The sequence below is a fragment of the Pseudomonas putida genome (assembly GCF_003228315.1).
In the GTDB taxonomy this organism is placed as follows: Bacteria; Pseudomonadota; Gammaproteobacteria; order Pseudomonadales; family Pseudomonadaceae; genus Aquipseudomonas; species Aquipseudomonas putida_S.
The window spans coordinates 1662888-1892348 of the sequence record NZ_CP029693.1; the positions used below are offsets into that span (position 1 = coordinate 1662888).

General features: G+C 61.3%; 215 protein-coding genes and 2 pseudogenes (2 of these 217 running past the window's edge). 112 read left to right on the forward strand and 105 right to left on the reverse strand.

Features of this window, described 5'->3' with window-relative positions:
- Positions 1–199: the 3' portion of an NUDIX hydrolase gene (locus tag DKY63_RS07495; RefSeq protein ID WP_110963526.1), read on the forward strand. The gene continues 164 nt to the left of window position 1, outside the view; only the last 199 of its 363 coding nucleotides appear in the window; its start codon lies off the left edge, out of view; it ends in the stop codon at positions 197–199.
- Between the two features lie 9 nt (positions 200–208).
- Here DKY63_RS07495 and DKY63_RS07500 read toward each other — a convergent pair whose 3' ends face one another.
- The 8 genes from DKY63_RS07500 to DKY63_RS07535 form a co-directional block, all read right to left on the reverse strand.
- Positions 209–982 (reverse strand): 1,6-dihydroxycyclohexa-2,4-diene-1-carboxylate dehydrogenase, encoded by a 774-nt coding sequence (locus DKY63_RS07500; protein WP_110963527.1) that lies wholly within the window; start codon positions 980–982, stop codon positions 209–211.
- A gap of 186 nt (positions 983–1168) precedes the next feature.
- A complete protein-coding gene (benC, locus tag DKY63_RS07505) occupies positions 1169–2182 on the reverse strand; it encodes a benzoate 1,2-dioxygenase electron transfer component BenC (RefSeq protein WP_110963528.1) in 1014 nt (337 codons plus the stop codon).
- Positions 2183–2192: 10 nt separating this feature from the next.
- Positions 2193–2681, reverse strand: a complete 489-nt coding sequence (gene benB / locus DKY63_RS07510) for a benzoate 1,2-dioxygenase small subunit (protein WP_110963529.1) — start codon at positions 2679–2681, stop codon at positions 2193–2195.
- Entirely contained in the window at positions 2678–4042 is a 1365-nt protein-coding gene (benA, locus tag DKY63_RS07515; protein ID WP_110967873.1) for a benzoate 1,2-dioxygenase large subunit, read from the reverse strand. Before benA ends, benB begins: the two co-directional genes overlap by 4 nt.
- Before the next feature lie 223 nt (positions 4043–4265).
- Complete coding sequence (locus tag DKY63_RS07520; protein ID WP_110963530.1) at positions 4266–5225, reverse strand: AraC family transcriptional regulator; 960 nt, start codon at positions 5223–5225, stop codon at positions 4266–4268.
- A 215-nt stretch (positions 5226–5440) separates the two neighbouring features.
- The gene (gene catA / locus DKY63_RS07525) at positions 5441–6370 is read right to left on the reverse strand and encodes a catechol 1,2-dioxygenase (RefSeq protein ID WP_110963531.1); all 930 of its coding nucleotides are present in this window, start codon (positions 6368–6370) and stop codon (positions 5441–5443) included.
- 54 nt (positions 6371–6424) lie between these two features.
- Positions 6425–6715, reverse strand: coding sequence for a muconolactone Delta-isomerase (gene catC, locus DKY63_RS07530; protein WP_110963532.1), 291 nt, complete (start codon positions 6713–6715; stop codon positions 6425–6427).
- 10 nt (positions 6716–6725) lie between these two features.
- Positions 6726–7874: a muconate cycloisomerase family protein gene (locus DKY63_RS07535; RefSeq protein ID WP_162634881.1), complete on the reverse strand. Its 1149-nt coding sequence runs from the start codon at positions 7872–7874 to the stop codon at positions 6726–6728.
- A 127-nt stretch (positions 7875–8001) separates the two neighbouring features.
- Here DKY63_RS07535 and DKY63_RS07540 point away from each other — a divergent pair, with 127 nt between their 5' ends.
- Entirely contained in the window at positions 8002–8886 is an 885-nt protein-coding gene (locus DKY63_RS07540) for a LysR family transcriptional regulator (RefSeq protein ID WP_110963533.1), read from the forward strand.
- 162 nt (positions 8887–9048) lie between these two features.
- Here the strand turns inward: DKY63_RS07540 and DKY63_RS07545 are convergent, their stop codons facing one another.
- From DKY63_RS07545 to DKY63_RS07560, 3 genes are all read right to left on the reverse strand, one after another.
- Positions 9049–9288, reverse strand: coding sequence for a DUF1652 domain-containing protein (locus tag DKY63_RS07545; protein ID WP_110967875.1), 240 nt, complete (start codon positions 9286–9288; stop codon positions 9049–9051).
- A gap of 99 nt (positions 9289–9387) precedes the next feature.
- Positions 9388–10287 carry a polysaccharide deacetylase family protein gene (locus DKY63_RS07550; RefSeq protein ID WP_110963534.1) on the reverse strand — a complete coding sequence of 300 codons (900 nt, stop codon included), beginning with the start codon at positions 10285–10287 and terminating at the stop codon, positions 9388–9390.
- A gap of 152 nt (positions 10288–10439) precedes the next feature.
- The gene (locus tag DKY63_RS07560) at positions 10440–11387 is read right to left on the reverse strand and encodes an ABC transporter substrate-binding protein (RefSeq protein WP_110963536.1); all 948 of its coding nucleotides are present in this window, start codon (positions 11385–11387) and stop codon (positions 10440–10442) included.
- Between the two features lie 283 nt (positions 11388–11670).
- Here DKY63_RS07560 and DKY63_RS07565 point away from each other — a divergent pair, with 283 nt between their 5' ends.
- Complete coding sequence (locus DKY63_RS07565) at positions 11671–12351, forward strand: SOS response-associated peptidase family protein (protein ID WP_110963537.1); 681 nt, start codon at positions 11671–11673, stop codon at positions 12349–12351.
- Between the two features lie 260 nt (positions 12352–12611).
- Positions 12612–12884, forward strand: a complete 273-nt coding sequence (locus DKY63_RS07570) for a hypothetical protein (RefSeq protein ID WP_110963538.1) — start codon at positions 12612–12614, stop codon at positions 12882–12884.
- 71 nt (positions 12885–12955) lie between these two features.
- Here DKY63_RS07570 and DKY63_RS32370 read toward each other — a convergent pair whose 3' ends face one another.
- The 3 genes from DKY63_RS32370 to DKY63_RS07580 all read right to left on the reverse strand — a co-directional run bounded on the left by DKY63_RS32370 (position 12956) and on the right by DKY63_RS07580 (position 14177).
- Positions 12956–13102, reverse strand: coding sequence for a hypothetical protein (locus tag DKY63_RS32370; protein ID WP_204354310.1), 147 nt, complete (start codon positions 13100–13102; stop codon positions 12956–12958).
- 65 nt (positions 13103–13167) lie between these two features.
- Positions 13168–13482, reverse strand: a complete 315-nt coding sequence (locus DKY63_RS07575) for an AzlD domain-containing protein (protein WP_110963539.1) — start codon at positions 13480–13482, stop codon at positions 13168–13170.
- On the reverse strand, positions 13479–14177 hold the full coding sequence (locus DKY63_RS07580; RefSeq protein WP_110963540.1) for an AzlC family ABC transporter permease: 699 nt from the start codon (positions 14175–14177) through the stop codon (positions 13479–13481). Before DKY63_RS07580 ends, DKY63_RS07575 begins: the two co-directional genes overlap by 4 nt.
- Before the next feature lie 170 nt (positions 14178–14347).
- On the opposite strand from DKY63_RS07580, the gene DKY63_RS07585 reads away from it, so the two are divergent.
- The 3 genes from DKY63_RS07585 to DKY63_RS07595 all read left to right on the forward strand — a co-directional run bounded on the left by DKY63_RS07585 (position 14348) and on the right by DKY63_RS07595 (position 16661).
- Positions 14348–15280 carry a GGDEF domain-containing protein gene (locus DKY63_RS07585; RefSeq protein WP_110963541.1) on the forward strand — a complete coding sequence of 311 codons (933 nt, stop codon included), beginning with the start codon at positions 14348–14350 and terminating at the stop codon, positions 15278–15280.
- 73 nt (positions 15281–15353) lie between these two features.
- Entirely contained in the window at positions 15354–15710 is a 357-nt protein-coding gene (locus DKY63_RS07590) for a DUF2784 domain-containing protein (protein ID WP_110963542.1), read from the forward strand.
- Positions 15711–15743: 33 nt separating this feature from the next.
- Positions 15744–16661 carry a LysR family transcriptional regulator gene (locus DKY63_RS07595; protein ID WP_110963543.1) on the forward strand — a complete coding sequence of 306 codons (918 nt, stop codon included), beginning with the start codon at positions 15744–15746 and terminating at the stop codon, positions 16659–16661.
- Positions 16662–16664: 3 nt separating this feature from the next.
- Here DKY63_RS07595 and DKY63_RS07600 read toward each other — a convergent pair whose 3' ends face one another.
- Positions 16665–18218: a sensor domain-containing diguanylate cyclase gene (locus tag DKY63_RS07600; RefSeq protein ID WP_110963544.1), complete on the reverse strand. Its 1554-nt coding sequence runs from the start codon at positions 18216–18218 to the stop codon at positions 16665–16667.
- 91 nt (positions 18219–18309) lie between these two features.
- Complete coding sequence (locus tag DKY63_RS07605) at positions 18310–18837, reverse strand: DUF3087 family protein (RefSeq protein WP_110963545.1); 528 nt, start codon at positions 18835–18837, stop codon at positions 18310–18312.
- A gap of 207 nt (positions 18838–19044) precedes the next feature.
- Between DKY63_RS07605 and ppnN the strand changes: the two genes are divergently transcribed.
- The 4 genes from ppnN (at position 19045) to DKY63_RS07625 (ending at position 22178) form a co-directional block, all read left to right on the forward strand.
- Positions 19045–20418 carry a nucleotide 5'-monophosphate nucleosidase PpnN gene (gene ppnN, locus DKY63_RS07610; RefSeq protein WP_110963546.1) on the forward strand — a complete coding sequence of 458 codons (1374 nt, stop codon included), beginning with the start codon at positions 19045–19047 and terminating at the stop codon, positions 20416–20418.
- Positions 20419–20566: 148 nt separating this feature from the next.
- On the forward strand, positions 20567–21307 hold the full coding sequence (locus DKY63_RS07615) for a response regulator (RefSeq protein ID WP_110963547.1): 741 nt from the start codon (positions 20567–20569) through the stop codon (positions 21305–21307).
- Between the two features lie 160 nt (positions 21308–21467).
- On the forward strand, positions 21468–21821 hold the full coding sequence (locus tag DKY63_RS07620) for a hypothetical protein (protein WP_110963548.1): 354 nt from the start codon (positions 21468–21470) through the stop codon (positions 21819–21821).
- A 132-nt stretch (positions 21822–21953) separates the two neighbouring features.
- Positions 21954–22178: a hypothetical protein gene (locus DKY63_RS07625; protein WP_110963549.1), complete on the forward strand. Its 225-nt coding sequence runs from the start codon at positions 21954–21956 to the stop codon at positions 22176–22178.
- Positions 22179–22373: 195 nt separating this feature from the next.
- Here DKY63_RS07625 and DKY63_RS07630 read toward each other — a convergent pair whose 3' ends face one another.
- The 3 genes from DKY63_RS07630 to DKY63_RS07645 form a co-directional block, all read right to left on the reverse strand.
- A complete protein-coding gene (locus DKY63_RS07630) occupies positions 22374–23804 on the reverse strand; it encodes an FAD/NAD(P)-binding protein (protein WP_110963550.1) in 1431 nt (476 codons plus the stop codon).
- A gap of 259 nt (positions 23805–24063) precedes the next feature.
- Positions 24064–25467: an LLM class flavin-dependent oxidoreductase gene (locus tag DKY63_RS07640; RefSeq protein WP_110963551.1), complete on the reverse strand. Its 1404-nt coding sequence runs from the start codon at positions 25465–25467 to the stop codon at positions 24064–24066.
- A 161-nt stretch (positions 25468–25628) separates the two neighbouring features.
- Complete coding sequence (locus tag DKY63_RS07645; RefSeq protein WP_110963552.1) at positions 25629–26192, reverse strand: helix-turn-helix domain-containing protein; 564 nt, start codon at positions 26190–26192, stop codon at positions 25629–25631.
- Here DKY63_RS07645 and DKY63_RS07650 point away from each other — a divergent pair.
- The 7 genes from DKY63_RS07650 (at position 26187) to DKY63_RS07680 (ending at position 33541) form a co-directional block, all read left to right on the forward strand.
- Positions 26187–27212, forward strand: coding sequence for a DMT family transporter (locus DKY63_RS07650; RefSeq protein ID WP_110963553.1), 1026 nt, complete (start codon positions 26187–26189; stop codon positions 27210–27212). The genes DKY63_RS07645 and DKY63_RS07650 overlap by 6 nt on opposite strands.
- A 271-nt stretch (positions 27213–27483) precedes the next feature.
- Complete coding sequence (locus tag DKY63_RS07655) at positions 27484–30402, forward strand: monovalent cation/H+ antiporter subunit A (RefSeq protein WP_110963554.1); 2919 nt, start codon at positions 27484–27486, stop codon at positions 30400–30402.
- Positions 30402–30746 carry a Na+/H+ antiporter subunit C gene (locus DKY63_RS07660; protein WP_007986256.1) on the forward strand — a complete coding sequence of 115 codons (345 nt, stop codon included), beginning with the start codon at positions 30402–30404 and terminating at the stop codon, positions 30744–30746. Before DKY63_RS07655 ends, DKY63_RS07660 begins: the two co-directional genes overlap by 1 nt.
- The gene (locus tag DKY63_RS07665; RefSeq protein WP_110963555.1) at positions 30743–32422 is read left to right on the forward strand and encodes a monovalent cation/H+ antiporter subunit D; all 1680 of its coding nucleotides are present in this window, start codon (positions 30743–30745) and stop codon (positions 32420–32422) included. Before DKY63_RS07660 ends, DKY63_RS07665 begins: the two co-directional genes overlap by 4 nt.
- A complete protein-coding gene (locus tag DKY63_RS07670; protein ID WP_110963556.1) occupies positions 32419–32910 on the forward strand; it encodes a Na+/H+ antiporter subunit E in 492 nt (163 codons plus the stop codon). The genes DKY63_RS07665 and DKY63_RS07670 overlap by 4 nt, the downstream gene beginning before the upstream one ends.
- Complete coding sequence (locus tag DKY63_RS07675) at positions 32907–33185, forward strand: K+/H+ antiporter subunit F (RefSeq protein ID WP_110963557.1); 279 nt, start codon at positions 32907–32909, stop codon at positions 33183–33185. The genes DKY63_RS07670 and DKY63_RS07675 overlap by 4 nt, the downstream gene beginning before the upstream one ends.
- Positions 33182–33541 (forward strand): Na+/H+ antiporter subunit G, encoded by a 360-nt coding sequence (locus DKY63_RS07680; protein WP_110963558.1) that lies wholly within the window; start codon positions 33182–33184, stop codon positions 33539–33541. Before DKY63_RS07675 ends, DKY63_RS07680 begins: the two co-directional genes overlap by 4 nt.
- Positions 33542–33648: 107 nt before the next feature.
- Here the strand turns inward: DKY63_RS07680 and DKY63_RS07685 are convergent, their stop codons facing one another.
- The gene (locus tag DKY63_RS07685; protein WP_110963559.1) at positions 33649–34086 is read right to left on the reverse strand and encodes a DUF3995 domain-containing protein; all 438 of its coding nucleotides are present in this window, start codon (positions 34084–34086) and stop codon (positions 33649–33651) included.
- A gap of 95 nt (positions 34087–34181) precedes the next feature.
- On the opposite strand from DKY63_RS07685, the gene DKY63_RS07690 reads away from it, so the two are divergent.
- Both DKY63_RS07690 and DKY63_RS07695 read left to right on the forward strand, forming a co-directional pair.
- On the forward strand, positions 34182–34568 hold the full coding sequence (locus tag DKY63_RS07690; RefSeq protein WP_110963560.1) for a DUF2946 domain-containing protein: 387 nt from the start codon (positions 34182–34184) through the stop codon (positions 34566–34568).
- 89 nt (positions 34569–34657) lie between these two features.
- Positions 34658–36790 carry a TonB-dependent receptor gene (locus DKY63_RS07695; protein ID WP_110963561.1) on the forward strand — a complete coding sequence of 711 codons (2133 nt, stop codon included), beginning with the start codon at positions 34658–34660 and terminating at the stop codon, positions 36788–36790.
- A 106-nt stretch (positions 36791–36896) separates the two neighbouring features.
- On the opposite strand, the gene DKY63_RS07700 is transcribed toward DKY63_RS07695, so the two are convergent.
- From DKY63_RS07700 to DKY63_RS32870, 4 genes are all read right to left on the reverse strand, one after another.
- Positions 36897–37913 carry an ABC transporter substrate-binding protein gene (locus DKY63_RS07700; protein WP_110963562.1) on the reverse strand — a complete coding sequence of 339 codons (1017 nt, stop codon included), beginning with the start codon at positions 37911–37913 and terminating at the stop codon, positions 36897–36899.
- 118 nt (positions 37914–38031) lie between these two features.
- The gene (locus tag DKY63_RS07705; RefSeq protein WP_110963563.1) at positions 38032–38235 is read right to left on the reverse strand and encodes a hypothetical protein; all 204 of its coding nucleotides are present in this window, start codon (positions 38233–38235) and stop codon (positions 38032–38034) included.
- On the reverse strand, positions 38235–38684 hold the full coding sequence (locus DKY63_RS07710; RefSeq protein WP_204354311.1) for a hypothetical protein: 450 nt from the start codon (positions 38682–38684) through the stop codon (positions 38235–38237). The genes DKY63_RS07705 and DKY63_RS07710 overlap by 1 nt, the downstream gene beginning before the upstream one ends.
- Before the next feature lie 11 nt (positions 38685–38695).
- Entirely contained in the window at positions 38696–38830 is a 135-nt protein-coding gene (locus DKY63_RS32870) for a hypothetical protein (protein WP_275428110.1), read from the reverse strand.
- A gap of 239 nt (positions 38831–39069) precedes the next feature.
- Between DKY63_RS32870 and DKY63_RS07715 the strand changes: the two genes are divergently transcribed.
- Entirely contained in the window at positions 39070–39306 is a 237-nt protein-coding gene (locus DKY63_RS07715; RefSeq protein WP_110963565.1) for a hypothetical protein, read from the forward strand.
- Between the two features lie 150 nt (positions 39307–39456).
- A complete protein-coding gene (locus DKY63_RS07720; RefSeq protein WP_110963566.1) occupies positions 39457–39696 on the forward strand; it encodes a DUF2789 domain-containing protein in 240 nt (79 codons plus the stop codon).
- Between the two features lie 7 nt (positions 39697–39703).
- Here the strand turns inward: DKY63_RS07720 and DKY63_RS07725 are convergent, their stop codons facing one another.
- From DKY63_RS07725 to DKY63_RS07735, 3 genes are all read right to left on the reverse strand, one after another.
- Positions 39704–39907: a hypothetical protein gene (locus tag DKY63_RS07725; protein WP_110963567.1), complete on the reverse strand. Its 204-nt coding sequence runs from the start codon at positions 39905–39907 to the stop codon at positions 39704–39706.
- Positions 39908–40122: 215 nt separating this feature from the next.
- Entirely contained in the window at positions 40123–41730 is a 1608-nt protein-coding gene (locus tag DKY63_RS07730; RefSeq protein WP_110963568.1) for a methyl-accepting chemotaxis protein, read from the reverse strand.
- Between the two features lie 248 nt (positions 41731–41978).
- A complete protein-coding gene (locus DKY63_RS07735; RefSeq protein WP_007935965.1) occupies positions 41979–42383 on the reverse strand; it encodes a TraR/DksA family transcriptional regulator in 405 nt (134 codons plus the stop codon).
- Between the two features lie 363 nt (positions 42384–42746).
- On the opposite strand from DKY63_RS07735, the gene DKY63_RS07740 reads away from it, so the two are divergent.
- Complete coding sequence (locus DKY63_RS07740; protein ID WP_110963569.1) at positions 42747–43358, forward strand: glutathione S-transferase; 612 nt, start codon at positions 42747–42749, stop codon at positions 43356–43358.
- Between the two features lie 187 nt (positions 43359–43545).
- On the opposite strand, the gene DKY63_RS07745 is transcribed toward DKY63_RS07740, so the two are convergent.
- Complete coding sequence (locus DKY63_RS07745) at positions 43546–44478, reverse strand: hypothetical protein (protein ID WP_110963570.1); 933 nt, start codon at positions 44476–44478, stop codon at positions 43546–43548.
- A gap of 187 nt (positions 44479–44665) precedes the next feature.
- A complete protein-coding gene (locus tag DKY63_RS32635; protein WP_110967876.1) occupies positions 44666–44974 on the reverse strand; it encodes a hypothetical protein in 309 nt (102 codons plus the stop codon).
- Between the two features lie 175 nt (positions 44975–45149).
- On the opposite strand from DKY63_RS32635, the gene DKY63_RS07755 reads away from it, so the two are divergent.
- Together DKY63_RS07755 and DKY63_RS07760 are read left to right on the forward strand one after the other, a co-directional pair.
- Positions 45150–45833 (forward strand): response regulator transcription factor, encoded by a 684-nt coding sequence (locus tag DKY63_RS07755; RefSeq protein WP_110963571.1) that lies wholly within the window; start codon positions 45150–45152, stop codon positions 45831–45833.
- Complete coding sequence (locus DKY63_RS07760; RefSeq protein ID WP_110963572.1) at positions 45811–47205, forward strand: sensor histidine kinase; 1395 nt, start codon at positions 45811–45813, stop codon at positions 47203–47205. The genes DKY63_RS07755 and DKY63_RS07760 overlap by 23 nt, the downstream gene beginning before the upstream one ends.
- Before the next feature lie 127 nt (positions 47206–47332).
- Here the strand turns inward: DKY63_RS07760 and DKY63_RS07765 are convergent, their stop codons facing one another.
- Positions 47333–47743 carry an SRPBCC family protein gene (locus DKY63_RS07765; RefSeq protein WP_110963573.1) on the reverse strand — a complete coding sequence of 137 codons (411 nt, stop codon included), beginning with the start codon at positions 47741–47743 and terminating at the stop codon, positions 47333–47335.
- 28 nt (positions 47744–47771) lie between these two features.
- Positions 47772–48569 (reverse strand): SDR family NAD(P)-dependent oxidoreductase, encoded by a 798-nt coding sequence (locus DKY63_RS07770; RefSeq protein ID WP_110963574.1) that lies wholly within the window; start codon positions 48567–48569, stop codon positions 47772–47774.
- Between the two features lie 333 nt (positions 48570–48902).
- Here DKY63_RS07770 and DKY63_RS07775 point away from each other — a divergent pair, with 333 nt between their 5' ends.
- The 4 genes from DKY63_RS07775 to DKY63_RS33040 all read left to right on the forward strand — a co-directional run bounded on the left by DKY63_RS07775 (position 48903) and on the right by DKY63_RS33040 (position 53799).
- Entirely contained in the window at positions 48903–50321 is a 1419-nt protein-coding gene (locus DKY63_RS07775; protein ID WP_110963575.1) for an FAD-binding oxidoreductase, read from the forward strand.
- A gap of 40 nt (positions 50322–50361) precedes the next feature.
- Positions 50362–51300 carry a LysR family transcriptional regulator gene (locus DKY63_RS07780; RefSeq protein WP_110963576.1) on the forward strand — a complete coding sequence of 313 codons (939 nt, stop codon included), beginning with the start codon at positions 50362–50364 and terminating at the stop codon, positions 51298–51300.
- Positions 51301–51357: 57 nt separating this feature from the next.
- Positions 51358–52686, forward strand: a complete 1329-nt coding sequence (locus DKY63_RS07785; RefSeq protein ID WP_110963577.1) for an MFS transporter — start codon at positions 51358–51360, stop codon at positions 52684–52686.
- Between the two features lie 312 nt (positions 52687–52998).
- On the forward strand, positions 52999–53799 hold the full coding sequence (locus DKY63_RS33040) for an RHS repeat-associated core domain-containing protein (protein ID WP_110963579.1): 801 nt from the start codon (positions 52999–53001) through the stop codon (positions 53797–53799).
- A 75-nt stretch (positions 53800–53874) separates the two neighbouring features.
- On the opposite strand, the pseudogene DKY63_RS07800 reads toward DKY63_RS33040, so the two are convergent.
- Positions 53875–54045, reverse strand: a pseudogene (locus tag DKY63_RS07800) (OprD family outer membrane porin); the annotation flags it as partial.
- Positions 54046–54100: 55 nt separating this feature from the next.
- Between DKY63_RS07800 and DKY63_RS07805 the strand changes: the two are divergent.
- Both DKY63_RS07805 and DKY63_RS07810 read left to right on the forward strand, forming a co-directional pair.
- Positions 54101–54190 (forward strand): CoA transferase, encoded by a 90-nt coding sequence (locus DKY63_RS07805; RefSeq protein WP_239499401.1) that lies wholly within the window; start codon positions 54101–54103, stop codon positions 54188–54190.
- A complete protein-coding gene (locus DKY63_RS07810) occupies positions 54184–54399 on the forward strand; it encodes a CoA transferase (protein ID WP_239499385.1) in 216 nt (71 codons plus the stop codon). The genes DKY63_RS07805 and DKY63_RS07810 overlap by 7 nt, the downstream gene beginning before the upstream one ends.
- A gap of 49 nt (positions 54400–54448) precedes the next feature.
- On the opposite strand, the gene DKY63_RS07815 is transcribed toward DKY63_RS07810, so the two are convergent.
- Together DKY63_RS07815 and DKY63_RS07820 are read right to left on the reverse strand one after the other, a co-directional pair.
- Positions 54449–54943 (reverse strand): hypothetical protein, encoded by a 495-nt coding sequence (locus tag DKY63_RS07815; protein WP_110963580.1) that lies wholly within the window; start codon positions 54941–54943, stop codon positions 54449–54451.
- A 59-nt stretch (positions 54944–55002) separates the two neighbouring features.
- The gene (locus DKY63_RS07820; protein WP_110963581.1) at positions 55003–55530 is read right to left on the reverse strand and encodes a hypothetical protein; all 528 of its coding nucleotides are present in this window, start codon (positions 55528–55530) and stop codon (positions 55003–55005) included.
- 291 nt (positions 55531–55821) lie between these two features.
- Between DKY63_RS07820 and DKY63_RS07825 the strand changes: the two genes are divergently transcribed.
- Positions 55822–56742: a LysR substrate-binding domain-containing protein gene (locus DKY63_RS07825; protein ID WP_110963582.1), complete on the forward strand. Its 921-nt coding sequence runs from the start codon at positions 55822–55824 to the stop codon at positions 56740–56742.
- On the opposite strand, the gene DKY63_RS07830 is transcribed toward DKY63_RS07825, so the two are convergent.
- The 4 genes from DKY63_RS07830 to DKY63_RS07845 form a co-directional block, all read right to left on the reverse strand.
- Positions 56663–57256, reverse strand: a complete 594-nt coding sequence (locus DKY63_RS07830; protein ID WP_110963583.1) for a DinB family protein — start codon at positions 57254–57256, stop codon at positions 56663–56665. The genes DKY63_RS07825 and DKY63_RS07830 overlap by 80 nt on opposite strands.
- Before the next feature lie 202 nt (positions 57257–57458).
- Positions 57459–58562 (reverse strand): NAD(P)/FAD-dependent oxidoreductase, encoded by a 1104-nt coding sequence (locus tag DKY63_RS07835; RefSeq protein ID WP_110963584.1) that lies wholly within the window; start codon positions 58560–58562, stop codon positions 57459–57461.
- A 1-nt stretch (position 58563) separates the two neighbouring features.
- Positions 58564–59877, reverse strand: a complete 1314-nt coding sequence (locus DKY63_RS07840; RefSeq protein WP_110963585.1) for an MFS transporter — start codon at positions 59875–59877, stop codon at positions 58564–58566.
- Between the two features lie 246 nt (positions 59878–60123).
- Positions 60124–60906, reverse strand: a complete 783-nt coding sequence (locus DKY63_RS07845) for an SDR family oxidoreductase (RefSeq protein WP_110963586.1) — start codon at positions 60904–60906, stop codon at positions 60124–60126.
- Positions 60907–61066: 160 nt separating this feature from the next.
- Here DKY63_RS07845 and DKY63_RS07850 point away from each other — a divergent pair, with 160 nt between their 5' ends.
- Together DKY63_RS07850 and DKY63_RS07855 are read left to right on the forward strand one after the other, a co-directional pair.
- Positions 61067–62233, forward strand: coding sequence for an iron-containing alcohol dehydrogenase (locus DKY63_RS07850; RefSeq protein ID WP_110963587.1), 1167 nt, complete (start codon positions 61067–61069; stop codon positions 62231–62233).
- A gap of 13 nt (positions 62234–62246) precedes the next feature.
- A complete protein-coding gene (locus DKY63_RS07855; protein WP_110963588.1) occupies positions 62247–62561 on the forward strand; it encodes an NIPSNAP family protein in 315 nt (104 codons plus the stop codon).
- 133 nt (positions 62562–62694) lie between these two features.
- Here the strand turns inward: DKY63_RS07855 and DKY63_RS07860 are convergent, their stop codons facing one another.
- The 3 genes from DKY63_RS07860 to DKY63_RS07870 all read right to left on the reverse strand — a co-directional run bounded on the left by DKY63_RS07860 (position 62695) and on the right by DKY63_RS07870 (position 66510).
- Positions 62695–63624 (reverse strand): LysR family transcriptional regulator, encoded by a 930-nt coding sequence (locus tag DKY63_RS07860; protein ID WP_110963589.1) that lies wholly within the window; start codon positions 63622–63624, stop codon positions 62695–62697.
- Positions 63625–63714: 90 nt separating this feature from the next.
- Entirely contained in the window at positions 63715–65298 is a 1584-nt protein-coding gene (locus DKY63_RS07865; protein WP_110963590.1) for an aldehyde dehydrogenase (NADP(+)), read from the reverse strand.
- 273 nt (positions 65299–65571) lie between these two features.
- Complete coding sequence (locus DKY63_RS07870; RefSeq protein ID WP_110963591.1) at positions 65572–66510, reverse strand: cyclase family protein; 939 nt, start codon at positions 66508–66510, stop codon at positions 65572–65574.
- A gap of 337 nt (positions 66511–66847) precedes the next feature.
- On the opposite strand from DKY63_RS07870, the gene DKY63_RS07875 reads away from it, so the two are divergent.
- Entirely contained in the window at positions 66848–67879 is a 1032-nt protein-coding gene (locus DKY63_RS07875) for a GlxA family transcriptional regulator (protein WP_110963592.1), read from the forward strand.
- 163 nt (positions 67880–68042) lie between these two features.
- Here the strand turns inward: DKY63_RS07875 and DKY63_RS07880 are convergent, their stop codons facing one another.
- The 5 genes from DKY63_RS07880 to DKY63_RS07900 form a co-directional block, all read right to left on the reverse strand.
- Positions 68043–68693, reverse strand: a complete 651-nt coding sequence (locus DKY63_RS07880; RefSeq protein WP_110963593.1) for an amino acid ABC transporter permease — start codon at positions 68691–68693, stop codon at positions 68043–68045.
- Position 68694: 1 nt separating this feature from the next.
- Positions 68695–69375, reverse strand: coding sequence for an amino acid ABC transporter permease (locus tag DKY63_RS07885; protein ID WP_110963594.1), 681 nt, complete (start codon positions 69373–69375; stop codon positions 68695–68697).
- Positions 69376–69378: 3 nt separating this feature from the next.
- A complete protein-coding gene (locus DKY63_RS07890) occupies positions 69379–70155 on the reverse strand; it encodes an amino acid ABC transporter ATP-binding protein (RefSeq protein WP_110963595.1) in 777 nt (258 codons plus the stop codon).
- A 16-nt stretch (positions 70156–70171) separates the two neighbouring features.
- Positions 70172–71137 (reverse strand): transporter substrate-binding domain-containing protein, encoded by a 966-nt coding sequence (locus tag DKY63_RS07895; protein WP_110963596.1) that lies wholly within the window; start codon positions 71135–71137, stop codon positions 70172–70174.
- An 84-nt stretch (positions 71138–71221) separates the two neighbouring features.
- Positions 71222–72667, reverse strand: coding sequence for an amino acid permease (locus DKY63_RS07900; RefSeq protein WP_110963597.1), 1446 nt, complete (start codon positions 72665–72667; stop codon positions 71222–71224).
- A gap of 348 nt (positions 72668–73015) precedes the next feature.
- On the opposite strand from DKY63_RS07900, the gene DKY63_RS07905 reads away from it, so the two are divergent.
- The 4 genes from DKY63_RS07905 to DKY63_RS07920 all read left to right on the forward strand — a co-directional run bounded on the left by DKY63_RS07905 (position 73016) and on the right by DKY63_RS07920 (position 76575).
- The gene (locus DKY63_RS07905) at positions 73016–74434 is read left to right on the forward strand and encodes a PLP-dependent aminotransferase family protein (RefSeq protein WP_110963598.1); all 1419 of its coding nucleotides are present in this window, start codon (positions 73016–73018) and stop codon (positions 74432–74434) included.
- Positions 74435–74441: 7 nt separating this feature from the next.
- Positions 74442–75686, forward strand: coding sequence for an NAD(P)/FAD-dependent oxidoreductase (locus tag DKY63_RS07910; protein ID WP_110963599.1), 1245 nt, complete (start codon positions 74442–74444; stop codon positions 75684–75686).
- 41 nt (positions 75687–75727) lie between these two features.
- Positions 75728–76081 (forward strand): RidA family protein, encoded by a 354-nt coding sequence (locus tag DKY63_RS07915; protein ID WP_110963600.1) that lies wholly within the window; start codon positions 75728–75730, stop codon positions 76079–76081.
- A 173-nt stretch (positions 76082–76254) separates the two neighbouring features.
- Entirely contained in the window at positions 76255–76575 is a 321-nt protein-coding gene (locus tag DKY63_RS07920; protein ID WP_110963601.1) for a DUF2388 domain-containing protein, read from the forward strand.
- Between the two features lie 121 nt (positions 76576–76696).
- Here DKY63_RS07920 and DKY63_RS07925 read toward each other — a convergent pair whose 3' ends face one another.
- Together DKY63_RS07925 and DKY63_RS07930 are read right to left on the reverse strand one after the other, a co-directional pair.
- Entirely contained in the window at positions 76697–77605 is a 909-nt protein-coding gene (locus tag DKY63_RS07925; protein ID WP_110967877.1) for a pyridoxal-phosphate dependent enzyme, read from the reverse strand.
- Between the two features lie 211 nt (positions 77606–77816).
- Complete coding sequence (locus tag DKY63_RS07930) at positions 77817–78608, reverse strand: SDR family NAD(P)-dependent oxidoreductase (RefSeq protein ID WP_110963602.1); 792 nt, start codon at positions 78606–78608, stop codon at positions 77817–77819.
- A 123-nt stretch (positions 78609–78731) separates the two neighbouring features.
- On the opposite strand from DKY63_RS07930, the gene DKY63_RS07935 reads away from it, so the two are divergent.
- Entirely contained in the window at positions 78732–79679 is a 948-nt protein-coding gene (locus tag DKY63_RS07935) for a GlxA family transcriptional regulator (RefSeq protein ID WP_110963603.1), read from the forward strand.
- Positions 79680–79860: 181 nt separating this feature from the next.
- Positions 79861–80520, forward strand: a complete 660-nt coding sequence (locus DKY63_RS07940) for a methyltransferase family protein (protein ID WP_110967878.1) — start codon at positions 79861–79863, stop codon at positions 80518–80520.
- A 119-nt stretch (positions 80521–80639) separates the two neighbouring features.
- Here DKY63_RS07940 and DKY63_RS07945 read toward each other — a convergent pair whose 3' ends face one another.
- From DKY63_RS07945 to DKY63_RS07985, 7 genes are all read right to left on the reverse strand, one after another.
- The gene (locus tag DKY63_RS07945) at positions 80640–81308 is read right to left on the reverse strand and encodes an HAD-IA family hydrolase (protein WP_110963604.1); all 669 of its coding nucleotides are present in this window, start codon (positions 81306–81308) and stop codon (positions 80640–80642) included.
- 168 nt (positions 81309–81476) lie between these two features.
- The gene (locus DKY63_RS07950; protein WP_110963605.1) at positions 81477–81884 is read right to left on the reverse strand and encodes a response regulator; all 408 of its coding nucleotides are present in this window, start codon (positions 81882–81884) and stop codon (positions 81477–81479) included.
- A 112-nt stretch (positions 81885–81996) separates the two neighbouring features.
- On the reverse strand, positions 81997–83604 hold the full coding sequence (locus DKY63_RS07955; RefSeq protein WP_110963606.1) for a GMC family oxidoreductase: 1608 nt from the start codon (positions 83602–83604) through the stop codon (positions 81997–81999).
- 157 nt (positions 83605–83761) lie between these two features.
- On the reverse strand, positions 83762–84979 hold the full coding sequence (locus DKY63_RS07960) for a mandelate racemase/muconate lactonizing enzyme family protein (RefSeq protein ID WP_110963607.1): 1218 nt from the start codon (positions 84977–84979) through the stop codon (positions 83762–83764).
- Position 84980: 1 nt separating this feature from the next.
- On the reverse strand, positions 84981–86300 hold the full coding sequence (locus tag DKY63_RS07965; RefSeq protein WP_110963608.1) for an MFS transporter: 1320 nt from the start codon (positions 86298–86300) through the stop codon (positions 84981–84983).
- A gap of 183 nt (positions 86301–86483) precedes the next feature.
- Positions 86484–87908: an aldehyde dehydrogenase gene (aldA, locus tag DKY63_RS07975; protein ID WP_110963610.1), complete on the reverse strand. Its 1425-nt coding sequence runs from the start codon at positions 87906–87908 to the stop codon at positions 86484–86486.
- A gap of 243 nt (positions 87909–88151) precedes the next feature.
- A complete protein-coding gene (locus DKY63_RS07985) occupies positions 88152–89081 on the reverse strand; it encodes a LysR substrate-binding domain-containing protein (protein ID WP_110963612.1) in 930 nt (309 codons plus the stop codon).
- Between the two features lie 183 nt (positions 89082–89264).
- Between DKY63_RS07985 and DKY63_RS07990 the strand changes: the two genes are divergently transcribed.
- Together DKY63_RS07990 and DKY63_RS07995 are read left to right on the forward strand one after the other, a co-directional pair.
- The gene (locus DKY63_RS07990; RefSeq protein ID WP_110963613.1) at positions 89265–90443 is read left to right on the forward strand and encodes a hypothetical protein; all 1179 of its coding nucleotides are present in this window, start codon (positions 89265–89267) and stop codon (positions 90441–90443) included.
- A 196-nt stretch (positions 90444–90639) separates the two neighbouring features.
- On the forward strand, positions 90640–91515 hold the full coding sequence (locus DKY63_RS07995) for a LysR substrate-binding domain-containing protein (protein ID WP_110963614.1): 876 nt from the start codon (positions 90640–90642) through the stop codon (positions 91513–91515).
- Between the two features lie 124 nt (positions 91516–91639).
- Here the strand turns inward: DKY63_RS07995 and DKY63_RS08000 are convergent, their stop codons facing one another.
- From DKY63_RS08000 to DKY63_RS08035, 7 genes are all read right to left on the reverse strand, one after another.
- Positions 91640–93004 (reverse strand): MFS transporter, encoded by a 1365-nt coding sequence (locus DKY63_RS08000; protein WP_110963615.1) that lies wholly within the window; start codon positions 93002–93004, stop codon positions 91640–91642.
- 185 nt (positions 93005–93189) lie between these two features.
- The gene (locus tag DKY63_RS08005) at positions 93190–94623 is read right to left on the reverse strand and encodes an NAD-dependent succinate-semialdehyde dehydrogenase (protein WP_110963616.1); all 1434 of its coding nucleotides are present in this window, start codon (positions 94621–94623) and stop codon (positions 93190–93192) included.
- Positions 94620–95654, reverse strand: a complete 1035-nt coding sequence (locus tag DKY63_RS08010; protein ID WP_110963617.1) for an aldo/keto reductase — start codon at positions 95652–95654, stop codon at positions 94620–94622. Before DKY63_RS08010 ends, DKY63_RS08005 begins: the two co-directional genes overlap by 4 nt.
- Positions 95655–95664: 10 nt before the next feature.
- Entirely contained in the window at positions 95665–96177 is a 513-nt protein-coding gene (gene fae / locus DKY63_RS08015) for a formaldehyde-activating enzyme (protein ID WP_110963618.1), read from the reverse strand.
- 376 nt (positions 96178–96553) lie between these two features.
- Positions 96554–96832, reverse strand: a complete 279-nt coding sequence (locus DKY63_RS08025) for a pentapeptide MXKDX repeat protein (RefSeq protein WP_110963620.1) — start codon at positions 96830–96832, stop codon at positions 96554–96556.
- Between the two features lie 52 nt (positions 96833–96884).
- Positions 96885–97658: a molybdopterin-dependent oxidoreductase gene (locus DKY63_RS08030; RefSeq protein ID WP_430523149.1), complete on the reverse strand. Its 774-nt coding sequence runs from the start codon at positions 97656–97658 to the stop codon at positions 96885–96887.
- An 8-nt stretch (positions 97659–97666) separates the two neighbouring features.
- Positions 97667–98284: a cytochrome b/b6 domain-containing protein gene (locus DKY63_RS08035; protein ID WP_110963622.1), complete on the reverse strand. Its 618-nt coding sequence runs from the start codon at positions 98282–98284 to the stop codon at positions 97667–97669.
- Positions 98285–98565: 281 nt separating this feature from the next.
- Between DKY63_RS08035 and DKY63_RS08040 the strand changes: the two genes are divergently transcribed.
- Entirely contained in the window at positions 98566–99501 is a 936-nt protein-coding gene (locus tag DKY63_RS08040; RefSeq protein ID WP_110963623.1) for a class I SAM-dependent methyltransferase, read from the forward strand.
- A gap of 110 nt (positions 99502–99611) precedes the next feature.
- Here DKY63_RS08040 and DKY63_RS08045 read toward each other — a convergent pair whose 3' ends face one another.
- Complete coding sequence (locus tag DKY63_RS08045) at positions 99612–100385, reverse strand: helix-turn-helix transcriptional regulator (protein WP_110963624.1); 774 nt, start codon at positions 100383–100385, stop codon at positions 99612–99614.
- Positions 100386–100495: 110 nt separating this feature from the next.
- On the opposite strand from DKY63_RS08045, the gene DKY63_RS08050 reads away from it, so the two are divergent.
- Entirely contained in the window at positions 100496–101599 is a 1104-nt protein-coding gene (locus DKY63_RS08050; RefSeq protein ID WP_110963625.1) for an extracellular solute-binding protein, read from the forward strand.
- A gap of 150 nt (positions 101600–101749) precedes the next feature.
- On the forward strand, positions 101750–102880 hold the full coding sequence (locus DKY63_RS08055; protein ID WP_110963626.1) for a P1 family peptidase: 1131 nt from the start codon (positions 101750–101752) through the stop codon (positions 102878–102880).
- A gap of 499 nt (positions 102881–103379) precedes the next feature.
- On the opposite strand, the gene DKY63_RS08060 is transcribed toward DKY63_RS08055, so the two are convergent.
- Complete coding sequence (locus DKY63_RS08060) at positions 103380–103997, reverse strand: TetR/AcrR family transcriptional regulator (protein ID WP_110963627.1); 618 nt, start codon at positions 103995–103997, stop codon at positions 103380–103382.
- Between the two features lie 160 nt (positions 103998–104157).
- Here DKY63_RS08060 and DKY63_RS08065 point away from each other — a divergent pair, with 160 nt between their 5' ends.
- A complete protein-coding gene (locus tag DKY63_RS08065; protein ID WP_110963628.1) occupies positions 104158–104598 on the forward strand; it encodes a hotdog fold domain-containing protein in 441 nt (146 codons plus the stop codon).
- Between the two features lie 142 nt (positions 104599–104740).
- Here the strand turns inward: DKY63_RS08065 and DKY63_RS08070 are convergent, their stop codons facing one another.
- Positions 104741–105463 carry a GNAT family N-acetyltransferase gene (locus tag DKY63_RS08070; RefSeq protein ID WP_110963629.1) on the reverse strand — a complete coding sequence of 241 codons (723 nt, stop codon included), beginning with the start codon at positions 105461–105463 and terminating at the stop codon, positions 104741–104743.
- A 559-nt stretch (positions 105464–106022) separates the two neighbouring features.
- On the opposite strand from DKY63_RS08070, the gene DKY63_RS08075 reads away from it, so the two are divergent.
- The 3 genes from DKY63_RS08075 to DKY63_RS08085 all read left to right on the forward strand — a co-directional run bounded on the left by DKY63_RS08075 (position 106023) and on the right by DKY63_RS08085 (position 111780).
- Complete coding sequence (locus tag DKY63_RS08075; RefSeq protein WP_239499386.1) at positions 106023–109361, forward strand: Ig-like domain-containing protein; 3339 nt, start codon at positions 106023–106025, stop codon at positions 109359–109361.
- Positions 109362–109511: 150 nt separating this feature from the next.
- Positions 109512–110618: an alkene reductase gene (locus DKY63_RS08080; RefSeq protein WP_110963631.1), complete on the forward strand. Its 1107-nt coding sequence runs from the start codon at positions 109512–109514 to the stop codon at positions 110616–110618.
- Between the two features lie 274 nt (positions 110619–110892).
- A complete protein-coding gene (locus DKY63_RS08085) occupies positions 110893–111780 on the forward strand; it encodes a LysR family transcriptional regulator (protein WP_110967879.1) in 888 nt (295 codons plus the stop codon).
- 1 nt (position 111781) lies between these two features.
- Here the strand turns inward: DKY63_RS08085 and DKY63_RS08090 are convergent, their stop codons facing one another.
- On the reverse strand, positions 111782–113002 hold the full coding sequence (locus tag DKY63_RS08090; RefSeq protein ID WP_110963632.1) for an MFS transporter: 1221 nt from the start codon (positions 113000–113002) through the stop codon (positions 111782–111784).
- A gap of 222 nt (positions 113003–113224) precedes the next feature.
- On the opposite strand from DKY63_RS08090, the gene DKY63_RS08095 reads away from it, so the two are divergent.
- A complete protein-coding gene (locus DKY63_RS08095) occupies positions 113225–115333 on the forward strand; it encodes a C1 family peptidase (protein ID WP_110963633.1) in 2109 nt (702 codons plus the stop codon).
- On the opposite strand, the gene DKY63_RS08100 is transcribed toward DKY63_RS08095, so the two are convergent.
- The 5 genes from DKY63_RS08100 to DKY63_RS08120 all read right to left on the reverse strand — a co-directional run bounded on the left by DKY63_RS08100 (position 115334) and on the right by DKY63_RS08120 (position 121052).
- Positions 115334–115903: a YceI family protein gene (locus DKY63_RS08100; protein ID WP_110963634.1), complete on the reverse strand. Its 570-nt coding sequence runs from the start codon at positions 115901–115903 to the stop codon at positions 115334–115336. It abuts the gene before it with no gap.
- Positions 115904–116012: 109 nt separating this feature from the next.
- Complete coding sequence (locus DKY63_RS08105) at positions 116013–116693, reverse strand: phosphoribosyltransferase (RefSeq protein WP_110963635.1); 681 nt, start codon at positions 116691–116693, stop codon at positions 116013–116015.
- A 191-nt stretch (positions 116694–116884) separates the two neighbouring features.
- Complete coding sequence (locus tag DKY63_RS08110) at positions 116885–118246, reverse strand: MATE family efflux transporter (RefSeq protein ID WP_110963636.1); 1362 nt, start codon at positions 118244–118246, stop codon at positions 116885–116887.
- 279 nt (positions 118247–118525) lie between these two features.
- Positions 118526–120136 carry a hypothetical protein gene (locus DKY63_RS08115; protein ID WP_204354312.1) on the reverse strand — a complete coding sequence of 537 codons (1611 nt, stop codon included), beginning with the start codon at positions 120134–120136 and terminating at the stop codon, positions 118526–118528.
- A 421-nt stretch (positions 120137–120557) separates the two neighbouring features.
- Positions 120558–121052 (reverse strand): cupin domain-containing protein, encoded by a 495-nt coding sequence (locus DKY63_RS08120; protein WP_110963637.1) that lies wholly within the window; start codon positions 121050–121052, stop codon positions 120558–120560.
- 380 nt (positions 121053–121432) lie between these two features.
- On the opposite strand from DKY63_RS08120, the gene DKY63_RS08130 reads away from it, so the two are divergent.
- Positions 121433–121918: a hypothetical protein gene (locus DKY63_RS08130; RefSeq protein ID WP_110963639.1), complete on the forward strand. Its 486-nt coding sequence runs from the start codon at positions 121433–121435 to the stop codon at positions 121916–121918.
- Between the two features lie 73 nt (positions 121919–121991).
- On the opposite strand, the gene DKY63_RS08135 is transcribed toward DKY63_RS08130, so the two are convergent.
- Positions 121992–123032, reverse strand: a complete 1041-nt coding sequence (locus DKY63_RS08135) for a GlxA family transcriptional regulator (RefSeq protein ID WP_110963640.1) — start codon at positions 123030–123032, stop codon at positions 121992–121994.
- Positions 123033–123159: 127 nt separating this feature from the next.
- On the opposite strand from DKY63_RS08135, the gene DKY63_RS08140 reads away from it, so the two are divergent.
- The 4 genes and pseudogenes from DKY63_RS08140 to DKY63_RS08155 all read left to right on the forward strand — a co-directional run bounded on the left by DKY63_RS08140 (position 123160) and on the right by DKY63_RS08155 (position 125842).
- Complete coding sequence (locus DKY63_RS08140; protein WP_110963641.1) at positions 123160–123801, forward strand: HD domain-containing protein; 642 nt, start codon at positions 123160–123162, stop codon at positions 123799–123801.
- 293 nt (positions 123802–124094) lie between these two features.
- Positions 124095–124421 (forward strand): annotated as a pseudogene (locus DKY63_RS08145) (hypothetical protein); the annotation flags it as partial.
- Between the two features lie 179 nt (positions 124422–124600).
- Entirely contained in the window at positions 124601–125233 is a 633-nt protein-coding gene (locus DKY63_RS08150) for a hypothetical protein (protein WP_110963643.1), read from the forward strand.
- Between the two features lie 201 nt (positions 125234–125434).
- Positions 125435–125842, forward strand: coding sequence for a hypothetical protein (locus DKY63_RS08155; RefSeq protein WP_110963644.1), 408 nt, complete (start codon positions 125435–125437; stop codon positions 125840–125842).
- Here DKY63_RS08155 and DKY63_RS32145 read toward each other — a convergent pair.
- The 3 genes from DKY63_RS32145 to DKY63_RS08165 form a co-directional block, all read right to left on the reverse strand.
- Positions 125839–126234: a hypothetical protein gene (locus DKY63_RS32145; protein WP_162634885.1), complete on the reverse strand. Its 396-nt coding sequence runs from the start codon at positions 126232–126234 to the stop codon at positions 125839–125841. The two genes, DKY63_RS08155 and DKY63_RS32145, sit on opposite strands and share 4 nt — an antisense overlap.
- 168 nt (positions 126235–126402) lie before the next feature.
- On the reverse strand, positions 126403–127185 hold the full coding sequence (locus DKY63_RS08160; RefSeq protein WP_110963645.1) for an ABC transporter substrate-binding protein: 783 nt from the start codon (positions 127183–127185) through the stop codon (positions 126403–126405).
- A 74-nt stretch (positions 127186–127259) separates the two neighbouring features.
- Positions 127260–128222, reverse strand: a complete 963-nt coding sequence (locus DKY63_RS08165; RefSeq protein WP_110963646.1) for an arginase family protein — start codon at positions 128220–128222, stop codon at positions 127260–127262.
- Positions 128223–128345: 123 nt separating this feature from the next.
- Here DKY63_RS08165 and DKY63_RS08170 point away from each other — a divergent pair, with 123 nt between their 5' ends.
- Positions 128346–129221: a LysR family transcriptional regulator ArgP gene (locus tag DKY63_RS08170; protein WP_110963647.1), complete on the forward strand. Its 876-nt coding sequence runs from the start codon at positions 128346–128348 to the stop codon at positions 129219–129221.
- A 15-nt stretch (positions 129222–129236) separates the two neighbouring features.
- Here DKY63_RS08170 and DKY63_RS08175 read toward each other — a convergent pair whose 3' ends face one another.
- Positions 129237–130118 (reverse strand): LysR substrate-binding domain-containing protein, encoded by an 882-nt coding sequence (locus DKY63_RS08175; protein ID WP_110963648.1) that lies wholly within the window; start codon positions 130116–130118, stop codon positions 129237–129239.
- A 220-nt stretch (positions 130119–130338) separates the two neighbouring features.
- On the opposite strand from DKY63_RS08175, the gene DKY63_RS08180 reads away from it, so the two are divergent.
- A complete protein-coding gene (locus DKY63_RS08180; protein ID WP_110963649.1) occupies positions 130339–131244 on the forward strand; it encodes an MBL fold metallo-hydrolase in 906 nt (301 codons plus the stop codon).
- 104 nt (positions 131245–131348) lie between these two features.
- Here DKY63_RS08180 and ydiJ read toward each other — a convergent pair whose 3' ends face one another.
- Positions 131349–134372: a D-2-hydroxyglutarate dehydrogenase YdiJ gene (gene ydiJ, locus DKY63_RS08185; RefSeq protein WP_110963650.1), complete on the reverse strand. Its 3024-nt coding sequence runs from the start codon at positions 134370–134372 to the stop codon at positions 131349–131351.
- A 158-nt stretch (positions 134373–134530) separates the two neighbouring features.
- On the opposite strand from ydiJ, the gene DKY63_RS08190 reads away from it, so the two are divergent.
- Complete coding sequence (locus DKY63_RS08190; RefSeq protein ID WP_110963651.1) at positions 134531–135415, forward strand: LysR substrate-binding domain-containing protein; 885 nt, start codon at positions 134531–134533, stop codon at positions 135413–135415.
- 108 nt (positions 135416–135523) lie between these two features.
- Positions 135524–136099, forward strand: a complete 576-nt coding sequence (locus DKY63_RS08195; RefSeq protein ID WP_110963652.1) for a hypothetical protein — start codon at positions 135524–135526, stop codon at positions 136097–136099.
- A 133-nt stretch (positions 136100–136232) separates the two neighbouring features.
- Here DKY63_RS08195 and DKY63_RS08200 read toward each other — a convergent pair whose 3' ends face one another.
- Positions 136233–136934, reverse strand: a complete 702-nt coding sequence (locus DKY63_RS08200) for a tRNA (adenine(22)-N(1))-methyltransferase (RefSeq protein WP_343327509.1) — start codon at positions 136932–136934, stop codon at positions 136233–136235.
- A 233-nt stretch (positions 136935–137167) separates the two neighbouring features.
- Between DKY63_RS08200 and DKY63_RS08205 the strand changes: the two genes are divergently transcribed.
- From DKY63_RS08205 to DKY63_RS08230, 6 genes are all read left to right on the forward strand, one after another.
- The gene (locus tag DKY63_RS08205) at positions 137168–138769 is read left to right on the forward strand and encodes a winged helix-turn-helix domain-containing protein (protein ID WP_110963654.1); all 1602 of its coding nucleotides are present in this window, start codon (positions 137168–137170) and stop codon (positions 138767–138769) included.
- Positions 138770–138927: 158 nt separating this feature from the next.
- Positions 138928–139218, forward strand: a complete 291-nt coding sequence (locus DKY63_RS08210; protein WP_110963655.1) for a DUF7693 family protein — start codon at positions 138928–138930, stop codon at positions 139216–139218.
- A 107-nt stretch (positions 139219–139325) separates the two neighbouring features.
- Entirely contained in the window at positions 139326–139895 is a 570-nt protein-coding gene (locus DKY63_RS08215; RefSeq protein ID WP_110963656.1) for a chorismate mutase, read from the forward strand.
- A 237-nt stretch (positions 139896–140132) separates the two neighbouring features.
- Complete coding sequence (locus DKY63_RS08220; protein WP_110963657.1) at positions 140133–140495, forward strand: hypothetical protein; 363 nt, start codon at positions 140133–140135, stop codon at positions 140493–140495.
- 243 nt (positions 140496–140738) lie between these two features.
- On the forward strand, positions 140739–141470 hold the full coding sequence (locus DKY63_RS08225; RefSeq protein WP_110963658.1) for an SGNH/GDSL hydrolase family protein: 732 nt from the start codon (positions 140739–140741) through the stop codon (positions 141468–141470).
- A gap of 27 nt (positions 141471–141497) precedes the next feature.
- A complete protein-coding gene (locus DKY63_RS08230) occupies positions 141498–141926 on the forward strand; it encodes a nuclear transport factor 2 family protein (protein WP_110963659.1) in 429 nt (142 codons plus the stop codon).
- Here DKY63_RS08230 and DKY63_RS08235 read toward each other — a convergent pair.
- Positions 141902–142876 (reverse strand): LysR family transcriptional regulator, encoded by a 975-nt coding sequence (locus DKY63_RS08235; RefSeq protein ID WP_110963660.1) that lies wholly within the window; start codon positions 142874–142876, stop codon positions 141902–141904. The genes DKY63_RS08230 and DKY63_RS08235 overlap by 25 nt on opposite strands.
- A gap of 52 nt (positions 142877–142928) precedes the next feature.
- Complete coding sequence (locus DKY63_RS32150; RefSeq protein WP_162634886.1) at positions 142929–143276, reverse strand: hypothetical protein; 348 nt, start codon at positions 143274–143276, stop codon at positions 142929–142931.
- 1 nt (position 143277) lies between these two features.
- Between DKY63_RS32150 and DKY63_RS08240 the strand changes: the two genes are divergently transcribed.
- The 7 genes from DKY63_RS08240 (at position 143278) to DKY63_RS08270 (ending at position 150273) form a co-directional block, all read left to right on the forward strand.
- Positions 143278–144768, forward strand: coding sequence for a PAS domain-containing sensor histidine kinase (locus tag DKY63_RS08240; RefSeq protein WP_110967881.1), 1491 nt, complete (start codon positions 143278–143280; stop codon positions 144766–144768).
- Between the two features lie 146 nt (positions 144769–144914).
- Positions 144915–145568, forward strand: a complete 654-nt coding sequence (locus DKY63_RS08245) for a response regulator transcription factor (RefSeq protein ID WP_110963661.1) — start codon at positions 144915–144917, stop codon at positions 145566–145568.
- Between the two features lie 98 nt (positions 145569–145666).
- A complete protein-coding gene (locus DKY63_RS08250; RefSeq protein WP_110967882.1) occupies positions 145667–146032 on the forward strand; it encodes a response regulator transcription factor in 366 nt (121 codons plus the stop codon).
- A gap of 246 nt (positions 146033–146278) precedes the next feature.
- Positions 146279–147481 (forward strand): NAD(P)/FAD-dependent oxidoreductase, encoded by a 1203-nt coding sequence (locus tag DKY63_RS08255; protein WP_110963662.1) that lies wholly within the window; start codon positions 146279–146281, stop codon positions 147479–147481.
- Between the two features lie 91 nt (positions 147482–147572).
- Positions 147573–147833, forward strand: coding sequence for a transmembrane sensor/regulator PpyR (locus DKY63_RS08260; RefSeq protein WP_110963663.1), 261 nt, complete (start codon positions 147573–147575; stop codon positions 147831–147833).
- Between the two features lie 233 nt (positions 147834–148066).
- Positions 148067–149521: an ATP-binding protein gene (locus DKY63_RS08265; RefSeq protein ID WP_110963664.1), complete on the forward strand. Its 1455-nt coding sequence runs from the start codon at positions 148067–148069 to the stop codon at positions 149519–149521.
- A 47-nt stretch (positions 149522–149568) separates the two neighbouring features.
- Positions 149569–150273, forward strand: a complete 705-nt coding sequence (locus DKY63_RS08270; RefSeq protein ID WP_343327510.1) for an AraC family transcriptional regulator — start codon at positions 149569–149571, stop codon at positions 150271–150273.
- 108 nt (positions 150274–150381) lie between these two features.
- On the opposite strand, the gene DKY63_RS08275 is transcribed toward DKY63_RS08270, so the two are convergent.
- Entirely contained in the window at positions 150382–151818 is a 1437-nt protein-coding gene (locus DKY63_RS08275; RefSeq protein ID WP_110963665.1) for a mechanosensitive ion channel family protein, read from the reverse strand.
- Between the two features lie 281 nt (positions 151819–152099).
- Between DKY63_RS08275 and DKY63_RS08280 the strand changes: the two genes are divergently transcribed.
- From DKY63_RS08280 to DKY63_RS08290, 3 genes are all read left to right on the forward strand, one after another.
- Entirely contained in the window at positions 152100–152630 is a 531-nt protein-coding gene (locus DKY63_RS08280) for a hypothetical protein (RefSeq protein WP_110963666.1), read from the forward strand.
- A 145-nt stretch (positions 152631–152775) separates the two neighbouring features.
- A complete protein-coding gene (locus DKY63_RS08285; protein WP_110967884.1) occupies positions 152776–153150 on the forward strand; it encodes a response regulator transcription factor in 375 nt (124 codons plus the stop codon).
- Between the two features lie 94 nt (positions 153151–153244).
- Entirely contained in the window at positions 153245–154687 is a 1443-nt protein-coding gene (locus DKY63_RS08290) for a catalase (protein WP_110963667.1), read from the forward strand.
- A 139-nt stretch (positions 154688–154826) separates the two neighbouring features.
- Here DKY63_RS08290 and DKY63_RS08295 read toward each other — a convergent pair whose 3' ends face one another.
- Positions 154827–157055: a TonB-dependent hemoglobin/transferrin/lactoferrin family receptor gene (locus DKY63_RS08295; RefSeq protein ID WP_110963668.1), complete on the reverse strand. Its 2229-nt coding sequence runs from the start codon at positions 157053–157055 to the stop codon at positions 154827–154829.
- Between the two features lie 253 nt (positions 157056–157308).
- Between DKY63_RS08295 and DKY63_RS08300 the strand changes: the two genes are divergently transcribed.
- Genes DKY63_RS08300 through DKY63_RS08325 form a run of 6 tightly spaced genes read left to right on the forward strand, consistent with a single transcriptional unit; the run spans position 157309 to position 162788 of the window.
- Positions 157309–158067 carry an energy transducer TonB gene (locus tag DKY63_RS08300; protein WP_110963669.1) on the forward strand — a complete coding sequence of 253 codons (759 nt, stop codon included), beginning with the start codon at positions 157309–157311 and terminating at the stop codon, positions 158065–158067.
- A 16-nt stretch (positions 158068–158083) separates the two neighbouring features.
- Positions 158084–159154: a hemin-degrading factor gene (locus DKY63_RS08305; RefSeq protein WP_110963670.1), complete on the forward strand. Its 1071-nt coding sequence runs from the start codon at positions 158084–158086 to the stop codon at positions 159152–159154.
- A 12-nt stretch (positions 159155–159166) separates the two neighbouring features.
- Complete coding sequence (locus tag DKY63_RS08310) at positions 159167–160045, forward strand: heme/hemin ABC transporter substrate-binding protein (RefSeq protein ID WP_110963671.1); 879 nt, start codon at positions 159167–159169, stop codon at positions 160043–160045.
- Positions 160046–160095: 50 nt separating this feature from the next.
- Entirely contained in the window at positions 160096–161079 is a 984-nt protein-coding gene (locus DKY63_RS08315; RefSeq protein WP_162634956.1) for a FecCD family ABC transporter permease, read from the forward strand.
- Positions 161079–161846: a heme ABC transporter ATP-binding protein gene (locus DKY63_RS08320; protein ID WP_110963673.1), complete on the forward strand. Its 768-nt coding sequence runs from the start codon at positions 161079–161081 to the stop codon at positions 161844–161846. The genes DKY63_RS08315 and DKY63_RS08320 overlap by 1 nt, the downstream gene beginning before the upstream one ends.
- 57 nt (positions 161847–161903) lie before the next feature.
- Complete coding sequence (locus tag DKY63_RS08325; protein WP_110963674.1) at positions 161904–162788, forward strand: ChaN family lipoprotein; 885 nt, start codon at positions 161904–161906, stop codon at positions 162786–162788.
- Between the two features lie 145 nt (positions 162789–162933).
- Here DKY63_RS08325 and DKY63_RS08330 read toward each other — a convergent pair whose 3' ends face one another.
- Positions 162934–163323 (reverse strand): c-type cytochrome, encoded by a 390-nt coding sequence (locus DKY63_RS08330; protein WP_110963675.1) that lies wholly within the window; start codon positions 163321–163323, stop codon positions 162934–162936.
- A 466-nt stretch (positions 163324–163789) separates the two neighbouring features.
- Positions 163790–164620 carry an oxidoreductase gene (locus DKY63_RS08335; protein WP_110963676.1) on the reverse strand — a complete coding sequence of 277 codons (831 nt, stop codon included), beginning with the start codon at positions 164618–164620 and terminating at the stop codon, positions 163790–163792.
- Positions 164621–164750: 130 nt separating this feature from the next.
- On the opposite strand from DKY63_RS08335, the gene DKY63_RS08340 reads away from it, so the two are divergent.
- The 9 genes from DKY63_RS08340 (at position 164751) to DKY63_RS08385 (ending at position 187199) form a co-directional block, all read left to right on the forward strand.
- Positions 164751–165656 carry a LysR family transcriptional regulator gene (locus DKY63_RS08340; protein ID WP_110963677.1) on the forward strand — a complete coding sequence of 302 codons (906 nt, stop codon included), beginning with the start codon at positions 164751–164753 and terminating at the stop codon, positions 165654–165656.
- Positions 165657–165868: 212 nt separating this feature from the next.
- Positions 165869–166174, forward strand: a complete 306-nt coding sequence (locus DKY63_RS08345; RefSeq protein WP_110963678.1) for an NIPSNAP family protein — start codon at positions 165869–165871, stop codon at positions 166172–166174.
- Between the two features lie 240 nt (positions 166175–166414).
- Complete coding sequence (locus DKY63_RS08355) at positions 166415–167914, forward strand: lytic transglycosylase F (RefSeq protein ID WP_110963679.1); 1500 nt, start codon at positions 166415–166417, stop codon at positions 167912–167914.
- Positions 167915–168069: 155 nt separating this feature from the next.
- Entirely contained in the window at positions 168070–179418 is an 11349-nt protein-coding gene (locus tag DKY63_RS08360; RefSeq protein WP_110963680.1) for a VCBS domain-containing protein, read from the forward strand.
- Between the two features lie 29 nt (positions 179419–179447).
- Entirely contained in the window at positions 179448–180983 is a 1536-nt protein-coding gene (locus tag DKY63_RS08365) for a TolC family protein (protein WP_110963681.1), read from the forward strand.
- On the forward strand, positions 180964–181728 hold the full coding sequence (locus DKY63_RS08370) for an efflux RND transporter periplasmic adaptor subunit (protein ID WP_110963682.1): 765 nt from the start codon (positions 180964–180966) through the stop codon (positions 181726–181728). Before DKY63_RS08365 ends, DKY63_RS08370 begins: the two co-directional genes overlap by 20 nt.
- Positions 181725–183071: an efflux RND transporter periplasmic adaptor subunit gene (locus DKY63_RS08375; RefSeq protein ID WP_204354313.1), complete on the forward strand. Its 1347-nt coding sequence runs from the start codon at positions 181725–181727 to the stop codon at positions 183069–183071. Before DKY63_RS08370 ends, DKY63_RS08375 begins: the two co-directional genes overlap by 4 nt.
- A complete protein-coding gene (locus DKY63_RS08380) occupies positions 183071–185167 on the forward strand; it encodes an HlyD family efflux transporter periplasmic adaptor subunit (protein ID WP_110963683.1) in 2097 nt (698 codons plus the stop codon). Before DKY63_RS08375 ends, DKY63_RS08380 begins: the two co-directional genes overlap by 1 nt.
- A gap of 379 nt (positions 185168–185546) precedes the next feature.
- Complete coding sequence (locus tag DKY63_RS08385) at positions 185547–187199, forward strand: arylsulfatase (RefSeq protein WP_110963684.1); 1653 nt, start codon at positions 185547–185549, stop codon at positions 187197–187199.
- A 43-nt stretch (positions 187200–187242) separates the two neighbouring features.
- On the opposite strand, the gene DKY63_RS08390 is transcribed toward DKY63_RS08385, so the two are convergent.
- The 5 genes from DKY63_RS08390 to speB all read right to left on the reverse strand — a co-directional run bounded on the left by DKY63_RS08390 (position 187243) and on the right by speB (position 194315).
- The gene (locus DKY63_RS08390; RefSeq protein ID WP_110963685.1) at positions 187243–187701 is read right to left on the reverse strand and encodes a GNAT family N-acetyltransferase; all 459 of its coding nucleotides are present in this window, start codon (positions 187699–187701) and stop codon (positions 187243–187245) included.
- A 639-nt stretch (positions 187702–188340) separates the two neighbouring features.
- Positions 188341–190029 carry a choline dehydrogenase gene (gene betA / locus DKY63_RS08400; protein ID WP_110963687.1) on the reverse strand — a complete coding sequence of 563 codons (1689 nt, stop codon included), beginning with the start codon at positions 190027–190029 and terminating at the stop codon, positions 188341–188343.
- 3 nt (positions 190030–190032) lie between these two features.
- Positions 190033–191586 carry a purine-cytosine permease family protein gene (locus DKY63_RS08405; RefSeq protein WP_110963688.1) on the reverse strand — a complete coding sequence of 518 codons (1554 nt, stop codon included), beginning with the start codon at positions 191584–191586 and terminating at the stop codon, positions 190033–190035.
- 184 nt (positions 191587–191770) lie between these two features.
- Entirely contained in the window at positions 191771–193282 is a 1512-nt protein-coding gene (locus DKY63_RS08415) for an aldehyde dehydrogenase family protein (RefSeq protein WP_110963690.1), read from the reverse strand.
- A gap of 28 nt (positions 193283–193310) precedes the next feature.
- Positions 193311–194315 carry an agmatinase gene (gene speB / locus DKY63_RS08420; protein WP_110963691.1) on the reverse strand — a complete coding sequence of 335 codons (1005 nt, stop codon included), beginning with the start codon at positions 194313–194315 and terminating at the stop codon, positions 193311–193313.
- A gap of 151 nt (positions 194316–194466) precedes the next feature.
- Here speB and DKY63_RS08425 point away from each other — a divergent pair, with 151 nt between their 5' ends.
- The 6 genes from DKY63_RS08425 to DKY63_RS08450 all read left to right on the forward strand — a co-directional run bounded on the left by DKY63_RS08425 (position 194467) and on the right by DKY63_RS08450 (position 200799).
- A complete protein-coding gene (locus DKY63_RS08425) occupies positions 194467–195390 on the forward strand; it encodes a LysR family transcriptional regulator (RefSeq protein WP_110963692.1) in 924 nt (307 codons plus the stop codon).
- A gap of 59 nt (positions 195391–195449) precedes the next feature.
- Complete coding sequence (locus tag DKY63_RS08430) at positions 195450–196958, forward strand: sigma-54-dependent transcriptional regulator (RefSeq protein ID WP_110963693.1); 1509 nt, start codon at positions 195450–195452, stop codon at positions 196956–196958.
- Positions 196959–197345: 387 nt separating this feature from the next.
- The gene (gene gcvH / locus DKY63_RS08435; protein WP_110963694.1) at positions 197346–197729 is read left to right on the forward strand and encodes a glycine cleavage system protein GcvH; all 384 of its coding nucleotides are present in this window, start codon (positions 197346–197348) and stop codon (positions 197727–197729) included.
- A 155-nt stretch (positions 197730–197884) separates the two neighbouring features.
- Positions 197885–199141, forward strand: a complete 1257-nt coding sequence (gene glyA, locus DKY63_RS08440; RefSeq protein WP_110963695.1) for a serine hydroxymethyltransferase — start codon at positions 197885–197887, stop codon at positions 199139–199141.
- 183 nt (positions 199142–199324) lie between these two features.
- Positions 199325–200086, forward strand: a complete 762-nt coding sequence (locus DKY63_RS08445) for a M15 family metallopeptidase (protein WP_110963696.1) — start codon at positions 199325–199327, stop codon at positions 200084–200086.
- Positions 200083–200799, forward strand: coding sequence for a L,D-transpeptidase family protein (locus tag DKY63_RS08450; protein ID WP_110963697.1), 717 nt, complete (start codon positions 200083–200085; stop codon positions 200797–200799). Before DKY63_RS08445 ends, DKY63_RS08450 begins: the two co-directional genes overlap by 4 nt.
- Here DKY63_RS08450 and DKY63_RS08460 read toward each other — a convergent pair.
- The 4 genes from DKY63_RS08460 to DKY63_RS08480 form a co-directional block, all read right to left on the reverse strand.
- A complete protein-coding gene (locus tag DKY63_RS08460) occupies positions 200702–201940 on the reverse strand; it encodes a sterol desaturase family protein (RefSeq protein ID WP_239499387.1) in 1239 nt (412 codons plus the stop codon). The genes DKY63_RS08450 and DKY63_RS08460 overlap by 98 nt on opposite strands.
- Before the next feature lie 380 nt (positions 201941–202320).
- The gene (locus DKY63_RS08470; RefSeq protein ID WP_110963699.1) at positions 202321–203043 is read right to left on the reverse strand and encodes a gamma-glutamylcyclotransferase; all 723 of its coding nucleotides are present in this window, start codon (positions 203041–203043) and stop codon (positions 202321–202323) included.
- Between the two features lie 87 nt (positions 203044–203130).
- Positions 203131–203976: a nitrilase family protein gene (locus DKY63_RS08475; RefSeq protein ID WP_110963700.1), complete on the reverse strand. Its 846-nt coding sequence runs from the start codon at positions 203974–203976 to the stop codon at positions 203131–203133.
- Positions 203973–205472: a purine-cytosine permease family protein gene (locus DKY63_RS08480; protein WP_110963701.1), complete on the reverse strand. Its 1500-nt coding sequence runs from the start codon at positions 205470–205472 to the stop codon at positions 203973–203975. The genes DKY63_RS08475 and DKY63_RS08480 overlap by 4 nt, the downstream gene beginning before the upstream one ends.
- A gap of 190 nt (positions 205473–205662) precedes the next feature.
- Here DKY63_RS08480 and DKY63_RS08485 point away from each other — a divergent pair, with 190 nt between their 5' ends.
- Positions 205663–206565 carry a LysR family transcriptional regulator gene (locus DKY63_RS08485; RefSeq protein WP_110963702.1) on the forward strand — a complete coding sequence of 301 codons (903 nt, stop codon included), beginning with the start codon at positions 205663–205665 and terminating at the stop codon, positions 206563–206565.
- A gap of 128 nt (positions 206566–206693) precedes the next feature.
- On the opposite strand, the gene DKY63_RS08490 is transcribed toward DKY63_RS08485, so the two are convergent.
- Both DKY63_RS08490 and ggt read right to left on the reverse strand, forming a co-directional pair.
- Positions 206694–207227 carry a cysteine hydrolase family protein gene (locus DKY63_RS08490; RefSeq protein WP_110963703.1) on the reverse strand — a complete coding sequence of 178 codons (534 nt, stop codon included), beginning with the start codon at positions 207225–207227 and terminating at the stop codon, positions 206694–206696.
- Positions 207228–207293: 66 nt separating this feature from the next.
- Positions 207294–209021 (reverse strand): gamma-glutamyltransferase, encoded by a 1728-nt coding sequence (ggt, locus tag DKY63_RS08495; RefSeq protein ID WP_110963704.1) that lies wholly within the window; start codon positions 209019–209021, stop codon positions 207294–207296.
- 147 nt (positions 209022–209168) lie between these two features.
- Here ggt and DKY63_RS08500 point away from each other — a divergent pair, with 147 nt between their 5' ends.
- Entirely contained in the window at positions 209169–209690 is a 522-nt protein-coding gene (locus DKY63_RS08500; protein ID WP_110967886.1) for a methylated-DNA--[protein]-cysteine S-methyltransferase, read from the forward strand.
- A 159-nt stretch (positions 209691–209849) separates the two neighbouring features.
- On the opposite strand, the gene DKY63_RS08505 is transcribed toward DKY63_RS08500, so the two are convergent.
- A complete protein-coding gene (locus DKY63_RS08505; RefSeq protein WP_110963705.1) occupies positions 209850–210287 on the reverse strand; it encodes a hemerythrin domain-containing protein in 438 nt (145 codons plus the stop codon).
- Between the two features lie 145 nt (positions 210288–210432).
- Here DKY63_RS08505 and DKY63_RS08510 point away from each other — a divergent pair, with 145 nt between their 5' ends.
- Positions 210433–210858: a GNAT family N-acetyltransferase gene (locus DKY63_RS08510; RefSeq protein ID WP_110963706.1), complete on the forward strand. Its 426-nt coding sequence runs from the start codon at positions 210433–210435 to the stop codon at positions 210856–210858.
- A 127-nt stretch (positions 210859–210985) separates the two neighbouring features.
- Here the strand turns inward: DKY63_RS08510 and DKY63_RS08520 are convergent, their stop codons facing one another.
- Positions 210986–211336 carry a hypothetical protein gene (locus DKY63_RS08520; RefSeq protein WP_110963707.1) on the reverse strand — a complete coding sequence of 117 codons (351 nt, stop codon included), beginning with the start codon at positions 211334–211336 and terminating at the stop codon, positions 210986–210988.
- Between the two features lie 91 nt (positions 211337–211427).
- Here DKY63_RS08520 and DKY63_RS08525 point away from each other — a divergent pair, with 91 nt between their 5' ends.
- The 7 genes from DKY63_RS08525 to DKY63_RS08555 all read left to right on the forward strand — a co-directional run bounded on the left by DKY63_RS08525 (position 211428) and on the right by DKY63_RS08555 (position 215419).
- Positions 211428–211757 (forward strand): DUF6388 family protein, encoded by a 330-nt coding sequence (locus tag DKY63_RS08525; RefSeq protein WP_110963708.1) that lies wholly within the window; start codon positions 211428–211430, stop codon positions 211755–211757.
- Between the two features lie 188 nt (positions 211758–211945).
- Complete coding sequence (tusD, locus tag DKY63_RS08530; protein ID WP_110963709.1) at positions 211946–212338, forward strand: sulfurtransferase complex subunit TusD; 393 nt, start codon at positions 211946–211948, stop codon at positions 212336–212338.
- Between the two features lie 3 nt (positions 212339–212341).
- Positions 212342–212704, forward strand: a complete 363-nt coding sequence (gene tusC / locus DKY63_RS08535) for a sulfurtransferase complex subunit TusC (protein ID WP_110963710.1) — start codon at positions 212342–212344, stop codon at positions 212702–212704.
- Positions 212704–212997: a sulfurtransferase complex subunit TusB gene (gene tusB, locus DKY63_RS08540; RefSeq protein ID WP_110963711.1), complete on the forward strand. Its 294-nt coding sequence runs from the start codon at positions 212704–212706 to the stop codon at positions 212995–212997. Before tusC ends, tusB begins: the two co-directional genes overlap by 1 nt.
- Positions 212994–213329, forward strand: a complete 336-nt coding sequence (locus DKY63_RS08545) for a TusE/DsrC/DsvC family sulfur relay protein (protein WP_110963712.1) — start codon at positions 212994–212996, stop codon at positions 213327–213329. The genes tusB and DKY63_RS08545 overlap by 4 nt, the downstream gene beginning before the upstream one ends.
- A complete protein-coding gene (locus DKY63_RS08550) occupies positions 213326–214327 on the forward strand; it encodes a glycosyl transferase family protein (protein WP_110963713.1) in 1002 nt (333 codons plus the stop codon). Before DKY63_RS08545 ends, DKY63_RS08550 begins: the two co-directional genes overlap by 4 nt.
- Positions 214328–214417: 90 nt before the next feature.
- Positions 214418–215419 carry a glutathione S-transferase family protein gene (locus DKY63_RS08555; RefSeq protein WP_110963714.1) on the forward strand — a complete coding sequence of 334 codons (1002 nt, stop codon included), beginning with the start codon at positions 214418–214420 and terminating at the stop codon, positions 215417–215419.
- Between the two features lie 118 nt (positions 215420–215537).
- Here DKY63_RS08555 and cysG read toward each other — a convergent pair whose 3' ends face one another.
- The 6 genes from cysG to DKY63_RS08590 form a co-directional block, all read right to left on the reverse strand.
- A complete protein-coding gene (gene cysG, locus DKY63_RS08560; RefSeq protein ID WP_110963715.1) occupies positions 215538–216932 on the reverse strand; it encodes a siroheme synthase CysG in 1395 nt (464 codons plus the stop codon).
- Positions 216933–218213, reverse strand: a complete 1281-nt coding sequence (gene serS, locus DKY63_RS08565) for a serine--tRNA ligase (protein WP_110963716.1) — start codon at positions 218211–218213, stop codon at positions 216933–216935.
- Between the two features lie 12 nt (positions 218214–218225).
- Complete coding sequence (gene crcB, locus DKY63_RS08570; protein WP_110963717.1) at positions 218226–218603, reverse strand: fluoride efflux transporter CrcB; 378 nt, start codon at positions 218601–218603, stop codon at positions 218226–218228.
- On the reverse strand, positions 218603–219925 hold the full coding sequence (locus DKY63_RS08575; protein ID WP_110963718.1) for a replication-associated recombination protein A: 1323 nt from the start codon (positions 219923–219925) through the stop codon (positions 218603–218605). The genes crcB and DKY63_RS08575 overlap by 1 nt, the downstream gene beginning before the upstream one ends.
- Positions 219926–220086: 161 nt before the next feature.
- Positions 220087–220710 (reverse strand): outer membrane lipoprotein chaperone LolA, encoded by a 624-nt coding sequence (lolA, locus tag DKY63_RS08585; RefSeq protein ID WP_110963719.1) that lies wholly within the window; start codon positions 220708–220710, stop codon positions 220087–220089.
- A gap of 66 nt (positions 220711–220776) precedes the next feature.
- Complete coding sequence (locus tag DKY63_RS08590; RefSeq protein ID WP_110963720.1) at positions 220777–223185, reverse strand: DNA translocase FtsK; 2409 nt, start codon at positions 223183–223185, stop codon at positions 220777–220779.
- Between the two features lie 316 nt (positions 223186–223501).
- On the opposite strand from DKY63_RS08590, the gene trxB reads away from it, so the two are divergent.
- The 4 genes from trxB (at position 223502) to infA (ending at position 226299) form a co-directional block, all read left to right on the forward strand.
- A complete protein-coding gene (gene trxB / locus DKY63_RS08595; RefSeq protein WP_110963721.1) occupies positions 223502–224461 on the forward strand; it encodes a thioredoxin-disulfide reductase in 960 nt (319 codons plus the stop codon).
- Between the two features lie 62 nt (positions 224462–224523).
- Positions 224524–225204 carry a leucyl/phenylalanyl-tRNA--protein transferase gene (aat, locus tag DKY63_RS08600; protein WP_110963722.1) on the forward strand — a complete coding sequence of 227 codons (681 nt, stop codon included), beginning with the start codon at positions 224524–224526 and terminating at the stop codon, positions 225202–225204.
- 56 nt (positions 225205–225260) lie between these two features.
- Positions 225261–225968 carry an arginyltransferase gene (locus tag DKY63_RS08605; protein WP_110963723.1) on the forward strand — a complete coding sequence of 236 codons (708 nt, stop codon included), beginning with the start codon at positions 225261–225263 and terminating at the stop codon, positions 225966–225968.
- 112 nt (positions 225969–226080) lie between these two features.
- Positions 226081–226299: a translation initiation factor IF-1 gene (infA, locus tag DKY63_RS08610; protein WP_002553999.1), complete on the forward strand. Its 219-nt coding sequence runs from the start codon at positions 226081–226083 to the stop codon at positions 226297–226299.
- Positions 226300–226408: 109 nt separating this feature from the next.
- On the opposite strand, the gene clpA is transcribed toward infA, so the two are convergent.
- Together clpA and clpS are read right to left on the reverse strand one after the other, a co-directional pair.
- On the reverse strand, positions 226409–228679 hold the full coding sequence (clpA, locus tag DKY63_RS08615) for an ATP-dependent Clp protease ATP-binding subunit ClpA (RefSeq protein WP_110963724.1): 2271 nt from the start codon (positions 228677–228679) through the stop codon (positions 226409–226411).
- Positions 228680–228709: 30 nt separating this feature from the next.
- The gene (gene clpS / locus DKY63_RS08620; protein ID WP_110963725.1) at positions 228710–229093 is read right to left on the reverse strand and encodes an ATP-dependent Clp protease adapter ClpS; all 384 of its coding nucleotides are present in this window, start codon (positions 229091–229093) and stop codon (positions 228710–228712) included.
- 225 nt (positions 229094–229318) lie between these two features.
- On the opposite strand from clpS, the gene cspD reads away from it, so the two are divergent.
- Positions 229319–229461, forward strand: the 5' portion of a protein-coding gene (gene cspD / locus DKY63_RS32875; RefSeq protein ID WP_110967887.1) for a cold shock domain-containing protein CspD. The gene runs 127 nt beyond the window's last position; only the first 143 of its 270 coding nucleotides appear in the window; the start codon lies at positions 229319–229321; its stop codon lies off the right edge, out of view.

Here is a 229461-nt window from a genome sequence, read left to right on the forward strand (position 1 = left end):
AGACATGCTCTACCTGATGGAGCTGCAATCGGGCAAAACCCGCCACCATGTCTACGAGGCCTCCACGCTGGAAACCGACCAGGCCCGGCCGTTGAACGAAATCTTCGACTGCATGTGGTTTCCGCTGAACGCGATCCACAACCTCGATACCAGCGACGCCACGCTCAAAATCATCCGGGCGTTTCAGCGTCGCCTGTAACTCCGTCGGTTATCCCTGATCGCCACCGCCCACCGGCATGACCATGCCGGTGATGTAGGAGGCTTCGTCGCTGGCCAAAAACAGAATGGCGCCGGCCTGTTCATCCAGCGTGCCGTAGCGCTTCATCAAACTGCTGTCGAGGGTCTGGTCGACGATCTGCTGGTACCAGACTTTTTCCTGGGCACTCTGTTCGGCGCTGTTGCGCGGAATCACCCGGGGCGGCGCCTCGGTGCCGCCGGGCGCCGTGGCATTGACCCGCACGCCGCGACCGGCGGTTTCGAACGCCAGGCACGCGGTCAGGGCATTCACCCCGCCCTTTGCCGCGCCGTACGGCACGCGGTTGATGCTGCGGGTGGCGATGGACGACACGTTGACGATCGCCCCGCTGCCCTGCTCCAGCATGAACGGCAGCGCGGCATGACAGCACCACAGGGTCGGGAACAGCGAGCGGCGCACTTCCGCCTCGATCTTCGATGCCTCGTAATGCTCGAACGGCTTGGCCCAGATGGTGCCGCCGACGTTGTTGATCAGCACGTCGAGACGACCGAAGCGCTCGACCGCGGTTTGCATCACCCGGCTGCATTCTTCGTATTGCTCAAGGTCGGCGGTCAGGGCCAGGACCTGGCTGTTCTGCCCCAGCGCCTGCTGCACCTCGAACACCAGTTCGGAGCGATCCACCAGAATCAGCTTCGCCCCTTCAGCCGCCATGCGCTCGGCCACCCGCCGCCCGATGCCCTGGGCGGCGCCGGTGATCAGCGCGACTTTTTCGTGAAATCTGTTCATGTGTACCTCGTGACGACCAATGCCCATAACCCTGTAGGAGCGAGCCTGCTCGCGATGGTGGCCAACGATGACGCGGGCTGCCTGAATGAATGCGGTGCTCTCTGGTTTTTCGCGAGCAGGCTCGCTCCTACAGGGGATCTTTGCCGAGGGCGCCATTCGAGCACGCCCTCACTATCACTTCGCAGATCACGCCGCGCTGGCAGCAAACTTCTCGTAGTAGAAATTCGCCGGCTGAATACCCTGCTCACCGATGTACTTGCTGACCGCTTCCACCATCGGCGGCGGGCCGCACAGGTAGACATCGACATCGCCATCGTTCAGGTGCTTGGGCTCGATGTGCTGGGTCACGTAGCCCTTGAGCGGGTGCTGGCTGTCGGGGCTGGCGACGCAGGCGCTGTAGGTGAAGTTGGGGATGCGCGCGGCGAAGGCTTCCAGGCGATCCATCTCCACCAGGTCGAAATCGTGGGTCACGCCGTAGATCAAATGCAGCGGATGCTCGCTGCCCTGCTCGGCGATTTTCTCCAGCATCGCGGTGAATGGCGCCAGCCCGGTGCCACCGGCCAGCAGCAACAGCGGCCGACGGATATCGCGCAGGTAGAAACTGCCCAAAGGCCCCGCCAGGCTCATGCTGTCGCCCGCCTTGGCCATGCCGGTGAGGAAGCTGCTCATCAGCCCGCCCGGCACGTTGCGAATCAGGAAGCTGACTTCGCCGTCGCGCTGCAACGAGCTGAACGAATAGGCGCGGGTCTGCTCGCTGCCCGGAATGCCCAGGTTCACATACTGCCCCGGCAGGAACGCCAGCTTGCTCAGGGACTCGCCCTTGATCGACAGCGCGATGGTGCTGTCGGACAACTGGCGCACGGCGCTGATGGTTGCGTCGTAGCTGGCCTGGCGGGTGCGGCAGACTTCCGAAGACGTCGGCACGCGCACCACGCAATCGCTCTTGGCGCGCATCTGGCAGGTCAGGACAAAGCCTTTTTCAGCCTCTTCGGGGCTGAGGGCGTCTTCGATGTATTCCTCGCCCAGATCATAGGTGCCGGCCTCGGCGAAGCACTTGCAGGTGCCGCAGGCGCCGTCGCGGCAGTCCAGCGGAATGTTGATGCCCTGGCGGTACGCGGCATCGGCCACGGTTTCGCCGGCATTGGCGTCGATGAACCGGGTGACGCCGTCTTCGAAGTTGAACGCGATGGAATGGGTCATGACGGCAGCCTCACAAATGGTAAACATCGATGACCTGGCGAACGTAGTCGTTCTTCAGGATCACTTTCTTGGCCTTGATCAGCGGGTTTTCACCGCGCACATCAAGGGTGTAGAAGCTGCTGCCGAAGTAGCTGTCGACGACCTTGTAGCGAAAGCTCAGGGTGTGCCAGTTGAAACGCACCTTGCACAGGCCGTCGGCTTGCTCCAGCAGCTCGATGTTGCTGATGTTGTGGGAGGTGCGGGTGTCCGGAACGCTGGCGCTGGAACGCTCGGTCTTGATGCGGAAGATGCGGTCTTCAAGGCCGGTGCGGTTGCCGTACCAGATCAGCGAGATTTCCCGCTGCGGGTCCTCGGTCAACTCGTCGTTGTCGTCCCAGGCCGGCATCCAGAACGTCGCGTCCGGGGCGTACAGTTCCAGCCACTCGTCCCATTGGCGATCGTCCAGATAGCGGGCTTCGCGGAAGAGGAAGTCGCGCACGGCGTCATAGGTGATGGTCATTGCACGTCCTCCACGGCGATCAGCCTGGACTGCTCGGCATCCAGCGCCTTGAGCATGGTCTGCTGCCAGTACTTGTGTTGCAGCACGAACAGGCCTTCATCTTCAGTACGTACGCCACTGAGCAGCGGGTGCAGGTCGATTTCCTTCGCCGCGTCATCGGCGCCTTCGATCCAGTGCTCGGCGCCACGGGACATGTCGTTCCAGGTGGTGACGCTGCCCTGGTAGCTGGTCTGGCAGGAGCGGAATTCCTCCAGGTCATCCGGGGTGGCCATGCCGCTGACGTTGAAGAAGTCTTCGTACTGGCGGATACGGCTGGAGCGCGCGTGATCGCTTTCGCCCTTGGGAGCGATGCAGTAGATGGTGATTTCCGTGCGATCGACCGAAATCGGCCGGGCAATGCGGATCTGCGAGCTGAACTGGTCCATCAGGTACACGTTCGGGTACAGGCACAGGTTGCGCGAGTTCTCGATCATCCAGTCGGCGCGCGCCTTGCCGAAATCCTGCGCCAGCTCGTCACGACGCTCGTACAGCGGACGGTCTTCAGGGTTGGCCCAACGGGTCCAGAGCAGCATGTGGCCCTTGTCGAAGGAATAGAAACCGCCGCCTTGCTTGGCCCAGCTGCCGGCGCTCATGGTCGGGTTTTCGTCGCCGGCCTCGCGCTGCTTGCGCTGGTTCTGGGTGGCGGCGTAGTTCCAGTGCACGGAGCTGACGTGATAGCCGTCAGCACCGTTTTCGGCGGTGAGCTTCCAGTTGCCTTCGTAGATGTAGCTGGAGGAACCGCGCAGCACTTCCAGGCCATCGGGGGACTGGTCGACGATCATGTCGATGATCTTCGCCGACTCGCCCAGGTGCTCAACCAGCGGCAGTACATCGGCATTGAGGCTGCCGAACAGGAAGCCGCGATAGGACTCGAAACGCGCAACCCTGGTCAGGTCGTGGGAGCCTTCGCAGTTGAAGCTCGACGGGTAGCCGGCGTTGGCCGGGTCCTTGACCTTGAGCAGCTTGCCGGAGTTGTTGAAGGTCCAGCCGTGGAACGGACAGGTGTAGGAGCTCTTGTTGCCGGACTTGTGCCGGCACAGGGTCGCGCCGCGGTGACTGCAGGCGTTGATGAAGGCGTTGAGCACACCGTCCTTGTTGCGCGCGATGAAGATCGACTGGCGCCCCATGGTGGTGGTGTAGAAATCGTTGATGTTGGGGATCTGGCTTTCGTGAGCCAGATACAGCCAGTTGCCTTCGAAGATGTGTTTCATCTCCAGGTCAAACAGGCGCGGGTCGGTGAACATCTCGCGCTTGCAGCGATAGATGCCTTGGGCAGGGTCGTCTTCAAGCAGGGAGTGAAGGTATTCGGGTCGCAGGGTCATGGCCGCCGCCTCCATTGTTATTGTTCAGGCAAGGCTCATGCTAGGACGGGGCAATGGGGCGGACTATCCGCGGGGTGCAGACCTTTATCCGTTTTGTGCAGGGTGGGTTTTGTGGGAGCAGAGCTTGCTCGCGATGGCGTCGTGTCAGCCAACATCAATGTTGAATGTGCCGGCCTCATCGCGGGCAAGCCTTGCTCCCACAGGTGCAAGGGTGTTTACGAGATCAGTGCCGGCGCTTGAGGGTATCGGACGGCAATTCGCCGAATTGCTTGCGATAGCTGTCGGAGAACCGGCCCAGGTGCAGGAAGCCGTAATCCATGGCCACTTCGGTGACGTTGCGTACGTTGCAGGTCGGGTCGCTCAGGCAGGCGCGGATGCGCTCCAGGCGTTTCTGGCGGATGTAGTTTTTCGGGGTAGTCTCGGCGTTGCGCTCAAACAGGGCATAGAAGGAACGCAGGCTCATGTGCGCCTGTCGCGCCAGATCTTCACTGTCCAGGTTCTGCTTGAGGTTCTTGCCGATGTAGTCGGCAATCGCTTCGAACGTCGCGGTCTGCGAGCCGATTTCCAGGCGGCTGACATTGGTCTTCATCAGGCTCAGCATCTTGCTGGCGATGATCTGCGCGTAGTGCTCCTGCACCCTGGGGATCTGCTCGGTTGACTCGGCCTCCTGGCAAATCATTGCCAGCAGGTTGACGAAGCCTTCCAGTTCTCCCAGCTGATAACGGTTTTCCAGAAACCGCACGCCCTGCCCCGGATACCGCCAGCGTTGTTCGTCGCAAACCGATTCGAACAAAGCGGTCGGAACCTTGAGGATGAATTTTTCGCAATCGTCGGAGTACGTCAGGTCCACCGGATCGTCGGGGTTGATCAGCAGCAATTCGCCGGGGGCGAAGTAATGTTCCTGGCCGTGACCGCGCCACAGGCAATTGCCGCGCAACAGCACTTGCAGGTGGTAGATGGTCTCCAGCGCGCCGGAGGTGACGCGAACGCTGCCGCCATAGCTGATGCGGCACAGGTCGAGGCTGGCGAACTTGCGATGGTTGAGACTGGCCAGAGGATGCCCGGCGCGTGGCATGAGAATGCAGTGGTTACCGACATGCTGATTGACGTAGCCCGATACCGCATACGGGTCGGCATGGTCGAAAATCGTACTGCGCTGACTCAGCAGTTGCGCTTGCATCATCGGCTCACTCTCGTTGTTGTTATAGGGTGCATCGGGCCATTCTAGGGCAGTACTGGCGAAGGTGTATCAACGGACTGACCTGTGGAAGGTTCGCAACAAAACCTGTAGGAGCGAGCCTGCTCGCGATGTACTTGAGAACGCCGCGGGGTATCAGGTACCCCGCGTCATCGTTATCGACCATCGCGAGCAGGCTCGCTCCTACAGGTTAGAGGGGATCAATCCTCGAGGGCACGCACCCGCTCGTGACGCTGCTGCTCTTCCGGTTGGGCCGACGACTGCAGGGTGAAGTCGAATTCGATCTCGGCGAAGCGACCGCTGACACCGTAAGCCGCTGCACGCGCCTGATCTTCGCTGAAGGTGATCTTGGCGATCAGCTCGTCACGGGTGGCGTAGGCGAAGTCGTCGTGCAGGTACTTCTCGCCATCCAGGTTGATCTGGGTGGTCAGGTGACGGTGATCCGGTGCGGAGATGAAGAAGTGCACGTGCGCCGGACGCTGGCCGTGACGGCCCAGTTGATCGAGCAGTTGCTGGGTCGGACCATCCGGTGGGCAGCCGTAGCCCGACGGCACGATGCTGCGGAAACGGTAGCGGCCTTCAGCATCGGTGACGATACGGCGACGCAGGTTGAATTCCGACTGGGAAGCATCGAAGTACGAATAGGTGCCGCCCGTGTTGGCGTGCCACACATCTACCACGGCGCCAGCCAGGGGTTCGCCAGCGGTGTTGAACACGCGGCCCTGCATGAACAGGGTCACACCCGGATCCTGGCCATCGTCCAGGCGCGCTTCGCCCTCGGACAACGGTGCACCGGCCACGTACAGCGGGCCTTCGATGGTGCGCGGGGTGCCGCCGGTCTTGCCGGCCTGCTCGTCTTCGGCGTCCATCAGCAGGTCCAGGTAATGCTCCAGACCCAGGCCAGCCACCACCAGACCGGCTTCCTGGCGAGCGCCCAGCACGTTCAGGTAGTTGACCGCTTTCCAGAACTCTTCCGGGGTCACGGCCAAGTCTTCGATGATGTTCACCGAGTCACGCAGGATGCGGTAGATCAGCGCCTTGGTGCGCGCATCGCCGGCATCGTTATGCAGGCCGGCGGCTTCTTCGAGAAATTTCTGTACTTCGGCAGTGTGGGAAATCTTGACGTTCATTTTAGGGGTTCCTCATCTTGTAATTATTGGCAAAGCGCGCTGAACAGGCTGGGTTCAGCGGTCATCCTCGCGGATCGAAGAAGGGTGCCGGCACATCGGGGTCACTTCGATCGCCATGTACGGGAACAGCGGCAATTGCATCAGCAGATCATGCAGTTCCTGGACGCTGTCGACATCGAACACGCTGAAGTTGGCGTACTGGCCGGCGATGCGCCACAGGTGACGCCACTTGCCCTGGTCCTGCAGGCGTTGCGCCAGGGCTTTTTCGTCAGCCTTGAGCTGCGAGGCGCGCTCGGGGTTCATGTCGACCGGCAGATTCACGGTCATCTTTACGTGGAACAGCATAATGCTCTCCTCAGGCTTGATGAATGGCAGTGGAAGTCTTGTCGCGGCGGAAGAACGCCAGGCGCTCTTCATCCAGGCTCAGGCCCAGACCCGGGGTGTTGGGCACGTGCAGTTCGAAATCCTTGTAAACCAGCGGCTGGCTGAGAATGTCTTCGGTCAGCAGCAGCGGGCCAAACAGCTCGGTGTCCCACGCCAGTTTGTTCAGGGTGACAAAGGCATGGGCCGAAGCCATGGTACCCAGCCCGCCTTCGAGCATGGTGCCGCCGTACAGGGCGATGCCAGCGGCTTCGGCGATGGAAGCGGTGCGCAACACGGCACGCGGGCCACCGTTCTTGGCGATCTTCAGGGCGAATACCGAGGCCGCGCCTTCGCGGGCCAGGTTGAACGCATCTTCCACGCACTCGATGGACTCGTCGGCCATGATCGGCGCCGGGCTCATGGCATTCAGGCGCGCCATGCCGGCGCGGTTGTTGCGCGAGATCGGCTGTTCGATCAGGTCGATGCCGTTGGTGCCGAGGATGCGGCAGGCGCGCAAGGCGACGGCTTCGTCCCAGGCCTGGTTAACGTCGACCCGCACGCTGGCGCGGTCGCCCAGGGCTTTCTTGATCGCAATCACGTGGGCCAGGTCGCGGTTGACTTCACCGGCACCGATTTTCAGCTTGAAGATGCGGTGGCGACGCAGGTCGAGCATTTTTTCCGCTTCGGCGATGTCCTTCTCGGTATCGCCGCTGGCCAGGGTCCAGGCCACTGGCAGTGAGTCGCGAACACGGCCGCCCAGCAGTTCGCTGACCGGCAGGCCAAGACGCTTGCCCTGGGCGTCGAGCAAGGCGGTTTCGATACCGGACTTGGCGAAGGTGTTGCCACGGATGCTGCGTTCCAGACGCAACATGGCAGCGTTGACGTTGCCGCTGTCCTGGCCGATCAGCAAGGGCGCGAAGTGCGTGTCGATGTTGGTCTTGATGCTGTCCGGGCTTTCGTTGCCGTAAGCCAGGCCACCGATGGTGGTGGATTCGCCGATCCCTTCGATGCCGTCGGCGCAACGCACACGAATGATCACCAGGGTCTGGTTCTGCATGGTGTGCATCGCCAGCTTGTGCGGGCGGATGGTGGGCAGATCGACGATGATCGTCTCGATCGACTCAATGGCAGTTGCAAGCATTTCGATACCCATCAGGTTCTTGGAGTTCTGGGGCCGATTCTGGTACGGCTTTTTTCGCGATGCCAATATAGAATTGGTCTGATTTGATACCTTAAAGGTATGCAACCGAAGAATGCCCGGAGGCTCCATGGAACTGCGTCACCTGCGTTATTTCCAGGTACTGGCTCAAACCCTCAATTTCACCCGCGCCGCCGAGCTGCTGCACATCGCCCAACCGCCCCTGAGCCGGCAGATCCAGCAACTGGAGGATGAGTTGGGGGTGATCCTGCTTGAGCGCGGTCGACCGCTGAAGCTGACCGAGGCCGGACGTTTCTTCTACGAACACTCCTCCGCCTTGCTCGAACAACTGAACAAGGTCCGCGACAATACGCGGCGTATCGGTTTGGGGGAAAAGACCTGGTTGGGGATCGGTTTTGCGCCTTCGACGCTTTACGGGGTGCTGCCGGAATTGATTCGCCGCCTGCGCAGTGGCGAGCCGCTGGAACTGGAGCTGGGGCTGTCAGAGATGACCACCCTGCAACAGGTGCAGGCGCTCAAGGCCGGGCGGATCGATATCGGCTTCGGCCGTATTCGCATCGACGACCCGGCGATTGTCCAGACCGTCTTGACCGAAGACCGCCTGGTCGCCGCCCTGCCCGCCGGCCACCCGTTGCTCGCCGGCCCCATCAGCCTGCGCGACCTGGCCCGGGAGCCCTTCGTGCTCTACCCCGGCAACCCGCGCCCCAGCTACGCCGACCACGTGATCGCGCTGTTCGAATCCTATGGCGTGAGCATTCACGTGGCGCAATGGACCAACGAACTGCAAACGGCCATCGGTCTGGTGGGCGCCGGCATCGGTATCACCCTGGTGCCGGCCTCGGTGCAATTGCTGCACCGCGACGACATCGGCTTCACCCCGCTTCTGGAAGACAACGCCACCTCGCCGATCATCCTCAGCCGGCGCGTGGGGGATGTTTCACCGGGGTTGAATCATTGTTTGAAGATGATTGATGAGTTGCTGCCCAGGGACTGACAACGGGTTGCAGGACCCCTTGTGGGAGCGAGCCTGCTCGCGATGGACGTCAACGATAACGCGCATTGTCTGAATGAATGTGTTGTCCGGGCGTTTTTCGCGAGCAGGCTCGCTCCCACAAGGGTTTGTTTCAGGAACAGGCATTCAATAGGCGATATGGAGTCACCCGGCAAACGCCCGGCGCCCCGCGCTCATCTCGTTGCGCAACTCGCCCACCAGGTCGGAAATGGCCCGCACGCTGGTCAACTGCTCGGTGGACACGCCGCTGATCAGCAGCTCCACCCGGCCGGTGGCGGGCTCGTAGACTTCGATGCGCAGCAGGCCGCCATACTCCGTGCACTCGCAGGACAGGGGCGCGAATCCGGACTCCACGATGTTGCACAACACTGAGATGGGAAGCATGGCGGGTGCCTCGGCGGATGGGATCCAATCAGCGTAGATGCCTTTTGCCATCTTTGCCGCTGTCAAAATGCTACCCAGCTCTCATATTCGAGCCTTCCTTCACTCGGTATTTCGCTTCCAGATCCAATTCCAGAACCCCGGCAGCTGCACCGGTTGCGAAATGTCGCGCACGGTACGGGCCATCGCCGCCCGTTGCAGCGCGGCGGTGTCATCGTAAAACGGCTGCTCCGCGGTTTTCACCCCGGTCGCCCGGGCGCTGTCGAGGAGGATTTGCAGGTATTCGCGGGTATGCCGGGCGGTGTAGCGGTTCAGATCATGGAAGGTCACTACCACCGGGATCACCCCGTCGACCACCGGCAACTCGCCCTGGGCGATGCGCTCACGCACCTCGGACATCGAGCGCAGGAAATGCGCCCGCCGCCGCGGGCTGGCGTTGAAACCCCAGATCTTGCCGTCATTGGCACTCAGGTCAGTCAGCAGCACGTGCAGGCCATGCTGCTGATACGCGGCGAAGGTGCGCTTGTCGTAGTTCCAGAACGGCGGGCGCAGCAGCGTCGGGGGTGCCCCGGTAATCGCGGCGATATCGGCGCAGCCCTGGGTGAGTGCTGTTTCGAGCTCCTGCGGGCTTAGCGAGCGGTGATTAGTATGGGAAGGCGTGGCCGTGTGAAACGCCAGAATGTGCCCGGCGTCCCGCTCGCGGTGCATGACTGCACGCCCGATATCACTGTTGCCGGCGCGGGTGGCCTGGGTCTGCACAAAGAACACGGCCTTGATGTCGGTCTGCACCGGGTTGCGCGAGAGGCTGTCCAGCACGGTTTCGGTGGGGTTCCAGAAGCTCGATGCGCTGGGACCGTCGTCGAAGGTCAGCAGGAAGCGGATCGGTGGCTGGGCTTGCAGCCGTTGTTCGGTCTGCGGGGTCAACTCGATGGGCGCGGCGATACAGCCCAGCAGACTGGCTGCCATGGCCATTGCGGTGAAAACCTTGAACAGCTGTTTCATGTTTTGCTTTGGGCCAGACGTCTACGAAGCGGACATCTTACCTGTAGGAGCGAGCCTGCTCGCGATGGTCGTCAACGATAACGCTGGGAGTCTGATACCCCGCGGTGTTCCGTCGTGCATCGCGAGCGTGCTCGCTCCTACAGTTGTTTCGCTTAATTCGCCAGCGCCTGCTGGAACGAGCTGTCGATGATTGGAGCGGTCGCCAGCTCAGTCGGCAGCGCCTTGACCTTGAACAGGAAGTCCGCCGTGCTTTGCAGGTCCTTGGCCGCCTGCGCGTCCACCGGGCCGACGGTCATGTGCGCCTGGCGCAACCAGTGGCGCGAGACGTCCTGATCGAGGTTGGCTTTTTTCGCCCACAGGTCGGCGTACTGGTCAGTGTTGTTGTCGACCCAGGCCCGGGCCTTTTTCAGGCGCGCGAGGAAGTCGGCAATGGCGTCACGCTTGCTGTCGATCGATGGCGTCGAGGCGGCGATGGCGCTCAGGCCGGGCATCAGGTTTTTCGCGGTCAGGATCGGTCGCGCGCCTGAGAACAGGATCTGTTGGGAGATGTAGGGTTCCCAGACCGGGAAGGCATCGATACTGCCCTGGGGTAACGCGGCGGCGGCATCGATTGGCATCAGCTTGATGAAGTCGACATAGTTTTCCGGCAAGTCGGCATTTTCCAGGGCGCGCAAGGTCAGTTGCTGGCTCCAGGCGCCGGGCCAGTAGGCGACTTTCTTGCCCTTGAGATCGGCGATGGTTTTCACCGGTGAATCCTTGGGCACCAGCAAGGCGATGGTGTCGGGGTTCTGCCTTGATACGCCGATCAGCTTGACCGGCGCCTGTTTGGCGGCAAGGAACAGAAAGCCTGAATCGCCGAGAAAACCCAGGTCCAACGCACCGGTGTTCAAGGCTTCGGCCAGCGGCGCGGCGGCCTGGAAGTGTTTCCAATCCACGGTATACGGCGCGTCCTTGAACACGCCCGAGGCCTCCACCGACGCGCGGATGTTGTAGTAATTCTGGTCGCCCACGTGCAGGACGACGGGGTCGGCTGCATAGGCAAGTGGTGCGGCAAACAGGGCACTGGTCAGCAGACTGCGCACGAATCGGGACAGGTTCATCGGGGGCTCCTTGGAAGTGATGGCGATAGACCATAACGCTCTTACAAGAAGCTTTTTAAATTCTATTTATGCATAAACTAATCACCCGCCTCGTCCGCTGTTGGCCCGGCAACAGTCACTGTGCAGAGTGTTTCCCCATCAACATCTCGGAGCTATACCTGTAGGAGCGAGCACGCTCGCGATGTACGACAGAACACCGCGGGGTGTCAGACTCGCAGCGTTATCGTTGACGACCATCGCGAGCAGGCTCGCTCCTACAGTGGGAGACGTGGAGGATTCGCAAATGTGCGGACGCCTGTCGCAATACCGGGGCATTCACGATTTCGTGGCGGTGCTGAGCATCCCCGACGCGTTGATCAATCATGTCGGCGACCAGCCCCTGGCGCACTACAACGCCGCGCCGACCACACAACTGGCGCTGCTGCATCGGGAGGACGATGGGCTGCACGCCGATATGCAGCGCTGGAGTTGGCGACCGCACTGGGCGAAGGATCGCGCGGCACCGATCAATGCCCGGGTGGAGAAAGTCGCCCATGGCCCGTTCTTCCGGGCGATCTGGCCGCACCGCGCGATCTGTCCGGTCGACAACTGGTTCGAATGGGTCGACGCCGGCGATGGCACACGACAGCCCTGGCTGATTCGACGACGGGACCGAAAGCCGGTTTACTGCGCGGCGATCGGGCAATTTCCCATCGGCAGCGCCATGCCCCGCGACGACGATGGTTTTGTCATCATCACGGCCGACAGTGCGGGCGGCATGGTGGACATCCATGACCGCAGGCCGGTGGTGTTTTCGGCGGAGCTGGCACGGGAATGGCTGGACCCTGCGACCCCCAAGGAGCGGGCCGAACAAATGGTCCTTTTGCAGGGTGAAGAGAGCGAGGTGTTCGAGTGGTACAAAGTCACCAAGGCCGTTGGCAACAGTAGAAACCAGGGCGCGGAATTGATCGAAGCGATAACTTGAATTGGCATTATCGACAGCACTAAAGGTATATGTAACAAAGTGAACTGCAGAATTGTTACAACTACTGTTTCAATGAATTAACACTTATATAAGTGCCCGCATTTGGTGCAATACCGCTTGTCAGACAATCCGCTTGTCAATAGATACATTTGCAATGAGTACCGCTAGCATTCGCGCCGCATTTCCAGTGATACAACCAGCTGACCAAAGAGTCAGCAACACCGGAAATTCCATAAAACAAGCCTTGCAGAGAAACTCAATTGCGCGACGATTTCACTAAGAATCAAGTCGTGGAACTGGCGTGTGTCTATCTCACAAAGACGGAGCACTACCAACTCGACTCTTTTATAGGGCAATACATAAGAACCCGAAACCTGCACTCACTTCCCGATATCGACAATCTGCTGAGTTCGACACTCAAGAACTATCCAGGCAAACCGCCGGTGATGGTCAATGAGTTGAATGCCTGGATCGACAAGACGCTGGGCTATCGTGCTTTGCATCCCGAGATTTTGTCGGTGGAAGATATCTGAGCACTGAATTGCATTCCCCCTGCAGGAGCTGCCGCAGGCTCCTGCAGGGGGATGTGTTTTGCTCAATTGATTCAGAACTTGCGATCAGGCTCCGACAATTCCGTACCGTCATCAGGATGCTTCCAGTCCGGCACCGAACGCTTCTGCTGTTCAATCTCTTCTTCCGTAGGCTCATCCACTTCTTCATCCGGATCCGGACGCTTGGGTTCGTTGGCCATGTGCACCTCGCTTCCTGAAGGATCACCCATCAAATAAAGCGTAGAACAATTTCCCCCTGCCCGGCTTACAGCCACGCGCGCAGCATAAAGAAGAAGCCCATGCTCAACAGCATGCTCAGCAAGGTGTTGCGGGTGTAGAGCACCAGGCCCACGGCGACCACTGAGCTGATCAGGTACGGATTGTCCCAATGCAGGTTCAGTTGCTTGTCGGGCATGAACACGATCGGCCCGCAGATCGCAGTCAACATACCTGGCACGGCGAACCCGAGAAACTGCCGGGCATTGCTGCTCAGGCGCACCGGCAGGCGCGGTTCCAGAAAGACATAGCGATTGAGGAACACCAGCACACCCATGCCGAAAATCACTACCCAGACCATCATGTGCGCGCTCCCTGGAATTTGTTGCAGACAAACCCGGCGGTCATCCCCGCCAACCCCGACAGCACCAGCGCCGAGCCCCATTGCCAGTAGCTGAACAGCACCGAGCAAAACAGCGAAACCGCGACGCAGACCACCGTCGGCACATTGCGTACCACCGGAGTGATCAAGGCGATGAAGGTGGCCGCGATGGAGAAGTCCAGCCCCAGGTGTTCAAGGCCCGGAATACTGCTGCCGAGCACGATGCCGGCCAGGGTGAACAGGTTCCAGGCGATGTAGAACGTCAGGCCCACGCCCAAAGCGTACCAGCGGTCGAACTGCTGTTTGTCGTGCTGGCTGGTCAGGGCGAACAACTCATCGGTGAGCAAAAAACCCAGCCCGAAGCGCCAACGCCCCGGTAACGGCGAAATCACCGAGCGCATGCTCATCCCGTAGAGCAGATGCTGGGACGTCAGCAGCAAGGTGGTCAGCAGGATGGAAAAGATCCCCGCCCCGCCCTTGAGCATGCCGATGGCCACCAATTGCGCGGCACCGGCGAACACGATGCTCGACAGGCCCTGGCCTTGCAGCGGGGTGAGGTTGGCTTCGATTGCCATGGAACCGGCCAGCAAGCCCCAGGGCGCGGTTGCCAGCGACAGCGGCGTGATCGCCACGGCGCCGCGAAGGAATGCAGCACGGGGCACATGTGAGTTGGACATAACGCTCTACAACCAGGAGAAAGACCGCAGACTGTGCCAGCAGTCGTGGCCATTGGCTTGAACAATCTTGCGCACTGTTACCAATCGTTTCCGTTCATCGGCTGACGGCTTGCTTCAACCCGGTAGTAGCAACATGATGGCGCCTTTGCCCCTCTAGGTGTCTGCCCTTCATGTACCCAGACGAAACCGACAGCGTTTACAAGACCTTGCTTGAATCGACCAAGGCCATTCCGTGGCGAATCGACTGGAAAACCATGACCTTCAGCTACATCGGGCCGCAAATCGAAAGCCTGCTGGGCTGGAAGCAGGACAGTTGGGTCGGGGTCAACGACTGGGTCGAACGCATGCACCCGGAAGATCGCGACTACGTGGTGGATTTCTGCGTCTCGCAATCGCGGATCGGGGTGGATCACGAAGCCGATTACCGGGCGCTCACCTCGACCGGTGAATACGTCTGGATTCGCGACGTGGTGCACGTGGTGCGCAAGGACGGTGAGGTCGAGGCGCTGGTGGGCTTCATGTTCGACATCAGCGAGCGCAAGAAAACCGAAGAGCACCTGGTTCGCCTGCAAAAGCAGCTCGAGGAATATTCCTTCCAGGACGGCCTGACCGGCATCGCCAACCGGCGCATGTTCGACACGGTGCTGGCACGCGAATGGAGCACTGCCCAGCGTACGGGCGCGCCGCTGTCGGCGATCATTCTGGATATCGATTACTTCAAGCAGTACAACGACCATTACGGCCACATCAAGGGCGATGAATGCCTGCGCCAGGTGGCCAGCACCCTGTCCCGGGCGGCCAATCGGCCACGGGATTTCATCGCCCGGATCGGCGGTGAAGAGTTTGTCTGGCTGCTGCCGGAAACCGACGCGGAATCCGCCAGGCTGGTGGCCAACAAATGCTTGCACCTGATTCGCCAACAGCGCATCGCCCATGAATTTTCCGCGGTCTCGCCACTGTTGAGCCTCAGCCTGGGCGTCGGCACCACCCATGCGACGCAACACGCCACGGCGCTTGAGTTCATCGAACAGGTTGATCAGTTGCTCTACAAGGCCAAGCGCCATGGACGGATGCGCGCGGAGTTCATGGATTTCCGCGCCTGAGCCGGTGAGATACGGCACCGGCCACCCGCCCGAGTAACATGCGGCGATTACCCTGACGCTTGCGGGAGCTTGAATGTTCTACCGGATCGCCGCCGATGGACTGGTGCTGTTTCATCTGGCGTTCATTGTGTTCGTCCTGTTCGGCGGGCTGCTGGTGCTCAAATGGCGCCGCCTGCTGTGGTGGCATCTGCCCGCTGCCGCCTGGGGCGTGGCGGTGGAACTGCTGCACCTGCCCTGCCCGCTGACACGCTGGGAAAACCTGATGCGCCGGGCCGCCGGGCAGCAAGGTTACGGCGCGGGCTTCATCGAGCATTATGTGTGGCCGCTGATTTACCCGGCCGGGCTGACACCGGCGATTCAACTGTGGCTGGCCGGTGTGGTGCTGGTGGTCAACGCAGTGGTCTATCTTCGGGTATTCAGGACGCGTTGAAAAAATCGTAACCACGCCCCCATGGAACAACCAATGCTCTCGACCGAAGACCTCGCCCTGCTCGAAGCCATCCGCGAAACCGGCAGCCTGTCGCGAGCTGCGGCCAAGCTGAGCAAGGCGCCGTCGACGGTGTCCTACGCCGCACGGCAACTGGAGGAGCGCTTCGACGCCCTGCTGTTCGACCGCCGTCGCTATCGGTTGCAACTGACCGCGGCGGGCGAACTGCTGGTCAATGAAGCCTCGCGACTGATGGAAGACGTCTCGCGCCTGACCCAACGGGTGCAGCAAGTGGCCAATGGCTGGGAAAGCCGTTTGTGGATCGCCACCGACGAACTGGTGGAGTTCGAAAACCTTGTGCCATTGATCGAGGAGTTCGACGCCCTGGGTTCCGGCGTCCCGCTGCGCATCACCCATGAAGTGCTCAAGGGGGTCTGGGAAGCCCTGCGTGAAGGCCGTGCGGATCTGGTCATCGGCGCCACCAACGAGCCGCCGGCGATTCCGTCCCTGCGCTGGATACAACTGGGGGAGATGGAATGGGTGTTCGCCGTTTCGCCCAAACATCCGCTGGCCAAGGCCAAAGAGCCGATTTCCCGGGCAACGGTGACCCGGCATCGGGCGATTGTCGTGGCCGATTCGTCCCGCACCAGCGAAGGCCGGACCTATGGCGTCTCCGGCGGGCAACCGGTGATGGCGGTGCCGACCATGCGCGCGAAAATCCTCGCGCAATGCGCGGGACTGGGTGTGGGCTGGCTACCCCGGCATCGGATCAAATCGCTGCTGGAAAACGGCACGCTGATTGAAAAAAACATGGCCGACCCACGGGAACCGAACGTGCTGTATGCCGGCTGGCGCGGCGATCAGGACGGCCGTGCCTTGAACTGGTGGCTGGAACAACTCAAGCAGCCACGCCTGGCCAACCGCCTGGTGCAGGGCATCGACCTGTTCGCCTGAGCGTCAGTTGGCAATCACGCTCATGTTGCGCCCGCTGGCCTTGGCCACGTACAACGCCTTGTCGGCGGCGCCGATCAGCTCTTCGATACTGGTCTGTGACGCCGAATCGTATCCACACACGCCGACGCTCACGGTGATCAAACCCTCCGGGCTTTCACTGTGCTTCACGTCGGCGGCCAGCACCGCGTGGCGGATTTTTTCCGCCACCAGGAACGCGCCCACGTAGTCGGTGCCGGGCAGCACCACGGCGAATTCTTCTCCACCAAAGCGCGCCGCCAGGTCGCCCGGACGCTTGATGTGGTCGGTGATGATGGCCGCGATCCGGCGCAGACAGGCGTCGCCCGCCAAGTGGCCGTATTGATCGTTGAACGCCTTGAAATGATCGACGTCGATCATCAGCAGCGCGAGCCCCGTGTGGTTGCGACGGGCGCGACCGGTTTCCGCCTGGATGAACAGGTCGAACTGGCGGCGGTTGGCCAGGCCGGTCAGCGCGTCTTCCAGCGCCAGCAGTTCCAGGTTGCGATTGAGTTCGAGGAGTTTTTCCTGGGAGCCAAGCAGCTCGAACTGGATACGGTTCTGCTGCTTCATCACCTTGATCAGGCGAAAGCCGAGCACACCGATGAAGGCCAGCAGCAACGACACGATCAACGCACTGAGGATCGATTCCCTGCGCCAGCTGGCCAGGACTTCTTCCTTGTTCAGCGCGGCGAAGACAATCAGCGGATAGCCATCGACCCGGCGATACCCCACCACCCGCTCGACGCCATCGATGACCGACTTGATAGTGGCCGTGCCTGCGCTGGCCTGGGGCAGCAACTGGGTGAACAGTTGGCTTTTGGCCAGGCTGGTGCCGACTTCGGCTTCTTTGAAAGGTCTGCGGACGATAATGCTGGCATCGTCGGCGATCAGGTTGATCACGCCGTTATCGCCCATGTCGATGCTGTCGTACAGCTGCAGGAAGTGGGAGAGATAGAGCGTCGCCAGGGCCACGCCGGCAAAACTGCCGTCGCGATGATTGACCCGCCGCGACACGGTCATGATCCATTCGCCACTGGAACGGCTTTTTATCGACGGACCGATGTGAGGCCCACGATCGGGATGATCGCGGTGATAGATGAAATATTCGCGGTCGGAATTGTTCGCCGTACCCACGTCGGCACCGTTGGAATTGGCGATCCATTTCCCTGTTTCGTCATACACGAACAGGCCGTGGAGCTGGCTCAATTCGCTGCGCTGGGCGCTGAGCAGGCGCTGCAGGCGATTGAGCCGGTCGCCTTCGATGCCGTCGTTTTCCAGGCGATCGACCAGGGCGAACAGCAAGGTATCGGCCTGCTTGATCGAATCCTGCGCCTGGGAAGCCAGGGTCTGCGCCAGGTTGGACATCGCCACTTGTTTGTCATGTAGATGGTACTGACGCGAGTTCCACGACTGCCAGATGACGATCAACGCCATCGACAGGCACACGGCGACCAGCAGCGTAAGAACCGAACGCGCCTTGAGCCTGGCGATACCGGGCCGGCTTTTTTCGATAGGGTCGTAGATAACCGGATGCCCCATGACGGTCACTCCATGATTTTTGTGAAAGAACGAGGCTTCCTGCTCGTTTTTTAGTCGGATTGCCCTGCCAGCGACGCTTGGTCGGTGAAGACTAGACCGATGTCCGCTTCACCGCCTCCAGCCAAGCCGGATCCAGACGCTTTTGCCGGGTGTCGATGCCCATTGCCTGCATTCGCGCCTCGTGTTGTTCCATTTCCCGACGCGATTGCCCATGGTCGCTGGAGTTCCCGTCCAGTTGGTGCATTTGATCCAGGCCCAGATGATAGAAGCGCAACAGCTTCATGGCGTCCGGATCACCCGCCTGCACTGCCGCCGTGACATGGTGCATGACGTTGGTCACGCTCATCAGGCTGCGCTTGAGCTGCCAGCTGTAGACCGCCGGTGCCAACCATTGCTGGTGCCAGAACACCTTGCGCATCAGCGCCACCATTAACAGCACCGCAGCGAACACGCCGCCGATGTTGAAGCGCAAATTGTCCCCGCCGGGCTCACCGAACAATGCTACCGCCGCGGTCGACAGCACCATGGCCAGCGCGAGGAAAACCAGGGCGATGATCAGCGTGCTGCGCCGTGTCTGTTTGCGGTAGATCTCGGCGTTCATCGGCTGGATTTCGAACATGGGCTAAGGGTTTCCTACAAGGGCGGGTAAAAAGTTTGCGGGCATTATCGCCTTTGCAAAGGATTTGGCTATGCTGGGGCTCCTTTTCATCTTTTCATCGTCAAATGGGGACATGGCGAGACCACGCATTCAGTGCCATCTTTCTTTGTGGATACACACTATTCGGATGCCGTTCTTTGGCAGTGGCATCGTTTTAAGGATCTTTGAATGACCCAACGACAAGTAATCAATGCTTCGGTCAGCCCGAAAGGCAGCCTGGAAACACTCTCGCAACGGGAAGTCCAGCAACTGAGCGAAGCCGGATCCGGCAGCACCTACGACATCTTCCGCCAATGCGCCCTGGCCATCCTCAACACCGGCGCCCACGTCGATAACGCCAAGACCATTCTCGAAGCCTACAAAGACTTCGAAATCCGCATTCACCAACAAGACCGCGGCGTACGCCTGGAACTGCTGAACGCCCCGGCCGACGCTTTCGTCGACGGCGAAATGATCGCCAGCACCCGTGAAATGCTGTTCAGCGCCCTGCGCGACATCGTCTACACCGAAAACGAACTCGACAGCCAACGCATCGACCTGAGTACCTCCCAGGGCATCAGCGACTACGTGTTCCATCTGCTGCGCAACGCCCGCACCCTGCGTCCCGGCGTCGAACCGAAGATCGTCGTGTGCTGGGGCGGCCACTCGATCAACACCGAAGAATACAAATACACCAAGAAAGTCGGCCACGAATTGGGGCTGCGCAGCCTCGACGTGTGCACCGGTTGCGGTCCCGGCGTGATGAAAGGCCCGATGAAAGGCGCCACCATCGCCCACGCCAAGCAGCGCATCCACGGCGGTCGCTACCTGGGCCTGACCGAGCCCGGGATCATTGCCGCCGAGGCACCGAACCCGATCGTCAACGAACTGGTGATCCTGCCGGACATCGAGAAGCGCCTGGAAGCCTTCGTCCGCGTCGGCCACGGCATCATCATCTTCCCGGGCGGCGCCGGTACGGCCGAAGAATTCCTCTACCTGCTCGGCATCCTGATGCACCCAGACAACGAAGGCCTGCCCTTCCCGGTCGTGCTTACCGGGCCGAAACACGCCGCGCCTTATCTTGAGCAACTCGATGCGTTCGTCGGCGCAACCCTGGGTGACGCCGCCAAGCAGCATTACCAGATCATCATCGACGATCCGGCGGAAGTCGCCCGGCAGATGACCGCCGGCCTCAAGGCGGTCAAGCAGTTCCGCCGCGAGCGCAACGACGCCTTCCATTTCAACTGGCTGCTGAAAATCGACGAGGGCTTCCAGCGCCCGTTCGATCCGACCCACGAAAACATGGCCAACCTGAAACTGAGCCGCGACCTGCCGCCTCACGAACTGGCCGCCAACCTGCGCCGCGCGTTCTCCGGCATCGTCGCCGGCAACGTCAAGGACAAGGGCATTCGCCTGATCGAAGAACACGGGCCTTACCAGATCCGTGGCGACGCGGCGATCATGCAGCCGCTGGATCAACTGCTCAAAGCCTTCGTCGCCCAGCACCGGATGAAACTGCCGGGTGGTGCGGCGTATGTGCCGTGTTATCGAGTGGTGGCCTGATAATTTGTTGCCTCTGTGGGAGCGAGCCTGCTCGCGATGGACGTTAACGATAACGCTGGCTGCCTGACACCCAGCGGCGATCTCCAGTCCATCGCGAGCAGGCTCGCTCCTACAGGGGTGTACATCAACAAATAAAAGAGATCGACCCATGGACCACGTCAATCACATCCTGATCGTCGACGATGACCGAGAGATTCGCGAACTCGTCGGCAATTACCTGAAAAAGAACGGCCTGCGCACCACCGTGGTGGCCGACGGCCGGCAGATGCGCAGTTTTCTGGAAGCCAACCAGGTCGACCTGATCGTGCTGGACATCATGCTGCCCGGCGACGATGGCCTGGTCCTGTGCCGCGAATTGCGTGCGGGCAAGCACAAAGCCACGCCGATCCTGATGCTAACCGCGCGCGACGACGAAACCGACCGCATTCTCGGCCTGGAAATGGGCGCCGACGACTACCTGACCAAACCCTTCTCCGCCCGGGAACTGCTGGCGCGGATCAATGCCGTGCTGCGTCGCACGCGCATGTTGCCGCCCAACCTGCTGGTCACCGAAAGCGGTCGCATGCTGGCCTTCGGTCGTTGGCGCCTGGACACCACCGCCCGCCATCTGGTGGACGAAGACCAGACGCTGGTAGCCCTCAGCGGCGCCGAATACCGGCTGCTGCGGGTGTTCCTCGATCACCCGCAACGGGTGCTCAGTCGCGACCAGTTGCTCAACCTGACCCAGGGCCGCGACGCCGACCTGTACGACCGTTCCATCGACCTGCTGGTGAGCCGCCTGCGCCAACGCCTGAAGGATGACTCTCGAGAGGCGAGCTACATCAAGACGGTTCGCAGCGAAGGCTATGTTTTCTCCTACCCGGTGGAGATGCTCGACGAACAGGCGTGAAGGGTTTTGTATCCCCGTGTATTAAACGCCGCGACAGATACGCAACTGCCGATTTCGCACCGCTCAAGCACACACCCGCGATACACCCGGGCGTTTAACTGTGACCACCAGCTAGCACGAGCTACTGACCCCTCACACTCAAGCGCACGGAGATTCAAGCATGTTCAACTTCTCGAAAGTTTCGTCCCTGGCCCTCGGCCTGGCACTGGTGGGCGGTCTTGGCCTGTCGACCCTGGCCTCGGCCAACACCCCGGCTGCTGCCTCCCAAAGTTCGATCAAGGCCTTGCTGGCCGAAGGTGGATCGGATCGCCTGCAACAGAATCGCGTCGCCGAAGGCGGTGCCGATCGCTTGCAGGAACTGCGTGAGCGTGTGGCTGAAGGAGGCTCTGACCGGTTGATCCAGAATCGCGTGGCCGAGGGTGGCGCCGATCGCCTGCAAGAGCAGCATCAGCGCGGCGGTGTGATGGTGGCGGAAAACCGCGCCGAGTTCGGCTCGAAGTATCAGCGCTACTGATCCGAGTTGCCGACACAGGGGTTTGTGTTGGATCACTGTTCTCGATAACGACTATGCCCAAGGGTGTTTTCTCATCTCGAAGCTCCAGCCCTAAAGTGGCCCCATCTTCTCACCACGCTCTGGAGCAACCTCATGAAAAGCATCATCGGTATCGGCTTTGCCCTTTCGGTCCTTGGCGCCACTTCGGCCATCGCTGCCCCACACGCCACCCAGGCCGTCGTTGCAACCACGACTGTTAGCCAACCGGCCACAGTCAATGTGAACACGGTCGGCATCGAACATCAGGATGCCGGCAAAGCAAAACTCTACGTCGCGGAAAACCGCCCCGAGTTCGGCTCCAAGTATCAGCGCTACTGATCAACGGCCTTGGGCTGCTTGAAACAGAAAACCCCGGGTAGATCAGGTCTACCCGGGGTTTTCTTCATTTTTGGACACTGCACGCCCCCCCTGTAGGAGCGAGCATGCTCGCGATGGACGTTAACGATAACGCTGGCTGCCTGACACCCAGCGGCGATCTCCAGTCCATCGCGAGCAGGCTCGCTCCTACAGGGTTTACGCGTTGGCCAGACGGGCTGCGAGGGCCTTGGCCTGACTGGCCACGTCGGTCACGGCGGTACTCTCCCACCACATCCCGCGCAGCGGCGGCCCCATGGCGAACAACCGCGAGGCGGCGTGGCCTTCGGCGTCCAGCACGGCGCCATCGGCCTGCGCCGCAATCCCCAGCGCCAATGGCCCCGGTTTGATCAGCCCGCGCGCCAGCAACTGCTGTGGCAAGGGTCGCGCCACCCGGCGCCAGTCGTATTCGATACCGCTGGAGTTGATCAACGCCGCGCCGCTGACAACGCGGGTGTGCGCCTCGCCACGGCGACGAATACGGATGCTGACCCCGCCGTCCGTAGAAGGCTCAAGCCCCTTGAACGATGCCGCCTGAATGCGCAATCGCCCTTCCCCGTGCAAACGCGCCACCAGCTCGGCGCTCAAGGGTGGCGAGCGGTGGTGATGGCTCTCCCACCATGGCCGCACATGCCGCACGAACTGCCGGCGCTGCACGTCGCTGGCCTGGCTCCACAAGCGACCGATATGCGCCCGCACCGTGTCCAGCGGCGCCTGCCAGTCAATGTTGCGGGCGATGGCCTCACGACAATGCCGACGCAGTTCGCGCACCAGTTGGCGTGGCGTGCGGATGCCGTGGTCTTCAGCGAGGAAGTCCGGCCAGGCCGGCGGCTGCCGCCGCACGTGAGGCAGCAGGCCGTGGCGGGAAAACACTTCGATCGGCCCGCGATGCCCGGCCTGTTCCAGCGACACCACGGCATCGACCATGGTCAGGCCCGAGCCGATGATCAGCACCGTCGACTGCGGGTCGAGCTGGCGCATGGCAGCTACATCCCAGGGATCAAGCGCCGCCGCATTCAGGCCGCTGGATTCGGTCTGCGGCGTGCGCGCGGCGGGAAACATCCCGGTCGCCAGCACCGCGAAAGCACCCTGCAGGCGCTGGCCGTCGCTCAAGGTCAGTCGCACCGAGTCGGCATCGCCTTGCAGGTCCACCACTTCGGCCCGCACATGCTCCACGGTCGATCCATGCCCCGCGCCCACCGCCTGCGCCTCGGCCAGACGCTGCTGCACGTACAGGCCAAAAATCCCCCGGGGCGGAAACAGTTCGCTGACCGGCACATGTTGTTCGTCCGATTCCGGCCAGCCACCGCCGGCAATGTAGTCGGTCAGCCACTGGGTCAGGTCGTCGGCATTGTCCGGGTCGACACTCATGCGCGCCGCGTTGCCGTTGAGCGTATGGCCCAGTTCCACGGCGCTATAGGCTTCACCCCGGCCCAGTTCCGCGCGGGGTTCGATCACCAGCAACCGGCGACGGCCCGGCAGACGCAGCAGTTGCGCCGCCAGCATCGTGCCGCTGAGGCCACCGCCGATGATCAGGATGTCTGCGTGGCGGATGGCGTCGGGCGCCTGTCCGTGTTGAATGTCACTCATGCCGTTCTCACTGGTTCCATATAGATTGAAGTCATGCAAATCGTCCCGGGCTGACAACGCCACTGTGCTGCAAGGACGATAATAGGCGCCAATGCCATGCGATGGTCATTGGGCGATACCAAAGTAGGATGCACCCTCGACACCCCACCCTGTAGGAGCGAGCCTGCTCGCGATGGCGGTGTGTCAGGCCACATCGATGTCGGATGTGCCGGCCTCTTCGCGAGCAGGCTCGCTCCTACAGGGGGTTGGGAGGTGACGCTTAGGCCGGCACCACCTTCCTTTCCTGCTGCCGCATCACCCCAAGGTCGCGATAACCACTGCCCGGATGCACCAGCGGCAGTCGCGCCCCTTCCCCGAACAGCTTCTCGCGCAACGTCCCCGGCGCATATTCGGTCTTGTACACCCCACGCTTCTGCAACTCCGGCACCAGCAAGTCCACGGCATCGATAAAGGTTTCATGGGTCAATGCATAGGCCAGGTTGAAGCCGTCCACATCGGTGTCCTCGACCCATTCCTGCAACAGATCGGCGACGGTTTCCGGGCTACCGACGAACAGCGGGCCAAAGCCGCCGATGCCCACCCAGTCCGCCAGTTCATTCGGGGTCCAGACCTTGTTCGGGTCCGCCGTGGAGAACGCCTCCACCGCCGATTGAATGGCATTGGTGTGCACATGCTTGAGTGGTTCGTCCGGCTTGAACTGGCTGAAATCGATGCCGGTCCAGCCGGAAATCAACGCCATGGCGCCTTCGTAGCTGACCCAGGTTTTGTATTCCTCGAACTTGGCCTTGGCCTTGGCATCGGTCTCGCCGAGGATCACCGTTTGCAGGTTGAAAATCAGGATCTTCCTCGGATCGCGCCCGGCTTCGGCGGCACGGCGGCGGATGTCGGCGACGGTCTTTTTCAGCAGCACTTTGGACGGTGCGGCGACGAACACGCATTCGGCATGTTCGGCGGCGAACTGCTTGCCACGACTGGAAGCCCCGGCCTGATACAGCACGGGAGTGCGCTGCGGCGACGGCTCGCACAGATGAATGCCTGGCACCTGGAAGTGCTTGCCCGCGTGGCGGATTTCATGAATCTTGCTCGGGTCGCTGAACACTCGGCGCTCGCGATCGCGCAGGATCGCCCCCTCTTCCCAACTGCCTTCCCAGAGCTTGTAGCAAACCTCCAGGTACTCCTCGGCGAAGTCGTAGCGGGCGTCGTGCTCGGTCTGGGTTTTCTGCCCGAGGTTCTTCGCGCCGCTCTCCAGATACGAGGTGACGATGTTCCAGCCAGCGCGGCCCTTGGTCAGGTGGTCCAGGGTCGACAGGCGCCGGGCGAACGGATACGGATGCTCGAATGACAGCGACGCGGTCAGGCCAAACCCCAGGTGTTCGGTGACCAGCGCCATGGGCGGGATCAATTGCAGCGGATCGTTGACCGGCACCTGCGCCGCCTGGCGAATCGCCGCCTCACCGTTGCCGTTGTAAACGTCGTAGATGCCCAGCACATCGGCAATGAACAGGCCGTCGAACTTGCCACGCTCGAGGATTTTCGCCAGATCGGTCCAGTACTCCAGGTCCTTGTACTGCCAGGAGCGATCCCGGGGGTGTGCCCACAGCCCGGGCGACTGGTGACCGACGCAGTTCATGTCGAAAGCGTTGAGACGAATTTCACGGGCCATCAAGCGGTACTCCAAAAGCTTGCAGAAAAATTCCCGAAGCTTCTGCAGGAGTCGTGCCTGATTTTAAAATCGTTATTTTTCAGTAAGTTAACGAGTATTTGTAGAAATTCTTACAGCATTAAAACAGCAAAGTGTTGAACCGGTGTTGATCAGGCAACAGTTCAAATCACCACGTTGCGCACGAACCGCACCGCCACCGTCCCCTCATTGCGATAGGAATGCGGCTGGTTGCTGGCGAACATGAAGAACTCGCCTGCGTTGATGTGATTCGGTACGTCACCGACCATCACGGTCAGGCAACCTTCGAATACGTAGAACTGTTCGCTCCAGCCATCAGCATCCGGCTCCGACGGGTAATGCTCGCCCGGCTCCAGGCGCCATTCCCACAACTCGACTTCACGGCTGGCATTGGCCTTGGCCAGCAATACCGCCTTGCTGCCGGGAATGGTCCCGGCCCAGGCCAGTTCGTTGATGCGGCTATGGTCGCGCACGTCGGGAGCCTGGATCAGATCACTGAACGCGACATCCAGCGCCTCGGCCACGCGATCGAGGGTGGTCAGGCTGACATTCTTTTCGCCGGCCTCGATGGCCACCAGCATGCGCCGGCTGACCCCGGACTTTTCCGCCAGGGCGGTCTGGCTCATGTCGGCGGCATGGCGCAGGCGGCGAACGTTCTGGCTGACGTGCTGCAGGACCGAAGCCCGTTGCGTGGAATCTTTGTGCACTATATTGCTCACTTGTGGGGCTTGGGCAGTATACTGCCCAACTTCGGGCGCATTGTGCGGCCCCCAAAAATAGTGTGCAAGGTCATGACGTCCGCGAAATCCCCCCAGGCTTCCTCCCGTTTCCTGCGGCTCAGCAAGGCTGAGTGCGTGCTGGTATTGATCACCATGGTCTGGGGCGGGACCTTCTTGCTGGTCCAGCATGCGATGACCGTCAGCGGGCCGATGCTCTTCGTGGGTCTGCGCTTTGCTGCCGCCGCGAGTATCGTCGCCCTGTTCTCCTGGCGCAGCCTGCGCGAACTGACCCTGTTCGAACTCAAGGCCGGCTCCTTCATCGGCGTGGCGATCATGCTCGGCTACGGCTTGCAGACCGTGGGCCTGCAAAGCATTCCCAGCAGTCAGTCGGCGTTCATCACCGCGCTGTACGTGCCCTTTGTGCCGTTGCTGCAATGGCTGGTGCTGGGCCGTCGTCCGGGGTTGATGCCGAGCATCGGGATCATGCTGGCGTTCACCGGCCTGATGTTGCTGTCGGGCCCGGCCGGCGCGTCGTTCCATTTCAGCCCCGGTGAAATCGCCACGCTGATCAGTGCCATCGCGATTGCCGCCGAGATCATCCTGATCAGCACCTTTGCCGGCCAGGTCGACGTGAAGCGGGTGACGGTGGTGCAACTGGCCGTCACCTCGCTGCTGTCGTTCCTGATGGTGGTGCCGACCCAGGAACGCATTCCGGACTTTTCCTGGCTGCTGCTGTGCAGCGCCCTGGGACTGGGCGCGGCGAGTGCGGCGATTCAGGTGGCGATGAACTGGGCACAGAAGAGTGTTTCGCCAACCCGGGCGACCCTGATCTATGCCGGTGAGCCGGTGTGGGCCGGGATTGTCGGGCGGATCGCCGGGGAGCGCTTGCCGGCGATTGCCCTGTTGGGCGCCGGGATGATTGTGGCGGCGGTGATTGTCAGTGAGTTGAAGACCAAGGGTAAGGGTGCTGCGGCCGAAGAAGCGCTGGAGCAAGAAACCCAAGGTTAGGTCGTAGCATTTCTGGTGACAGGTCTGACGCCATCGCGGGCAAGCCTCGCTCCCACAGGGTTTGTGTTGATTGCAATTTTTGTGAACAACACAAACCCTGTGGGAGCAAGGCTTGCCAGCGATGGGGCCGGACCTGACGAACACAACTCTTTGAAACAATGTGAATCAGGCTTTTTCCGTCTATTTTGTAGGATTCTGCGACAGCTTGGCGTTTGGTGATCCGGGAGCTGGCACGTATGATGCTTCACAAACTTCCGCAGATTAGAAGCCTATGTCCTTGATAGTTCTACTGCTCCTGCCTTTCCTGGGCAGCTGTCTGGCCGCAGTGCTGCCACACAATGCACGTAACGCCGAATCCCTCTTGGCTGGCCTGGTTGCCCTGATCGGCACAGTGCAGGTCGCCCTCCTGTACCCGCAAATCGCCCATGGCGGCGTGATCCGCGAAGAATTCTTCTGGTTGCCGAGCCTTGGCTTGAACTTCGTCCTGCGCATGGACGGCTTCGCCTGGCTGTTCTCGCTGCTGGTGATGGGCATCGGCACGCTGGTGTCGCTGTACGCCCGCTACTACATGTCGCCCGACGATCCGGTGCCGCGCTTCTTCGCGTTTTTTCTCGCCTTCATGGGCGCCATGCTCGGGCTGGTGATCTCCGGCAACCTGATCCAGATCGTGTTTTTCTGGGAGCTGACCAGTCTCTTCTCGTTCCTGTTGATCGGCTACTGGCACCACCGCGCCGATGCCCGGCGCGGCGCCTACATGGCGTTGATGGTCACCGGGGCCGGAGGGCTGTGCCTGCTGGCGGGGGTCATGCTGCTTGGCCATGTGGTCGGCAGCTATGACCTGGACAAGGTCCTGGCCGCCGGCGATCTGATTCGTGCACATGCCCTCTACCCCATCCTGCTACCCCTGATCCTCATCGGCGCCCTGAGCAAAAGCGCGCAGTTCCCCTTTCATTTCTGGCTGCCCCACGCCATGGCCGCGCCGACGCCGGTCTCGGCGTACCTGCACTCGGCGACCATGGTCAAGGCTGGGGTGTTCCTGCTGGCACGACTGTGGCCGTCGCTGTCCGGCAGCGAAGAATGGTTCTACATCGTCAGCGGCGCCGGGGCGTGCACCCTGTTGCTGGGTGCGTATTTCGCGATGTTCCAGAACGACCTCAAGGGTCTGCTGGCCTATTCGACCATCAGTCACCTGGGCCTGATCACCCTGCTGCTGGGCCTCAACAGCCCGCTGGCGGCGGTGGCGGCGGTGTTCCACATCCTCAACCACGCCACTTTCAAGGCCTCGCTGTTCATGGCCGCCGGGATCATCGACCACGAAAGCGGCACCCGGGACATCCGCAAGCTCAGCGGCCTGGTCAAACTGATCCCCTTCACCGCGACCCTGGCCATGGTCGCCAGTGCGTCCATGGCCGGCGTACCGCTGCTCAACGGCTTCCTGTCCAAGGAAATGTTCTTCGCCGAAACCGTGTTCATCAACGCCTCGGCCTGGATCGAAACCACCCTGCCGATCGTCGCGACCATCGCCGGCACCTTCAGCGTCGCCTATTCCCTGCGTTTTACCGTCGACGTGTTCTTCGGTCCGCCCGCCACCGACCTGCCGCACACCCCGCACGAGCCGCCGCGCTGGATGCGTGCACCGGTGGAGCTGCTGGTGTTCACCTGCCTGGTGGTGGGGATCTTCCCGGCGCAAGTGGTCGGCTCGCTGCTCGCCGCCGCGGCCCTGCCGGTGGTGGGCGGCACGCTGCCGGAATACAGCCTGGCCATCTGGCACGGTCTCAACGCGCCGATGATCATGAGCCTGATCGCCATGTCCGGCGGCATCGTGCTGTACCTGTTGTTGCGCAATCAGCTCAAGCGCGGGCGCTTCCGCTACCCGCCGCTCATTGGCCGATTGAGCGGCAAGCGCTTTTTCGAGCGCGCCCTGGTGATCAAGATGCGTCTGGCCCGGCGCCTGGAGCGGCGGATCAGCACCCGTCGCCTGCAATCCCAGCTGTTCCTGATGGTGCTCGCCGCCGTCCTCGCCGGCCTGATTCCGATGCTGCACAGCAGCCTGCACTGGGGTGACCGGCCGAAGATTCCGGGCTCGATCGTATTCGTCATCCTGTGGCTGCTGGCGATTGCCTGCGCCCTGGGTGCCGCGTACCAGGCCAAGTACCACCGTCTCGCCGCCCTGACCATGGTCAGCGTCTGCGGCCTGATGACCTGCATCACCTTCGTCTGGTTCTCGGCGCCGGACCTGGCCCTGACGCAACTGGTGGTCGAGGTGGTCACCACGGTGCTGATCCTGCTCGGCCTGCGCTGGCTGCCGCGACGGATCGAAGAGGTTTCGCCCTTGCCCAGCAGCCTGCGCAGGGCGCGCATCCGGCGTATCCGTGACTTGCTGCTGTCGACCGTGGTCGGCGTTGGCATGGCACTGCTGGCCTACGCGATGCTGACCCGGCAGACGCCCAACGACATTTCCTCGTTCTACCTGAGCCGCGCCCTGCCCGAGGGCGGCGGCAGCAACGTGGTCAACGTGATGCTGGTGGACTTCCGTGGCTTCGACACCCTCGGCGAAATCACCGTGCTGGTGGCAGTGGCGCTGACCGTGTTCGCCCTGCTGCGACGCTTCCGCCCACCGAAAGAAAGCCTGCAATTGCCGGCCCAGCAGCGACTGCTCGCGCCGGACGTGGTGACCGATCTGGTCAACCCGCGTCACGCCAGCGACACCGCGCTGGGCTTCATGATGGTGCCGGCAGTGCTGGTGCGCCTGCTGTTGCCGATTGCCTTCGTGGTGTCGTTCTACCTGTTCATGCGCGGGCACAACCAGCCGGGCGGCGGGTTTGTCGCGGGGCTGGTGATGTCGGTGGCGTTCATCCTGCAATACATGGTCGCCGGCACCCAATGGGTCGAGGCCCAGATGAGCCTGCGTCCGCTGCGCTGGATGAGCACCGGCCTGCTGTTCGCCACGGTCACAGGACTTGGCGCAATGGCGGTCGGCTATCCGTTCCTGACCACCCACACCTGGCATTTCGACTTGCCGCTGCTGGGTGACATTCACCTGGCCAGCGCGCTGTTCTTCGACATTGGTGTGTACGCGGTGGTGGTCGGATCGACCCTGCTGATTCTCACCGCCCTCGCCCACCAATCGGTGCGAGGTCACAAGACGGCGGCCCAGCCCAAATCCGTCGTTATCAAGGAGACCGTCTGATGGAAGAAGTCATCGCCATCGCCATCGGCGTGCTGGCCGCGTCCGGTGTCTGGCTGATCCTGCGGCCACGGACGTTCCAGGTCGTCATGGGCCTGTGCCTGCTGTCCTACGGGGTCAACCTGTTCATCTTCAGCATGGGCAGCCTGTTCATCGGCAAGGAGCCGATCATCAAGGATGGCGTGCCGCAGGATCTGCTGCACTACACCGACCCATTGCCACAAGCCCTGGTATTGACCGCCATCGTCATCAGCTTCGCCATGACCGCGCTGTTCCTCGTGGTCCTGCTGGCCTCCCGGGGCCTGACCGGCACCGACCATGTGGATGGCCGGGAGCCCAAGGAATGAATGCGATGACGCACCTGATCGCAGCGCCCATCCTGCTGCCGCTGCTGACCGCCGCCATCATGCTGATGCTCGGCGAGAAACATCGCCCGCTCAAAGCCAAAATCAACCTGTTCTCCAGCCTGCTGGGCCTGGGCATTTCGGTGTGCCTGCTGCAATGGACGCAAACCACTGGCGTGCCCGGCTCCATCGGCGTGTATCTGCCGGGCAACTGGCAGGTGCCGTTCGGCCTGGTGCTGGTGGTCGATCGCCTGTCGGCGCTGATGCTGGTGCTGACCGGGATCATTGGCGTCAGCGCCCTGCTGTTCGCCATGGCCCGCTGGGACAGCGCCGGCTCGAGTTTCCATGCGCTGTTCCAGATTCAGTTGATGGGCCTGTATGGCGCGTTCCTGACGGCGGACCTGTTCAACCTGTTCGTGTTCTTCGAAGTGCTGCTGGCCGCGTCCTATGGCCTGATGCTGCACGGCTCGGGCCGGGCACGGGTGTCGTCGGGGCTTCACTACATCTCGATCAACCTGCTGGCGTCGACCCTATTCCTGATTGGCGCGGCGCTGATCTACGGTGTCACCGGCACCCTGAACATGGCCGACCTTGCACTGAAAATCCCGCTGGTGCCGGAGGCCGATCGCGGCTTGCTGCACGCTGGCGCAGGCATTCTGGCGGTGGCGTTCCTGGCCAAGGCCGGGATGTGGCCGCTGAACTTCTGGCTGGTGCCGGCGTACTCCTCGGCGAGCGCGCCGGTGGCAGCGATGTTCGCGATCATGACCAAGGTCGGCGTCTACACCTTCCTGCGCCTGTGGACCTTGCTGTTTTCCGGCCAGGCCGGCGCCTCGGCGTACTTCGGTGGCGACTGGCTGATCTACGGCGGCATGGCGACCATCATTTGCGCCGCCGTGGCCATCCTCGCCGCGCAACGCCTGGAACGCATGGCCAGCCTGAGCATTCTGGTATCGGCGGGGATCCTGCTGTCGGCCATCGGTTTCGCCCAACCGAACCTGATCGGCGCGGCGCTGTTTTACCTGGTCAGCTCGACCCTGGCCCTGAGCGCGCTGTTCCTGCTGGCCGAGTTGATCGAGCGCTCGCGCACGGCCAACGAAATCCCTCTGGAGGATGAAAACGAGTTGCTGCCGCGACCGCAGGAAGCCTCGGCCCCGGTCAAGGGCGTCAACCTCGACGACGATCAGAAAGCCGTGGTGGGCCAGGTGATTCCCTGGACCATGGCGTTCCTCGGCTTGAGCTTCATTGCCTGCACACTGTTGATCGTCGGCATGCCGCCGCTCTCGGGGTTCATCGGCAAACTCGGTTTGCTCAGCGCCCTGCTCAATCCGCTGGGCCTGGGTAATGCGGCGCCAATCTCGAATGCCGCGTGGGCCTTGCTGGCGCTGTTGATCCTCTCGGGCCTGACCTCGCTGGTGGCCTTTTCGCGCCTGGGCATCCAGCGCTTCTGGACTCCGATCGACAGGCCATCGCCGCTGCTGCGTCGCCTGGAGTGCGTGCCGATCTTCGCCCTGCTGGGCTTGAGCATCGCCCTGACCTTCAAGGCCGAGCCGCTGCTGCGCTATACCCAGGCCGCCGCCGATGCCTTGAACAACCCTGAGCAATACGTGATGGCGGTTCTCGGCACCCGGGTGGTGCCGAACCCCGAAGCCCACGCCGCGCTGCTGGAGGTGCAACCATGAAGCGCCTGTTTCCCGCTCCCTGGTTATCCCTGGCGCTGTGGGTACTGTGGCTGGTGCTGAATCTGTCGATCAGTCCCGGCAACCTGCTGCTGGGCGCGATACTGGGCTTCTGCGCGCCACTGATGATGCGCAAGCTGCGTCCGCTGCCGATCCGCATTCGCCGCCCGTGGGTGATTCTGCGCCTGTTCCTGGTGGTGGGTCGCGATGTGCTGGCGTCCAACCTCGCCGTGGCCTGGGGCGTGCTCAACGCCGGCCGCCGCCCACCACGTTCGCGGTTCATCAAGGTGCCGCTGGACCTGCGCGATGCCAACGGCCTGGCCACCCTGGCGATGATCTGCACCGTGGTCCCCGGCACGGTCTGGTCGGAGCTGGCGCTGGACCGCAGCATCCTGCTGCTGCACGTGTTCGATCTGGCTGATGACGAAGCGCCGTTCATCGAGCACTTCAAGGCGACGTACGAGCGCCCGTTGATGGAGATTTTCGAATGAGCGCCCTGCTGTCGAATGCGATTGTGTTGAGCCTGTTCCTGTTTTCCGTGGCGATGATCCTGACCCTGACCCGCCTGTTCAAGGGCCCGTCGGCCCAGGACCGGGTACTGGCGCTGGACTACCTGTACATCGTCGCCATGCTGATGATGCTGACCCTGGGGATTCGCTACGCCAGTGATACCTACTTCGAGGCGGCGTTGCTGATCGCGCTGTTCGGCTTCGTCGGCTCGTTTGCCCTGGCGAAATTCCTCCTGCGTGGCGAGGTGATCGAATGACCGTTGAATTGCCGATTTGGGTGGAAGTTGCAGTGGCGATCCTGCTGGTGCTCAGCAGCCTGTTTGCGCTGATCGGCGCTATTGGCCTGGTGCGGATGAAGGATTATTTCCAGCGCATGCACCCGCCGGCACTGGCCTCGACCCTCGGTGCATGGTGCGTGGCGCTGGCTTCGATCATTTACTTTTCGGCCCTCAAGTCGGCGCCGGTGCTGCATGCATGGCTGATTCCGATCCTGCTGGCGATTACCGTGCCGGTGACCACGCTGTTGCTGGCGCGGGCGGCGTTGTTCCGCAAGCGCATGGCCGGGGATGATGTGCCGGCGGAAGTCAGCAGTCGCCGCACCGAAAACCTGTAGGAGCGAGCCTGCTCGCGATGGATGAACGTGCACCGCGGGGTGTCAAGCTGCCAGCGTGATCGTTGACGACCATCGCGAGCAGGCTCGCTCCTACAGTTACGTCATTTTCAATTCCAGGCCACGGCCAACAACCCCGCCCCCAACACCACACACAACGGCGAATAGACCCAGGTATCCCACCAGGCAAACCTCGAGTCCTTCACCTCCTTGAAAAACCCCACCAGCTCCGAATCGCCAATGGCCCGGGCAAACAACAGAATCGCGATGGCACTGATCAGCCATTGCAGCGACCAGTGCCCGATCACCGGCACCCACCAGCCGACCCGCAAACACACCAGAAGGGCGATCATCAGCAAGGCGGCGGCCACCACCAGGGTGATCCAGCCTCGCGGCTTGAAGGCCGGTTGCAGCCGTACGCTGCCCTCCACCGGCACCTGGGGCACGGCCGCCACCGTCGCCCACTCGCCACCCAGTCCCCAATACACGTGTACCAAACTGATCACTGCAAACATCGACACCAGCCATTGAGCCAACGCAAAGGTCATGGTTGAAGATCCTTGAAAGAGATTTGGACAAAATCATCCTAGTCGGCTTTTTTTGGCGTGCACGACCGGTCGGCGGAGGAGTAAAGTGCCGCCCCATGAAATTCTCCCGCTCCGATCGCTCACTGTTGGCCTGGACGCTCTACTGCTGCGTTCTGTTCAATGTGTTCGCCTGCAGCATCGGTCACGGGCAAATGGTCGGGATGCAGCTCAACGGTCTGGGTGGCCAGTTCTGTAGCGTCGACCCGGCGACTCAAACCCCGGTTTCAAGCCAGTCTTCCGAAGATCAACTGCCGACCCTGTCCAAGGCTTTCGGCTGTCCGTTGTGCTCCACCGGCGGCATGGGCCCGGCGTTCAACTCCAGCCTGACCCTGGCGATCCTCCCCGAGCAGCACAGCCCGCCTCTGGCACCGATCGACAACGCCTACCTCCCTGCCCGCTTCACCTGGCCCTCGGCCAATCCGCGCGCGCCGCCGCTCGCCTGAATCTCTTCGCCTTTTCCGCTCAGCCCACTTCGCCAACGCGAGGCGTTCGCTCGTGCGCTGTTTGCCAATCAAGAATTCAGGACTCATCGATGAAACACGTCCCTTTACTGGCCAGCCTGTTCGGCTGCCTGTCCGTTAACGCCTGGGCTCAAGCCACCATCGACCTCGCGCCCATCACCGTCGATGGCGAGCAAGACGCCGAACCCGGCCTCAACCTCGACCAATCAAGCGGCATGGCCTCGCGATTGGGCCTGAGCGTGCGGGAAACCCCGGCCTCGGTGGCCATCGCCAACCGCAACGACATCGAGCGCCACGGTGCGCAGAATTTCCAGGACGCCGCCAACACCCTTCCGGGCGTCAACGCCAGTGCACCGCCGGGCTTCGGTGGTTTCGTCTCGTACCGGGGTTTCACCAGCAGCCAGATCACCCAGATGTTCAACGGCGTCAATGTCTCCGGTGGTCTCGCCCGGCCAGTGGATGCGTGGATATACGATCGGGTGGAACTGGTCGGCGGTCCCTCATCACTGATCAATGGCGCCGGCTCCGTGGGCGGCTCGCTTAACTACGTGACCAAACTGGCCAGCCGTGAAGAGCAGGCGCTGGAAGGTCGGGTCAGCTACGGCACCTACGACACCACTGAAACTGCCTTCGGCGTCAATCACGCCTTGAGCGATGCCAGCGCCGACGTGCAGCACTACGCCCGTCTCGATGTCAGCCACAACACCGGCAATGGCTATATCGACCGCCAGGAACGCGATGCCTGGAGCATGGCTTTTTCCTTGCTCAGCGACCTCACGCCGGATCTGTCCCACACCCTGGCCCTGGAGTACCAGGACGAATACGAAGACAGCCCCTACTGGGGCACGCCGGTCCTCAACCCCAAGGCCGGCGAATTGAAGATCGACAAGCACAACCGCTTCAATAACTACAACGTCGAGGACGGCCGCTACGAGCAGCGCACGATCTGGGTGCGCTCGATCATCGACTACCGGATCAACGACAGCACCAGCCTGCACAACATGCTGTACCACCTCGACAGCCAGCGTGATTACCGCAACCTGGAAACCTATCAGTACAACGCCGACAACACCGCGGTGAACCGCTCCACGGCTTATCAGGTGCGACATCAGAGTGAACAGAACGGCAACCAGTTCGAACTGCGCCACGACAACACCCTGCTGGGGCTGGCAACCACCTGGTCCGGCGGTTTCGAGTACAAGGTCAACCAGACCACCAACTCGCCGCTGAACGTCAAAGGCGCCAGCACGGTCGATCCGAACAACTATTCGCCGGGACACTTCTATGACATTCCGGGGACGCAGCAGGGTTTCGTCAGCGACAAGACCAACGAGGTCACCACCAAGGCCCTGTTTGTTGAAAACCGTCTGGCGCTCACCGACGAACTTTCGCTGCTCACCGGGTTGCGCTACGACGACATCGACCTGGACGTGACCAATCACCGTGCCGTGACCGCCAGCAATCCACGGCATCTCAAGCGCAGCTGGGAACCGGTGACCGGCCGCGTTGGCCTGACGTATCAGTTGCTGCCTTCAGCGAATGTCTACGCGCAGTACAGCATCGCCGCCGAACAACCCAACGGCACCCAGGACTTCGACGTGTCCACGGGCAAGCAATGGGAGATCGGCAGCAAGTTCGATTATCTGGACGGGCGCGGATCGGCGACGGTGGCGGCGTACACCATCGAGCGCAAGGACTTCGCGGTGACCGACCCGCTTGATCCGACCCTGAGCATTCCGGTGGGTCAGCAGACGTCCAACGGCATCGAAGTGGCCAGCTCGTTGCGGATCACCGACCGGCTGTTGGTCGAAGGCAATTTCGCCTGGGTCGATGCCCAATACGATGAGTTCACGGAAAAGAACGCGGCGGGCCAGGTGGTGTCCCGCAAGGGCAATACGCCGACCAACGTGCCGGACCGGGTTGGCAATCTTTGGCTGACTTATGATTTTTCGCCGCAATGGCAAGGGGGCGTGGATGCACGCTACGTGGCGTCGGTGTATGCCGACAGCGCCAACACCATGACCGTGCCGTCGTACACGCTGTTCGGCTCGTTTCTCAGCTACAAGGTGGACCGGCATACCACCCTCACCGGCCGGGTGCGCAACCTGACCAACGAGGTGTATGCCGAGTTTGCGCATGTGTCGCCGGCGTATTACCTGGGTACGCCGAGGACGTTTGAGTTGGCGGTGCAGACGCGGTTCTAAATGCAAAAGCATCGCGAGCAGGCTCGCTCCTACAGGGGATCTGTGGCGGTCACACTCCACCTGTAGGAGCGAGCCTGCTCGCGATGGCGGCATCAGCCTCACTACATCATTTCAACTCGGCAGACACTTTGTCCGCCACATCCGTGGGCACCCAGGCCTTCCACACATCCGGGTGTTTCTTCATGAACGCTTGCGCAGCCTCGCGCGGTGGGGTGTGTTTTTCGCTCATGTCGGCCAGGGCCTTGTTCAGATCATCGATCGGGAAATCGACCTTGGTGAAGAACTCGGCGATCTGCGGATACTGTTTCTGGAACGGCGTGGACACGCCAATGGAGAGTTTCGAGGGCAACGAACGGGTGGGTTTGGGATTGGGGTTGTCGGCGTCGGTCAGGGTCTTCCAGGCCTCGGCATCGAACGGCGGCTCTTCCAGTTGAATCAACTTGAAGCGACCGAGCAACGGTGTCGGCGACCAGTAGTAGAACAGCACCGGCTTGCTGCGACGGATCGAGGAACTGATCTCGGCATCCAGCGCCGCGCCGGACCCGCTGCGAAAGTTCACATAACTGTCATCCAGCCCATAGGCCTTGAGCTTCTGCTTGTTGACCACTTCCGAGGTCCAGCCAATCGGACTGTTGAGGAAACGCCCCTTGTTCGGCGCCTCCGGGTCCTTGAACACGTCCTTGTACTTGGGCAGGTCACTGACACTGCGCAGGTCCGGCGCCATCGCCTTGATGCCCTTGGCCGGGTCGCCCTTGATCACGTATTCCGGCACCCACCAGCCTTCGGTCGCGCCCTTGACCGTATCGCCCAGGCTCACGACTTTGCCCTCGGCTTCTGCCTTGACCCAGACCGGACTGCGACCGGCCCACTCCTCGCCAATGACCTGAATGTCATTGTTGGCCAGGGCGGTTTCCAGGGTAATGGTGGTGCCCGGCAAGGTGTCGGTCGGCAGGCCGTAGCCCTTTTCGACAATGATCCGCAGGATATCGGTGATCAGGCTGCCGCTTTCCCAGTTAAGGTCCGCGAAATGGACCGGCGCCTGTGCAGCCTGCACCGCAGCGGGTGACGCCAACACAACGAAAGTAGCCAGGACCGCAGCCAGCAAGCGTCGAAAACCTTTCATGCTTTTGCACCTCGTGCTGTTCGCAGCAATAGCAGGATGGCCAGGCAGAAGACCGCAAAGCCTCTGAAACTTCAGTCAATTGACTGTAGTAGAGGTTCCTGCTTTCGAGGGGTTCGGATCAATTTTCGGAAATTTCCTGCAAACGCTTCAGCTCTCGCCTGACCATGCTGGCGTATTCCGCCGGACGCAAGGTGTAGAGCTGCGAGGCTACCCAATTGAGCCAGGCGCCCTGCAGAACGGCTTTCTGCGCGAACAGCCGCTGCGCTTCGGCTTCGGCGCGGGCCTGGTTCTGCTGGTGAAAATCAGCGCGGGGCAGGTTCATTACTCGCTGGCCTTGAACGTCACCAGCTCGCCCTTGCGCCACTTCGCGGCTTTGGCGGTCACGGCCTTGAGAGTCTTGGTCAGGCCTTCCTGCAATTGCTGGTGGGCGGCGAACACCGTTACCGCACAATGGCCTTCCTTGAACACGATGGCTTCGCCGTCGGCGGTGGTCACGAAGGCATAGTCGCCCAGGCCGTAGACGGTCATTTTGATTTCACGGAATCTGATTTCCAGCTTGCCGCCTTCGCGACTGGGCAGGACCGAAGCACTGAAATGGTCACCCACCTTGAGTTTGAGTCCTGGTTTGTCGTCTACCACCAACGCCGACTCGGTATCGAGCTCAGCCACATAAATGCCTTCGGCGTTCTGCTCGGTGATGTAAACAAAACGTGACTGAAACAGTTTGACCAGCTTTGCGCGCAAATCACCCAGCACGAACAAAGCATGCATATCGAGATTACTTACTGCCAAGGAACCATCCCCACATCTGAAAATGATGCCGCACGCATAAAAGGCGCACAGCCGAAAAAGGCGGAAATGCCGAAAGTGAAACCAGATAGACCTGAGTCGATGTCCTGAATGAGCAGAGTACTCATCCATGTCGTTCGTTAAAGGTTGAAGGGCAACACCCTTCTTACAGCCAAATACTACGGACTATCAACTTCAGGGAAAAAACTCTTAAAAAAAAGCACTTTTCCGACATATCACAAGCCGAAAATTGCTTTAGATGAACAGGTTCACCCCACCAGTGAGGGTGATTCTAGAGCAGCCATGCTCGCCGAGACTACCCATACAGACGTACATACGTCGGTAAAAACAATGAAAAGGACTTCATATGTGCACACTGACACACTTTGCCCAACCATTGGCAGCTTCCCCGATTTCACCTTCTTCGATGTTGCAGCGTCTTGAACTTTCCCCCCATCTCCCCGAAACGCCCCGGTTCCAGGTGTTACTGGCCGGTAATGCGTTCTTTCATATCAAGGAAATTTCCACCGGGCATGTAAGAGGTTTCCGCATCGATCATAACGAAGCCTGCGCCCTCGCCCGCGCGCTGGAGTCGCATGGCTGACGGAACCTGCGTCTAAGGAACGGATTTGCAGTCTATGCTCACTGCTGCATTTGAATATCGGCTTCAAACTCCTGAAGCACAGTCTCCTCAGAAGTAAAGAAGCTGAAATTTCACACTTCAAACCCGTTTCACCCCTGCCAGGAGATGAAAATGGAATCACCGACCCACGACTTGAAAGGTTTGTTCGACCAGCTCGGCCTGGATTCCACCCAGAAAGCTATCGACGATTTCATTGCCAGCCACTCACCCCTGCCCGACAACAAAAAACTCATCGATGCGGAGTTCTGGACCCCGCAACAGGCGGGCTTTCTCAAGGAACAACTGCGTGAAGACGCCGACTGGGCGCGGGTGGTCGACGACCTGAACCTGCGTATGCACCAGCTTCACTGATCTTGTCTCAATGCAGGCTGTCTGGCGTCTCGGCACTCAATTGCGCGATCCAGGCAGCCTTGCACTCTTCCGCTTCGTCACGGGTTGAAAATGCCGTCCCCCGGCGTTCGCCGTTCAACAGCACCACCCAGCACACACTTTGGCCCAAGGCCCGCAAACTGGCGGGTACACCGCTGCCAATCATCACTGCGACATCGACTTTGCTTTGCATGTTGCCCTCCGAATTCCGTTAGCAACCTAACTATTAGGTATGATAAGGAATTCCGAGGTGCGGAAACAATATCGGGTTTGTAGAGCTTTCTTTCCAAAGTCGTAACAATCGTTCGCTATCTGTAGGAGCGAGCCTGCTCGCGATGAAACCGGGAGCGCTGCGGGGTATCAGAGACTCCGCGTCTTCGTTGAAGACCATCGCGAGCAGGCTCGCTCCTACAGGGTGCCTTGCGGCTTGTATCCCAACCGCAATCCACCCCAATGCCGCCCCTTGAGCATGATCGGCACAGAAAGGTCATGCATCAGTTCACCGGTGTCGCGGGTGTAGGTTTGCAGCAATACCGCTTGTTGATGGCTGCCGCAGCGAATCCCGGTGCGGTCGGCGAACTTGCGTTTGGTGCGGTTGTGGACGGTATCGCTCTGCACATCACCGGTCAGCGGCTGGCTGAATACCTTGTTGTGGGTCGGCACATAACCTTGCTGGGTGCAGGCAATGGCGAAGACCAGGCCTTCATGGCGCGGCAGCAACGGTTCCTGGATCGCCGGCAAGACCTGATCGGTGTAGCCGTCGAAACGCGTCTGGTACTTGACCGGTTGAGTGCCGGCAATCGCCTGGTAATGGCGGTCGAACAGGTCATCGAGGCTGATGCGACCGGCGTCGATGTCCGCCTCGAAACGCGCCGCAATCTGGCCCGCGCCTTCCCGCGCCAGGTCGTAGATCCGCTGGTGATAGTCATCCAGCCCAACCTCCGCCAGCCGTTCGCTGATGCTTTCGGCCTGCCCTTCCATCTGCACCGCCGCATCGGCCAGGCGCCGGGTCTGTTGATCGCTGACTGACAAGTCGCCGCGCATTTGCTCGATGGCATGGAACAGGCTGTCCAGTTGCTCGCGATTGGTCTCGGCGCCCCGGGCGATTTCCCCGACCTGCCCTTCGACACTGGCCGCCAGGCGAGCGATGTTTTCCAGGTGTTGGCCGGTGTGCTCCACCTGCTCGACACCGAGGTCGAGGTCGCTGGACAACTGGCGGATCTGCTCGACCACCTGCGCCGTGCGCTGCTGGATGTCCGCCACCATCTCCCCGACTTCACCGGTTGCGGTCGCCGTACGCGCGGCCAGCCCGCGAACCTCATCGGCCACCACCGCAAAGCCCCGGCCGTGCTCCCCGGCCCGCGCCGCTTCGATCGCCGCGTTCAAGGCCAACAGGTTGGTCTGGCTGGCGATGGACTGGATGACCAGGGTCACGCGCTGGATATCGTCGCTGCGCAGGCTCAAGGCTTCGATCAGCTCACGGCTGCCGTTGGCCCGCTCGCTGAGTCGGTGCATCCGCGCAATCGACTCGACCACTTCGGCACGCCCCGTCGCGCCACTTCGATGCGCCTCGCTCGCCGCACTCAGCGCTTGGTGGCTGAGGGTCGAAGTAGCCTGCTCGGTGGCGATCATCACTTCGGCATTGCTGACGATTTGTGCCGCGGCGCCTAGTTGCGATTGCAAGCGGTCAGCCAGTTGCCGGACGGAAAACGCCACGCCCGCGGCGGACAGCGCGTTATGACTGGTGGTGCGGGAAAGATCGCGAGTCAACGCAGCGATGGCGTCGCCGGAATCGGCAGCATCGATGTTTTGAGGGGTAGCGCGCGAACGCAGGCGCGGCAGCCAGACAATCAGCACCGCCAGTGGCAGGCCGACATACAACGACCAGTTTCCTAGGCTAATGCCACACAGCAACAGCATCAGGGCAATGCTTTGCAAGGTCGGTGTCAGCCAGCGATTCCTTGGCAAAAGTACCTGGGCAGGCACTTGCGCCAACAGAGAACCTTCTCTCGTCATCGTCGTCACCCCAAGAATCTTCTAATTGTTGTCTTCGCATTAAACGCCACTAAAAAGCCATTATCCATGAGCCTTTAGTCGGGGGCGTTGCAGCAGATCAATAGAAGTTCGCGGGTTTTGTACAGACGTCGAAAAGCAAAGATCGCAGCCTTCGGCAGTTCCTACAGGAGTTCACAAAAACCTGTAGGTGTTGCCGAAGGCTGCGATCTTTTCGAAGGCAGCCCATTTTCATGGGCTGCCTCGCAGAATCAGGCCTGACGCTGGTGCTTGTCGATTTGCTCGTGACGTTCTTGAGCTTCGATGCAGTATTTGGTGGTCGGGCTGATCAGCAGGCGCTTGAGGCCGATAGGCTCGCCGCTGTCGTCGCACCAGCCAAAGCTGTCTTCTTTGATACGTTCCAGCGCTTGTTCCAACTGAGGCAGCATGCGCTGGTCGCGATCGATTGCGTTCACCAGCCAGGTGCGCTCTTCTTCAACGGAAGCTGCGTCAGCCGGATCGGCCGGAGTGTCCAGGCTCTCGATGGCGATGCGGTTCTGCTCGATGCGCTCATGGGTTTCGACTTTCATGTTCTGCAACAGCTCGGAGAAAAAAGCATGTTGCTCGGCATTCATGTAGTCATCCGCCGGCATGGCCAGCAACTTGTCCTTTGTCATTGATATCTCTATAAAAAAACGTGCATTAAGGCGAATTAGGGAGCGTTCCGACGGACCTGCTCAGGCCATCGCGAAGGCGCGGTTTGTTCCAAGCGCCACCCGGCACTCAATTTACGAGGGGCGGCAGTCTAAGGCCGACTTGAGGCCTCAGCAACTGAAAAGACAGCGAATTTGTCCGACAAGGCCTCGAAAATGCGCTATGACAGGCATCCAGGCGGATATCGGAGTGCGTTTATAGCAAGAAATTCCATTCAGCGGAGCCATATAGAAGACAAACGGCCACGCTGCGGGAAGCCGTTTGCAGGTGGCCCGGGCTCGGCTAAGGTTGTCGCTCCCGTCATGGCTAACTCAAGGAGTGAATAAATGAAGCTGATCGGCATGCTGGATTCGCCTTTTGTACGACGCGTCGCTATCTCCGCAAAACGCCTGGGCATCGAACTGGAGCAGCACTCGGTGTCGGTGTTCAGGACATTCGAGCAATTCCAGCAGATCAACCCAGTAGTGAAGGCCCCTACCCTGGTGCTGGACGACGGCGATGTGTTGATGGACTCCACACTGATCATCGACTACCTCGAAACGCTGGCCGGCGGCGATCGCAGCCTGATGCCCGCCGCAATCGGACAACGCCTGCGCGCACTGCGCCTGATCGGCCTGGCCCTGGCCGCCTGCGAAAAATCGGTGCAGCTTTATTACGAGCGCAACCTGCGCCCGGCGGACATTCAATTTGCGCCGTGGGTCGAACGAGTCGAGGGACAACTGGCCGCCGCTTATAACGCGCTGGAAAGGGAACTGGAAAAGCAGCCGCTGGACACCGATGGCCCGATTGACCAGGCCGGCATCACCCTGGCCGTGGCCTGGAGTTTTACCAATCTGGTGGTACCGGATCAGGTGTCGGCCGGGAAGTTTCCGAACATCGCGACGTACACCGAATATGCCGAGGGGCTTGAGGTGTTCATCAACACACCGATTGAATGACCGGCAAATCAAAATCAAAAGATTGCAGCCTGCGGCAGCTCCTACACAAAACCCTGTAGGAGATGCCGCAGGCTGCGATCTTTGTGCCTCTAGGCAATCAATGCATGAACAAAGCGATCAGGATGATGACCGGAATCGGTACGCCGAGAAAGAACAGCAGTAATGAGCGCATGATAGTTCTCCTGGGTTAACGAACAGGTGTGGTGGTGACGTAGCTGTCGGTTTCCACATACACCACGGCATCCCGGCGGCGACCGCCAAAAGTCGCGGCAAGGCTGGCGAAGAACGCGCCGGCCAGCAGGGCAACGAACATCCACAAGGTGGTCCAGGCAGCGACTTTGGCGGCAGCGTCGGCGGCTTCCTTTGCAGCCTGTTTGGCGTCGGCCACGGCCTTTTGCGTGCGGGCATAGACTTCATCCACGCGACGCTCGGCATCGGCCTGGGTCAGGTTGGTCCGTTGTGCAACCAGTTGTGCAAGGTAAGTCCGGTCCACGGCAGCCAACTGGCCGTCGGCGATAGAGCGCACGAAAATGCGCGTCACGGTGCCCCGGGCAGCGTCGTCGCTGGCGGCCCCCGGACGATCATCGCGGAACAGGCTGTCGATGTAGTAACCGTATTGATCACTGTCAGTATTGGCAGCTGCGGTTCCCGCCACCTGGGTCATGGCACTGGCGGCACCACCAGCGACCTGCGCTCCGGCCTGCACGCCGCCACTGACCAGACTGCTGACCGAACCGGCCACCAGCGTGGCCGTCACCAGCGTCGCGACGCACCAGGCGAGAAAGCCGTGGGCGGTATCACGAAAATAAACTTCGTCGCCATGCATATAAGTCCATTTCACTCGCAATCGACCGGCGATATAACCACCAAGCCCGGAGGCCACGATTTGCGTAAAGGCCAGCCAGACGATCGTCGTGATCCCCAGCCCCTTGGCGCTCACACCTTCATTGGCCCAAGGCGAGACAGCGGAGAATCCAAGACCGAACCCCAGCAGCACCAGTATCAGCGACAATGCCGCCGCCGCTGCGGCCCCGGCGAAAATCGCTCCCCACGACACGCCAGAGACCGTGGTCGATTCCTCCAGGGTCGCGGCATAAAGACCGTCATTGGATGTATTCATCGTGATGTCGCTCCAGGCAATAAATATGGTGTTACAACTCTCGGGTCAGCCGTTGCAGTCACCGTGCCAGTCGCGTCTTTTGAATAAATCCTTGTATGTCAGCCAGTTATAAAGTTTGAACTTCCCGTGCCCATGCAATATGCAACGAAGGGGCAAGCTCGACGGGTTTTATGCACTACAGAAAGAGCTATTTACGCCTGTAGCTTTTATTACCGCTAGGCGTCAGGCAATACACACCGCCTCGTGGGCCCGTACAAAACGAACCAGTGCCGCAGGCACATCCATCGGTATCCTGAACAAAGGATTGGGGGCGAACCTGGCTTTTGTTGCCGAACATCGCCGAGCAACTTTTCTTCGAACCACTGATCGAACCGTCGTTACACAAAAACAAGTCACCGTCGCAGCGATCGATCCCGCCTTTTTTACCTGAACAGGGTGTATTGGCCGCCCAGCTCGAAGCGCTGGCAACACACAGCAAAAACAGAACAATTGGCATCCAGCCACGGCGGGTCAAAGTGCGCACGATACAGGTTCCGGTTGAATTAATGGCTCAATGATATCAATGTTCCCGGCAAGCACTGAAACAACATGAAAGTTAATTTATTAAGCGGCGAACAATTCTTGGCAAAATACCCCTCACTCCGTATTGAACCGATTATCAGGCCAGCCCCATGACCCGTATCTTGACCATCGAAGACGACGCCGTGACCGCCCGGGAAATAGTCGCCGAATTGAGCAATCACGGCCTCGACGTCGACTGGGTCGACAACGGGCGCGAAGGCCTGGAGCGAGCCGTCAGCGGCAATTACGACCTGATCACCCTCGACCGCATGCTGCCGGAACTCGATGGCCTGGCCATCGTCACCAAGCTGCGCAGCATGGGCGTGGCGACGCCGATCCTGATGATCAGCGCCCTTTCCGATGTCGATGAGCGCGTGCGCGGCCTGCGTGCCGGCGGCGACGACTACCTGACCAAACCCTTTGCCACCGATGAAATGGCCGCCCGGGTCGAAGTCCTGCTGCGTCGGCAGAACACCGGCAGCGCCCAGGCCACCACCCTGCGCGTCGCCGATCTGGAGCTGAACCTGATCAGCCATGAGGCCCGCCGCGACGGCCAGATGCTCACGCTGCTGCCCACCGAATACAAACTGCTGGAATTCCTGATGCGCAACACCGGGCAGATCCTTTCGCGGATGATGATTTTCGAAGAGGTCTGGGGTTATCACTTCGACCCAGGCACCAACCTGATCGACGTACACATCGGCCGCCTGCGCAAGAAAATCGACCCACCTGGCAATGCCCCATTGATTCGAACCGTGCGAGGCTCGGGTTATGTCATTGCCGAACCCGTCTAAAGGCTGGCGCTCTTCCAGCAGTCGCCTGCTGGCGCTCTACAGTGCGTTGTTCGTCGCCTGGAGCGGGATTCTCATGGGGGTCATGTACTACGAGGTATCGTCCTACCTGGACAACCTGGCCAAACATTCGCTGATGCAACGTCAGCACCTGTTCTCTCGTTTTCAGGGCGAACAACTGGTGGATGCCCTCGCCGTCAGCATGACCTTCGACATTCGCGGCATCGACGCCTATGGCCTGTTCGATGCCCAGCACCGTTACCTCAACGGCGCGCTGCGCCATATTCCCCAAGGCCTGCCGCTGGACGGCAAGATCCACATGCTCAGCGACTGCGCCGGCTACGACGACCCGACCCTGCCCGCCGACAGCTGTGATGCCGTCGCCACCCCGACCCGGGACGGCCGTTGGCTGATACTGGTGCGGGATAACGGTTCGTTGTTTGCCGTGACCCGGATCATCCTCCACGCGTTGTTCTGGGGCATGACCCTGACCATCATCCCGGGCATCGTCGGCTGGCACCTGTTGCGGCGCCGGCCACTGCGGCGCATTCGCGGGATCCAGGCCAGCGCCGAAGCCATCGTCGCCGGCGACCTGACCCGGCGCCTGCCGCTGTCCAACCGCCGCGATGAACTGGACATGCTCGCCGCCATCGTCAACGCCATGCTCGAACGCATCGAACGCCTGATGCACGAGGTCAAGGGCGTGTGCGACAACATCGCCCATGACCTGCGCACCCCGCTGACCCGCTTGCGCGCACAGTTGTATCGCATGCAGCAACAGGCCGGCGAAGGTTCGACGGAAGCCGCGCAGCTGGACCTTGTCCTCGCCGAGGCCGACACCCTGATGGCGCGGTTTCGCGGGCTGCTGCGCATTTCCGAACTGGAAGACCGCCAGCGCCGTTCCGGGTTCGTGCAACTCGACCCAGTGTCGCTGCTGCAGGAGCTGCATGAGTTTTACCTGCCACTGGCGGAGGACGACGGCCTGACGTTCGAACTGCAATTGCCAGCCACGCTGCCATCGCTCAATGGCGACCGTGCACTGTTGTTCGAAGCGGTGGCGAATCTGTTGAGCAATTCGATCAAGTTCACCCCGCCCGGCGGCCAGGTGATCCTGCGCGGGATCAACGACAACGGTCATACCCGCATCGAAGTCCTCGACTCCGGCCCCGGCATTCCCGAGGCGGAACGCGTGGCGGTGTTCCAGCGTTTCTATCGCGCGGAAGCGGGCAACCTCAAAAGCGGTTTCGGGCTCGGTCTGTCGATCGTCGCGGCGATCGTCAGCCTGCATGGATTCAAGCTCGAGGTGGGCAGCAGCGAACTGGGTGGCGCTCAGTTGGTGCTCGATTGCAAGGAAAGCCTGATCCCGCAGACCTGACCCGATCTGACAAACAACACTGTAGGAGCGAGCCTGCTCGCGATGGCATAAGGTCAGTCACTATCAACGTTGACTGACACTCCGCTATCGCGAGCAGGCTCGCTCCTACAGTTGTTTATGGTGTCTGTCAGACCGGATAGTTAGCCCGCAACGCCTCCAGCCCACCCTGATAAATCCCGGTGAACAACGCCACCACTTCCTCGTCACTCACACCCACCGGCTCAAACTGCCCGGACCAGGTGACCCGGGCCCCCTGCCCCTGGGCTTCGACCTTGATCGTCGCCAGATAGGCCGTGGCCGGAAACGGCGCCTGCAAGATCGAGTAGCTATAGGTCTTTGCATCGTTGTCGAACTTTTGCAGACGTTCGATCACCACCCCGCCGTCGGCCGTTTGCAGGCTGCGTACCCGCCCGCCTTCGCTCAGTTCACTCTTGGGGATGAAGGGCAGCCAGTCGGGCAGCGAGTCGAAGCCGCCGATCAATTGCCAGACCTGATCGGCCGAAGCCGGGATGTCGATGAATGCTGAGGTCGTTGCCATGAATCAATACTCTCCAGATCAATGAAATTCAGATTGCCAGGCTGTCGACGACACCGCCGTCGACTCGCAGGGCGGCGCCGGTAGTGGCCGAGGACAGCGGTGAAGCGATGTAGGCGACCAGGTTGGCCACTTCCTCGACATCCGCCACGCGCTGGATGATCGAACTCGGACGCGCATTGCGCACAAAGGCATCGGCCTCTTCGCGAACGCTGCGGCCGGAAGCGGCGACGGCATCCTTGAGCATTTCCTCCACACCGCCAGTGAGGGTCGGCCCCGGCAGGATCGCGTTGACCGTCACCCCGGTACCCGCCAGGCGCTTGGCCAGTCCATGGGATACCGCCAGGTTGGCGCTTTTGGTCACGCCATAGTTGAGCATGTCGGCCGGGATCGCGATCCCGGATTCCGAGGACAGGAAAATCACCCGGCCCCAGCCCTGCTTGACCATGTCCGGTACGTAATGCCGGGACAGGCGCACACCGGAGATCACGTTGATCTCATAGAACCGCGTCCACTCGCTGTCGGGGGTGTCAAAGAAATCAACCGCGGCGTAGATCCCCAGGTTGTTCACCAGAATGTCGGCCCGAGGCTCGGCGGCGAACAGTTTTTCCGCGCCTGCGGCAGTGCCCAGGTCAGCGGTCAAACCGCGCAATTGCGCACCCGGCACGCTCTGGCGAATGCTCGCCAGCGCGTGCTCGACCTTGGCCGTGTCACGGCCGATCACCACCACCGTGGCGCCGGATTCGGCCAACGCCTTGCTGATGCCCAGACCAATGCCGTCGGTACTGCCGGTGACGATGGCCAGTTTTCCAGTCAGATCGATTTTCATATTCAAGCTCCCAAGTTCTGCTGTGGTGCCGAGATAGGGGGTCAGGAGTGACCGTTGAGCGAATCCTAGGGCTCGACGATCCGACCGTCCAAGACATAATAAGCAGGAGTTAAGCCCTACGAGGTCTGAACGCCCAGGATCAACCGAGCCATTCAGTGTAGGAGCTCGCCGAAGGATGCGATCTTTTGCTTTTAGCACCCCATCTCGAAAAGAGATGACTCCATCTGAATTCAGCACTACGAGTGTTGACCCAACGCTGACTAAGATGAGCGACTCCTCCCGACACAAGCCACAGCGTTGCCCGTGGCGCACAAAAAAACCGGAGATTGCTCGATGAACATTGCCGTTGCCTGTGAACACCCGCCCCTGCCCGATGCGTTGCGCGACGAATTGAGCCAACTGCTCGGCGATCGTTTCTCCACCTCCGCCAGTGTGCGCGAGCACCATGGCACTGACATCTCCGCCCTCGATCCGCTGCCGCCGGATGCCGTGGCCTTCGCCAACAGCCTGGAAGACATCGTCGCCATCAGCAGCGCCTGCCACCGCCACGACGTGCCGATGATCGTCTACGCCAGCGGCACCTCGCTGGAGGGCTGGCTGCAGGCGTCCCACGGCGGCGTCAGTATCGATGTGTCGGGCATGGACAAGATTCTCGAGATTCGCGTCGACGACATGGACGCCACGGTACAGCCGGGCGTGACGCGCAAACAGCTGAACGCCGCCCTGCACGGTACCGGCCTGTTCTTCCCGATCGATCCCGGCGCGGACGCATCGCTGGGTGGCATGGCCGCGACCCGCGCCTCGGGTACCAACGCCGTGCGCTACGGCACCATGCGCGAGAACGTACTGGGCATGACCGCCGTGCTGGCCGATGGTCGGGTGATCAACACCGGTGGCCGGGCGCGCAAATCCTCCGCTGGCTACGACCTGACGCATCTGCTGGTGGGCTCCGGCGGCACCCTGGCGACCATCGCCGAACTGACCGTCAAACTTCATCCGATTCCCGAAGCGATTTCGGCGGCGGTGTGCCGTTTCCCCAGCGTCGATCACGCGGTTCGCACGGTGATCCAGACCATCCAGTTGGGTGTGCCGATTGCCCGCATCGAACTGATCGACGCCCTGACCGTGCGCGCCCTCAACGCCTACAGCAAAACACAACTGCCAGAAGCGCCGTCGCTGTTCTTCGAATTGCATGGCTCCGAAGCCGGGGTCAAGGAACAGGTCGAAACCGTGCGCATGGTCGCCGACGAGCACGAAGGCCAGGATTTTGAATGGGCGGTGCACCCGGAGGATCGCAGCCGACTGTGGCAGGCGCGCCACGAAGCCTATTTCGCCGCCCTCGCCCTGCGCCCGGGTTGCCGCTCGCTGACTACCGATGCCGTGGTGCCGATCTCGCGTTTGGCCGAATGCATCGAAGCCACCGCGGCGGATCTGGCGGAAAACGGTTTGCTGGCACCGATCTTCGGCCATGTCGGCGACGGCAATTTCCATGCGCTGATCCTGGTCGATCCCAATGACCCGGGCGAAGTCGAGCGTGCCGAAGCCGTGGCCCATAGCCTGGCAGAGCGGGCAATCTCGATGGACGGCAGCTGCACCGGCGAGCACGGTGTCGGCCTGACCAAGCAGCACTTCATGGCCCTTGAACACGGCGCCAACGCCGTCGACACGATGGCCGCGATCAAGGCCGCGCTGGACCCGAAACAGCTGATGAACCCCGGCAAGATCTTCCCCCGTGGCCGTGCGCAGCGCTGAGGCGCGTTAGCATGTCGGCCGGCTGACCCAGGGAGGACATATGGAAATCCGTCAGATCAAATATTTCGTCGCGATCATCGATTGCGGCAGCCTGTCGCAAGCGGCGCGCCAGGTGCACGTGGCGCAATCGGCGCTGAGCAAACAGATGTCGGCACTGGAAGCCGAACTGGGCGCGCAGTTGCTCTATCGCAATCACAACGGTGTGATCGCCAGCGAGGCCGGCAAGGTGTTCTACGAGTATGCCCAAGGCATGCTCAAGCACCTCAGCGATGCCCGTGCGGCAGTGAACAGCAGCCCGGACGCGGTCAGTGGTTCGATTGTCGTCGCCTTGCCGCAAAGCGTGGCGACCATCATTGCCATGCCGCTGATGCGCACGGTCAAGGCGCGTTATCCGCAGGTGGCGTTCAACTTCAACGAAGAGCTGACCGGCAACGTCATGGATCAACTGGTCCATGGCCGCGTCGATCTCGCGCTGTTCACCTCCGAGGGCCTGCCGAGCCAGGTGCTGTTCAGCCCGTTGGTCGAAGAGGATTTCTACCTGATCCACACGGCCAACGACCCCGATGCGCCGCCACCGGGGGAAGTGTCACTGCAACAGGCGCTGGCGCAACCCCTGGTGTTCCCCAGCCAGGCCCACGGCCACAGCACCCGGACCCTGGTCGAACAAGCGGTGAAGCTGCACGGCCTGCCCCTGGCCGAGATCGCGATGGAGGTCAACTCGGTGCACATCCTCAAGAGTGCGGTCGAGGCCGGTATCGGGCACACCATCATGCCGTTGAACCTGGCGGTGCGCGAAATCGAGGACGGTCGCCTGGTGGCCCATCGCATCGCCGCAGACGGCCTGACACGAACCCTGGGGATTTGCAGTTGCACCACGATGCCCGCCAGCCACCTGAAAAACCTGATCAGCGAGCTGATCCGCGAAGTGGTGCACGGCTTGTGCGAGCGCGGTGAATGGCCGGGCGGCCGGGCGCTCTGAGTCGTATAACCCGACCCTTTCATGATCGCCCCTACAACAACAAAAAAGAGGCTTGCGATGAACACAACAAACCCCGATGACCTTGCGGATGCAGCCCTGCACTCGGCCTACCGCAAAACCGCCTGGCGGGTGATTCCGCTGCTGATCGTCTGCTACCTGGTCGCCTACCTGGACCGCGTCAACGTCGGCTTCGCCAAATTGCAGATGCTCGACGACCTGAAATTCAGCGACGCCGTCTACGGCCTCGGCGCCGGGGTATTCTTCGTCGGTTACCTGATGTTCGAGATTCCCAGCAACATCGCCCTGCACCGCTTCGGCGCCAGGCGCTGGATCGCCCGCATCATGATGACCTGGGGCCTGCTGTCGGCGGCGATGATGTTCATCCAGACGCCGATGAGCTTCTACGTGCTGCGATTTCTGATCGGCATCGCCGAAGCGGGATTCTTTCCGGGGATCATCTTCTACCTCACCACCTGGTTTCCCGCCCATCGACGCGGGGTGATGATTTCCCTGTTCATCGCCGCCCTGCCGATCTCCAGCATGCTTGGCTCGCTGATCTCCGGGTGGATCATGCAGAACCTCCATGGCGTGGCCGGTTACGCGGGCTGGCAGTGGTTGTTTGTGATCGAAGGCTTGCCGGCGGTGTTCCTGGGGGCGGCGGTGTTTTTCCTGCTGCGCGACAGGATCGCCGATGCGCAATGGCTCAGCCCCGAAGAGAAACGCGGCATGCAGGCCGCGTTGGATCGTGAAGCCTTGGGCAAAGCGCAACACTCGCTGCGCGATGGTTTGCTGAACCCGAAGATCTGGCTGCTCGGTGGGGTGTATTTCTGCCTGGTGCTGGGGCAATACGTGATCAGCTTCTGGATGCCCACCATCATCCGCAACAGCGGTGTCGCCGAGCCGTGGGCCATCGGCGTGCTGACGGCCATCCCCTACTCGGTCGCGGCGATCAGCATGGTGTTGGTCGGTCGCAGCTCCGACCGCCATCGCGAATACCGCTGGCACCTGGCGATCTGCGCCTGCATCGGCGCGGCCGGAGTGATCTTCGGCACCCTGTTCGGCAACAACCTGCTGCTGGCCATGCTCGGCCTGACCGTCGGCACCGCCGCGATGATCAGCAGCCTGCCGGTGTTCTGGGGCATGCCCACCGCCGTGGTCGGCGGCGCGGCGGCTGCGGCGGGGATTGCCCTGATCAATTCACTGGGCAACGTCGCGGGGTTCTTCAGCACCATCGTGGTGGGCTGGTTGACGCAAGTGACCGGCAGCACCCAGGTGGCCATGTACTTCATGGCCGGGGCGTTGGTGGTCGGTGGATTGCTTGGGTTGAGCGTGTCGCGGGCGGGTCAGGTTCCATCGGCGGCGACACCGGATCCGCTTCTCAGGTAGGAGCTGCCGCAGGCTGCGATCTTTTGATCTTGCCTTTAAAAACTAAATCAAAAGATAGCAGCCTCGTTGCACTCGACAGCTCACATGATCGGTACCCCATTGTAGGAGCGAGCCGGCTCGCGATGGTCGTGAACGATAACGCGATGAACCAGACAACCCGCGTCACCCTCAGGTTTTTCGCGAGCATGCTCGCTCCTACAGGGGATCGGTGGGCATCCAGGACACCGCAAAACTATCAGATCTGCTGGTACCCAATCCCTGCCTTACCAAAGATACTCAAGCGCCAAGCCCTTGAAAGCCAGGAGCGCAGCAATGGTGTCAACCACACTATTGGCAACTGATCAGCAGTGCTCAGTGCTGAACACGCTCAAAGCAAACCATCCACCACAAACCATTGCCTATTCGCCCTACGGGCATCGCCCCGCTGCGTCATGGCTGCTCTGCTTGCTGGGGTTCAATGGCGAACTTGTAGACTTGATGACCGGGCATTATTTGTTGGGGAATGGGTATCGGGCGTTTAATCCGGTGTTGATGCGGTTTAACAGCCCGGACAGTTTAAGTCCGTTTGGCGAGGGGAGGTTTAATGCGTATGCGTACTGCGAGGGTGATCCAGTTAACCTGAACGATCCGACTGGGCACGCTGCTGGATGGGCTCTTGTGCGGACCAACCTTAAACGAATCATCTCCCAGCACCGCTCGATTCCTCAGACAAGGACGAATGGAACGATGTGGCTGGGCGAAGCGCCTTCGAGATCTCCCCGCTCCGTAGCCAGAGTTGAGCCCGTGCAAGCTCCGCCCTCAGCATCGCACAGCACCATACTTCCGAATGTAGTTCCCCGCTCGCCAAACGCGCCTGCGCAAACGTCACCTGCAATGAGGGAAGTGGTGCATAACACTGTCCAGCCCCCGCGCACCGCAGTCGTCCTTCCAACACCGATTACAGATCCTGGTCGATTGGCTGAGTTAACTCACTATGGCAACTTGGAAGGAATTGGGATCACAAATTTCCCAAGGGGGAATCAACTGGCTGCACAAAGAACACAAGTGTTTGAAATTCGCAGGACCATCGACCAACGAATGGAAGGTGGTGTTTTGCGGGGAAACAGAGCCTGACGAATATCTGTCGAACTGGTCATTCTCACTGTAGGAGCAAAGCTTGCTCAGGTGTCGGGGCCAAATTTTAAGGAATTACCACAGCGCCAACGAATAGCTCACGATCAACCGATTCTCATCAACATCACTGGAAAAATTGCTCCGCGCGCTGGCGTTTTTCCACTTCACCCCAAGGTTTTTCAACGGTCCGCTCTGGATCACGTAACCCAACTCCGAATCCCGTTCCCACTCCTTGCCCTCCGTCGCCCTCGACTTCACCCAGATCGCCGCCGGCCCCACCGCGACCATGCTGATGGCCGACATGGGCGCCAGGGTGATCAAGGTGGAACCCCACGAGGGCGAGCAGGGCCGCACTCTGGGACCTGCCTGGATCGGCGAGGACGCATGCTGATCGACCTGCACCATCCGCAGCATGGCGTGGTTCGGGTGCCGGGGTTTCCGATCAATAGCCGGGAGGCGGCGCAGACACCCTATCGAGCAGCGCCGGAAAACGGCGAGCACTCTCGTTCGGTGTTGCGGGACTTTGAGTTTTCCGAAGGGGAAATCGAGAACCTGCTGATTTCGAATGCGCTCCGATACCCGAAGAAGACAGCCTTCTGAGCGAGAACCCGAGGCGAGGAGCGTGAAAGCCGCTCCTCTATAGGAAGACTTACTTCTGGATGGTCCACTCAACGGTGTAGCTGAAAGGTGGCTTGCCCATTGATTTCGTTACCTTGGCATTGCACTTGTATTTGTTATCACCCGACTCAATGACGCGAGTCGGCCAGGTCGGCTCATAACTGGGCCGAATCACGCCAAATTCAACCCTTGCGCTCATAGATGTTTCCAAAGTGCACTTATAGCCATGCACCTCATATTCCAGAACCAGTCGAATCGGTGCGACTTTATTCCTGTGAAGCTGAGACTCATCATAAATAAACTTCCGCTCATAATTGAATTTGAGATCGACACTCGTACCGGGCCCCACATTATAAAGAACGAGAGGATTATCATTGACCCGCTCGAGCCCGGAGATTCTTTTCATCTTCAACGTGCCGAATGTATCGTTTACCACATGAACTTTCACCTCAGGATTGGCGACACTCTGGGCAATCGATGAAAGCGAAACCATAAAAGCCAGCACTACTATCTTGATGATATTCATTATTGAAATACGTCCTTGTAGTTTAAATTCCTGCCCACGCCCACAATAAGACGGGCCATTCATTCCATGCTGAATTCGATACTGTAGCTGTGGGGAAAGTCTTCGATCACCTGCAGGATTTCTGCGGAACAGTCAGCCGGTACAGCTCCGATTGACTCCACCATGCCACTCCATTGCGGAGTCGTTTTTGGGATATCTCCCTGTTTTGAAAGGGTGACTTTTATATTCACCTCAAACCTGCATTCCTTGCGTCCCGAGGTGAATGCAAATGACTGCTTCACTTCGGCCGGCTTGGCGAAGGCGATGGAATTGAACTGCCGGGGGAAGTCCATTACATAGTCCATCTTGCCTTTTGGGGGTACATCGAAGGCATCGATGGGCACGGTACCATTGGCCTGTTTTTCCGAAGGCCTGGAAAGCTTCATTGTGTCGCCGGTTTTATTATTCATGTAGATGTGGATGGAAGTAGTATCCAGATCAGGCGATACATCGATTGACTCGTATTCATTTTCAGCAACAGCATTGGATGTAACAGACAGTGCGATCAGCACCGACCAGATAGAGACCAAACTCAGTAAATTCTTCATTGCCAAATCCATTTGTGATTAAAAAAATCGCTGACCTTGAAGGCCATCTTGATTATTAGCAATAACTCACGAGCCTTCCACTTCAAAATCAACTTACTCGTCAAACAATATTTCCGGAAAGTACTAGAGAGACACAACATCCAATAAAAAAATGACTTTTGTTATTTGTATGTTCCTGACTATTTGCTCGACTGCGCCAATGGGTGACTATCGTCGGTCCGCCCAAGGGCCAGCGCACCGCCGAAGTTTGCTGCTTTACTGAAAAGACCCATTTTCCAGCGAGCACCCCTCATGAACCGCAACGACCTGCGCCGCGTGGACATGAACCTGTTGGTGATTTTCGAAACCCTGATGTTCGAAAAGAACCTGACCCGGGCCGGAGAAAAGCTGTTCCTCGGCCAGCCTGCCGTCAGTGCGGCGCTGGCGCGCTTGCGGGATTTGTTCGATGACCCATTGTTGGTGCGCAACGGCCGGGTGCTGGAGCCGACCCAGCGGGCGCTGGCGATTCTCAAGGAGTTGCAGCCGGCGATGGACACCATTTCCGGCGCGGTCAGCCGGGCCAAGGATTTCGACCCGTCCACCAGCCGCGATGTGTTCCGTATCGGCCTGTCCGACGATGCCGAGTTCGGTCTGTTCCCACCCTTGCTCAAGCAACTGCGCGAAGAGGCGCAAAACGTGGTGATCGTGGTGCGGCGGGTGAATTTTCTGCTGATGTCGCCGATGCTCGCCTCGGGGGAAATTTCCGTGGGGATCAGCTACACCACCGAATTGCCGGCCAACGCCAAGCGCAAGAAACTGCGGGATTTGAGCGTAAAGATCCTGCGCGGCGATAACCGTCCCGGCACCCTGACCCTGGATGAATACTGCGAACGTCCCCACGCACTGGTGTCGTTTTCCGGGGATTTGACCGGGGCGATCGACACCGATCTGGCGCGCATCGGCCGTTCGCGGCGGGTGGTGCTGGCGGTGCCACAATTTGCCGGCCTGCGCGACTTGCTCGCCGGCACTGATATGCTCGCCACGGTGCCGGACTACGCGGCCTGCGCGCTGGTCAGGGGCAGCCCCCAGTTGCGTGCCGACGACGCACCGTTCCAGATCAACCTGTCCGAACTGTCCATGGTCTGGAACGGCGTCAACGATAACGATCCGGCAGAACGTTGGTTGCGCTCGCGAATTGCCCAGCACATGTCGGCTCCACTACCGGGGCATTGAGCGAATTGAAGTGCGGGTCGGTCTCGCGCATGTAGATCGGCAGGTCGGTCATGGGCGGCATCGCCGGGATTTCGAAGTACATCTGGATGATCCAGCCACGGTGATAGCTGGCGTGGTTGACCACATGCAGCAGCATCGCCCCGGCACTCATGGTGCCGCTTTCCCCGGAAATGAAGGTGAATCGCACAGGTCTGTCCAGCGAGGCATCGGTCTGTTTGGCGGTCCAGTTGCAGTACCAGTGATCGACGTCCTGCTGTGCCAGGCGCAGGTCCTCAAGTAGCGGGTGAACCACATCGTGGGAAGTGGTGAAGCCGTGCCCCCGGCCTTCGAGATGGGCCTGCCAGAGACAGTCCACCACGTAGATATGATTGAGCGTGCCGATCATGTTCTTGAAAATCCCGGCGCGTTCCTTTTCAACTTCGCCGGGCGACAGTTGCGCCAGATTGTCGAAGAGCCGCTGGTTGGCCCATTGTCGGTAGTCGGCGAGCATGCGGGCAGTGCGTGCATTGATCATCAGATGTCTCCGATGGCGAAGAGCGCATTTCCCAAGGATAGCGCTATCCCCGCGCAACGGAGCCGGCGCTGATTACCGGTCGTCCCGCCAATCTGTGCCTAACCCCTGTAGGAGCAAAGCTTGCTCGCGATGACGGTGTATCAGTCACAACTGTGTTGGCTGATGTACCGCCATCGCGAGCAAGCTTTGCTCCTACAGGGAATTATGCAAGTTGCTGAACTACGTGCTCGGCCAACGCCAGGCAACTGGTCAACCCCGGCGATTCAATGCCGAACAGATTCACCAGCCCCGGCACGCCATGCGCCGCCGGACCATCAATGCGAAAATCCGCCGCCGGTTCGTCCGGGCCGCTGATCTTCGGGCGAATGCCGCTGTAGGCCGGTTGCAGGCTGTTATCCGGCAGGCCCGGCCAGTAACGGCGGATCGCCTCGTAAAAACCGTTCGCCCGTGCGGGATTCACTCGATAGTCGATCTCGTCCACCCATTCCACGTCCGGCCCGAATCGCGCCTGGCCGCCGAGGTCGAGGGTCATGTGCACGCCGAGTCCCGCGCTTTCCGGCGCCGGGTACACCAGGTGGCGAAACGGCGCGCGACCACTGAAGCTGAAATAGCTGCCCTTGCACAAACGCGCAGTGGGAACGCGCTGCGCGGGCAGGCCCTCGATGCGACTGGCCACCTCGGGCGCCGACAACCCGGCACAGTTGATCAGCTCGCGACAGTTCAAGGTCATGGGCTCAACGCCGCCCATCTGCAGCTCGAACCCCTGCCCGATGCATCGCGCCGACAACAACGGCGTATGGAACACCAGCGATGCTCCATGAGCTTCGGCATCGCCTTGCAGCGCGAGCATCAGCCCATGGGAATCGACGATGCCGGTGGACGGTGACCACAGCGCCGCGACGCAAGCCAACGCCGGCTCAAGCGCTCGCGCCTGAGCCGCGTCCAGCCACAGCAGGTCATCGACACCATTGCTACGGCCCTGATCCAGCAACCGTTGCAGGGCCGTGTGCTGTGCCTCATCGGTGGCGACGATCAACTTGCCCAGGCGTTGATAGCTCACGCCGTGCTCATCGCAATACGCGTAGAGGCGATGCCTGCCCTCCAAGCACAACTGCGCCTTGAGGCTGCCGCCGGGGTAGTAGATACCGGCGTGGATCACTTCCGAGTTGCGCGAACTGATACCCATACCGATGCCTTCACCGGCCTCGACCACAATCACTTCGCGCCCGCTCATGGCCAGGGCCCTGGCCACTGCCAGCCCCACTACCCCGGCCCCGACCACCACACAGTCGATATCCACGCTCATGTCACACCAGCCCTCGCTCCCGGTAATCGATCAGGCTGGAGAATATCGCCAGCAGCAGGGCCATGACCACGAAGAAGATCAGCACCAGGAAATACGAACCGGTGAACTGCACGATCAAGCCAATGAGGATCGGCACGATCACCCCGGCCATGTTGCCGCAGAAGTTCATGGTGCCGGCCAGCACACCGGTTTTCGAAGTGCCGCCGAGGATCGACGGGATGCACCAGTACATGCCGCACCAGCGAATGAAGAACATCGCCACACACAGCAGGCCAATCGCCTGGCTGGCCTGGGCGGTGTACGCCGTGCCGAGCATGCACAGGGCCGCCACCAGTGCCGAACCGCTGAACATGCTGCGCATCACCAGGTTCGGCGAGGCACCGGTGGATTTCCATTTGTCGCCCAGGTAACCGCCGACGAGTTCACCGACGAAACCGCACATGAAGATCAGGAAAGTCGCGCCACCCATGCCGGAAATGTTCAGGCCGTGGGTCTGGTGCAGGTAGCTGGGCATCCAGGTCAGCAGGCCGTAGAACACACTGAGGATGCAGCAGTAGCCGGCGAACATCGCCAGTACCGAACGGTCCTTGAGCAACTCCCGGAACGGGATGCTGGTGACCGCGCCGGCCTTGCTGACGGTGGCGTTGCCGGCGGAGATGTGAGCCAGTTCGGCCGCGTTGACACCGGGGTGCTCGCTGGGATGGTTGCGGATGTATTTCCAGGCCAGCACCCCGGCGAGCATGGTGCCGACACCGGCGATCACGAAGGCGATGCGCCAGGAATCGAACCAGGCGATCAGCCCGGCAATGATGATCGCGCCGAAGGCACTGCCCAGCGGCGCGCCGCCGTCGACCAGCACTGCGCCGCGTCCGCGTTCATTCGGCGTCAGCCAGGCGCCATTGAGCTTGGCCCCGGCCGGCATGATCGGCGACTCGGCAATGCCCAGGCCCATGCGGGTGACCAACAGGGTGATCCAGTTGTGCGCGCCGGCGGCCAGGGCCTGGAACGCACCCCAGGCGACCGTCGCGACGACGATCACGCGGCGGGTGTGGAAGCGGTCCAGCAGCATGCCGCCGGGAATCTGCATCAGCGCGTAGGACCAGAAAAACGCGCTGAGCATCAGGCCTTCAAGGGCCGGGGGGATCTGGAATTCACTGGAGATCATCGGCAAAGCCACCGACAGCGAAGCCCGGTCGATGTAGTTGATCGCGGTCAGCATCAGCATGATGAGGAAGATCCGCCAGCGTACGCTGGTGGCTCTTTCGGTTGCGGTCGCGGCTGGCATGGCCAGGCTTTCGGCACTCGGATTGTTCATGTGGGGGGCGCTCTTATTGTTGTGGAAACAAGCGGCCCCACTCTAATCACGGCTCCCGGTGCTGAATAATGATGGGATCTGATTGGGGGATCACCAACCGTCATCCCCTGGAATTTGCTTGGGATTCAATGGCGCCATCGCGGGCAAGCCTTGCTCCCACAGGTTATGTGAACGCCACCTGTCCCTGTGGGAGCAAGGCTTGCCCGCGATGGCGCCAGATGAATCAACACCGAACCCGAAGACTGCTCAGAAGGTCCCCGGATAACTGCCACCATCAAGCAACAAATTTTGCCCAGTCAGAAACCCCGACTGCGCCCCACAGATAAACGCGCAATACGCACCAAACTCATCCGGCTGGCCAAAGCGCTGCGCCGGCACGTTCCTGCGCCGTTGCTCGGCGACGACTTCAACACTGCTGCCACTGGCCTGGGCGGCAGCGTCGAGGGTCTTGTGCAACCGCTCGGTCTCGAACGGCCCCGGCAACAGGTTGTTGACCGTGACGTTATTCCCCGCCAATCGCGCCTGCCGCGCCAGCCCCGCGATGAACCCGGTAAGGCCGCTGCGGGCACCGTTGGACAGGCCGAGCACATCGATCGGCGCCTTCACCGCGCCGGAAGTGATGTTGACGATACGCCCGAAACCGCGCTCGGCCATGCCATCGACACAGGCCTTGATCAGCTCGATCGGCGTGAGCATGTTGGCGTCCAGCGCTTTCAACCAGTCTTCACGCTGCCAGTCGCGGAAATCACCGGGCGGCGGCCCGCCGGCGTTGTTTACCAGAATGTCCACCTGCGGGCACACCGCAAGCACCTGCGCTCTCACATCAGGCGAGCTGATGTCCCCGGCCACCGTGCGCACTTCCACGCCCAGCTTGCGCAGCTCCACGGCGGCGGCCTGCAACACCTCGTCGCCACGGGCGTTGATCACCAGGTTCACCCCCTCCTTCGCCAAGGCCCGTGCACAGGCCAGGCCCAAGCCCTTGCTGGCTGCACAGACAATCGCCCAGCGTCCCGAAATACCCAGATCCATGACCCTGCTCCTGAAAAATGAAAGCGCCCACGTTACCACCGCACACCCCCAAGCCAGGGGATGACAAAGGGTGATCGGCGGATCAGACCTTTTCATTATCGGCGCTCTACAACGCTGATTACTGTTGGCCGACGAACAAGAAACGACCCCGGAGGCACACATGAACCCGTTCCAGTTTTACTTCCCCACTACCTTGAAAAGCGGCACCGGCCTGGTGCGTCAGGCCGGTGCCCTGCTCAAGCCCCATGTGCAGAAAAAACTGCTGGTGGTCACCGACGAAGGCCTGATGAAGTCGGGGGTGATGGAAGCCTTTTTCGCCTCGCTGGCCGAGAGCGAGATTGCCTATGAAGTGTTCTCCGGGGTCGAACCCAACCCCACCACCGACGTGCTGGAGCGCGCCGTGGCGTTCCTGAAAAACCACGAATGCGATTCGGTAATCGGCGTCGGCGGCGGTAGCAGTATCGACACCGCCAAGGGCGTCGCGGCGATGGCCACCAACCCCGGCAACATCCTCGACTACGAGGGCTACGACAAACTCAAGCAGCCACCGCTGCCGATCTTCGCCATCCCGACCACCTCCGGCACCGGCAGTGAATGCACCGCGTCCACGGTGTTCACCAACACCCAGACCCTGTTCAAGACGGTGATTATCAGCCCGGCGCTGTTTCCGAAACTGGCGATACTCGATGCCGAACTGACCCTCAAGCTGCCGGCGTCGATCACCGCCGCCACCGGCATGGACGCCCTGACCCACGCCATCGAATCCTACGTGTCCAAGCAGGCCAACCCGGTCAGCCAGGCGCTGGCGCTGCAAGCGATCAAGATGATCTGCACCCACCTGCCAAAAGCCTTTTTCACCGGTTCCGATTTGCATGCCCGGGAACAGATGTTGCTCGGTTCGTTCCTGGCCGGCGTTGCGTTCGCCCAATCGAAACTGGGCAACGTGCATGCGATCTCCCACACCTTCGGCGGCGTGTTCAACATTCCCCATGGCATCGCCAACGCGACGCTGCTGCCCTACGTCATCGAATTCAACCTGCCGGCCTGCCCTGAACTGTTCCGCGAAATCGCCATGGCCATGGGTGAAAACGTCGACGGCCTGAGCCCGGCGCTGGCCGGGCAGAAAGTGGTGGAGCACGTGCAGGCGCTGAACAAGGCCATCGGCATTCCCGACAACATCAAGGCCCTGGGCGTGGACCTGGAGTACATGCCGCAGATGGTCAGCGACTCGATGCGCAGCGGCAACGTGCTGGTCAACCCACGCCTCACCACCGCCGCCGACGTCGAGCGAATCATCAGCAACGCCTTCCACGGCATTCATTCCTGAAGCGAGCACAACCATGTTCTACGAAATGCGCACCTACACCCTCCAGATCGGAAAAATGCAGACCTACCTCAAGCACTTCGAGGAAAACGGCCTGCACGTGATCTCCCGCTACGCCACGCTGGTGGGCTGGTGGTACACCGAAATCGGCGAGCTGAATCAGGTGGTCCACATCTGGGCCTACGAGAGCCTGGATGACCGCATCAAGAAACGCGCCGCCCTCTACCAGGACCCGGACTGGCTCGAAGGCTTCGTACCGATCGCCTTCCCGATGCTGGAGAAAATGGAATCGAAACTGCTGATGCCGGCGCAGTTTTCCCCGATCAAATAACCCGCATCACCACCGCAATAAACTGTAGGAGCGAGCCTGCTCGCGATAGCGGTGTGTCAGGTTCATCAAAGGTGACTGACACTGCCTCATCGCGAGCAGGCTCGCTCCTACAGGAGACTGTGCAGGCCTGAGGTCAAGTCGTCAGGTCCCGTTGCAGCTCGTTGATCAGCAGGGTCGCCGCCGGAGACAGGTCGGCGCCGACCCGGCTGATCACGCCGTAGGGTTCGATCAATGCGCGCAGCGACACCGGCAGCTTCACCAGCAATTCGTGCTGCTCGCAGAACTGCGCCACTTCCACCGGGATCACCGCCAGCAGGGTCGGGTCCTGTTGCACCAGCATCATGGTGGCGAAGGTCGAGGAGGTTTCCAGCGGGTAGCGCGGAATTTCCAGCCCGGCTTCGTTCAGTTCCCGCTCCAGTGCCTGACGCATCGGCATGTCCTTGGGGTAGACCACCCAGCGGTAATCGCTCAGTTGCGCCAGTTGCAACGACTCGGCGCAGGCCAGCGGATGATCCTTGCTCGCGACCACCGCCAGGGGTTCTTCACTCAGTTCGATGCAGTCATAGGCGTCCGAACGCTGGCCAACGCTGGTGCGACAGATCGCCAGGTCCAGCCGTCCCTGATCCAGCAGGGCGAGTAAATTGGCGCTGGTGTTTTCCACCAGTTCCACCGACAGCTCCGGTTGCTTGAGCCGCAATGCGGTCAGGGCCCGGGTCAGCAACGGCACCGCACCCATGATCACCCCCACCGAGAGCCGCCCGCCCTGGCCTTGCATGATGCTGAGCATTTCCTCGCGCAGGTGTTCCACGTCGCTGTAGATCAGGCGCGCATAGCGGATCATGCAACGCCCCATTTCATTGGCCACCAGGCCCTTGGGCTGGCGCTCGAACAGCGGCATGCCGAGCAGCGACTCGACCTCGTGCAGCGCCTTGGTGGCACCGGACTGGGAAATCGAAATCTGCTCGGCAGCCTTGTGCAGCGAGCCTCGATCGTCCAGGGCGATCAGCAGCCTGAGTTGTTTGAGGCGCAGACGCGAAGCAATGCTGCCAAGTGAAGGAACCATATCGTCGGGTGCTCTATTCAAGTTGCGAATCCGTAAAAGCCCACGCCGGCTCCTTATGGTGTGCACATGGCACCGGCGTGGGCGGATGTATCAGCTCAGCGGCGCCCGGCTCCACCGGCCATCGACCAGTCGGTCGAGGCCCAGCGGGTTGCTGTCTTGCAGCGCCGGCGGCAGGCATTGATCAGGATAGTTCTGGTAGCAGACCGGTCGCAGAAAGCGATCGATGGCCAGGGTGCCCACCGAAGTGCCGCGGGCATCGGAAGTCGCCGGATACGGGCCGCCGTGGACCATCGCGTCACTGACTTCGACGCCAGTGGGATAGCCGTTGAGCAGCAGTCGCCCGACCTTGTCTTCCAGCAGTGGCAACAGTTCAGCGAACTGCTCCAGATCCAATAGTTCGGCAATCAGCGTGGCCGTCAGCTGACCGTGCAAACTGTTCAGGGCCGCACGCAGTTGCGTTTGATCGGCCACCTCCACGACCACGGTGGTCGGGCCGAAGATCTCTTCCTGCAACAGCGGATCGCCGTCGAGCAATAGCTGCACGTCGGCCTTGAACAACTGCGGTTGTGCCTGGGCGTCACCTTGAATTCGTCCGGCCAGATGATCGACCTGCTCGTGTTTTGCGATGTGCTGCAGGCCTTTGCGATAACTGTTCAGTGCGCCGGCATTGAGCATGGTCTGCGGCGGCTGGCTGCCCATGCTGTGCGCGAAAGCATCGAGGAACTGCGTGAAGGCAGGCGAACGCAGACCAATGATCAAACCGGGGCTGGTGCAGAACTGGCCGCAACCGAGGTTGACCGAGGCGGTCAGCTCCTCGGCGATCTGGCCACCGCGATTGCGCAAGGCTTCGGGCAGCAGGATCACCGGGTTGATGCTCGACATCTCGGCGAACACCGGAATCGGCTGCGGCCGCGCGGCGGCCAGATCGGACAGCGCCCGACCGCCCTTGAGCGAACCGGTGAACCCCACCGCCTTGATCCCCTCGGCCTTGACCAGCGCCTGGCCGACACCGGCGCCGTAGATCATGTTGAACACGCCCGAAGGCATGCCCGTGCGTTGCGCCGCGCGCACAATGGCGCTGGCCACCCGGTCGGCCGTCGCCATGTGCCCGCTGTGAGCCTTGAACACCACCGGGCAACCGGCGGCCAGCGCCGAAGCGGTGTCACCGCCGGCGGTGGAAAAGGCCAGGGGGAAATTGCTCGCGCCGAACACCGCGACCGGGCCGACACCAATACGGTACTGACGCAGGTCCGGCCGTGGCAGTGGCGTGCGCTCAGGCAATGCGCGATCGATCCGTGCACCGAGAAAATCACCCCGGCGCAGCACCTGGGCAAACAGGCGCAATTGCCCGGTGGTACGACCGCGCTCACCGCGAATCCGCCCCTCGGGCAACGCGGTTTCCTGGCACACCAGGCGGATGAAATCGTCACCCAGGTCGTCCATTTCCTCGGCGATGGCCTCGAGAAATTCGGCGCGACGTTGTGGTGACAACTGACGGTACGGTGCGAAGGCGCGACTGGCTGCCGCAACCGCCAGCTCGACTTCGTGCTCGGTGGCCTGATGGAACGCATAGGGCAGCGCCTGCCCGGTGCTGGCGTCAAGGCTTTGCAACGTCTCGCCGCCTAGGGCACTGCGCTGCCCGTCGATGAACTGCTGACCCAAAATATCGGACATCAAAAACTCCCTCGCCCGGGTCTACGCGGGCAATCACTGGAATGGAAAAAAGGCGCCCACGGCGCGCGCTCCACTCTAGGGGGCTGGATCGGGGTCGAACAAATGACAACAACGGGTCGGGGGATGAGCATTCGTCATCCCCCCGGCCTGTCACTCGTCCCCTGTGGGAGCGAGCCTGCTCGCGATGACGGTGAGTCAGTCAATGCATCGGTTGGCTGACAGACCGCAATCGCGAGCAGGCTCGCTCCCACAGTTGATGGGTAGTGAAGTCTGTCAGCGAATCGCCACCGGGTTGATGTTGACCTGGGTCGAGCCTTTGTACAGCGGCTGCCCCAGCACGAACATGAAGGTCCAGGCCTTGTCCCGCACCAGCGCCCGACTGTCGATCAGCTCAAGGTTGTAGATGCCGTTCTTGGCCAGCATGAACTGGTTGACCGGGAATTCCTGGCCGTCGGTGCCGGGGTAGATTTCCGACGCCCAGGTGTCGCCTCCGAACGCGACAATCTGTTTGTCCGCCAGCCACTTGGCCGCCGCCATGCCGATGCCCGGTTCCACGGCGAGGAATTTCTCGTTGTCCTTGCCCAGCAGTTCCAGCCAGCCGGTGTTGAACAGCACCACGTCGCCTTTCTCGATGCTGATGCCTTGCAGGTCCAGCGCCTTCTGGATGTCGGCGACGGTGAACTCGGTTTTCTCCGGCACGATGGCGCTGCCGTACACCGCCGTCATGTCCAGCACCACGCCACGGGTGACGATGGGCGGGACTTTTTCGATGCCGAGTTTCTTCACGCCTTCGACACTGACGAAATCGGCCGCGCGATTGCCGTTGTAGTAGACATTGTCGATGCCGATGTGACCGATGCCGTTGAGCTGGGTACCGACACCGGTCCAGCCAACCACCAGTTCATCGTTGAAGGTGAATTTGTTCGGCCCCATGGTGGTGCCGCCCGCCTCACCCGGCTGCACGTTGGTCAGGTGAAAGCTGCGGTGACGGAAGGCTGGCAGGTTCTTGTCGATGGGCACCGCCAACGGGTAGGTCTTGCCGGTCTTGATCAGTTTGGCGGCGTTGAGTACCGAATCGGCGGTGAGCAGGTTCGCCGCGCCGATTTCATCGTTGGCGCCGTATTTCGACGGGTACCATTTTTCGGTGTCGGCGGCGTGGGCGGCGTTGACGGCGATCAACAGGGCAAAAGGCAATGCCAAACGGTTGAGCATGGGGAGGTCCTTGTCTGGTTTCGGTGGCCCCAAGGTACGCAGCCCTTTTGTGCGGAAACAGACAGGGATGGGCAATACAATTGTTCTCAATACTCACGAGTGATAGTGACCACGATCGGTGTGGGAGCAAAGCTTGCTCGCGATAGCGGTTTCATGGACGCCATCGCGAGCAAGCATTGCTCCCACCAAATATCCCGCGACCACGCACCGTCGACGGGACTAAACTTCGTCGGGCGCGACTGACATAAAACCCTTGATTCCTGACAGCCGATCAGCAGCTATCACGCTTGGATCGTTTGCGAATTATCATTATTCCAACGAGTTAAAACACAAGCCCATGAACGAAATCGCCAGTCCCACCGCCTCCCCCAAGCCGCAGCCCGCACTTGAGCCTGACCATCCGCGCCTGATCGTGTTTCTTGCCTACCCCGAAATGGGCCTGCTGGACCTGACCGGCGCGCAAACCGTGTTCTGGGCCGCGTCCAGATACCGACACGCCCTTAACTTGCCGGGGTATACGCTGCACACCGCCAGCCTGGCCGGCGGCCTGATGCACACCGCAGAAGGCCTGGCCGTTCACACGGTGCCCTTGAGCGATTTCGACGTACCGTCCATAGACACGTTGATCGTCCCCGGCGCACCGAAGATTCTCGAGGCGATGCACTTTTCCCTGGATCTGGTCGCCTGGCTGGCCGAGGCATCGAGCCAGGTCAAACGCACGGCGTCGGTGTGCAGCGGCACCTTTCTGCTGGCCGAGGCCGGCTTGCTGGAAAACCGACGCGCCGCCACCCACTGGAAGATGTGCGACATGCTCAAGGAGCACTACCCCTCGATTGAAGTCGACAGCGATGCGATCTTCGTCAAGCAGGGTTCGGTCTGGACTTCCGCCGGCGTCAGCGCCGGTATCGATCTGGCACTGGCCCTGGTCGAGGAGGATTGCGGACGTGAAGTGGCGTTGCAGGTCGCGCGGGAAATGGTGGTGTTCCTCAAGCGCCCCGGCGGCCAGGCCCAGTACAGCCAATTGCTGCAATCGCAGACCAGCGAGGGCGCCGCTTTCGATGACCTGCACCTGTGGATCTCGCACAACCTGGCCACGGAAAACCTCACCGTCGAGGCCCTCGCCCAGCAGGTCCAGATGAGCCCGCGCAACTTTGCCCGGGTCTACAAGCTCAAGACCGGCCGCACCCCGGCCAAGGCCGTGGAAGTGCTGAGGGTGGAGGCTGCCCGACGCCTGCTGGAAGACTCCGAGCGCAACATCGACCAGATCTCGCGGCTGTGTGGCTTTGGCGATGAAGATCGCATGCGCCTGACCTTCCAGCGCAACCTGGGCGTGTCGCCACGGGATTATCGCAGCCGGTTTTCGCGCTGAGAAAAGTCAAAACACCTCGATCGAAACCCGCAAATCCAACTGCAGGAGCGAGCCTGCTCGCGATGGCGGTGGGTCAGCCGACATTTGCTTCGTCTGTCATGCCGTCATCGCGAGCAGGCTCGCTCCTACAGTGGGTTGTGGTGTGCCTGAAGGTTGAAAATGTTCAGGACCGCCGCGTCTTGCGCTCCAGCAACCGCACGCCCAGCGACAGCGGGTAACACAGCGCAAAGTAGATCGCGCCCACTAGGATGTAGATCTCCAGCGGCATGAAGTACACCGAGCTCAGATCCTGCGCCCGCAGCATCAGGTCCGGAGCGGCGATCAGCGAGGCTACCGAGGTATCCTTGAGCAGTGAAATGGCAACGTTGCCGATGGGCGCCAGGACGATGCGGATGGCCTGGGGCAGCACCACCCAACGCAACACCTTGAGCTTGGGCATGCCAATCGCCTTCGCCGCCTCCACTTGCCCCTTGGGCACCGCTTCCAGCCCCGCGCGATAAATCTCCGCCAGGTACGCCGCCGCATTGAGCCCCAGACCGATCATCGCCGCCTGGAACGAGCTGAACTGCACGCCGATTTCGGTCAGGCTGAAATACACGATGAACAACTGCACCAGCGCCGGTGTGCCCCGGAACAGCTCGATGTAACCCAGCGCAAACCGCCGCAGAGGCCGGCTGCCAGACAGCCGCGCCAGCGCCACCAGCAGGCCAACGATCAAACCGATGACCAGCGCCCCAAACGCCAATTGCAACGTCGCCCACGCCGCCGCCAGGAACTCGACATGGGTGGCTTCCCACAGTTCGCCATAGCCCATTTCAGTTCTCCTTGACGACTTTGAGGCGTCGTTCGGTGCGCGCCGCCCAGTGGGAAAGCACCAGGCTCAACACCAGGTAAATCATCGCCAGCAAAAAGTAGATGAGGTTGGTCTGGTAGGTCTCGCTGACCAGCATCTTCGCCTTGAACGTCAGTTCCGGCACCGCCGCGGCCGAGGCCAGCGAGGTGTCCTTGAGCAGGCCGATGGCGAAGTTGGCCATCCCCGGAATCGCCACTTTGAAGGCCTGGGGCAGGACGATGAGGCGCAGCGCCATGGCGCGGGTCATGCCGATGGAAAACGCCGCCTCGCCTTGCCCGCGATCGATGGTGCGGATACTTGCGCGAAACACCTCCGACAGAATCGCCGCGCCGTTGAGACCGAAGCCGATGATCGCCGCACCGATCGCCGGCAAGGTGATGCCGATGTACGTCAAGCCGAAGTACAGGATGAACAGCTGGGTCAGGATCGGTACGTTGCGAAAAATCTCCAGGTACAGGCTGGCGATCAGGCTCAGTACGCGACTGCGCGACAGGCGCATCAGCGCCAGGCAAAACCCCAGCAGCGCCGCCACGACGAACGCCGCCAGAGTCAGGCCCACCGTGGTCAACGCGCCCATGCCCAGCACGTTCAGGAAATAGGCCAGCAGCTCGATGGCCTTGTGCAGTGCAGTGGTGTCGAACATCAATCAATGCTCCTTCACGGCACGGATGAAGGAGCGGGTCCGTTCGACCTGGCTCTCGCGGAAGATCTGCCGGGGCGGCCCCTGCTCGACGATGTTGCCGTCGGCCATGAAGATCACCTGATCGGACACGCTTTCGGCAAAGCTCATCTCGTGGGTCACGATGATCATCGTCATGCCCTCCTCCGCCAGCTTGCGCATCACCCCCAGCACTTCTCCCACCAGCTCCGGGTCGAGCGCCGAGGTCGCTTCATCGAACAGCATCAGCTTGGGCCGCATCGCCAGTGCGCGGGCGATGGCGATGCGTTGCTGTTGTCCACCGGAAAGCTGTTCCGGAAAGGCGTCTCGCTTGGCGAACATGCCGACCTTGTTCAACAGGTCCTCGGCCTGCGCCACCGCTTCGCCGCGCTCGCGCCCCTGCACCTTGAGCGGGCCGAGGATGATGTTTTCCAGCACCGAGAGGTGCGGGAACAGGTTGAAGCGCTGGAACACCATGCCGATGTCGGCACGCATGCGCGCCAGTTCCTTGTCGCTCATGGGCACCTTGCGGGTGCCCACCAGTCGCTGCCCGATCAGTTCGTTATCGATGTAGATATCGCCCCGGGTCGGTTCTTCCAGGTAATTGACGCAACGCAGCAAGGTGGTCTTGCCCGAGCCGCTGGGGCCGATCAGCGAGATCTTCTGGCCCTGCTGTACGTTGAGATCGATGCCCTTGAGCACATCCAGGCTGCCGAAGGACTTGTGCAGCCCTTCGATGCGCACCAGTGGAGTTGAATCAGCCATGCGCCCGCTCCTTTACTCAGGCGAAGGCCTGGCTGAAATCACGGGCCGGGTGTTCGAACGGACCGATCACATTGCCCTTGTCGTCACGGTCGACGCCGATGCGCGGGTTCTTCGCCGGTGGCACCAGGTAGTCGGGGTTCTTGATGCCGTACTTGGCCAGGACCGGCTTGATCTGGTCGGTCGCCTTCAGCCAGCGCACGCCCTGGTTGACGCCATCGAACAGGTCCTGGTTCTGCGGATGCACGCCCCAGATCGCCTCGAACTTGGCGGTCAGGCTGGGGAATTTTTCGTCGTAGGCCATGGGGATCTGTTTGAGCTTGAGGCTCGGGTCCTGAAGGATCATGTAGTCGATGGTCGGGGCATCGAGCACGGCGAAATCCAGGCGCCCGGCGCGCACGTCGCGCAGGCACGAATCGGTGTTGTCGTAGAGTTTGACCTCCTTCACGCCTTCGATTTTCTTCATGTCGGGGATGGTGAAATAACCGGTGATGGCGCCGATGGTGCGGCCCTTCACATCGTTGACCGTGATCGAGGTGTCGAACGGCTCGCTGTCGCGCATGATCACGTAGGCGCCGGTGTAGAACACCGGGTCGGTGAGCAGCAGGATCTTGGAGCGCATCGGGTTCCAGGCGAAGTTGCCGCCGAACCAGTCGGCACGCCCGGACCTCACGGCTTCGACCACCGCCGGGAAGCCCATGGTCAGCACATCGAGCTTGAGTTCCAGACGGTCGGCGATGAGCTTGAGCAGCTCAAGGTCGGTGCCGATGGGCACGCCTTCGCGCAGGGCACCCAGGGGCATGTCGCCCAGGCAGGCGGCGGTCAGGTAGCCGGGGCGCACGGTCTTGATCGGTTTGTCGGCGGCGAACGCAAAAGACATCGGCCCTGTTGCACTGGCAGCCAGCGCCGCCAATGAACCATAGCCAGCTGCCTTGAGCAGGCCGCGACGGGACAAACCACGGGTATCGAACTTGAAGTCGGACATAGATCACCTATTGGCAAATTTATTGTTTTTGACCGGTACAAGCTTTGCTGCTGTGTGCTCTCTTCTACTGAAGCTTCCCGGGATTCATGACCGTGCCGACAAGCCTGCGAGGATGTCGATGGCACTGACGTGGGGTTTGGCGATTGGCTGTCGCTGACGCTTGAGAATCAGGTAAGCGGCGGACACTACGACGAGGCTGACCAGGCTGGCGAGGAACTGTGTACGCAAGGATTCCTGGAACGCCATGGCGACCAAAACACCCGCAATCACTGCCACCACAGCATAGGACAGCCAGGGAAACAGCCACATCTTCAGGGTCAGCCGCGCGGGCGCCGTGGCCTCGACCTGGCGACGCACCCTGATCTGCGCCAGTGCCACCGCCAGGTACACGAACAGCATCACCGCACCTGAGGCATTGACCAGGAACAGGAACACGCCCTGGGGAGAAATGATCGCCGCCATGATCGCGATGTAGCCGATCACACTGCTGAGCAGCACGGCGGCCCGCGGCACCTTGCGCTCGGTCAGCACCGCCAGTTTCGCCGGGGCATCGCCGCGCTGGCCCAGGCCGAACAGAATCCGCGACGACACATACAGCCCGGAGTTCAGCGCCGACAGCACCGCTACCAGGACCACCGCCTGCATGATCATGGCCGCGCCGGGAATGCGCATGACATCCAGTGCCGCCACGAACGGCGAATGCCCGGCGACGATCTGGCCCCAGGGCACCACGCAGACGATCAGGAAGATAGAACCGACATAGAAGGTGATGACGCGGAAGATCACCGAACGGGTCATGTTCGCCACGTTCTTGGACGGGTCATCGGATTCGGCGGCGGCAATGGTCGCGATCTCGGCACCGCCCACGGCGAAAATCACCGTTGGCACCCCGGCCAGGATGGCGCTGACGCCGTAGGGCATGAAGCCACGGTCATTGACCAGGTTGCCCAACAGGTCGCTGGTGCTCGGGGCGAAACCAAACAGGTAGGCGCCGGTGACAAAGATGAAGACGATGATCGCGAAGACCTTCAGCGACGCGAACCAGTACTCGAACTCGCCATAGGATTTGACCGACAGGCAGTTGATGGCGGTCATGATTGCCAGCAGGCTCAACCCGATCACCCACGCCGGCAGCGGTATCCACTGCTCGAGGATATTGGCGCCGACCACTGCTTCCACCGCCACCACGATCACCCAGAAGTACCAGTACAACCAGCCGCTGGTGAAGCCGACCCAGTTGCCCAGGCCGATGCGCGCGTATTCGGTAAAGGAACCGACACCGGGCAAGGCCACCGCCATTTCGCCCAGCATGCGCATGACCAGCATCACCACGATGCCGGCAGCGAGATAACTGAGAAAGGCCGCCGGCCCGATCGCCTGGATGGTGGCGCTGCTGCCGACAAAGAGACCGGCACCGATGATCCCGCCCAGGGAAATCATGGTGATGTGGCGCTGGCGCAAGGCGCCGCTGAGGCGTTGCTGGCCGTTTTTCGAAGGGGTTTGTGCCTGGGTTGGCTGGGCCTTGCTCATCGGATGACCTCCGCGGCGTGGGATGGGGTCGATCGACCGGATAAATTCATCGAAGACTGTGCGCGAGGGGGACAACTCAGCGGATACACTGTGCCGCCCGCTGGCTGGCTCAAGTGTCGGTGGTGTCCAGAGGACCGGGCCAAACCCGGATGAAGCGATGTATCAGTCATGTGCGTACCCGTTGGACTGCGCATGGCAGCCATTTTCTTATTGTGTTGCATGACAAGCATTACAACTCACACACTAATCACGGTTTTTTAGCTTGTCAATGGGCGTTGTATCGGATAAAAAGCAATACAAATTTGCTTATTGTCTTGCTACAAGCATGACAAGCAGGGATAAGGCACCATGAGTCAATTCGAACAATTACTGGAAGAACTCAAGGCCAGTGCGGCATTGCAGCGCGACAAGGCGGAAACCCTGTATGCGCAATTGGCCGACTCGCTGGCCGAAGCCATCGGCAACGGCAAGCTCAAGCCGGGCGAACGGCTGCCGCCCCACCGTGACTTCGCCAGTGCGCTGGGGGTGAACATCACCACCGTGACCAAGGCGATGGCGGTGCTGCAGCAAAAAGGCCTGGTGGAAAGTCGCCCCGGGCGCGGCACCCAGGTCGCGCAACCCCGGCATCCGGCGGCGCAGTTCCAGTCGGCTCCGAGCAATGATCCCGGCACCGTCGACCTGAGCGTCAATCGCCCGGCCACCGACGGTTTCAACCGGGTCCTTTCACAACTGCTGCCGCGCCTGGCCAGCGACCCGCGCTTTGGTGACATGAAGGACTATCACCCCTCCGAAGGCCCGCTGTGGGCTCGCGAGGCCGCCGCGCAATGGCTGCGTCATACCGGTGTCGAGGCCCATGCTTCGCAGATGCTGATTGCCGAGGGTGCCCAGCATGGCATCGCCAGCACTTTGCGCAGCCTGACCAGCAGCGGCGATACCGTGCTGGCCGACAGCGTCACCTACCAGGGCATCAATGCCTTGTGCCGCTCGCTGGGGCTGATTCTGGTGGGCGTTGATGCGGACGAGCGCGGGATGTCCCCCGAAGCGCTGCGAAAGGCCTGCGCCGACCATCAGCCACGGCTGTTGTTTCTGGTGCCGTCGATCCACAACCCCACCGCCATCACCCTCGACGCCGAGCGCCGTCAAGCGCTGGCGGCGGTGATCCGCGAAACCGACTTGCTGGTGATCGAGGACGATGTCTATCGACCGCTGCTGGATCAGTCGCCGCCCGCCTTCGCCGCCTTGCTGCCGGAGCGCACGATCTACATTTCGGCTCTGTCCAAATGCATCGCGCCGGGCCTGCGCATGGGTTTTGTCATGGCGCCGCTGGCGATGGCCCAGGACATCGCCGCGATGCAGCGCATCGACTGCTGGAGCACTTCGCCGCTGACCGCGCTGATCGCCACCCGGCTGATCGAGGACGGTCATGCCGAGCAACTGGTGGCCGAGCAACGCGAAGAATTGCGCGCCCGGCAGACGCTGCTTGCCAGCCACCTCGAAGGCCTGGAGTTCGAGCACAGCACCACCGGCACCCACGCCTGGCTGATCCTGCCGGAACCCTGGACCGGCTCGCGTTTCGCCCGCCTGTGCCACGACCGTGGTGTGGTGCTGCTGGCCGGTGGCGCCTTCACCCTGCGCCCGGAACTCTCGCCGCAAGCGGTGCGCATCAACATTTCGGCGGCCCTGTCCCGCGAGCAACTGATCAAGGCCCTGAAAATCATCAGCCAGCTGGCACGCCAGGGGCATCTCTACATGCACAACCGGATCTGAGAGAGACATGACACAGCCCGTTCATTGTGAAATCGCCGTCATCGGTGCCGGCGTGGTCGGGGTTGCCACCGCGCTCTGGCTGCGTCGCCAGGGTTACCAGGTGGCGTTGCTGGAGCGCGAGGCGATTGCCAGCGGCGCGTCCTATGGCAATGCCGGGACCCTGGCGCCCTATGGCGTGATGCCGATTGCCCAGCCGTCACTGCTCAAGGCGATTCCGTCGCTGCTGTTTTCCAAAGAGTCGCCCTTTGTCATCAACTGGGCACGCCTGCCGCAGTTGATGCCGTGGCTGGTGCGCTTTCTCAATGAATGTCGTGCGGCGCGCTGCGCGGTCAACACCCAGGCCCTGAGCCAGATCCTCCAGCACACCTACAGCGGTTATGCACCGTTGCTGGCCGATTGTCCGCAGGCTGATCAACACCTGCAGCACAAGGGCTGCCTCTACGCCTACGGTACCGAGCAAGGATTTGCCGGCGCGCAGGCGGCCATCGAGTTGCGTCGTTCGCTGGGGATTGCCCAACAGGTGTTGAAGGCCTCGGAGATCGAACAGCTGGAGCCGGCGCTGGCGGGCAAGGCGGTAGCGGGCATCCTGTTTCCCGAGTCATCGCACATGGACGACCCGCGCGCCTTCATCGAGGCATTGGCAGCACCGCTGATCGCCGAGGGCGCCCTGCATCAGGCGACCATCACCGATTTGCAGCGCAAGAGCGACGGCCTGTACCTCAGCAGCGCCGAAAGCAAACGCTGGCGCGCCGACCGCGTCGTGCTGTGTGGTGGTGCCTGGTCGGCGGCGCTGGCACAACAGGTCGGCGACCGCATTCCGCTGGATACCGAACGCGGCTATCACATCGAATTCGACATGCCCGAGACCCCGCTCAATCGTCCGTGCTGCCCGGTGGAAAGTGCGTTCTACATGACGCCCATGGCCGGTCGCCTGCGCGTGGCCGGCACGGTGGAGCTGGGTTCGATCAACGACCCGGCCAACCCCAAGCGCTTCGATTATCTGGAGCGCAACGTGCGCCGGGTCATGGGCCTGACCCAACCGGTGTCGCGCCAGTGGCTGGGCTTTCGCCCTTCCCTGCCGGATTCGCTGCCGGTGATCGGGCCTTCGCCAAACGAGCCGCGGCTGATCTACGCCTTCGGCCATCAGCACCTGGGCCTCACGCTGGCGGGCGCCACCGGCCAGTTGGTGGCCGACTGCATCGCCGGCAAGGCGCCTGCATGGCTCGACAGTTTTTCCGTGCAACGCTTCTGAGCTACGTTTCCGAGCTACGCCTAATAACAGGAGAATTCTTGATGCCAACCATCGAACGCCAACACACCAACCAGCGCATGAGCCAGATCGTCACCCACGGCAATACCGTGTACCTGGCCGGGCAAGTGGGCGAACCGCAGCACGACATCGCGGGCCAGACCCGCGATGCCCTGGCCCGGGTCGATGCCCTGCTTGCCGAAGCTGGCTCTTCCAGGGAGCACCTGCTGCAAACCACCATCTGGCTCGCCGACATGGCGGACTTCGCGGCAATGAACGAGGTGTGGGACGCCTGGGTCCCGGCGGGACACGCCCCGGCCCGGGCCTGTGGCGAGGCGAAACTGGCGGATCCAGCGTTGCTGGTCGAGGTGATCGTCTGCGCGGCAAGGGACCTGTAGGAGCTGCCGCAGGCTGCGATCTTGATCGTTCCCACGCTCTGCGTGGGAACGAGCAAGACCGGGATCGTACTTCATCCATGGTTTTTGCAGTCCCTCAACAAAAGGGAACTCTTGGCGAAGGCCGTGCATCTCAAAATATGAAGCACTTCCCTTTTGCTGCAGAGGACACCGTCATGCGCCGTCTGATAATCCTTTCTTCCCTGCTGCTGTGTTTACCTGTCGGCTCTGCACTGGCCGACGTGGATGCGGGCGACGTCGCCACCTCGGCCGGCGTATCCGCTTCGCTGTATTCGACCTTCAAGGATCACAAAATGATGATTCCCGCCCGGGATGACGCCTCCAGCTTCGTAGCCAGTGGCGGCACGATTCGCGGCGCGTATCTGGAGTCGGTGTTCCAGCAACTGCGCCAGGATCATCCTGACCTGGCCAACGCCAGTGACGAAGATCTGGCTCAGGCGATCCTCGTCCAGGACAGTGCCGTCGCCAATCACTGAGAACCCCTGTAGGAGCGAACCTGCTCGCGATGGTCGTCAACGATAACGCGGGGAGCCTGACACCCCGTGGGGTCCTGACGTGCATCGCGAGCAGGCTCGCTCCTACAAGGTACAAGGCGCTTCAACGCGCCCAGCCGGCCACCAGTTGCGCGCTGATGCTGACCCCGCCACACACCACAATCACCACATCGTGGGCGCCGGCAATCGCCGGGTGATCCAGGTAGGCAATCGCCAATGAAACCCCACAGGCCGGCTCCACCAGCTGACGCAAATCGCTGGCATAACGCACCACCCCCATGATCGCTTCCTCATCGCCAAGCACCACGCATTCGTGGCTGAAATCGCGGATGTGCTCCACCGGCCAAGCAGCCACCAGGGCTGCACCGAGTGAACGGGCGACCGTATCGATACGAGGAAACTTGACCGGATGCCCGGCCCTGACGGCGGCCGCGAAAGACGCAGCGCCCTCGGTTTCGCAGGCGATGATCCGACAATCCATGCGTTGGTGACGAATCAGCCCGGTGAGTATTCCCGCGAGCAGACCACCACCGCCCACCGACGTGACGATGGCGTCGACCTGCGGGCAATCCTCGAGGATTTCATCGACCATCGTGCTGTGCCCTTGCCACAGCACCGGATGGTCGAAAGCCGGCACGTATTCGGTGTCCGCGCCTTTGGCCAATTCCTTGGCCCGTTTATTGGCCTCATCCCAAACCTTGCCATGGACGATCACTTGCGCCCCGGTTTTGCTGATCCTGGCCCGGGTCGACTCAGGGGTGGTGTGCGGCACCACCACACAGGCCTCCAACCCCAGGCGGGCGGCGGCCACAGCGGTGGCAAAGCCGGCATTGCCCCCTGACGGGCAAATCACCTTGCGCTTGCCCTGCGCCTTGGCCTGACTGCACAGCAGCCCGATGCCGCGCACCTTGAAGGAGCCGCCGGGTTGCAGGTTTTCCAGTTTGAGCCAGATTCGGCGGGACGCCGTCGAGAGGTCCGGGTGCAGGATCAAGGGTGTTCGGATGTGCAGCATGACGGGCTCCTGTTGCAGGCCACGGACCTTGGGGGCCGGTGGTGAACGGTGCTTCATCAAGCTTAGTTCATGCGGCGTTGCTAATGACGCCGCAGCCTGCAGGAGCGAGCCTGCTCGCGATGGTCGTCAACGATAACGCTGGCTGCCTGACACCCCGTGGTGCCCTGGCGTGCATCGCGAGCAGGCTCGCTCCTACAGGGGTGGGTCGGGGTTAGAGGTAACGCGGCGCCGGCCTGGAATTGCCGAACAACCCGGACAACACCCGACGTTGCGCCTCGTACTGATCCCACTGCGCACCGTCGTGCAGCCCCGGAATGGTCACCACCTCGCCGCTGGCCAATCCCGCCAGCGCCGCATCGACCATATCCCCGGCCGACATGACGATTTTCTGCGGCAGGTTTTCCACCGGGTTACCCGCCTCGCTCCAGAAGTCAGTGGCGGTGGCGCCCGGCAGCACGGCCTGGATACGCACGCCCTTGTCGACCAGCTCATGGTGCATCGACTGGCTCAGGGCGAGCACGAACGCCTTGGTGGCACCATACACGCCGTTGAGGACTTCCGGAGCGATGGCGACAATCGAGGCGATGTTGATCACGGTGCCGCCGCCACGGGCGACGAAGCCCGGTGCCACCGCATAGGCCAGGCGTGTCAGCGCAGTGATGTTGAGGTTGATCATCTCTTGCATGTCATCCACCGGGCTGCCCAGCAGCGGCATGACCGCCCCCACCCCGGCGTTATTGACCAGCAGGGTGATGCTGGCGTCGCTGTGCAGAATCCGTTCGACCCGCAGCAGGTCCGCCGGGTCCTTCAAATCAGCGGCGACCACTTCCACGTTACGTCCGGTTTCATCGCTCAAGCGGTTGGCCAGAGCATTGAGTTTTGCCTGACTGCGGGCGACCAGAATCAGGTTGTAACCCAGACGGGCGAGCCGGTCTGCGTAGACCGCGCCGATGCCAGAGGATGCGCCGGTAATCAGTGCGGTGCCTTTGGATGAATGCGTCATGTTCATGTCCTTCACAAAGCGGCGAGATATTCGCCGGGTGTGAGCAGTTATAAAGGGGCTCGTACGCGTCGCAAATGACGTTTAAAGTACGTTTTCAGGACATGACGATTTGAGGACATCCCCATGATCTGCGTGGCGTTTGTGGTTTTCGACAGGTTCCAGTCCATGGCGCTGGCGGCGATGCCGGTGTTCGAGTACGCCAACTTCAGCGCCGGTGAAGACCTGTACGACGTGCGCGTGCTGTCCGAGGACGGTCGCACCTTGCGCGCTTCCGGCGGCCTGACAGTCGGCACCGAGGCGTTTGATGAGCGGGTGTTCGATACGGTGATCGTGGTCGGTGGCGATTCGATCCTCGAACAGGCGCCCGAGGCCGTGCTCGACTACCTGCGGGCCAGCGCCAGTACCGCCCGGCGCACCGCCTCGATCTGCTCCGGCGCCTTCGTCATGGCCCAGGCCGGCCTGCTCGACGGACGGCGGGCTACCACCCATTGGGCCTACGCCCGGCAATTGCAGGAACGTTTTGCCTCGATCAAGGTGGAAGCCGACCGCATTTACGTGGTCGATGGCTCGATCTGGACTTCCGCCGGCATGACCGCCGGCATCGACCTGGCACTGGCCATGGTGGAAAAGGATTTCGGCGCCGAACTGGCCCGTGCGGTGGCGCAGAAACTGGTGATGTACCACCGCCGTGGTGGCGGCCAGTCGCAACACTCGGCGTTGCTGGAGCTGGAGCCGAAATCCGACCGCATCCAGACGGTGCTCGGCTATGCCCGGGAACACCTGACCCAGGCGCTGTCGGTGGAACAACTGGCGGAAGTGGCCCGCCTCAGCCCACGACAATTCAGCCGCGCGTTTCGCGCCGAAACCGGCCAATCGCCGGCCAAGGCTATCGAAAACCTGCGCCTGGAGGCGGCCCGGCAGTTGCTCGAACGTGGTCGTCTGAGCCTCGATCAAATCGCCCTGGAAACCGGCCTGGGCGACCGCCGACGCATGCGCGAAGCCTTCCTGCGGGCGTTCGGCCAGCCGCCGCAGGTGATACGCCGCGCTGCCCGCGCCGAAACGCCCGCCTGACCTGATCGCTGATCGTTCCCACGCTCTGCGTGGGAACGATCAGATCGCCCTGTAGGAGCGAGCATGCTCGCGATGGTCGCCAGAACACCACGGGGTGTCAGGCACCCCGCGTTTTCGTTAACGACCATCGCGAGCATGCTCGCTCCTACAATGAAGAGAGATGTGCATCGTGGAGGCGCTCATGAAAATCTCGGCCAAACTGGCGTTCTTCGCCGTCGTCAGCACCCTCGCCTACCTCGCCCTGGCCATTTGGGGACTGGGTGGCGTGGGTGCTTATTTCTCTCACCCGGCGCTGGTGGTGGTGGCGCTGGCCACGCTGGTGATGGCCATTGCCTCCCTGTTCACCGAGGTCAACCTCAGCCCCGGCGAACGTGAAGACCGGGCCAATCGCTGGGTGATCCCGGCGTTCGGGGTGATCGGCCTGCTGAGCGGCTATCTGCCGGCTTACACCGACCGCATCGACTTCTGGACCTTCGGTGGCGAGAGCGTGCGTTGGCTCGGGGCGATCCTGTTCATCATCGGCGGTGCATTGCGGCTGTGGCCGGTGTTCATACTGGGCAAGCGTTTCAGTGGTTTGGTGGCAATCCAGCCGGGGCATCGACTGGTCACCGACGGGCTGTATCGCCGCCTGCGCAATCCCAGTTATCTGGGGATGATGGTCATCGGTTTGGGCTGGGCACTGGCGTTTCGTTCGGGAGTCGGGCTGGTGTTGGCGGCCTTGACCCTGATTCCGCTGATCGCACGGATTCATTCGGAAGAGGCGCTGCTGCGGGCGCAGTTCGGCGGCGAATATGAGGCGTATTGCGCCCGAAGCTGGCGGTTGATCCCCGGGATTTACTGACACCCCTGCACCCCCTGTAGGAGCGAGCCTGCTCGCGATGAACCTGTGAGCACCACGGGGTGTCAGCCCCCCAGTGTTATCGTTGACGACCATCGCGAGCAGGGCTCGCTCCTACAGTTTTAGCGGGTGTTCAGGCTGATGGAGCCATCTGCATTGACCTTCGCGGTGATCGAGTCATAACTGCCCAACGTCGCCTCTTCCGTCTCAAGCGGCTGCTCATGCGCCGCCGTGACAATCAGCAAATCCGCCCCCGCCGCTTGCGCCGCGAGTATCCCCACGGTGGCATCCTCGAACACCAGGCACTCACTGATCGGCACATCCAGCCGCTGCGCAGCCAATCGATAACCTGCCGGATCAGGCTTGCCCACGGTCACGTCCTCGGCAGTGACCATCACCGCAGGCTCCACAATCCCGGCCGCTGCCATGCGACGCAACGCCAGGGTCCTCGGCGCGGAGGTGACGATGGCCCATTGGTGGGCCGGCAGCGCCTTGAGAAAAGCCGCCGCGCCGGCCACCTCTTCGACTCCTTCGACATCCTCGATTTCCGCCTGGGTGATCCACGCCGCCTCAACCTCGGCATCGACACCGGGCAAATCCAGGCGGCGGATGGTATCGATGGCGCGAGCACCATGGATGGTCGGCAGGAAGGTTTCGACATCGACACCATGGCGCCTCGCCCAGGTGGCCCAGACGCGCTCGGCGGCGGCGATGGAGGTCAGGATGGTGCCGTCCATGTCGAACAGGAAGGCGCGGTAGGGGGTGTCGAACACGGATTTGGCGGCGGGCAAAGGGAGGCTTCCTGTCAAAATATTTCAAGCAATCTACACCATCCCTGTAGGAGCGAGCCTGCTCGCGATGCACGCCAGAACAACACGGGGTGTCAGGCAGCCAGCGTTATCGTTGACGACCATCGCGAGCAGGCTCGCTCCTACAGGGGGCGTTGTGATGTTTGGGGGTTACAGGGTTCGGCGTGATTTGAGCGCACCGTCCACGCAATCGAGCAACTGCCCCAGCGCCCAGGGTTTCTTGATGAACGAGACTTCGTGGCGCACTCCGGAGCTTTCCGGGGTCTCGTAGCCGGACATGATCATGATCGGCTTTTCCGGCCAGCGATCGCCGAACAGGTTGGCCAGGTCCGCGCCGTTGAGCGTGCCCGGCATGGTGATGTCAGTCAGCAGCAGGCCGACCTCTTGCGCATGGCGCTGCAAGTACACCGACGCGGCGTCCGCACTGGTGTGAGAGTGCACCGCATAGCCTTCGTCCTGAAGAATCTCGCAGAGAAACTCCAGGATCAGCGGATCGTCCTCGACCACCAGGATCAACCCGCCCGCAGGGTTTCCATTCGTCGCCGGTATTCGACTCATGACCTTGCCGCTCCCTGTCTGCCTCAATGATTTCGCGGCTTCTCGTCCGCCACCTACAGGTATGAGCAGCGGACTCGATGGAAATTCATTTTTGATACAGACAACGGCGAAATCAGGCGTCCTGCAAGATCAGGTCGGCGCCCTTCTCCGCCACCATCAGCACCGCGGCATGGGTATTGCCGGAGGTCACGTTGGGGAAAATCGATGCATCGACGATGCGCAACCCGTCCAGGCCATGGACCTTGAGACGCTTGTCCACCACCGATTTCTGCGGGTCCGAACCCATGGCACAGGAGCCACACAGGTGATAGATCGAACCGCTGTTTTCCCGGAAGTACTGCAGCATCTGCTCGTCGGTCTCGACCACCGGTCCTGGCAACACCTCTTCGACGGTGATGCCCTTGAGCGCCGGTGCGTTCATGATCTTGCGCATCAGGCGGCTGCCCTGGATCACCTCGTCGATGTCCTTCTGCGTGCTCAGGTAGTTCGGGTCGATCAGCGCCGCGTCACGCGGGTTTTTCGAAGCGATCTCGATGTGCCCGCGACTGGTCGGCCGGCACGGGTTGAAGCACAGCAGGAAGCCTGAATACGGCTCGGGCTTGAGGCTGGCCTTGTTGTTTTTCGGGATCTGGTACGACAGCGGGTTGAAATACAACTGCAGGTTCGGATTGGCCTGCTGCTCGTCGCCACGGAAGAACCCGCCCGCCTGATTGACGCTCATCGCCAGGGCGCCCTTGCGGGTGAACAGGTACTTGAGGCCCAGCTTGAACTGGCCGAACAGCGAACTCAGCTCATCGTTGAGCGTCGGGATGTTGGCCTTGTAGTAGTAGCTGGCGCACAGGTGGTCCTGCAGGTTCTGCCCCACCGCCGGCAGGTGCTTGACCAGCGGGATATTGTGCTTGGCCAGCAGCGCCTGATCGGCGACGCCGGACAATTGCAGGATCTTCGGCGTGTCCACCGCACCGGCGCAGAGGATCACTTCCTTGTTCGCGGTGAAAGTGCGCACCACGCCGTGCTGGGTGATGGAAATCCCGGTCGCCCGGCCGTTATCGAACAGCACACGATCCACCAGGGCGTAGTGCTCGACCGTCAGGTTCGGCCGGCTCAACGCAGGATGCAGGTGGGCAAAGCTGCTGGAGCAGCGCTGGCCGTCGCGGGTGTTGACGTCGTAGATGCCCGCGCCTTCGAACCGGGCGCCGTTGAAATCCTCGCTCAGCGGATAGCCCAGCTCATCGCAGCCCTTGAGGAACACGTCGCAGATCGGATGGGTCTGGCCCTTCATCGGGGTAATGCTGATCGGGCCGCTGCCACCGTGGTACTCGCTGTCGCCCAGCGGATGGTTTTCCAGTTTGCGGAAGTACGGCAGCACGTCGGAAAAGCCCCAACCTTCGTTGCCGTTGGCCGCCCAGTCGTCGAAGTCATGGGCCTGGCCGCGCACGTAGATCATCGCGTTGATCGACCCCGAACCGCCCTGCACCTTGCCGCGCGGCGCATAGATTTCACGGTTGCCCAGCTGCTTCTGCGGCTGGCTGTAGTACATCCAGTTGAAGGTCGGGTTGTAATACATTTTGGCGAAGCCGACCGGGATCTTGAACCACGGGGAACTGTCCTTGCCGCCCGCTTCCAGCAGCAGCACCGTGTATTGGCCCGAAGCCGACAGGCGATTGGCCAGGACGCAGCCTGCGGCGCCAGCGCCAGCGATGATGTAGTCGTATGTCATGCACGGTTACCGCGTAAGTCGTTATTCAAAAAAGCCACGCTTCCCTGTAGGAGCAAAGCTTGCTCGCGATGGCGGCGTGTCATTCAACAGATGTGTTGCCTGGTCCGGCGCTATCGCGAGCAAGCTTTGCTCCTACAGGGGGTTGCGCCCTCTCCCGTCAGCCCTTGGCTGGCGATGTGTCCTTGACGTCCGCCGGCGTCGGCGCCATTTGCAGGTGCAGGCGTTCGCCGGTGTACGGCGAGTGCTTGCGCACCACGTCCATGTTCAGCTCCACGCCCAGGCCCGGCTCGGTGGACGGAATGATGTAGCCGTCTTCCCACTGCAACGGTTTGGTCAGCACTTCGGCATGGAAGCCGCCCCAGGTCATGATGCTTTCCTGGATCAGGAAGTTCGGCGTGCAGGTGGCCAGCTGGAAGCTCGCCGCCGCGCCAATCGGGCCGTTGTACAGATGCGGGGCGATTTGCGCGTAGTACGCCTCGGCCATGCTGGCGATCTTCTTGGCTTCCAGCAGGCCGCCGCAGCGAGCGACGTTCATTTGCAGGATCGACGCGCCGCCGGCCTTCAGCAGCTTGAAGAATTCATACTTGGTGGTCAGGCGCTCGCCGGTGGCAATCGGGATACTGGTCTTGGCCGCAACTTGCGCCATGGCGTCTTCCTGGCCCGGTGGCACCGGCTCTTCGAACCACAGCGGGTCGTACTTCTCCAGGCGCTTGGCCAGGCGGATCGCCGAGGACGGCACCATCTGCCCGTGGGTGCCGAACAGCAGGTCGCACTTGTCACCCACCGCTTCGCGGATCTTGCGGCAGAAGGTTTCGCAACGCTCCAGCACTTCCAGCGAGATCTGATGCCCGGAGTACGCGGTGTACGGGCCTGCCGGGTCGAACTTCACGGCGGTGAAGCCCTTGTTCATGTTCTCGATGGCGCACTCGGCGGCCAGGTCCGGGTCGTCGTAGTCGTACTCGCCACGGCTGTTGACCGGATACAGGTAGGTGTAGGAACGCAGGCGCTCGTTGACCTTGCCGCCCAGCAACTCATACACCGGCTTGTTCGCCGCCTTGCCGATGATGTCCCAGCAGGCCATTTCCAGGCCGCTGACCACACCCATCATGGTCAGGTCCGGACGCTGAGTGAAACCGCTCGAATAAGCCTGGCGGAAGAAGCGTTCGATGTGGTGCGGATCCTGGTTCAGCAGGTAGCGTTCGAACACGTCTTCGATGATCGGCACCATGGCCTTGGGGCCGAAGGTCGCGGCGTAGATCTCGCCGACGCCTTCGATGCCGCAGTCGGTCTTGAGCTTGACGAACAGCCAGTACATGCCGCCGATGTGCGGTGGCGGTACGGCGACGATATGGGTTTCAAGGGCGACGATTTTCATCTCAAGCACCTGTTTTGATCTGAGTTTTACGATTGATACGCGCACGCAGGGTCAGGGCCGCCAGGGTCCCGAGCAGGCCGACGAATGCGATGTAGCCGAAATACAGCTTGTAACCAAAGGCACCGGGGAAATGCTCAGTGAGGTAGCCGTTGATCAACGGGATGAAAGCGTCCGGCAGGTAACCCACCACCGAGACGATGCCGATGGCCAGGCCGGTGATGCGCAGCGGAATGTTGCAGGTGTCGAGGATCGCCCAGTACAGGCCGCGAATGGCGTAGGTCATCAGGCCGATGAAAATCACCGTGGCGATCAACAGGCCCATGCTGCCCAGCGCCGGGAACACGATCAGGCCGACCATTGCCAGGCTGGCGAGCAGCAGTGCGACGATCAGTACCGAGATGTTGGAGAACTTGTCGCCCAGCCAGCCGCCGCCGATGCCGCCGATGGGACGCATCCACAACTTGATGGTGGTGATGGTGCCGGCCATGACCGCGGTCATGCCGCCACCCTGCAGGTAATCGGAGAAGCTGTAGGTGGCCCAGAAGATGTGGTAGCCGCAGAACACGATGGCGGTCACCAGCCACAGCTCGGGGATCTTCACCAGCGTCGCCAGATCAGTGAGCAGGTTGAACTTGCCCTTCTCCACCGGCGCGGTGTCGTCCATCGACTTCGGGTCCTTGATCAGCACCAGCACGCAGCCGATGGCGATACAGGTGAAGGCGTACAGGTAGACCACATGCTTGAAGCCTTCGGCGGTGGACTCGCCACGGGTTTCGGTGGCGTAGGCGAACAGGCCCAGGGCAACCGTCGCCAGCAAGGCTTCGACCAGCCCGCGACCGCCATCGAGGATGCCGAAGAAGCGGCCCTGCTCGGAGTGGTGGGCAATCATCTTCACCCGCTTGAGCACCGAGGCCCAGAAGGTCAAACCGGTGGTCAGGCCCCAGCAACCGAAGATGATCATCAGCCCGGTCATCGATGGCGCGGTGGAGTACCAAAGGCCCAATGCACCGGTGGCCACCAGCGAAAAGAAGATCAGGAAACGCGGGGCGATGCGGTCGGCCAGCCAGCCGCTCGGCAAATAGGACAACAGGAAAATCGTGCCCAGCATCGAGTACAGATAACCCAGCTCACTGTGGTTGATCTGGAACACTTCGAGCATGGTGGTCTGGTAGACCTGACGCAGGTAGAGGATCGGGTAGATCGCACCGGCGGCCAGCACCAAAAGCATCAGTTGGACATAGCGACTTCCCTTGTCGCTGTGGCTTTTGGAAGCCGAATTGGAACCCTGAACAGCGGCAGCAGAGGATGCTTGCTTGGACATTGAGTAGACCTCTGGCGCCCGGTGATCCGGACGCTCGGATAATTGTTTTTATATTTACTCCGGCCCCTGTAGGAGCGAGCCTGCTCGCGAAAGCGGTAGATCAGTTTATTGATGTGTCGACTGACACACCGCCTTCGCGAGCAAGCCCGCTCCCACATGAGCGAGAGAGGTGCTGCATGTGGATCAGTACTTCATCACCACCAGACGGGTCTGGGTGAATTCGAGCATGCCGTGCTTGCCGTCATCGCCGCCCAGGCCCGAGCGTTTCCAGCCGGCGTGGAAGCCCTGGTACGGGTCGGCCGGGGTGCGGTTGACGTACAGCTCGCCGGCCTCGATGGCACCGGCGACTTTCATGGTGGTGCGATAGTTTTCGGTATAGAGCACCGAAGACAGGCCGAACTGGTGATCGTTGGCCATGGCCAGGGCTTCGTCGATATCGCGGTACTTGAGCACCGGCAGCACCGGGCCGAAGATTTCTTCCTGGATGATTTCCATGTCCTGGCGGCAACCGCTGAGCAGGGTCGGCGGGTAGAAATGGCCTTTGCCCTCGGGAATGAATCCGCCAGTCTCCAGCACCGCGCCGTCGGCGATGGCTCGCTCGACCATGGCATGAATGTTCTGCTGCGAGCTGGCGTTGACCAGTGGCCCCATGAACGCAGGATCGACAGCGCGATCACCGAATTGCACGACGCTGATTTTCTCTTTCAGCAGGCCGAGGAATTTGTCGTAGACGCTTTCCTGCACGTAGACCCGCTCGACCGCCGTGCACAACTGGCCGCAGTGGGTGGTCTTGGAACCCACGATCGCGCTGGCGGCCGCTTCCAGATCGGCATCGGCCTCGATGATCGCCGGGGTCTTGCCGCCCAGTTCCAGGGACGGCTTGGCGATGTTGGCCTTGCAGTAGTCGAGCACGATGCGCCCGGCGTTGACGCTGCCGGTCAGGGTGATCAGGCCGACGGCGTTGTGGGTGCAGACCGCAGCGGCGGTGGCGTGGTCCATGGTCAGGATGTTGACCACACCTGCCGGGAGGCCGGATTGCTGCACGGCCTTGGCGATTTCGAAGGCCGAGATCGGCGTGTTGTTGCTCGGGCGCACGACCACGGTGTTGCCGGCAATCAGCGCCGGGGCGATCTTGCGCAGCAGGGTGTAGACCGGGTAGTTGAACGGAATCAGGCAGGCCACGACGCCAATCGGCTCGCGGTGCAGGAACAGGTTTTCGTTCGGTGTGTCGCTGGGAATGATCTCGCCTTCGATGCGGCGCGCCCATTCGGCGTGGTAACGGGTGATCTGCGCGGCGTAACGGGCTTCGTTGCTGGCGTCGGCCAGGCTCTTGCCGGACTCGGCGGCGAGGGCTTCACCGATGCTCTCGGCGCGGGTTTCAAGAGCGTCGGCAAAAGCGCGCAGGTATTCGGCACGCTCGATGCTGGTGAGCTTGCCCCAGGTTTTCTGCGCGGCGGCGGCAGCATCGACGGCAGCCGTAGCTTCGTCGGCAGTGGCGGCAGACACCTGGCCGACCAGTTCTTCGGTCGCCGGGTCATAGACGGCGATCAGCGCAGCGCCGGCCGGCTCAATAAATTGCCCGTTAACAAAGTTTCGCTCGAGTCGCATGTGAATCGCCCATCGTTGTTTTTATCCAGTGCGAGCAGTTTTGGCGTCGGCAGCTTGTAGGACAAACGATTTATTGAGCGATGTAACATTCAAAAAATGCAGGTTACTCCAAAAACACACGCCCTCCCCTGTAGGAGCGAGCATGCTCGCGATGCACGTCAGAACACCGCGGGGTGTCAGGCATCCAGCGTTATCGTTGACGACCATCGCGAGCATGCTCGCTCCTACAGGGGAGGCGTTGTGTCAGGAGGCCGCGGTCGAGGGCTCCAACTGCCTTTGCGCCAGCCAGATCTCCTCCTGCAACCACTGCCCGAACACCTGCAACTGCGGCAGCGACTGCTCCGGCCGGGTCACCAACCAATACGACTGATGGCCCTCGACGTGCACGTTGAGCACCTGGGTCAACTGCCCGCTGGACAGTTCCGGGGCGACCATGTGCCAGTCGGCGATGGTGATGCCCAGGCCGTCGACGGCCGCGCGGATCGCCAGGTCAAGCAAATCGAATTCATAGCCGCCCTGGGTATCGACCCCGCTGATGCGCGCCGCGTCCAGCCAGTGCTTCCAGGTCAGGTAGCGCTGGTCTTCCCGGGCCAAAACGTGCAACAGCGTCAAGCGGTTGAGGTCGATGCCCTGCTCGGTCCATTCCCGTGAATACAGGGTGGGTGCACACACCGCGATGTGCCGTTCCTGGAACAGCAGGGAGCTGTCCAGGCCATCCCATTCGCCATTGCCGAAACGGATCGCGCAGTCCAGGGTGCTGGTTTCCGCCAGGCTGTCCTGCAGGCGGGTGGTGATGCTCAATTCCAGCTCCGGATGCTGCTCGCGCAAGCGCCCAAGCCGCGGCATCAGCCAGCGGTTGGTGAAGGTCGGCGGTGCGTTGATGTGCAGGCGGTTGGCGTGGGACTTCTGCTGGATGCTGCGCACCGTCAGCTCGATCTTGTCGAACGATTGATGCAATGCCCGCAGCAGCACCCGGCCGGCGCTGGTCAGTTCCAGGTGATGGTGACGGCGCTCCAGCAGGGTCTCGTCCAGTTGTTCTTCCAGCTGGCGCACCTGGCGGCTGACCGCGCTCTGGGTCACGTTCAACAGCTCTGCGGCGCGGGTGAAGCTGCCCGTGCTACCGGCCACTTCGAACGCTTTGAGCGCATTCAGGCCGGGCATTTTGCGTTTCATGGAAGGCTCTCGAAAACCACGACAGACGCCAAGGATCCCATGCCGGCGGTACATTGTCCTACAGGATTTTCTCAGTAACATGCATTGGAGGAAGGTTTCCCCGGATTTTTAATCGTTTGTTCAATCACCCGCAGATCGCAAGACTGGCCGGCATCTCACATAAAAATAACCGAGAGCTGCCACATGCCCCTCCCTGCTTCCCTGCGCGTCAGTCCGCTTTATCTCGCTCTACTCTGCACCTTTGCGGCCCCTGCCATGGCCGTGCAAGTCACCGACAATCTCGACCTGGGCGGCGCCATTCGTGCCCGCTGGGACTACGACCCGGACCGCGACATCCAGACCTTCGGCCTGGACACCGTTTACCTCAGCGCCAAGTACAACTCCGACAGTTGGATCGGCGAGGCCCAGTACCGTTTCTACGGACGCTCCTACCCCTACCGCTACACCAAGAACTACGGCGACATCCAGTTCGCCAAGCTCGCCTGGGTCGGCTACAAGTTCAACCCCGACCAGCAGGTGCAGGTGGGCCTGAACACGGTGCCGTTCGGCTTGCAGCCGTATTTCGGCAGCACCTTCTACGAGACCCTGGGCAACGTCATCGGCCTGGAAGATGTGCAACAGGTCGGCGCCAAGTACATCCAGCAGAGTGGTGACTGGAACATCCAGGGTGGCTACTACCTGCGTCCGGCCTGGCAAGGCAAAGGCACCAGCAACGGCGTGACCTACTCCAGCGTGGTGTCGGAGGCCGACAGCTATGTCACCGACGGCAGCGATAACCAGGAACGCAACACTGTGGTCCTGCGGGTGGCCAAGGCGCTTGACTTGGGGCCGTGGAAATCCGAAGTCGGTCTGTCCGGCCTGACCTCGACCCTTGAGAACAGAGACACCAACAATGACGGCCGCCGCAACGCCGTGGCCGTGCACTACATGGGTAAAAACGGCCCGTGGGGTGTGCAATTGCAGGCGGCGCGCCAGCAGATGTCGCCGCGCAACCCCGGTACCGACGAATTGGTGACCCTCGGCGGCTACGACGGCACCTACAACGTCGCCAGTCGCGGCAACCTGTACGTGGCGGATCTGAGCTATGACATCGCCGGCAAATACCTGTTCGACCAGGTCAGCGGGGTCAAGCTGTACGCCAACTACAGCGCCTTCGACAAATCCGCCGATGACTTCAAGACCTCCCAGCGGATGATCCTCGGCACCTCGTTCTCGGTCAGCAAACTGTGGGTCTACACCGAATGGCTGTACGGCAAGAACGATCCGTACATTGGGGGCAGCAGCTATACCCAGAGCCTGGGGGCGGGTGGCACTGATCATTGGGAGAATCAGCTTTACATGAACATCGGGTACTACTTCTGATCCGGCATTTTCGGCGCCCATGAGGGCGCCATCGCGAGCAGGCTCGCTCCCACAGGGGATTTGTGAACGGCACAGATCCCTTGTAGGAGCGAGCCTGCTCGCGATGGGGTCAGCCCAAACAACACTTGCATCCGCTCAATGCCAATAGTCAGATAGGCAACACCACACAAAAAGAAAACCATCGAGCCCCCCACCCATGCGCCAACTGCCCTCGCTCAACATGCTGCGCGTCTTCGAGGAGGTCGCGCGGCATCGCAGTTTCAGCCAGGCCGCCCTTGGCCTGAACGTCACCCAGGGCGCGGTGAGCCGGCAGATCAAGCAGCTCGAAGACTACCTCGGCGTGGCGCTGTTCATCCGCACGCCCCAGGGGCTGTCGCTGACCGAAGCCGGCACCGCCCTCTCCCCGCACCTGAGCGATGCCTTCGACCACATCGAACGCGCCCTGCAAGCCGTGCGCGTACCTAACCTGCGCCAGCGCTTGCGCATCGTCGCGCCGCCGACCTGGGCCACGCGCTGGCTGTCGGCGCACCTGCGCGCGTTCGTGCAACGCTACCCCGACATCAGCCTCAGCGTGACCAATCAGTTGGGCCACGAAAGCCTCGCGGAGATCGACTGCAATATTCGCTTCGGCCTCGAAGCGGACAGTCATTGCCACAGTCAGCTTCTGGTGATGGAACGGCACATCGCCGTGGCCAGCCCGGAGCTGTTCACCGACGGTCAACCACCCGATCTGAAGCAGTGGCCGTTGCTGCACATCCTGCACAACGGCAAGCGCCTGAAGGTCTGGGAAAACTGGCTGGCGGCGATGGGGCGCGACGATGTCGATGCCGGGCAAGGCCTGGAATTCAGCACCCTCGACCAGGTGATTCACACCACCCTCGCCGGCGGCGGGCTGGCGGTGATCGACCGGCAGATGATCGAGAAGGAACTGGCCAATGGCAGCCTGCTGCCCATCACCCCGGTGGAGGTGATCGGGCCGTATGGCTATTGGCTGGATGTGGCGAATGACAAGTGGGGGTTGTCGAAGGTGCGGTTGTTCAAGGAGTGGCTGGAACTGGTGAGCAATCCCTGAATTCACTTTGTCCCCCTGTAGGAGCGAGCCTGCTCGCGATGAGGGCCTGACATTCAACATCAGTGTTGACTGACAGTCCGCCATCGCGAGCAGGCTCGCTCCTACAGTGTTGTTTTGTGGCGGCTTAGATTGTCGCCGTGGCTTTTGCAGCCACATTCACACCACCCTCAACAGGACTCTGCGCCTTGCACGCCTGGCTCAACGTCAGCGACTTCGTCTCCGGCGCCCAGGCCCAGGACAGCAGTGCACCAATCGCCAGGATCGCCGCGAGGATGCCCATGGTCGGGCTGAGGCCGATCCCCGCCACACTCACCGGCAGCAGGAAGGTGCTGATCGCCGAACCCAGGCGGCTGACTGCGGTAGCCAGGCCAATGCCGCTGGCACGCACTTCGGTCGGGAAGCTCTCGGCCGGGAACACGCCCACCAGGTTGCTCACCGCCGACAGCACCAGGGTGAACAGGCCGAACACCAGCACCATCAGCGCCGCAGCACTGCTCGGCAACACCGCCAACAGGAACAGGGCGATGGCGAGGATGATGAACGAGTTGATCAGGAACCCGCGGCGGGTGAACTTGATGGTGCACCAGATACCGATCAGCGCGCCGAGGATCAGCAGCATGTTCAACATCAGCTCGGTGCCGAAGCCTTCGGCCAGGCCCATCTTCTGCAGGATCGACGGCAGGAAGGTGTAGATGGCGAAATACGGCATGACGATGCAGACGAAAAACAGGCAGTTGAACGCGGTGCGTTTGCGGTACTCAGGGCTGAACAGTACGGCGTAGCCGGAGCGGGTTTCGGTGGAACGGGTTTCGTCGAGTTCGACGTTGTCGCCCAGGAACTTCTTGACGATGGCGCGGGCTTCGGCGATGCGCCCCTGATTGACCAGCCAGCGCGGCGACTCCGGAGTGCCGATACGGGCAATCAGGATCAGTGCCGCCGGGATCGCCGACGAGGCCAGCATCCAGCGCCAGGCATCGTCGCCCAGGCTAAGCATCGCGGTGCCGACAAAGGTGGCCGCCACGTAACCGAAGGTCCAGATCACGCTGAAGGAGCCGAGCAATACACCCCGGTGTTTCTTCGGCGCGAACTCGGCGAGCATGGCGTGGCCGACACTGAAGTCGCCACCCAGACCGATGCCGATCAGCACCCGACAGAGGAACAGGGTCATCGCCGATTCAACGTAGAACTGCATGACGGAGGCGATGGTGATCAGCACGAAGCTGACCAGGAAAATTTTCTGCCGGCCGACCTTGTCGGAAATCCAGCCGAAGAACAGGCTGCCGAGGAACAGGCCGATCAGCGCCGAAGAACCGATCAGGCCCTGCCAGAATGCGTCCAGCTGCATCTGCGGGCTCAGCAGGGTGAAAGCGATACCGATCAGGCCGAGGATGTAGCCGTCGGTGAAGTGCGCGCCGAAGGTCAGGCCGGCGATCTTGATGTGGAAGCGCCCGATGGGCAGGTCGTCGATTTTTACCGGTTGTACGGACATGTAAGTCTCCAATTTTTGTTATTGACGGAGAAATGAAACCGATCGCTTTTGTTGTGTGCTTTTGGCTTCTGTAGGAGCGAGCCTGCTCGCGATGAACTTGAGAACGCCACGGGGTGTCAGGCTCCCAGCGTTATCGTTGACGTCTATCGCGAGCAGGCTCGCTCCTACAGGGGGCGGGGTACTCCTTACAACCCACCCATCAACAGGTATTTGATTTCCAGGTAGTCATCCAGACCGTACTTCGAACCCTCGCGACCCAGGCCCGATTCCTTGATGCCGCCGAACGGTGCCACTTCCGTGGAAATGATCCCTTCGTTGATCCCGACCATGCCCGCTTCCAGGCCTTCGGCCATGCGCCACACGCGGCCGATGTCGCGGCTGTAGAAGTAAGCCGACAAACCGTACGGCGTGTCGTTGGCGCGCTGCAGCACTTCGGCTTCGTCCTTGAAGCGGAAGCACGCGGCCACCGGACCGAAGGTTTCGTCCTGGGCGATCAGCATGTCGCTGTTGGCTTCGGCGAGAATCGTCGGCTCGTAGAACGTACCGCCCAACGCATGACGGCGACCGCCGCACAGGACCTGGGCGCCCTTCTCCACGGCGTCGCTGACATGCAGCTCCACCTTGGCCAACGCAGCAGCGTTGATCAGCGGGCCTTGCTCGGTTTCGCCTTCCAGGGCATTGCCGACACGCATGGCCGCCACGGCTTCGGCGAGTTTGCCGGTGAAGGCTTCGTACACGCCGTCCTGAATGAAAAAGCGGTTCACGCAGACGCAGGTCTGCCCGGTGTTGCGGAATTTCGAGGCCATCGCACCTTTCACGGCGGCGTCGATATCGGCGTCGTCGAAGACAATGAACGGCGCGTTGCCACCCAGTTCCAGCGAGACCTTTTTCAAGGTGTCGGCGGCCTGACGCATCAGCAATTTGCCGGTGCGGGTGGAGCCGGTGAACGACAGTTTGCGCACGACACCGGAGGCTTGCAGCGCGCCGCCAATCGCCACGGCATCGCCGGAGACCACGTTGAACACACCGGCCGGAATCCCGGCCTGCTCAGCCAGCACCGCCAGGGCGAAGGCCGACAATGACGTTTCTTCCGACGGCTTGAGGATCATGGTGCAACCGGCCGCCAGTGCCGGTCCGACCTTGCGGGTGACCATGGCCAGCGGGAAGTTCCACGGGGTAATGGCTGCCACGACACCAATGGCTTCCTTGACCACGACGATGCGCGCATCGGCCTTGTGGCTCGGGATCACATCGCCGTAGGCGCGCTTGGCTTCTTCGGCGAACCACTCCAGAAAGCTCGCGGCATAGACCACTTCGCCCATGGCTTCGGCCAGCGGCTTGCCTTGTTCGCGGCTGAGCAAAGTGGCCAGGTCCTTCTGGTTGCTCAGCATCAGTTCGCCCCAGCGCTTGATGCGCTGGCTGCGTTCCTTGGCGGTCAGCTTGCGCCATGCCGGCAAGGCGCGGTTGGCAGCGTCGATGGCCAGGTTGGTTTCTTCGGCGCCGGCCTTTTGCACGTCGGCGATCAGTTCACCGGTGGCCGGGTTCAGCACCGGGTACGTCGCCCCGCCGCTGGACCAGCGACCGTCGATGAAATTGCCGTGACGGATCAGCGTGCTCATGCCACGGCCTCGGTCAGGGTGAAGCGTTCCGAACCCGGACGGGCGGTACGCAGGATGCGCTTACCGGCGGTGTAATCGTTGATCACGTCGCACGGGGTGTAGTTGCGTTCCAGCTCGTACAGTTCTTCGGTGTCGAGCTTGGTCTCCAGTGCCGCCAGGGCGCTGTCGAACTGTTCGGTGGTGTCGGCGCCGACCAGCATGCAATCCACGCCCGGGTGATTGGCGACCCAGGCCTGGGCGATCTGTGCGTTGGACACGCCACGGGCACGGGCCACGCGCTGCACCGAACGGGCGATCTCGAACGAAGCTTCGTCGCTGTACATCTGCTGGGTGAAGAAGTCGGTCTGGTTGCGGGTCGACTGCACGTCACCGGTCAGCAGGCCACGGGCCAGCGGGCTGAACACCGAAACACCCAGGCCCTGGTCGCGGCAGAACGGGATCATCTCGCGTTCTTCTTCGCGGTAGGCGCAGTTCAGTTGCAGCTGCATGTTGATCGGCTTGACCCAGCCATTGCGCTCGCAGGCCATGAGGATTTTCGCCAGTTGCCCGGTGAGCATGGTCGACACGCCGATGTAGCGGGCTTTGCCGGAACGCACGATGTCGTTCATGGCGCTCATGGTTTCTTCGACCGGGGTGTTCACGTCGAAGTAATGCAGCATGAAGACGTCGACGTAGTCCATGTCCAGGCGCTTCAGGGACGCATCGATGCTGTCCATGATGTGCTTGCGCGAGTGGCCGCTGGCGTTGATACCAGGACGGGTGCCGTAGCCGACCTTGGTGGTGATCACCAGGTCTTCGCGACGGGCCAGGCGCTTGACGATGCGCCCTACCACTTCTTCGCCGACACCGGCGGAATAGAAGTCCGCCAGGTCGATGAAGTTCACGCCGTTGTCCAACGCGTGCTTGACGATCGGCTCGCTTTTCTTCTCATCGAAGATCCACGGTTTCCAGTCCGGGGTGCCCATGTTCATGGTGCCCAGGCACAGGCGGGAGACTTCGAGGCCGGAGTTGCCCAAACGAATGTATTGCATGGCGCGGACCTCAGGCTTTTGGCGTGTAGAAAGGGTTGCTGATGTGATTGACCACATCTTTGAGCTGCGCGGTTTCCGGCTTGCCGGTCAGGGCGGCGCGGATCGCGGTGCGGCAGGCGTTGTAGTTGTTCAGGTACACCGCATCCAGGTCGTCGCAGGACGGGTTGACCCAGTTGGCGGTGACGATCGCCCACTCGTCTTCGGCTTCCGGCGGCAGGGTGCCGTCCAGCAGCGCTTCCAGGACAGCCTTGGCGATACCGGCCTGGGACGCGCCCCAGGTGGCGTTGCCGTGCAGGTCGCTGCTGATCGCGGCCTTGTTCACGTACAGGGTCATCGGCTTGACCGGGATGTTCGGCTGGGCGATCACCATGAACGGGCAGTGACCCTGGCTTGGCGACGCCAGGCTGTTGGCGAACGCCTGGCCGGCAGGACCATTGCGCGGGCCGATCAGGATGTTGATGTGCGCGGCGTTCACGCCCGGGCCTTCGAAGCCTTCACCGATGTACAGGTCGAGTTCTTTCATGAGTCGTTCTCTTGTTCAGGACGCAGAGGGATTTGGTGTGGTCAGAAGCGCACGCCTGCAGGACGCATGGCGCGGCAAATGTCAGGGTTCGAAGAGCGCAGCAGGTGGCTGGCGAAGACGTGGCAGTGATGATTGATCATGGTTGCAAACGCTCTTTTTTGTTGTTGATGAGCTGGTTTGCGATTTTTTATCACTGGGGGTTGGCGGGGCTGTAACCATTAAAAGTCATGGGGGTATGACTTCAGGTCATACCTATGGATAACCGCAATTCCTGTAGGAGCGAGCCTGCTCGCGATGGTGGGTCAGTCAACCTGTCATCGACTGACACTCCATCGCGAGCAGGCTCGCTCCTACAGGGGATCGGGGGTGTTTGGGGTTATTGGGACATGGCGTCCTTTTTCATCGCGTCCTTGGACATCGAATCGGTCTTCTTCATGGCGTCCTTGGACATGGCGTCGCCCTTCTTCATCGTATCCTTGGACATTGAGTCGCCTTTCTTCATGGCGTCCTTGGACATCGAATCGGTCTTCTTCATCGCATCCTTGGACATCGAGTCCTTGCTCATGCTGTCGTTACTCATGGTGTCGGCAGCGAACACGGAGGCGGCGCCAACAGCCAGGCACATGGACAGAACAACGGTGGTCAGCTTTTTCATGATGAAACTCCTCGAGGCTCGGTTTGCGGGTGTGTGAAAACTTAAGGCGCTGTCAGCTGCCACCGAACCAGTTGTAGCCCTGGTCTTCCCAGTAGCCGCCGCTGTAGGTGTTGCTGACGAAAATCGCCTGGATGTGTTTGGGGTTCTTGTAGCCAAGCTTGGTGGGCATGCGCAGCTTCATCGGGAAGCCGTATTCGCGCGGCAGCACCGCGCCGTCATAGGTCAGCGTCAACAGGGTTTGCGCATGCAGCGCGGTGGCCATGTCGATACTGGTGTAGTAATCGTCGGCGCATTTGAAGCCGACGTATTTGGCGTCGGTGTCGGCGCCGATGCGCTTGAGGAAATCACTGAAGCGCACCCCGCCCCAGCGGCCGATGGCGCTCCAGCCTTCGACGCAGATGTGCCGGGTGATCTGGTCGGTCTGCGCCATGGCGCGCAGCTCTTCGAGACGCCAGCTGCGTTTGTCCGCCACCAGCCCCGACACCTCCAGGCGATAACTCTCCTCGTCCACCGTCGGCGCTTCGTCGATGCCGTAGAAGGCATTGAACGGAAACGGCCGGGTGATCATCGATTCGGGATAAGTCGGCGCCATGGCATTGGGATTGAACAGCCAGCCCTGCACCCGATCATTGAAGCGCGACATCGACGACAGTGCGGTGTCGACGCTTTCGTTGTCGGTGAGGTTGCAGCCGGACAGCATCGCCACGCCACCGAGGGTCAGGCCGCGCAGCAGGAACGAGCGACGCGAGCGATCTTCGATCTGCGGCGCGAGGATCTTGCGGGCGTCGGTCAGGATCGAGGACTCGTCCAGATCCGGATTGTGCATGCGCTTTTTCATACGGACTCCTTGCGACCGACGATCATGGCGAGCAGGGTTTTCGGCACCAGTGCGACCATCACCAGATGCACCGCCACGAAGGCCACCAGCAGCGCCATGGCGATGAAGTGCACATGCCGCGCCGTGTCATAGCCACCGAGCAATTCACGCAACAACGGGAACTGCACCGACTTCCACAGCACCAGCCCGGAGATCACCAGCAACGTGATATCCACCATGACGAACAGGTAGGCAAAGCGTTGCACCTGGTTGTAATGGCTGAGGTCGGCGTGGCCGAGTTTTCCGCGCAGGGCGGCCCACAGGTCGTGCAGTACGCCTTTTGGCGAAACCGGGAAAAAGCGTCGTTTGAGGCGACCACTGAACAGATTGAAGGTCAGGTACAGGAGGCCGTTGAAGGCCAGCAGCCACATCGCCGCGAAGTGCCACTGCAGAGCGCCGCCGAGCCAGCCGCCCAGGGTGATCGTATTGGGGAAGCTGAAATCGTAAAGCGGCGAGGCGTTGTAGATGCGCCAGCCGCTGGTGACCATCACCAGCACGGCCAGGGCGTTGAGCCAATGGGTCAGGCGTAGCCAGCGCGGATGACTGGGCCTGGGTGAAGCAGTGCGCTGCGACATGTCCGGCTCCCGTTTGTTGTTGTTCGTTGGGGCCGAGTATGGGAGCGACCAGATCGCCAAATCCTCACGCAGAGTTAAATTATTTGTGATAACTGCCCTGCGTCTCCCTGTAGGAGCGAGCCTGCTCGCGATGGACGACAGATCACCGCGGGGTGTCAGGTTGCCAGCGTCATCGTTGACGACCATCGCGAGCAGGCTCGCTCCTACAGTGGGTTGGGTGATCCTTTCAGGGTGCAACTATGGTTAAATGCCGCCCCCCGCAAATTCGCCGACCCAAACCCATGAACACCGAAGCCCTCGCCACCCTCCACGACCATCTGCTGACCGCCCTCGCCTCCGCCCCCGCCGAAACCCGCCGCCTGTTCCACGGCCGCGGCCGTTGCTGGCCGGGGCTGGAGCAGGTGACGGTCGACTGGTTGCAGGGTGTGGTGCTGGTGGCGCTGTTCAAGGAGCCCGAGCCTTCGCAATTGGAAGATCTGAAGCGTTTGCTGATGGCGATCACTCAATCTGCCCAGTGGATGCAATCCGGCGCCCATACCCTGCTGCTGCAACACCGCTACCTGCTGCAAAGCACCACCGAATGGCTGCTGGGGGAAGAAATCGACGAACTGACCATCACCGAAGGCGGCCTGAAATACCGGGTGGACCTGGGCCGCAAGCAGAACACCGGCCTGTTCCTCGACATGCGCTATGGCCGCGACTGGGTGCGGGCCAATGCCGAAGGCAAGCGCGTGCTGAACCTGTTTGCCTATACCTGTGGTTTCTCGGTGGCGGCCATCGAAGGCGGCGCGTCCCATGTGGTCAACCTCGACATGTCGAGCCCGGCCCTGAGCCGTGGCCGCGACAACCATCGGCTCAATGGGCATGACCTGGGCAAGGTGACCTTTCTCGGCCACGACCTGTTCAAATCCTGGGGCAAGGTGATCGGCAAGGGCCCGTATGACCTGGTGATCATCGACCCGCCTTCGTTTCAGAAAGGCAGCTTCCTGCTGACCAAGGATTACCAGCGGGTGCTGCGCCGATTGCCCGAACTGCTAAGCCCGCAGGGCACGGTACTGGCGTGCATGAACGATCCGGCCTTTGGTGCGGACTTCCTGATCGACGGCGTGCCCCGTGAGGCGCCGAGCCTGCGGTTCGAGCAGCGGCTGGAGAATCCGCCGGAGTTTCCGGATGCCGATATCGAGTGTGGGTTGAAGGCGTTGGTGTTCAAGCAGTAAGACCGCGTCGCCCCTATCGCGAGCAGGCTCGCACCCACAAGGGACCGCATTTCAATTGTGGGAGCGAGCCTGCTCGCGATGGGGCCGGCATGCCCACCAAAAAATCCGGATCAGCGCGGCTGAAGCACCAACGCAAACAACTCCCCATGCCCGTTCACATTGAGCTTGTGATAGAGGTTGCGCCGATGCACTTTCACCGTCTCCGGCGAGATGCCCATCTGCTGGGCGATGGCCTTGCTGGAGAAGCCTTGCAGGATCAACCGCGCGGTTTCGATTTCCCGGGCTGACAGCCGCGCGTCGAAGCGGTCGAGCAGAGTCGCCAGATCGCCGGCCACGGCTTCGGCAACCGCCCCCTCCGGCGGCAGCAATTGCAGGTGCCTGCGCATCGCCGCCAGCACCCAGTCGCGCACGCACAGCAGACGGCCCTGCTCTTCGAGAGTGAAGCGCGTCGAGCGCCCAAGGGACAGACCCAGCACAGCGCCGTCGAGGTTGACCATGAACTGCAACTCGTCACCACCCACCACTTTGCAGAAGTAGCTCTGGTAGTACTCGCTCTGCTGGAACTGGTCAGGGGCCACCGAATCGAGGCTGTGCAAACCGTCCGCGATGCCGGCACCCACCGCTTGGTAAAACGGATCGAGCAAGTACATGCCGGCGCTGTAATCCGCCAGTTCTTCCTGCTCCTCACCACTGCCCTTGGCATCGAAATCGATCAGCAGGCGCGGTACCCGACCGGGCTTCATCACCGCCACCAGTGCGTTGTCCAGCGGCACCAAAAGACGCAGGGTATCGACCAGCGCACGCCAGAAGCCAGCCTCGCCCACGCTGCCGAACATCCGCGCCAGGCCCTGGTGCAGCGGCAACTCTTTCAACAACGCGTCCACGCACTACCCCTTTTGAGTAACCCATGATGGGAATGGGTAACCGCCACGGCGGTCGATAGGCTGCAAGCTCCTGAACATCACCGGCCGCAGCAGGCCAGGAGTGCCGCATCATGAGGGGTCACCACGGGTATTTCAATCTGGGACTGGGCGCCTGCCTGGCGGTTTCGCTGTCGGCGGTTGCCAGCGAAAACCCGACTGTTCACGTCTACAACTGGTACGACTACATCGGCCCGAACACCCTGCAGGACTTCAAGCGCGACACCGGGATCCAGCCGGTCTACGACACCTTCGACAGCGCCGAAGTGCTGGAAGGCAAACTGCTGACCAGCCGCAGCGGTTACGACGTGGTGGTGGCCAGCAACTACAGCCTGCCGACGCTGATCAAGGCCGGCGCCCTCGCCCCGCTACCCCGTGCCCAGATGCCGGACTTCCAGAACATGGACAGCGACCTGCTGGCGAAACTGGCCCACAACGACCCGGGCAACCAGTACGCGGTGCCGTACCTGTGGGGTACCAACGGCATCGGCTACAACATCGACAAGGTGCGCGCGGTGCTCGGCGACAAGGCGCCGGTGGATTCCTGGGACCTGGTGTTCAAGGAAGAGAATCTGGCCAAACTGGGCGAGTGCGGCGTGGCGATGCTCGACTCGCCGGCGGAAATGCTCCCGGTCGCCCTGCACTACCTCGGCCTGCCGCCCAACAGCACCAACCCTGAGGATTACAAAAAGGCCGAAGCGCTGCTGCTCAAGTTGCGCCCGCACATCGCCTACTTCAACTCGTCGAAATTCATCAGCGACCTGTCCAACGGCAACATCTGCGTAGCGGTGGGCTGGTCCGGGGCGATGCTGGAGGCCAAGACCACTGCCGAACAGGCTGGCAACGGCGTGAAGATCGCCTATAGCCTGCCCAAGGAAGGCGCCCCGGTGTGGTTCGACACGCTGGTGCTGCTCAAGGATGCACCGCATCCGCAACAGGGGCTGGCGTTCATCGACTACCTGATGCGCGCCGAGGTCATCGCCCCGGTGAGTAACTTCCTCAACTACCCCAATGGCAATCGCAGCGCGACCGCGCTGGTGGCCGAAGCGACCCGCACCAATCCCGCCGTGTACCCGTCAGCCGAGGCGCTGGCCACCCTCTTCACCTTGCAACCGCTGCCGCCAGCGACCGAACGGGTGCGCACGCGGATCTGGAGCAAGGTCAAAAACGGTCAATAACCCCACCGCAATCCCCCCTGTGGGAGCGAGCCTGCTCGCGAATAGGGCGTGTCAGTCGACATCACCTTTGCCTGATCCATCGCCTTCGCGAGCAGGCTCGCTCCCACAGATTTTCACTTTTGCGCCATTCAATTGAAGATGAGAACTGCCATGAAACCACGTGCCCGCGACCTGAACATCCAGATCGGCCAACTGCAACCCGGCCCGCTCAACGCCATCACCGACGTGCCCGGCGTGCGGGTCGGCCACAGCAATGTGCGCGGTCACACCGCCCGGGGTCGCGATATCCTGACCGGTGTCACCGTGGTCGAACCCCGTGCCGGCTCCACCAGTGCGCAACCGTGTTTTGCCGGCGTCCATGTGCTCAACGGCAACGGCGATGCCACGGGACTTGAGTGGATTCGCGAGGCCGGCCTGCTGACCAGCCCCATCGCTTTCACCAACACCCACAGCCTGGGCGTGGTGCGCGATGCGTTGATCGTGGTGGACCGTGAACAGCAACCGGATGACGGTCGGCTGTACTGGAACATGCCGGTGGTGCTGGAAACCTTCGACGGCCTGCTCAATGACATCAACGGCTTTCATGTAAAACCCGAACATGTGGCGCAGGCGCTGCATTCGGCGGTGGGTGGGCCGGTGGTCGAGGGTAATGTCGGTGGCGGCAGCGGCATGATCTGCCATGAGTTCAAGGGCGGCATCGGCACGGCCTCGCGACAGCTCGACAGTGCGCAGGGCGGCTGGACCGTCGGCGCTATCGTCCAGGCCAACCATGGCATTCGCAACGAGTTGCGCGTCGACGGCTACCCGGTCGGGCGCTACATGACTCAGGTTGATTCGCCGTTCCTCAAGGCCTCGTTGCCGCATCCGGGCATGGGTTCGATCGTGGTCTGCCTGGCCACCGATGCACCGTTGCTGCCGCACCAATGCACGCGCCTGGCACAACGCGCCAGCCTTGGCCTGGCGCGCACCGGTGGCGGCAACGAAGACCACAGCGGCGACATTTTCATCGCCTTCGCCACCGGCAATGCCCATGTGCCTGCGGCTGCCTACGAACGCAAACGCGCGCCGACGACCGATCATCTGAGCATGGTCAATAACGATCACATCAGCGAATTGTTCCTGGCGGCCACCGAAGCGGTGGAAGAAGCCATCATCAACGCCCTGCTCGCCGCCGAAACGACCGAAGGTAACGGCCATGCGGTGCCCGGGCTGGATGCGCAGACACTGCTTGAAGCCTTGAATCAAGCCGGTTGGCCGGGGGCGCGAAATCGCAGAAGCTGACATTTGTGGGAGGATTAGACGTGCGGTACTTGAGGGCCATCCCCCATGTTCCTACGATGGAGTTGCGCAGCCGCTTGCTTGCCCAAGCCGTTGCGCAGGTGGTGAGTGTACTGAACCCCTATCAAGCTCACCGCCTGCTTCATGCGCATCTTGAGCCTCAATGGCTCCACTTCTCCCCATCAAAGAGCTTTGAGGCTCTTTTTTAACCCAGACATCGAAAAGCCCGGCCTGGAGCCGGGCTTTTTGCTTTATCAAGAACACCATCATCCCTGTAGGAGCGAGCCTGCTCGCGAAAAACCAACGGGCGCCGCGGGGTGTCTGATTTCACGCGTCATCGTTCACGACCATCGCGAGCAGGCTCGCTCCTACAGGTTATTCAATCGTTCCCACGCTCTGCGTGGGAATGCAGCCCGGGACGCTCTGCGTCCCAAAGGCGTGACGCAGAGCGTCACAGGAGGCGTTACCACGCAGAGCGTGGGAACGATCAGGCAGAGGGAGATCACGTTTCGGTGGCGGCGATCGAGCGCCATGCCGCCTCGGCCAGCAGCTCCCGGTAGGCCTTCGGGCTGCCCTTGGTCCGGCCCGACAACCAGGCGCGGCAGTAGCTGTCGGCCTGGCCGATGATCAACGACGGCATCAACTCGGCGGAAAAGCCACCCATTTGATCGCGGTGCGCCGACAACCACTCCAACAGCTTCTTGTTGCGCACCTTGTTGCGCTCGGCAAGCTCGTCACTGAACGGCCCCTTGGTCACCGCAAATCGCGCGTGATACTGGAAACGCGCCCACTCGGGCTGGCTGTCGACCCAATCCACGTAGCTGTGCACCAGCGCGTGCACCCCCGCCTGCGCGGTGCCGGCGTCGGCCATGTAGCTGTCGCGCAGCCGGGCCTGATCGTCCAGCGCGGTGAAAAACAGCGCGGCCACCAGGCCTTCCTTGTTGCCGAAATGATGGTAGATCGCGCCGACGCTGGTATCGCATTCGGCGCGAATCATGTCGATGGTGGTGGCCTCGATGCCCTGCTCGTTGAACAGCTGCAAGGCCTTGCGAAAGATGTCGCGCTTGAGCTCGGCACGGCGGCCGGGCCAGGCGCGCTCGAGCAAATCCGAAGTTTCCATGGTGAGAACAGACCGAAATCAGGGGTGAAGGCTGGCGGCTGCCAACTCGAAAGTGACGCTAGGTTGACAGATTTCCCGTCGACAGAATACTGTTCCGTCACAGAATAATATTCTGTTACCGAGCATCATTCTGCAAATCACCCATCACAGAGGCTTTCACATGAGTCAGTTCCTCAGCATGTTCAACAGCGCAGGCCCCCAGGCGTTCAGCAAGATGGCCTGCCAGGTGGCGCCCTATTTCTCCACCATCAATCCGCTGGTCACCGACCTGCGCGAACGCAGCGCGACCGTTCAGGTGCCGTTCGCCAAGGAAATCACCAACCACCTGGGCACCGTGCATGCGATTGCCATGTGCAACGCCGCCGAGCTGGCAGCCGGGATGATGACCGACGTGTCCATCCCCAAAGGCGCACGCTGGATTCCCAAGGGCATGACGGTGGAGTATCTGGCCAAGGCGAAGACTGATTTGACGGCGGTGGCCAATGGCGAGGGGCTGGATTGGAGCAGCGAGGGTGACAAGATCGTGCCGGTGGACGTTCACGATACCGAAGGCAAGAAGGTGTTTACGGCGCGGATTACGATGAATGTGAAGCTGGCCTGATACCCGGCTGGAACACAGAGCCACTGTAGGAGCGAGCCTGCTCGCGATAGCGGTATGTCAGGCAACACAATGCCGGCTGACAGATCGCCATCGCGAGCAGGCTCGCTCCTACAGTGGGTTCGCGGCGTTGAATTAAGCGTTATCAGACCAACCGCAACCGCGGTCCGCTGACGGGCACTGCATCCTCCCCCAACCGCTCACGCACGAACTCATTGGCCCTGCGCGTCAGCTGATCCAGATGCCGATCCCGCTGCTTTTCCGCATCCTGCATCGCCCGCTTGCCGTGTTTTTGCAGCAGGTAAGTATGAATCTGCCGCACCTCCAGCGAGCTGTAGATCGACGCAACGTCGAGCAATGCCATCAAGCCATCGCTGCCGTGGTCGCGGGTGTTCATCAGCACCTGGGTTGCGCGCACGCCCACTACTTGAAAACCCATGGCTTCGAAGTACGGCACCTTGGCCACCGCGCAGGTCAGTTCGGCATGGGGATAGCGGGCGACCATCTCGCGCAGCATCCGCCGTGCGATGCCCTGGCGCCGATGGCCGGCGTGCACCGCCATGTAGGCCACGCCGCAGGCCTCGGGGTCGTCCTTGACCGGCAGGTACAACAGGAACCCCGTGACCTGCTCCGGGTCGTCCAGGTCAGTGGCGACGATCAGTTCCACGTCGATCCCTTTCGCCCCGTTCAACGCCTCCAGGTACAGGTGCACCTCAAAGCCGATCGCGTACTGATAGACGTTGTAGAGCAGGTTGCTCGGCGGGATCGCGACCATGCTGATGTCGGTCAGGTTGTCGACCACCATCTGCAGGATCTGGCTGTTGATGTGCTCGGGGCACGGGGTCTTGAAATGGGTGATCTGGGGCATTGCGGGGGGACGACTCCGGGGGGCGATGGCTGCGTATGATAACGCGCCATCACAGCTTGCACGCGCCCGCCATCTTTTGAGTCTGACGAACGTCATTCAACAGTCCTTTCAAAATTGCTCAATCGCTGTCACGGCTGAATGGATGACAGCCATTTGAACGGTAAAAAACCGGTGAAAACATTATTGATAAAGCCTCTCATTCTGCTTAAGTCAAAAATATGCCGGTAAGACTCGACCACCTGTTGGGGAAAGCAAGCAACTGAAAATAGCTGTCTTTTACCCGTAATTGAGGAATATTCCCCACTCCCCCCAACTCACCTCCTCACCCCCTGAATACACATTTGGAAACAACTAACTAATTAGTTTGAACTTTTTCGCAGGCCCGCAGTCCGGCCCGCCTGTTGCATAAGCCCCTTTACCCGCAGCAGCTGTCGTCCCGATAGAGGGCGGTGGGTTTCGCCGATATGGCATGACGCGAGGGGTCCTCATCATGAAACGTGTAAAAACGCAGTCCCAATCAACCCGCTATTTGCGAAGGTCCGGAGCGACCTGCGCGGCGATGCTCATCACCCTTGCCACGGCCAGCGCTGCACCGCTCGACGATGTCAGCCAGCCACCGCCGACCGACCCTTCAGCCTTCACCAACCCACCCGCCACCCCGGCCGATGCGGCTGCCGCGCTGGAAGCCCTCAAGGGATTGCCCGAAGCCAACCAGGGCTCCATCGCCCTGCCCAACGGCGTATTCGGCGACAAGAACACACCCCGCGCCGACAACGTGCTGCCACCCGCCGCGCAGACCTCGTTCAACTACCCCACCAACGGCAAGCCAAGCCCGTTGTTCGGGGCGCAGCCGTACACCCAGCAATTGCTGTTGTTCGAGGAATTCGGCCCGGAAAGACTTGACCCGACGACACCGGCTCCGACCCTGACCTTCCCGGTGCCTACCGTCGGTCCGGCACCGCAACAGGACCCGAACTTCATCTCCCGCAGCGGTCCTGCCGGCACCGCGCTGGATGCGTTCCTGCATCAACCGGGGCTGTTTCCGTTTCCGTCGCAATTTTCCAATGTGCTGGACCGCAACCCCTGGCAAGCGCAGATCGAAGCCTTCCTCAACCGGCATCCCGTCGGTTCGCCGGCGGAAGGACGTCCACCAGGAAAAGGCTGGTCGCACCAGCGCTGGAACGAGTTCTATCCGCAGGTCGCCTACAAAACCGTGCAAGCCGGTGCGCGGATCAACGGCGGCTTGCGTGACAGCTATCAATATCACCACTACGCCGAAGGTGAATTCGGGCCTGGCGGGCTGTACTACCAGACCTCGGACATCCCGACCACGACGGGGACCACCAAGGGGATCGACACCCGTTTCCACCCCAACTTCCCGCTGCAAAATCACAATGCGCTGTGGACCTTCGACGGCACCTTTCCACCGAAACTGCTCATGGTGCGTTACGGCCAACCGGTATTGATGCGTCATTACAACGCCCTGCCGATCGACCCCGCCGCCAACATGGGCTTTGGCCTGCACACCATCAGCACCCACGAACACAACGGCCACTCCCCCGCCGAGAGCGATGGCTATGCCAACGCGTTTTTCTTCCCGGGGCAGTACTACGACTATCGCTGGCCGATGCAACTGGCCGGCTACGACACCATCAACACCACGGCTTCGGACCCACGCGCGGCGTTCCCTTGCTCGCCGGGTGAAACCCTGTTCGTCAACGATGCCACCCCGGGCCTCAAGACCTGCGACCACGGCACCATCAAGATCCGTGGCGACTGGCGCGAAACCATGAGCACCCACTGGTTCCACGACCACATGCTCGATTTCACCGCGCAGAACGTCTACAAGGGCAACGCGGTGATGATGAACTATTACAGCGCGCTGGATCGCGGCAACGAAGCGATCGACGACGGCGTCAACCTGCGCTTCCCCAGCGGCAGCGGCTTGCCTTGGGGGAACCGTGACTACGACGTGAACCTGGTGGTCGCCGACAAGGCCTGGGATAAGGACGGTCAACTGTGGTTCAACCCGTTCAACACCGACGGCTTCCTGGGCGACCAGATGCTGGTCAACTGGCAGTACCAGCCAAAACTGAAGGTGCGCGCACGCAGCTATCGCTTCCGCATCCTCAACGGCTCGGTATCGCGCTACGTGAAGATTGCCCTGGTGCGTGAAGTGGCCGGCAACGGCGGCGAGTTTCCCGGGCCTGCCGGCTCCGGCGTCTCCTACAACCGCGTACCGTTCCACATGATCGCCAACGACGGCAACATCATGGCCCATACCGTGCCGTTCGACGGCAGCATGGACCTGGACGGCGACGGCGACCTGCAAAACCACAACGCCATCCTGCCGACCCAGGGCATCGCCGAACGCTTTGACATCATCGTCAACTTCGCGAAAAACGGCATCTCGGTTGGCGACAAGCTGTACTTCGTCAACCTGCTGGAGCACAAGACCGGCAAGGGTCCGGAGAAGAATGCACTGAGCCTGGCGGATGTGCTGTCGGAAAAATACAAGGCAGTGATCAAGCAAGGCAGCAAAGGGCCTGAGTGGGACAAGGGCGACCCCGTGGTCGGCAAGTTCCTGCAATTGATCGTCCAGCCTTACAGCGGCACCGATGTGAGCATGAACCCGGCCGATTACGAGCCCGCCAAACCGGGCAAGCCGGCTGGCAAATTCATGATTCCGCTGACCCTCGATCGCGACAACCCGGCCGATCAGGCCAAGATCGCGGCAGCGCGGCACCGTGAGTTCATCTTCGGTCGTTCAGATGGCACCGACGAAGCGCCATGGACCGTCAAAACCGATGGAGGGCCTGGCTACAACATGGACCCACGCCGGCTCAGCGCCGCACCGCAACTGGCCAACGGCCCGACCGATGCCGGCTTCTCCGGGGACGGCACCCTTGAGGTGTGGAAAATCAAGAACGGCGGCAACGGCTGGAACCATCCGGTGCACGTGCACTTCGAGGAAGGGATCATCCTGAGTCGCGACGGCAAGGCACCGCCGGAATGGGAAAAATGGGCGCGCAAGGACGTGTATCGCATCGGCGAAGGCCTGGACAGTTCGGTGGATGTGGAAATGGCAATTCACTTCCGCGAATTTGCCGGGACCTACATGGAGCACTGCCACAACACCCAGCACGAGGACAATTCGATGCTGCTGCGCTGGGACGTGGAGCATCCGGGTCAGTTCCAGTTGATGCCAACGCCCCTGCCCGGCTGGGACGGTGTCACCTACGTGAACTCGGCGGCACTGCCAACCTTCCGTACCGGTGGCAAGGCTGACGACAACCAGGGCGACAACAAAAAACCCGTGGCCAACCCTGACAGCGCCACCAGCGCCAACGGGCAACCGGTAACCATCAACGTGCTGGCCAACGACACCGATCCGGACGGCAACCTGCCGCTCAAGGTGGTGGGCCTGAACCAGCCGGATTCCGGCAAGGGCACGGTCAGCACCGACGGCACCCGCGTGATCTACACGCCACCGGCCAGCGTCCCGGCCGCGTTCACCGCGACCTTCACCTATCAGGCCAGCGACGCCAAGGATGGGGTTTCGCCACCGGCCACCGTCTCTGTGGCGGTATCGCCATCAGCGACGGTCAACGAAGACCTGGTGATCAGCAGCGCGACCGTCACGGTACGCAGCAACAACCGCTACACCTGGGACCTGGCGGGCACCACGTCACGGGGTACGGGCAATACGCTGACAGCGATCGTGTCGACAACCGCCGGGCCACTCAACCTCGGTAACGCGACCCTCACGCCAACCGGCACCGGGGCTCGCTGGAGGGTATCGGCCAGCACCACCGGTGCCGGACCGACACCGAACCCGACCGTCACCGTCACTTCAACCTTCGGCAAGTCGGTGTCGGCGCCGCTCGCCGCGCACTGATGCCGCTTCGACCCGCGCCCGGTCCATGCAATGTGGACCGGGCGCTGTTCGATTACGGAGCAATTGGTCCACAGTGAGCGGAGCCCGAGCCCGTTTTTCTCTGTAATCGCTTTCCCTACAGTTGCCTCCAGACATTTACTGGAGGTCACCATGAATCACCCCACCCTGCTGTCCAACATCCAGATAGGCCCGCACGCCCTCGCCCACCGCGTCGTCATGGCGCCCCTGACCCGCATGCGCTCGGAACCCGGCGACAAACCTGGCGCCCTGATGGCCGAGTACTACGCCCAACGCGCCAGCCACGGCGGCCTGATCGTTTCCGAAGCTACGGTGGTCTCGCCGACCGGCAACGGCTACCTCGGCTCACCCGGCCTGTACAACGATGCGCAGATCCCAGGCTGGAAAGCCGTTACCGAAGCGGTGCACGCCAAGGGCGGACGGATTTTCCTGCAACTGTTCCATGCCGGTCGCCAGTCCCACAGCGACATGCAACCCGACGGCGCGCAACCTGTAGCGCCTTCGGCAATGGAGTACAACGGCGTCGCCTACACCGCCAACGGCTGGGTACCGAGTACGCCGCACCGCGCGCTCGAAACAGCGGAAGTCGAAGCGCTGGTCGAGGACTTTCGACGCGCCGCGCAGCGCGGTCTGGAGGCCGGATTTGATGGTGTTGAAATCCACGCCGCCAACGGTTACCTGATCGACCAGTTCCTGCAGGACGGCAGCAACCAGCGTACCGATGCCTACGGCGGCAGCATCGCCAAGCGTGCGCGATTTCTGCTGGATATCACCCGAGCGGCGATTGAGGTCTGGGGCAACGATCGGGTGGCGGTGCGCCTGGGGCCAAGCGGCAGTTTCGGCGATATGAAGGACAGCGATCCCGAGGCGCTGTTTGTGTATGTCGCGCAACAGCTGGCGCCACTGAACCTGGCCTATCTGCACCTGATCGAGCCCCGCGTGATAGGTAACTCGATCGACGAAAGCAAAGATCAGAACCCGGTGGCAGCACAGTTGATCCGTCAGCATTACAAGGGCCTGATCATCGCCGCCGGCGGCTTCACCGCCGAATCCGCCGAGCGGATCCTGCAAGCGGGCGACGCTGACCTCGTGGCCTTCGGTCGCGACTTCATCGCCAACCCGGATTTGCCGGAGCGGATTCGTCATGGGCAGCCGTTGAATGCCTATGATCGGGACACGTTCTACGGTGGCAGTGAGGTGGGGTTTACGGATTATCCGTTCTATCAGCAAAGCGCCTGATTGTTCGCGCCATTCAATACCGTCATCGCGAGCAGGCTCGCTCCCACACTGGATCTGCGCCGGGCACAAATTGCGTGTTCACAGCAGCTCCCCTGTAGGAGCAAAGCTTGCTCGCGATGGCGGTTTTACATTCAACATTAGAGTTGTTTGACGCACCGCCATCGCGAGCAAGCTTTGCTCCTACAGGATTTCATATATCCCCCATCCTTTGCATTTCCCCCTCCCCGCTCTACGCTGCCTTAACCCCCTCCCCACACCGAGCACACCAGCCATGATGGACAGCCTCAGCGGTATCACGGCCTTCATTCAGGTGGCCGAAACCCGCAGCTTCACCGAAGCCGGCCGCCTGCTGGAAATCTCCGCTTCTGCCGTGGGCAAGAGCGTGGCGCGCATGGAGGAACGGCTGGGGGTGCGGCTGTTCCATCGCAGTACCCGCAGCGTCACCCTGACCACCGAAGGCGAGTTGTTCCTGGACCGCTGCAAACGCATCCTCAGCGAAGTGGAAGCGGCGCAGATGGAACTGCTGGAACTGTCCGCCAACCCTCGCGGCAAGGTGCGCATCAGCGTGCCGATCCAGAACGTGCTGATCATGCCGGTGCTGGCCGGGTTCATGCGCGCCTACCCGGACGTCGAACTGGACGTGGACATGTCCGACCGCATGGTGGACGTGATCGAGGAAGGTTTCGACGCGGTGATCCGCACCGGCGCACCGCAGGATTCACGGCTGATGGCGCGCAAGCTGGGGGGTTATCAATTGCAGTTGGTGGCGTCGCCTGCCTACCTGCAACAGCACGGCGAACCCAGGCACCCGGATGACTTGATCAACCACGTGTGCCTGCTGCACAAGTTCCCGGCCACGGGGATGATCGAGCGCTGGCCGCTGCGAGTCGGCGAGACGCACATCGAGCCGAATCTGTCGAAGGCGCTGACCTGCACCACGATGGATCCGCTGACGTACCTGGCGATGGACGGGGTAGGAATTGCCTGCCTGCCGGATTTTTCAATCCGCCAGCCACTGGCCGATGGCAGGCTGAAGGTGGTGCTGGACGATTACACCGATCACACCGGAAACCTGTGGATGCTCTGGCCTGCGTCGAAGCAGACCGCACCGAGGCTGCGGGTGTTGATCGACTACTTCAAGGACAACATTCTCAAGGTCTGACTCAACGTTGCAGGGCTTCGCCGATCGGCGCCTTGTCGATACCGAAACTCAGCATCGTTACCAGCCCCAACAAGCCGACCCCGGCGCCCAGCCACATCGCCGAAGGTACGCCCAGGTGATCGACCATCAGGCCGCCAAACAACGAACCCGAGGCAATCGCCAACTGGAACATGGTGACCAGCATCGCCGAGCTGGCTTCCGGCAATTGCGGCGAGGTCAGTTGCATCCAGGTGCTCACGCCCAGAGGAATCGCCCCATAAGCCGCGCCCCATGCCAACACCGCCAGTGCCACACCGAAGCCTTGCAAGTGCGGCAAGGTCAGTTGCGCGATGACCATCATCAACACCACGGCCCCCAATGACAGTCGAAGATGCCTTGCGACACCGCCGGCCATGGCGAAGTTGGCCAACATGCCAACCATCCCGAAGCCCAGCAGAATGGAGGTGATTGCAGAGGTCGAGAACCCCGCTTCACGCCCCAGAAACGGCGCGATGTAGGTGTAAGCCGAGAAGTGCGCCGCCACCACCAGCGCCAGCAGCAACATGCTGCGTCGGGCAGTTTTACGCCCCAGAAAATCCAGCAGTGCACGCACTGGCAAACCCTCGCGCGACGGCAGTGAAGGCAGGCTCAGACCCTGTGCAATCAGTGCCAGCAATGCCAGGGCCGCGGTCACCGCGAACGACACCCGCCAGGAAAACACATCACCCAGCCACGTGCCGAAGGGCACGCCAAACACGGTGGCGAGGGTAATGCCGGCGAAGATCAGCGCCGTGGCTTTTGCTGCATTCGATTCACTGACCAGTCGCCCGGCCACCGCAATCGCCACCGCCCAGAAGCCGCCCAGCGCCACGCCCAGCAGCGCCCGCCCCAGCAACATGATTGCCAGCGACGGCGCGAGCGCCGCCACCAGATTGGCAATCACCTGCAACAGCGTCAGCACCAGCAGCAGTTGGCGCCGGTTCATGCGCCCGGCGCCCACCATGATCGCCGGTGCCGCCACCGCCGCCACCATGCCCGGCACGGTGACCATCAACCCCGCCTGCCCATCGCTGATATTTAACGCTTGGGCAATGGGTGGCAGCACGCCCACCGGCAAGTATTCAGTGGTGACAAAGGCAAAGGCACCGAGGGCAACGCTGAATACGGACAGCCATTCGCGCCAGGAGGATGGATTGGCCGGCGCGAGCGAGGCGCCAGCCGGTAATGCATGTGTATCGTTCATAGCAAAGCTCCACAGGAATGAGTGGAGCCATGCTAGGCAGGCGGGCTTCGGGGAAAAACGGGGTGCGGATCCGCTCTGTGTGGAGCGATGGGTCCGCAATCACGTGTCCTTGAAACCTGACGCACTTGATCTACCGTTTTGTGACGTGCCCATTGCTGGTGCCTGCATGTCGGTGATGGTCAGTCCCTGAAGCTGCAACTGCCGAGTTTCCAAGGAGCCATGATGGCCACCTCTGCGCGCAAGCCTGCATCCACTGCCGCCAGCAAAACCAGAGCCACAAAAAAAACCGCCGCTACCGTCACCGACAGCCTGAATCGCCGGCGCCCGGTCTGTCCGGATCAACTGGATTTGCGTGACCGGCTCTACCAGCCGCCCGTGGGTTTGCAGCCGGCGAAAATGCTGATGCCGACGCTCTGGATGAGCATCAAGAACCAGCTGCAAACCAATGCCTGCACGGGCTTTGCGCTATCGACCGTGATCGAATACCTGCTCAGCAAAGGCAAACGGGAAAACAAGCCCGCCATCTCGCCGTACATGCTGTACAGCATGGCGCGTCGCTACGACGAAATCCCCGAAGCACCGAATGCCGATCCCAAGCTGGCCGACAGTGGCTCTTCCCTGCGCGGCGCGCTCAAGGGCTGGTACAAACAGGGTGCGTGCGCCGCCGACCTGTGGCCGAACCTGGACATGCCGCCGGCCACCAACCTGCCCGATACCGACTGGTGGATCGACTCGGTGCAACGCCCGCTCGGGGCCTATTACCGGGTGGACCCGCTGTCGATCAGCGACATGCACGTGGCCCTCAATGACCTGGGCGTGCTCTATGCCAGCGCCGCCTGCCACGCCGGCTGGACCGTCGCCGCCAGCGAGGCCGCGCAACTGGCCACACCACCGGGTGCCTGGGACGATTACTGGCGCATTCCCTGCCAGAAGGCCGGGCTCGACGACGGTGGCCATGCCTTTGTGATCGTCGGCTACAACGAGGATGGTTTCCTCATCCAGAATTCCTGGGGCACCGGCTGGGGCAGCGCCGGCTATGCGATCCTCACCTACTCGGACTGGCAGTACAACGCCATGGACTGCTGGGCGCCGCAACTGGGGGTGATCACCGCCGAACACACGGCGATCTCCGAAGCCACGACCCTGCGCGAAAATCCTGCTGGCGATGTGGTGGTCGCGTCCTCGGACGTGCTGGCCAATCGGGAAATCAATCCGTTCATCATCGACCTGGGCAACAACGGCGAATTGAGCCAGACCGGTGACTTTCGTACGCGCCGCGAAGACGTGGAGGATCTGGTCGGCTTCCATCTCGGGGAAGCGCGCAAACGCTGGAACCTGTCCGCCTCTGACGCCATCGACATTGCCATCTATGCCCACGGTGGGCTCAACGACGAGAAAGCGGCTGCCGCCACGGCGAAAGAGTGGATTCCCCTGCTCTACGACGCGAAGATTTTCCCGATTTTCCTCATGTGGGAAACCGGGGCCATGACCACGGTGCTCAATCTCATCGTCGACGCCTACCGGCAAGTGCCCCGCAGCACGGGTGGGGTGTTCTCGGAGCTTGGCGATGCCGTCAAACAGTTCTACGACAAGCGCCTGGAGCGTGCGCTGGCAGGACCTGGAACATTGTTGTGGGGCGAGATGAAACAGAACGCCGACGCCCTGAGCGGCAATTCGCAAAGCGGTTTGCAGATTCTGCACAAGGCGTTTCTCGAGTCCGGCAACATCGGCAAATTCCGCCTGCACCTCATCGGCCATTCGGCAGGCGCCATCGTTCACAGTTTTATCATCGACCGGCTCGCCAAAGACGGCCTGCGCTTTGCGTCGCTGAACCTGATGGCGCCAGCAGTACGGGTCGACACCTTCGAGCGCCTGGTGCTGCCGCACCTGATCAGCAAGGCCGTGGACAACTGCCTGCAGTTTTCCCTGACCGATGAGGCGGAAAACAAGGACCCGACGTGCCGGCCCTACCTGCGCTCATTGCTCTATCTGGTTTCGGAGTCATTTGAAGCGGGCGTGCGCACACCGATCCTGGGCATGGACAAGTACGTCAGGGCCTCGTCGGTGTTCAATCTGGCCAACTTCACCTACGTCACCACGCCCTCGGCCGATTCGATCAACTCGACCCACGGCGGGTTCGACAACGATGTGCCGACGCAAAAACGGATCGTCGCGCAGGTGCTCAAAAGCAAAGCCAATGTCATTGGCCTGTCCGGCGTTGGCGGGGGCAGCAATTGGGCGGGCAAGGCAGCCCCGGCGGCCAAGGCGCCGCGCGGCAAGGCCGCTGCCGCCAAACCGAAAAAAGCGCCGGCAGCGAGGGCGAAGAAATGATCAGCGCTGCGGCGCAACCATTCGAAAGCGGATATTGATCTCATTGGAAACGAGGGTGTCGGCCCACTCGCCCTCGCCGATCTTGAAATCATTGCGCTTGAGCGTCAGCTCGCCATCGAAAATGCCGATGGCGTTTTCCGCCTTCAACAACACCGGCACCGTCACTTCCCGCGTGAGTCCCCGCAGAGTGAGGTTGCCGGTGATCTGGTAACGGTTGTTGCCCAGGTTCTTGAAGCGGCTCGACTCAAAGGTCGCCACCGGGTAGCTGGCGGTGTCGAACCAGGCGGGCTTTTGCAGTTCGGTATTGGCGTCTTCGCTGCCGGCATCGATGCTGCTCAGTTCGATGGTCAATTTGGCGTGGGCCGCCTCGGGTTGGGCGGTGTCGAAATCCAGATCCCCTGCAAACTTGCCAAAGGTGCCGTACACCCTCGACCCCATCTGGTTATAAGTGAAACTGATGGTGCTGGCCGTGGCATTGACGTCGCTGTATTCCACCGCGTAAGCGCCGGGCAAGGCATTGAATGCAACCACGGCGATCAATGCCGTGAAACGCTGGAATCTGGGGCTCATGGAACACTCCGGGCCGGGCGCCCTGATGGGTTGAAGTGCCAAACACACGCAGCCGATGACAGGAGGACTAAAGCAAAGAACGGCTGTTTATGCCAGTTGAGCCTGGCCTTCACCGCTGGCTGGCACTCGCCTCGTGCTGCCACGCCCGTTGCAACAGATCGATGACCTCCCGGTCCGAGGTCTGGGAAAAATCCACGTACCAGTGCCCGATCGAGGTGAACCAGTCCGGGTACAGCGGACACACCAGCTCATCCACTTCCCTGCGCAGCGCCTCGGCCGTTTCAACCGGCGCCACCGGCACCGCCACCACGATGCGCGACGGTGCCTGCACCCGCACCGCCTGGATCGCCGCCTTCATCGAGGCACCGGTGGCCAGGCCATCGTCGATCAGGATCACCACCTGATCCTTGAGCTCTAAGGGTGCACGTGAGCCGCGATACACCTGCTCGCGCCGCAACAGCTCCTGGCTTTCCCGGGCGACCACCGTGTCGAATTCAGCCTTGGATATCGGATGAAACCGTAGCGCCTCTTCATTGCGAATCAGCACCCCACCACTGGCAATCGCGCCCATGGCGTACTCGGGGCGGGACGGCACACCGAGCTTGCGCACCAGCATCAGGTCCAGACAAAGGCCCAGCGCCATGGCCACTTCATAAGCCACCGGCACCCCGCCACGGGGCAAGGCCAGGAGAATCACGTCGGATCGATGCGCGTAATTCTGCAAAAGCTCCACCAGACGCCGGCCGGCCTCCGGGCGATCCTGCAGGATGGAATGGGATAAAGGGCTCATGGAAAACCTCTCCAGGCGGTTACGCCTGACGGTTCAGAATTCCCCGATAGATTGTCACCGTTCCCTGTAGGAGCAAAGCTTGCTCGCGATGGCGGTGTGCCAAACAACCTCAATGTCGACTGACAATTCGCCATCGCGAGCAAGCTTTGCTCCTACAGAACACCAGCAGCGCAGGACAAGGCACCGCCCCCCTACACCAACCGCTCAATCTTCTGATGCTTCCAAACCAGTTTGTAATACAAGGTTTGCAACGCCAGCATCCCCAGATACGCCACCGGAAACGCCATCCACACCCCTTGCAGGCCGAACCGCGCATCCAGCAGATAAGCCACCGGCAACTGCACGCCCACCACGCAAACAATCGAAATCCCCACCGGCACCATTACCGTGCCGCTGGCGCGCATGATGCCGCCGATGATCGCCTGGAAGCCGAACACCAAAAGGCTCCAGAGCATGATGTGCAGCAGGTGATCGGCCATGCTGAGCGTCGCTTCCTCGGTGAGGAACGAACCCAACAGCCAGTGCGACAGCAAATACCCCAACACCACCAGGCCACCGGTCAGGCACACATTGATCATCAACCCCGTACGCAGAATCGCGCCGATACGTTCGATGCGCCCTGCCCCGATCGCCTGCGCGCCGAGGATCGACGCGGTGATGGCAATCGACAGCGCCGGGAACTGCACATAATTGACTATTTGCGTGACCGCGCCGTAGGCCGCCGTCGCCTGGGAACCGTGCTGGTTCACCAGCGCCAGAATCACCAATTCCGAGAGCGACAACACCACCATCTGCAAGCCGGTGGGCAGACCGATGCGTAGCACTTTGCCGAGAATCGCCCAGTCCAGCTTCATCGCCGCGAAAAACTCCCGATCCGGCGCCATCGGATGCCCCTTGCGAATCAGCCGCCACGCCAGCCAACCCATCGCCGCCAGGTTGCCCGCCAGCCCGGCGAACGCCGCACTCTGGATCCCCAGCGGGGGAATGCCCAACCAGCCGCGAATCAATGCTGGCGTCAGCGCCAGGCCGATCGCGGTCGACACCAGCAACGCCAGCAACGGCGACAGCGTGTCACTGACCCCGCGCAGCAATTGCGTGAACAACACGAACACCAACAGCGACGGCATGAACCACAACATCACATGGGCATACGCCACCGCATCGTCCAGCACGTCCCCGGGCGTGCCCAGGCCCATCAACGAAGACCGCGCAAACACACTGCCCACCACCGCCGCCACCAGCCCGATCAACACGCCCAACAACAGGGTCGCCCCGGCAATCGCCTTCACCAGATGCGTCTCCCGCGCCCCCCACGCCTGCCCGATCAACACCCCAGCGCCAGCACCGAGGCCGATGACCAGGGCGATGAAAAAGAAAACGATCGGGAACATCCCCGACACCGCCGCCAACGCCTGGGTGCCGAGCATCTGGCCGATGTAGATGCTGTTGACCGTGCCGGACATGGATTGCAGGAAGTTGGACAGGACCATGGGCGCGAGGAACAGCAGGTAGGTTTTCCAGAGAGGGCGTTGGGGTTGGGCGGGGTTTTGCATGGGATAGAGGTCCATCTCGACGGCTGGGGTGCAGATGGAGGATAGCTTCGGCCAGTTGGGGTCGGGGGGCAATGAGCATTTATGGGGCGTGTTTAAAATTCTAGTGAAGTCATGTGAAAGGTCCGGGATTTGATCAGCCCGGTCCTACATGTTGCGGGACGGATGTGACTCGATGGATGTGATTGGGCGGCCATTGCCGGCGCAGGTGGCAGGGTAAATGAAAACGGGCGCCTAGACGCCCGTTTATTCATTCAACTGAAACAGAGTCAGGATCCGTAATTACGCATCCCCATGAACATTTTTATACCACTGGATATAGTCGTCACTGGAAATGGGGGTTTGAATATTCGCTTGTTCTACAGCAAAAGCCTCAATGAGATTGTTGATACGATCTGCATGCTGACGAATAAACTCCAAACGGCGAGCTTCTATCATTTGGGCTTCAGCACTGCCCAGCACACCATGACTGATCAGACTTCGCAGAGCACGGAACAGGCTATCAAGCAGGTACCCCTCGGCAACCAGCATGGTGTCTTCATCTTCCTGCCGTTCGAGAAGACAGGTGGCTACGTTGATCACTGCCCACACCTGGCTTAATGCAATAACATCATCGGTGTATTTATCTCCAACATTGAGCTGAATGCGCCGTCCGCTCGAAGTTGAAAGTGTATTCAGCTTAAGAATCAGACAATCCATCCAGCTTTGGAGAACGCCCACCAGATCCTGTAAAAGAGGGGTGGATTGTTGCGGCACGAGTTTATCTTGCAATAACAGAGCACCTGCTTTCAGAGATAGAACCAGATTATCTCCCTCCGCCGTAATAGCGCCAAAGTTTGAAATAACATAAGTAACTATTTTATTGTCCGAAAATAAACCCTGAGCCCCGCAACGCTCCCGGCAGGCGACCAACACTTCCTGAGTTCGCCAGGTGCAAAGCGCCTTGGCGACAATCAATTCCGCGAGGAGCCTGTCGGAAAATATAAAATTCTCCCTTTCACTCTCAAATGCCCGGGATACTTTACACCCCAACATTCTTAGATAAAGCGAGTGCGCAACGGTACTCAGCGTATCCCACGCCAAACCTTCTTTTATATGCTGATAGTTCAAAACCGGCATCAATCCCGCATACCCATGGACTTTCCGTTGCTGCGCATAGCGATAGGTAATATGCAGAGCGGACTTGGCAGCGGCAACCGAACTCACCGCCATGCACAATTTCCCGGAGTGGATTTTGCTGGTCACCAATGCAAAGCGGTCTCTGAACTTCGGCATTTTAACGGTCACTTGCCCGTCCCTGGACAGGGTTAACATATCCCCCGCAAGCAGCGCCTCATACGGGAGCTCAACCTGATTGAACGAAGTAATAGCGTTATCCAGATAAAGCCCCGGCTTTTCACCCAACGGGGTGATGGTGACGCCTTTGGTCATGGTGCCGTGACTGGATAAAGGCACCACGAACGGAAAAATGCCATAGCGCTTTCCTGCAACTGACAAGTTGGCCAGCACTACCGCGATCTTGGGTCGTTCACAGGGTGAGCTGTTGGGCATGAACTTCCATGCCCGCTCCGTCTCGGAATTGAGTAAAAACAGGCGTTTCTCGGGTAAGTACGTTGCGTGAGTCTCCAGTGCGACCAAGTTGTTACCATGGGCCAACTCTGTTGCCAGATAGACGCCGATCGCTCTGCCAGACGTCAGTTGCCGATACAGATTCTCTACGTATGGGTTTAGCGGGGCCAGATTACTAATAGTCCCAATTGCCAGATTGAAATGGATCGACAACATGGATACGACCGCCCCGTCGTGAACGGCGACCAGTTCATGCAGCAGAGCCAAATTCTCGAAAGAACCGATATCAATGTTGTAATCATTGACCGCATCCAGCAGGGCCACGAATTTTCTTATCGTTGACGACACATCCGTACAATCTCCTTGCAGGACTTCGGCCAATTGCGCGGAAAGTTGCCTATTCCCTATCTGCAACAGAGATTCCAAGCTCTCGAACTTAGCTGTTTTATATCGACTCATGGCTAATGAATATCTCGGAAAGTTCAGCATAATCGCTGGGTGCATGACTGGTGACAAAGAGTAAGACGATGGGGTGCTCGCGTGACAATGGCAAAGACACGGGCACTCCTATCGTTTGGGAAATTTCTGCAACCCAAACTGGTAATTTCCTACATAACAATCTGATTTATCATCTGGACTAGCCCGTCGAGCCGTCAGGAAATTCCACGTCGCACATTGGAAAACGAAAAAAAGGGGGCGGATTCTGAGAATTCCGCCCCCTTCTTACATCCGCTCTGTTTATGCCTCATTTCGAGGCATTGCGAGGATCATCCTGTTTATCGACATACTCGATTCCCAGCGGCCCGGTCCCATATACCTGCGAGATGTACTCACCTGATCTGGCCCAATGAAAATGCGGGGTATTGGCCGGAAGGATCACAACGCTGCCCGGGCCGTAGGCAACTAGTTTGTCCGGATCGAAAACAGTGCCAAAGCCGATGTAGAAAACACCGGACATGACGGTGTAGATGCGGTTTTCGGGGTGGATGTGGGGCATCAGCTTGATGCCGTTGGGGACTTTGACGCGGACCACGTAAGGGGCTGGTTTGCCGGGGTCGCCGGCGATGACGGCCAGTTTTACTTCTACGGGGAAGGCGGGAAAGCTGCGCCATTCCACGTCTTCGTTGTGTATAGAGCCTGTTTTGTCCAGGGGCAGTGGTTCTGCCTGGGCCAGAGGGATGATTGCGCTTGCGACGATAAATGCTGCCAGACCTGCTGTTTTAATCATGCTTTTGATCATGAAAGATCCCCTGCTCCGTCACTCATACAAAACCGATTAGTCCACTGTATTAGTGATCGGCAAAGATGATAACGATGCGGTGACGCACAACTGTTGATACGCAATGTAATCAACGGCCGGACCGCAATTCCCCCTGTAGGAGCGAGCATGCTCGCGATGGACTCAAGGACGCCGCGTTTATCCAGATATCCCGCGTTATCGTTGACGACCATCGCGAGCAGGCTCGCTCCTACAGGGGGCATCATCAAAGCCACGAGCGGTAGTCCGCCCGCCATATCAATGCCGTCGATGTTCGCAATCACCTCAATCAAGTTCTGTTAAAAACCCTGCGGCGTAACAATGGCTCCACACCAACCAGAACACCCCCGGAGCACACGATCATGAAACGCCAAACCATCCTCAGCATCGTTTTCTCGGTTTTCGCAGTGAACGCTTTCGCCGCCACTTCCGCTCAACCTGTTGTCGCTGAAGGCGGCTCGGATCGTTTGATCGAAAGCCGTGTGGCAGAAGGTGGTTCCGACCGCCTGCAACAGAATCGTGTTGCCGAAGGTGGTTCGGATCGCCTGCTGGAAAAACGTAACGCAGTCGCTGCCGATGGTTCGGATCGTTTGAAAGGTAATGAAGTCGCCGCTGATGGCTCTGATCGCCTGAAAGGTAACGAAGTTGCTGCCGATGGCTCTGATCGCTTGAAAGGTAACGAAGTCGCCGCTGACGGCTCCGACCGCCTGCATGGCAACACTGTCGCCGCCGATGGCTCTGACCGTCTGCACGGCAACACTGTCGCCGCCGATGGCTCTGACCGTCTGCACGGCAACACTGTCGCCGCCGATGGCTCCGACCGCCTGCACGGCAACACTGTCGCCTAAGACATTCGCTTCACCGCAACACCCGCAAAAAGCCCGGCCTGATCAGCCGGGCTTTTTCGTGCCTGATTTCAACTCAATCTAAGGAACGAACACTCCTGTCATCACGCGCAAAACGCATCGCATACTCCTTTGGACTGACCCCCAGCCGCCGGACGAACGCTTTGCGCAGCACATCAACACTGTTGTAACCGCATCGACGCGCGATCTCCTCCATCGAGCGCCCTCCCATCTCGAACGCCCTGCACGCCGCCTCAAGCCGCACGTCCTCGACATACTTCGCCGGTGTGGTTTTCAGGTCTCGCGCAAACTGCCGAATCAAGGTCCTGACGCTGGTCGACATGCGGTCGGCGAGAATTTCGACGGTCAGTTCCGTGTGCAGGTGTTCGCTGATCCACACGCACAACTTATCCAGGCTCGAACCGCTCGCACGCTGGGATTGCAGGGTCACGCTGAACTGCGCCTGGCCACCCGGACGACGCAGGAACAGGACCAGATTCTTTGCGATGTCCATTGCCATTTCATCGCCAAGATCCTCACCGACCAGCGCCAGTGCCAGATCGATGCCGGCCGAGATGCCCGCCGAGGTGTAGATATGGCCGTCCTTGATCCAGATCGGGTTGGCGTCGACCTCGACCATGGGAAAACGCTCGGCCAATTCCCGCGCCATCCCCCAATGGGTCGTCGCCCGACGCCCGTCCAGCAGACCGGCGCCGGCCAGGGCAAACGCGGCAACGCAGATCGAACACACGCGACGCATGTTCGCCGAGCGCTCGCGTATCCAGACCATCGCCTCGCGATCCGGGTTGCTCGCCGAGTCCCAGCCGCTGGCGACTATCAGGGTATCGATGGGCTTGTCGTCCAGGCGCTCCTGCGCAAGGGTTTTGTGGGCGATCAAGCCAATGCCGGTCGCGCTTTGCAGTTGAAGATCGGCAGTAGAAGACACCAGTTCCAGCCGGTAAGGCGCGACCTCGCCGCCATACAGGCGATTGGCAACGGTAAAGACCTCCGCCGGGCCGATGACGTCGAGGGCATCCACGGGGTTCAAGCCCAGGATCACCACGCGTTTCTGCGCCTGACTGCCGCGCTGCCCACGGTTGCTCGAAGGTTTTTTCATGGATTGAACCTCGTGTGAATGCCCTGACAGGCGAATCACTCTGGCACAAATAAACTGAAAATAGTCATTTTGGACATTGGCGATAACTTTAGATTGGAGGCCAGTCAACTTCACTTGGTAAGCCCACATGAATACCCCAGTCACTATCGGCGGCATCATCGCCCCGGACTCCGAACTCACCCGCAAGGCGGCATCGCTCGTTGATCGGGTCCACTCCAGGGCGCTCAGCAATCACGTGCATCGCACATGGTGGTTCGCCGACTTTCTCGGTCAGCGACGTGGTTTCAAATACGACCGCGAAACGGTCTATCTCGCCGCACTGCTGCATGATCTGGGGCTCACCGACGAGTTCTGCGCCGACCAGCGTTTTGAAGTCGATGGCGCTGATGCGGCCAGCCGTTTCCTGCTCTCGAACGGCTACCCGCAGGAGAAGGCAGAGCTGGTCTGGGATGCCATCGCGCTGCACTCCAGTGCCGGTATCGCCGATCGCAAGCAGCCGGAAATCGCCCTGATCTACATGGGCGCCCACGTCGATGTCATGGGCCTGTTCATGGAAGAAATCACGCCCTCGCTGATCGACGACACCCTCGCGCTGTATCCCCGCATCGGCATGAAGGCCGCGTTTGCCCAGGCGGTGGCCGAAGTCGCCAGGAAGAAACCGCATACCGCCATCGGCACCGGGCTGGCGGATGTCGGACGTCGCCACATCCATGGGTTCGATTGCCCGAACGTGTGTGACCTGATCGACAACGCACCGTTCGATAGTTAAGGGGGATTCTTCGAGAAAAACGGGATGTCATGTACGGCATGAATCCCTGTAGGAGCGAGCCTGCTCGCGATGGACGTCAACGATAACGCGGGCAGCCTGACACCCCACTGCGCCCTCAGGTTCATCGCGAGCATGCTCGCTCCTACAAGGGGCTTCATCAAGCTCACGAGCGGTAGTCCGGTCGCCCTATCAATGCCGTCGATGTTCGCAATCACGTCAATCAAGTTCTGTTGAAAACCCTGCGGCGTAACAATGGCTCCACACCAACCAGAACACCCCCGGAGCACACGATCATGAAACGCCAAACCATCCTCAGCATCGTTTTCTCGGTTTTCGCAGTGAACGCTTTCGCCGCCACTTCCGCTCAACCTGTTGTCGCTGAAGGCGGCTCGAATCGCCTGATCGAAAGCCGCGTGGCAGAAGGCGGTTCCGATCGCCTGCAACAGAATCGTGTTGCCGAAGGTGGTTCGGATCGCCTGCTGGAAAAACGTAACGCAGTCGCTGCCGATGGTTCGGATCGTTTGAAAGGTAATGAAGTCGCCGCCGATGGCTCCGATCGCCTGAAAGGCAACGAAGTCGCCGCCGATGGCTCCGACCGCCTGCACGGCAACACCGTCGCCTGAGACATTCGCTTCACAGCAACACCCACAAAAAGCCCGGTCTGATCAGCCGGGCTTTTTCGTGCTCGCCGTTTCACTCACAGACCATGAGCGGCCTCTATTGCGCTGGAGGATTGCCCCGGTGTTGAATGCCACTGTTTGGCCATCAATTATCGTTCGAATCCACAAGGAAGTTACCCATGCCGGGCATCAGTAACGTTGCAACCGCCTTTAGCGAATTCATGCAGTCCTGGGAGGTGGAACGCAACTATCTACCCTCTTCAATCGGTGCACTGGCCAACGGCTTCGAAGGATGGCTGAAGTTCGAGTTTTACTTCTGGCTGATCCGCGCCCGTCACCTTCGCGGCCCTCACGATGGCTGGATGGGCGATGTCGGCGTCGAGTACAAGGTCGCGCTCGATCAGCGCTGGACCGACATGGATATCGAAAAGAAACAATGCGACATGTGGGTCCGCGACCACGACGAAAAGCGCTTTCACTTCATCGAACTCAAGGCACCTTTCGCCAATAACAACCAGGGCAAGATGTTCGAGAGCGCGGCCAAGGATTATTGGTACATGACCCGCCTGAAAGCACAGGCGGAGAAGGTCGCGACAGGCAGTGTGATTATTCTGGGTGTGAACTTTGAGGAGGAGGAGCGCTGGGAGCGGCACCTGCGACAGGTCGAGGAGTATGCGGGCTACGTCGAGCATTCATCCAGCGCGTCCGGTGTGGTGCCTGGGGTAGACGGTTTGAGGTGGGCGGTGCTGACCATGCATTACCCGCAGGTGGGTGGGTTTGTGCCGCCGACAACCGAGGCACAAATGCTGTGATCGCCAGGCCGCTGCGTTAATCCTGGCAGTGTGCGTCATCGTTGACGCCCATCGCGAGCAGGCTCGCTCCCACAGGGGCGATAGTCTGCTCACCCTATCAATGCCGTCGATGTTCGCCATCACATCAATCAAGTTCTATTGAAAACCCTGCGGCGTAACAATGGCTCCACACCAACCAAAACACCCCCGGAGCACACGATCATGAAACGCCAAACCATCCTCAGCATCGTTTTCTCGGTTTTCGCAGTGAACGCTTTCGCCGCCACTTCCGCTCAACCCGTGGTCGCTGAAGGCGGCTCGGATCGTCTGATCGAAAGCCGTGTAGCGGAAGGTGGCTCTGACCGCCTGCAACAGAATCGTGTGGCTGAAGGTGGTTCGGATCGCCTGCTGGAAAAACGTAACGCAGTCGCTGCCGATGGTTCGGATCGTTTGAAAGGTAACGAAGTTGCCGCTGATGGCTCTGATCGCCTGAAAGGTAACGAAGTTGCTGCCGACGGTTCTGATCGCCTGAAAGGCAACGAAGTTGCTGCCGATGGCTCTGATCATCTGAAAGGCAACGAAGTCGCTGCCGATGGCTCCGACCGCCTGCACGGCAGCACCGTCGCTTAAGACATTCGCTTCACAGCAACACCCGCAAAAAGCCCGGCCTGATCAGCCGGGCTTTTTCGTGGATGCTGTAGTGAAAGCGGCATCAGCTCCATTGGCCAGTTACGTTGTTCCGCAACGCCCTCCAGACAAAGAGACAAGTCACTCTCAATCCAACAAATAAACACGCCACCTCTTCTCAACCGAGGGTGAGTGAACGGTTTGCAGATTTCCCGTAGCGGTTGAACCGGTTGTGAAGCTTGAAGGCATTTTATGATCGAAAAAAATCCGGCTGTGGTGACAGCTCTTTCTTGCACTCTGTAGTGATCAGCATTGACTGTCTGATGTGCAACACCTGCATTGTCCAAATTGAATAGATGTTCAAGTGCAAATATCTCAACTTCATCGAGCTTCACTCATCTCCCTCACAACAATGATTGAGTTCCTGGCCTTCGCCATATCGCCAAAAGCCCCTGACTCAGGGTTACAGGGGCTCTTCACATCTGTCAGTCATGGATTTGAATCCCGGACACAACAGTCACGTTTTAATACTGCTGAACAGAAGACAAATTAAGCCTGTACGGTTAATTACCACACACTTCGAACTTGAAATACTTTTCCTGCAGGCGTTTGCAGGTGCCATTGGCGTTAACGGCGGCAATCGCCGAATTGAACTGTTCCAGCATCGCTTTGTCGCCTTTGCGCACAGCGATTCCGTTGCCTTCGCCAAAGTATTTCGGGTCATCATAGTCAGGACCGACCACGGTATAACCCTTACCCGCTTCGGTATTGAGGAAGGCTTCATAGACATTGACGATATCGGCCAGCCCCGCATCCAGTCGACCCGCTACCAGGTCCAGAAAGAGTTGCCCCTGTGACCCGTAACGCACGACTTCTACTCCATTGGGTGCAAAGACGTCCGAAGCGAAGCGATCGTTTGTCGTTCCCTGTTGGACTCCGACTTTTTTGCCTTTAAGGTCGACCAACGGATTATTGATGACAATTCCCGACTTCATGACCAGTTTGGCGGGCATGCTCCGATAATACTGATGGGTAAAGTCAACGGACTTCAGGCGCTCCGAGGTAATCAACATGGAAGAGAGAATGGCATCAATCTTCCTGACTTTCAGTGATGGAATAAGTCCATCAAACTCCTGATCCACCCAGACACACTTGACTTTCATTTCCGCGCAAAGGGCATTGCCCATGTCATAATCGAAACCGGCGGTACCTCCATCGATTGTTTTGTATGAAAATGGCGGATAACTCGGCTCTATTCCGATGCGCACGGTTTTTGGCTCTTCGGCTGATGCCAGCGTCGATATCAAGGCGAGCGCAAAGAGCCCGATCAACTTGATCATACTCATTATTTATATTCCTGTTTTTATTGGGTTTAGTGAAAGTATAAATATACAAACGCTTGAACTTTAAAATCACGGCTTCACTTGTATTGGTTATAAGCCCCTCCAGTTCCCCATGAAGAGCCCAAAACATTAAGAATCATTCTGCCGGCTGTAATGCAGGTCACGGCGTTACTGGCATCGAAGCTGGGCGCAACCTCTACAACATCCATGCCCACCACCTTGCAACGGCGCGACACGGCCCGAAGCAACGGTGCAATCTGGTCGAAGCGCAAACCACCGGGCGACGGCGCAAGAACGCCGGGCATGCCGGAAGGATCCAGCCCGTCGGCGTCGACGGTGATATAGACGGCCGCCCCTTTGGGGATCGTGTCGAGCACCGGCTCTATCCCGGCGCTGTGTATCTGTTGCGCGGTGAAAATCCGCGACCCGTATTCCTCTGCCGCGGCAAACTCCTCACGTCTGGCGCTGCCCGTTCCTCGCATTCCGATCTGCGTCATACCCGAAATCCAGGGCTTTTCGCTGGCCCAACGCAAAGGGCTGCTGTACCCGCGACGAACGCCACCCACCTCGGCCCGCCAGTCCAGGTGGGCATCGATATGCAGGATGTGCACGGGGGCTTGCAGGACCGCCAGGGCGTCCAGTGCCGGGATCGTGACCCCATGATCCCCGCCCAGGATGAACACCTGTGCGCCATCGCCCCAGAGGCTGGCCAGCAATTCGGTCACCAATGAAGCGTGTTCGTCATAGCTACCCTTCGTCCAGGGCATGTTGCCGTAGTCGACGCAGTGGGGTGGCAGCACACTTGCGAGTTCAGCGCCAAGGTCAAAATCCCAATGTTCCTTGCCATCGCAGAATTGACCCGATTGCCAGCGAATGGCGTCCGGTGCGCGCGCCTGGTCATTGGGGTACGTGTTGCCCGGGTAGGGTTCACTGTGCGGAAGCCCCAGCAGCGCCACTTGCGTAGTCTGGGCCCGTGGATTTGTCGCGACAGGCCAGTCCAGAAAAGGACGAACCGGGGCATGGGTGGTTTGCATGGTCATTACTCGGATACTCCTGTTGAAGCCGTGGCGTGTTGTCCAGGCACATTGAGTAGACGTAATGCCACGAGTATCCTCAAGCTAAATAAATTAGCCTGTCTTTAAAAAAACTAAACCAGAGGCACCATGCTCGACACTCGTGATTTGATGACATTTCTCGCCGTAATCGAGGAAGAAAGCTTTGAAGCGGCGGCTCGAGTCCTACATGTCACGCCTGGCGCCGTGTCTCATCGGATCAAGCAACTGGAAGAGAGTGTTGGAACGCTGCTGGTGAAGCGACTGCTGCCGACTCAGGTGACCTGCGCCGGCGAAGTCGTCTTGCGTCTGGCGCAGCAGGTTCGAATGCTGCAGATGGATACTCGACAGGAATTGAGTGAGGCCAACAATACGGTCAATGTCCGTCTCACCATTGCCTTGAACGATGACTCACTCTCAACCTGGTTTCTTGCGACCATCTTTCCCGTGATCAAGGCACATGACGTGTCGCTGGATCTGCGGATGGGCGATCACGAACACACCAATCAGTTGCTACGCGACGGCACCGCTATCGCTGCCATCACCACCGATCCCAAGCCGGTCAGGGGCTGCGTCATCAAGGCGATCGGGGCCATGCGCTACAAGGCTGTAGCGACCCGCCAGTTTCAGGAAGAATATTTTCCCCACGGGCTTACACAACAGGCTCTGGAACGGGCTCCGACCATTCTTTTCGATCGCCAGGACACCATGACGGATCGCTTCTGCCAACAGCTGTTTGGTCAGGCACTCCAAATGCCCGTTCATTACATCCCCAGCTCACGAAACCTGATCGAGGCTGCAATCATGGGCCTGGGCTGGTGCATGGCACCTCAAAAGCTGGTCCGTGAAGAGTGCGAAAGTGGCCGACTGGTAGAACTTGCGCCTGACCAAAACCTGGACATCAAGTTGTTCTGGCAAGCATTCAAGCTCAACACCCACTTACTGAAAGAACTCACCAGGCACATCATGATTTCAATCGATGATTGAAACCCGAATTTTCATTCAGGTGGTGGCTGCGAGCCATTCGATTAACTCAAGGACTTCAGGTCGACTCCTGTTGCTCTCACTACAAACGCAATAGTAATTGTGCAACGCCGGGACGCTGAGGGAAAAAGGCTGGACCAGCCGCCCTTCGTCAAGGTCTCTGGCCGATACCACTTCATCGCTGAGAGCAACGCCAAAGCCATCCTTCGCGGCTTCGAGGACCATTCCAAAGTCTTCGAAATGGACGTCGCTGTATTCTCTGTCCTGACAGCCCGCTTCGGTCAGCCAGCGTCGCCATTGCCTGCCATCGTCTTCATGTAGCAAGCGATGATGGGTAAGGTCGGAGAAATGACGAAGAGCCCGGTCTCCACGCAGTAGTTGAGGACTGCAGACCGGCGTCATACGAATACCGTGAAGAAGGCGCCACCAATAACCTGAATCCGGAGGCGTTCCATAAGCAACGGCAACATCCGCCCTGCGCCAGTCAATCATTCCAAAGCCGGCTTCAGTGATTACCGTGAGCTTGATGTGGACATTCTCCTCCATGAACTTGAACAGGCGCGTCGCAAGCCAACTCAGTCCATAAGCGCCCGGAATGGACAGCACCAGTTGTTTCACTTCATCGGGTTTGATAGTCGCGTTTCGCAGCACTGACACCGCCCCGCCAATCTCTTTGATCGCGCTGGCTACATGCTTCTGCAAGACTCTTCCGCTGGTGGTCAGCACCAATTGCCGGCCCTGTTTTACCAACAGTTCCACCCCGAGGCTGGCCTGCAGTATTTTCAATTGCTGGCTCACGGCGCCGGAAGTGACATGCAGTTCATCCGCCGCTGCACTGATATTGCCTAGCCGCGCAACGCATTCGAAAACCTTGAAACTGTGGAGGGGCGGTAAGCTCATCGAGAATGGCCTGACTTAATCGGTAATGATTGTCCGGCAGGTAATAACTTATCCCGCAGACCCCGTCAATGTGATATCTGCCAGGTATCCAACACTCCTCAAAAAACACCAAAGCACGCACTGTTTAGATTTTCTAAATATAAAGACTTTAGTATTTATCGATTGTTTGTCGAAAACTTATTCGCTTGACTGAGCCCTCCATCAATCGGAAGTTTTACCCATGAAAATCAACAATAAAAAAATAGTGCTCGCTCTTACACTGGTTTCGGTTTTTGCTTTCAACGCCAACGCGGAAAACGCCCCAAAGGAAAATTCTGGTTTCGTCGTACATAAACTAAGCGATAGCCTGTATGCCATTGGCGAACCCACTTATTACCAAGCGAACTATTCCTACCTGATTGTCGGAGATGACAAAGCCTTGATGCTGGATGCCGGTGCCAATCAAAAGGAAGATATCACCAAAGTCATCAAGACCATTACAAATAAACCCGTATCCGTTCTGCCATCGCACTTGCACTTTGACCATATTGGCGGCCTGCATAACTTCGACAGCATTTACTTGCTCGACACTGAATTCACTCGAAAATTCAAGCAAAAAGACGGGCTCTACCATGTACCCGAGTCAGTTTATCTGGGTAACTTCGATAAATTTGTGCTGGAACCCTTCAAGGTGTCGCGATTAGTCAAACCCAATGACGTCATCGACCTCGGCGGCGTCAAACTGAAACTGCTCGGCGTACCTGGTCATACTCAGGATGAAGTAGCCCTTTATGATGAAAAGAACAATGTGCTTTTGTCAGGCGACCATCTTTACCCGTCATCGCTTTTCGTCGGCAACATGAACGACTATGTCGATTCTGTTTCAGCAACGCTGAACATCATTAACAAAAACACCGCCATCTATGGCGCTCATGCCGGCCTGGACCCCAACCAGGTTCCCAAGATGACGTATGAGCAGATCGAACTCATTCGCGACAAGCTGAAAGCCGCACAGAATAAAGCCACCATGCCTGATCCTTTTCCAGGCTCAGACCTTGTCAAGAGCACACATCTTTATAACGTCGATAAAGAAGTCAGCATCCTTTCGGATATTGAATTCAAAGATGGCAGAAAATACGGATACTAATTGCCAAACGGAAGAATCCGGTATTCAAACGTGTGCGCGATGACCGCCCACGAAAAAGCCCGGCCTGATCAGCCGGGCTTTTTTCGTGTCGGTAAACCGGACAATCACCGGCTCAGGACATGCTCCAACACCACTTCCAGCGGGTGACGCAGTTGCACGTCAGCCTGACGCTTGACCTGGCTGCGGCACGAATAACCGGTTGCCAGCGCCTCGCCCTCCTTGTCCAGCTTGCCCGCCCAGGACTGCTCGAAAATAGCCCGTGACGTGTCCTGGTTGCGTGCTTCATGGCCGTAAGTGCCGGACATGCCGCAGCAGCCGGTCGCCTCGGTCACCAGCTTGAGGCCGATCCGGGCGAACAGTCTTTCCCATTGCGCCGTCGCAGCCGGAGCGTTGGTTTTTTCGGTGCAGTGAGCCAGCAGGCGGAATGTTCCTGCTGCCGCAGATTGCTTCTCGGGCAAGGCATCCATCAGCCATTCCTGAGGCAACAGGACTTTCGGGCAGTCCTCGATGCCCGGCACTTTCTGGTATTCCTGGCGATAGACCAGGGTCATCGCCGGGTCGAGCCCCACCAGCGGCACGCCGCAATCGGCCAGGGCCTTGAGCTGGCTGGCGTTGCGGATCGCGGCCTTTTCGAAGGCGCCGAGGAAGCCCTGCACGTGCAGCGGTTTGCCGTTGGCGCTGTAGGGTGCCAGGAACACCCGATAGCCCAGTTGATGCGCGAGCTGAATGAAGTTGGCCAGCAGCGGCGTTTCGAAGTATCGGGTGAAGGCGTCCTGCACCAGCACCACGCTGCGCTCACGCTGGGCAGCGCTGAGTTCGCGCAAGGCCGGTACGCTGGCCACGGCGACCTTGCAGCCATTCAAGGTGGTTTGCAGGTTGTGGCGGTGGATCAACGGGCTGTCGAGCATGCCCACCTGTTGTTCCAGCAGGCGAGTCACCCATTTCGAGCCGATCACCGCGTTGTACAGGCCCGGCGCGCGCGCCAGGTACGGAATGGTGAATTCCAGCGAGCCGATCAGGTAGTCGCGCAGCGGGCGCTGATAGCGACCGTGATACAGCTCGAGAAAACGCGAGCGGAACTCGGGCACATTGACCTTGACCGGGCATTGCCCCGCGCAGGACTTGCACGCCAGGCAGCCGGCCATCGCGTCGTAGACCTCATGGGAGAAGTCGGCTTCGCCCTTCGAACGCGACAGGTTATTGCGCAAGCGGGCAGGCAGCCCGCTCAGCCAGGACAGCTTGCCCCGCGCCACCTGCAACACATCGATGTCCGCCGCCCCTTGCAAGCGCAGCCATTCACGAATCAGCGACGCCCGGCCCTTGGGCGAATGCTGGCGTTCACGGGTGGCTTTCCACGACGGGCACATCGCATCGTCGGGGTCGTAGTTGTAGCAGGCGCCGTTGCCGTTACAGTGCATGGCGGTACCGAAACTTTGCCAGACGCGCTCGTCGATTTGCCGATCGAGATCGCCACGCATTGTCACTTCATTGACCTTGAGCAGACCTTCGCCAGCATCCGGCGGCGTGCAGATCTTGCCGGGGTTGAGCTGGTTGTGCGGATCGAAGGCGCCCTTGAGCGATTGCAGCGCCGGATACAGTTCGCCGAAGAAATCCGGCACGTATTCCGAGCGCAGGCCCTTGCCGTGCTCGCCCCACAGCAGCCCGCCGTAGCGTCGGGTCAATTCGGCCACCGCATCGGAAATCGGCTTGACCAGTGCGGCCTGGGCCGGGTCTTTCATGTCCAGTGCCGGGCGTACGTGCAACACACCGGCATCGACGTGGCCAAACATGCCGTAGGTCAGGCCATAACCATCGAGCAAGGCGCGGAACTCGGCGATGTAATCGGCCAGACGCTCAGGCGGAACCGCCGTGTCCTCGACGAAAGGCTGCGGACGAATTTCGCCCTCGACGTTGCCCAGAAGCCCCACCGAGCGCTTGCGCATACCGTAGACGCGGCCCACGGCAGCGGCGCCTTCAGCGAGGGTGTGGCCCAGGCGTTCAATGGTGGTGTCTGCCCGCAGATGCTCCACGAATGCCGCCACGCGAGCGTTGACTTCTTCCACGTCGTCGCCGCAGAACTCCACCAGGTTGATGCCCAGGGTCGGACGTTCGGCATCGCTTGGGAAATACTCGGCGACGCTGTGCCAGACGATGTCTTTCATCGCCAGCATGAGCACCCTGGAATCCACGGTTTCAATCGACAGCGGCTTTTGCGCCAGCAACGCATTGGCGTCGTGCAGCGCGTCCATGAAGCTGCCGTAGCGCACGTTCACCAGCACCGAGTATTTGGGAATCGGCAGCACGTTGAGCTTGGCTTCGACGATGTAGCCCAACGAACCTTCGGCCCCGCACAGCACGCTATTGAGGTTGAAACGCCCCTGTTCGTCGCGCAGGTGCGCCAGGTCGTAGCCGGTCAGGCAGCGGTTGAGTTTGGGGAACACCGATTCGATCAGCTCGGCCTGGGTTTCCTGGATCTGTTGCGCGACCCGGTACACCTCGCCGCTGCGACCGGGTTGCGCGCACGCCGCCTGCAACTCGGTGTCGGACAGAGGCCGGGTATGCAGGCGCTCACCGCCGAGCAGCACGCTATCCAGCTCCAGCACATGGTCACGGGTCTTGCCGTAGGTGCAACTGCCCTGGCCACTGGCGTCGGTGTTGATCATGCCGCCGACGGTGGCACGGTTGGAGGTCGACAGCTCCGGGGCGAAGAACAGCCCGTGGGGCTTGAGCGCGGCGTTGAGCTGGTCCTTGACCACACCCGCCTGCACTCGCACCCAGCGTTCGGCGACGTTGATTTCCAGGATGCGGTTCATGTGCCGCGACAGGTCGACCACGATGCCATCGGTCAGTGACTGACCGTTGGTGCCGGTTCCACCACCGCGCGGGGTCAGCTTGATCTGGCGAAAACGCGGTTCGGCCATCAGCGTCGCAACGCGCGCGATGTCATCCGCGTCCAGAGGGAACACCGCCGCTTGCGGCAGGCGCTGATAGATCGAGTTGTCCGTCGCCAGCACCGTGCGGGTGGCGTAGTCGGCGCTGATCTGGCCCTGAAAACCGCAGGTAGCAAGGGCTTGCAGGAATTCCGGGTAGTTGGCTGCAGGTGCGACGGCAGGCAACCGGGCGATCATCGAAGTCTGCTGGGTAGTTGAACTCATCATGGAAAAATCAAAACTCTTGTCGCCAGAACATTAATGGGTCAGTCTCGAATTGTCGGCTCTGCCAATGATCCCGTGGGTCCTGGCGCCAGACAAACGGATATTCTTGCCGCTATCGATGACTTTTACGAATGAATTACCGCCACCTTACGCCTTCGATGTCGTTACTGCTGGCCTTTGAAGCCGCCGCCCGCCATGAAAGCTACACCCGTGCCGCCACGGAGCTGTCCCTGACCCAGAGCGCCGTGAGCCGGCAGGTCCAGGCGCTGGAGCAGCAACTGGGCCTGAGCCTGTTTCGCCGCGAAGGCCGACAAGTGCAACTGACCGATGTCGGCCGCCTGTATCAGCGCGAACTGAGCGAAGCCCTGGGGCGCATCCGCAGCGCCACGTTGCAGGCCATGGCCTATCAGTCGGGCCGTGGCACCCTGCGACTGGCCACCCTGCCCACCTTCGGCTCGAAATGGTTGTTGCCGCGCCTGCATGACTTCTACAAGACTCACCCCGGCATGCTGGTGCACATCAATTCGCGGATCGATGCCATCGACTTCGAAACCAGCGGCATCGATGCCGCCATCGTCGTTGGCGCCAACGATCTGCCGGGGCTGATCAGCCATCGCCTGCACACCGAAGAACTGATGGTGGTCATCTCCCCTGAAGCCGCCGCGCTTCATGAGGACTGGACGCCCACGCGCATTGGCGGCCAGACGCTGCTCAACGTCGCGAGCAATGCCAATGTCTGGGGCGAATGGTTCAGTCATCACGGCCTGCCCCATCGCATGATGCGCCTGGGGCCGAGCTTCGAGCTCACCTCGCATTTGATCCAGGCCGTCAGGGCCGGCATTGGCATCGGCCTGGTGCCGCGCATTCTGGTGACCGAGGAACTGGCCGCTGGCGAGTTGATCAGCCTCGACCTGCCCTTCGCCAGTCAGCGCAGCTATTACCTGACCTACCCGCCGCGCAACGAAATGCTGCCCTCGCTGGTCGCGTTTCGTACCTGGTTGCTGGAACAGATCTGAACGACGTCACCGAATCGGCCAGCGCTGACTATGCTTGGCGCACGGGCAGCCCACGGCGAAGTGGTACCCTGCGCGCCGCTTTGTCACCCATCACATGGAAGCCGGCCTATGAAATCACCTCACTCGTTCACCCGCGCCTTTGCCCTCGCATCGCTCATGACAAGCGTCAGCCTGGCAGCCCATGCCGAAGAAATACCGCTGAACAGCGAAGCCTCGAATGAACACTTTCAGACGCAGGTGCTGGCTGTCGATTCAGCCAAGCACCAGGTCACCATCGAGGGCCTCGACAAGCGCCCGGTGCCCTTCCAGCTCACCGATCAGGCCAAGGCGCTGCACAACCTGAAAGTCGGCGACAAGGTCGATATTCGCGTGACTCGTTCGATCGATTACGTGCTCGATACCGACGTCAATGGCAAGCCGGCGGTCAGCAATGACACCTGGGTGAACCGCGCTTCCCCCGACAACCTGCCCGGCGGTGAGATGTATCGCACCGTCAAGGTGACGTTGAAGGTCACTGGCGTCGATGTGACGAACCATCAAGTGGCCCTGCTGCATCCGGATGGAAGTGAGCAGGTCGTCACCGTGGTGGACCCCAAGGTTCAGGCAAAACTGAAAGACTTCCGGGCGGGGCAGACGGTCGATGCCATTCATACGGAAGTGCTGAAGGTCGAGACGTCGCGCTAGGCGGCATGAACGACCTCAATCCCCTGTAGGAGCGAGCCTGCTCGCGATGGACGTTAACGATAACGTTGACTGTCTGGCACCCCGAGGTGCTCCTGATTCCATCGCGAGCAGGCTCGCTCCTACGGGGGTTGGGTTATGGGGTGGTCAGCAGTTCGTTGATCCAGCGGATCTGACGGGCGATGTCCTGCACGGTGGCTTCAGGCACCGCTTGTTGCGCCTTGGCGAAGTGGCTCAGGGTCTTCTGTTTCTGGCGCAGCCTGCGCTGCCACTTGTCGAGGAAGGCCGGGCTGCGGGCCTGCAGTTGCAGTGGCCCGAAGTACAGTTCTTCGGCGGTGTAAGTCACCGGTTCCGCGCGTTCGGCAACGATGATTTCGTAGTCGAAACGGTTTTCCCGCAGCACTTCTTCAAAGAGGATGCGATAGCCATTGTCCATCAGCCATTGGCGCAACGGCTGCTCGCCGCCGTTGGGTTGCAGGATCAACCGCTCCCGGCCGTTCAGGCGCGCCTTGCCGCTTTCGAGGATGTCGCGGATCGTCTCGCCTCCCATTCCGCACAAGCTGATCGCCGTGATGCCGTCGGTTGACTCGATGGCATCCAGACCGTTGGCCAGGCGCACGGTGATCTGCCGTTCCAGGTCGTTTTCGCGCACGGTACGCGCGGCGGCGTGGAACGGCGTCAAGGCCACTTCCCCCGCCACCGCCGCCGTGATCACGCCACGGTGCATCAGCGCCACTGGCAGGTAACCGTGGTCGGAGCCGATATCGGCCAGCCGCGCGCCCACTGGCACCTGCGCCGCCACACGCTCCAGGCGCATGGACAATGTCTGTTCGTTCAACCGCAACCCCTTTCCACCGCGAATGTCCGGCACTACAGGCCGGATCGGGGAGCGATTTTGTCGGGCAATGGCGGGTATTTCAAATTTATGCGACCGGGGTCATGGGATGTGGGTGCGCGTCATCGTTCAACGCCAGCGGTGGGCTACGACGCTTGCCTGCCGTATCATCGACATCACGCGCTGTCGCCAGCGCGCACGTGGAATCGAGGGCATCCGGACGGGGGATTCTCACTTTGCCATTCGCGTTTGAAGATTTCGTACTCGATCAGGATCGCCGGGAGCTGACCCAGCGTGGGCAGGTCGTGACCGTCGGGCCGCAGGTCTTTGATCTGTTGTTGCTGCTGGTCAGCCACCACGAGCGGGTGATCAGCAAGGATGACCTGCTCAAGGCGGTGTGGGCCGGGCGCATCGTCTCGGAATCGACCATCACCAGCCACATTAATGCGGTGCGCAAGGCCATCGGCGACACCGGCGAGGAACAGCGCCTGGTGCGCACGGTGGCGCGCAAGGGCTACCGCTTCGTTGCCGAGTTGAAGGACAGCGACACGGGGCCTTTGACCGAGGAACGGGACATCGGCCAGCCCGCGCCGCTCGCTTCCCCAGAGCCTTCTGCAGAACCTTCACCCACACCAAGCCTGCCGGACAAACCGTCCATCATGGTCCTGCCCTTCCACAACCTCAGCGGCGATCCGGAACAGGAGTATTTCGCCGACGGCATGGTGGAGGACATCACCGCTGCCCTCGCGCGCATCCGCTGGCTGTTTGTCATCGCGCGCAATTCCAGCTTCACCTACAAGGGCCGTTCGGTGGACGTCATGGGCGTCGGCCAGGCGCTCGGCGTGCGCTATGTGCTGGAGGGCAGCGTGCGCAAAAGCGGGAACAAGGTGCGCATCACCGGGCAACTGATCGATGCCCGGAGCGGGACGCACATTTGGGCGGAACGCTTTGAAGGGCTGCTCGATGACATTTTCGAACTGCAGGACCAGATCGCCGAAAGCGTGGTGGGCGCCATCGCGCCGCAACTGGAGCGGGCGGAAATCGAACGCGCCAAGCATAAACCGACCGAGAGCCTGGGCGCCTACGACTATTACCTGCGTGGCATGGCCAAGCTTCACAGCGGCACCCGAGAGGCGCTGGATCTGGCACTGCCGCTGTTCTACAAAGCCATCGAGCTGGACCCGGAGTTTGCCTCGGCCTACGGCATGGCTGCCTGGTGCCATTTCTGGCGCAAGTTGAATGGCTGGCTGACCGACCGCGACCGGGAAATTGCCGAAGGCGTGCGGCTGGCGCGGCTGGCGGTGGAGCTGGGGCGGGATGACGCCGTGGCGTTGACTCGCGCAGGGCATGCGCTGGCCCATCTGGCCGGTGATGTCGATGGCGGCATCGCACTGCTCGACCGCGCGCGCCTGCTCAACCCCAACCTGGCCCCGGCCTGGTTCCTCGGCGGTATTCTGCGCACGCTGCGGGGGGATTGCGAATCGGCCATCAAGGATCTGACCCATGCCGCGCGCCTGAGTCCCCTGGACCCGGAGATGTACAGAATGCAGGTGGGCATGGCCCTCTCGCATTTTTTTGCCGGGCGCTACGACTGCGCTGCGGAATGGGCGGAAAAGGCCTTGAGAAATCTCCCGACCCTGCTGCCTGTCGCGGCACTGTTGCCCGCCTGTCATGCCCTCAGTGGCGATATGGGCAAGGCTGCACAGGCGATGCAGCGTTTGCGGGAGCTGGATCCTGGTTTGCGCATCGCCCGGCTCAAGGACTGGCTGCCGATTCAGCGGCCGGAGGATCTTGCACGGTTTTCCGAAGGGCTGCGACTGGCCGGGTTGCCTGAGTGAGGGCGGCCCGGCCGTATCGATTGTAGGAGCGAGCCTGCTCGCGATGGACGTCAACGATTACGCTGGCTGTCTGAATGCCCGCGTTGTCCGGGTCTCCATCGCGAGCAGGCTCGCTCCTACAGGGGTATTCTGTGCAGCCCCAGCCAACGGAGATGCCCGTGCCGACCCTGACTGCTCGCGAGGTGTACCAGCAATTGCGCGACACCGCCCTGGAACTGCGTCCGCTCACACGTCTGGATCAACACCCCGAACCCGGCCCGATTCAGGTCGATATCGAGGGCTGGCGAATGACGCTCGATGTCGACGGCACCCACTTGCGTCACTGCCTGCATGGCCAGAGCCCGGACGGTCGGGTATTCGATGGCGGGCAACGCTTCGGCACCGATCCGGTGAGTCTGCTCAGCACCTGGGAGCTGGCACAACTCGAGCGCTTGCTCGCGGTTGACTGACTCGCCGGTTCACTTGTGTATCAGCAATGACACTCTTGAACTATCGTTCATCAGGCCCGGCTGTGTTACATAAGGCCTGAGTGCTCCCGTGTCCAAGAGGTTTGCTTATGTTTCACTGCCTACGCCTGCCGCAACTGCTGACCTGCGCCCTGTCCTGCCTGCTCGCCGGAGTCACCCACGCCGCGGCGCCCTCCCCGGCACCGGAAACCTTGCAACCGCTGCTGGCCACCATCAACGAGCGCCTGAACATCGCCGATGAAGTCGCGCTGACCAAGTGGGACAGTGGCAAGCCGATCCAGGACACGGCCCGCGAAACGCTGGTGATCACCAACGCCAGGAAACAGGCCGCCGAGCACAAGCTCAATCCCGATGAAGCCGCTGATCTGGTCGCCGCCCAGATCGAAGCCAACAAGCTGGTGCAATACGGCTTGATCGCGCAATGGCAAGCTGCGCACCGGGCACCCGATGTGCCACGGCCGGACCTGAACAAGCTGCGGCCGAAACTGGACCAATTGCAGGCGCTGATGTTGCGCCAATACGCTGCCTTCCAACCCTACCGCGTCGACCCGCAATGCCCGGTCTGGCTGGCCGAACAACGCTCCGACCTGATCAAGGACGCCTTGCATGGCCAGGCCCTGATCCGCGCTACCGGGGAGTTGTGCGTGACCGATCAATAACCCGCCCTGCCCCTGTAGGAGCGAGCCTGCTCGCGATGGTCGTCAACGATTACGCTGGCTACCTGATTCCCCACGGCGCCCTCGCGTCCATCGCGAGCAGGCTCGCTCCTACAGGGGGTCATCGCATCCACCATTGACTGCATCAATAGTCACCATTAACTCAATGAAGTTCTCTTAAAAACTGTCCGGCGTAACATCTGCTCCATACCAACCAATAACACCCCGGAGCACACGATCATGAAACGCCAGACCCTCCTCAGCATCGCTTTCTCGGTTTTCGCAGTTAACGCTTTCGCCGCTACCTCTGCTCAACCTGTAGTCGCTGAAGGCGGCTCGGATCGTCTGATCGAAAGCCGTGTGGCTGAAGGTGGCTCTGACCGCCTGATTGAAAATCGCGTCGCTGCCGATGGCTCTGACCGCCTGCAAGGCAACACCGTCGCTGCCGATGGCTCCGACCGCCTGCAAGGCAACACCGTCGCTGCCGATGGCTCCGACCGTCTGCAAGGCAACACCGTCGCCGCAGATGGCTCTGACCGCCTGCAAGGCAACACCGTCGCCGCTGATGGCTCCGATCGCCTGCAAGGCAACACCGTCGCCTGAACCCTTCGCATTACCGCAACAAGCGCAAAAAGCCCGGCCTGATCAGCCGGGCTTTTTCGTATCTGTCGAATGACACATCCCCTGTAGGAGCGAGCCTGCTCGCGATGGTGGCAAGAGCAACGCGGGGTACCAGACAGTGCGCGTTATCGTTGACGTCCATCGCGAGCAGGCTCGCTCCCACAGTGATGGACGCCTGGCAGGTGTTTGAGCGAGTCTAAGGCTCTTTTTTCCGGTTCCCTGTGTATGAGCAAAACCGAAACCCTGGCCAAAATCCTGCTCGGCCCCCTGCTGCTCATGCAGGGCGCCTACACCCGTCGGGTCACGCCGAAATTGCCGGAAGCCGAGGGCGAACGCGAAGGTGTGGCGGGTGCTGGCGATGTCTTGCGCTTGCTGATCCTCGGCGACAGCGCGGCGGCGGGTGTCGGCGCACAGTCCCAAAGCGAAGCGTTGAGCGGCCAGTTGGTCAGCCGCCTGGCCAGGACTCACCGGGTGTGCTGGGCACTGCGGGCGCAGTCGGGGCTGGACTCCCAGGGTTTGCTCGAACACCTGCAACAGCAAGCGTCGCAACCCTTCGATGTGGTGCTGCTGTCCATCGGCGTCAACGACGTCATCAGCCAGCTGACGGCCGATCAGTGGATCGCCCGGCAACGCCAGTTGATCGAAGTGCTGACCGACAGGTTCGCAGCCCGGCTGATCGTCTTCTCCCCGCTTCCCCCCATGCACCTGTTTCCAGCCCTGCCGCAGCCGCTGCGCTGGTATCTGGGCTATCGCGCCGCACGGTTCAACACGCATCTCGCATTACTGGCCAATCGCACGGATCGCTGTAGGATGCTCACCACCCATCTGGCGCCCGTGGCGGGCTCGATGGCGCGGGACGGTTTTCATCCGGGCCCGGCGATCTACAGCGTCTGGGCCGACGACGCCGCGCAGGTGATCGCAAGGCATCTGGCCGACACCGCATCAAGCAAGGTTTGAACAACAACAAAAAAACAGGAGTTGACCATGTCTGAACTGCAACTGCACCCCAAGGCCGCCGAGTCCCTGAGCCTGTGGCACGCGATGATCCGCACCGGCGATCTCAAGGCCCTGCCCAGCCTGCTGGACCCGCAAGCGGTGTTTCGCTCCCCGATGGCGCACACCCCGTATCCGGGCGCGCCGGTGGTGTCGATGATCCTCAACACGGTGTCCAAGGTGTTCGAAGACTTTGCCTACCACCGTGAACTGGCGACCGCCGACGGCTTGAATGTCATCCTCGAATTCAGCGCCAAAGTCGGTGATAAACAGCTCAAGGGCATCGACATGATCCGCTTCAATGAGCAGGGCAAAATCATCGATTTCGAAGTGATGGTCCGGCCCATGAGCGGCCTGCAGGCCCTGGGCGAGGAAATGGGCAAGCGCCTGGGCGCTTACCTGGCCGCCAGCAAGGCCTGATCGTTGTGCAGCGCCGGTCGGGATTTGGGCACCACCTGCAACTCGACCGGCTCACACAGAAACGCATTGCAACGCGAGCGCAACCAGCGCTCACCCGGATCGTTGTGCGTCGCCGCGCGCCACACCATCGAAAGCTCCTGCGCCGGCAATGACAGCGGTGCCGGTTCAGCCCGCAATCCTCCCGTCAAGGCCATCGCCTTGGCCACGTAATCCGGCACGATCGCCAGCAAATCGCTTTGCGCCAGCAACACCGGCAGTGCGCTGAACTGCGGCACGGTCAGCACCACCTTGCGCTGCAGGCCCAACAGATTCAGCGCTTGATCCGTGTCATCGCTCGCGCTGCCCATGGACGACACCACCGCATGGGGGCGTCGGCAGAATTCATCCAGCCCCACTGCGCCGGATCGTCCATCGGCCCGCAGCAACATCGGCCGAATCGGCCGCAAGGCTTTGCGGCGTGCATTGGCCGGCAAGTCATGGGTGTGACTGATGCCCATGGAAATGTCGCCGTTGACCAGCCTTTGCGACATCTGCTGCTGATCAACCCGCCGCACGATCAGGCGGATGTTCGGCGCGTCGAGCCGCAGTTGACGCAACAGCCGGGGCAGCAGCGCGTATTCGACATCGTCGGAAAGCCCTATGTGAAACGTCGCCTCGCTGGTGCGCGGATCGAACGCCTGGCAGCGACTCAACGCGGCGGCGATGCCGTCCAGCGCCGGCGACAGGTTGGCGAAGATTTCCTCGGCCCGCAGCGTCGGCTCCATGGCCCGTCCGCAACGAATGAACAACGGGTCATCGAACAGCACCCGCAACCGGCCCAACGCACCGCTGATGGTGGGCTGGCCCAGGAAGAGTTTCTCGCCGACGCGGCTGACGTTTCGCTCATGCATCATCGTCTCGAAAACCACCAGCAGGTTGATGTCGGCACGACGCAGGTCATTTCTGTTCATGGGATTCGCTACCCGGCACGCGGCCATTGAGTTCGGGAGGTACAGGCACAGGTTATGGCGATGCGCTTGAAACGTCTGTCGTACATGGGGTCAGCGCGATAATGCGATGGGTGCGCACGCTAATACTCGCGTATAGCCCGGGTGCGGCGGCCGCCAAGGCAAAATCGGCAAAAAAACCCAATGCAATAAATGGGTTATGTCCAGCGACGTGGCAGATATTTCGGGTTTTTTGTCCTAACCGAATGAGAACCGTTGCTCCTAGCATAGCGATGCGATTTACCGCCCAGCCCGAAGAAAAAGACGAGGCGCGCATGATCGATTCGAAAACGGAAAAACCTGCGCACGCACGCCGCGCGCGTTCCTTTTTGACGCCTTCCTTCTTGAAAGTGAGCTTGCGCAAGATGCTGTTCAACTCAGGCCAAAGGACGACCCGCCCCAGGACAGCCATCAGCCTCAAACCCTTCGAGAACCTGCTGGCCTGGCTGATGGGACTGATCGTGGCCTGCGGGATCATCATCAATACCGAAACCCGCGCCGACTTCCCCACCGCCACCCTGTGCATCGCGGTGATGCTGATGGCGATCAACCTGTTTTCGATCAGCGTGGTGATCCTGGTCGCGCTGATGGGCGTGCTGACGCAGACGACGGCGTTCCTCTACCAAGGCGGATTCGAAAGTTGGGACAGGACAGCGGACTTCTTGCGCGACCTGAGCCTGCTGGCGGTGGTCGCCCTGCTGGCCCTGCGCTGCAAAAAGACCAGTGATGGATTGCAGCACCGGGTGATTTACTTTTCCGGCTCCCAGCAGTTGAGCCAGACCGGCTGCATGGGCTTTCGCAGCGGTCGCGAGCAGCTCTCCTGGTCGGACCAGTCGGCACGGATCTACGAATACCCGGTGGGCGTCACGCCGACACTGTCGATGCTCCTGGCGCGAACCCACCCGGCGGATGTACCGCTGGTGCAGGCGGCTTTCGACAAGGCGAAGCGCCGCGAGCCACTGATCGAGGTCAAGCATCGACTGTTGATGCCCGATGGACGCATCAAGCATGTGCACATGACCGCCACCCCGCTCAACAGCCACCTGGGCTATATCGACTACCTTGGCGCGCTGTGCGATGTGACCGCCAGCAAGCTCGCCGAAGAAGCCTTGTGCCGGGCCCAGACCCAACTGGCCCATGTATCGCGCGTCACCTCACTGGGAGAGCTGGCGGCGTCCATTGCCCATGAAGTCAATCAGCCGCTGGCCGCCATCACGAGCAGCGGCGAGGCTTGCCGCAATTGGCTGAGCCGTGCGCAGCCCGATCTGGTGGAGGCGCGCCAGTCACTGGAGCGAATCCTCCTCAGCTCCCATCGCGCCAGCGAAATCACCCGTCGCGTCAGGGCGCTGTCACGCAAATCCGATCCGCTGCGCCAGAACGAATCGCTCAACGACATCGTCAACGAGACCCTGAGCCTGGTCCGCTACGAGCTGGCTCACCACAAGATCAACCCGACAATCGAGTTGAGCGCATTCGCCAGCCAGGTCAGCGCCGATCGTGTGCAACTGCAGCAAGTGATCATCAACCTGATCATCAATGCCTGCCAGGCCATGGACGCGATCAGCCCGGATGAGCGCGCCTTGAGCATCCGCACCTGGGTCAAGGACAACGAGGTGGTGCTGGAAGTCGCCGATCAAGGCCCGGGCATCTCCGCCGAGGTGCTGCCGCATTTGTTCATGCCGTTTTTCACCACCAAGGAAAACGGCCTGGGCATGGGTCTGTCCATTTGCCGCTCGATCATCGACTTCCATGAAGGACGGATCTGGGCCAGCAGCGTCCCCGGCCGGGGCAGCTCGTTTCTGTTCGCCCTGCCGATACGGGTCGCCAACGATTCGGGCTTTGCAGCAGCCATCTAATACCTTGGTATGAAGCAGCCATACCAAGGCGTTGTACCAGTACCTGCAGGTATGAATGCCTCAAGCCACGCATGCCCTTAATGTAGCGTCCTACGCAAGGACCACAGCGCAGGGCGGTTGCACGTCCAACTCCTTGGGAACAAGCAATGAACGAACAACACCCCATCAACAAAATCACACCGGGTGAATCCATGGTTTTCGTCGTGGACGACGATGCACCCCTGCGTGAGTCCCTCGGCAGCCTGTTGCGCTCCATCGGCCTGCGGGTGGAACTGTTCGGCTCGGTCGCCGATTTCATGAAGTACCCTCGTACCGATACGGTCAGTTGCCTGGTCCTGGATGTGCGATTGCAAGGCAGCAGCGGCCTGGACTTTCAAAACGAGCTGGCCGTCGCCGGCATCAACGTGCCCATCGTGTTCATCACCGGCCACGGCGACATCGCCATGACCGTGCGGGCGATGAAAGCCGGGGCCGTGGACTTCCTGACCAAACCCTTTCGCGAGCAGGATTTGATCGATGCGGTGTGCGCCGCCCACAGCCGAGACAAGCAACGTCGCGAATCCGAGCGCCACGCCGATGAGTTGCGTGGTCGCCACCAGACACTCACCGCGCGGGAGCAAACCGTCATGGCCCTGGCCGCCTCGGGCCTGATGAACAAGCAGATCGCCGGCGAAATCGGCCTGAGCGAAATCACCGTGAAAATCCATCGCGGCCAGGCCATGCGCAAGATGGGCGCACGTTCATTTGCCGACCTGGTGCGCATGGCCGAAGTCATCGCGGCCCAGCCCACTGTCCGGTGACTATACCGACGTATACTGTGCGCCCTTTCAGGACAGCGTATCTTGCAGTGATGGCGGAGCGCCTCCAGGTGTTCTTCGCTACCAGGCAGGACACAACTATGCGCAATGAAGCGATCATCTCCGTCGTCGATAACGATGAATCCGTAAGAATGGCGCTGGACAGTTTACTGCGCTCCAGCGGATATACCGTGCGCACCTATTCGGGTGCCCACGAGTTCCTCTTTTCCGATGGACCAACAACGACACTCCTGTTGATCTCGGATATTCAAATGCCGGATATGGATGGCATCCAGATGTATGAAGAGCTGGCGAACAAAGGCCTTCATATTCCTGTCATTTTCATCAGCGGAAACCCGGATTCACAGCGCCCACCCAGCGCCAATGCCAAAACACCCTTGGCTTTTTTTCCCAAACCGTTTTCCACTGAAAAGTTACTCGCCTGCATTGAAACAGCCCTCGATTGATATAAGTAAGCCCTTTAATTACCCGCCACTAACACCTTGGTATAACCCGCTAATACCTACTCATACTCCAGATGACCCTATGTAGAAGTGTCATAGGCCAATCCCTCAAATAACATCTAGTCCAGATTGAAGCCCACCCCTGACTGTCCGGCGTTGTTAAACAACAGTGCATTGATAAGCCATCGAGGTCGAGCTTTTATCGCATCACTTATTTCACGCCCTCGATCGTTATTCAGGAGCTAAACAATGAAACAGCAGATTTTGATTATTGGTGCAGGTTTCGGTGGTCTCTGGAGCGCATTGAGCGCTGCCCGGCTGCTCGACCAGCACGATCGGAACGATGTCGAAATCACCGTTCTGGCTCCCCAGGCCGAGCTGCGCATTCGCCCGCGTTTTTACGAGCCGAACGTTCACAACATGAAGGCACCGCTGAACGATCTGTTCGACGCCGTGGGCATTAAATTCGTCCAGGGTTCGGCCGAAACCATCGACGAGAAAAACAAGCAGGTCGGCTATGTCAAAGCCTCCGGCGACCAGGGTCAGCTGAGCTACGACCGCCTGGTACTGGCTGCCGGCAGCCACCTGATGCGCCCACCGGTCGCGGGCATGCTTGAGCACGCTTTCGACGTCGATACCATCGAATCGGCCGCGCAGCTGGAAACTCACATCAAGGCATTGAAAGACCAGCCGGCCAGTACCGCACGCAACACCGTGGTCGTTGCCGGCGGTGGTTTCACCGGTATCGAAACCGCCACCGAAATGCCGGCGCGCCTACGTGCCGTGCTCGGTGATAACGCCGACATCCGTGTGATCGTGGTCGACCGCGCCCCGCAGATCGCCGCGACCATGGGCGACGGCATTCGCCCATCAATCGTCGAAGCGTCGGAGCACCTGGGCATCGAGTGGATCGTGGACGCCACCGTTGCCTCGGTGGATGCCGGTGGCGTCACCCTCGCCGATGGCCAGCGCATCGAATCCAGCACCGTGATCTGGACCGTCGGTTTCCGCGCCAGCCCCCTGACCGAACAAGTGGAAGGCGCCCGTGACCATCAGGGTCGCCTGCATGTCGACCAGAACCTGAAAGTGCGCGGTCACGCCAATATCTACGCCAGCGGCGACACCGCCTACGCCGCCACCGACAACCTGGGCAACTTCGCGGCGATGTCCTGTCAGCACGCGATTGCATTGGGTCGCTATGCCGGCAACAACGTGGTCGCCGATCTGCTGGGCGTGGAACCGATGGCCTACAGCCAACCCAAGTACGTGACCTGCCTGGACCTCGGCGCCTGGGGCGCGGTGTTCACCGAAGGCTGGGATCGCCAGCTCAAGCTGGTCAAGCAAGAGGCCAAGGACCTCAAGACCCAGATCAACACTGTGTGGATCTATCCGCCGGCAGCCGATCGCGCCGCTGCGCTGGCCGCGGCCGACCCGTTGATTCCGGTGGCCTGATCCGGCCGCACGGGGTGGTCCGGATCACACCAGGGCAACCCCGTCCGCCGCTCGGCCAAGGCACCTCCAGATGCTTGGAAAGGAGATCGACATGCTTGATTTTTTTGAACATCCCTTTCGGGTAATGAAGTTATCCAACGCCCTGCTGATCGGCGGGCTGATCGCGCTCGTGGTCGGCGCCACGCTGGCCTACGGCCTGGACCAGTACCTGTCGCTGCCTGGCTTGATCACGGCCCACGCCATGACGATTCTGGGCCCGACCGCGATCAAGCTGGGCTATGTCATGCGTTTGCAATCCTTCAATCGTCTGCGAAGAGATGCAGCCGCTCATCTGCATGACTTCGCCCGGTGATTGAACAGAACCTGAGTTGAACACCCGATCCCGAACAGCCCACTCCTTGCTGGTCCGGGACATTTCCCAAGCGCCCGCCACTGGTTTTTCTGGCGGGCGTTTTTTCTTGAGCGTCAACCCTCCACACAGATCGAGACTGCTGAACACCAGAAGAAAAAACCTCATGAAGAGTTTGCCCGGCATCACAAGTGCCGCGCGAGTTGCCGTTAGATAGCAAAAGCCCGGAAGAACAAATGTCTATCATCAAACGCCGCAAGCAACTTTTTTTATCGGATGCCATGGCCTGGTCAGCCGCCATAGCGGTTGGCGGCATGATCTTCATCATCAATTCAATGCTCAACGCCGATGTGGCGCCGACGCTGCTCTACATCACTCTGGTGTTCATGTCGGCGAATATCTTTTCGGTGCCGATCTTCATCGCCGTCGCGGCCAGTTGCATGGCGCTGCTGACGTTCAGTTTCATCATCGATGCCGGCTATCGTGACGACAAGCTGATCGCCGGTTTCGTACGCTGCCTGATTGCGCTGACCACCATCACCCTACTGGCCTTGCGCAGCAAACAATCGTCCGAAAGCCTGCGGCGCAAGGAAGCCTTTTTCCTGGGCGCACAAAAGCTCAGTCACACCGGCAGCATCGGTTTCATCATCGACAAGGATGAGTCGGTCTTCTGGTCGGCCGAGTCGGCACGCATCTTCGAGTATCCACTGGACCTGACGCCGACCGTCACGCTCATCAAGGAGCGAACTCACCCCGATGACTTGAGCGTTGTCGACAGTGTTCTCGAGCGTGCCGTACGCCAGGAGCATCACATTGAAGCGGAACATCGTCTGCTCATGCCCGACGGGCGCATCAAACACATACACATGATCGCCAACCCGTTGTTCAACCATGACGGGCGTATCGAGTATGTCGGCGCCGTGATGGATGTCACCGCGGCCCGGCAGGCCGAAGAGGCCCTGTTTCATTCCCAGGCCAAGCTGGCCCATGTCACACGCGTCACGTCCATGGGCGAACTGGCCGCCTCCATTGCCCACGAAATCAATCAGCCGCTGGCGGCAGTGATCGCCAGCGGTGAATCCTGCAGACGCTGGATCGACCGCTCCGAGCCGAACCTGGATGAGGCGCGCCGCTCACTGGACCGGATCATCCAGAATTCCTGCCGGGCCTCGGAAGTCATCGCCTGCATCCGCGCGCTGTCGCGCCAGAGCGATGTGCAGCGCAAGACGGAAGTATTCGACGATATCGTCAGCGACTCGCTGAGCCTGATGCAGCATGAAATCTCCAGCCATCAGGTTCGTCTGTCAGTGCAATCCCAGGCCAAGGGTGCTTGCGTGAACGGTGACCGGGTGCAACTGCAGCAAGTGATCATCAACCTGATCATCAATGCCTGCCAAGCGATGGCCGACATCCAGGACCGACCACGCACCTTGCGTATCGGTACCTCGGTGCACGGCGACGAAGCCGTGCTGGAAGTCGCCGACTGTGGCAGCGGCATTGCGCAAGACATCCTTGCCACCCTGTTCGATCCGTTTTTCACCACCAAACAGAATGGCCTGGGCATGGGGTTGGCGATCTGCCGTTCCATCATCGAATTCCATGGCGGGCGCATTTGGGTCGCCAGCACCGTGGGGGTCGGCACGCAGTTTCTGTTCGCGATCCCGTTGACTGCCCTGCAAGACGATGAGTAACCGCCAGCCCACTTGAATCCGCCAATCGCAAAGATGGAGACCCTGCCGTGACAACCCGCGAAGTGAGCCGCAATCCCCAATCCGCCCCTGTTGATCAAGCGCAACCACGCACCATCGTGTTCGTCGCCTACCCGGGCATGGGTCTTCTGGACCATACCTGCACCCAGACAGTTTTTTATGCGGCGAATCTTTACCTGACCGAGCGCGGCTTGCCCGGCTACACCCTTTACACCGCCAGCATGGACGGTAAGCCGGCTCCCACCGCCGAAGGCCTGGTGGTGCAAACCCGACGCCTGAGCGAATTGGCACAGGATTCGATCGACACCGTGATCGTCCCTGGCTCGCCGCAAATCCGCCAGGCCATGGCCGACAACGTCGCGCTGTTGGAATGGTTACGCGTCACCGCAACCCACGCCCGGCGCATGGCAAGCGTGTGCAGCGGCACCTTTCTGCTGGCCCAGGCCGGCCTGCTCGATGGCCTTCGCGTGGCGACCCACTGGTTGATGGCCGACATGTTCGAGCGCCTGTTCCCGCAGATCAAACTCGACCGTGAGGCGATTTTCGTGCAACAGGGCTCGATGTGGTCCTCCGCCGGCATCAGCGCCGGGATCGACCTGGCCCTGGCCTTGGTCGAAGCCGATTGCGGGCGTGAAATGGCGATGCAGGTGGCCCGGCGCATGGTGGTGCACTACCGGCGTCCGGACAATCAGGACCAGTGGAGCCCGCTGTTGCGCTCGCAATACCCATCCTGAGCCATACGCCCCCTGTAGGAGCGAGCATGCTCGCGATGCACGACAGGACAGCACGGGGTGTCAGGCTGCCCGCGTTATCGTTGACGACCATCGCGAGCAGGCTCGCTCCTACAATCGGCGTTGTAGCAACCACTGAAACAACCCGCCGCGCTTGATCTCCACCGGCTTTTGCATCACCAGGGTTTCGCGGATTTCCTGGCGCTGGTCCTGCAAATGGCTCAGGGCGCTTTTCAGATCGCCGAGGTGTTCCAGCTGGTTGCCGAACACGTTTTTTTCGATGCGGAACAACCGCCCGCTGGTGATGCTGCGAAACTCTCCCCGCGACGGCTTATCGGCCAGAATCCCCTCCTCGCCCAGCACCTCACCCGGCCCCATGCGCCCCGCTTCCACCAGCTTTTCATCATCGTGAACCGACACCGACACCACCCCGGTGCTGATGATCATCAGGCACTCCGCCACTTCCCCGAAGGCCAGGATGACTTCGTCGGCCTGGTAGTCCACCGGCCTCATTTCACCGGCCAGACGGTCGCGTTCATCGCCACTCAATGAACGGAAGATCCGCACATCTTCCAGCAACTGGCGCTGGCGATTCCAGCGCTGCTCCTCCGCGCCGTTACCCCAGCTGACACCGGCCGCTTCGAGGTGGCGATGGGCGAGGTCGAACATCAAGTTGCACACTTCATTCTTTTGCCTGGCAGACGCGATAAACCCCTTGAGCTCGTACTCGGTGTAGTCCAGGTGCGAACTCTTGACCGAGACCTTGGCCGAGCGGGTTTGCAGCAGCGCCCGGGTGCCGCGCAAGGTTTTTTCCAGGGCATCGATCGCCCGGCGCGGACGCACGCTGCTGGGCACGGCAATGGTCACGCTGATGCCGTTCACATCCTCCGGGCGACTGAAATTGATGATCCGCGCTTTCGCCGCCACCGAGTTGGGCACCACCGCGATGCCGCCCATGTCGGTCATCAGGTGGGTGGTGCGCCAATCGATCTCCACCACCGTGCCGGAGGTGCCATCGATGGAGATCCGGTCATTGAGCTGATAAGGCTTGGTGGTGTTGAGCACGATCCCGGAAAACACATCGCTCAAGGTGCTTTGCAGCGCCAGGCCGACAATGATCGCCATCGCTCCGGAGGTCGCCAGCAAGCCCTTTACCGGCAACTGCAACACATACGCCGCCGCGGCCACGATGGCGATCAGGAAAATCACCGCGCCCATCAAGTCGTAGAGCAAGCGCGCGCTGTGCCCGGCGCGGGACATCAGGCCATAGCCGAGGATGATGGTCAGGGTCCGGGCCGAAAACAGCCACCAGCCGATCCCCAGCACCGTGCCCATCAGGTTGAGGATGGCATCGTCCGGCCACAGCGGTGGTTGCAGGGGGCTGATCCCGGCTGCGCTCATGACCGCGCTGAACGCCACGAAAATACCGATGCGCAAGCACAGGCGCAGGTTGTGTTGCGCGGGGCCGATCGCCTGCCAGAGTGCCAGATCGACAAGGATCAGGATGACGCCGCAGATCAACGGGTGGGCCTGCAGGAAGTTGAACATGAATGGTTTCTCCACTGCACTTCATGCAGATGCCCAATGCAGATGCTTGATGCAGAGACAGGCCTGCCTGGCACTGTAAGGCGCCCGTTTGCACAGGGCACTTCTACCTCAGTGCTAGCCACTCATACCCCGGTATGACGAGCCTTACCCCATGTGCTAGGCCAACGTACCGAGGTAGGAGTGTTATGGCGCACGCAGAGAATTACGCTAGGCACCTGAAATGAAAAACTCTGGAATGAATCAACTCATCGCGCCGGCGCGCCGACCTGGGGACGGTTTTCATGAACGCATTGAACAGGCTGTACATCGTCAGTCATCCGTTACGCATCAGCCGTTATGGTGCGCACACCTCCCTGTCGACCGCCGAGCGCATCGAGATCATCGAGGCGCTGACCGAGACCCTGGGTACCGCGCTGACGTTGCTCGCGCAACTCAAACGCAGCCAGCAAAAACTGCACAACGTGAGCTTCTTGCCAGTGCAGCAACTGTTCCATCGCCTGGTGCGGGCCAATGCCGGTTATGTCGACTTCCTGACCACGGCCATCACCGACCTGGGTGGTCATGCCGAGAACGAGGCGCTCTCTCAACTCAATGACATCCCCGAGCCAGGTTGTTTTGCCGAATGCCTCACAGGCATCTCCAGGGGCACGCGTCGACTGCACGCCGTCGATGCCCTGCTACGCGATTACTGCGAATGCGCCATTGCCCACAAGGACAGCGCCAGTCGACGTTTCTTTGAGGAATGCACCCGGCAAAACGCGAGTTTTCTCTCGCTTATCGAATATCACCTGATCCACGAACAACTGTTGTAGGTGCTTATGCACTTTCACTCCGTCGTCATTAACTTAAAAAACAACCAAACATACCCAAGTATACTTTTCCGCTTTTTCTGAGCGCGTATCTTGCAAGTATGGCGGGCGCCACTTAGCGCCACTCGCAATGACGCAAGGTCTTTACATGTTTAACGCACCTATTATTTCAGTTGTTGATGATGACGAACTCATTCTTATCTCACTGGACAGTTTATTGCGCTCTTACGGCTACACCGTAAAAACCTACAACAGTGCCTATGCCTTTCTTCAATCCACTGGCCCCGAACAGACCGACTGCCTGATTTCGGATATCCAGATGCCCGGCATGGGCGGTGTGGAGATGTACGAGCGACTGGCCTTGAGAAACACCCACATCCCGACGCTGTTCATTACCGGGAAGTCAGGTTTGCCGCCCAAACTGAGTGCCAAGGTAAGACCTTTAGAGGGTTATTTCGCCAAGCCTTTCGACACACGGGAACTGCTGACCTGTATTGAAGCGATTCTCAAACGGCGACGTTGAACGCGCTGCGAATAATTTGTTGTTTATCCAACTTTCCAGTTCCGCCAACTCAATCTTTCCCACAACTAAAACCTCAACCTGGAACAACCGTGCCATGGCAAAAGATAAATTGACTTCAATCAACGGCGCACCGGTCGTCGACAACTTCAATATCCAGACCGCCGGTCCCCGTGGCCCTGCCTTACTGCAAGATGTGTGGCTGCTGGAAAAACTCGCGCACTTCGACCGCGAAGTGATTCCCGAGCGCCGCATGCACGCCAAGGGTTCCGGCGCCTATGGCACCTTCACCGTGACCCATGACGTGACGCGCTACACCAAGGCCCGTCTGTTCTCGCAGGTGGGCAAGCAGACGCCGATCTTCACCCGTTTCTCCACCGTGGCCGGCGAGCGCGGCGCGGCCGATGCCGAGCGCGATATCCGCGGCTTTGCCCTGAAGTTCTACACCGAACAAGGCAACTGGGATCTGGTGGGCAACAACACACCGGTTTTCTTCTTTCGCGATCCCTTGCGTTTCCCGGACCTCAACCACGCGGTCAAGCGAGACCCGCGCACCGGCATGCGCAGCGCGCAAAGCAACTGGGATTTCTGGACGTCGCTGCCCGAGGCCCTGCACCAGGTGACCATCGTCATGAGCGAGCGCGGCATTCCCCGCAGCTATCGGCACATGCATGGCTTTGGCAGCCATACCTTCAGCCTGATCAACGCCAATAACGAGCGGCACTGGGTCAAGTTTACCTTCAAGTCGCAACAGGGCATCGAGAACCTGAGCGATGAGCAGTCACAGGAACTCATCGGCCGCGACCGGGAAAGCCACCAGCGGGACCTGTTCGACAGCATCGAAGCCGGCAACTTTCCGCGCTGGACCTTCTACATCCAGGTCATGACCGAGGAACAGGCCCACGATCACCAGGTCAATCCGTTCGACCTGACCAAGGTCTGGTCTCATCACGACTACCCGTTGATCGAAGTGGGTTACTTAGAACTTAATCGCAACCCGCAGAACGTGTTTGCCGAAGTCGAGCAGGCGGCGTTTTCCCCTTCGAACGTGGTGCCCGGCATCGGCTTCTCGCCGGACCGGATGCTGCAGGCGCGGCTGTTTTCCTACGGTGATGCCGCGCGCTATCGCCTGGGGGTCAACCATCACCAGATCCCGGTGAATGCCCCGCGCTGCCCGATGCACAGTTTTCACCGTGACGGCGCCATGCGCGTGGACGGCAACTACGGTGGGCAACTGGCGTACGTGCCCAACAGCGAGGGTGACTGGGCCGATCAGCCGGACTTCCGTGAACCGCCGCTGAAAATAGCCGGTGCTGCCGGGCATTGGGACCATCGCGTGGACGAAGATCACTTCGAACAACCGGGCCAACTGTTCCGCCTGATGACAGACGTGCAGAAACAGGCCCTGTTCGAAAACACCGCACGCTCGCTCAGCGGGGTTTCCCAGGAGGTGCAGCAGCGGCACATTGTTCATTGCACCATGGCCGATCCGTTCTACGGTGCGGGCGTTTCCAAAGCGTTGGTTGACCTGCAGCGGTAAACACAAATCCCCTGTAGGAGCGAGCCTGCTCGCGATGGCGTCAGGTCAGTCAGCATCATTGGCTCTGACCCACCGCCATCGCGAGCAGGCTCGCTCCTACAGGGGCAGGTGTCGCGGCCAGCGTTACGCTGGCCCCCGATCAGATCTCCCAGATCAGGTTCACCGCCGTGTAGCGACCCGGCTGGGTCAGTCGGCCCAAGCCGGCGGCGTTTTCGTCGCGGCCCTGCACGTCACCCCAGTTCCAGTACTTCTTGTCGGTCAGGTTGAACAGCCCGGCGTTGATCGACACCTGCTCGGTCAACTGCCACCAGGCATTGAGGTCGACAACACCGTAACCCGGGGTTTCGAACTGGCGGTTGATCAACAGGTCGGCATCACCGGTGTGGTCGACGCGATCCTTGGCCTGTACCACGGTCCAGGTCAACTGGCCGCCGTACACGCCACTCGGTGCGTCATAACCCAGGCCCAACACCGCTTTCAGCGGATCGACGCTGTTGAGTGCCTGACCGGTTTCCTCATCCTTGCCACGGGCGTAGGCGATCGAGCCCAGGGCACGCGTGCCGGCTGGCATGAAGGCATCAAGCTTGATATCGCCCTTGGCTTCGGCGCCGCGAATGGTGACCTTGCCGATGTTGCGTGGCTGGAAGGTCAGCAGCCCGGTGCCGTTCGGATCCGGCACGGTGTCGGTGTCGATGAAGTCCTTGTACTTGTTGTAGAACAACGCGATGCCGAAGCTGCCCAGGTCGTAGCGACCGCGCAGGCCGAACTCGTAGCTGTCACTGGTCTCGGGCTTGAGGTCAGGGTTGCCGATCTGCTGGTAGCCGAATTGCGGGTTGCTGAACTCGCCGAACATGTTGATCGGGCTTGGCGCACGGAAGCCGGCGGCGTACTGGCCGTACACGCTTTCGTGTTCGGTCAGTTGGTAGGTCACGCCCAGTTTCGGGGAGATGTGATCGTCGGTGATGCGCGACGGATCGGTCTCCGATGGCAGGCCGTTGAGGTACTCATTGGTGACATGCGGGGTCTGGCGGTAGTAGTCGTAACGCACGCCCGGCAGCAGGGTCCAGCGGCCGATTTCGATGTTGTCCTGCACGAACAGGCCCAGGGAATCGCTGGTCGGATCCGGGAAATCGCTGACCGGGAAATTCTCGGTGGCCGGCACGGTGGCACCGGTGTCCAGACGCACTTCCTTGCCCGTACGCAGGTTGCTGGCATCGATGCGCTTGACCTCGGCACCGTAGATCAGATGGTGCTGGGTATCGGCGATGGCGAATTCCTTGTCGAGCTGGGTGTTCAGGCTCCACAGGCGCTCGTCGTATTGCGATTCGCGGGTCCTCACGCGGTTGACCCGGGCGGTGGTCTGGCGCTGCTGGAGGGTGTTCTGGTTGTTGCTGCTTTCCTGGTAGTTCAACTGCCATTGCAGCTTGTCGGCCAGCAGGCTGTCCAGGCTCAGGGTGTGCGCCAGGCTGTAGCGGGTGCGGTCGATGCTGTCTTCGGCCTTCGAACCGAGAATGGCCGGGCTGGTCAGGGTGGCGCGAGTCACCACATCGCTGAGCAGGTTGCTGTCGGCGTCATCCTGGTAGTTTTCGTAAGTGAACTGCAAACGGTCGCCTTCGGCGTAGTCCCAGCCCAGCTTGGCCAGCAGGTTTTTCTGGGTGTAGTCCAGCGGGTTGGCTTCCTCGCGGGAAGGGCCGACGCCGCCGGTGCCGCCGAACGTGTCGGTGGACTGGCCGTCGCGACGCCCCAGGTGCAACAGGCCGTCGACCGTACCCTGGCGGGCGGCGAAGGTGGCGCTGCGCTGCCAGCTGTCATCGCTGCCGTCGTAACCGGTCTTGAACCGGGCGTAGCTGTCGTTGCCCTCTTCCAGGTAATCACCGGCATCCTTGGTCAGGTAGCTGACCGCACCGCCGATGGCGTCGCTGCCGTACAGCGAAGACGCCGGGCCGCGGATGATTTCCACCTGCTTGATGGTGTCGAGGTCGACGTAGTTGCTGCGCACGTCCTGGAACGGGCTGAAGAAATTGCTCTGCGGCATGCGCACGCCATCGACCTGGGTCAGGACGCGGTTGCCGTTGATGCCACGGATGGTCGCGCCGGTGTTACCGAAGCGGCTGCCGGTGCCTTCCACCGAAACGCCCGGCTCATAGCGCACCAGGTCCTTGAGGTCCTTGTCGTTGTGCTGGTCGATTTCCCGCTCGGTGTGTACCGACACCGTGCTCGGCACTTGCAGCAGGGTCTGCTCGGTACGGGTCGCGGTGACGCTGACGGTATCGAACTGGGTCACGGGCTCGGAAGCCAGGGCCAACGATGGCGAGAGCAACAGCAAGGACAGCCATGGACGCTTGGCAAATGGCGGGCGAATCGACATCTAACTGACTCCTGATGGTCGGGCAGGCACCACAGCGCAGGTCGCAGGTCACAGGTCGTTGACGGGACCGTTCAATGGCTGGGGCAGTCCCTCATGTAGTTGATTTTATTAGGTGTTCAGCGCTTGAGACCGTTCTGGGTCGGTCTGAAAACAAGTGCTTGCTTGGCAGCGGGGGGCGAAGATAAACGAGCTTGACTTGTAAATGCAAATTATTATCATGCGCGTTCTTTTTTAATAATAAGTACGACCGTGCATGAAGCACTTTTGGGGATATCTGCTGCTGTCCATTGCGCTGCACCTGAGCGTGGGTTGGCTTTTGCGTGAGCTTCACGCAGAGCCCGCACCCCTGGCCTGGCAGCCGCCGATGGCGATTCAACTGGTCAACCTTGAGTCGGTGGCGCAGCCCGTAGCGCCCTCCGCTGTGCGGACTGAACCGGTACGACAGCCCATCACGCTGCCGACGGCCCATGTGCCGGCGAAGGCAGATCCCTTCCCCATCAAGCCTCTGCCGGTCAGCAACCAGCCCGCTATCGTCAAGGCGGCACCGCCCGCGAAACCGCAACCCCAGACTCCGCCGCGCGCTGAATCGCGTCCGGTCCAACCTGCAAGCGCGCCGGCTTCAACCGCGCAAAATGCGACCCCGCCGGCCCCCACCGCCGCACCGGCAAAAACACCCGTCACCCTGCCCACGGCCATGATCAACTCGGCGCCACCGCCAACGCCCGTGGTCAGCCTGCGCCCCAGTTTCGTCACCCCGCCACCGGCACCGCGTTATCCGAACACGGCGCGCCGGCGCAATCAGCAAGGCATCGTGCGGGTCGAGGTCCACCTGGATGAACGTGGTCAGCAGCAAAAGCTGGTGCTGACCCGTTCCTCGGGTGTGGAAAGCCTCGATCAAGCCGCGCTGGAAGCCGTTGCCCAGTGGCGTTTCCGTCCCGAAATCGTCGACGGCCGGGCCGTGCCCAGCCGCGTTGAAATACCCATAGAATTCGCCCTCACGGCGAACCGATGACCCTGAAGGAGTTCACATGACCGCTCAATCCACCGCCCTGTCCACTGCCCCGGCGCTGTACCAGGACTGGCAACAGCTGCGCGCCGAACAATCGGGCCTGCGCGCCCGGGATGCCGCCGCCAAGCTGGGTGTCAGCGAGGCCGAACTGACCGCCAGCCGCCTGGGTACCGATGCCGTGCGCCTGCGTCCCGAGTGGGCCGCGCTGCTGCCGGCCCTCGGCGAGCTGGGCTACATCATGGCGCTGACCCGCAACGAACATTGCGTCCACGAGCGCAAGGGCGTGTACGCCGAAGTGACGGTGATGGGCAGCGGCCAGATGGGCATGGTGCTGTCGCCGGACATCGATCTGCGCCTGTTCCTCAGCGGCTGGGCCAGCGTGTTCGCCATCGACGAAACCACCGCCCGTGGCCCGCAGCGCAGCATCCAGGTGTTCGACCGCCAGGGCGTGGCCGTGCATAAAGTCTTCCTCACCGCCACCAGCGAAGAAGCCGCCTGGGCGCCGCTGGTCGAGCGTTTCCGCGCCGAAGAACAAAGCGCCGAACTGGACCTGCAACCGCTGCCACAAGCCAAGGCCCCGCGCGCCGATGCCGACGTGGACGTTGCCGCCCTGCGCAGCGAATGGTCGCAGCTCAAGGACACCCACGACTTCTTCGCCCTGCTCAAGCGCAACGACGTGGCGCGCACCCAGGCCCTGCGCCTGGCCGGCCACGAGTGGGCAGAACCTCTGGCCACGGTCGAGCTGACCAACGTCATCGAAGCCGCCGGCAAGGGCGAAGTGCCGATCATGGTGTTCGTCGGCAACAAGCACTGCATCCAGATCCACTCAGGTCCCGTGAGCAACCTGCGCTGGATGGACACCTGGTTCAACGTGCTCGACCCGCATTTCAACCTGCACCTCAAGACCACCGGCGTGACCGAGCTGTGGCGTGTGCGCAAGCCGAGCGTCGATGGCATCATCACCAGCTACGAAGGTTTCGATGCCGACGGCGAACTGGTCATCCAGCTGTTCGGCGTGCGCAAGCCGGGCATCCCGGAGCGTGACGACTGGCGCGCCCTGGCCGAAACCGCCACCGTCCTGATCGACTAAGGAAGTCTTGCGATGCGTATCAAATCACTGCTGGCCTCGGCCTGCGTGCTCCTCAGTCAGATGGCCGTGGCCGATGACCTGCCCCAACGCTGGGTCAGCGCCGGCGGCGCGTTCAGCGAATGGGTCGTTGCCCTGGGCGGCGAAAGCAAACTGGTGGGTGTCGACAGCACCAGCCAGTACCCGCGTTCGCTGCACAGCCTGCCGGGCATCGGCTACCAGCGCGCGCTGGCCGCCGAAGGCATCCTGGCGCTCAAGCCGGACATTCTGGTGGGCAGCGCCGAGATGGGCCCGCCGCCGGTACTCGCGCAACTCAAGGCGGCCGGGGTGCGCATCGAAATGCTCTCGGCCACGCCCGATGTGCCCTCGCTGCAACACAACCTGAGCGAACTCGGGCAACTGCTGGGCAAGCCGACCGAGGCACAGGCGTTGATGGCCGGTTATCAGCAGCGTCTGGAAAATCAGGCGGCGTGGGTCAAGCAGGCGCAGCAGCAAAGCCCCGCGCCTCGGGTGCTGATGCTGCTCAGCCATTCCGGCGGCAACCTGCAGGCCGCCGGCAAGGACACCCTGGCGGCCTGGATGATCGCTCAGGCCGGCGGGCAAAACCTTACCGAGCACAACGGCTATAAGCCGGTGTCCAACGAGGCGATGCTGGCCCTGGCCCCACAGGTGATCATCTTCGCCGGTGGCCGTCTCGAAGGGGATGCCGCCCGCGCTGCCCTGCTGGAGCAGAATCCGATCCTCGCGCAGACCCGGGCCGGGCGTGAAGGCCGGGTGCTGGTGATCGACCCGACGTTGCTGGTGGGCGGTCTCGGCCCGCGCATTCCCGATGCGCTGGGGACCCTGTCGAAGGCGTTCTACCCGTCGGCGCAAATAGTCGGGATCAATCCATGACGGCCATCGTCCGGCCACGGCCGATGCTGATTACCCTGGGGCTGTTACTGCTGCTGGTGTTCTGGCTGTCATTGGCCCTGGGGCCTGTCAGCCTGCCATTGGGTGATACCTTGCTGGCCGGTTTGCGCCTGTTCGGGCTGCCGGTGGCCGGTGGCGACACGCAACAGGCCGAGCTGATCCTCGGCCAGATCCGCCTGCCGCGCAGTCTGCTCGGCATCGCGGTCGGTTCGGTGCTCGCACTGTCCGGCGTGGCCATGCAGGGGCTGTTTCGCAACCCGCTGGCCGATCCGGGACTGGTTGGCGTGTCCGGTGGCGCTGCGCTGGGCGCGGCGATCGCCATCGTCGGCGGCAGCCTGTTCGGTGGTTTGCCGCCGGCCATCGAACCCTACCTGCTGTCGCTGTGCGCCTTTGCCGGTGGCCTGATCGTCACGGCGGTGGTGTATCGCTTCGGTCGCAGCAATGGCCAGACCAACGTCGCCACCATGCTGTTGGCGGGCGTGGCGATGACCGCCATGGCCGGTGCCGGTGTCGGTCTGTTCACCTACCTGGCCGATGACGCCACCCTGCGCACCCTGACCTTCTGGAACCTGGGCAGCCTCAATGGCGCCAGTTACCCGCGCCTGTGGCCCTTGCTGATCGTGGCGGTGGGCGTGGCGTTGTGGTTGCCCCGTCGCGCGGCGGCGCTCAATGCGATGCTGTTGGGTGAGTCGGAAGCGCGGCACCTGGGCTTCAACGTCGAGCGGATCAAGCTTGAACTGGTGCTGTGCACGGCGCTGGGTGTGGGTGCCGCCGTGGCGGCGGCGGGCCTGATCGGTTTCATCGGGCTGGTGGTGCCACATCTGATGCGATTGCTGGTGGGCCCGGATCATCGGGTGTTGCTGCCGGCGTCCCTGCTGGCCGGCGCCAGCCTGCTGTTGCTGGCCGATCTGGTCGCCCGCCTGCTGCTGGCGCCCGCCGAGTTGCCGATCGGCATCGTCACCGCGCTGATTGGCGCACCCTTCTTCCTCTATCTGCTGGTACGGGGGCGCACCTGATGCTGCGAGCCAACAACTTGCTGGTCCGGCGCGGCACGCGCACGGTGCTGGCGGACATCGATATCCAGCTGCATGCAGGGCAAGTCCTCGGGGTGCTAGGGCCTAACGGCGCCGGCAAAAGTACCCTGCTCGCTGCCTTGTGCGATGAGCTGCCGGCCAGCGCAGGCACGGTCAGCCTCGACGACCGCGCGCTCGCCGACTGGCCGGGTCAGGAGCGAGCCAAGCGCCTGGCGGTGCTGCCCCAGAGCTCCAGTTTGAACTTCGCTTTTTCAGTCAATGAAGTGGTGGGCATGGGGCGCCTGCCCTACGCCACAGGCCGGGTTCGCGACGCCGAAATCGTCGCCGAAGCCTTGCGTGCCGCCGACGCCCTGCACCTGGCCGGGCGCAGCTATCTGGCGCTGTCCGGTGGCGAGCGTCAGCGCGTGCACCTGGCTCGTGTGCTCGCGCAGTTGTGGCCGGGGGCCGAAGGCCAGATCCTTCTGCTCGATGAACCGACCTCGATGCTCGACCCCTTGCACCAGCACACCATCCTGCAAGCGGTGCGCGATTTCGCCGGGCGTGGCGCGGCGGTCATGGTGATCCTTCACGACCTCAACCTCGCCGCCCGTTACTGCGATCAATTGCTCCTGTTGCAGGACGGTCGCCCCCACGCCTACGGCCCGCCGGATGAAGTGCTGACCGCCCAGGCGCTGGAAGCGGTGTACGGGTTGCAGGTGCTGATTCACCGGCACCCGGAACGTGGCCACCCGTTGATTATCGCGCGCTGATACTTGCCCCCTTCTATCGTTACAAGCGAGGGGGCCATCTTCGAATAAGGAAAACCGATGCGCATTCTGCTGCTCTGCCTGTTCAGTCTGTTGGCTGCCTGCCAGTCCCACTCCGTCTCACCACCGCCGGCGGCCATTGCCCCCGAAGGGCGCGACCATGCCGACCGGGGCGTCATCCGCGAACTGGCCACCGGCCGTGCCCTGACGCCGCAAGAGCTGGTCGAACGCCTGGCCAGCGCACCCCGCGTGCTGGTGGGCGAACAACACGACAACCCCGATCATCACGCCCTGCAACTGTGGTTGCTGCGCGAGCTGGCCCGTCAACGCCCCCAAGGCAGCCTGTTGATGGAAATGCTCAACCCCGACCAGCAGGCCAAGGTCGATGCGGCGCAGGCCGCCACCCGTGCCGGCCAGCCACCGGCCGATCCCTATCAGGCGCTGTCCTGGCAAGCCAATTGGGACTGGGGCGTCTACGGTGCGTTGGTCAACTATGCGTTGCGCCAACCTTACCCGCTGCTGTCGGCCAATCTGGATCGGGCGCAGATCATGCAAATCTACAAGCAACGCCCGGTGCTCACAGGCGAGGCGTCCACCACGCAACAGGTGCAAGCGACCTTGCTGGAGGACATCCGCGATTCCCATTGCGGCTTGCTGCCCGAGTCGCAAATGCCGGCGATGCTCGCCGTGCAGCAGCAGCGCGACCGGCGCATGGCCGAGCGTCTTTTGGCGGCACCGACACCGGCCTTGCTGCTGGCCGGGGCGTTCCATGTGCGCAAGGACCTGGGTGTGCCGCTGCACCTGAAGGACCTGGGCGCTGGCGAGGGGAATGCGGTGCTGATCCTGGCCGAAGCGGGCAGAACGGTGACGGCCGAAAACGCGGATTACGTGTGGTATACGGCGGCTCAGCCGGCGCAGGATCATTGCGCGGGGTTGCGTCGATAGCAGGTGAAATGAGGGGTGAGGCCAATATCGCCATCGCGGGCAAGCCTTGCTCCCACAGGATTTGTGAACGACACAAACCCTGTGGGAGCAAGGCTTGCCCGCGATGGCGACATAACAGTCAACACAACAGGCCCTGACTCACCCCTCATGGGGCTGAAAAGGTCTGAAGATAAGCCAACAGATCTTCAATTTTCTCCGGATCACTCACCCCCCAGAAAATCATCCGTGTCCCCGGCACCACCGTCTTCGGCGCTTCGATGTACGCCGCCAGTTTCTCCCGGGTCCAGACAATGCCGGAGGACTTCATGGCGTCGGAATACTGATAATCGGTGGTGCTCCCGGCAGTGCGCCCGACGACACCGTTAAGCTGCGGACCGAAAAACGCCCGCGCCGACTCGCCGATCTGATGGCAACCGCTGCAAAAACGCTTGAACAGTTTCCCGCCCGCCTCGGCATCGCCCTGCGCATTCGCAGGCGCAGCGAACACGCCCGTACCGAGGCACAGTACGAAGGTCATCACGGCCGCCTTATTCATCCACCCCTCCAGATCAGGCATTGCCTGCGGCAAAAAATGGCCGCCATTTGATCATGCCCCGGTCGTCATGAAGAAGTTTTTCAGACGCGCAAGGCCAGAGTCGGCAGGTGCCGACCTGTTTCTGCCTGGACCCCGTTCCCTGTAGGAGCGAGCCTGCTCGCGATGGTCGTCAACGATAACGCTGGAAGTCTGATACGCCGTGGTGTTCCCGCGTTCATCGCGAGCAGGCTCGCTCCTACAGTTGAATGGCGTATGTCCGCGAAATCTGGTCGACCATGAGGCCGCCATCGCGGGCAAGCCCGCTCCGACAGGTTTAGTGGGTATCCGCAAAATCTGTGAACACCACCAAACACTGTGGGAGCTGGCTTGCCAGCGATGAGGCCGTGTCAGTCGACATCAAAGCCCACAGGGAAAAACAAAAATCCGGAGCCCCTCACAGGGCTCCGGATTTTTTGTGGCTCAGCTATCAGCCCTTGAAATCCGTCGACAGCGCCAACTCATTCCACTCGGCCAGTTCCTGGGCGACGAAGCGGTTTTTCGCTTCGATGCGCGCGATGGTGTCGCTGCCCAGCGCCAGGCGTTGCGGTGGCTTGGGCGCGTTGACCAGGGCCAGCATGGCCTCGGCGAACTTCACCGGGTCGCCCGGTTGGGCATGATTGGCTGATTCGGCATATTTGCGCATGGCGCCTACCGTCTCGTCGTAGTCCGCCAGTTCCAGCGCGGTCTTCACCAGCGATTGTTCGTCGAGGAAGTCGGTGCGGAAGAAACCTGGTTCCACCACCGTTGCGTGGATCCCCAGTGGTGCCAGTTCCTGGTGCAGCGCCTCGGTGATGCCTTCCACCGCGAACTTGGTGGAACCGTACACGCCCCAACCCATGTAGGCCTGGTAGCCACCGATGGAGGAGATGTTGATCACATGCCCGGAGCGCTGGCGACGCATGTGCGGCAGCACCGCGCGGGTCACGTTGAGCACACCGAAAACGTTGGTGGCGAACAGGCGCTCGGTCTCGCTGGCGCTGGTCTCTTCCACCGCCCCCAGCACGCCGAAGCCGGCATTGTTGATCAGTACATCGATGCGGCCGAAACGCTTGATGCCTTCTGCGACCGCCTGATGGGCTTCCTCCTCGCGGGTCACGTCCAGTCGCACCGCCAAGAGGTTTGGATGGTCGCCCAGTTTGGCGATGACATCTTCAGGTTTACGAGCCGTGGCAATCACCGCGTCGCCGGCACGCAGAGCCTGTTCTGCGATCAGAGTGCCAAAACCACGGGAAGCGCCAGTAATGAGCCAAGTACGCATATCAACTCCTCCTGTCAGCGACCCGAGCGTGATTGCCGGGTCTTCTTGATGAGTTGACGCCACTTTAAAACTCCACTACTGATGTGATAATCCCAACAATTTTGCATAGCTTTGTGAAAGGTACTCACAAATGAAAGCGCCCTCCGCCGCCGATCTCTCGATCTTTCTGTGCGTGGCCAATCACCTGAACTTCAGCCGCGCGGCGGTGGAACTCGGGGTCACGCCTTCGGCGCTCAGCCATTCGGTGCGCACCCTGGAGAACCGCCTGGGTGTGCGACTGTTCAACCGCACCACGCGCAGCGTCGGCCTGACCGAGGCTGGCGATCGACTTCATGCCCGATTGAAACCGGCCTTTCGCGATATCGACGATGCGCTGGAAGACCTCAACAGTTTCCGTGACAAACCCTCGGGCAGCCTGCGCATCACGGCCGGTCGCCAGGCGGCGGAGCTGGTGCTGCTGCCGCTGGCGGGCCGGTTTCTGGAGGCGTATCCGGACGTGAAGCTGGAGATCGTGGCGGACGATGGTCTGGTGGATGTGGTCGCCGGCGGCTTCGATGCCGGCGTACGTTTCGGCGTGCGGCTGGAGGCCGACATGGTGTCGCTGCCCATCGGTTCGTATTTGCGCTCGGTGGTCGTGGGGTCGCCAGCCTTCTTCGAGCAGCACCCGATTCCGCACAAGCCCGAAGATTTGCATGGCCTGCCGTGCATCCGTCATCGCTTCCCCAGTGGCACGCTGTATCGCTGGGAATTCGAACGGGGCGGCATTGCCGAGGAAATCGAAGTCGACGGCCCGCTGACCCTGGGCGATGTGAGCCTGATGGTCGGCCCGGCGCTGGCGGGGGTCGGCCTGGCGTATGTCTTCGAGGACATGGTCAAGGCCTGGGTAGCCGACGGCAGCCTGATACAGGTACTGGGCGACTGGTGCCCCTACTATCCCGGGCTGCACCTGTATTACCCGAGCCGCCGCCATGTGCCGGCGACGCTCAAGGCCTTCATCGAATTCGTGCGCGCGGCGCGGGAGGACAATCCGCGATAACCGCACCTGTCCCCCTGTAGGAGCGAGCCTGCTCGCGATAAACGTCCAGGCAACGCGATCTTTCAGACAGCCCGCGTTATCGTTGACGTCCATCGCGAGCAGGCTCGTTCCTACAGAGGGCCGCGTGTTAGAAAATCCAGCGTCTGCGCTGGCATTTGATCCGCACACGCGAGCGACTCAACCAACCTTTAACCCTCAAGGAGAGAAAACCGATGGTCACCTGCTACCTCAAATACGTGCTCGACCCTTACAAGCTCGAAGCCTTCGAGCACTACGGCAAGCTGTGGATTCCCCTGGTGGAAAAATTCGGCGGTCAGCATCACGGTTACTTCCTGCCGTCCGAAGGCGCCAACAACATCGCCCTGGCGATGTTCACCTTCCCAAGCCTGGCGGACTACGAAACTTACCGGCAGCAGTCGATGAACGATCCGGAGTGCATCGCGGCGTTCAAATATGCGGAAGAAACCCGCTGCATCCTCAGCTATGAACGCAGCTTCTTCCGGCCGGTGTTCGGATAATCACGACCTGCGCCTGGCAACATCCCAACTGTAGGAGCGAGCCTGCTCGCGATAGCGAATTATCATCCAACACTGATGTTGACTGACCCACCGCTATCGCGAGCAGGCTCGCTCCTACAGGGGGAATGGACCCTTCCTGCAAAATTTTTACCTTCCCCGCCTTTCGACCCGGTAAATGGCCAGCCATTGGCCATACTGCTATGTGCCCCTCCGATCTCCCTGCCCTGTCCGGTGAGTGAAATGAACATCCCGTGGAGCCGTTTTCGCGCATTGCCCCTGATGCTGTTGCTGTGCTGCCTCAACACCGCGCTGGCACAGACCCACCCCGAATTGCCTGCCGTCGAACTGACTCCGGCCGAAGAAGCCGAAGTGCAAAAAATGGTGCTGCCCGTGCTGCCGGACTGGACCGGTGACTTCGAAGGCATGCGCGAGCGCCGCCTGGTCCGAGTGCTGGTGCCTTACAGCAAGACCTTCTTCGAACTGGATCGCGGTCGCCAGCGCGGACTGACCTACGAACTGGGCAAGGGCCTGGAAGCCTGGCTGAACAAGACCCAGCCCTACGGGAAGAAATCCATGCAATGGCGGGTCATGTTCATCCCCACCCCGCGCAACAAGTTGATGCCCGATCTGATCAAGGGCGTCGGCGACATCGCCGCCGGCGGCCTGACCGTGACCGAGGCGCGCCTGAAGGACGTGGATTTTTCCGACCCGTTCGCGGTGAACATTCCGGAAATCCTGGTCACTGCGCCTGGCAGCAAGGCCATTGAAAAACTCGAAGACCTGTCCGGCCTGGAAATTACCGTGCGTTCTTCGAGCAGCTACTACGAACACCTGCAGGCCTTGAACGCCACGTTCAAGGAAAAAGGCCTGGCGCCCATCGACCTCAAGGCCGCCGACGAAAACCTCGAATCCGAAGACCTGCTGCAAATGGTCAATGCCGGATTACTCAAGGCCACGGTGGTGGATCGCTACATCGCGAAAATCTGGGCACCGCTGTACACCGACATGCAGATTCACGAAAACATCGCCGTGCACGACAACTCGGAGTTTGCCTGGGCGATTCGCAAGGACAGTCCGCAGTTGAAGGGCCAGTTGGCCGAGTTCGTCAAAACTCACAAGGTCGGCACCACGTTCGGCAACAGCCTGCGCACCAAGTACGTCACCAACAGCAGCAAGCGGGTGCTCAACGCCACGTCCGAAGAGGAGATGAAGAAATTCAATGAGATGGTGGAAATCTTCGACCGCCACGCCGCCACCTACGGTTTTGACCACCTGATGCTGATGGCCCAGGGCTTCCAGGAATCGCAACTGGATCAAAAGGCCCACAGCCCGCGCGGTGCGGTAGGCGTCATGCAACTGCTGCCCAAAACCGCCAAGGATCCAACCGTGGCCATCGTCGGTATCGACAAGAGTGCCGACAAAAACATCGAGGCCGGCAGCAAGTACATGCGCCTGCTCGCGGACAAATACCTGAACGATCCGCAATTGAACGAGATGAACAAGACCCTGATGACATTTGCCGCCTACAACGCCGGGCCCGGCAACCTGCGCAAGTTTCGCGCATTGGCGGAAAAGTCCAACCTGGACAAAAACGTCTGGTTCGCTAATGTTGAACAAGCCGCCGCACAAGTCGTGGGTCGCGAGACCGTGGATTACGTCGGCAACATCTACAAGTACTACGTGGCGTACAAGTTGGTTGAGGAGAAAAACGCAGCGGCGGCAGCCAAAACCAACCAGTGATGGCCAATGGCTGCTGCACCAGATGTCCCAACACCGTCTGGATGGGGGCTTGGCGCATGGAAATGTAAAAATTTCGTTCTAAGCTAAACCTGTCCAATAGTGGGCGTTTTGTACAAAGGATTGGTTCAACGCGAGGCAGGTTGAGGGCTTCCACTATGTCAGAAACACCGCGTCTGTTTTCAGGTCTGCACTTGCGTCCACAACGTCAGGCTCTGGCACTGGAGCCACGGATTCTGTTCGACGGTGCCGCCGCGTCGGCGGCTGCCGACCAGCATCACAGCAACCCCGTCGACGCCGCTCACCCGGCCACGGACCCGGCTGCCACGCCCGCCACGCCGACCGAAGCCCGTCCTGCCACCGAGCCGGCCCCCTCGGCCGCGCGCAGCCTGCTGGTGATCGACAGCCGCATCGAAAACCGTGAGCAACTGATGGCGCAACTGCCGGGGAACGTCACGGCTATTGTGGTCAACGCCGGTGAAGACGGCCTGGCGGCAATCTCCGCGGCCTTGGCACAACTGGGCAAGGTCGATTCGATCCAGGTGCTGTCCCACGGCGCCTCCGGGCAATTCACCCTGGGCAACCGCACCATCACCGCCGACAACGTCGACCAGCTTGGCAAGACTCTCGAACAATGGCGCAACAACCTGACCCAGGGCGCTGATATCCAGCTTTATGGTTGCGACATCGGTGCAGGCGTCGCCGGCAGAACCCTGGTCACCGAAATCGCCCGCTGGACCGGTGCCGATGTCGGAGCCTCCAGCAATGACACCGGCAGCGCCAAGGCCGGCGGCGACTGGACCCTGGAAACCAGAGTCGGTGATATCGACAAGAGCATCGCCCTGAGCAGCGTGGCCATGGCCCATTTCGACGGCTTGCTGGCCGACGCCGCGCCCACCGTGACCCTGCCCGCCGCCGGCAGCGATGTGCTGCTGGGTGACAACTTCAGCTTTACTGTCAATTTCAACAACACCTCCACCCAACCCGGTTTCGCGCCCTTCATCAATCTGGCGCTGCCGGCCACCGGCAAGGATGGCGACGACGGGGTCAACTTCATCTCCGCCACCTACCTGGGACAAAACCTGGTCACCCATACGGTGACGTTCGACGCGGCCGGCAACGCGACCCACCCTCTGGCAAAAGACGCCAACGGTAACTTCCTGATCATCAACGCGGCGTCTTTCGGCATGCGCGCCGGCGACAAGTTGGTGGTCATCGAACTGCCCTTTGCCAGTGTCACCAATCAGCAGCCAATCATCCCGGTGCAGATCACCGCCAGTCTGAGCAATCTCGCCGATACCGACTTCTCCAATGGCAGCCCGGACTTGACCATCCGCGCCAGCGGCGGCTTCCAGTTCGGCAACGATGCACTGGACAACCCGACTAACGACCCGAGCCTGATCCAGGTCGGCGGCGCGGCCTTCGTGGTACACCCGACCGTCATCACCTTTGACGAGACCATCACCACCCCCGAAGGCGAAACCGCCACCGGGCCGAACTACGGCCGCACCCTCACGGTGACCGTGACACCCGCGCCGGGCCAGACGCTGTCCCATGTCATCGTCACCCAACCGCTGCCAGACAACATCCAGGTCACGGCCATCACCCCAGGCCCTGGCGGGCGCCTGACCTCGATCACGCTGCATGACGGCACGGTGGTCACCGATCCGGTGGCCATCGCCGCGCTGATCGCATCCGATACCGTGTACATCAATTCTTTTACCGTCGAATACGACAGCCTGACCGCCGCCACCAACACCCAGGTGGCGTTCTACGTACCGGAAGTCGACGCCAACGGCCAGGCGATCATCAACCCGGTCACGGGCGACGCCGTCACCATCACCCTCGGCGCACCGACCGCCAGCGGCCAATGGGCACCGCTGGACCCGCGCGACGTAGTGGCGCCCAATACCACCATCGACTTCACCGGCACCGGTCGCCCCACCGACTTCATCGCCAAGTCCATCACCCTGCTCAAACAGGTGACCCTGCAAACCGACATCGGCCAGACCGGCATCACCCCCGGCGATACGCTGCAGTACACCCTGAACCTGGCGATTTCCGACTACTTCGCCTTCGGCAAGGACTTCTTCAACGAGGGCCAACTGGTCATTCGCGACCAGCTCAGCGATGGGCAAACCCTCACCGGCACACCGACCCTGACTGTGACCCTCAACGGCGTGCCGCAAACCATCACCCTGGTGACCACCACGGTGGTCAATGCCGATGGCAGCACGTCGATGGTTTTCGACATCGCCCAGTCGCTGCGCAATGCCTTCTCAAATATTCGCGGCTGGCTCAATGGCGACCTGGCTTTCGATGACACCCTGGAAGGCGCGGTGCTGGCAGTGCTCAGCTATTCGGCCGTTGTCGGCCAGACCTACAAGCCGCCATCGGGCGCGCCCCACAGCGAAATCAACGAAGGCGACGAGATCGGCAACACGGCCGTGGTCGATGGCACGCTGCTGCAAGACATCTTCAACCTGACCGGGCAAAGCGAAACCGATGGTTCGGCCACCACCAGCGTGATCCCGACCAACACCGTCGACATCAATATCGTCGAGGTCAACAACGGCACGCCACCTGCCAGCGGCGAATTGCGCCCAGGCGATGAAGTGACCTTCGAGCTCACTTACGACCTGGTGACCGGCGACTACGAGCAGTTCAAGCTCACCGCCTATCTGCCGCTGCCGTTGTTCGACGTGACGGGCGTGACCTGGGCCAATGGCAGCGATCCCAACCAATGGCAGATCGGCCCCGGCAACACCAATGCCGGTGGCGTGCTCACCGTGACCAGCGCCGCCGGCAACTCGGTGGTGTTCGATTTCGGCAGCTTCGTCACCGCCGACACCACCGGCAGCCGCATCGTCGTGCGCTTTACCGTGCGCGTCGGCGACCAGCCGTTCGCCGACCAGCGCTCGCTGGATGTACTGGCGCAATCGAGCCAGCAAACCACCCTCACCGACCGCACCCTGATTTCCTCGGACGTGGTGGCCATCGTCTCGGTGGCCGAACCGGTACTGGCGATCAAGCACGGCGTGGTGTCCAGCACCAATGGCACCGTCAGCAACACCACCGGCAGCTGGAATGCCCCCGGCACCACCGGCGTGCCGTTCAATGGCAGCGTGACCGATCTGGCGGCGGTGGACGGCAACATCACCGGCATCGACGGCGGCGACACCCTGCGCCTGGTCACGGCCATCGAAAACACCGGTGGCGGCGGCGCGTTCGACGTCACCACCAGCATTACCCTGCCCACCGGCCTGAGCTTCGTTGGCGGCAGCCTGGCCGCTGCCAACCTGCAGATTTATCGCGGCGACGGCACCGCGCTGGTACTGGGCGTGGACTACAGCGTCAACGGCAACCAGATCACCTTCCTCGATGCCGGTGGCCAGGCCACCCTGCTCGCCGGTCGCAGCGGCACCGCCGCCGACACCAGCGGCGCCAACCTGGTGGTGATCAGTTACGACGTGGTGGTCAGCTCCACCATCGAAGCCAGCCGCAGCCTGCAAAGCACCGCGACCCTGAGCAATTACGCCAGCGTCAACAATGGCACCGACTTCACCCCCACCGACCTGACCGACCTGTCCAGCCAACAGGTGGCGGCACCGGTGATCACCAAAGTGTTCGCCGACGGCACCCTCGATAACGGCGATTCCAGCGCCACCCACACCACCGGCAGCGACCTGGTGATCGGCGAAAGCATGCGCTACGACATCGTCGTCACCCTGCCCGAAGGCAGCACGCAAACCCTGCGCATCGACGACCTGATCCCGCCGGGCATGCGCCTGGACACCACCTTCAACGGCGGCCTGGGTTACCAGATCATCACCACTCGCGCCGGCAGTGGCGCCCTGGGCGCCGACTTTGCCGGCAGCATCGTGGTCAGCGGTTTTGCAGGTCAAGGCGGCACTTTGGGCGACGACGGCGTGGATGCACGCTGGACCTTCAGCGTGTCCGGCGCCACCGCCGACAACCAGACCGGCAACAACACCTTCGTGATTCGCCTGCAACTGGTGGCCAACAACGTGATCGCCAACCAGGCCAACAAGGCGCTGCAGAACAGCGCGCAACTGACCTTCAGCGACCCGGACAGCGACACGCCCAACGGCAACGTGGCGGTGGACCGCACCGTCGCGCTCACCGGTGGCCAACCCACGGTGACCGTGCGTGAACCGACCCTGACCGTCACGCAAGTGCTGACCTCGACCTCGGGCCTGGGCGGCTACGACCAGGGCGACACGGTGACCTTCACCATCACCCTGACCAATGGCACCGGCGGCAGCGACTTCAATGCCTTCGACATCACCTTCCTCGACAACCTGCCCACCCAACTGGACAACATCATCCTCACGGGCAAGTTGTATCTAGGGGGCGCGACCAATAACGGCGGCGTGGATTTCGAAATCGTCAACGGCCAGTTGCGCACCGTCAACGGCGCCAACATCGACATCGCCAAGGGCGGCAGCATCGTGTTGAGCCTGTCGGGCGTGGTCAACGCCACGGCAGCGTCGCAGTCCAATTTCGCCAACGTGGCGACCGTGCAATGGACCAGCCTCGACGGCACTCAGGCCGGCGAACGTACCGGCGTCGACGGGCCGCTCAACGGTGGCACGCTCAACGACTATCGCAACAGTTCGGTGCTGGTGGTGCCGGTGGCCCAGGCCATCCAGATCTCCCGGGTCGGCGGCTTGCCTGATACCGCCGCGCCGGCGCCGACCACGGCACCGGTGGAAGCGGTGACCATCGGCGAAGTGATCCGTTATCGCGTGGTGGTGCTGGTGCCGGAAGGCAACAACCCCAACTACCAGATCCAGATCACCCTGGCCAACGGCCTGCAATTCATCTCCCCGGATGCACTGGTCAACGCCTTGCGCATTGGCTTTATTTCCAATGGCGGGTTGGTCAGCGATGCCAACCTGATCGTCGGCGGCACCCTGGCCATCGATGGCAACGAAAACAGCCCCGAAGCCTTGCCGATTACTCCGGACCTGCTGGGCCTGGGCCCGACCGGTGTGTTCGACCCCAGCCGCCTGACCGTGGTCACCAACCCCGACGGCAGCCAGACCATCACCTTCAACCTCGGTAACGTGGTCAACGGCAACGGCACCGATGACGACCTGGAAGGCGTGGTACTGGAGTTCAACGTGCGGGTCGCCAACCAGGCGAGCAACCTCGCCGGTGCCCAGTTGGGCGCCAGTGCCCTGGAGATCGTCAACGGTGCGGGCCGGGCGGCCAGCAACACCATTCTGGAACGCATCGTCGAGCCAAGCTTCAGCGGCCTGGACAAGCAAGTGGTGGCCTTCGATCCGAACCCGACCGGCACCACCGGTACGGCCACGGTGCAATTGAGCTTCACCCAGAACGGCGGCCTGCCGGCGTTCGACGCCCAGGTGGTCGACAACTTTGCCGGCGGCAGCAACTACACCCTGATCAGCGTCACCATCAACGGCACCACCTTCGGGCCGGGCAACCTGCCCGCCGGCGTGACCTTCAGCACCACCGGTGGCCTGAGCGTCAACTTCGATCAGCTGGATGTCGGCGCCCAGATCCAGGTGCGCTATCAAGTCACCCTGCCCAACAACGCGATCGTTGCCAGCAGCAACGCCACCCTGACCTGGAGCAGCCTGCCGGAAGACTTCACCAGTTGGGGCGGCAACAGCGTCGGCATCGATGGCACCATCAATGGCGAGCGCACTGGCAGCACGGTCGGCCCCAACCAGTACATCCTGCGCGACAACGCCGGGCTCGGGGTGATCACCGGTACGTTATGGAACGACACCGCCTCGGCCACCGGCAGCACCGTGCCCGATGGCCCCGGCCTTGCCGGGCAAACCGTGACCCTGACCTGGGCCGGCGCCGACGGGCAACTGGGCACCACCGCCGACAACCTGGTGTTCACCACCGTGACCGACGCCAACGGCCAGTACCATTTCGGCGTGCTGCCCCTGGGTGTATTCCGCATCGATGCACCACCGGGGCTGGTGACCTTCCCGCAACCGGTTGGCGACTTGCGCGTGCGTATCGACAGCGACGGCGGCACCCTCGGGCAGATCACTATCAGCCTGGGCGATGCCGATACCCAGGCGGCGAACGCCGGTTACGTCGAACAGAACGATGCGCCGGTCAACACCCTGCCCGGCACCCAGCAAGGCCTGGAAGACGTGCCGCTGAACATCGGCGGCATCAGCGTCGCGGACGTCGATGTCGACCGTGATCCCAACGTGGCGGACCGCAACATCAGCGTGACCCTGAGCGTGTTGCACGGCACCTTGTCCCTGGGCACCACCCTGCCCGGCGTCACCGTCACCGGCGCCAATACCGCCAGCCTCACCCTCAGCGGCACCCTGGCCGACGTCAATAGCGTGCTGGCGAGCCTGCGCTACCTGGGCAACCAGGACTTCAACGGCACCGACACCCTGACCGTGGTCAGCAATGACCAGGGCAACTTCGGCGACGCCAATGGCGATGGCCTCCCGGGCACTCCCGCCGATGCGCTGACCGACACCGACACCCTGCAAATCATCCTCGCCCCGGTCAACGACCCGCCGATCGGCGTCGATGACGTCGCCACCGCCGTGGAAGCCGGCGGCACCAACAACAACGTGATCGGTGTCGACCCCACCGGCCAGTTGCTGGCCAACGACACTGACGTCGACATCGCCACCAACGCCGACAAGCTGCATGTGTTCTCCGTGGCCTCGGTGAATAACGGCGGCGCACAAACACCCGTGCAAGCCGTGACGGTGATCACCGGCCAGTACGGTCGCCTGATTGTTGGCACCAACGGCGCCTATCAGTACATCGTCGACAACAACAATCCGCTGGTTCAGGCCCTGCGCCTGTCCGGCCAGACCCTGACCGACAGTTTCGACTATGTGCTGGCCGACCTGGCCGGCGCCACCGACATCGCCCGACTGACCGTGACCATCCAGGGCGCCAACGACACCCCGGTGGGGGTTGACGACAACAACGTCGCCATCGAGGCCGGCGGCGTGCGCAATGGCACACCGGGCAGCAATGCCGTGGGCAATGTGCTCACCAACGACACCGACGTCGACACCGTCGCCAATGGCGAAACCAAAACCGTCACCGCCGTGCGCCCGGTTCCCGAAGCCGGTACCGGCCCGATCACGCCGGTCACCGGCCCGACTGTCGTCGCCGGCCTGTACGGCACGCTGACCATCAACACCGACGGCAACTACACCTATGTAATCGATAACAACAACGTCACGGTGCAGCGCCTGAGCGCCGGCGATCAGTTGATCGAGTTCTTCAGCTACCGGGTCACCGATGCCGGTGGCCTCAACGATGTCGCGCAATTGCGCATCGTCATCCAGGGCGCCAACGACAACCCGGTGGCCAGCGACGATGCTGCCGATGCCCAGGCGGCCTCCACCAACGGCAACGCCACCGAGAGCAATCCGACCGGCAACGTGATCCTGTTCCCCAGCCGTCCCGGCACCGTCGACAACGGCATCGATACCGACGTCGATGCAGCGGACCAGCCCAGCGGGCAGTTGCACGTCGATGGCGTGATCAACAAGAGCGAGGCCACGTTCGACCCGGTCAATGACGTGCTGACCGGCGTCACCGCCGGCACCTCCCAGGCCAACGGCACGGTTGTGGTCGGACAGTTTGGCACCCTGCGCATCGGCGCCGACGGTTCGTTCTTCTATGACGTCGACAGCACCAATGCCACGGTTCAGGGCCTGCAAGCCGGACAGACGCTGACCGAGTTCTTTACCTATCGCGTAGTCGATAGCAAGGGGCTGACCGATACCGCGCAACTGGTGATTACCGTGCATGGCGTCAACGATCCGCCCGTGGCACAGAACGTCATCGCGATCGCCACCGAAGCCGGCGGCCTGAACAACGGCACGCCGGGCGTGAATCCGACGGGGGATGTGACGGCCAATGCCTTCGACCCGGATGGCGACCCATTGACCGTCACCTTGATCCGCGCTGGCGCGGAAAGTGCCGGCGGCGCCTCGGTGCCGGTGGTAGCCGGCGGTACGGTGGTCGTCGGCTTGTACGGCACCCTGACCATCAATCCCGACGGCAGCTACAGCTATGTCGTCGATAACAACAATGCGGATGTGCAGGCGCTGCGCCGCAGTACCGACCTGCTGCTCGAACGCTTCACCTACACCATCAGCGATGGCGTCAATCCGAACCCGGAAACCGACACCGCCGAAATCATCGTGTTGATCAGCGGCAAGAACGACAATCCGGTGGCCACCGATGACACGGCCACCGCCATCGAGGCCGGCGGCCTGAACAACAACCAGCCGGGCGTGGACCCTACCGGCAACGTGCTGACCAACGACACCGACGTGGATGGCGGCGAAATCCCCGCCGACCTGCCCGCCCACGATTACGGCGAAACCCGCGCCGTGGCCTCGGTACGCACCGGTGTCGAGGGCTCGACGAGCCCTGACGGAATACTGGGCACCGAACTGCGTGGCGCCTTCGGCTGGCTCACGCTCAACGCCGACGGCAGCTACAGCTATCGCCTGGACAACAGCATGGCGGCCGTACAGGCCCTGCGGGCCGGCAACACTCTGGTCGACAACTTCAACTACAGCGTGATCGATGCCGCGGGCGCGCAGGACATCGCGACCCTGACCATCACCATCCAGGGCGCCAACGACACCCCGGTGGCGCAGAACGACGTCAACACCGCCATCGAAGCCGGCGGCCTGAACAACGCCATACCGGGCATCAATCCCAGCGGCAATGTTCTGGCCAATGACACTGATGTCGATGGCAACGGCGAAGTCCTCAGTGTGATCGGCGTGCGTCAGGGCGCCTCCGTCGGCGTGATCGGTTCCGGCCTGGCCGGTGCTTTCGGCACCCTGACCCTCGGCGCCAATGGCAACTACAGCTACGTGCTGGACAACAGCAACCCGCAGGTCCAGGCCTTGCGCACCAACGGCGACGTGCTGACCGAAACCTTCACCTACCAGATCCGCGACCTGGCCGGCGCCACCAGCACCGCGACCCTGACCATCACCATTCGCGGCAGTAACGACAACCCGCTGGCGGTCGACGACAGCACCGTGGCCGTCGAAGCCGGCGGCACCGCCAATGCCATACCGGGCATCGACCCCACCGGCAATGTGCTGACCAACGATACCGACGTCGATGCCAATGACACCAAGACCGTCACCGACATCCGCACCGGCACCGAAGTCGCCGGCGGCACCTTCACCGGGGTCACCACCAGCCAGGTCCTCAATGGTCTGTACGGCACCCTGACCATCAACGCCAACGGCTCGTACAGCTACGTGGTCAACAACAACCTCGCGGCGGTGCAGGCGCTCAAGGTCGGCGATTCGCTGGTGGAAACATTCACCTACCGCATACGCGACACCGCCGGCGCCACCGACATCGCCCAGCTGAACATCCGCATCGACGGCGCCTGGGATGCGCCGGTGGCCACCAACGATGTCGCGGTGGCCGTGGCGGACAACGGCGCGGGCAACAGCGTCAACCCGACCCGCAACGTGTTGCCCAACGACACCGATGTCGACCAGGGCGATGTGCTGCACGTCACCGGCATTCGCTTCGGTACCGAAGCGGCCGGCGGTACGCTGGATGCGGTCAACGCGGGCACCGACAACACCAACGGCACGTTGATCAACGGCCAGTTCGGGCAACTGATCATCGGCGCCGACGGCAACTACACCTACATCATCGACTCCAGCAACCCGACCGTTCAGGGCCTGGGACCACTGCAGTTCCTCGATGAACACTTCACCTACCGGGTCACCGATCTGGGCGGACAAAGCGACCTGGCGGAAATCCACATCATCATCCGCGGGCGCAATGACGCACCCCATGCCAACACCGATACCGGCACCGCCGTGGAGGCCGGTGGCCTGAACAATGCGCAGCCCGGAGTCGATCCCGGCGGCAACGTCATCGGTAATGACACCGACCTTGAAAACGATGCCCTGACCATTTCCGCAGTGCGCACCGGCACCCTGACCGGCACTGGCACCACGGGCGTGGTCGGCACCTCATTGCGCGGGCAATACGGCGATCTGGTCCTGCTGCCCGACGGCACCTGGCGCTACACCCTGGACAACAGCCTGCCCGCCGTTCAAGCACTGCGTGTCAGCGGCCAGACCCTGGTCGATGTGTTCACCTACACCGAGAGCGACGCCTTTGGCGCCACCTCGAGCGCCGAACTGCAAATCACCATCGACGGGCGCAACGACACCCCAGTCGCCCAGGACGACGGCAACACCGCCCTCGAAGCTGGCGGGGTCAATAACGGCACACCGGGCACCAACGCCACCGGCAACGTGCTGGACAACGACACCGACGTCGACAGCGTGGCCAACGGCGAGAGCAAGCAAGTACTGAGCGTCAGTGCCCAGAACGGCCAGAGCAGTGGCGCAGGCCAGGTGCTGGTCGGCCTTTACGGTCAGCTGACCTTGAACGCCGACGGCACCTACACCTACATAATCGATAACAGCAATCCGCAAGTGCAGGCCCTGCGCACCGCCGCCAACACCCTGAGCGAGACCTTCACCTATCGCATGAGCGATACCTTTGGTGCGACCTCGGATGCACGCCTGACCATCGTCATTCAGGGCGCCAACGACGCACCGGTGGCGCAGAACGACAGCGCCGTAGCCAGCGACCAGACACCTGCGCCGCAGGCCACTGGCAACGTGCTGCCCAACGACACTGATGTGGATGCCAACGACGGCCTGCAAGTGGTTGCCGTGCGCACCGGCAGCGAAGCGGGTACCGGCACGGCCGGGGTGATCGGCCAGCCGATCCTCGGTCTCTACGGCACTCTGGTCCTCAACGCCGACGGCAGCTACACCTACACCATCGACCAGAGCAACCCCGCGGTGCTGGCCGCTGCCGGGCTGGGGCAGGTGCTGCAGGACGTGTTCACCTACACCATCAACGACATCAACGGTGCCAGCGACCAGGCCGAACTGGTGATCAACCTCGACATCGCCACGCCGTTCATCCCGGCGCCGCAGGACGATTTCTTCGACAACGACCCGAACAACCGCAGCAACCGCAACGGCGTCTTGCGCCTGCCGGATCCAACCCCGGCGATCTTCATCACCCCGGTGGTGGAACGCGAAGCTCGGGCACTGGAAGTCTCGAGCTGGAACGCGGGGGGCTCGAACCTGCGCATTGCCAGCGTCGGCGAGTTCACCAACGAGTCGACGGGCGCCGGGCTGGGTCTGGTGCCGGGGCAATACGTGTCCCAGGCGGTGCGTGAAAGCCGTCTGGAAAGCGACCTCGACCTGGCCTGGATTCTGGGCCGCCAGGGCCGTACCAGCCTGAGCGCCGATGGCCTGTTGAGCGATCCGTCGCTGTTCACCCTCGAGAGCGCCCACATGACCCAAGGCCCGGCACAAACCGAGAAACCGGCCGAGCCGCGCCAGGCCCGAGGCTTCAGCGCCCAGTTGCGAACCGCTGCGAACCGTCTGAACCCGATCAATCGAGAACCGCGAAATCCGTCCAATTGAAAAGAATCGGTGAACACAAAGGATTGAATATGCCAAGAACCGCAAACAGGCTGGTGAGTACCGCCCTCGTCTCGACGATGCTGCTCAGCGCCTGCTCTTCGCTGGATCCCAAGCCCTCCACCGAGGAGGAAAACCGTCAACGCATCCTTGCCGATCAGTCACGCATGTACTCCGGCCAGGAAGCCGTTACCGCGCCCATCAACTTTTACGAGGCGGCTGCGCGGGCGCTCAAGTACAACCTGGATTACCGTCTCAAGCTCATGGAGAGCGCGCTGGCCTCGGACCTGCGCGACGTGTCGAGCCACGAGATGCTGCCGCGTCTGGTGGCGTCGGCCGGGTATGCCGGGCGTAACAACGATTCCGGCGGCACCTCCATCGGCATCGAGGACCGGCAAGTCAGCTTGCGTGCGTCGACCTCGGAAGAGCGCTATCGCGAACTCTACGGCTTGGGCCTGAGCTGGAGCCTGCTGGATTTCGGCGTGGCCTATTACCGCACCCAGCAGAAATCCGACCAGATCCTGATGGCCGAGGAACGCCGGCGCAAAGTTGCGCAGAACGTCCTGCAGGACGTGCGCAACGCTTACTGGCGAGCCCTCGGTGCCCAGCGCCTGATGCCGGAAGTCGACAAGTTGCTGGCGCGCACCCAGACCGCCCTGACTTCGGCCCGCGACGCGGAAACCCGGGGCCTGTTGCCGCGCCAGGAAATCCTCGCTTATCAACGCGCCCTGCTCGACTCAATCTACCTGCTGACCGTGCGCCGCCAGGACCTGGAATTTGCCCAGGCGGAACTGGCGGCACTGATGTCGTTGCCACCGGGCGCGAAAATGGTCCTGGCCGACACCGCCGAGCCACCGTTGCCGGAACTGCACCAGAACATCGCGCAGCTTGAACAGCTGTCCATGGAAAACCGTCCAGAGATCATGGAAGAGTGGTACCGCAAGCGCGTCAACCAGAAGGACCTGGACATCGCCAAGGCACAGTTGTGGCCCAACGTCAGCTTTGACTATGGCTATCGCTACGACTCCAACAAGTTCCTCTACAACAACGACTGGAACGCCACCGGCCTGCAAGTCTCGATGAACCTGCTGCGCCTGTTGCAACTGCCTTCGCTCAATGCGGCGGAAAAATCCCAGAGTGAAACCGACGACACCCGCCGCGTGGCGCTGTCGATGGCGATCCTGACCCAGGTACGGGTCGGCACCCTGCGCTATCAACTGGCGCGCCAGGAGGTGGAGTTCACCGAAGAAAGCCTGCGGGTCGATCGCAGCCTGCTCGATTACGCCCAGGCGGCCAAGACCGGCGCTCTCGGTTCCGAGCTGGAAGTGATCCGCGCCGAGGGTCGTTACCTGCTCTCACGTTACCAACGCGAGGCGGCGTTCTCCAGCGCCCAGGCGGCCTGGGGCCGGTTGTACAACTCGGTGGGGCTGGACGTGCTGCCCAACGAAATCGACAAACACGACATCAAGACCCTGGCCCGGGAAATCCAGAACACTCTGAACAAACAGGAGCAGCAACGCCTGCTCGTCACCCAGCAAGGAATGCCGAATGCGCCGACTCGCCCGTGATTCGCGATGGTTTTTGCTCATGCTCAGTGCTGCCGCCTTCGGCGCCCAGGCCGAAGACCCGGCGACGCAAACCGCTTCGACGATTCGCGTGCTGCTCGCCGCCGAACTGGAGACCACCCTGTCCAGCCAGATGAACGGCACGCTCGGCGAGCTCAAGGCAACCTTTGGCGAACACGTGGCCAAGTCTGAACTGCTGGCGCGCTTCAACTGCAACGAAGCCGAAGCCCGCAGCAAGGTCGCCGTGGCCGAACTGGCCATGGCCAAGCAGAACCTCGACGCGAAAAAGCAGCTGCGCCAGCTCAATGCCGTGGGTGATATCGAAGTGTCGATGGCCAACACCGAAGTGCAAAAAGCCGAAGGCGCCCGCGCCATGGGCGTCGCCCAGAGCGGCTACTGCCAGGTGCTGGCACCGTTTTCCGGGACCGTGGCCAAGGTCTACGTCAAGCCGTACCAGACCGTCAGTGCCGGTACGCCGCTGTTCGATCTGGTCAGCGACGGGGCGTTGAAGGTGCGCCTGAACGTGCCCTCGAACATGCTCAAGACCCTGAAGAAGGGCATGCCGTTGCAGGTGAGCATCTATGAGACCGGAAAAACCTACGCGGCCCATGTCTCGGTGGTCAATTCGCGGGTCGATGCGGTGGCGCAAACCGTCGAACTGGAAGCCCGGCTCGACGAGAAGTTTCCTGACCTGATGGCGGGCATGAGCGGCACGGCGAGGTTCGATCAGGAAACGGCTCAACCATGACCATGAACGAGCCCCTGCCTCACCCCCACCTGCTGCTGGAACTGGATGCCCTGCGTGACAAGGCCATTGCCGCCGACACGCTGAACGCCCTGGCCTTCAGCATGGCCAACGATCTGTATCCGCTGCTGCCGTTTCATCAGGCGCTGGTGTTTGCCCAACGGGACAATGCGCTGGAGCTGCTGTGTGTCTCCGGCCTGTCGCGCCCCAGCGAAGACTCGCCGTATCTGGTATGGCTGCGTCGCGCCAGCCGCTGGGTCGCCTCTCAGGTGCCCGACGGCGAGCCCGTGTGGTTGTCCCAGGACAGCAGCACGCCACCGACCGACATCGCCGAAGGCTGGAGCGAATGGTGGCCGTCGGGTCTGTGGTGCGTGCCGATACAGGATCGCAACGGGCATCGCCTGGGCCTGCTGTTGTTGCTGCTCGAACAGGAACCACCCGCCCTGCTGCGCCAGGTCCTGGCCGGCCCGATCAACACCTGGGCCTACTGCTGGACCGCACTCACCAAACGTCGGCGTTTCGGCCGCTGGTGGCCCAACCGCAAACAGACCTTGATCGGCCTGCTGGTGCTCGGCGCCTTGTTGCTGTTGCCCGTGCGGCAAACGGCCCTGGCGCCCACCGAGATTGTCTCCCGTCAGGCACAGATCATCAGCTCGCCCATCGACGGGGTGATCGAACACATTCAGGTCCGCCCCAATCAACCGGTAGAGGCCGGTACCCCGTTGTTTTCCCTCGACGAAACCACCCTGCGCAGCCGCGCCGAAGTGCTGGGCAAGGAAGTGGCGGTGGCCGATGCCGAATTGCAGGCGGCCAGCCAGCGGGCGTTCGACAACCCGCAGAGCAAGGGCGAACTGACCCTGCTTGAAGGCCGTGCGCAACAGCGTCGGGCCGAGCTGGCGGCGGTGCAGGCACAACTCAAGCGCACCCAGGTGCTGTCACCGCGAGCCGGTGTCGCGGTGTTCAGCGACCCCAACGACTGGCTGGGCAAACCGGTGGTGACAGGTGAACGGATCATGCAAGTGGCCGACCCGAGCCAGCCGGCGATGTTGATTCAGCTCGCGGTCGCGGACGCCATCGCGCTGGAGCCCGGTGCCGAGGTCACGCTGTTTCTCACCGCCTACCCGCTGACTCCTTTGAAGGGCCAGATCCTCGAAACCAGTTATCAGGCGCGCCCCAGTGATGAAGGTGTGGTCGCCTATCGGCTGCTGGCGAGCATCGACGGTACACCACAACACGCTCGCTTGGGCCTGCACGGCACCGCCAAGCTGTATGGCGGCCGGGTCATGCTCGGTTATTACCTGCTGCGCCGGCCGCTGGCGACCTTGCGCGCCTGGAGTGGCTGGTAATGCTCGATCCCGCCGACATTCCCCTGCCCCCGCTGCGCGAGGATTTGCGTCTGAGCGAAGCCGCCCACGGCAGCAGCGGCGAGCCGGCGTGGGTGATTCAGGACACGGTGATCAACCGTTTCTACCGCATCGGCTGGCTGGAGTTCGAATGCCTGTTGCGCTGGGGCCAGTCACCCCGCCAGATCAGCGAGCAGATCGCCGAAGGCACCGCGCTCAAGCCCGACGTGGAGCAGATCCTCGATTTTCGCCAGTTCCTTGAACAGCACCAGTTGCTGCGCGCCGGGCCCGCGGCTTTGGCGCGCTTGCAGGCCAAGGATGAGGAAGGCAGCTGGTTGAGCTGGCGCTGGTGGCTGCACCACTATCTGTTCTTCCGCATTCCGCTGCTGCGCCCCCAGCAACCGTTGCAGCATCTGGCGCACGCCTTGCGCTGGCTGTTCCATCCGCTGACGGCTTTTTTGGTGGTGAGCCTGAGCGTGCTGGGGGTGATTCTGGTCCTGCAGCAGTGGGACAGTTTCACCAGCGCGGTGGTCGAGTCTTTCTCCACCGAAGGCCTGTTCAGTTTCGCCCTGGCGCTGATCGTCGCCAAAACCCTGCATGAACTGGGGCACGCGCTGGTGGCGACGCGGTTGGGGTTGCGCGTCGGGCACATGGGCATCGCCTTCGTGGTGCTGTGGCCGATGCTCTACACCGACACTGGCGAGAGCTGGAAGCTCAACCGCTCACGCCAGCGACTGGCGATCGCTTCGGCCGGGATCGTCACCGAACTGTCCCTGGCCGGGCTCTCGACCCTGGGTTGGGCGCTGTGTGATCCGGGTGCCCTGCGCAATGCCCTGCTGTACCTGGCGACCACCAGCTGGCTGTTGTCCCTGGCGCTGAACGCCAGCCCGTTCATGCGCTTCGACGGGTACTTCATCCTCTCCGACCTGCTGGACTTCCCCAACCTGCACGAACGCGCCTCGGCACTGGCCCGGGTCACCCTGCGGCGCAACCTGCTGGGCTTGCAGGAAGACTGGCCGGAGGTGTTCCCCACCGGCCAGCGCCGGCTGCTGGTGACTTTCGCCATCATCACCTGGCTCTACCGGTTGGTGCTGTTTCTGGGGATCGCCCTGGCGGTCTACCTGTTCTTCTTCAAATTGCTCGGGATCATTCTGTTCATGGTTGAACTGTCCTGGTTTATCGCCATGCCGGTGGTGCGCGAATTGAACCACTGGTGGAGCCATCGCGCGGGCATTCCACGCCTGCGCAAGGTGCTGTTCTATTCGGTACTGGGCCTGATCCTGATTGGCCTCGCCCTGCCCTGGCGGACCCAGATCGATGCGGTCGGCGTGGCCCGTGCCGAACACCAGTTGCGGGTCTACGCGCCCTACCCGGCGCGGCTGCAATCGATCCACGGCGAGGGTCCGGTCAAGGCTGGCGAAGTGCTTGTGGTGCTCGACGAGCCGGACATCGCCTCGCGCATACAGAGCAGCGAAGCCAATGCCCGCAGCTATGAAGCGCGCTTGTCCGGGCTGCTCGCCGATCCCGGCGGCCTGGCTGAAGACGCCGTCACCCGCCAGCGCCTTAATGTGCAATTCGAGGAAGCCCGGGCCGCCCGCTCGGAAATCGCCCGGCTCAACCTGCAAACCCCGTTCGCCGGTCTGTGGCTGGACGTCAATCCGGACTGGAAAACCGGCCAGTGGATCGGCCGCCAGGAATCCCTGGGGATCCTGATCGATCCGCGCAGCTGGCAGGTCGACGCCTACGTCGCCCAGGACCAGGTGCATCGCCTGCTCACCGGTGGTCGCGTGCGCTTCTACCCCGATGGCCAGACCACGCCATTGAGCGGCAAGGTCCTGACGATCGGCAGCACCCGTGCCGGTCAACTGTCCCATCGCATGCTGTCCTCGCGCTTTGGCGGCCCGGTGCCGACCACGCCGCAAGAGCATGAGCTGGTGCCAAGCGCGGCGCTGTTCCAGGTGCTGATCCAGCTGGACGAGCCGCTGCCGAGCCTGCGCGAAACCCGTGGTCATCTGAAAATCGAGGGTGAGCGACGCAGTGTGCTGGGTGATGTGGCGACCCACTTTCTGGCGGTGTTGATGCGTGAAAGCGGGTTCTGAAAATTGCCTGTAAAACCAGACAACCCTGTAGGAGCGAGCATGCTCGCGATAGTGGTGGCGCATTCGACATTGATGCCGACTGACAAACCGCTATCGCGAGCATGCTCGCTCCTACAGTAGGTGTTTAGGTCCACAGTCCCTCAAAAACTGTCAGAAAATCGACGAACGTTGCCAATTACGCGGCGTACGGCAGCGCACCGCGCAGGTTGTGGAACTAATCTTCCACGACCGCCTTGAATAGCGAGCGGAATGTCCATCCTGCCGTTAGAAACCTTCCCCGAACTATCCAGACGCATGCTTGGGTGATCACGCACCAGGATCCTTATTGTTTTGCCTCCCGATGAGTGGTCTGGCAGCAAATATCAAGAGGAAACCGGGTATGAACAGGCACTCGCACCGCATCAGGTTTTACGTTGCGTGCTCATTGATCTTGGCACTCAACGGCATCGCGCAGGCAGCACAGACAGAAAAACCCAACATCCTTTTCATCGTCTCCGACGACACCGGCTACGGTGACCTGGGGCCTTACGGCGGCGGTGTCGGTCGCGGCATGCCAACACCGCGCATCGACGAACTCGCCGCACAAGGCACCACCTTTTTCTCCTTCTACGCACAACCCAGTTGCACCCCGGGCCGGGCCGCGATGCAAACCGGGCGCATCCCCAACCGCAGCGGCATGACCACGGTGGCGTTCCAGGGTCAGGGCGGCGGCTTGCCGGCGGCTGAATGGACGCTGGCCTCGGTTCTGAAGACCGGGGGTTACGACACTTACTTCACCGGCAAATGGCACCTGGGAGAAGCCGATTACGCCCTGCCCAACGCCCAGGGCTATGACGTGATGAAGTACGTCGGCCTGTATCACCTCAACGCCTACACCTACGCCGACCCGACCTGGTTCCCGGACATGGATGACGAGACCCGCGCCATGTTCGCCAAGGTGACCCAGGGCGCACTGTCGGCCAAGGCGGGAGAGAAAGCCGTCGAAGAGTTCAAGATCAACGGCCAGTACGTCGACACCCCTGTCGTGGATGGCAAGCCCGGTGTGGTGGGCATTCCGTTCTTCGACAACTACGTGGAAAAGGCGGCGCTGGAGTTTCTCGACACCGCCGCGAAATCGAACAAGCCGTTCTTTATCAACGTCAACTTCATGAAGGTGCACCAACCCAACCTGCCGGCGCCGGAGTTCGTCCACAAATCGATCTCCAAGACCAAGTACGCCGACTCCATCGTCGAGCTCGATACCCACATCGGGCGCATCATGGACAAGCTCAAAGCACTGGGTCTGGATAAGAACACCCTGGTGGTCTACACCACCGACAACGGTGCGTGGCAGGACGTTTACCCCGACGCCGGCTACACGCCGTTCCGTGGCACCAAGGGCACGGTGCGTGAAGGTGGCAACCGGGTGCCGGCGATCATGGTCTGGCCCGGCAAGATCAAGGCCGATCAAAAAAACCACGACATCCTCGGCGGCCTGGACCTGATGGCGACGTTCGCGTCCGTGGCCGGGATCAAACTTCCAGACAAGGATCGCGAAGGCAAACCCATCATCTTCGACAGCTACGACATGACCCCGGTGCTGCTCGGCACCGGCCCTGACCCTCGCAAGGAATGGTTCTACTTCACCGAGAACGAGCTGACCCCCGGTGCCGCTCGCGTTGGCAACTACAAGGCGGTGTTCAACTTGAGGGGTGATAACGGCGCCGTGACCGGTGGCCTGGCCGTAGACACCAACCTGGGCTGGAAAGGTGCTGAAAAATACGTGGCGACGGTACCGCAGGTTTTCGACCTGTATCAGGACCCTCAGGAGCGCTATGACATTTTCATGAGCAACGTCACCGAGCGCACCTGGACCATGGTTCCCATCAGCGCAGCGATTAACAAGCTGATGAAAACCTACATTCAGTACCCTCCGCGCAAACTGCAAAGCATGGGTTACGACGGCCCGATCGAAATTTCCAAGTACCAGAAATTCCAATCGGTTCGTGAAGACCTGGAGAAAGAAGGCGTCACCATTCCGATGCCCAACTAGGACGACGGTGGCAGCCTCGTCGAGGCTGCCACTTCATCGAAAGTCAGTCCTTTTTCAAATCCAGGCAATAGGTGTAGTAACCCGTATCACGCACCCAGCCGAGGGATTCATACAGGTGCTGCGCGCTGTGGTTGTCGGTGGCGGTTTCCAGGGTCATGCCCTTGGCGCCCATCAACCGCGCGAAGTCACGGGCGGTGTTCAGCAGCAGCGTCCCTACCCCTTTGCCTCGAGCGGATGGCGTGGTGAACAGATCACCGAGCAGCCAGGTGCGATGCGCATCGATGGAGGAAAAGGTCGGGAACATCTGCACAAAACCCAGCGCCTCGCCGCTGTCATCCACGGCATGGAAAATCACCGACTCGTCACGGGCGATGCGCTCGGCAATAAAGGCGCGGGATTGCGGCAGGTTGGGCGGTTGGCCGTAGAAACCGCGATAGGCGTCGAACAGGAGGGCGACGGTGTCGAGGTGGGAAGCGTCGGCGCGCAGGGCCTGGATGGGCATGGGGGTGTTCCATTGGGGACTCAGGGACTTACAGCCTAGCAATGGGCACAACATTTTTCCCGACACTGATCACCTGTAGGAGCGAGCCTGCTCGCGATGGCTTTGCGTCAGGCAACCTGGCATTTGTTGACTGAGTACATATCCATTGCTGCGGTAACGGCCGCTTAGGGTTCCGCCCTGACGGCGGGTTACTTGGAAAAGCGCCAAGTAACCAAGCGCTTTTATCCCCTGACGTACGGTGCCTCGCCTAGGCTCGGCATTCCCTCGCTCCGGTATTCATCCGGGGGCATCGCCTCCGGTTTGCTGCGCTGCACCTCCTCTCGATGTGTGCGGCTTCGCCGCACGGCGCTGCGCGCCCTCCCCCCGGATGAACACCTCCACTCGGCCTTCCGACGGGGCAGATCAAGATCAAAAGCCAAAGCAAAAGCAGATCGCGGTCCCCTGTAGGAGCGAGCCTGCTCGCGATGGACGACGGGACACCGCGGGGTTTCAGGAAGCCAGCGTTATCGTTGACGACCATCGCGAGCAGGCTCGCTCCTACAGGGGATCAGGTACATCCGCGAAATCACGGTTGGCTTGCAGGCCGCCTTCGCGGGCAAGCCCGCTCCCACAGGGAATCGGGCTGTCCGCGAAATCAAATCAGACCCGTACGTTGCGCCCCGGCAACGACGAGCGCTGGCTGTTCTCCCAATCCTCCACCAGCCCCACCGGCACATTCGCCGCCGGCAGCATTTTCTTTCCGCGCACCAGGTCCGACGCCCGTTCCGCGAGCATGATGGTCGGGGCGTTGAGGTTGCCGTTCGGTTCGGTCGGGAATACCGAGGAGTCGATCACTCGCAGCCCGGCGATGCCATGCACCCGCAGTTCGGAGTCCACCACGGCCATGTCGTCTTCGCCCATGCGGCACGAACCGCAAGGGTGGTAGGTGCTTTCGAGGTTTTGCCGCACGAAGGCGTCGATCTGTTCATCGGTCTGCACCAGCGGGCCGGGGGCGATTTCGCCGTCGCGGAAGCGGTCCATGGCTTTCTGGCCGATGATTTCGCGGGTCAGGCGGATGCAGCGGCGAAAGCCTTCGCGGTCTTCTTCGCGTTGCAGGTAGTTGAAGCGGATTTCCGGATGCTCGTAGGGGTCGGCGGAACGCACCCGCACGTAACCGCGGCTTTTCGGTTTGTTGGGACCGGTGAGCACCATGAAGCCGTGGCCCTTGATCGGCTTGTTGCCGTCGTAGCGCATGGCCGCCGGCAGGAAGTGGAACTGAATGTCCGGCCAGCGCAGGCCCTTGTCGGAGCGGATGAAACCACCGGCCTCGAAGTGGTTGGTGGCGCCCAGCCCGTCCTTGAACAGCAGCCAGCGCAAGCCGATCATCAACTTGCTCAGCGGGTCCATTTTGCTGTTGAGGGTCACCGGTTCCTTGCAGCCGAACTGGATGTACACCTCGGCATGGTCCTGCAGGTTCTCCCCTACCCCCGGCAGGTCGTGGCGCACCTCGACCCCGGCCTTGCGCAGCACCTCCGCCGGGCCGATGCCGGAACGTTGCAGCAGGTGCGGCGAACCGATCGGGCCGGACGAAATCAGCACTTCGCGGTTGCAGAACACCTGGTGGGTCTGGCCATCGTGGTCGTACATCACGCCGACCGCGCGCTTGCCGTCGAGGATGATCTGCCGGGTCATGGCGTGGGTGATCACCGTCAGGTTCGGACGGCCCATGGCCGGACGCAGGTAGGCGTTGGCGGTGGAACAGCGCACGCCGTTTTTCACGGTCATGTGCATCGCGCCGAAACCTTCCTGCATGAAGCCGTTGCAATCATCGGTCTTGATGTAGCCCGCTTCCGCGCCGGCTTCGACCCAGGCGCCGTACAGCGGGTTTTTCATGTGGTTGCCGTTAGTGGTGTGCAGCGGCCCTGTCTGCCCGCGATAGCTGTCGCCACCGTCCTCGTAACTCTCGGCGCGCTTGAAGTACGGCAGGCAGTTTTTGTAGCCCCAGCCCTGGGCGCCGAGGGTTTCCCACTCGTCGAAGTCATAGGCGTGACCACGGATATACACCAGGCCGTTGATCGATGAAGAACCACCGAGCACCTTGCCCCGTGGGCAGTGAATGCGCCGGCCGTCGAGGAACGGCTCCGGCTCGGTTTCGTAGCGCCAGTTGTACTTCTTGGTGTTCATCGGGATCGAGAACGCGCTGGGCATCTGGATCACTACGCTCTTGTCGCTGCCGCCGAATTCCAGCACCAGCACGGAAGTGGCCGGGTCTTCGCTCAGGCGGTTGGCCAACACACAACCTGCCGAGCCTGCGCCGATGATGATGTAGTCGTATTTTTGCGTCGTCATGATTTATCTCCGGAGCGCCGACTCTTTGAACACGTTGAGCGAGTCGCCGGTGGTGTATTGCGGACAGGTTTTTTCGATCTGCTGGATCACGGTTTCTTCAGCCTTGAGGTCGATCGAGCGGCTCAGCCAGTAGTAGGCCAGGCCTGACACGATCAGCCCCACCAGCCAGGCGATGTCGATGCTGCCCAGGGCCTTGGCCAGTGGGCCGACGTACACCTCGCGCTGCTCGACGCCATCGAAGATGTAGAAGAACGGGATCATCGAGACGAAGCCGATGGCGTACGCGAGGATGCCGCGCAGGCCCCAGCTGCCGTAGATGTTGCCGTGGGGCATGAAGAAGTGCGGGATGGCGTAGCGGCCCTTGCGCACGAAGAAGTAGTCGGTGAGGTTGACCGAGGTCCAGGGCACCAGGAAGTACAGCATCACCACCAGGTAGATCCCCAGCACTGACAGACCTTTGCCGGAACTCTGGATGCTCATGGCCACGCCCAGCTGCAGCAGGATCACGAACAGGATCGCCAGGATCCGCGCCTTGCGGGTCGGTTCGATGTGCTTGATGGAATCGACGCAGGTAAGGGTCGTCAACTTGGCGCTGTAGATGTTCATCGCGATCACCGGCAGGAACGCCAGGATGGTGATGACCACCACCGCCGTGCCCATCAGCGGCGACACGGTGTTGCCGACCTGCCCGAGGGCTACCAGCACATCGGTGGAATGCAGGTGATCGGCCAGCCAGCCGCCCACCGAAATCATCCACGCACCGGACAACGACGCCCCGAGGAACACCACCGCAATCAGCTTGCCGCTGGAGGTGTTCTTGGGCAGGTAGCGGGAGTAATCGGACACATAGGGTGCGTAGGCGATGTTGTAGCTGGCGGCGGCGGCGAACTGAGCGATGAAACCGGTCCAGTTGAAGCCCAGCGGCGCCGGGGCCACTTCGCCTGCGGCCAGCGGTGGGAGCACCGCATCCGGCACCCAGCCCATCAACACGGCCAGGGTCACCAGGCCGTACAGCGGCAGCGACAGGTACAACGCCCATTTGAAGCTGCGGTGCATCCAGTCATGGCCGAGGATCGCCAGCACCGTCGCCGGCACCGTCACTGCGATGGCGATCACGGCAGGGTCGAAGCCGAACAGCGTGTGCAGGCCCTGCATCATCAGCACCAGGTTGACGATGTTGAAACCGGCAAAGACGAACAGCGTCGCCAGCAGCACCAGGATCACCCCGCGATAGCCGAACTGCGCGCGGGACTGGATCATCTGCGGCAGGCCCAGGTGCGGTCCTTGGGAACCATGGAATGCCATGAACAACGTGCCGAACATGATGCCCAGCGTACCGGCCAGGGTGGTCCAGAGCGCGGTCAGGCCGACGCTCGGGCCGACGAAGCCGATGGTCATGGTGAAGAAGGTGAAGTTGCCGAGGAACCAGAACGGGCCCTGGCTGGACAGTTTGTCGGTGCGCTCGCTCTCGGGGATGAAGTCGATGGAATGACTCTCGACCACGGATTTGTCGTCGAGGATGGATACGTTCGCAGCAGGCTTGGCGTCAATGTTCATGATGGACTCTTGTTATTGGAAGATCATGACGAGATAACCGCATTGTTTTGGCGCGTCCGTGCCGATACCCCTGTAGGAGCGAGCCTGCTCGCGATGGTCGCCAACGATGACGCTGGCAGCCTGACACCCCGCGGTGTACTTGGGTCCATCGCGAGCAGGCTCGCTCCTACAGGGGACGGGTGTGTCAGCCGGGCAAGGTGATCCACACCGCCTTGGTCTCGAGCAGGTAATCGAGCTGTTCCGCGCCCAGGTCCTTGCCGAAACCCGATTGTTTGTAGCCACCGAACGGCATCGACGGGTCGAGGGTGCCGTGGGCGTTGACGTAGACCGAGCCTGCCTTGAGCCGTGGAATCAGGCTATGCACCTTGCCCAGGTCGTTGGAGTACAGGGCCGCCGCCAGGCCGTAGGGCGAGTCATTGGCCAGGGCCAGCGCCTCTTCCTCATCGTCGAAGGGCGCGGTCACCAGCACCGGGCCGAAGATCTCTTCCTGGACGATGCGCATGTCATTGCGGCAATGGGCAAAAATCGTCGGTTCGACGAAGAAGCCCGGGCCATCCACCGGCTGGCCGCCGTAGACCAGTTCGGCGCCTTCGGCCTTGCCGGTTTCGATGTACTCGGTCACCCGTTGTTTCTGCAACGCCGACACCAGCGGGCCGATGAAGCAGTCCGGGTCCATGCCGGGCGCCATCTTCAACGTGCGGGTGTAGGCAATCAGTTCGCGCAGGAATTCGTCGTAGACGCTGCGATGTACATAGGCCCGCGTCCCGGCGTCGCACACCTGCCCCGAGTTGAAGAACACACCGTTGGCGACTGCTTGCGCAGCGGCGGGGATGTCCGCATCGGCCATCACGATTACCGGTGATTTTCCTCCCAGTTCCAGGGTTAGTCGCTTCATTTCGTCCAGTGCGGCGCGGCCCACGGTGCGGCCGACCGGGGTCGAACCGGTGAAGGTCAACTTGTCGATGCCGGGATGGGTGGCCATGGCCGCACCGACCACGCTGCCGCGCCCGGTGACGATGTTGATCACGCCGTCCGGGATGCCCGCCTCCTGTACCAGTTCGGCAAAGCGCAGGGCCGACAGCGAAGTCAATTCGGCGGGCTTGACCACCACGGTGCAACCGGTGGCCAGCGCCGCACCGAGCTTCCAGGCCATGGTTTGCAACGGGAAGTTCCAAGGCACGATGGCGCCGACCACGCCCACCGCTTCCTTGCGGGTGTAGGCCAGGTAATTGCCCGGCAGCGATGGCTCGACGGTGCGACCGTGGAGCTTGGTCGCCCAACCGGCGAAATAGCGCAGGGTGTCAATGGTGCCCTGGATGTCGACACCCTTGGCGAAGGTCACCGACTTGCCCATGTCGATGGATTCGATTTGCGCCAGTTCCTCAGCGTTGGCTTCGATCAGGTCGGCCAAGCGCTGGATCAGGCGTTCGCGTTCTGCCGGCTTGGCCTGGCTCCAGGCGCCGCCGTCGAACTGTGCACGGGCGGCTTGCACGGCACGGTCCAGATCCTCGGTGGTGCCCATGGGGATGCGGGTGATCAGGCCTTCGGTCGAGGGCTCGATGACGTCCGAAGTCTGGCCGTCGCTGGCCTCGACCCAGGCGCCACCGATGAACATTTTCTGCACCTTGCCAAGGAAGGTCTGGGTGGCTTCGGCGACACCGAATTTCTGCAAATACTGCTTAACGATCGCGTCCATTTTCAGGCTCCTCTGTATGGCGGTCGGGTCACGCCGTGGCCGTGGTGGTTTCGCTCTTCACAGCCCGCGCCTGGGCCCGTTCGTGGAAGATGAAGCCGATGCTGTTGAGCAGCAGTTGCGCGGCGAGGATCGAAGTCATGCCGGTCGGGTCGTACACCGGTGCAACCTCCACCAGGTCCATGCCGACGATGTTGCCCTGGCTGCGCTTGGCCAGTGCCTGGATGATTTCCAGCACTTCGTAGTAGAGGAAGCCGCCGTGGCTGGGGGTGCCGGTGCCGGGGGCGATGGACGGGTCGAAGCCGTCGATGTCAATGGTGATGTAGTAGTTGATGTTTTGCGGGATCAGTGCCAGCACGCCGTCGACACCCAGGCGACGCACATCGCGCACCGAGAGGATTTTCGAGCCGGCGGCGTGGGCGGCTTCGTAGTCATCGCGGTTGGAAGAGGACACGTTGCGGATGCCCATCTGGGTCATGCCGACGATGTGGTTCATTTCCGAGGCGCGGCGCAGCGGGTTGCCGTGGCCGTAGCGCACGCCATGGCGCTCGTCGACGAAATCCAGGTGGGCATCGAAGTGGATGATGTGGATCGGCCCGCGACCTTCGAAGGCCTTGATCACCGGGGCATGCACCGAGTGATCGCCGCCGAGCACCACCGGCATGACGCCGGCATCGAGGATCTTGCGCACGGCGTATTCGGTGTTTTCGTTGCTGGTTTGCATGTCGGTGTGGACGATGTCGGCATCCCCCACGTCGACCATCCGTACGTCGGCGGCGGTCAGGTACATGACGTCGTCTTCGTGGTCGTAGGCACCGGCATGGCCGAAGGAAAACAGCGTCGATGCCTCGCGAATGCCCCGTGGCCCGAAGCGTGCGCCGGAGCGCCATTGAGTGCCCATGTCGTTGGGCACGCCGAGCACTGCAACGTCCGCGTCCAGGGCATCCCAGTCGGTGCACACAGGGGATTTGCCGAAGGTGCAATGACCCACGAATGGCAGGTTCAGGCGACCGGATTCATAACCGTTGTTCGACATTTCAAGCCTCTCCACTTCTTGTTATCGGCTGGGCGGACTGCAAGGCGACCGCCGTTGGAGAGACTATGGGCGCAGCTTTTCGTGGAAAAAATGCTAAACATCAGATACTCATATCGGCATTACCGATGCATCCACAGGTGGGAGGTTCCAGGTGATTCAACTGCACGATGTCGACCTGAAGTTGCTTCGGGTGTTTGCCACGATTGTCCGCTGCGGCGGGTTTTCCGCCGCGCAGGCGGCGCTCAATGCCGGCCAGTCAACCATCAGTGAACAGATGACTCATCTGGAGACGCGCCTGGGGGTCAAGCTCTGCCAGCGCGGACGCAGCGGCTTTCGCCTGACCGAGCAAGGGGTGGCGATTCATGAAGCCACCCAGCGCCTGCTCTCGGCGGTGGAGACGTTCTGCATGGACGCCGACGTGCTCAAGCAGCACATCAGCGGCAAGCTCAATCTTGGGATTATCGACAGCACCATCACCGACCCCGACTCGCCGATCCCGCGTACCACCCAGCGCTTTGTCTCGCGGGGCCACGATGTGCACCTGAGCGTGTACGTCGGCGAACCCGCGGAACTGGAGGAGCGGGTGCTCGACGGGCGCCTGCACCTGGCCATCGGACACTTCCCGATCCACGTGCCGGGCCTTCAGCAGACGCCGCTGTATCAGGAAGCACTGGGGCTGTATTGCGGGCGCCGGCATCCGCTGTTCGGCAGCCAGGCCGAGGGCGATGAATTGCTCGAAGAGATCAGCACCAGCCGCATCGTCGTGCGCGGCTACATGCAGCAATACGACCTGGAACACCTGGGCGTCAGCAAGGCGGCGGCCACCGTGGACAACATCGAGGCGCTGGCGATTCTGATCATCTCTGGTGCCTACCTGGGCTTTCTGCCGGCGCACTTCGCCGCCCAGTGGATCAAGACCGGCGAAATGCACCAGCTGGCCCCGCACAGCCTGCAACTGATGTCGCCGTTCGATGTGATCACGCGCCGGGGCACGGCACCGCCACCGATTCTTCAGGCGTTTCTCGAAGACCTCGCGGCCTGCTCCCATAAACCGCCAGCGGCGCAAAAGCCCTGACGACGGCATCCCGCGAATTCGACATACTCAATTCCGCTTCACAACCTTTCAGGCCACCTATGCGCATCCACGTCACCTTCATCGACCGCGTCGGCATCACTCAGGAAGTCCTGGCCTTGCTCGGTCGACGCAGCTTCAACCTGGACGCCGTCGAGATGGTGCCGCCCAACGTTTACATCGACGCGCCGACCCTCGGCACCGATGTGATGGAAGAGTTGCGCGAGGCGCTGCTTGAAGTGAAGGGCGTGCAGGCGGTGACCCTGGTCGACATCCTCCCGGGGCAACGCCGGCGCCTGCAACTCGATGCCCTGCTCGCCGCCAGCTCCGACCCGGTGCTGGCGGTGGACGATCGCGGTCAGGTGCTGCTGGCCAACCCGGCGCTGATCGCCCTGTGCGGCCGCGAACCGGCGGGCGAGTCGCTGGGCGCACTGTTCGAAGATTCAGACCTGCTACCCGAACTGATCGAACATGGTTTTCGCCTGCCGATGCGCGAGGTCAGCCTCGCCAATCACACCCTGCTACTCGACGCCATGCCGATCACCGATGCCGGCGCCCTGCTCACCCTGTATCAACCGAACCGCATCGGCGAGCGTCTGTCGGCGCTGCACCATGACCACGCCGAAGGCTTCGACGCGCTGCTGGGCGAATCGCCGCCGATCCGCGCGCTCAAGGCCCGGGCACAACGGGTGGCGGCGCTGGATGCACCGCTGTTGATCCAGGGCGAAACCGGCACCGGCAAGGAACTGGTGGCCCGTGCCTGTCATGCCATCAGCGGCCGGCGAGAGGCGCCGTTCCTGGCGCTCAACTGCGCGGCGCTGCCGGAGAGCCTGGCCGAGAGCGAGCTGTTCGGCTACGCCACCGGTGCTTTCACCGGTGCGCAACGCGGCGGCAAGCTGGGCCTGCTGGAACTGGCTGATGGAGGCACAGTGTTTCTCGATGAAGTGGGGGAAATGTCGCCGTACCTGCAAGCCAAGTTGCTGCGTTTTTTGAGCGATGGCTGCTTTCGGCGGGTGGGCGGTGATCGCGAAGTGAAGGTCAATGTGCGCATTCTCAGCGCCACCCACCGCGACCTGGAAAAGATGGTCAGCGAGGGGCATTTTCGCGAGGACCTGTTCTACCGCCTCAACGTGCTCAACCTGCAAGTGCCGCCGCTGCGTGAGCGCGGCCATGACATCCTGCTGATGGCCCAGCACTTCATGGAACACGCCTGCGCGCAGATCCAGCGCCCGGTGTGCCGGCTGGCGCCGAGTACCTTCCCCGCCCTGCTCGGCAACCGCTGGCCGGGCAATGTGCGACAACTGCAGAACGTGATCTTTCGTGCAGCGGCGATTTGCGAAAATCCTCTGGTGGATATCGACGATCTGGACATTGCCAGGACCGCCGTGGAGCGCAAGAACGACGGGGAAGTCGGAAGTCTCGAGGATGCCGTTGCAGAGTTTGAAAGGAACCTGTTGGAGCAGCTGTATCGCAGTTATCCGTCCAGCCGGTTGCTGGCGGCGCGGTTACAGACGTCCCATAGCGCCATTGCCATTCGGTTGCGCAAGTACGGCATTCCCAACAAGCCTTGATCCCGGCTACTCCCACACAAATCCCCTGTAGGAGCGAGCCTGCTCGCGATGCGGTGTGTCAGCCAACATGATTTTGACTGACACTCCCTCATCGCGAGCAGGCTCGCTCCTACAGGGGGTAATGGGTGGCTTCAGGGGCTGTATGCAAATCGATACAGCGTATCGAATTCAAGACTAATCATTCAAAACACGTCTGGCCCGGGCCTTGACCCCTCCTCCCCGCCTGCCTGTATTGATTTCAATACGACAGCTGCGCACTCATCTATCTAAAATAAACTTAAGCCATTGTTTTTAAACAATTAAATCCAACTGGCATCGCCCTTGCTATCACTCCTGCAACCAAGCTCGTCACCCCCGAGCCTGCCCAAAGAACAATAAGGAGTGGATATGAGCGAATTGCGTTTTACCGTCGATCACGAATGGTTGCGTCTGGAGAGCGATGGTCTGGTTACCGTCGGCATCACCGCCTTTGCCCAACAGGCGTTGGGGGATGTGGTGTTCGTGCAGCTCGCAGACCTGGGCACCTTCGATGCCGGCGTTGAGGTGTCGGTGGTGGAGTCGGTCAAGGCCGCCAGCAGTATCTACATGCCGCTGGATGGGGAAGTGATCGAAGTGAACACGGAGCTGGATGGCAACCCGGAGCTGGTCAACGAAGACCCGATGGGCGAAGGCTGGTTTTTCCGCCTTCGCCCTCACGATGCAAGCGCCCTGCAGACCCTGCTCGACCAGGGCGCCTATGACCGTCTGATCCAGGACCAGGCCGACGCCTGAGCACCCCATATCCCCCCTGTAGGAGCGAGCCTGCTCGCGATGGACTTCAGAACGCCGCTGGGCATCTGGAGCCCCTCGTTATCGTTTACGACCATCGCGAGCAGGCTCGCTCCTACAGGGAATCGTGATCCCAAGAACAATCAGAGGAAGTCGCCATGTTCAGCAAACACGACCAGATCCAGGGCTACGACGACGAACTGCTGGCGGCAATGAACGCCGAAGACGCGCGCCAGGAACACCACATAGAGTTGATCGCTTCGGAAAACTACACCAGCCGGCGCGTCATGCAGGCCCAGGGCAGCGGCCTGACCAACAAGTACGCCGAGGGTTATCCGGGCAAGCGGTACTACGGCGGCTGCGAGCATGTCGACGTGGTCGAGCAACTGGCGATTGACCGCGCCAAACAGCTGTTCGGCGCCGACTACGCCAACGTCCAGCCGCACTCCGGCAGCCAGGCCAACGCCGCGGTGTACCTGGCGTTGCTGCAGGCCGGCGACACCGTGCTGGGCATGAGCCTGGCCCATGGCGGCCACCTGACCCACGGTGCCAAAGTGAGTTTTTCCGGCAAGCTCTACAACGCCGTGCAATACGGCATCGACACCGCTACAGGCCTGATCGACTACGACGAAGTGGAGCGACTGGCGCTCGAACACCAGCCGAAGATGATCATCGCCGGGTTCTCCGCCTATTCGAAGACTCTGGACTTTGCGCGCTTTCGCGAGATTGCCGACAAGGTCGGCGCGTACCTGTTCGTCGACATGGCCCACGTCGCCGGGCTGGTGGCGACCGGTCTGTACCCCAACCCGATTCCGTTTGCCGATGTGGTGACCACCACCACCCACAAGACCCTGCGCGGTCCCCGTGGCGGGCTGATCCTGGCACGGGCCAATGCGGAATTGGAGAAGAAGCTCAACGCCGCTGTGTTCCCCGGTGGCCAGGGCGGTCCGCTGATGCACGTGATCGCAGCCAAGGCGGTGTGCTTCAAGGAAGCGCTGGAGCCGGCCTTCAAGACGTATCAGGCGCAGGTGATCCGCAATGCCCAAGCCATGGCGAATGTGTTTATCAAACGCGGTTACGACGTGGTCTCCGGCGGCACCGACAACCATCTGTTCCTGGTCAGCCTGATTCGTCAGGGCCTGACCGGCAAGGATGCCGACGCCGCCCTCGGCCGCGCCGGCATCACCGTGAACAAGAACGCCGTGCCCAATGATCCGCAATCACCGTTCGTGACCTCCGGCCTGCGCATCGGCACCCCGGCCATTACCAGCCGTGGTTTCAAGGAAGCGCAGAGCATCGAGCTGGCGGGCTGGATCTGCGACATCCTCGACCATCTTGGCGATGCCGATGTCGAAGCCCAGGTGGCGCGGCAGGCGGCGGCGATGTGCAGTGATTTCCCGGTGTATCGCGACTGATCTGCCGCGCACTGCTCTCCTGTAGGAGCGAGCCTGCTCGCGATGGACTCAGGAACACCGCGGGGCATCAGGTTTCCCGCGTTATCGTTGACGTCCATCGCGAGCAGGCTCGCTCCTACAGTTGGAGGTGCAGTGAATTTCCAGCCATGATGAGCGCTCGTGTACTCATGGAGGCCCGGCACGATGCCACTTGCACCTCGCTCTTTGCTCCTGCTCCTTTGCCTGCCAGTGCTGGCCCATGCCGAAGACCGGCCCGAGCACATGGTCTACCTGCGCACCCTCGACCCCAGCATCGAGCAGGACATCCGCTACGCCAGCGCCCATAACTTCACCGGGCACCCGCTCGACGGCTACGCAGCGGCGGAGTGTCTGTTGTCGCAGGATGCGGCCAAGGCGCTGTCACGGGTGCAAACGGCGTTGAAGGCGCAGGGTTATGGCCTGAAGGTCTTCGACTGCTATCGACCGGCCAGGGCGGTGGCGGACATGGGCCGCTTCGCCACGGAACCGGGCGATCCGCGCAAAGCCGAGTTTTACCCGCAAGTGGACAAGCAGGACTTCTGGCGCCTGGGTTACGTGGCGAGGGTTTCCAATCACTCCAAAGGCAGCACCGTCGACCTGACCATGACCGGTCCCGGTGCCCTGCCCGCTGCCAACTGGACGCCCTCGGCCACGCCGGTCGACTGCACCGCACCTTACGCCGAACGCTGGCACGACGGCGCCGTCGACATGGGCACCGGCTTCGACTGTTTCGACGAACGCGCCCACACCGACACCACCCTGATCAACGCCACGGCCATGGAGAACCGCGAACGACTGACCCGCGCCATGGCGCAGGAAGGCTTCACTGGCTATTCCGCCGAGTGGTGGCATTTCACTTATACGCGGGACCCTTCGTTGAAGACCGTGATGGACTTCCCCATTACCCCGCTGGCGCCCAAGCCATGAAGCGACTGTTCAAGGCCTGCGCCTTGCTGCTGTTACCCGCCTTCGCCGTGGCCCAGGGACTCGATGACAGCCGGCAACTGATCGTGGTCACCAGCAAGGATTGGAACGCCATCGAAGCCACCGCCCAGCGTTATGAACGCCACGGCGCCGTCTTCGAAAAGTTCGAAGCGCCCTTTGCGGTGGTACTCGGCAAAAACGGCATGGGCTGGGGCAAGGGAATCGAGCCCATCGATGCGTTTGCCGGGCCAATCAAGCAGGAAGGCGACGGCAAGGCCCCGGCCGGCATATTCAAGCTGGCAACGGCGTTTGGCTACGCCCCGACAGCACAAACCCGACTGCCCTACCTTGAGCTGACACCGGCCATCGAATGCGTGGATGACAGCCAGTCCACGCGCTACAACCAACTGCTCGACGGCTCGACAGTGGCCCGGGACTGGAACAGTTCCGAACGCATGCGGCGCAGCGATGACTTGTACCGCCAGGGTATTTTCATCGAGCACAACACCCCTGCTTCACCGAACGCTGGCTCGTGCATTTTCTTTCATATCTGGCGCGGGCCCGTGACGCCGACCCGTGGTTGTACGGCCATGGATCCGGGAGATATTGCCCGTCTGTTCAGGTGGCTGGACCCGCGTCAGTCCCCGTTGCTGGTGCAGTTGCCCGAGGCCGAATACGACCGTTTGCGCGGGCGCTGGCACCTTCCCGAACGTTGATCATGCCGCTGGAAAGCGGTGCAAAACCTGTAGGAGCGAGCCTGCTCGCGATAGCGGTTGCTCCAGCAACATCTTCGTTGCCTGACACTCCGCTATCGCGAGCAGGCTCGCTCCTACAGGTTTGGTGAGTGAATGAAGCTACCCGGCGTTTGGCCAGGCGCAGTTTGCGCGCGGTCTCGACAAAGGGCGTCACCACCAGACTGTAGAGCGTCAGATAACGCTCGTGATCGGCCTCGCCGGTGCCGAATCGAATAGCTTCGGGTTTGGACTGCGTGACGTAGAGCGTGCCGAACATCCAGTCCCAGAGTGACAGGTTGACCCCGAAATTCTTGTCGTGATGCCGAGGTGCATCGCTGTGATGGATCTGATGCTGCGCCGGGCTGTTGATCACGTGCTCGACCACCGGCCCGAACGACAGCCAGACATGGCTGTGACGCAGGTTGGCTGCCAATGCGTTGAGGATGAACACCATGTAGGTCACGCCGAACAAGGTGTAGCGGCTGATCTCGCCACCACAGGCGTACCAGAAAATGCCGGCGAAGGCGCCGAGGAAGATGATGTCGAGCAGTCGCTCGATCATTTTCTCGACGAAGTGAATCCGGCTTGCGGTGACGGGCACCATCACCGGCGCCGAATGATGAACCTTGTGAAAGGCCCACAGGTAGCGCGAGTGGTAGGCGCGATGGGCCCAGTAATGGGTGAAATCCTGTACCAGGAACACGCCCATGCCATACAGCAGGGACAGCCCCAGATGTTCCTCGACCTGAACCCGCGCGCCCCACAGGTGAGTGAAGAACCGCACGTAATCGCCGGATCGCAATACATAGGGATCCACCAGCCCCACGACCGGCACCACCAGCACGACCTTGAGGATCGCGCGCACGAAGTAGTAGCGGCAATCGAGCAGCGCCGAAGGATGGAAATGCACCTGGTTGCCGCCGATGAACTGCCAGAACGTACGCGCATCGGTCAACCCGCGGGATTTGCGATAGCGGAACAGGCCGTAGGCAACGGCGTAAGAGGTGAAGAGAAAGGCGACGCAGAGGCGGCCATTGAGATCGAACAGGCCGAGGAACTGCTCGCTGATGGGCGCGATCAGCCATCTGAACAGGTATTGGTAGAGTGGTGTGAGCACGTCCATCAAAGGCTGCCCCCCGGGAATAATCTGCAGATCTGACAACTGGATGACCGAAAAAGGGATGACCGTATTTCTGTAGGAGCGAGCCTGCTCGCGATGGTCGTCAACGATAACGCGGGAAACCAGATGCCCAGCGGCGCTCTGGAGTCCATCGCGAGCAGGCTCGCTCCTACAGGGAAGGCGTCGAGTGTAACAGGGAGTGTAGACGCTATTGCGGATGTTTCTTGTTCACAAACATGGAAACCGACGCAGAACCTGTGGGAGCTGGCTTGCCAGCGATGGCGTCGGCACTCCAAACATTGATGTCACCTGACACACCGTCATCGCCGGCAAGCCAGCTCCCACAGGGATTGAGTACACCCACTTAGCAGTGCGTTGGCCTATCAGGGATTTTTCGCCGCCAGCAGTGAGGCTTCGATTTCCTCGGCCACCAGGCTCTCGATGCGGTTCATGTTGCGGTCACGAATGCCCTGCTCGCGCAGCATGGTCACGGTGCGAAACAGGTATTGCGCCGCCGAGCCCCAATGCCCCGCCGCGCGCGCCAGCACCTGTGCGACCTGGTCCATCGGCAGCTTGCCGGCATAGGCCTTGCCGTCGCGCGTGGCGACAAAGGCCAGGGCGCGCAGCGGCCCGGATTCGGTTTTCACCGTGATCCAGCGCGCGATATTGGTGGGTGGGTTGGCGTCGATTTCCCGGGCCAGCAGCAGGGCAATTTGCCTGAAATGATCCTGCGCGGGCAAGCGGAAGGCCACGCCCTGGCAGCTGCCACCGCGGTCGAGGGCCAGCATCAGCGCCGGCAGTTCGCGGGTGCCGCGCCAGCGGGTCAGGGTCAGGCAGAACGAGCGGTGCCAGCCATACGCGGTGGCGCTGCGCCGCTCGTCGAATTCGAATTCCGGGTTCCAGATCAACGAACCGTAGGCGAACACCCAGAGATCCTGCGGTGAGTATTGCCGCAGCAAGTCCGCGGCCATCGCCTCGAATTCGGCCGGAGTGTGTTCGAAGGTGCCGGGTTCGGGCCCGGGGTCGGGCTCAAACCGCTCTACGTGCGCGACCAGCTCCGCCGTCAGGTTGCGCCTGACGGATGCGCGGGGTTTGCCTGCGTCCATATCCGCCTCTCAATATGGATCCCAAACAATGGATGGACCTTGAAGACTAGCAGCCTGTGGCGATGGGGCTGCTCCAGGCACCGACCGTCAGTCGAGCGAACTGTCCATCCCGTACAGCTGCGGGCGGCGGTCGCGGTGCAGGTCATTGCGCTCACTGATGCGTTTGTTGCGGGCCTCGGCAAGGTTCAGGGTGGCCAGCAATATCTGCTCACCGCCCTGCTCCGCCGGCCCGGCCAAGGGGTAACCATCGGCATCGACGATCACCGAACCTTGCACCCAGCTCACGCCACGCTCATGGCCATGACGGTCGCAGGCGGCGATGAACATCCGGTTGACCGAGGCATTGGCCTGCACCCGCAGGACTTCCGCCGGGCGTTCGGTCAGCGGCCGAGGGCCGTCCGGCCAATTGACCGGTGCACAGAGCAGGTCCGCGCCGGCCAACGCCGGCAAGCGCACCCACTCGGGGAATTCCAGGTCGTAGCAAATCAGCATGCCGATGTGCCCGTGGACCGTGTCGATGACCGGCGGTGCGGCATCGCCAGCGCTGAAGATCTCCTTTTCGGCATCCCACAGATGCGCCTTGCGGTACACCGCTCGCACACCCTGGGCATCGATCAGCGCCGCACTGTTGGCCAGTTCATCGCCGTCCAGGCGCTCACAGAAACCGCCCACCACGACAAGGTTCAACTCCCGGGCCAAGGCCTGCCACAGCTGCAGGGTCGGCCCTTCGCAGGTTTCCGCCAGGGCCAGGGCTTCGTCGCGGCCTTCGAACACGTAACCGCTCTGCACCAGCTCCGGCAGTACCACCACCTGGGCGCCCTGCAGGGCGGCCGAGCGGATCGCCCGCTCGGTCAGGGTGCGGTTGTAGGCGAGGTCGCCGATTTTCGGTGCCAGTTGGCAGCAGGCAACCACCGTATTTTTTGCACTGTTCAACGCACCGTCTCCGCGGATGAATGGGCCATGGCGACAATGTCCTTTTCGGTGATGGTATCGATGACCCGGCGCTCGGCGTCCAGATCCAGCGAGCGGCTGAGGATGTAATAGGTCAGGCCCGATACCACCAGCCCCACCAGCCAGGCAATGTCGACACCTTCGAGCACGCGTGCCAGCGGCCCGACGAACACCTCTTTGCCAGCGGCGGCATCGAAGATGTAGAAGAACGGCACCATGGCGGCAAAGCCGATCAGGTACGAGGCGATGCCGCGAAATTGCCAGGCGCCGTAGATGCCCTTCGGCGTGAAGAAATGCGGGATCGCGTAACGGCCTTTGCGCACGAAGAAGTAGTCCACCAGGTTGACGGCGGTCCATGGCACGAGGAAGTACAACAGCAGGACCAGGAAGGTGTTCAGCAGCGCGATGCCGTCACCCTTGATCGACAGCACGCAGCTCAACAGGGTGAGGCTGATCGCGCTGATCGACAGCACCCGGGCGCGGGGTGTCGGGCTGATTTTCCTGATCGAGTCGACGCCGGTCAGCAAGGTCAGCATGGCGCTGTAGGTGTTGAGCGCGATGATCGGCAGGAAGCCTGCCACCGACACGATCACCAGCAGGCTGCCCAGCCCCGGCATCATCGAAGAACCGACCTGATTGAGCGCCACCAGCGCGTCCGCCGCTTTCAGCTCCTGGGCCAGCCAGGCGCCCAGGCCGATCATCCAGCTGCCGGACAACGACGCGCCGATGAACACCGCCGCGATCAGTTTCGGCCGGCTGGTGTTTTTCGGCAGGTAGCGCGAGTAGTCGGACACGTAGGGCGCGTAGGAAATGTTGTAGCTGGCGCCAATGGCGAACAGCGTGGCAAAGGCAATCCAGTTGAAGCCCAGGTCGGTGGCCGGGGTGACACCTTCAGTGCCGGCGCCGAACATCAGGGCGATGGTCACCAGCGCATATAGCGGCAAAGTCGCCAGCAACGCCCATTTGAAGGCCTTGTGCATCAGGTCATGGCCGTAGATCGACAGCAGCGCGCCGATGGCCACCACGGCCACGGCAACGATGACCGGGTTGATGCCGAACACGTGCTCCAGCCCGTTCATGATCAGGGAGATGTTGACCACGTTGAAGCCGACGAACACGAACATCGTCGCCAGCAAGGCCAGGATCACCCCGCGATAACCGAACTGGGCGCGGGATTGGATCATTTGCGGCAGGCCCATTTCCGGGCCCTGGGAGCCGTGGAACGCCATGAAAATGGTGCCGAACATAATGCCCAGCGCGCCGGCCAGCATGGTCCAGAGTGCCGACAGGCCGAGGCTGGGGCCGACAAAGCCGATGGAGATGGTGAAAAAGTGAAAGTTGCCGAGAAACCAGAACGGCCCCTGGCTACTGAGTTTGGCGTGGCGCTCGTTCTCGGGAATGTAATCGATTGAGTGGCCTTCGATGGCCAAGCCGCTGCTGTCCTGGGCGGCGTGTGTGGAAACTGGGGAGCCTGACATACGAGGGTTCCTATGCAGTTGATGTTGTTTTTGTTGTGGGTGCAGCGGTCGTTTTGCCGTGCAGCTCCAGAAAAAGCTGACGATGACCCTGGTTTCCCTGCAATGTATGGCGTTGATCAGGGCGATAAAATATCGCAGGCACACTGTTTACATAGATCCGCGTCTATGTGACTGCACATCGGGAGCCCCCATGCTGGGAACTGTAACGGAGCTGGATCTGCGTTTGATCCGGGTCTTTCTCACCGTCGTCGAGGCCGGCGGGATATCGGCGGCGCAAACCGCCCTCAACACCACGCAACCGACCATCAGCGCGCAGCTGGCGACGCTTGAGGCGCGGGTCGGCTTTCGCCTGTGCGAGCGGGGCCGAAGCGGGTTTTCGGTAACGCCCAAAGGCGCTCAGTTCGTCGAGGCGGCCCGGCGCCTGCTGGCGGCCGCCGAAGGTTTTCGCGTTGAGGTCCAACACATCAATCGCAAAGTCTCGGGCAACATCAACGTCGGCCTGCTGGGGCAGATCGACCCGGTGGCGAACAGGAAAATCGGCCTGGCGATTGCCAACCTCAGGGCACGGCACGAGGGGCTGTATTTCCACTTCACCGAGCTGTCGTCGTCGCTGCTGGAAGAGAAAATCATCAACGGCCATATCGATCTGGCCATCGGGTACTTCTGGCACCGCCTGCCCAATATCGATTATTTCCCGCTGTTCCAGGAAACCCAGATTGCCTACTGCGCGCCGTCACATCCGCTGTTCGGTCAGGTGGGCGCGCTGACCCGGGAAGACGTCAGCCAGCATGACTGGGTCTGGCCCAGCCATCCTCTGCCGGAGATGCCGGCGCCCACCTCCCTCGAACGCCTGAGCGTGCTCACCGACAGCATGGATGGGGCGGCGCTGTTGATTCTGTCCGGACAACACCTGGGGTTTCTGCCGCAGCACTATGCGGCGCGGCATGAGCAACTGGGGCAGTTGCATCCGCTCAATCCGCAGTTGCTGCGCTATGAGGTGGGGTTTCATGCGGCGGTGCGGCATTCGGCGCGGCAGCGGGATCTGGTGAGTGCGTTTTTGAATGAACTGATCGAGATTTTCAGCGCGCCCTGACACATACCTCTTGTAGGAGCGAGCATGCTCGCGATGGACTTCAGAACACCGCTGGGTATCTGGCTACCCGCGTTATCGTTGACGTCCATCGCGAGCAGGCTCGCTCCTACAGGGGGACTGTGTTGAATTCAGAAGCGGATGTCGCGGGCCGGGATCACGTCGATCCGGGCGACCGAGCTGCTCAGGTCCGCCCAATCCCTGTTGTGCTCGGCAATGATGTCTTCGGCCTTGACGTTGCCATTGTCGACGGTGGAATGCGCGTCGGCGGCCAGCACCACGTCGTAGCCCAGTTGATGGGCCTGGCGCAGGGTGGCGTTGACGCAGTAATCGGTTTGCAGGCCGCAGATGATCAGGCGTTCGAAGTCCTCCACCGGCAGCAGTTGTTGCAGGTTGGTCTGGTAGAACGAATCGCCGGTGGTCTTGCGTACCCGATGATCCTTGGGCGAGGTTTGCAGCCCTTCGGCCAGTTGCCAGCCCGGGGCGCCATGCTTGAACAGATCGCCCTCCTCTTCATGCTGGATGAGCACCACCGGCACTCCGGCGTTGCGAGCTTTGGTACTCAAGCCGTTGATGGTGTCGATGACCCGTTTGATCTCATGGCACTCGTACTCGCCCGAGCACAGGGCTTGTTGAACATCGATGATCAGCAATGCGGTGGTCATGGTCCTTCCTTGAGCAATGAATGAATCAGGGACGAACATATGCCCGTCCCCGTTCAAACACAACACTCAGTAGCCCAGTGACAACCCGGTGCCGCGCCGTGGGTCGTTGGCCCCGTAGAAGCGGTTTTTGCCCACCGGTTTACCGCCCAGCGAAGGCGCACCGACGAGGATCGCCGCCAGGTGGTTGGCGTCCTGAGGACCGGCAAACTTGTGGCCCCAGCTTTCGAGGATCTTCACCGTGTCGGGACTGGTGGTGAAGTTCTCCAGGTTGGTTTCTTCCGGCAGCCATTGCTGGTGGAAACGTGGTGCGTCGACCGCTTCCTGGATGTTCATGCCGTAGTCAATCACGTTGAGCATGGTCAGCAGTGTTGCGGTGATGATGCGACTGCCGCCGGGGGTGCCGACGACCATCACCACTTTGCCGTCCTTGGTGACGATGGTCGGGCTCATGGACGACAGCGGCGCCTTGCCGGGGGCGATGGCGTTGGCTTCGCCCTGCACCAGGCCGTACATGTTCGGCACGCCTACCTTGGAGGTGAAGTCGTCCATTTCGTCGTTGAGGATGACCCCGGTCTTGCTGGCCATGACCCCGGCACCGAACCAGTCGTTGAGGGTGTAGGTCACCGACACCGCGTTGCCCCATTTGTCGACGATCGAGTAGTGGGTAGTGTTGCTGCCTTCATGGGGCGCCACGCCGGGCTTGAGTTCCTTGGAGTTGCCGGCCTTTTGCGGCTGGATGGCTTCGCGCAGCTTGGTCGCATAGTTTTTGTCGAGCAGATGGGCGATTGGGTTCTTCACGAAATCCGGGTCGCCCAGGTAGCTGTTGCGGTCGACATAGGCGTGACGCATGGCCTCGATCTGGTAGTGCATGCCCTGGGCCGAGTGATAGCCCAGATCCTTCATCGGGTAGCCTTCGAGGATGTTCATGATCTGGCAGATCACCACGCCACCGGAGCTGGGCGGCGGTGCCGAGACCACGTGATAGCCACGGTAGTCGCACTCGATCGGTGCCAGTTCGCGGGTCTTGTACTTGTCGAGGTCGGCCTGGGTGATGATGCCCTTGTTGGCCTGGCTGGAGGTGACGATGGCGTCGGCCACCCAACCTTTATAGAAACCGTCGGCCCCCTTCTCGGAGACTTCCCGCAGGGTCTTGGCCAGGTCTTTCTGCACCAGTTTCTGCCCGACCTGCATCGGCTCGCCGTTGCTCAGGAAGATCGAGCCGGAATCCTTCATGTCCTTCTTGAACATGTCGGTGCCTTCATGCAGCAAATCGACATCCCCCTGGTCCAGCTCGAAGCCGTCTTCGGCGAGCTTGATGGCCGGGGCGATCACTTCCTTGCGCGGTTTGGTGCCGTATTTGGACAGCGCCAGCTCCATGCCCGAAACGGTGCCGGGCACGCCGACGGCCAGGTGGCCACGGGTGCTCAACTCCGGAACGACATTGCCCTCTTTGTCGAGGTACATGTTGGCGGTAGCGGCCAGCGGCGCTTTTTCACGGAAGTCGAGGAAGGTCTTGCGTCCGTCCGCGAGCTGGATGGTCATGAAACCGCCGCCACCGAGGTTGCCTGCCGCGGGATAAACCACCGCCAGCGCATACCCCACCGCGACAGCGGCATCCACGGCGTTGCCGCCATTCTTGAGTACATCCACACCCACATGGCTGGCCAGATGCTGGGCCGTGACCACCATGCCGTTCTCCCCCGCGACCGGGGGCACGGAGGCAGCAAAGGCAGTGAGGCAGCTGACTGCCAATGAAGTCGCCAGCAGCGATTTGGCAAAAGGTTCGTACTTCATGAGTCGGTCTCTTTTTGTTGTAGGGCTCTGTCCAGACAGAGGGAACGCTTCAAGAGCAGTACGAAGTATGGTCAAGAATGCGTATTGCGCCTCCCCGGCGAGGCAGTATCCTTAACGCTTGTTCAACAGTTCGGCGTGGCCCTTGGCATGACTTACACGTACATCACCCTGGCGTCCCCGGTCGGCGAGTTGAAGCTGGTGGCGAACGGTTCGCGACTGGCAGCCATCCTCTGGGAAAACGACAAACCGGGCCGGGTGCGCCTTGGGCCCATGAGCGAAGCGCCGGACAATCCGGTGCTGGTGCGCGCCGCCGAGCAGCTACGCGAATATTTCGCCGGCACGCGCCAGCGTTTCGAACTTGAGCTGGATTTTGTCGGTACGCAATTTCAGAAGAAGGTCTGGACGGCGTTGCTGACCATTCCCTTTGGCGAGACGCGCAGCTACAGCCAGATTGCCGAACAGATCGGCAACCCCAGCGCGGTGCGGGCGGTGGGTGCGGCGAACGGCAGGAACCCCATCTCGATCATTGCGCCCTGTCATCGGGTGATTGGAGCGTCGGGGAAACTGACGGGGTTTGCCGGGGGATTGGAGGCGAAGGAGTTGTTGCTGACGCTTGAGGGATGCGAGTGGTCAGGGACAGGCAGGACGGGCGATCTGTTTTCGGATTAACCGCTGGCGCCATTTGCTTCGCCCCCTGTAGGAGCGAGCCTGCTCGCGAAAAACGCCCGGACAACGCAGTCATTCAGGCCGCGCGCGTTATCGTTGACGTCCATCGCGAGCAGGCTCGCTCCTACAGGGGGATGTGAACAGCACAAATGCCGCGCTGGCTCAGTCGAGCTGTGCCTTGAACTCCTTCAGGTATTGATTCGCCAACGTCTCTTTCTGTTTGTCATCGAGCAGCTTGCCTGCCATCTGGAAGAACTTCTGCTCCTCTTCCTTGAGGTGGTGGTGGACTTTCTCCGAGAGTTTCTTCGCCGTCGCCAGCCAGGCCGGACTGGACATTTCGGTCTCGTCCAGTTCCTCCATCATCTCGTCCATTTCGTGATGTTCGGCGATGGCGTGGCGACTGAGGTCGACGCCGTTGTCGAACTCCATCAGCGGGATGTAGAAGTGCCGCTCTTCGGCGGTGGCATGGGCCTGCAGTTCGGACTTGAGCTGTTTGTAGGCTTCGACTCGTTCCGGGGTGTCACCGCTGGTCTTGATCAGCTCTTTGGCGTAGGTACGTTGGCGCTCATGGCTTTCACGCAGGGCTTCGAAGATATTCACGGTGTGTCCTCATCGGTCGCACTCTGGAATGGCGCGTCACAACTAGTGACCGCTGTGCGCTGGCGACGGTTCCACCCGCTTTTGGTGATAGAACATTGATGGTCGGCGCGATAGGCTGCGGGCTCACAGCCATAAGGACATCGCCATGACATTACGTATCGAGTTTTCGCCCACCCCCACGGAAGAAGAGCGCCAGGCCATCCTGCTGCCGCTGCGCGCGTATAACGCGTCGAAGGCTGACGGTGCGATACCCGAGAACATCGCCTTGCTGGTGCGTGATGAAAACGACCAGATTCTTGGCGGGCTTTACGCCCGGCTGTTTTACCAATGGCTGTTCATCGACCTGCTGTCAGTGCCGGAGCAGGCCCGGGGACAAGGCATGGGCACCCGGCTGATGCAGATGGCGGAGGATTTGGCGCGGGAGAGAAAATGCGTGGGATTGTGGCTCGATACCTTTTCGTTCCAGGCGCCGGAGTTCTACAGGAAGTGCGGTTATAGCGAGATCGGGCACATCGCTGATTATCCGCCAGGGCACAAGCACTTCTTCTTTCAGAAGCGTTTGATTTACTGACGCCCTCTGTACCTGTAGGAGCGAGCCTGCTCGCGATTGCGGATTGTCATTCAGCATTGATGGCGGCTGATCCGCCGCCATCGCGAGCAGGCTCGCTCCTACAGGGGTATCGCATCTAGCCTTCAGATCACAGGCAAGTCGCCAACGCCGCCAGCCGGCGCTTGGCGACGAAATCGTCGTGCTGGGCGTAGTAGCTCAACACCGTGCCCGAGGCATCGGTGGTCACGTCGACGAAGGATTCGGCCGAGCGCGTGTACACCGTCGTACCGCCCTTCTCGCGCGGCTCCAGGTAGCCGCTGGCGTCAACGCCGAACACCGCTTCGTCCTGCCAGGAGAACTGCACGCACTGGGCCACGACTTTTTCCGGCTTGTCCGACTTGAGGGTCTTGTACGGGGGGTTGCTGCGGGCGTCGCTCATCACCGAGCCTGCGCAGCCGGCCAACATTGTCGCGGCCAGCGCCACCATCAGAATTCGCATTGCATTCGCTCATGAGAAAAAAAGCGGACTGTACCACTGTGGCGGCCAGTATCGTTCTGCTTTACTGGATGAATCCAGTGAAGGAGCCACCATGGCAGTACCCGAAGAACATCATGAACTGGCGTTGAAGCGCTTTCTCGATGAGCGTCCCGAGCTGCGTGCCGAACTCGACAATCTCAATCCCTTGCTCGCCCAGGCCAAGGGCGAGACCCTCGCGCAGTTTCGCGACGAGCGCCTGCACGAAGCCTTCGAGGCCGAAGCCGAACGCCTTGGGTTGTTTGCCTGGGAGTTGACCCTGCAATTGACGGCCGAATCCCCGGAAGAGTACGAGGCCCAGCGTCGGGAAGTGCACAGGGAAGTGGCGCAAATGGCCCGGATGGATTGGCTGGAGTATTGCGAGCTCTATGGGATAAAACCCTAGCCGGGCTCGCCCTTATATCTTGCATCGCCTGTCCCGGCCTCATCGCGGGCAAGCCCGCTCCCACAGGTTTGGTGTGATCCCCTGTGGGAGCGGGCTTGCCCGCGAATAGGCCAGAGCAGACAACATCGATTTAGCTGACGCGCCGATAAAGCTTTATCATGGCCGCAGTTTCGCTGATCGAGTCCGTTATGAAGTTCGCCATCGCCGTATTTTCCGCCGCCCATGCGCCCTCCTCGCGCCGCGCCTTGCTGTTCGCCCAGGCGCTGCTTGCCGGCGGGCATGAGATTGTCCGGCTGTTTTTCTATCAGGATGGCGTCTACAACGCGTCCGGCAGCGTGGTCACGCCACAGGATGAGCTGGACCTGCCCAAGCAATGGCGTGCCTTTGTCGACGAGCATCAACTGGACGGCGTGGTCTGCATCGCCGCCGCCCTGCGCCGTGGTGTGTTGAACGAGGAAGAAGCCAAGCGCTATCAGCGTGAAGCCGTGGCGGTCGGCAAGCCATGGGAGCTGTCCGGTCTCGGTCAGTTGCATGACGCGGTGCAGGACGCCGACCGCCTGATCTGTTTCGGAGGGGCGTGAAAAATGGCCAAATCCCTATTGATTATCAGCCGTCAGGCGCCGTGGTCCGGCACCTCTGCGCGGGAAGCCCTGGACATCGTGCTGGCGGGCGGCGCCTTCGATCTGCCGATCGGCCTGCTGTTTCTCGATGACGGCGTGTTCCAGCTCGCGTCGAGCCAGAACGCCAAGGCCCTGCAGCAGAAAGACCTGAGTGCCAACTTGCAGGCCTTGCCGATGTTCGGTGTCGAAGAACTCTTTGCCTGCTCCGATAGCGTGGCGCAGCGTGGCCTGGACCCGAGCGCGCTGTCGCTGGCAGAAGCTCAGGTATTGGCTGGCGCTGAAATCACCGCACTCATTGACCGTTACGACCAGGTGATCACCCTCTGATGTCGACTTTGCATGTGTTGTCTCATTCCCCCTTCGGCGACGATCGCCTGGGCAGTTGCCTGCGACTGATCGGTGCCGCCGACGCCTTGCTGCTGTCCGGCGACGCGGCCTATGCCCTGCAGCCGGGTACCGAGCCATTCAAGTCCCTCGAAAGCCGCGGCCTGAAACTCTTTGTCCTGAACGAAGACGCCGAAGCCCGGGCCATTGCGGTGCCGGACTGGGCCGAAGCCATCGATTACCCGGCCTTCGTCGAGCTGTCGATCCACCACGACAAGGTCAACAGTTGGCTATGAACGTATTGACGGTTGGCGCCCGCGCCATCGAACTGGACAAGGACGGCTTCCTCGTCGAATTGAGCGACTGGTCCGCCGACGTCGCCAGTGCCCTGGCGGCCGCCGAAGACATCGAGTTGACCCCGGCCCACTGGGAAGTGCTCGAGCTGCTGCGCAGTTTCTACGCCGAATTCCAGCTATCACCGGCCACTCGCCCGCTGATCAAATACACCGCCTTGAAGCTCGGCCCTGAAAAGGGCAACAGCCTGCACCTGAACCAACTGTTCAAAGGCACCCCCGCCAAACTCGCCGCCAAGTTGGCGGGCCTGCCCAAACCGACGAATTGCCTATGACCGACTACCCGGCACTGACCCTCGAAACGCCCGCTGAACACCCTTTCGCCCAGTTCGTACGGATCCTCGGCAAAGGCAAGCGCGGCGCCCGTGACCTGACCCGAGAAGAAGCCCACCAGGCCATGGGCATGGTGCTCGACGAACAGGTCGAGGAAACCCAGCTCGGCGCGTTCCTGATGCTGTTGCGCCATAAAGAAGAAAGCGCCGAGGAAATGGCCGGGTTCACCGAGGCCTTGCGTGAGCGCTTGCAGGCACCGGCATTGAAGGTCGATCTGGACTGGCCGACCTATGCCGGCAAGAAGCGTCATCTACCGTGGTATCTGCTGGCGGCCAAGTGCCTGGCGCAGAACGGCGTGCGAATTTTCATGCACGGTGGCGGCGCGCACACCGCAGGCCGGCTGTACAGCGAGCAGTTGCTCGAGACATTGCAGATCCCGCTGTGCCGTAACTGGCAGCAGGTGGACGCCGCACTGGATAACGGTGGCCTGGCCTTCATGCCGCTGGTGGACTGGGCACCGCAACTGCAGCGCATGATCGATTTGCGCAACACCCTGGGCCTGCGCTCGCCGATCCATTCCCTGGCGCGCATTCTCAATCCATTAAACGCCCGCTGCGGTCTGCAAAGCATTTTCCACCCCGGTTATCAGGCGGTACATCGCGAGGCCAGCGGCCTGCTCGGCGACACGGCCATCGTGATCAAGGGCGATGGCGGCGAGATCGAGATCAACCCGGACGCCGACAGTCATCTGTACGGCACCACCGGCGGTGAAAGCTGGGATGAAGAATGGCCGCAACTGTCGAGCCAGCGCCACGTGAAACCCGCTTCGCTGGAGATCGAACACCTGAAAGCCGTCTGGCGCGGCGATGTCGTCGACAGCTATCCGCAGATGGCGTTGATGTCGACCATGGCCCTCGCCTTGCGCGGCCTTGGCCAATCCCGCGAGCAGGCCTTTGAAACCGCACAGAAATACTGGGACGCTCGAGACAAATCGATTTAATCGATGATGACTCTTTAGTATTTGCGCTTTTTTATCGAACCTATGGGAATAGACTCTTCTCCAACGCTTATTGGTTGAGGAGTCTTGAACATGGGTTTGCTCGTTGAAGGTCAATGGCAGGACAAGTGGTACGAAAGCAGCAAAGACGGTGCGTTCCAGCGGGAACAGGCGCAGCGGCGCAACTGGGTCACCGCTGACGGCCAGCCTGGCCCGAGCGGTGTCGGTGGCTTTGCTGCCGAAGCCGGTCGCTATCACCTCTATGTGTCCCTGGCCTGTCCGTGGGCCCATCGCACGCTGATCCTGCGCAAGCTCAAGGGGCTGGAAAGTCTGATCGATGTGTCGGTTGTCAGCTGGCTGATGCTGGAAAACGGCTGGACCTTCGACAAAACCCTGGGCTCTACCGGCGACAAGCTCGATCATTTTGACTTCATGCACCAGCGCTACACCGCCGATACGGCCAACTACACCGGCCGCGTGACCGTGCCGGTGCTGTGGGACAAGCAGCAGAAACGCATCGTCAGCAATGAATCGTCGGAAATCATCCGCATGTTCAACAGCGCCTTCGATGACTTGACCGGCAACGACCTGGACTTCTATCCGCAACCACTACGCGCCGAAATCGACGCGCTGAACGAACGGATCTATCCGGCGGTAAACAACGGCGTGTACCGCGCCGGATTTGCCACGTCGCAGCAGGCTTACGAACAAGCCTTCGATGAGGTGTTTGCCGAACTGGATCATCTGGAAAGCGTGTTGGATGCCAATCGTTACCTGGCCGGCGAATACCTGACCGAAGCGGACATCCGCCTGTTCACCACGTTGATTCGCTTTGACGCGGTGTATCACGGGCACTTCAAGTGCAACCTGCGACGGATTGCCGATTATCCGAACCTGTCGAACTGGCTGCGGGAGATGTATCAGTGGCCGGGGATTGCCGAGACCGTGGACTTCACCCACATCAAGAACCACTACTACGGCAGTCACAAGACCATCAACCCGACCGGTGTGGTGCCGAAAGGGCCGGAGCAGAATTTCACCGTGGCTCATGACCGGGCGCGGTTGAGTGGGAAAGGGGTTTGGCGCAGGGCTTGAGATTTGCGCGGGCTTTGAGGGCCTCATCGCGAGCAAGCTATGCTCCCACAGAAGATTTGTGAACGACACGAAACTTATGTGGGAGCAAAGCTTGCTCGCGATGGGGGTGATGCGGTTTCTAAACTTGCCCCTGAGCCCCTTCGAACCACGCCAGCTTCTCGCGCAGTTGCACCACTTCACCCACGATCACCAATGTCGGCGCATGCACTTCATGCTCCGCCACCAGTTGTGGCAGATCCGCCAGGGTGCCGATAAACACCCGCTGATTGACGGTGGTGCCCTGCTGGATCAAGGCCGCTGGAGTATCTGAGCCGCGACCGTGCTTGATCAGCTGTTCACAGATGATCGGCAAGCCCACCAGGCCCATGTAGAACACCAGGGTTTGCGCCGGAGCCACCAGATCGGCCCACGGCAGATCGGTCGTTCCATCTTTGAGGTGACCGGTGACGAACCGCACCGACTGCGCGTAATCGCGGTGGGTCAGCGGAATCCCGGCGTACGCCGCGCAACCGCTGGCTGCGGTGATACCCGGGACCACCTGGAACGGGATGCCATGGGCCGCCAGTTCCTCGATCTCTTCCCCGCCACGCCCGAAGATGAACGGATCACCGCCCTTCAAGCGCACCACGCGCTTACCCGCCTTGGCCAGGTCCACCAGTTGCTGGTTGATCTGGTCCTGCGGCACGGCGTGATCGGCGCGGCGCTTGCCGACGTAGACGCGCTCGGCATCACGACGGCACAACTCCAGAATCGCCGGCGCCACCAGGCGGTCATACAGCACCACGTCAGCCTGCTGCATCAGGCGCAAGGCGCGGAAGGTCAGCAGGTCCGGGTCACCGGGACCGGCACCCACCAGATACACCTCGCCGGTGGCCACCGGAGCTTCGCCATCCACTTTTGCCTGCAGCAGGCGCTCGGCTTCGGCGCCCTGCCCGGCCAGTTGCCGGTCGGCAATCGGGCCCTGGAATACGTCTTCCCAGAACGCCCGGCGCTGCTGGACATCCGGAAAGAGGTTCTTCACTTGATGGCGGAATCGTGCCGCCAGGCCGGCCAGTTGACCGTAGGTGGAAGGAATCCAGGTTTCGATCTTGGCGCGGATCAAGCGCGCCAGCACCGGCGCGTCACCACCGCTGGAAACAGCGATGATCAACGGCGAGCGGTCGACGATGGCCGGGAAGATCACGCTGCACAGGGCCGGCGCGTCCACCACGTTGACCGGCACGCAACGCCGATGGGCATCGGCGGAGACTTGTGCGTTCAAGGACTCGTCGTCGGTGGCGGCAATGATCAGCCCGCAACCGTCCAGATCGGTTTCGACATAGCCACGCGACAGGCACTCGCCACCACTGGCGGCTACCAGTTCGCGCAGTTGCTGTTCGATTTCAGGTGCGACCACCCGCAGCAGCGCACCGGCGTCGGCCAGCAGGCGGGATTTGCGCAAGGCAATTTCCCCCCCACCGACGACCAACACACGACTGCCGCGCAGGTTGTGGAACAGCGGCAGATATTTCATTTAGCCGATGACCTCGAGGCCACCCATGTACGGCTTCAGGACGTCCGGCACGCGGATCGAACCGTCGGCCTGCTGGTAGTTTTCCAGCACCGCCACCAGGGTACGACCGACCGCCAGGCCGGAGCCGTTGAGGGTGTGCACCAGTTCCGGCTTGCCGGTTTCCGGGTTGCGGAAACGCGCCTGCATGCGACGGGCCTGGAAGTCGCCGCAGTTGGAGCACGACGAAATTTCACGGTACTTGTCCTGGCTCGGAATCCACACTTCCAGGTCGTAGGTCTTGACCGCGCTGAAGCCCATGTCGCCGGTGCACAGTGCCAGGGTGCGGTAAGGCAGTTGCAGCAGTTGCAGGACTTTCTCGGCGTTGGCGGTCAGGCTTTCCAGCGCTTCCATCGACTTCGATGGCTCGACGATCTGCACCATCTCGACTTTGTCGAACTGGTGCTGGCGGATCATGCCGCGGGTATCGCGACCCGAAGCACCGGCTTCGCTGCGGAAGCACGGGGTATGGGCGACGAACTTGATCGGCAGCAGTTTCGAATCGACGATTTCGCCGGCGACGATGTTGGTCAGGGACACTTCGGCGGTCGGGATCAGGTACAGGTCGGCTTCGCCTTCGCGAGCGATCTTGAACAGGTCTTCTTCGAACTTCGGCAACTGACCGGTGCCTTGCAGGGCCGGAGCCTGGACCAGATAAGGCGTGTAGGCCTCTTCATAGCCGTGCTCGGTGACGTGCAGGTTGATCATGAATTGCGCAAGGGCGCGGTGCAGGCGGGCGATCGGGCCACGCAGCAGGGCGAAGCGTGCGCCGGACAGCTTGGCGGCGGTTTCGAAGTCCAGCCAGCCGAACTTCTCACCCAGGGCGACGTGGTCCTGGACCGGGAAATCGAAGGCGGTTGGCGTGCCCCAGCGGCGCACTTCGACGTTGCCGTCTTCGTCTTCGCCGACCGGTACCGACTCATGCGGCAGGTTAGGGATGCCGAGCACGATCGCGTCGAGCTCGGTCTGGATCGCGTCCAGTTCGGTCTTGCCGGAAGCCAACTCGCCCGCCATGCGCTCGACGTCAGCCATCAGCGGCGCAATGTCTTCGCCGCGCTGCTTGGCCTGACCGATGGATTTGGAGCGCGCGTTACGTTCAGCCTGCAGTGCTTCGGTGCGGGTCTGGACGGTCTTGCGCTGTTCTTCCAGCGCTTCGATGCGCGCGACGTCCAGGGCAAAGCCACGGGATGCCAGGCGGTCCGCTACGTCCTGAAGGTTGCTACGTAACAGTTTGGAATCGAGCATGTCGGTTTCTCGTCAATATAGTTTGGTCAAGGACAGGCCGGCCCAGGTGGCGAGCAGCCCGCCGAATACGCTGATGGCCGCATAGCCCAGGGCCAGCGGCACCTGCCCGCTTTCCAGCAGGCGCACCGTATCCAGTGAAAAGGATGAAAATGTCGTCAGCCCTCCGAGGAAGCCGACGATCAACCCGGCGCGTACCTCGATCGGTACCTCCGGGCGAATCAAAAACAGGCCGTATAGAACGCCGATCAGCAAACAGCCCACGATATTAACGGCCAGCGTCGCGGTATAGAAGTGCCGCGGCCAATTAGCATTGATCCAGTTACCCGTGGCGAAGCGCAACAAGGTGCCGGCCATCCCGCCGACGGAAACCGCAATGATCAAGGGAACCACTATTTTCTCCGCTGCCGGGGGCTTAGACGATCGAGTTGAGCGAGGTGGTTGAGCTTCTCGCCAATCTTCAGCTCAAGGCCACGGGGCACGGGCTGATAGAACGGGATCGGGTCGAGCTCTTCCGGGAAATAGTCTTCACCGGCGGCGTAGGCATCCGGCTCGTCGTGGGCGTAACGGTATTCGTCGCCGTAGCCCAGTTGCTTCATCAGCTTGGTCGGTGCGTTGCGCAGGTGCAACGGCACTTCCAGCGAACCGTGTTCGGCGGCGGCGCGCAGCGCGGTCTTGAAGCCCATGTACACCGCGTTGCTTTTTGGCGCGCAGGCCAGATAAGTAATGGCCTGGGCCACCGCCAGTTCACCTTCGGGACTGCCCAGGCGTTCCTGCACCTCCCACGCCGCCAGGCACAGGCTCAGGGCACGGGGATCGGCGTTGCCAATGTCTTCGCTGGCCATGCGCACCACGCGCCGGGCCAGATAGAGCGGGTCGCAGCCGCCATCGATCATCCGCGCAAACCAGTACAACGCACCGTCGGGGTTGGAGCCGCGCACCGATTTATGCAGTGCGGAAATCTGGTCGTAGAAGGCTTCGCCGCCCTTGTCGAACCGGCGACGTGTGTCGCCCAGCAGGCTTTGCAGCAGGTCGACGCCGATCTCACCGTTGTCTTCGGCCAGGTCGGAAGCGTTTTCCAGCAGGTTGAGCAAACGCCGGCCATCGCCATCGGCGGCCGACAGCAGCATCTGGAAGCCTTCATCGCTGAGGGTCAGCTTGCGTTTGCCCAAGCCCCGCTCTTCGGTCAGGGCGCGATGCACCAGCTTGCGCAGGGCTGTCTCGTCAAGGCTTTTGAGCACGTAGACGCGGGCGCGGGAGAGCAAGGCGTTGTTGAGTTCGAAGGAGGGGTTTTCCGTGGTCGCGCCGATGAAAATCAGCGTGCCGTCCTCGACATAGGGCAGGAACGCATCCTGCTGGGACTTGTTGAAGCGGTGCACTTCGTCGACGAACAGGATCGTGCGCCGACCGTACTGTGCGGCCTGCTGCTTGGCAATTTCCACCGCCTGACGGATTTCCTTGACCCCCGCCAGTACCGCCGAGACCGTTTCAAAGTGCGCGTCCGAGACCTCCGCCAGCAGCCGCGCCAGGGTGGTTTTGCCCACGCCGGGCGGGCCCCAGAAAATCATCGAATGCAGGGCACCCTGCTCCAGGGCTTCGCGCAAGGGCTTGCCGCGAGCGAGCACATGCTCCTGACCGACGTACTCGTCCAGGTTGGCCGCACGCAGGCGGGCGGCCAGGGGCTGGGAGATCGGGGCGCTGCGAAACAGGTCCATCACTGCTGTTGAAACCTCACTGAGTCCTGATACCAATCAACACGATCCCTGTAGGAGCGAGCACGCTCGCGATGGTCGTCAACGATAACGCTGGCAACCTGACACCCCGCGGCGCGCTCAGGTTAATCGCGAGCATGCTCGCTCCTACAGGGGGCTGCGTTTTATTCCTGGATTACGTCGGCACCTTTCGGAATGTCGAACTTGAACTTGGACGCCGGGATCGGCTCGTTGGCCTTCACGCCGGTGAACAGGATGTTGGTGCGCTGGCCGACGCTGTCGATCAGTTGCATGTCATTGACCAGGCCGTTGCGGAACGACAGGCGCAGGCTGTCGAACAGGGTGTCCTTGGTTTTCGGCTTGAGGGTGAAGTCGATCACCCCGCCGGCTTCCTTGGCGCTGATGTCGAAGCTCTGGCTGATCTTGGACACGTCACCGGACAGCAACAGGGCCGGGGTCTGGGTCAGGCGCACGTCCAGCTTCTTGATGGTCGCCTGCTCCAGGTCCGGGTCCCACAGGGTGACCTTGGCGCCATCGGACACGACCAATTGCTCTTGCGGTGCGTCGGTGTGCCAGTAGAACAGGCCTGGGCGCTGCAACGACATCTGGCCGGCGGTTTCCTGCAACTGGGTGCCGGTGCCGTCGAGGGTCAGCTGGGAGAAACGTGCGCTCAGGGTCTGGGATTTTTCCAGCAGTTGAGTCAGGCGCGCCACGTCCTTGTCATCGGCGTGGGCCGACAGGGTGGTCAAAGCCAGTACCGGCAGCAACAGCATGCGGATAAGACGCATGGGAGTCCTCATAACATTCGTGGGAGTGCGGGCGGCGCCCGGAGGCGCCACCCTTTCAAAATTCGATCAGTCGCGCACCGGGCCGGGGGCCAGGACTTCACGCGAACCGTTGGTGTTCATGGCCGTCACGACCCCTGCCATTTCCATGGCTTCGATCATGCGCGCGGCACGGTTGTAACCGATCTTCAGCTTGCGCTGAACCGCGGAAATGGAAGCGCGGCGGCTTTCCAGAACGAACTGCACGGCTTCGTCATACAGCGCGTCAGCCTCGGGATCGTCACCGTCGCCACCACCGCTGCTGCCTTCAAAGCCGCTGCCGGCCTCTTCGACACCGTTGAGGATGTCGTCGTTGTACTCCGGCGCCCCGCGCAACTTCCAGGCTTCCACCACCCGGTGCACTTCATCGTCGGAAACGAAAGCGCCGTGAACCCGGATCGGCAGGCTGGTGCCCGGCGGCATGTACAGCATGTCACCGTGACCCAGCAGTTGTTCGGCGCCGCCCTGGTCGATAATGGTCCGCGAGTCGATCTTGCTCGATACCTGGAACGCCATGCGGGTCGGGATGTTGGCCTTGATCAGGCCGGTGATCACATCCACCGACGGACGCTGGGTGGCGAGAATCAGGTGGATACCCGCCGCACGCGCCTTCTGGGCGATACGGGCGATCAGCTCTTCAACCTTCTTGCCGACGATCATCATCATGTCGGCGAATTCGTCGACGACCACGACAATGGTCGGCAGCTTCTGCAACAGCGGCGCTTCGTCGTGGATGCTTTCGCGCTTGTACAGCGGATCGCTCAACGGCTCGCCGGCGTCAATGGCTTCCTTGACCTTGGCGTTGAAGCCCGACAGGTTTCGCACACCCATCTTCGCCATCAGTTTGTAGCGTCGTTCCATTTCGGCAACGCTCCAGCGCAGGGCGTTGGCCGCGTCTTTCATATCAGTGACCACAGGGCACAGCAGGTGTGGAATGCCTTCGTAGATCGACAGCTCCAGCATTTTCGGGTCGATCATGATCAGCTTGGCGTCATCCGGGCCGGACTTGAACAAGATCGACAGGATCATCGCGTTCACGCCCACCGACTTACCGGAACCGGTGGTACCGGCCACCAGCAGGTGAGGCATTTTTGCAAGGTCGGTGATGACCGGCTTGCCGCCAATGTCGTGGCCCAGGGCCAGGGTGACCGGTGACTTGAAGTTGTCGTATTCCGGCGTCGACAGCACCTCGGAGAAGCGCACGATCTGCCGGTCTTCGTTGGGAATCTCGATACCGACGGTGGTCTTGCCCGGAATCACTTCCACCACCCGCACGCTGGTCACGGCCAGGGAACGCGCCAGGTCCTTGGCCAGGTTGGCGATGCGGCTGACCTTGACCCCGGCTGCCGGCTGGATTTCGTAACGGGTAATCACCGGACCCGGGTGGATCGAATCCACGGTGACTTCGACGCCGAATTCCTTGAGCTTGATTTCAAGCAAGTGGCCGACCGCAGCCAGGGATTCAGGCGAGTAATTGAGTTGTTTCTTTTCCGCAGGGTCGAGAATCGAGATCGGCGGCAAGGTGCCTTCCACGGCACTGTCGACGAACAACGGCGCCTGTTTCTCTTTCTCCACGCGCTTGCTCGGCGCTGGCGGCTTGATCGGTGCCGGGGCAATCACCGGCGGCACCTGCTTCTCGCGCTCGGACATGTGCTTGCTCAGGGCCTGCTCACGCTCGATCAGGCGCTCCTTGACCTTGGCCTGCTCACGCTTGTCGGGGACGGCCGGCGCGACCACGTCGTGCACGCGATCGTCGACTTCACGCAATTGCGCAACCAGTTGCTTGCGCTCGGTACGGGCCGCCCACCAGCGATTGGCGGCGCCCTGGAACAGTTCGAACAGGTCGAGGGTGATCTTGCCGGTGACGTCCATCACCTTGAACCATGACAGGTCGGTGAACACCGTCAGGCCGAACAGGAACAGGGCGATGAACAGCAGCGTGCTGCCCTGGATGTTCAGGGCGTTCCGGGCCAGATCGCCGAGACTTTCGCCCAGCGCACCGCCAGCGCCGGCGGGCAAGCCGGTCGCGGCATGGAAATGGATATGCGCCAGGGCGGCGCCGGACAGCACCAGAAAGACCAGGCCGATCAGGCGCCAGGAGAACAGCCAGCCGCTCCACTGCCACGGCTCGTGGCGCTGACGGAAGATCTGATAGGCCTTGATCGCCAGCAACAACGGGAAGATGTAAGCGAAGTAACCCAGCACCATGAACAGGATGTCGGCACTGTAGGAGCCCGCCGGCCCGCCGAAATTCTGCACGTCATCGATCTTGCTGTTGTGGCTCCAGCCCGGATCATCCTTGCCATAGGTCAGCAAGGCCATCATCAGGAACAGGCACAACGCACCGATGGCGATCAATGCACCTTCCTTGAGGCGGTAGTGCAATTGCTGGCGCCAGAGCGGAACGACTGTCTTGGGTGCTTCGGTGGATTTCTTCAAAACGCTTCTATTCCTGCGCCAATGGCGCGTCCATCTGATGATTGTCTAAAAACTGCCCAATCCAGGCAGGTAAAAAAGTGAACACGCTCAACCGGGACTACTTTTAACACTGCGCCCCTGCATTTATAAACACGAAGCGCAACGCTACTCTTGTTTCGAGCATTGTTTCAAACACTGTTACAACCGCGCATTGTACGGGTTTGTTCGTCCGATGCCATGTTTGAAACACTGTATGCAGCATAGTCAAAAGCCCATTACATGCGGCTCAATTTGAGCACGCATTTTCTTTTGTGACAAAGGCTTATGAGGTGTTTTTATGAGCGCAGCGCAACATCACCGCCTGATCATTCTCGGCTCCGGCCCTGCCGGTTACAGCGCAGCCGTGTATGCCGCCCGCGCCAACCTCAAACCCGTTGTCATTACCGGCATACAGGCAGGTGGCCAGCTCACCACCACGGTCGAAGTCGACAACTGGCCGGGTGATGTCGAAGGTCTCACCGGCCCGGTCCTGATGGAGCGCATGCAAAGACATGCCGAACGCTTCGATACACAGATCGTTTACGACCACATCCATACGGCCAAGTTGCAGCAACGCCCGTTCGAATTAACCGGCGATAGCGGCACTTATACCTGCGATGCGTTGATTATCGCCACCGGCGCATCCGCGCAATATCTGGGGCTGCCGTCGGAAGAAACTTTTGCCGGCAAGGGGGTCTCCGCCTGCGCGACCTGCGACGGTTTCTTCTATCGCAATCAAATTGTCGCGGTGGTTGGTGGCGGCAATACCGCCGTTGAAGAAGCGTTGTATCTGTCGAATATCGCCAAGGAAGTTCATCTGATCCACCGTCGCGACAAGTTGCGCTCGGAAAAGATTCTTCAGGACAAACTCTTCGACAAAGCCGCCAACGGCAATATTCGCCTGCACTGGAACCAGAATCTCGATGAAGTACTGGGCGATGCCAGCGGCGTGACCGGCGCCCGTCTGCGTGACAGTCACACTGGCGAATTCACCGAACTGGCGGTGGCCGGCGTGTTCATCGCCATCGGCCACAAGCCCAATACCGATCTGTTCGTCGGCCAGCTGGAAATGCGCGATGGGTATCTGCGGGTTTTGGGTGGCAGCGAAGGCGATGCCACCTCGACCGCCATCGCCGGCGTGTTTGCCGCCGGTGATGTGGCCGATCATGTTTATCGCCAGGCAGTGACGTCCGCCGGGGCAGGCTGCATGGCGGCCCTTGACGCGGAAAAATACCTCGACGACATTCCCGTCGCTTGACGGCACACTGGTGGCGGGCTTCGAGCCCGCCACTCCCCTCCCCTTCTGCAAGCCCGGACGCCATGCTGACTTGGTTACAACGCAACTCCCTGACTTTCCCGCCGCTGGAAAAGGCCATGCGCGACCCCAATGGCTTGCTCGCCGCTGGCGGTGACCTGTCTGCCGACCGGTTGATTCAGGCTTACCGCCACGGCTGCTTCCCATGGTTTTCCGAAGGCCAGCCGATTCTGTGGTGGTCGCCAGATCCGCGCACCGTCTTGTTTCCAGACGAACTGCACGCGTCCCGCAGCCTTAGCAAATTATTGCGCCAACAACGCTTCCAAGTGACCTTCGACCGGGATTTCGCCGCCGTCATCCACGCCTGCGCCGAGCCACGGGAATACGCCGACGGCACCTGGATTACCGGCGCCATGCAGGACGCCTACCTGCAATTGCACAAGCGCGGTTATGCGCATTCGGTGGAGGTCTGGGACAAGGGTGTGCTCGTTGGAGGACTGTATGGCTTGGCAATGGGCCAGCTATTTTTCGGTGAATCCATGTTCAGCCGAGCCGACAATGCCTCAAAATATGGCTTTGCAACACTGGTGCGACACCTCAAGGAATCGGGCTTTGTGCTGATAGATTGCCAGATGCCGACCGATCATCTGCACAGCCTGGGCGCCAGGGCAATTCCCCGAAGCGCGTTCGCCGGCTACCTGTCGCAGTATCTAGACAAGCCCAATCGCGCAACCTGGGTTTGCTGAGCGACTTTTCCCAGCGTGGCTTACAATTAATCAAAAGCTTATCCCGAGGGTTGATCATGACCGAGTTGGCGCGTTTGAAGTTTTATGCCACTCAACCCCACTCTTGCAGCTATCTGCCTGAAGAGCAGGCCACGACCCTGTTCCTCGACCCTAGCCAGCCCATGGATGTGCATGTCTATGCAGATCTGTCGGAAATGGGTTTTCGTCGCAGTGGCGACCATCTGTATCGACCTCATTGCCAGAACTGCAATGCGTGCGTACCGGCGCGCATCCCCGTGGCGCAATTCACCCCCAACCGCCAGCAGAAACGCATTTTCAAGCGCAACGCCGACCTGCAGGTGCGCCCCGCCCGGCCAGGTTTCAGTGAAGAGTACTTCGACCTTTACCAGCGCTACATCGAGCAGCGGCACGCCGACGGCGACATGTACCCGCCCAGTCGCGATCAGTTTTCGACGTTCCTGGTCCGCGACCTGCCGTTTTCACGCTTCTACGAATTCCGCCTCGATGGCCGGCTGGTAGCGATTGCTGTCACCGACCTTCTGCCGAACGGCCTGTCGGCGGTCTACACCTTCTATGAACCGGATGAAGAGCGCCGCAGCCTGGGGCGGTTCGCCATCCTCTGGCAGATTGCCGAGGCCCGCCGCCTGGGCCTGGAAGCGGTGTATCTGGGCTACTGGATCAAAAACTGCAAAAAAATGAGCTACAAGACCCAATATCGCCCCATCGAGCTGCTGGTAAACCAGCGCTGGGTCGTCCTGAACTAGCACAACCCCTTAAACCCCTTGGCTTGCCCCCCACTTTTCGGGCACAATGCACGCCGCTTTTGCCTGGCGCAGTTGCACCGGGCCATTCACTGGACACCGAGGGCTTTACTGCATGTCGAAAGAAGACAGCTTCGAAATGGAAGGCACTGTCGTCGACACCCTGCCAAACACCATGTTTCGCGTGGAATTGGAAAATGGGCACGTCGTAACCGCGCATATCTCCGGCAAGATGCGCAAGAACTACATTCGTATTCTTACCGGTGACAAAGTGCGCGTCGAGCTGACGCCCTATGACTTGAGCAAAGGGCGCATCACTTACCGCGCTCGCTAAGCAGGTCAATACAAGACGCCCGGCATTGCCGGGCGTTTTTGTTTGCCTGCGATTTGACAGACAGCAAAAAGGCGCCAAACGGCGCCTTTTTGCTTTGTTGCGATCAACGTCAGGCCATTTCGGCCGTGGTCTCGAAGTCGAAGGTCAGCTCGCCGTCCTTGATGTCGATGTGTACCACACCGCCATGCTCGGCCAGCTCGCCAAAGAGAATCTCCTCCGCCAATGGACGCTTGATCTTGTCCTGGATCAGGCGCGCCATGGGTCGAGCACCCATCATTGCATCGTAACCACCGGCCGCCAGCCAGCTGCGGGCAGCGTCGGTGACTTCCAGCAAGACACGCTTGTCTTCCAGTTGCGCCTGAAGTTCGATAAGGAACTTGTCCACCACGCTCTTGATGACCTCGTGACTGAGGCGACCAAACTGGATGATGGTATCCAGACGGTTACGGAATTCAGGCGTGAAGCTCTTCTTGATCACTTCCATCGCATCGGACGAGTGATCCTGAAGGGTGAAACCGATCGAAGCACGTGCCGCGGTCTCTGCACCGGCGTTGGTCGTCATGATGACGATCACGTTACGGAAGTCCGCCTTGCGCCCGTTGTTGTCGGTCAGCGTACCGTGGTCCATAACCTGCAACAGCAGGTTGAAGACTTCCGGATGTGCCTTCTCGATTTCATCGAGCAACAGCACGCAATGCGGCTGCTTGGTGATGGCTTCGGTCAGCAGACCGCCCTGATCGAACCCGACATAGCCTGGAGGCGCACCGATCAGACGCGATACGGTGTGACGTTCCATGTATTCGGACATGTCGAATCGAACCAGTTCGACACCCAGCGCTTTGGCCAATTGCCGCGCCGCTTCGGTTTTACCAACACCGGTAGGACCGGCGAACAGGAACGAACCAACCGGCTTGTCCGGCGACTTGAGCCCCGCGCGGGACAGCTTGATCGCAGTTGCCAACGAATCGATGGCCGCGTCCTGACCGAACACGGTCAGCTTCAGGTCGCGCTCAAGGTTACGCAGCAGTTCCTTGTCGGAGCTGGTGACGTGTTTTGGCGGAATCCGCGCGATTTTCGCGACGATATCTTCGACTTGCGGCACATCGATGCGCTTCACGCGTTTCTCGACCGGTTGCAGACGCTGATAGGCGCCCGCCTCGTCGATGACGTCGATGGCCTTGTCCGGCATGTGCCGGTCATTGATATAGCGCGACGCCAGTTCAGCAGCGGCACGCAGGGCTTCATCGCTGTACTCGATGTTGTGATGGGTTTCGAAACGCCCTTTCAAGCCGCGCAAAATACCGATGGTGTCTTCCACCGAAGGCTCTGTCACATCGACCTTCTGGAAGCGCCGGGCCAGGGCACGGTCCTTCTCGAAGATCCCGCGGAATTCCTGGAAGGTGGTCGAGCCGATGCACCGGATATCACCGGACGAGAGCAGCGGCTTGAGCAGGTTCGAGGCATCCATGACACCACCAGACGCGGCACCCGCACCGATGATGGTGTGGATCTCGTCGATGAAAAGGATGGCTTGCGGACGTTTTTTCAGCTCGTTGAGCAGCGCCTTGAAGCGCTTCTCGAAATCACCGCGATACTTGGTGCCGGCGAGCAGTGCACCGAGGTCCAGGGAATAGACGACGCTGTTGCTCAGCAGGTCCGGCACCTGGTTGTCGACAATGCGCTTGGCCAGGCCTTCGGCAATCGCGGTTTTACCCACGCCCGCCTCGCCTACAAGCAGAGGATTGTTTTTGCGACGACGGGCCAGAATCTGCGCAACGCGCTCGACCTCCAGCTCACGCCCCACCAGCGGATCGATACGACCCTGGCGTGCGAGTTCATTGAGGTTGCTGGCATAAGCGTCCAGCGGGTTGCCTGAAGAAGAAGACTCACCGCCCTCGTCGTCCTGCATATCTTGCTCGCCCTCGGAGTGATCGCCGTGCCCTGGCACCTTGGAAATGCCGTGGGCGATGTAGTTGACGACATCGATACGGGCAACGCTCTGCTGTTTCAGCAGGAACACTGCCTGACTCTCTTGCTCACTGAAGATCGCAACCAGCACGTTGGCGCCAGTCACTTCGCGTTTGCCCGAGCTCTGTACGTGAAACACAGCACGTTGCAGGACACGCTGGAAGCCCAGGGTTGGCTGGGTCTCGCGATCCTCGTCATGCACGGGGATCAATGGCGTGGTGGAATCGATGAACTCCTGCAGGTCATGCTTGAGTTTGTCGAGGTTTGCGCCGCACGCACGCAGAACGGTGGCGGCAGCCTCATTGTCCAATAGGGCCAGCAGGAGATGCTCGACGGTCATGAACTCATGACGCTTCGAACGGGCCTCCTTGAAGGCAAGATTGAGGGTGACTTCGAGCTCGCGGTTTAACATAGCTTCACCTCATACCCAAGTGTCCGGCGATTAACCGTCCTTCTCGATTTCACAGAGTAGCGGATGCTGGCTTTCCCTGGCGTACTGGTTGACCTGCATGGCCTTGGTCTCGGCGATGTCGCGGGTAAACACTCCACATACTGCCCGTCCTTCTGTATGGACGGCCAGCATGACCTTGGTCGCCAGCTCGCGATTCAGGTTAAAAAACACCTCGAGCACTTCGACGACGAAATCCATCGGTGTGTAGTCATCATTAAACAGAACAACCTTGTACATCGGCGGCGCCTGTAAAGCAGGCTTGGCCTCCTGAACAGCAACGCCTGCGGAATCGTCGTCGTGTTCCTCTGGATGATCCTTCTGGAGAAACGGGCGATCCTGATTGAATGTTAGTCGAATCTGGCTGATTGCATGCATGGAAAGAAAGGTTCGTCAGTTGTGCAAATGCAGTGGTGGGGGCGGTCCTGGGCGATTTCAACTCCGACCTGCCGGGTCAACTTGACTATCGGCAAAACGGTGTTACAACCAATAGAGCCCACAGTGGGTAAAAAAGATCCGCGGAGTCAACTTCTTTTGAAGAAGCGACTGCGGATGGACTGGATGATACTCCAGTGATGGGGTCTGTTGCAGAGGGATATGAGCATGGCGTTCGGCAAGGTGAAATGGTTCAACAATGCCAAGGGATATGGCTTCATCAACGAGGACGGCAAGACAGAAGACCTGTTTGCCCACTACTCGGCCATCAAGATGGAAGGCTACAAAACCCTGAAGGCTGGCCAGGCAGT

Coding starts and splice junctions, on each gene's coding strand:
- DKY63_RS08385 (WP_110963684.1), top strand. CDS start 185,547: ATGAACAGGCACTCGCACCGCATCAGGTTTTACGTTGCGTGCTCATTG.
- DKY63_RS08550 (WP_110963713.1), top strand. CDS start 213,326: ATGACCGACTACCCGGCACTGACCCTCGAAACGCCCGCTGAACACCCT.
- DKY63_RS07520 (WP_110963530.1), bottom strand. CDS start 5,225: ATGATGCAAGCGCAACTGCTGAGTCAGCGCAGTACGATTTTCGACCAT.
- DKY63_RS08450 (WP_110963697.1), top strand. CDS start 200,083: ATGAAGCGACTGTTCAAGGCCTGCGCCTTGCTGCTGTTACCCGCCTTC.
- DKY63_RS07695 (WP_110963561.1), top strand. CDS start 34,658: ATGAAACACGTCCCTTTACTGGCCAGCCTGTTCGGCTGCCTGTCCGTT.
- DKY63_RS08355 (WP_110963679.1), top strand. CDS start 166,415: ATGAACATCCCGTGGAGCCGTTTTCGCGCATTGCCCCTGATGCTGTTG.
- DKY63_RS08305 (WP_110963670.1), top strand. CDS start 158,084: ATGACCGCTCAATCCACCGCCCTGTCCACTGCCCCGGCGCTGTACCAG.
- DKY63_RS08390 (WP_110963685.1), bottom strand. CDS start 187,701: ATGCCCATCCAGGCCCTGCGCGCCGACGCTTCCCACCTCGACACCGTC.
- DKY63_RS08275 (WP_110963665.1), bottom strand. CDS start 151,818: ATGTTCAACTTCCTGCAGGCCCACCCGTTGATCTGCGGCGTCATCCTG.
- tusB (WP_110963711.1), top strand. CDS start 212,704: ATGTCGACTTTGCATGTGTTGTCTCATTCCCCCTTCGGCGACGATCGC.
- DKY63_RS08060 (WP_110963627.1), bottom strand. CDS start 103,997: ATGGAAACTTCGGATTTGCTCGAGCGCGCCTGGCCCGGCCGCCGTGCC.
- DKY63_RS08065 (WP_110963628.1), top strand. CDS start 104,158: ATGAGTCAGTTCCTCAGCATGTTCAACAGCGCAGGCCCCCAGGCGTTC.
- DKY63_RS08490 (WP_110963703.1), bottom strand. CDS start 207,227: ATGACCACCGCATTGCTGATCATCGATGTTCAACAAGCCCTGTGCTCG.
- cysG (WP_110963715.1), bottom strand. CDS start 216,932: ATGAAATATCTGCCGCTGTTCCACAACCTGCGCGGCAGTCGTGTGTTG.
- DKY63_RS07660 (WP_007986256.1), top strand. CDS start 30,402: ATGGAAGAAGTCATCGCCATCGCCATCGGCGTGCTGGCCGCGTCCGGT.
- DKY63_RS07685 (WP_110963559.1), bottom strand. CDS start 34,086: ATGACCTTTGCGTTGGCTCAATGGCTGGTGTCGATGTTTGCAGTGATC.
- DKY63_RS07625 (WP_110963549.1), top strand. CDS start 21,954: ATGAAAAGCATCATCGGTATCGGCTTTGCCCTTTCGGTCCTTGGCGCC.
- DKY63_RS08100 (WP_110963634.1), bottom strand. CDS start 115,903: ATGAGCCCCAGATTCCAGCGTTTCACGGCATTGATCGCCGTGGTTGCA.
- DKY63_RS08445 (WP_110963696.1), top strand. CDS start 199,325: ATGCCACTTGCACCTCGCTCTTTGCTCCTGCTCCTTTGCCTGCCAGTG.
- DKY63_RS07935 (WP_110963603.1), top strand. CDS start 78,732: ATGATCTGCGTGGCGTTTGTGGTTTTCGACAGGTTCCAGTCCATGGCG.
- DKY63_RS07720 (WP_110963566.1), top strand. CDS start 39,457: ATGGAATCACCGACCCACGACTTGAAAGGTTTGTTCGACCAGCTCGGC.
- DKY63_RS07605 (WP_110963545.1), bottom strand. CDS start 18,837: ATGTTCGAAATCCAGCCGATGAACGCCGAGATCTACCGCAAACAGACA.
- betA (WP_110963687.1), bottom strand. CDS start 190,029: ATGACGACGCAAAAATACGACTACATCATCATCGGCGCAGGCTCGGCA.
- DKY63_RS07690 (WP_110963560.1), top strand. CDS start 34,182: ATGAAATTCTCCCGCTCCGATCGCTCACTGTTGGCCTGGACGCTCTAC.
- DKY63_RS08190 (WP_110963651.1), top strand. CDS start 134,531: ATGAATTACCGCCACCTTACGCCTTCGATGTCGTTACTGCTGGCCTTT.
- DKY63_RS08360 (WP_110963680.1), top strand. CDS start 168,070: ATGTCAGAAACACCGCGTCTGTTTTCAGGTCTGCACTTGCGTCCACAA.
- infA (WP_002553999.1), top strand. CDS start 226,081: ATGTCGAAAGAAGACAGCTTCGAAATGGAAGGCACTGTCGTCGACACC.
- DKY63_RS07825 (WP_110963582.1), top strand. CDS start 55,822: ATGAACCGCAACGACCTGCGCCGCGTGGACATGAACCTGTTGGTGATT.
- DKY63_RS07835 (WP_110963584.1), bottom strand. CDS start 58,562: ATGAGCGTGGATATCGACTGTGTGGTGGTCGGGGCCGGGGTAGTGGGG.
- DKY63_RS08265 (WP_110963664.1), top strand. CDS start 148,067: ATGTCTATCATCAAACGCCGCAAGCAACTTTTTTTATCGGATGCCATG.
- DKY63_RS08105 (WP_110963635.1), bottom strand. CDS start 116,693: ATGAGCCCTTTATCCCATTCCATCCTGCAGGATCGCCCGGAGGCCGGC.
- DKY63_RS08375 (WP_204354313.1), top strand. CDS start 181,725: ATGACCATGAACGAGCCCCTGCCTCACCCCCACCTGCTGCTGGAACTG.
- speB (WP_110963691.1), bottom strand. CDS start 194,315: ATGTCGAACAACGGTTATGAATCCGGTCGCCTGAACCTGCCATTCGTG.
- lolA (WP_110963719.1), bottom strand. CDS start 220,710: ATGCGTCTTATCCGCATGCTGTTGCTGCCGGTACTGGCTTTGACCACC.
- tusD (WP_110963709.1), top strand. CDS start 211,946: ATGAAGTTCGCCATCGCCGTATTTTCCGCCGCCCATGCGCCCTCCTCG.
- DKY63_RS08325 (WP_110963674.1), top strand. CDS start 161,904: ATGCGCATTCTGCTGCTCTGCCTGTTCAGTCTGTTGGCTGCCTGCCAG.
- DKY63_RS08155 (WP_110963644.1), top strand. CDS start 125,435: ATGAAACGCCAAACCATCCTCAGCATCGTTTTCTCGGTTTTCGCAGTG.
- DKY63_RS07905 (WP_110963598.1), top strand. CDS start 73,016: ATGAGTCAATTCGAACAATTACTGGAAGAACTCAAGGCCAGTGCGGCA.
- DKY63_RS08220 (WP_110963657.1), top strand. CDS start 140,133: ATGAAACGCCAGACCCTCCTCAGCATCGCTTTCTCGGTTTTCGCAGTT.
- DKY63_RS08240 (WP_110967881.1), top strand. CDS start 143,278: ATGCTGTTCAACTCAGGCCAAAGGACGACCCGCCCCAGGACAGCCATC.
- trxB (WP_110963721.1), top strand. CDS start 223,502: ATGAGCGCAGCGCAACATCACCGCCTGATCATTCTCGGCTCCGGCCCT.
- DKY63_RS07885 (WP_110963594.1), bottom strand. CDS start 69,375: ATGTTCGACACCACTGCACTGCACAAGGCCATCGAGCTGCTGGCCTAT.
- DKY63_RS08110 (WP_110963636.1), bottom strand. CDS start 118,246: ATGCAAAACCCCGCCCAACCCCAACGCCCTCTCTGGAAAACCTACCTG.
- DKY63_RS07675 (WP_110963557.1), top strand. CDS start 32,907: ATGAGCGCCCTGCTGTCGAATGCGATTGTGTTGAGCCTGTTCCTGTTT.
- DKY63_RS08430 (WP_110963693.1), top strand. CDS start 195,450: ATGCGCATCCACGTCACCTTCATCGACCGCGTCGGCATCACTCAGGAA.
- DKY63_RS08030 (WP_430523149.1), bottom strand. CDS start 97,658: ATGCACAATCCGGATCTGGACGAGTCCTCGATCCTGACCGACGCCCGC.
- DKY63_RS07575 (WP_110963539.1), bottom strand. CDS start 13,482: ATGATGGTCTGGGTAGTGATTTTCGGCATGGGTGTGCTGGTGTTCCTC.
- DKY63_RS08485 (WP_110963702.1), top strand. CDS start 205,663: ATGCTGGGAACTGTAACGGAGCTGGATCTGCGTTTGATCCGGGTCTTT.
- DKY63_RS08460 (WP_239499387.1), bottom strand. CDS start 201,940: ATGGACGTGCTCACACCACTCTACCAATACCTGTTCAGATGGCTGATC.
- DKY63_RS07545 (WP_110967875.1), bottom strand. CDS start 9,288: ATGCTTCCCATCTCAGTGTTGTGCAACATCGTGGAGTCCGGATTCGCG.
- DKY63_RS07785 (WP_110963577.1), top strand. CDS start 51,358: ATGAACACAACAAACCCCGATGACCTTGCGGATGCAGCCCTGCACTCG.
- DKY63_RS07940 (WP_110967878.1), top strand. CDS start 79,861: ATGAAAATCTCGGCCAAACTGGCGTTCTTCGCCGTCGTCAGCACCCTC.
- DKY63_RS07915 (WP_110963600.1), top strand. CDS start 75,728: ATGCCAACCATCGAACGCCAACACACCAACCAGCGCATGAGCCAGATC.
- DKY63_RS08555 (WP_110963714.1), top strand. CDS start 214,418: ATGGGTTTGCTCGTTGAAGGTCAATGGCAGGACAAGTGGTACGAAAGC.
- DKY63_RS08575 (WP_110963718.1), bottom strand. CDS start 219,925: ATGGACCTGTTTCGCAGCGCCCCGATCTCCCAGCCCCTGGCCGCCCGC.
- tusC (WP_110963710.1), top strand. CDS start 212,342: ATGGCCAAATCCCTATTGATTATCAGCCGTCAGGCGCCGTGGTCCGGC.
- DKY63_RS08255 (WP_110963662.1), top strand. CDS start 146,279: ATGAAACAGCAGATTTTGATTATTGGTGCAGGTTTCGGTGGTCTCTGG.
- DKY63_RS07630 (WP_110963550.1), bottom strand. CDS start 23,804: ATGAGTGACATTCAACACGGACAGGCGCCCGACGCCATCCGCCACGCA.
- DKY63_RS07775 (WP_110963575.1), top strand. CDS start 48,903: ATGAACATTGCCGTTGCCTGTGAACACCCGCCCCTGCCCGATGCGTTG.
- DKY63_RS08095 (WP_110963633.1), top strand. CDS start 113,225: ATGGCCACCTCTGCGCGCAAGCCTGCATCCACTGCCGCCAGCAAAACC.
- DKY63_RS08520 (WP_110963707.1), bottom strand. CDS start 211,336: ATGCGAATTCTGATGGTGGCGCTGGCCGCGACAATGTTGGCCGGCTGC.
- DKY63_RS07895 (WP_110963596.1), bottom strand. CDS start 71,137: ATGTCCGACTTCAAGTTCGATACCCGTGGTTTGTCCCGTCGCGGCCTG.
- DKY63_RS07615 (WP_110963547.1), top strand. CDS start 20,567: ATGGACCACGTCAATCACATCCTGATCGTCGACGATGACCGAGAGATT.
- DKY63_RS07765 (WP_110963573.1), bottom strand. CDS start 47,743: ATGGCAACGACCTCAGCATTCATCGACATCCCGGCTTCGGCCGATCAG.
- DKY63_RS07855 (WP_110963588.1), top strand. CDS start 62,247: ATGTTCTACGAAATGCGCACCTACACCCTCCAGATCGGAAAAATGCAG.
- DKY63_RS08500 (WP_110967886.1), top strand. CDS start 209,169: ATGACTTACACGTACATCACCCTGGCGTCCCCGGTCGGCGAGTTGAAG.
- DKY63_RS07900 (WP_110963597.1), bottom strand. CDS start 72,667: ATGAGCAAGGCCCAGCCAACCCAGGCACAAACCCCTTCGAAAAACGGC.
- DKY63_RS07995 (WP_110963614.1), top strand. CDS start 90,640: ATGCGCCAACTGCCCTCGCTCAACATGCTGCGCGTCTTCGAGGAGGTC.
- DKY63_RS07955 (WP_110963606.1), bottom strand. CDS start 83,604: ATGACATACGACTACATCATCGCTGGCGCTGGCGCCGCAGGCTGCGTC.
- DKY63_RS08300 (WP_110963669.1), top strand. CDS start 157,309: ATGAAGCACTTTTGGGGATATCTGCTGCTGTCCATTGCGCTGCACCTG.
- DKY63_RS08180 (WP_110963649.1), top strand. CDS start 130,339: ATGAAAATCAACAATAAAAAAATAGTGCTCGCTCTTACACTGGTTTCG.
- DKY63_RS07805 (WP_239499401.1), top strand. CDS start 54,101: ATGGGCGCCAGGGTGATCAAGGTGGAACCCCACGAGGGCGAGCAGGGC.
- DKY63_RS08230 (WP_110963659.1), top strand. CDS start 141,498: ATGTCTGAACTGCAACTGCACCCCAAGGCCGCCGAGTCCCTGAGCCTG.
- DKY63_RS08005 (WP_110963616.1), bottom strand. CDS start 94,623: ATGAGCACGCTGATCCGTCACGGCAATTTCATCGACGGTCGCTGGTCC.
- DKY63_RS08470 (WP_110963699.1), bottom strand. CDS start 203,043: ATGGACGCAGGCAAACCCCGCGCATCCGTCAGGCGCAACCTGACGGCG.
- DKY63_RS08130 (WP_110963639.1), top strand. CDS start 121,433: ATGAAACGCCAAACCATCCTCAGCATCGTTTTCTCGGTTTTCGCAGTG.
- DKY63_RS07680 (WP_110963558.1), top strand. CDS start 33,182: ATGACCGTTGAATTGCCGATTTGGGTGGAAGTTGCAGTGGCGATCCTG.
- DKY63_RS07670 (WP_110963556.1), top strand. CDS start 32,419: ATGAAGCGCCTGTTTCCCGCTCCCTGGTTATCCCTGGCGCTGTGGGTA.
- DKY63_RS07950 (WP_110963605.1), bottom strand. CDS start 81,884: ATGAGTCGAATACCGGCGACGAATGGAAACCCTGCGGGCGGGTTGATC.
- DKY63_RS08415 (WP_110963690.1), bottom strand. CDS start 193,282: ATGGACGCGATCGTTAAGCAGTATTTGCAGAAATTCGGTGTCGCCGAA.
- DKY63_RS07760 (WP_110963572.1), top strand. CDS start 45,811: ATGTCATTGCCGAACCCGTCTAAAGGCTGGCGCTCTTCCAGCAGTCGC.
- ppnN (WP_110963546.1), top strand. CDS start 19,045: ATGACCCAACGACAAGTAATCAATGCTTCGGTCAGCCCGAAAGGCAGC.
- benA (WP_110967873.1), bottom strand. CDS start 4,042: ATGACCCTGCGACCCGAATACCTTCACTCCCTGCTTGAAGACGACCCT.
- DKY63_RS08285 (WP_110967884.1), top strand. CDS start 152,776: ATGTTTAACGCACCTATTATTTCAGTTGTTGATGATGACGAACTCATT.
- DKY63_RS32870 (WP_275428110.1), bottom strand. CDS start 38,830: ATGAGTACTCTGCTCATTCAGGACATCGACTCAGGTCTATCTGGTTTC.
- DKY63_RS07925 (WP_110967877.1), bottom strand. CDS start 77,605: ATGCTGCACATCCGAACACCCTTGATCCTGCACCCGGACCTCTCGACG.
- DKY63_RS07920 (WP_110963601.1), top strand. CDS start 76,255: ATGCGCCGTCTGATAATCCTTTCTTCCCTGCTGCTGTGTTTACCTGTC.
- DKY63_RS08235 (WP_110963660.1), bottom strand. CDS start 142,876: ATGAACAGAAATGACCTGCGTCGTGCCGACATCAACCTGCTGGTGGTT.
- serS (WP_110963716.1), bottom strand. CDS start 218,213: ATGCTCGATTCCAAACTGTTACGTAGCAACCTTCAGGACGTAGCGGAC.
- DKY63_RS07595 (WP_110963543.1), top strand. CDS start 15,744: ATGCTCTCGACCGAAGACCTCGCCCTGCTCGAAGCCATCCGCGAAACC.
- DKY63_RS08260 (WP_110963663.1), top strand. CDS start 147,573: ATGCTTGATTTTTTTGAACATCCCTTTCGGGTAATGAAGTTATCCAAC.
- clpA (WP_110963724.1), bottom strand. CDS start 228,679: ATGTTAAACCGCGAGCTCGAAGTCACCCTCAATCTTGCCTTCAAGGAG.
- DKY63_RS08250 (WP_110967882.1), top strand. CDS start 145,667: ATGCGCAATGAAGCGATCATCTCCGTCGTCGATAACGATGAATCCGTA.
- DKY63_RS33040 (WP_110963579.1), top strand. CDS start 52,999: ATGGTGTCAACCACACTATTGGCAACTGATCAGCAGTGCTCAGTGCTG.
- DKY63_RS07820 (WP_110963581.1), bottom strand. CDS start 55,530: ATGAAGAATTTACTGAGTTTGGTCTCTATCTGGTCGGTGCTGATCGCA.
- DKY63_RS07860 (WP_110963589.1), bottom strand. CDS start 63,624: ATGGTTCCTTCACTTGGCAGCATTGCTTCGCGTCTGCGCCTCAAACAA.
- DKY63_RS07730 (WP_110963568.1), bottom strand. CDS start 41,730: ATGACGAGAGAAGGTTCTCTGTTGGCGCAAGTGCCTGCCCAGGTACTT.
- DKY63_RS08245 (WP_110963661.1), top strand. CDS start 144,915: ATGAACGAACAACACCCCATCAACAAAATCACACCGGGTGAATCCATG.
- DKY63_RS08090 (WP_110963632.1), bottom strand. CDS start 113,002: ATGAACGATACACATGCATTACCGGCTGGCGCCTCGCTCGCGCCGGCC.
- DKY63_RS08165 (WP_110963646.1), bottom strand. CDS start 128,222: ATGACCATGCAAACCACCCATGCCCCGGTTCGTCCTTTTCTGGACTGG.
- benC (WP_110963528.1), bottom strand. CDS start 2,182: ATGACCCATTCCATCGCGTTCAACTTCGAAGACGGCGTCACCCGGTTC.
- DKY63_RS08225 (WP_110963658.1), top strand. CDS start 140,739: ATGAGCAAAACCGAAACCCTGGCCAAAATCCTGCTCGGCCCCCTGCTG.
- DKY63_RS08055 (WP_110963626.1), top strand. CDS start 101,750: ATGAAACCACGTGCCCGCGACCTGAACATCCAGATCGGCCAACTGCAA.
- DKY63_RS07745 (WP_110963570.1), bottom strand. CDS start 44,478: ATGAATACATCCAATGACGGTCTTTATGCCGCGACCCTGGAGGAATCG.
- DKY63_RS08295 (WP_110963668.1), bottom strand. CDS start 157,055: ATGTCGATTCGCCCGCCATTTGCCAAGCGTCCATGGCTGTCCTTGCTG.
- DKY63_RS07585 (WP_110963541.1), top strand. CDS start 14,348: ATGTACCCAGACGAAACCGACAGCGTTTACAAGACCTTGCTTGAATCG.
- fae (WP_110963618.1), bottom strand. CDS start 96,177: ATGAAAGAACTCGACCTGTACATCGGTGAAGGCTTCGAAGGCCCGGGC.
- DKY63_RS08075 (WP_239499386.1), top strand. CDS start 106,023: ATGCTCATCACCCTTGCCACGGCCAGCGCTGCACCGCTCGACGATGTC.
- DKY63_RS07565 (WP_110963537.1), top strand. CDS start 11,671: ATGTGCGGACGCCTGTCGCAATACCGGGGCATTCACGATTTCGTGGCG.
- DKY63_RS08335 (WP_110963676.1), bottom strand. CDS start 164,620: ATGCGTACTTGGCTCATTACTGGCGCTTCCCGTGGTTTTGGCACTCTG.
- DKY63_RS07540 (WP_110963533.1), top strand. CDS start 8,002: ATGGAACTGCGTCACCTGCGTTATTTCCAGGTACTGGCTCAAACCCTC.
- DKY63_RS07815 (WP_110963580.1), bottom strand. CDS start 54,943: ATGAATATCATCAAGATAGTAGTGCTGGCTTTTATGGTTTCGCTTTCA.
- benB (WP_110963529.1), bottom strand. CDS start 2,681: ATGACCATCACCTATGACGCCGTGCGCGACTTCCTCTTCCGCGAAGCC.
- DKY63_RS07740 (WP_110963569.1), top strand. CDS start 42,747: ATGAAGCTGATCGGCATGCTGGATTCGCCTTTTGTACGACGCGTCGCT.
- DKY63_RS08510 (WP_110963706.1), top strand. CDS start 210,433: ATGACATTACGTATCGAGTTTTCGCCCACCCCCACGGAAGAAGAGCGC.
- DKY63_RS07965 (WP_110963608.1), bottom strand. CDS start 86,300: ATGTCCAAGCAAGCATCCTCTGCTGCCGCTGTTCAGGGTTCCAATTCG.
- DKY63_RS07590 (WP_110963542.1), top strand. CDS start 15,354: ATGTTCTACCGGATCGCCGCCGATGGACTGGTGCTGTTTCATCTGGCG.
- DKY63_RS07620 (WP_110963548.1), top strand. CDS start 21,468: ATGTTCAACTTCTCGAAAGTTTCGTCCCTGGCCCTCGGCCTGGCACTG.
- DKY63_RS07705 (WP_110963563.1), bottom strand. CDS start 38,235: ATGAACCTGCCCCGCGCTGATTTTCACCAGCAGAACCAGGCCCGCGCC.
- DKY63_RS08000 (WP_110963615.1), bottom strand. CDS start 93,004: ATGTCCGTACAACCGGTAAAAATCGACGACCTGCCCATCGGGCGCTTC.
- DKY63_RS07910 (WP_110963599.1), top strand. CDS start 74,442: ATGACACAGCCCGTTCATTGTGAAATCGCCGTCATCGGTGCCGGCGTG.
- DKY63_RS08120 (WP_110963637.1), bottom strand. CDS start 121,052: ATGATCAAAAGCATGATTAAAACAGCAGGTCTGGCAGCATTTATCGTC.
- DKY63_RS07710 (WP_204354311.1), bottom strand. CDS start 38,684: ATGCATGCTTTGTTCGTGCTGGGTGATTTGCGCGCAAAGCTGGTCAAA.
- DKY63_RS07865 (WP_110963590.1), bottom strand. CDS start 65,298: ATGTCCGATATTTTGGGTCAGCAGTTCATCGACGGGCAGCGCAGTGCC.
- DKY63_RS07655 (WP_110963554.1), top strand. CDS start 27,484: ATGTCCTTGATAGTTCTACTGCTCCTGCCTTTCCTGGGCAGCTGTCTG.
- DKY63_RS08365 (WP_110963681.1), top strand. CDS start 179,448: ATGCCAAGAACCGCAAACAGGCTGGTGAGTACCGCCCTCGTCTCGACG.
- ggt (WP_110963704.1), bottom strand. CDS start 209,021: ATGAAGTACGAACCTTTTGCCAAATCGCTGCTGGCGACTTCATTGGCA.
- DKY63_RS07985 (WP_110963612.1), bottom strand. CDS start 89,081: ATGAAACGCAAAATGCCCGGCCTGAATGCGCTCAAAGCGTTCGAAGTG.
- DKY63_RS07830 (WP_110963583.1), bottom strand. CDS start 57,256: ATGATCAATGCACGCACTGCCCGCATGCTCGCCGACTACCGACAATGG.
- DKY63_RS08280 (WP_110963666.1), top strand. CDS start 152,100: ATGAACGCATTGAACAGGCTGTACATCGTCAGTCATCCGTTACGCATC.
- DKY63_RS08340 (WP_110963677.1), top strand. CDS start 164,751: ATGAAAGCGCCCTCCGCCGCCGATCTCTCGATCTTTCTGTGCGTGGCC.
- DKY63_RS08330 (WP_110963675.1), bottom strand. CDS start 163,323: ATGAATAAGGCGGCCGTGATGACCTTCGTACTGTGCCTCGGTACGGGC.
- DKY63_RS08175 (WP_110963648.1), bottom strand. CDS start 130,118: ATGAGCTTACCGCCCCTCCACAGTTTCAAGGTTTTCGAATGCGTTGCG.
- DKY63_RS07780 (WP_110963576.1), top strand. CDS start 50,362: ATGGAAATCCGTCAGATCAAATATTTCGTCGCGATCATCGATTGCGGC.
- aat (WP_110963722.1), top strand. CDS start 224,524: ATGCTGACTTGGTTACAACGCAACTCCCTGACTTTCCCGCCGCTGGAA.
- DKY63_RS08345 (WP_110963678.1), top strand. CDS start 165,869: ATGGTCACCTGCTACCTCAAATACGTGCTCGACCCTTACAAGCTCGAA.
- DKY63_RS08085 (WP_110967879.1), top strand. CDS start 110,893: ATGGACAGCCTCAGCGGTATCACGGCCTTCATTCAGGTGGCCGAAACC.
- DKY63_RS08160 (WP_110963645.1), bottom strand. CDS start 127,185: ATGAGTATGATCAAGTTGATCGGGCTCTTTGCGCTCGCCTTGATATCG.
- DKY63_RS07640 (WP_110963551.1), bottom strand. CDS start 25,467: ATGGCCCGTGAAATTCGTCTCAACGCTTTCGACATGAACTGCGTCGGT.
- DKY63_RS08605 (WP_110963723.1), top strand. CDS start 225,261: ATGACCGAGTTGGCGCGTTTGAAGTTTTATGCCACTCAACCCCACTCT.
- DKY63_RS08150 (WP_110963643.1), top strand. CDS start 124,601: ATGCCGGGCATCAGTAACGTTGCAACCGCCTTTAGCGAATTCATGCAG.
- DKY63_RS07880 (WP_110963593.1), bottom strand. CDS start 68,693: ATGGGCTATGGCGAACTGTGGGAAGCCACCCATGTCGAGTTCCTGGCG.
- clpS (WP_110963725.1), bottom strand. CDS start 229,093: ATGCATGCAATCAGCCAGATTCGACTAACATTCAATCAGGATCGCCCG.
- DKY63_RS08405 (WP_110963688.1), bottom strand. CDS start 191,586: ATGAACATTGACGCCAAGCCTGCTGCGAACGTATCCATCCTCGACGAC.
- DKY63_RS08025 (WP_110963620.1), bottom strand. CDS start 96,832: ATGAAAAAGCTGACCACCGTTGTTCTGTCCATGTGCCTGGCTGTTGGC.
- DKY63_RS07770 (WP_110963574.1), bottom strand. CDS start 48,569: ATGAAAATCGATCTGACTGGAAAACTGGCCATCGTCACCGGCAGTACC.
- DKY63_RS32370 (WP_204354310.1), bottom strand. CDS start 13,102: ATGGCCAACGAACCCAAGCGTCCGGATCCGGATGAAGAAGTGGATGAG.
- DKY63_RS08135 (WP_110963640.1), bottom strand. CDS start 123,032: ATGAAAAAACCTTCGAGCAACCGTGGGCAGCGCGGCAGTCAGGCGCAG.
- DKY63_RS08080 (WP_110963631.1), top strand. CDS start 109,512: ATGAATCACCCCACCCTGCTGTCCAACATCCAGATAGGCCCGCACGCC.
- DKY63_RS07600 (WP_110963544.1), bottom strand. CDS start 18,218: ATGGGGCATCCGGTTATCTACGACCCTATCGAAAAAAGCCGGCCCGGT.
- DKY63_RS08370 (WP_110963682.1), top strand. CDS start 180,964: ATGCGCCGACTCGCCCGTGATTCGCGATGGTTTTTGCTCATGCTCAGT.
- DKY63_RS08380 (WP_110963683.1), top strand. CDS start 183,071: ATGCTCGATCCCGCCGACATTCCCCTGCCCCCGCTGCGCGAGGATTTG.
- DKY63_RS08545 (WP_110963712.1), top strand. CDS start 212,994: ATGAACGTATTGACGGTTGGCGCCCGCGCCATCGAACTGGACAAGGAC.
- catA (WP_110963531.1), bottom strand. CDS start 6,370: ATGAACGTCAAGATTTCCCACACTGCCGAAGTACAGAAATTTCTCGAA.
- DKY63_RS07960 (WP_110963607.1), bottom strand. CDS start 84,979: ATGAAAATCGTCGCCCTTGAAACCCATATCGTCGCCGTACCGCCACCG.
- DKY63_RS08195 (WP_110963652.1), top strand. CDS start 135,524: ATGAAATCACCTCACTCGTTCACCCGCGCCTTTGCCCTCGCATCGCTC.
- DKY63_RS07850 (WP_110963587.1), top strand. CDS start 61,067: ATGAACCCGTTCCAGTTTTACTTCCCCACTACCTTGAAAAGCGGCACC.
- DKY63_RS07990 (WP_110963613.1), top strand. CDS start 89,265: ATGCCCCTCCCTGCTTCCCTGCGCGTCAGTCCGCTTTATCTCGCTCTA.
- DKY63_RS08320 (WP_110963673.1), top strand. CDS start 161,079: ATGCTGCGAGCCAACAACTTGCTGGTCCGGCGCGGCACGCGCACGGTG.
- ydiJ (WP_110963650.1), bottom strand. CDS start 134,372: ATGATCGCCCGGTTGCCTGCCGTCGCACCTGCAGCCAACTACCCGGAA.
- aldA (WP_110963610.1), bottom strand. CDS start 87,908: ATGCGACTCGAGCGAAACTTTGTTAACGGGCAATTTATTGAGCCGGCC.
- DKY63_RS07580 (WP_110963540.1), bottom strand. CDS start 14,177: ATGTCCAACTCACATGTGCCCCGTGCTGCATTCCTTCGCGGCGCCGTG.
- DKY63_RS08290 (WP_110963667.1), top strand. CDS start 153,245: ATGGCAAAAGATAAATTGACTTCAATCAACGGCGCACCGGTCGTCGAC.
- DKY63_RS08215 (WP_110963656.1), top strand. CDS start 139,326: ATGTTTCACTGCCTACGCCTGCCGCAACTGCTGACCTGCGCCCTGTCC.
- DKY63_RS07725 (WP_110963567.1), bottom strand. CDS start 39,907: ATGCAAAGCAAAGTCGATGTCGCAGTGATGATTGGCAGCGGTGTACCC.
- DKY63_RS07500 (WP_110963527.1), bottom strand. CDS start 982: ATGAACAGATTTCACGAAAAAGTCGCGCTGATCACCGGCGCCGCCCAG.
- DKY63_RS08010 (WP_110963617.1), bottom strand. CDS start 95,654: ATGCAATACATTCGTTTGGGCAACTCCGGCCTCGAAGTCTCCCGCCTG.
- DKY63_RS08035 (WP_110963622.1), bottom strand. CDS start 98,284: ATGTCGCAGCGCACTGCTTCACCCAGGCCCAGTCATCCGCGCTGGCTA.
- DKY63_RS07715 (WP_110963565.1), top strand. CDS start 39,070: ATGTGCACACTGACACACTTTGCCCAACCATTGGCAGCTTCCCCGATT.
- DKY63_RS07875 (WP_110963592.1), top strand. CDS start 66,848: ATGAACGAAATCGCCAGTCCCACCGCCTCCCCCAAGCCGCAGCCCGCA.
- DKY63_RS07890 (WP_110963595.1), bottom strand. CDS start 70,155: ATGGCTGATTCAACTCCACTGGTGCGCATCGAAGGGCTGCACAAGTCC.
- DKY63_RS07810 (WP_239499385.1), top strand. CDS start 54,184: ATGCTGATCGACCTGCACCATCCGCAGCATGGCGTGGTTCGGGTGCCG.
- DKY63_RS07665 (WP_110963555.1), top strand. CDS start 30,743: ATGAATGCGATGACGCACCTGATCGCAGCGCCCATCCTGCTGCCGCTG.
- DKY63_RS07700 (WP_110963562.1), bottom strand. CDS start 37,913: ATGAAAGGTTTTCGACGCTTGCTGGCTGCGGTCCTGGCTACTTTCGTT.
- DKY63_RS07755 (WP_110963571.1), top strand. CDS start 45,150: ATGACCCGTATCTTGACCATCGAAGACGACGCCGTGACCGCCCGGGAA.
- DKY63_RS08525 (WP_110963708.1), top strand. CDS start 211,428: ATGGCAGTACCCGAAGAACATCATGAACTGGCGTTGAAGCGCTTTCTC.
- DKY63_RS08140 (WP_110963641.1), top strand. CDS start 123,160: ATGAATACCCCAGTCACTATCGGCGGCATCATCGCCCCGGACTCCGAA.
- glyA (WP_110963695.1), top strand. CDS start 197,885: ATGTTCAGCAAACACGACCAGATCCAGGGCTACGACGACGAACTGCTG.
- DKY63_RS07845 (WP_110963586.1), bottom strand. CDS start 60,906: ATGGATCTGGGTATTTCGGGACGCTGGGCGATTGTCTGTGCAGCCAGC.
- DKY63_RS07930 (WP_110963602.1), bottom strand. CDS start 78,608: ATGACGCATTCATCCAAAGGCACCGCACTGATTACCGGCGCATCCTCT.
- DKY63_RS08040 (WP_110963623.1), top strand. CDS start 98,566: ATGAACACCGAAGCCCTCGCCACCCTCCACGACCATCTGCTGACCGCC.
- DKY63_RS07735 (WP_007935965.1), bottom strand. CDS start 42,383: ATGACAAAGGACAAGTTGCTGGCCATGCCGGCGGATGACTACATGAAT.
- DKY63_RS08480 (WP_110963701.1), bottom strand. CDS start 205,472: ATGTCAGGCTCCCCAGTTTCCACACACGCCGCCCAGGACAGCAGCGGC.
- DKY63_RS08050 (WP_110963625.1), top strand. CDS start 100,496: ATGAGGGGTCACCACGGGTATTTCAATCTGGGACTGGGCGCCTGCCTG.
- DKY63_RS08170 (WP_110963647.1), top strand. CDS start 128,346: ATGCTCGACACTCGTGATTTGATGACATTTCTCGCCGTAATCGAGGAA.
- DKY63_RS07560 (WP_110963536.1), bottom strand. CDS start 11,387: ATGAACCTGTCCCGATTCGTGCGCAGTCTGCTGACCAGTGCCCTGTTT.
- DKY63_RS08310 (WP_110963671.1), top strand. CDS start 159,167: ATGCGTATCAAATCACTGCTGGCCTCGGCCTGCGTGCTCCTCAGTCAG.
- DKY63_RS07535 (WP_162634881.1), bottom strand. CDS start 7,874: ATGCTTGCAACTGCCATTGAGTCGATCGAGACGATCATCGTCGATCTG.
- DKY63_RS07840 (WP_110963585.1), bottom strand. CDS start 59,877: ATGAACAATCCGAGTGCCGAAAGCCTGGCCATGCCAGCCGCGACCGCA.
- DKY63_RS32635 (WP_110967876.1), bottom strand. CDS start 44,974: ATGCCAATTGTTCTGTTTTTGCTGTGTGTTGCCAGCGCTTCGAGCTGG.
- catC (WP_110963532.1), bottom strand. CDS start 6,715: ATGCTGTTCCACGTAAAGATGACCGTGAATCTGCCGGTCGACATGAAC.
- DKY63_RS07870 (WP_110963591.1), bottom strand. CDS start 66,510: ATGCTCAACCGTTTGGCATTGCCTTTTGCCCTGTTGATCGCCGTCAAC.
- DKY63_RS08070 (WP_110963629.1), bottom strand. CDS start 105,463: ATGCCCCAGATCACCCATTTCAAGACCCCGTGCCCCGAGCACATCAAC.
- gcvH (WP_110963694.1), top strand. CDS start 197,346: ATGAGCGAATTGCGTTTTACCGTCGATCACGAATGGTTGCGTCTGGAG.
- DKY63_RS07550 (WP_110963534.1), bottom strand. CDS start 10,287: ATGAAACAGCTGTTCAAGGTTTTCACCGCAATGGCCATGGCAGCCAGT.